This is a genomic window from Allomuricauda sp. ANG21, from assembly GCF_040705235.1.
Taxonomy (GTDB): Bacteria; Bacteroidota; Bacteroidia; order Flavobacteriales; family Flavobacteriaceae; genus Flagellimonas; species Flagellimonas marina.
On sequence record NZ_JBFCVT010000011.1, the window covers coordinates 403,700 to 634,385 of the forward strand.

216 protein-coding genes and 1 tRNA gene (2 of these 217 cut by a window edge) are annotated in these 230,686 nt (G+C 41.3%); 113 read left to right on the forward strand and 104 right to left on the reverse strand.

Annotation, left to right across the window (positions count from 1 at the left end; translation table 11 throughout):
- A protein-coding gene (locus tag AB1A65_RS10620) for a tetratricopeptide repeat-containing sensor histidine kinase (protein WP_366588754.1) crosses the window boundary here: on the reverse strand, positions 1-99 show its beginning. 1,851 nt of this gene lie to the left of the window's left edge; only the first 99 of its 1,950 coding nucleotides appear in the window; its start codon is at positions 97-99; its stop codon lies off the left edge, out of view.
- Between the two features lie 451 nt (positions 100-550).
- Between AB1A65_RS10620 and AB1A65_RS10625 the strand changes: the two genes are divergently transcribed.
- Positions 551-626, forward strand: a tRNA-His gene (locus tag AB1A65_RS10625).
- 333 nt (positions 627-959) lie between these two features.
- Here the strand turns inward: AB1A65_RS10625 and AB1A65_RS10630 are convergent.
- Together AB1A65_RS10630 and AB1A65_RS10635 are read right to left on the reverse strand one after the other, a co-directional pair.
- Positions 960-2,342: a putative metal-binding motif-containing protein gene (locus AB1A65_RS10630; RefSeq protein WP_366588756.1), complete on the reverse strand. Its 1,383-nt coding sequence runs from the start codon at positions 2,340-2,342 to the stop codon at positions 960-962.
- Positions 2,343-2,536: 194 nt separating this feature from the next.
- A complete protein-coding gene (locus AB1A65_RS10635; protein WP_366588758.1) occupies positions 2,537-4,093 on the reverse strand; it encodes a M28 family peptidase in 1,557 nt (518 codons plus the stop codon).
- Positions 4,094-4,203: 110 nt separating this feature from the next.
- Here AB1A65_RS10635 and AB1A65_RS10640 point away from each other — a divergent pair, with 110 nt between their 5' ends.
- The 3 genes from AB1A65_RS10640 (at position 4,204) to AB1A65_RS10650 (ending at position 7,624) form a co-directional block, all read left to right on the forward strand.
- Complete coding sequence (locus tag AB1A65_RS10640; protein WP_366588760.1) at positions 4,204-5,130, forward strand: dihydrodipicolinate synthase family protein; 927 nt, start codon at positions 4,204-4,206, stop codon at positions 5,128-5,130.
- Between the two features lie 224 nt (positions 5,131-5,354).
- Positions 5,355-6,611 carry an FAD-binding oxidoreductase gene (locus tag AB1A65_RS10645; protein WP_366588762.1) on the forward strand — a complete coding sequence of 419 codons (1,257 nt, stop codon included), beginning with the start codon at positions 5,355-5,357 and terminating at the stop codon, positions 6,609-6,611.
- Positions 6,612-6,694: 83 nt separating this feature from the next.
- Positions 6,695-7,624: a hypothetical protein gene (locus AB1A65_RS10650; protein ID WP_366588764.1), complete on the forward strand. Its 930-nt coding sequence runs from the start codon at positions 6,695-6,697 to the stop codon at positions 7,622-7,624.
- Here the strand turns inward: AB1A65_RS10650 and AB1A65_RS10655 are convergent.
- Positions 7,621-8,265 carry an esterase gene (locus AB1A65_RS10655; RefSeq protein WP_366588766.1) on the reverse strand — a complete coding sequence of 215 codons (645 nt, stop codon included), beginning with the start codon at positions 8,263-8,265 and terminating at the stop codon, positions 7,621-7,623. The genes AB1A65_RS10650 and AB1A65_RS10655 overlap by 4 nt on opposite strands.
- Before the next feature lie 61 nt (positions 8,266-8,326).
- Between AB1A65_RS10655 and AB1A65_RS10660 the strand changes: the two genes are divergently transcribed.
- The 14 genes from AB1A65_RS10660 to AB1A65_RS10725 all read left to right on the forward strand — a co-directional run bounded on the left by AB1A65_RS10660 (position 8,327) and on the right by AB1A65_RS10725 (position 24,586).
- Positions 8,327-8,749 (forward strand): hotdog fold thioesterase, encoded by a 423-nt coding sequence (locus AB1A65_RS10660; RefSeq protein WP_366588768.1) that lies wholly within the window; start codon positions 8,327-8,329, stop codon positions 8,747-8,749.
- Positions 8,730-9,791 carry a chorismate-binding protein gene (locus AB1A65_RS10665; protein WP_366588770.1) on the forward strand — a complete coding sequence of 354 codons (1,062 nt, stop codon included), beginning with the start codon at positions 8,730-8,732 and terminating at the stop codon, positions 9,789-9,791. Before AB1A65_RS10660 ends, AB1A65_RS10665 begins: the two co-directional genes overlap by 20 nt.
- A gap of 54 nt (positions 9,792-9,845) precedes the next feature.
- Complete coding sequence (gene menD / locus AB1A65_RS10670; RefSeq protein ID WP_366588772.1) at positions 9,846-11,582, forward strand: 2-succinyl-5-enolpyruvyl-6-hydroxy-3-cyclohexene-1-carboxylic-acid synthase; 1,737 nt, start codon at positions 9,846-9,848, stop codon at positions 11,580-11,582.
- A gap of 38 nt (positions 11,583-11,620) precedes the next feature.
- On the forward strand, positions 11,621-11,962 hold the full coding sequence (locus AB1A65_RS10675; RefSeq protein ID WP_366588775.1) for a DUF2853 family protein: 342 nt from the start codon (positions 11,621-11,623) through the stop codon (positions 11,960-11,962).
- Positions 11,963-12,040: 78 nt separating this feature from the next.
- Positions 12,041-12,871 carry a S1-like domain-containing RNA-binding protein gene (locus AB1A65_RS10680; protein WP_366588777.1) on the forward strand — a complete coding sequence of 277 codons (831 nt, stop codon included), beginning with the start codon at positions 12,041-12,043 and terminating at the stop codon, positions 12,869-12,871.
- Positions 12,872-13,035: 164 nt separating this feature from the next.
- Entirely contained in the window at positions 13,036-13,638 is a 603-nt protein-coding gene (locus AB1A65_RS10685; protein WP_366588779.1) for an SPOR domain-containing protein, read from the forward strand.
- A gap of 2 nt (positions 13,639-13,640) precedes the next feature.
- Complete coding sequence (gene menA, locus AB1A65_RS10690) at positions 13,641-14,549, forward strand: 1,4-dihydroxy-2-naphthoate octaprenyltransferase (protein ID WP_366588782.1); 909 nt, start codon at positions 13,641-13,643, stop codon at positions 14,547-14,549.
- 33 nt (positions 14,550-14,582) lie between these two features.
- A complete protein-coding gene (locus AB1A65_RS10695; protein WP_366588784.1) occupies positions 14,583-15,338 on the forward strand; it encodes a response regulator in 756 nt (251 codons plus the stop codon).
- Between the two features lie 538 nt (positions 15,339-15,876).
- Positions 15,877-17,838: a sensor histidine kinase gene (locus AB1A65_RS10700; RefSeq protein ID WP_366588786.1), complete on the forward strand. Its 1,962-nt coding sequence runs from the start codon at positions 15,877-15,879 to the stop codon at positions 17,836-17,838.
- Between the two features lie 50 nt (positions 17,839-17,888).
- Complete coding sequence (locus AB1A65_RS10705; RefSeq protein ID WP_366588788.1) at positions 17,889-18,941, forward strand: o-succinylbenzoate synthase; 1,053 nt, start codon at positions 17,889-17,891, stop codon at positions 18,939-18,941.
- Entirely contained in the window at positions 18,932-19,870 is a 939-nt protein-coding gene (locus AB1A65_RS10710) for a CPBP family intramembrane glutamic endopeptidase (RefSeq protein WP_366588791.1), read from the forward strand. Before AB1A65_RS10705 ends, AB1A65_RS10710 begins: the two co-directional genes overlap by 10 nt.
- Positions 19,848-20,921 carry an AMP-binding protein gene (locus AB1A65_RS10715; protein ID WP_366588793.1) on the forward strand — a complete coding sequence of 358 codons (1,074 nt, stop codon included), beginning with the start codon at positions 19,848-19,850 and terminating at the stop codon, positions 20,919-20,921. The genes AB1A65_RS10710 and AB1A65_RS10715 overlap by 23 nt, the downstream gene beginning before the upstream one ends.
- A gap of 32 nt (positions 20,922-20,953) precedes the next feature.
- Positions 20,954-22,300: a M24 family metallopeptidase gene (locus tag AB1A65_RS10720; RefSeq protein ID WP_366588796.1), complete on the forward strand. Its 1,347-nt coding sequence runs from the start codon at positions 20,954-20,956 to the stop codon at positions 22,298-22,300.
- Between the two features lie 117 nt (positions 22,301-22,417).
- Positions 22,418-24,586 (forward strand): TonB-dependent receptor plug domain-containing protein, encoded by a 2,169-nt coding sequence (locus AB1A65_RS10725; protein WP_366588798.1) that lies wholly within the window; start codon positions 22,418-22,420, stop codon positions 24,584-24,586.
- Here the strand turns inward: AB1A65_RS10725 and AB1A65_RS10730 are convergent, their stop codons facing one another.
- Positions 24,587-26,215 (reverse strand): carboxyl transferase domain-containing protein, encoded by a 1,629-nt coding sequence (locus tag AB1A65_RS10730; protein WP_366588800.1) that lies wholly within the window; start codon positions 26,213-26,215, stop codon positions 24,587-24,589.
- A gap of 66 nt (positions 26,216-26,281) precedes the next feature.
- Between AB1A65_RS10730 and AB1A65_RS10735 the strand changes: the two genes are divergently transcribed.
- The 3 genes from AB1A65_RS10735 (at position 26,282) to ettA (ending at position 29,238) form a co-directional block, all read left to right on the forward strand.
- Entirely contained in the window at positions 26,282-27,265 is a 984-nt protein-coding gene (locus AB1A65_RS10735; RefSeq protein ID WP_366588802.1) for a Gfo/Idh/MocA family oxidoreductase, read from the forward strand.
- A 71-nt stretch (positions 27,266-27,336) separates the two neighbouring features.
- Complete coding sequence (locus tag AB1A65_RS10740; RefSeq protein WP_231562643.1) at positions 27,337-27,513, forward strand: CAL67264 family membrane protein; 177 nt, start codon at positions 27,337-27,339, stop codon at positions 27,511-27,513.
- Positions 27,514-27,546: 33 nt separating this feature from the next.
- Complete coding sequence (ettA, locus tag AB1A65_RS10745; RefSeq protein WP_366588805.1) at positions 27,547-29,238, forward strand: energy-dependent translational throttle protein EttA; 1,692 nt, start codon at positions 27,547-27,549, stop codon at positions 29,236-29,238.
- An 8-nt stretch (positions 29,239-29,246) separates the two neighbouring features.
- On the opposite strand, the gene AB1A65_RS10750 is transcribed toward ettA, so the two are convergent.
- Together AB1A65_RS10750 and AB1A65_RS10755 are read right to left on the reverse strand one after the other, a co-directional pair.
- Positions 29,247-29,954: a hypothetical protein gene (locus tag AB1A65_RS10750; protein ID WP_366588808.1), complete on the reverse strand. Its 708-nt coding sequence runs from the start codon at positions 29,952-29,954 to the stop codon at positions 29,247-29,249.
- A gap of 67 nt (positions 29,955-30,021) precedes the next feature.
- Positions 30,022-30,819 carry an MBL fold metallo-hydrolase gene (locus tag AB1A65_RS10755; RefSeq protein ID WP_366588810.1) on the reverse strand — a complete coding sequence of 266 codons (798 nt, stop codon included), beginning with the start codon at positions 30,817-30,819 and terminating at the stop codon, positions 30,022-30,024.
- A 163-nt stretch (positions 30,820-30,982) separates the two neighbouring features.
- Between AB1A65_RS10755 and AB1A65_RS10760 the strand changes: the two genes are divergently transcribed.
- Positions 30,983-31,870 carry a hypothetical protein gene (locus AB1A65_RS10760; RefSeq protein ID WP_366588812.1) on the forward strand — a complete coding sequence of 296 codons (888 nt, stop codon included), beginning with the start codon at positions 30,983-30,985 and terminating at the stop codon, positions 31,868-31,870.
- Positions 31,871-31,944: 74 nt separating this feature from the next.
- Here AB1A65_RS10760 and fumC read toward each other — a convergent pair whose 3' ends face one another.
- Entirely contained in the window at positions 31,945-33,342 is a 1,398-nt protein-coding gene (fumC, locus tag AB1A65_RS10765; protein WP_366588815.1) for a class II fumarate hydratase, read from the reverse strand.
- Between the two features lie 138 nt (positions 33,343-33,480).
- Here fumC and AB1A65_RS10770 point away from each other — a divergent pair, with 138 nt between their 5' ends.
- Positions 33,481-33,654, forward strand: coding sequence for a hypothetical protein (locus AB1A65_RS10770; protein ID WP_366588818.1), 174 nt, complete (start codon positions 33,481-33,483; stop codon positions 33,652-33,654).
- A gap of 59 nt (positions 33,655-33,713) precedes the next feature.
- Here the strand turns inward: AB1A65_RS10770 and AB1A65_RS10775 are convergent, their stop codons facing one another.
- The 5 genes from AB1A65_RS10775 to AB1A65_RS10795 form a co-directional block, all read right to left on the reverse strand.
- Complete coding sequence (locus AB1A65_RS10775; protein ID WP_366588820.1) at positions 33,714-36,200, reverse strand: TonB-dependent receptor; 2,487 nt, start codon at positions 36,198-36,200, stop codon at positions 33,714-33,716.
- Between the two features lie 101 nt (positions 36,201-36,301).
- A complete protein-coding gene (locus AB1A65_RS10780) occupies positions 36,302-36,769 on the reverse strand; it encodes a hypothetical protein (protein WP_366588822.1) in 468 nt (155 codons plus the stop codon).
- 24 nt (positions 36,770-36,793) lie between these two features.
- Positions 36,794-37,135, reverse strand: a complete 342-nt coding sequence (arsC, locus tag AB1A65_RS10785; RefSeq protein ID WP_366588824.1) for an arsenate reductase (glutaredoxin) — start codon at positions 37,133-37,135, stop codon at positions 36,794-36,796.
- 47 nt (positions 37,136-37,182) lie between these two features.
- Positions 37,183-38,278, reverse strand: a protein-coding gene (gene prfB, locus AB1A65_RS10790) for a peptide chain release factor 2 (protein WP_366588827.1) whose coding sequence is annotated in 2 segments (ribosomal slippage) — positions 37,183-38,214 and positions 38,216-38,278 — 1,095 coding nt in all. Because the reading frame shifts where the segments join, the coding sequence is not laid out codon by codon here.
- A 52-nt stretch (positions 38,279-38,330) separates the two neighbouring features.
- Complete coding sequence (locus tag AB1A65_RS10795; RefSeq protein ID WP_366588829.1) at positions 38,331-38,588, reverse strand: transglutaminase family protein; 258 nt, start codon at positions 38,586-38,588, stop codon at positions 38,331-38,333.
- Between the two features lie 192 nt (positions 38,589-38,780).
- Here AB1A65_RS10795 and AB1A65_RS10800 point away from each other — a divergent pair, with 192 nt between their 5' ends.
- Entirely contained in the window at positions 38,781-41,183 is a 2,403-nt protein-coding gene (locus AB1A65_RS10800) for a zinc-dependent metalloprotease (RefSeq protein WP_366588831.1), read from the forward strand.
- A gap of 147 nt (positions 41,184-41,330) precedes the next feature.
- Entirely contained in the window at positions 41,331-42,356 is a 1,026-nt protein-coding gene (locus AB1A65_RS10805; RefSeq protein WP_366588833.1) for a GntG family PLP-dependent aldolase, read from the forward strand.
- A gap of 128 nt (positions 42,357-42,484) precedes the next feature.
- On the opposite strand, the gene AB1A65_RS10810 is transcribed toward AB1A65_RS10805, so the two are convergent.
- The gene (locus AB1A65_RS10810; protein WP_366588836.1) at positions 42,485-42,811 is read right to left on the reverse strand and encodes a YbaB/EbfC family nucleoid-associated protein; all 327 of its coding nucleotides are present in this window, start codon (positions 42,809-42,811) and stop codon (positions 42,485-42,487) included.
- Between the two features lie 61 nt (positions 42,812-42,872).
- Here AB1A65_RS10810 and AB1A65_RS10815 point away from each other — a divergent pair, with 61 nt between their 5' ends.
- From AB1A65_RS10815 to AB1A65_RS10825, 3 genes are all read left to right on the forward strand, one after another.
- Positions 42,873-45,011 carry a S9 family peptidase gene (locus AB1A65_RS10815; RefSeq protein ID WP_366588838.1) on the forward strand — a complete coding sequence of 713 codons (2,139 nt, stop codon included), beginning with the start codon at positions 42,873-42,875 and terminating at the stop codon, positions 45,009-45,011.
- A gap of 72 nt (positions 45,012-45,083) precedes the next feature.
- Positions 45,084-46,124, forward strand: coding sequence for a cysteine synthase family protein (locus tag AB1A65_RS10820; RefSeq protein ID WP_366588840.1), 1,041 nt, complete (start codon positions 45,084-45,086; stop codon positions 46,122-46,124).
- Positions 46,125-46,249: 125 nt separating this feature from the next.
- Positions 46,250-47,509 (forward strand): aminotransferase class I/II-fold pyridoxal phosphate-dependent enzyme, encoded by a 1,260-nt coding sequence (locus AB1A65_RS10825; RefSeq protein WP_366588842.1) that lies wholly within the window; start codon positions 46,250-46,252, stop codon positions 47,507-47,509.
- A 65-nt stretch (positions 47,510-47,574) separates the two neighbouring features.
- On the opposite strand, the gene AB1A65_RS10830 is transcribed toward AB1A65_RS10825, so the two are convergent.
- The 4 genes from AB1A65_RS10830 to AB1A65_RS10845 form a co-directional block, all read right to left on the reverse strand.
- Positions 47,575-48,420 carry a hypothetical protein gene (locus tag AB1A65_RS10830; RefSeq protein ID WP_366588845.1) on the reverse strand — a complete coding sequence of 282 codons (846 nt, stop codon included), beginning with the start codon at positions 48,418-48,420 and terminating at the stop codon, positions 47,575-47,577.
- Between the two features lie 167 nt (positions 48,421-48,587).
- Complete coding sequence (locus tag AB1A65_RS10835; protein ID WP_366588847.1) at positions 48,588-49,949, reverse strand: amidohydrolase family protein; 1,362 nt, start codon at positions 49,947-49,949, stop codon at positions 48,588-48,590.
- A 92-nt stretch (positions 49,950-50,041) separates the two neighbouring features.
- Positions 50,042-51,163, reverse strand: a complete 1,122-nt coding sequence (locus AB1A65_RS10840) for a GTP cyclohydrolase (protein ID WP_366588850.1) — start codon at positions 51,161-51,163, stop codon at positions 50,042-50,044.
- 65 nt (positions 51,164-51,228) lie between these two features.
- Entirely contained in the window at positions 51,229-52,215 is a 987-nt protein-coding gene (locus tag AB1A65_RS10845) for a transporter (RefSeq protein ID WP_366588853.1), read from the reverse strand.
- 85 nt (positions 52,216-52,300) lie between these two features.
- On the opposite strand from AB1A65_RS10845, the gene AB1A65_RS10850 reads away from it, so the two are divergent.
- Genes AB1A65_RS10850 through AB1A65_RS10865 form a run of 4 tightly spaced genes read left to right on the forward strand, consistent with a single transcriptional unit; the run spans position 52,301 to position 57,746 of the window.
- Positions 52,301-52,561 carry a DUF4834 family protein gene (locus AB1A65_RS10850; RefSeq protein WP_366588857.1) on the forward strand — a complete coding sequence of 87 codons (261 nt, stop codon included), beginning with the start codon at positions 52,301-52,303 and terminating at the stop codon, positions 52,559-52,561.
- A 24-nt stretch (positions 52,562-52,585) separates the two neighbouring features.
- A complete protein-coding gene (locus AB1A65_RS10855) occupies positions 52,586-55,018 on the forward strand; it encodes a YfhO family protein (RefSeq protein WP_366588860.1) in 2,433 nt (810 codons plus the stop codon).
- Positions 55,018-56,286, forward strand: a complete 1,269-nt coding sequence (locus tag AB1A65_RS10860; protein ID WP_366588863.1) for a glycosyl transferase family 1 — start codon at positions 55,018-55,020, stop codon at positions 56,284-56,286. The genes AB1A65_RS10855 and AB1A65_RS10860 overlap by 1 nt, the downstream gene beginning before the upstream one ends.
- Complete coding sequence (locus AB1A65_RS10865) at positions 56,286-57,746, forward strand: polysaccharide biosynthesis C-terminal domain-containing protein (RefSeq protein WP_366588866.1); 1,461 nt, start codon at positions 56,286-56,288, stop codon at positions 57,744-57,746. The genes AB1A65_RS10860 and AB1A65_RS10865 overlap by 1 nt, the downstream gene beginning before the upstream one ends.
- 51 nt (positions 57,747-57,797) lie before the next feature.
- Here the strand turns inward: AB1A65_RS10865 and AB1A65_RS10870 are convergent, their stop codons facing one another.
- The 5 genes from AB1A65_RS10870 to uvrA form a co-directional block, all read right to left on the reverse strand.
- Positions 57,798-58,970 carry a hypothetical protein gene (locus tag AB1A65_RS10870; RefSeq protein ID WP_366588868.1) on the reverse strand — a complete coding sequence of 391 codons (1,173 nt, stop codon included), beginning with the start codon at positions 58,968-58,970 and terminating at the stop codon, positions 57,798-57,800.
- Positions 58,971-59,088: 118 nt separating this feature from the next.
- Entirely contained in the window at positions 59,089-61,032 is a 1,944-nt protein-coding gene (locus AB1A65_RS10875) for an OmpA family protein (RefSeq protein WP_366588871.1), read from the reverse strand.
- A gap of 12 nt (positions 61,033-61,044) precedes the next feature.
- Positions 61,045-62,010, reverse strand: coding sequence for a type IX secretion system membrane protein PorP/SprF (locus AB1A65_RS10880; protein ID WP_366588874.1), 966 nt, complete (start codon positions 62,008-62,010; stop codon positions 61,045-61,047).
- A gap of 41 nt (positions 62,011-62,051) precedes the next feature.
- Positions 62,052-66,227: a gliding motility-associated C-terminal domain-containing protein gene (locus AB1A65_RS10885; protein ID WP_366588877.1), complete on the reverse strand. Its 4,176-nt coding sequence runs from the start codon at positions 66,225-66,227 to the stop codon at positions 62,052-62,054.
- A gap of 333 nt (positions 66,228-66,560) precedes the next feature.
- On the reverse strand, positions 66,561-69,362 hold the full coding sequence (gene uvrA, locus AB1A65_RS10890) for an excinuclease ABC subunit UvrA (RefSeq protein ID WP_366588879.1): 2,802 nt from the start codon (positions 69,360-69,362) through the stop codon (positions 66,561-66,563).
- A gap of 251 nt (positions 69,363-69,613) precedes the next feature.
- Here uvrA and AB1A65_RS10895 point away from each other — a divergent pair, with 251 nt between their 5' ends.
- Complete coding sequence (locus tag AB1A65_RS10895) at positions 69,614-70,195, forward strand: sigma-70 family RNA polymerase sigma factor (protein WP_366588883.1); 582 nt, start codon at positions 69,614-69,616, stop codon at positions 70,193-70,195.
- A 250-nt stretch (positions 70,196-70,445) separates the two neighbouring features.
- On the opposite strand, the gene nth is transcribed toward AB1A65_RS10895, so the two are convergent.
- Positions 70,446-71,108, reverse strand: a complete 663-nt coding sequence (nth, locus tag AB1A65_RS10900; protein WP_366588885.1) for an endonuclease III — start codon at positions 71,106-71,108, stop codon at positions 70,446-70,448.
- 55 nt (positions 71,109-71,163) lie between these two features.
- Between nth and bcp the strand changes: the two genes are divergently transcribed.
- Positions 71,164-71,616, forward strand: a complete 453-nt coding sequence (gene bcp, locus AB1A65_RS10905) for a thioredoxin-dependent thiol peroxidase (protein ID WP_366588887.1) — start codon at positions 71,164-71,166, stop codon at positions 71,614-71,616.
- Positions 71,617-71,890: 274 nt separating this feature from the next.
- On the opposite strand, the gene AB1A65_RS10910 is transcribed toward bcp, so the two are convergent.
- The gene (locus tag AB1A65_RS10910) at positions 71,891-73,348 is read right to left on the reverse strand and encodes a TonB-dependent receptor (protein WP_366588890.1); all 1,458 of its coding nucleotides are present in this window, start codon (positions 73,346-73,348) and stop codon (positions 71,891-71,893) included.
- 77 nt (positions 73,349-73,425) lie between these two features.
- On the opposite strand from AB1A65_RS10910, the gene AB1A65_RS10915 reads away from it, so the two are divergent.
- From AB1A65_RS10915 to AB1A65_RS10925, 3 genes are read left to right on the forward strand one after another with little or no spacing between them, the layout of a single operon-like run.
- Complete coding sequence (locus AB1A65_RS10915; protein ID WP_366588892.1) at positions 73,426-74,202, forward strand: MBL fold metallo-hydrolase; 777 nt, start codon at positions 73,426-73,428, stop codon at positions 74,200-74,202.
- A gap of 6 nt (positions 74,203-74,208) precedes the next feature.
- A complete protein-coding gene (locus AB1A65_RS10920) occupies positions 74,209-74,703 on the forward strand; it encodes a hydrolase (RefSeq protein ID WP_366588895.1) in 495 nt (164 codons plus the stop codon).
- Between the two features lie 6 nt (positions 74,704-74,709).
- Complete coding sequence (locus AB1A65_RS10925) at positions 74,710-75,372, forward strand: hypothetical protein (RefSeq protein WP_366588897.1); 663 nt, start codon at positions 74,710-74,712, stop codon at positions 75,370-75,372.
- Positions 75,373-75,592: 220 nt separating this feature from the next.
- Here the strand turns inward: AB1A65_RS10925 and AB1A65_RS10930 are convergent, their stop codons facing one another.
- The 9 genes from AB1A65_RS10930 to AB1A65_RS10970 all read right to left on the reverse strand — a co-directional run bounded on the left by AB1A65_RS10930 (position 75,593) and on the right by AB1A65_RS10970 (position 84,527).
- Positions 75,593-76,252, reverse strand: coding sequence for an alpha/beta fold hydrolase (locus tag AB1A65_RS10930; protein WP_366588899.1), 660 nt, complete (start codon positions 76,250-76,252; stop codon positions 75,593-75,595).
- Positions 76,253-76,261: 9 nt separating this feature from the next.
- Complete coding sequence (locus tag AB1A65_RS10935; RefSeq protein ID WP_366588902.1) at positions 76,262-76,585, reverse strand: hypothetical protein; 324 nt, start codon at positions 76,583-76,585, stop codon at positions 76,262-76,264.
- A gap of 4 nt (positions 76,586-76,589) precedes the next feature.
- Positions 76,590-77,843 (reverse strand): dihydroorotase, encoded by a 1,254-nt coding sequence (locus tag AB1A65_RS10940; RefSeq protein WP_366588905.1) that lies wholly within the window; start codon positions 77,841-77,843, stop codon positions 76,590-76,592.
- The gene (locus AB1A65_RS10945) at positions 77,840-79,762 is read right to left on the reverse strand and encodes a BatA domain-containing protein (protein ID WP_366588907.1); all 1,923 of its coding nucleotides are present in this window, start codon (positions 79,760-79,762) and stop codon (positions 77,840-77,842) included. Before AB1A65_RS10945 ends, AB1A65_RS10940 begins: the two co-directional genes overlap by 4 nt.
- A gap of 161 nt (positions 79,763-79,923) precedes the next feature.
- Complete coding sequence (locus AB1A65_RS10950) at positions 79,924-80,931, reverse strand: glycosyltransferase family 2 protein (RefSeq protein WP_366588910.1); 1,008 nt, start codon at positions 80,929-80,931, stop codon at positions 79,924-79,926.
- Positions 80,932-80,996: 65 nt separating this feature from the next.
- Entirely contained in the window at positions 80,997-81,935 is a 939-nt protein-coding gene (locus AB1A65_RS10955; protein ID WP_366588912.1) for a hypothetical protein, read from the reverse strand.
- Positions 81,925-82,596, reverse strand: coding sequence for an SGNH/GDSL hydrolase family protein (locus AB1A65_RS10960; protein ID WP_366588915.1), 672 nt, complete (start codon positions 82,594-82,596; stop codon positions 81,925-81,927). The genes AB1A65_RS10955 and AB1A65_RS10960 overlap by 11 nt, the downstream gene beginning before the upstream one ends.
- A gap of 62 nt (positions 82,597-82,658) precedes the next feature.
- On the reverse strand, positions 82,659-82,925 hold the full coding sequence (locus tag AB1A65_RS10965; protein WP_366588917.1) for a hypothetical protein: 267 nt from the start codon (positions 82,923-82,925) through the stop codon (positions 82,659-82,661).
- Between the two features lie 114 nt (positions 82,926-83,039).
- Complete coding sequence (locus AB1A65_RS10970) at positions 83,040-84,527, reverse strand: carboxypeptidase (protein WP_366588919.1); 1,488 nt, start codon at positions 84,525-84,527, stop codon at positions 83,040-83,042.
- A 240-nt stretch (positions 84,528-84,767) separates the two neighbouring features.
- Between AB1A65_RS10970 and AB1A65_RS10975 the strand changes: the two genes are divergently transcribed.
- From AB1A65_RS10975 to AB1A65_RS10990, 4 genes are all read left to right on the forward strand, one after another.
- Positions 84,768-86,387, forward strand: coding sequence for a phosphatase (locus AB1A65_RS10975; RefSeq protein ID WP_366588921.1), 1,620 nt, complete (start codon positions 84,768-84,770; stop codon positions 86,385-86,387).
- A gap of 188 nt (positions 86,388-86,575) precedes the next feature.
- Positions 86,576-88,303: a cytochrome c peroxidase gene (locus tag AB1A65_RS10980; protein WP_366588923.1), complete on the forward strand. Its 1,728-nt coding sequence runs from the start codon at positions 86,576-86,578 to the stop codon at positions 88,301-88,303.
- 125 nt (positions 88,304-88,428) lie between these two features.
- On the forward strand, positions 88,429-89,580 hold the full coding sequence (locus AB1A65_RS10985) for a Gfo/Idh/MocA family oxidoreductase (protein ID WP_366588926.1): 1,152 nt from the start codon (positions 88,429-88,431) through the stop codon (positions 89,578-89,580).
- 120 nt (positions 89,581-89,700) lie between these two features.
- Positions 89,701-90,516 carry a hypothetical protein gene (locus AB1A65_RS10990; RefSeq protein WP_366588929.1) on the forward strand — a complete coding sequence of 272 codons (816 nt, stop codon included), beginning with the start codon at positions 89,701-89,703 and terminating at the stop codon, positions 90,514-90,516.
- A 60-nt stretch (positions 90,517-90,576) separates the two neighbouring features.
- On the opposite strand, the gene AB1A65_RS10995 is transcribed toward AB1A65_RS10990, so the two are convergent.
- The gene (locus AB1A65_RS10995; RefSeq protein ID WP_366588931.1) at positions 90,577-91,341 is read right to left on the reverse strand and encodes a TIGR02757 family protein; all 765 of its coding nucleotides are present in this window, start codon (positions 91,339-91,341) and stop codon (positions 90,577-90,579) included.
- A gap of 3 nt (positions 91,342-91,344) precedes the next feature.
- Positions 91,345-92,007 carry an ABC transporter ATP-binding protein gene (locus AB1A65_RS11000; RefSeq protein WP_366588933.1) on the reverse strand — a complete coding sequence of 221 codons (663 nt, stop codon included), beginning with the start codon at positions 92,005-92,007 and terminating at the stop codon, positions 91,345-91,347.
- 154 nt (positions 92,008-92,161) lie between these two features.
- Between AB1A65_RS11000 and msrA the strand changes: the two genes are divergently transcribed.
- The 4 genes from msrA (at position 92,162) to AB1A65_RS11020 (ending at position 94,235) form a co-directional block, all read left to right on the forward strand.
- Positions 92,162-92,722, forward strand: coding sequence for a peptide-methionine (S)-S-oxide reductase MsrA (gene msrA, locus AB1A65_RS11005; RefSeq protein ID WP_366588935.1), 561 nt, complete (start codon positions 92,162-92,164; stop codon positions 92,720-92,722).
- A gap of 2 nt (positions 92,723-92,724) precedes the next feature.
- Positions 92,725-93,324: a GTP cyclohydrolase I FolE gene (folE, locus tag AB1A65_RS11010; RefSeq protein ID WP_366588937.1), complete on the forward strand. Its 600-nt coding sequence runs from the start codon at positions 92,725-92,727 to the stop codon at positions 93,322-93,324.
- 39 nt (positions 93,325-93,363) lie between these two features.
- On the forward strand, positions 93,364-93,645 hold the full coding sequence (locus tag AB1A65_RS11015; protein ID WP_366588940.1) for a hypothetical protein: 282 nt from the start codon (positions 93,364-93,366) through the stop codon (positions 93,643-93,645).
- Positions 93,646-93,740: 95 nt separating this feature from the next.
- Positions 93,741-94,235 (forward strand): hypothetical protein, encoded by a 495-nt coding sequence (locus tag AB1A65_RS11020; RefSeq protein ID WP_366588942.1) that lies wholly within the window; start codon positions 93,741-93,743, stop codon positions 94,233-94,235.
- A gap of 53 nt (positions 94,236-94,288) precedes the next feature.
- Here the strand turns inward: AB1A65_RS11020 and AB1A65_RS11025 are convergent, their stop codons facing one another.
- The 13 genes from AB1A65_RS11025 to AB1A65_RS11085 all read right to left on the reverse strand — a co-directional run bounded on the left by AB1A65_RS11025 (position 94,289) and on the right by AB1A65_RS11085 (position 109,006).
- On the reverse strand, positions 94,289-96,499 hold the full coding sequence (locus AB1A65_RS11025) for a DUF5916 domain-containing protein (protein ID WP_366588944.1): 2,211 nt from the start codon (positions 96,497-96,499) through the stop codon (positions 94,289-94,291).
- Position 96,500: 1 nt separating this feature from the next.
- Positions 96,501-97,931: a DUF3526 domain-containing protein gene (locus AB1A65_RS11030; RefSeq protein WP_366588947.1), complete on the reverse strand. Its 1,431-nt coding sequence runs from the start codon at positions 97,929-97,931 to the stop codon at positions 96,501-96,503.
- A 2-nt stretch (positions 97,932-97,933) separates the two neighbouring features.
- Positions 97,934-99,340 carry an ABC transporter permease subunit gene (locus tag AB1A65_RS11035; protein WP_366588951.1) on the reverse strand — a complete coding sequence of 469 codons (1,407 nt, stop codon included), beginning with the start codon at positions 99,338-99,340 and terminating at the stop codon, positions 97,934-97,936.
- Positions 99,337-100,053 carry an ABC transporter ATP-binding protein gene (locus AB1A65_RS11040; protein WP_366588954.1) on the reverse strand — a complete coding sequence of 239 codons (717 nt, stop codon included), beginning with the start codon at positions 100,051-100,053 and terminating at the stop codon, positions 99,337-99,339. The genes AB1A65_RS11035 and AB1A65_RS11040 overlap by 4 nt, the downstream gene beginning before the upstream one ends.
- Positions 100,054-100,539: 486 nt before the next feature.
- Entirely contained in the window at positions 100,540-101,136 is a 597-nt protein-coding gene (locus AB1A65_RS11045; protein ID WP_366588956.1) for a type 1 periplasmic binding fold superfamily protein, read from the reverse strand.
- A gap of 35 nt (positions 101,137-101,171) precedes the next feature.
- Positions 101,172-103,571 carry a TonB-dependent receptor gene (locus tag AB1A65_RS11050; protein ID WP_366588958.1) on the reverse strand — a complete coding sequence of 800 codons (2,400 nt, stop codon included), beginning with the start codon at positions 103,569-103,571 and terminating at the stop codon, positions 101,172-101,174.
- Between the two features lie 59 nt (positions 103,572-103,630).
- Positions 103,631-103,924: a hypothetical protein gene (locus AB1A65_RS11055; RefSeq protein WP_366588961.1), complete on the reverse strand. Its 294-nt coding sequence runs from the start codon at positions 103,922-103,924 to the stop codon at positions 103,631-103,633.
- Between the two features lie 64 nt (positions 103,925-103,988).
- Positions 103,989-104,504 carry a DUF6787 family protein gene (locus tag AB1A65_RS11060; RefSeq protein WP_366588963.1) on the reverse strand — a complete coding sequence of 172 codons (516 nt, stop codon included), beginning with the start codon at positions 104,502-104,504 and terminating at the stop codon, positions 103,989-103,991.
- Positions 104,505-104,536: 32 nt separating this feature from the next.
- Positions 104,537-104,983, reverse strand: coding sequence for a DUF6146 family protein (locus tag AB1A65_RS11065; RefSeq protein ID WP_366588965.1), 447 nt, complete (start codon positions 104,981-104,983; stop codon positions 104,537-104,539).
- A 74-nt stretch (positions 104,984-105,057) separates the two neighbouring features.
- Complete coding sequence (locus tag AB1A65_RS11070) at positions 105,058-105,699, reverse strand: DUF937 domain-containing protein (RefSeq protein WP_366588967.1); 642 nt, start codon at positions 105,697-105,699, stop codon at positions 105,058-105,060.
- 67 nt (positions 105,700-105,766) lie between these two features.
- Positions 105,767-106,720, reverse strand: coding sequence for a D-2-hydroxyacid dehydrogenase (locus AB1A65_RS11075; RefSeq protein ID WP_366588970.1), 954 nt, complete (start codon positions 106,718-106,720; stop codon positions 105,767-105,769).
- A 102-nt stretch (positions 106,721-106,822) separates the two neighbouring features.
- Positions 106,823-107,887, reverse strand: a complete 1,065-nt coding sequence (gene serC, locus AB1A65_RS11080) for a 3-phosphoserine/phosphohydroxythreonine transaminase (RefSeq protein ID WP_366588972.1) — start codon at positions 107,885-107,887, stop codon at positions 106,823-106,825.
- A gap of 72 nt (positions 107,888-107,959) precedes the next feature.
- A complete protein-coding gene (locus AB1A65_RS11085) occupies positions 107,960-109,006 on the reverse strand; it encodes an acyl-CoA reductase (RefSeq protein ID WP_366588975.1) in 1,047 nt (348 codons plus the stop codon).
- 85 nt (positions 109,007-109,091) lie between these two features.
- On the opposite strand from AB1A65_RS11085, the gene AB1A65_RS11090 reads away from it, so the two are divergent.
- From AB1A65_RS11090 to AB1A65_RS11115, 6 genes are all read left to right on the forward strand, one after another.
- Positions 109,092-109,445: a 4Fe-4S dicluster domain-containing protein gene (locus AB1A65_RS11090; RefSeq protein WP_366588978.1), complete on the forward strand. Its 354-nt coding sequence runs from the start codon at positions 109,092-109,094 to the stop codon at positions 109,443-109,445.
- 276 nt (positions 109,446-109,721) lie between these two features.
- Positions 109,722-110,816 carry a redox-regulated ATPase YchF gene (ychF, locus tag AB1A65_RS11095; protein WP_366588980.1) on the forward strand — a complete coding sequence of 365 codons (1,095 nt, stop codon included), beginning with the start codon at positions 109,722-109,724 and terminating at the stop codon, positions 110,814-110,816.
- Positions 110,817-110,883: 67 nt separating this feature from the next.
- On the forward strand, positions 110,884-111,786 hold the full coding sequence (locus tag AB1A65_RS11100; RefSeq protein ID WP_366588983.1) for a DMT family transporter: 903 nt from the start codon (positions 110,884-110,886) through the stop codon (positions 111,784-111,786).
- A 103-nt stretch (positions 111,787-111,889) separates the two neighbouring features.
- A complete protein-coding gene (locus AB1A65_RS11105) occupies positions 111,890-113,749 on the forward strand; it encodes a DNA topoisomerase IV subunit B (RefSeq protein ID WP_366588985.1) in 1,860 nt (619 codons plus the stop codon).
- Positions 113,750-113,774: 25 nt separating this feature from the next.
- Positions 113,775-116,402, forward strand: a complete 2,628-nt coding sequence (locus tag AB1A65_RS11110) for a DNA gyrase/topoisomerase IV subunit A (RefSeq protein ID WP_366588988.1) — start codon at positions 113,775-113,777, stop codon at positions 116,400-116,402.
- A gap of 68 nt (positions 116,403-116,470) precedes the next feature.
- Positions 116,471-117,427, forward strand: a complete 957-nt coding sequence (locus AB1A65_RS11115) for a sterol desaturase family protein (RefSeq protein WP_366588990.1) — start codon at positions 116,471-116,473, stop codon at positions 117,425-117,427.
- A 45-nt stretch (positions 117,428-117,472) separates the two neighbouring features.
- On the opposite strand, the gene AB1A65_RS11120 is transcribed toward AB1A65_RS11115, so the two are convergent.
- Positions 117,473-117,886, reverse strand: a complete 414-nt coding sequence (locus tag AB1A65_RS11120) for a DNA topoisomerase IV (RefSeq protein ID WP_366588993.1) — start codon at positions 117,884-117,886, stop codon at positions 117,473-117,475.
- Entirely contained in the window at positions 117,886-118,293 is a 408-nt protein-coding gene (locus AB1A65_RS11125; RefSeq protein ID WP_366588995.1) for a helix-turn-helix transcriptional regulator, read from the reverse strand. Before AB1A65_RS11125 ends, AB1A65_RS11120 begins: the two co-directional genes overlap by 1 nt.
- A gap of 288 nt (positions 118,294-118,581) precedes the next feature.
- On the opposite strand from AB1A65_RS11125, the gene AB1A65_RS11130 reads away from it, so the two are divergent.
- From AB1A65_RS11130 to AB1A65_RS11140, 3 genes are all read left to right on the forward strand, one after another.
- Positions 118,582-119,688: a M14 metallopeptidase family protein gene (locus AB1A65_RS11130; protein ID WP_366588997.1), complete on the forward strand. Its 1,107-nt coding sequence runs from the start codon at positions 118,582-118,584 to the stop codon at positions 119,686-119,688.
- A gap of 100 nt (positions 119,689-119,788) precedes the next feature.
- Entirely contained in the window at positions 119,789-120,268 is a 480-nt protein-coding gene (locus AB1A65_RS11135; RefSeq protein ID WP_036384670.1) for a winged helix-turn-helix transcriptional regulator, read from the forward strand.
- 17 nt (positions 120,269-120,285) lie between these two features.
- A complete protein-coding gene (locus AB1A65_RS11140) occupies positions 120,286-120,801 on the forward strand; it encodes a DinB family protein (protein WP_366588999.1) in 516 nt (171 codons plus the stop codon).
- A 9-nt stretch (positions 120,802-120,810) separates the two neighbouring features.
- On the opposite strand, the gene AB1A65_RS11145 is transcribed toward AB1A65_RS11140, so the two are convergent.
- Together AB1A65_RS11145 and aroB are read right to left on the reverse strand one after the other, a co-directional pair.
- Positions 120,811-121,155, reverse strand: a complete 345-nt coding sequence (locus tag AB1A65_RS11145) for a hypothetical protein (RefSeq protein ID WP_366589001.1) — start codon at positions 121,153-121,155, stop codon at positions 120,811-120,813.
- A 95-nt stretch (positions 121,156-121,250) separates the two neighbouring features.
- Positions 121,251-122,309, reverse strand: coding sequence for a 3-dehydroquinate synthase (gene aroB / locus AB1A65_RS11150; RefSeq protein ID WP_366589003.1), 1,059 nt, complete (start codon positions 122,307-122,309; stop codon positions 121,251-121,253).
- Between the two features lie 91 nt (positions 122,310-122,400).
- Here aroB and AB1A65_RS11155 point away from each other — a divergent pair, with 91 nt between their 5' ends.
- Positions 122,401-123,573 carry a proline dehydrogenase family protein gene (locus AB1A65_RS11155; protein WP_366589006.1) on the forward strand — a complete coding sequence of 391 codons (1,173 nt, stop codon included), beginning with the start codon at positions 122,401-122,403 and terminating at the stop codon, positions 123,571-123,573.
- Here AB1A65_RS11155 and AB1A65_RS11160 read toward each other — a convergent pair.
- The 6 genes from AB1A65_RS11160 to AB1A65_RS11185 form a co-directional block, all read right to left on the reverse strand.
- Positions 123,570-123,941, reverse strand: a complete 372-nt coding sequence (locus AB1A65_RS11160) for a DUF4258 domain-containing protein (protein WP_366589009.1) — start codon at positions 123,939-123,941, stop codon at positions 123,570-123,572. The genes AB1A65_RS11155 and AB1A65_RS11160 overlap by 4 nt on opposite strands.
- 4 nt (positions 123,942-123,945) lie before the next feature.
- Positions 123,946-125,145, reverse strand: a complete 1,200-nt coding sequence (locus AB1A65_RS11165; protein ID WP_366589011.1) for an alanine dehydrogenase — start codon at positions 125,143-125,145, stop codon at positions 123,946-123,948.
- A 47-nt stretch (positions 125,146-125,192) separates the two neighbouring features.
- A complete protein-coding gene (locus AB1A65_RS11170; protein WP_366589014.1) occupies positions 125,193-125,735 on the reverse strand; it encodes a hypothetical protein in 543 nt (180 codons plus the stop codon).
- Between the two features lie 84 nt (positions 125,736-125,819).
- Positions 125,820-125,954: a hypothetical protein gene (locus AB1A65_RS11175; protein ID WP_366589016.1), complete on the reverse strand. Its 135-nt coding sequence runs from the start codon at positions 125,952-125,954 to the stop codon at positions 125,820-125,822.
- A 174-nt stretch (positions 125,955-126,128) separates the two neighbouring features.
- Positions 126,129-126,545, reverse strand: coding sequence for a tRNA (adenosine(37)-N6)-threonylcarbamoyltransferase complex ATPase subunit type 1 TsaE (tsaE, locus tag AB1A65_RS11180; protein WP_366589018.1), 417 nt, complete (start codon positions 126,543-126,545; stop codon positions 126,129-126,131).
- 7 nt (positions 126,546-126,552) lie between these two features.
- Positions 126,553-128,097, reverse strand: coding sequence for a PglZ domain-containing protein (locus tag AB1A65_RS11185; protein ID WP_366589020.1), 1,545 nt, complete (start codon positions 128,095-128,097; stop codon positions 126,553-126,555).
- Between the two features lie 36 nt (positions 128,098-128,133).
- On the opposite strand from AB1A65_RS11185, the gene AB1A65_RS11190 reads away from it, so the two are divergent.
- The 23 genes from AB1A65_RS11190 (at position 128,134) to AB1A65_RS11300 (ending at position 150,333) form a co-directional block, all read left to right on the forward strand.
- Positions 128,134-129,360: an HD domain-containing protein gene (locus tag AB1A65_RS11190; protein WP_366589023.1), complete on the forward strand. Its 1,227-nt coding sequence runs from the start codon at positions 128,134-128,136 to the stop codon at positions 129,358-129,360.
- A gap of 23 nt (positions 129,361-129,383) precedes the next feature.
- Positions 129,384-130,415 (forward strand): UDP-3-O-(3-hydroxymyristoyl)glucosamine N-acyltransferase, encoded by a 1,032-nt coding sequence (gene lpxD, locus AB1A65_RS11195; RefSeq protein ID WP_366589025.1) that lies wholly within the window; start codon positions 129,384-129,386, stop codon positions 130,413-130,415.
- Entirely contained in the window at positions 130,402-131,814 is a 1,413-nt protein-coding gene (locus AB1A65_RS11200; protein ID WP_366589027.1) for a bifunctional UDP-3-O-[3-hydroxymyristoyl] N-acetylglucosamine deacetylase/3-hydroxyacyl-ACP dehydratase, read from the forward strand. The genes lpxD and AB1A65_RS11200 overlap by 14 nt, the downstream gene beginning before the upstream one ends.
- Positions 131,814-132,599 (forward strand): acyl-ACP--UDP-N-acetylglucosamine O-acyltransferase, encoded by a 786-nt coding sequence (gene lpxA, locus AB1A65_RS11205; RefSeq protein WP_366589030.1) that lies wholly within the window; start codon positions 131,814-131,816, stop codon positions 132,597-132,599. The genes AB1A65_RS11200 and lpxA overlap by 1 nt, the downstream gene beginning before the upstream one ends.
- A 4-nt stretch (positions 132,600-132,603) precedes the next feature.
- Positions 132,604-133,170 (forward strand): elongation factor P, encoded by a 567-nt coding sequence (efp, locus tag AB1A65_RS11210; protein ID WP_366589034.1) that lies wholly within the window; start codon positions 132,604-132,606, stop codon positions 133,168-133,170.
- A gap of 6 nt (positions 133,171-133,176) precedes the next feature.
- The gene (locus AB1A65_RS11215; protein ID WP_366589036.1) at positions 133,177-134,112 is read left to right on the forward strand and encodes a UDP-3-O-(3-hydroxymyristoyl)glucosamine N-acyltransferase; all 936 of its coding nucleotides are present in this window, start codon (positions 133,177-133,179) and stop codon (positions 134,110-134,112) included.
- 58 nt (positions 134,113-134,170) lie between these two features.
- Positions 134,171-135,043: a succinate--CoA ligase subunit alpha gene (sucD, locus tag AB1A65_RS11220; protein WP_366589038.1), complete on the forward strand. Its 873-nt coding sequence runs from the start codon at positions 134,171-134,173 to the stop codon at positions 135,041-135,043.
- Between the two features lie 105 nt (positions 135,044-135,148).
- Positions 135,149-135,898 carry a 3-oxoacyl-[acyl-carrier-protein] reductase gene (gene fabG / locus AB1A65_RS11225; RefSeq protein WP_366589041.1) on the forward strand — a complete coding sequence of 250 codons (750 nt, stop codon included), beginning with the start codon at positions 135,149-135,151 and terminating at the stop codon, positions 135,896-135,898.
- Positions 135,899-135,904: 6 nt separating this feature from the next.
- Positions 135,905-137,938 carry a VWA domain-containing protein gene (locus AB1A65_RS11230; RefSeq protein WP_366589043.1) on the forward strand — a complete coding sequence of 678 codons (2,034 nt, stop codon included), beginning with the start codon at positions 135,905-135,907 and terminating at the stop codon, positions 137,936-137,938.
- 9 nt (positions 137,939-137,947) lie between these two features.
- A complete protein-coding gene (locus tag AB1A65_RS11235) occupies positions 137,948-138,763 on the forward strand; it encodes a prohibitin family protein (RefSeq protein ID WP_366589045.1) in 816 nt (271 codons plus the stop codon).
- A gap of 207 nt (positions 138,764-138,970) precedes the next feature.
- Positions 138,971-139,828: an ATP phosphoribosyltransferase gene (gene hisG / locus AB1A65_RS11240; RefSeq protein WP_366589047.1), complete on the forward strand. Its 858-nt coding sequence runs from the start codon at positions 138,971-138,973 to the stop codon at positions 139,826-139,828.
- 10 nt (positions 139,829-139,838) lie between these two features.
- Positions 139,839-140,279, forward strand: coding sequence for a GNAT family N-acetyltransferase (locus tag AB1A65_RS11245; protein WP_366589049.1), 441 nt, complete (start codon positions 139,839-139,841; stop codon positions 140,277-140,279).
- Complete coding sequence (hisD, locus tag AB1A65_RS11250; RefSeq protein ID WP_366589052.1) at positions 140,272-141,561, forward strand: histidinol dehydrogenase; 1,290 nt, start codon at positions 140,272-140,274, stop codon at positions 141,559-141,561. The genes AB1A65_RS11245 and hisD overlap by 8 nt, the downstream gene beginning before the upstream one ends.
- Before the next feature lie 43 nt (positions 141,562-141,604).
- A complete protein-coding gene (gene hisC, locus AB1A65_RS11255; protein ID WP_366589054.1) occupies positions 141,605-142,654 on the forward strand; it encodes a histidinol-phosphate transaminase in 1,050 nt (349 codons plus the stop codon).
- On the forward strand, positions 142,654-143,790 hold the full coding sequence (gene hisB / locus AB1A65_RS11260) for a bifunctional histidinol-phosphatase/imidazoleglycerol-phosphate dehydratase HisB (RefSeq protein WP_366589056.1): 1,137 nt from the start codon (positions 142,654-142,656) through the stop codon (positions 143,788-143,790). Before hisC ends, hisB begins: the two co-directional genes overlap by 1 nt.
- A gap of 168 nt (positions 143,791-143,958) precedes the next feature.
- On the forward strand, positions 143,959-144,543 hold the full coding sequence (gene hisH / locus AB1A65_RS11265) for an imidazole glycerol phosphate synthase subunit HisH (RefSeq protein ID WP_366589058.1): 585 nt from the start codon (positions 143,959-143,961) through the stop codon (positions 144,541-144,543).
- Positions 144,543-144,959, forward strand: a complete 417-nt coding sequence (locus AB1A65_RS11270; protein ID WP_366589060.1) for a GNAT family N-acetyltransferase — start codon at positions 144,543-144,545, stop codon at positions 144,957-144,959. The genes hisH and AB1A65_RS11270 overlap by 1 nt, the downstream gene beginning before the upstream one ends.
- 1 nt (position 144,960) lies before the next feature.
- Positions 144,961-145,740 (forward strand): 1-(5-phosphoribosyl)-5-[(5-phosphoribosylamino)methylideneamino] imidazole-4-carboxamide isomerase, encoded by a 780-nt coding sequence (locus AB1A65_RS11275; protein WP_366589062.1) that lies wholly within the window; start codon positions 144,961-144,963, stop codon positions 145,738-145,740.
- Positions 145,733-146,248, forward strand: a complete 516-nt coding sequence (locus AB1A65_RS11280; RefSeq protein WP_366589064.1) for a DinB family protein — start codon at positions 145,733-145,735, stop codon at positions 146,246-146,248. The genes AB1A65_RS11275 and AB1A65_RS11280 overlap by 8 nt, the downstream gene beginning before the upstream one ends.
- 21 nt (positions 146,249-146,269) lie before the next feature.
- Complete coding sequence (gene hisF, locus AB1A65_RS11285; RefSeq protein ID WP_366589066.1) at positions 146,270-147,025, forward strand: imidazole glycerol phosphate synthase subunit HisF; 756 nt, start codon at positions 146,270-146,272, stop codon at positions 147,023-147,025.
- 3 nt (positions 147,026-147,028) lie between these two features.
- Positions 147,029-147,625 carry a bifunctional phosphoribosyl-AMP cyclohydrolase/phosphoribosyl-ATP diphosphatase HisIE gene (gene hisIE, locus AB1A65_RS11290; protein ID WP_366589068.1) on the forward strand — a complete coding sequence of 199 codons (597 nt, stop codon included), beginning with the start codon at positions 147,029-147,031 and terminating at the stop codon, positions 147,623-147,625.
- 63 nt (positions 147,626-147,688) lie between these two features.
- Positions 147,689-148,855, forward strand: coding sequence for a VWA domain-containing protein (locus AB1A65_RS11295; RefSeq protein WP_366589070.1), 1,167 nt, complete (start codon positions 147,689-147,691; stop codon positions 148,853-148,855).
- An 8-nt stretch (positions 148,856-148,863) separates the two neighbouring features.
- Positions 148,864-150,333, forward strand: coding sequence for a magnesium chelatase (locus AB1A65_RS11300; RefSeq protein ID WP_366589072.1), 1,470 nt, complete (start codon positions 148,864-148,866; stop codon positions 150,331-150,333).
- A 2-nt stretch (positions 150,334-150,335) separates the two neighbouring features.
- On the opposite strand, the gene AB1A65_RS11305 is transcribed toward AB1A65_RS11300, so the two are convergent.
- The gene (locus AB1A65_RS11305) at positions 150,336-150,818 is read right to left on the reverse strand and encodes a hypothetical protein (RefSeq protein WP_366589074.1); all 483 of its coding nucleotides are present in this window, start codon (positions 150,816-150,818) and stop codon (positions 150,336-150,338) included.
- 241 nt (positions 150,819-151,059) lie between these two features.
- Here AB1A65_RS11305 and AB1A65_RS11310 point away from each other — a divergent pair, with 241 nt between their 5' ends.
- Both AB1A65_RS11310 and AB1A65_RS11315 read left to right on the forward strand, forming a co-directional pair.
- Entirely contained in the window at positions 151,060-151,935 is an 876-nt protein-coding gene (locus tag AB1A65_RS11310) for an alpha/beta fold hydrolase (RefSeq protein WP_366589076.1), read from the forward strand.
- The gene (locus tag AB1A65_RS11315) at positions 151,922-152,719 is read left to right on the forward strand and encodes an alpha/beta fold hydrolase (RefSeq protein ID WP_366589078.1); all 798 of its coding nucleotides are present in this window, start codon (positions 151,922-151,924) and stop codon (positions 152,717-152,719) included. Before AB1A65_RS11310 ends, AB1A65_RS11315 begins: the two co-directional genes overlap by 14 nt.
- A gap of 5 nt (positions 152,720-152,724) precedes the next feature.
- Here the strand turns inward: AB1A65_RS11315 and cysM are convergent, their stop codons facing one another.
- Positions 152,725-153,609: a cysteine synthase CysM gene (gene cysM, locus AB1A65_RS11320; RefSeq protein WP_366589081.1), complete on the reverse strand. Its 885-nt coding sequence runs from the start codon at positions 153,607-153,609 to the stop codon at positions 152,725-152,727.
- Positions 153,602-154,393, reverse strand: a complete 792-nt coding sequence (gene epsC, locus AB1A65_RS11325) for a serine O-acetyltransferase EpsC (RefSeq protein WP_366589083.1) — start codon at positions 154,391-154,393, stop codon at positions 153,602-153,604. The genes cysM and epsC overlap by 8 nt, the downstream gene beginning before the upstream one ends.
- A gap of 96 nt (positions 154,394-154,489) precedes the next feature.
- Between epsC and AB1A65_RS11330 the strand changes: the two genes are divergently transcribed.
- The gene (locus tag AB1A65_RS11330; RefSeq protein WP_366589085.1) at positions 154,490-155,167 is read left to right on the forward strand and encodes a DUF2461 domain-containing protein; all 678 of its coding nucleotides are present in this window, start codon (positions 154,490-154,492) and stop codon (positions 155,165-155,167) included.
- On the opposite strand, the gene AB1A65_RS11335 is transcribed toward AB1A65_RS11330, so the two are convergent.
- Entirely contained in the window at positions 155,162-155,572 is a 411-nt protein-coding gene (locus tag AB1A65_RS11335; protein WP_366589089.1) for a glyoxalase, read from the reverse strand. The two genes, AB1A65_RS11330 and AB1A65_RS11335, sit on opposite strands and share 6 nt — an antisense overlap.
- A 163-nt stretch (positions 155,573-155,735) precedes the next feature.
- Here AB1A65_RS11335 and AB1A65_RS11340 point away from each other — a divergent pair, with 163 nt between their 5' ends.
- The gene (locus AB1A65_RS11340; RefSeq protein WP_366589091.1) at positions 155,736-156,497 is read left to right on the forward strand and encodes a DUF1080 domain-containing protein; all 762 of its coding nucleotides are present in this window, start codon (positions 155,736-155,738) and stop codon (positions 156,495-156,497) included.
- A 12-nt stretch (positions 156,498-156,509) separates the two neighbouring features.
- Here the strand turns inward: AB1A65_RS11340 and AB1A65_RS11345 are convergent, their stop codons facing one another.
- Positions 156,510-156,776: a hypothetical protein gene (locus AB1A65_RS11345; RefSeq protein WP_366589094.1), complete on the reverse strand. Its 267-nt coding sequence runs from the start codon at positions 156,774-156,776 to the stop codon at positions 156,510-156,512.
- A 129-nt stretch (positions 156,777-156,905) separates the two neighbouring features.
- A complete protein-coding gene (locus AB1A65_RS11350) occupies positions 156,906-157,715 on the reverse strand; it encodes a tryptophan-rich sensory protein (RefSeq protein WP_366589097.1) in 810 nt (269 codons plus the stop codon).
- A gap of 125 nt (positions 157,716-157,840) precedes the next feature.
- On the opposite strand from AB1A65_RS11350, the gene AB1A65_RS11355 reads away from it, so the two are divergent.
- The gene (locus tag AB1A65_RS11355; protein WP_366589099.1) at positions 157,841-158,740 is read left to right on the forward strand and encodes a DUF72 domain-containing protein; all 900 of its coding nucleotides are present in this window, start codon (positions 157,841-157,843) and stop codon (positions 158,738-158,740) included.
- Here the strand turns inward: AB1A65_RS11355 and AB1A65_RS11360 are convergent.
- Positions 158,737-159,591, reverse strand: a complete 855-nt coding sequence (locus tag AB1A65_RS11360; RefSeq protein WP_366589101.1) for a phosphatidylserine decarboxylase — start codon at positions 159,589-159,591, stop codon at positions 158,737-158,739. The two genes, AB1A65_RS11355 and AB1A65_RS11360, sit on opposite strands and share 4 nt — an antisense overlap.
- 184 nt (positions 159,592-159,775) lie before the next feature.
- On the opposite strand from AB1A65_RS11360, the gene AB1A65_RS11365 reads away from it, so the two are divergent.
- Positions 159,776-160,192 (forward strand): hotdog domain-containing protein, encoded by a 417-nt coding sequence (locus tag AB1A65_RS11365; protein ID WP_366589104.1) that lies wholly within the window; start codon positions 159,776-159,778, stop codon positions 160,190-160,192.
- Here the strand turns inward: AB1A65_RS11365 and AB1A65_RS11370 are convergent.
- The gene (locus AB1A65_RS11370; protein ID WP_366589106.1) at positions 160,189-161,472 is read right to left on the reverse strand and encodes a dipeptidase; all 1,284 of its coding nucleotides are present in this window, start codon (positions 161,470-161,472) and stop codon (positions 160,189-160,191) included. The two genes, AB1A65_RS11365 and AB1A65_RS11370, sit on opposite strands and share 4 nt — an antisense overlap.
- Positions 161,473-161,598: 126 nt before the next feature.
- On the opposite strand from AB1A65_RS11370, the gene AB1A65_RS11375 reads away from it, so the two are divergent.
- Both AB1A65_RS11375 and AB1A65_RS11380 read left to right on the forward strand, forming a co-directional pair.
- Positions 161,599-162,381, forward strand: a complete 783-nt coding sequence (locus AB1A65_RS11375) for a hypothetical protein (RefSeq protein WP_366589108.1) — start codon at positions 161,599-161,601, stop codon at positions 162,379-162,381.
- Between the two features lie 10 nt (positions 162,382-162,391).
- On the forward strand, positions 162,392-162,748 hold the full coding sequence (locus tag AB1A65_RS11380; RefSeq protein ID WP_366589110.1) for a hypothetical protein: 357 nt from the start codon (positions 162,392-162,394) through the stop codon (positions 162,746-162,748).
- Positions 162,749-163,161: 413 nt separating this feature from the next.
- Here the strand turns inward: AB1A65_RS11380 and AB1A65_RS11385 are convergent, their stop codons facing one another.
- On the reverse strand, positions 163,162-164,025 hold the full coding sequence (locus tag AB1A65_RS11385; RefSeq protein WP_366589112.1) for an RNA polymerase sigma factor RpoD/SigA: 864 nt from the start codon (positions 164,023-164,025) through the stop codon (positions 163,162-163,164).
- Between the two features lie 243 nt (positions 164,026-164,268).
- On the opposite strand from AB1A65_RS11385, the gene AB1A65_RS11390 reads away from it, so the two are divergent.
- Both AB1A65_RS11390 and AB1A65_RS11395 read left to right on the forward strand, forming a co-directional pair.
- Complete coding sequence (locus AB1A65_RS11390; RefSeq protein WP_366589115.1) at positions 164,269-165,780, forward strand: DEAD/DEAH box helicase; 1,512 nt, start codon at positions 164,269-164,271, stop codon at positions 165,778-165,780.
- Between the two features lie 117 nt (positions 165,781-165,897).
- A complete protein-coding gene (locus AB1A65_RS11395) occupies positions 165,898-167,136 on the forward strand; it encodes a glycosyltransferase (RefSeq protein ID WP_366589118.1) in 1,239 nt (412 codons plus the stop codon).
- A gap of 70 nt (positions 167,137-167,206) precedes the next feature.
- Here AB1A65_RS11395 and AB1A65_RS11400 read toward each other — a convergent pair whose 3' ends face one another.
- From AB1A65_RS11400 to AB1A65_RS11420, 5 genes are all read right to left on the reverse strand, one after another.
- Positions 167,207-167,620: a DUF6326 family protein gene (locus tag AB1A65_RS11400; protein WP_366589120.1), complete on the reverse strand. Its 414-nt coding sequence runs from the start codon at positions 167,618-167,620 to the stop codon at positions 167,207-167,209.
- Between the two features lie 251 nt (positions 167,621-167,871).
- Positions 167,872-169,398: a bifunctional GNAT family N-acetyltransferase/carbon-nitrogen hydrolase family protein gene (locus tag AB1A65_RS11405; RefSeq protein WP_366589123.1), complete on the reverse strand. Its 1,527-nt coding sequence runs from the start codon at positions 169,396-169,398 to the stop codon at positions 167,872-167,874.
- A gap of 163 nt (positions 169,399-169,561) precedes the next feature.
- Positions 169,562-171,244: a D-aminoacylase gene (locus AB1A65_RS11410; RefSeq protein WP_366589126.1), complete on the reverse strand. Its 1,683-nt coding sequence runs from the start codon at positions 171,242-171,244 to the stop codon at positions 169,562-169,564.
- 45 nt (positions 171,245-171,289) lie between these two features.
- Positions 171,290-174,154 (reverse strand): glycosyl hydrolase 115 family protein, encoded by a 2,865-nt coding sequence (locus AB1A65_RS11415; RefSeq protein ID WP_366589128.1) that lies wholly within the window; start codon positions 174,152-174,154, stop codon positions 171,290-171,292.
- A gap of 120 nt (positions 174,155-174,274) precedes the next feature.
- A complete protein-coding gene (locus tag AB1A65_RS11420) occupies positions 174,275-174,649 on the reverse strand; it encodes a hypothetical protein (RefSeq protein ID WP_366589130.1) in 375 nt (124 codons plus the stop codon).
- A gap of 108 nt (positions 174,650-174,757) precedes the next feature.
- On the opposite strand from AB1A65_RS11420, the gene AB1A65_RS11425 reads away from it, so the two are divergent.
- Positions 174,758-175,600: a 1,4-dihydroxy-2-naphthoyl-CoA synthase gene (locus AB1A65_RS11425; protein WP_366589132.1), complete on the forward strand. Its 843-nt coding sequence runs from the start codon at positions 174,758-174,760 to the stop codon at positions 175,598-175,600.
- A 386-nt stretch (positions 175,601-175,986) separates the two neighbouring features.
- On the opposite strand, the gene AB1A65_RS11430 is transcribed toward AB1A65_RS11425, so the two are convergent.
- On the reverse strand, positions 175,987-177,324 hold the full coding sequence (locus AB1A65_RS11430; RefSeq protein ID WP_366589134.1) for a serine hydrolase: 1,338 nt from the start codon (positions 177,322-177,324) through the stop codon (positions 175,987-175,989).
- Between the two features lie 50 nt (positions 177,325-177,374).
- Between AB1A65_RS11430 and AB1A65_RS11435 the strand changes: the two genes are divergently transcribed.
- Together AB1A65_RS11435 and AB1A65_RS11440 are read left to right on the forward strand one after the other, a co-directional pair.
- Positions 177,375-178,247, forward strand: a complete 873-nt coding sequence (locus AB1A65_RS11435; RefSeq protein ID WP_366589136.1) for a pirin family protein — start codon at positions 177,375-177,377, stop codon at positions 178,245-178,247.
- A gap of 46 nt (positions 178,248-178,293) precedes the next feature.
- Entirely contained in the window at positions 178,294-178,698 is a 405-nt protein-coding gene (locus tag AB1A65_RS11440) for a hypothetical protein (RefSeq protein ID WP_366589138.1), read from the forward strand.
- Here the strand turns inward: AB1A65_RS11440 and AB1A65_RS11445 are convergent, their stop codons facing one another.
- On the reverse strand, positions 178,699-179,637 hold the full coding sequence (locus AB1A65_RS11445) for a PmoA family protein (RefSeq protein ID WP_366589140.1): 939 nt from the start codon (positions 179,635-179,637) through the stop codon (positions 178,699-178,701). It abuts the gene before it with no gap.
- Between the two features lie 166 nt (positions 179,638-179,803).
- Between AB1A65_RS11445 and AB1A65_RS11450 the strand changes: the two genes are divergently transcribed.
- Both AB1A65_RS11450 and AB1A65_RS11455 read left to right on the forward strand, forming a co-directional pair.
- A complete protein-coding gene (locus tag AB1A65_RS11450; protein WP_366589143.1) occupies positions 179,804-180,394 on the forward strand; it encodes a peptidoglycan recognition family protein in 591 nt (196 codons plus the stop codon).
- A 4-nt stretch (positions 180,395-180,398) separates the two neighbouring features.
- On the forward strand, positions 180,399-181,844 hold the full coding sequence (locus tag AB1A65_RS11455; RefSeq protein WP_366589145.1) for a M14 family zinc carboxypeptidase: 1,446 nt from the start codon (positions 180,399-180,401) through the stop codon (positions 181,842-181,844).
- Here the strand turns inward: AB1A65_RS11455 and AB1A65_RS11460 are convergent.
- Positions 181,841-182,008 carry a hypothetical protein gene (locus tag AB1A65_RS11460; RefSeq protein WP_366589148.1) on the reverse strand — a complete coding sequence of 56 codons (168 nt, stop codon included), beginning with the start codon at positions 182,006-182,008 and terminating at the stop codon, positions 181,841-181,843. The two genes, AB1A65_RS11455 and AB1A65_RS11460, sit on opposite strands and share 4 nt — an antisense overlap.
- Before the next feature lie 168 nt (positions 182,009-182,176).
- On the opposite strand from AB1A65_RS11460, the gene AB1A65_RS11465 reads away from it, so the two are divergent.
- Positions 182,177-182,764 carry a DUF1080 domain-containing protein gene (locus AB1A65_RS11465; RefSeq protein WP_366589150.1) on the forward strand — a complete coding sequence of 196 codons (588 nt, stop codon included), beginning with the start codon at positions 182,177-182,179 and terminating at the stop codon, positions 182,762-182,764.
- A 47-nt stretch (positions 182,765-182,811) separates the two neighbouring features.
- Here the strand turns inward: AB1A65_RS11465 and AB1A65_RS11470 are convergent, their stop codons facing one another.
- A complete protein-coding gene (locus AB1A65_RS11470) occupies positions 182,812-183,759 on the reverse strand; it encodes a DUF1080 domain-containing protein (RefSeq protein ID WP_366589153.1) in 948 nt (315 codons plus the stop codon).
- 73 nt (positions 183,760-183,832) lie between these two features.
- Entirely contained in the window at positions 183,833-184,921 is a 1,089-nt protein-coding gene (locus tag AB1A65_RS11475; protein WP_366589156.1) for a VWA domain-containing protein, read from the reverse strand.
- A 183-nt stretch (positions 184,922-185,104) separates the two neighbouring features.
- Between AB1A65_RS11475 and AB1A65_RS11480 the strand changes: the two genes are divergently transcribed.
- Genes AB1A65_RS11480 through AB1A65_RS11530 form a run of 11 tightly spaced genes read left to right on the forward strand, consistent with a single transcriptional unit; the run spans position 185,105 to position 195,455 of the window.
- Positions 185,105-185,566 (forward strand): (2Fe-2S)-binding protein, encoded by a 462-nt coding sequence (locus tag AB1A65_RS11480; RefSeq protein WP_366589158.1) that lies wholly within the window; start codon positions 185,105-185,107, stop codon positions 185,564-185,566.
- Positions 185,567-185,593: 27 nt separating this feature from the next.
- Entirely contained in the window at positions 185,594-187,828 is a 2,235-nt protein-coding gene (locus tag AB1A65_RS11485; protein WP_366589159.1) for a molybdopterin cofactor-binding domain-containing protein, read from the forward strand.
- A 4-nt stretch (positions 187,829-187,832) separates the two neighbouring features.
- Positions 187,833-188,087, forward strand: coding sequence for a MoaD/ThiS family protein (locus AB1A65_RS11490; RefSeq protein ID WP_036384838.1), 255 nt, complete (start codon positions 187,833-187,835; stop codon positions 188,085-188,087).
- A gap of 47 nt (positions 188,088-188,134) precedes the next feature.
- Complete coding sequence (gene moaA / locus AB1A65_RS11495; protein WP_366589161.1) at positions 188,135-189,121, forward strand: GTP 3',8-cyclase MoaA; 987 nt, start codon at positions 188,135-188,137, stop codon at positions 189,119-189,121.
- 21 nt (positions 189,122-189,142) lie between these two features.
- Complete coding sequence (locus AB1A65_RS11500) at positions 189,143-189,736, forward strand: NTP transferase domain-containing protein (RefSeq protein WP_366589164.1); 594 nt, start codon at positions 189,143-189,145, stop codon at positions 189,734-189,736.
- 3 nt (positions 189,737-189,739) lie between these two features.
- Positions 189,740-190,804 carry a HesA/MoeB/ThiF family protein gene (locus AB1A65_RS11505; protein WP_366589166.1) on the forward strand — a complete coding sequence of 355 codons (1,065 nt, stop codon included), beginning with the start codon at positions 189,740-189,742 and terminating at the stop codon, positions 190,802-190,804.
- Positions 190,795-191,577: a sulfite exporter TauE/SafE family protein gene (locus tag AB1A65_RS11510; protein ID WP_366589168.1), complete on the forward strand. Its 783-nt coding sequence runs from the start codon at positions 190,795-190,797 to the stop codon at positions 191,575-191,577. Before AB1A65_RS11505 ends, AB1A65_RS11510 begins: the two co-directional genes overlap by 10 nt.
- Positions 191,574-192,776 (forward strand): molybdopterin molybdotransferase MoeA, encoded by a 1,203-nt coding sequence (locus tag AB1A65_RS11515; protein WP_366589170.1) that lies wholly within the window; start codon positions 191,574-191,576, stop codon positions 192,774-192,776. The genes AB1A65_RS11510 and AB1A65_RS11515 overlap by 4 nt, the downstream gene beginning before the upstream one ends.
- Complete coding sequence (locus tag AB1A65_RS11520; RefSeq protein ID WP_366589173.1) at positions 192,773-193,771, forward strand: XdhC family protein; 999 nt, start codon at positions 192,773-192,775, stop codon at positions 193,769-193,771. The genes AB1A65_RS11515 and AB1A65_RS11520 overlap by 4 nt, the downstream gene beginning before the upstream one ends.
- 3 nt (positions 193,772-193,774) lie before the next feature.
- Positions 193,775-194,365: a nucleotidyltransferase family protein gene (locus tag AB1A65_RS11525; protein WP_366589175.1), complete on the forward strand. Its 591-nt coding sequence runs from the start codon at positions 193,775-193,777 to the stop codon at positions 194,363-194,365.
- A 7-nt stretch (positions 194,366-194,372) separates the two neighbouring features.
- Positions 194,373-195,455 (forward strand): amidohydrolase family protein, encoded by a 1,083-nt coding sequence (locus AB1A65_RS11530; RefSeq protein WP_366589177.1) that lies wholly within the window; start codon positions 194,373-194,375, stop codon positions 195,453-195,455.
- On the opposite strand, the gene AB1A65_RS11535 is transcribed toward AB1A65_RS11530, so the two are convergent.
- From AB1A65_RS11535 to AB1A65_RS11550, 4 genes are all read right to left on the reverse strand, one after another.
- Entirely contained in the window at positions 195,417-195,608 is a 192-nt protein-coding gene (locus AB1A65_RS11535) for a hypothetical protein (protein WP_366589179.1), read from the reverse strand. The genes AB1A65_RS11530 and AB1A65_RS11535 overlap by 39 nt on opposite strands.
- Positions 195,609-195,636: 28 nt before the next feature.
- On the reverse strand, positions 195,637-196,284 hold the full coding sequence (locus AB1A65_RS11540) for a GntR family transcriptional regulator (protein WP_366589181.1): 648 nt from the start codon (positions 196,282-196,284) through the stop codon (positions 195,637-195,639).
- A gap of 154 nt (positions 196,285-196,438) precedes the next feature.
- Positions 196,439-196,765 carry a metalloregulator ArsR/SmtB family transcription factor gene (locus AB1A65_RS11545; protein WP_366589183.1) on the reverse strand — a complete coding sequence of 109 codons (327 nt, stop codon included), beginning with the start codon at positions 196,763-196,765 and terminating at the stop codon, positions 196,439-196,441.
- Complete coding sequence (locus AB1A65_RS11550; RefSeq protein ID WP_366589186.1) at positions 196,755-197,183, reverse strand: SRPBCC domain-containing protein; 429 nt, start codon at positions 197,181-197,183, stop codon at positions 196,755-196,757. Before AB1A65_RS11550 ends, AB1A65_RS11545 begins: the two co-directional genes overlap by 11 nt.
- Before the next feature lie 134 nt (positions 197,184-197,317).
- Between AB1A65_RS11550 and AB1A65_RS11555 the strand changes: the two genes are divergently transcribed.
- The 3 genes from AB1A65_RS11555 to AB1A65_RS11565 all read left to right on the forward strand — a co-directional run bounded on the left by AB1A65_RS11555 (position 197,318) and on the right by AB1A65_RS11565 (position 201,724).
- Complete coding sequence (locus tag AB1A65_RS11555) at positions 197,318-197,737, forward strand: DUF3052 domain-containing protein (protein ID WP_366589188.1); 420 nt, start codon at positions 197,318-197,320, stop codon at positions 197,735-197,737.
- Between the two features lie 100 nt (positions 197,738-197,837).
- A complete protein-coding gene (locus AB1A65_RS11560; protein WP_366589191.1) occupies positions 197,838-201,089 on the forward strand; it encodes a glycosyl hydrolase in 3,252 nt (1,083 codons plus the stop codon).
- A gap of 17 nt (positions 201,090-201,106) precedes the next feature.
- Positions 201,107-201,724, forward strand: a complete 618-nt coding sequence (locus AB1A65_RS11565) for a class I SAM-dependent methyltransferase (protein WP_366590194.1) — start codon at positions 201,107-201,109, stop codon at positions 201,722-201,724.
- 12 nt (positions 201,725-201,736) lie between these two features.
- On the opposite strand, the gene AB1A65_RS11570 is transcribed toward AB1A65_RS11565, so the two are convergent.
- Positions 201,737-202,213: a hypothetical protein gene (locus AB1A65_RS11570; protein WP_366589193.1), complete on the reverse strand. Its 477-nt coding sequence runs from the start codon at positions 202,211-202,213 to the stop codon at positions 201,737-201,739.
- A gap of 155 nt (positions 202,214-202,368) precedes the next feature.
- On the opposite strand from AB1A65_RS11570, the gene AB1A65_RS11575 reads away from it, so the two are divergent.
- Positions 202,369-203,163: a hypothetical protein gene (locus AB1A65_RS11575; RefSeq protein ID WP_366589195.1), complete on the forward strand. Its 795-nt coding sequence runs from the start codon at positions 202,369-202,371 to the stop codon at positions 203,161-203,163.
- Positions 203,164-203,282: 119 nt separating this feature from the next.
- Entirely contained in the window at positions 203,283-204,653 is a 1,371-nt protein-coding gene (locus tag AB1A65_RS11580) for an aldehyde dehydrogenase (RefSeq protein WP_366589198.1), read from the forward strand.
- Between the two features lie 551 nt (positions 204,654-205,204).
- Here AB1A65_RS11580 and AB1A65_RS11585 read toward each other — a convergent pair.
- The 14 genes from AB1A65_RS11585 to AB1A65_RS11650 all read right to left on the reverse strand — a co-directional run bounded on the left by AB1A65_RS11585 (position 205,205) and on the right by AB1A65_RS11650 (position 221,545).
- A complete protein-coding gene (locus tag AB1A65_RS11585) occupies positions 205,205-205,918 on the reverse strand; it encodes a hypothetical protein (protein WP_366589200.1) in 714 nt (237 codons plus the stop codon).
- A complete protein-coding gene (locus AB1A65_RS11590) occupies positions 205,918-207,693 on the reverse strand; it encodes a hypothetical protein (RefSeq protein ID WP_366589203.1) in 1,776 nt (591 codons plus the stop codon). The genes AB1A65_RS11585 and AB1A65_RS11590 overlap by 1 nt, the downstream gene beginning before the upstream one ends.
- 371 nt (positions 207,694-208,064) lie before the next feature.
- A complete protein-coding gene (locus tag AB1A65_RS11595) occupies positions 208,065-208,493 on the reverse strand; it encodes a peptidylprolyl isomerase (RefSeq protein ID WP_366589205.1) in 429 nt (142 codons plus the stop codon).
- A 188-nt stretch (positions 208,494-208,681) separates the two neighbouring features.
- Positions 208,682-209,641, reverse strand: coding sequence for a DUF4382 domain-containing protein (locus tag AB1A65_RS11600; protein ID WP_366589208.1), 960 nt, complete (start codon positions 209,639-209,641; stop codon positions 208,682-208,684).
- A gap of 309 nt (positions 209,642-209,950) precedes the next feature.
- On the reverse strand, positions 209,951-210,796 hold the full coding sequence (locus tag AB1A65_RS11605; protein WP_366589210.1) for a hypothetical protein: 846 nt from the start codon (positions 210,794-210,796) through the stop codon (positions 209,951-209,953).
- Between the two features lie 33 nt (positions 210,797-210,829).
- Positions 210,830-211,660, reverse strand: a complete 831-nt coding sequence (locus AB1A65_RS11610; protein WP_366589212.1) for a DUF2490 domain-containing protein — start codon at positions 211,658-211,660, stop codon at positions 210,830-210,832.
- Between the two features lie 2 nt (positions 211,661-211,662).
- Complete coding sequence (locus AB1A65_RS11615) at positions 211,663-213,600, reverse strand: hypothetical protein (protein WP_366589214.1); 1,938 nt, start codon at positions 213,598-213,600, stop codon at positions 211,663-211,665.
- 196 nt (positions 213,601-213,796) lie between these two features.
- Positions 213,797-214,429 (reverse strand): YdeI/OmpD-associated family protein, encoded by a 633-nt coding sequence (locus tag AB1A65_RS11620; protein ID WP_366589216.1) that lies wholly within the window; start codon positions 214,427-214,429, stop codon positions 213,797-213,799.
- 73 nt (positions 214,430-214,502) lie between these two features.
- Positions 214,503-214,709: a hypothetical protein gene (locus tag AB1A65_RS11625; RefSeq protein WP_366589218.1), complete on the reverse strand. Its 207-nt coding sequence runs from the start codon at positions 214,707-214,709 to the stop codon at positions 214,503-214,505.
- Positions 214,710-214,892: 183 nt separating this feature from the next.
- Positions 214,893-215,309, reverse strand: a complete 417-nt coding sequence (locus tag AB1A65_RS11630) for a nuclear transport factor 2 family protein (RefSeq protein WP_366589221.1) — start codon at positions 215,307-215,309, stop codon at positions 214,893-214,895.
- Between the two features lie 58 nt (positions 215,310-215,367).
- Complete coding sequence (locus AB1A65_RS11635) at positions 215,368-215,835, reverse strand: YHS domain-containing (seleno)protein (protein WP_366589223.1); 468 nt, start codon at positions 215,833-215,835, stop codon at positions 215,368-215,370.
- Between the two features lie 382 nt (positions 215,836-216,217).
- Positions 216,218-216,907, reverse strand: a complete 690-nt coding sequence (locus tag AB1A65_RS11640) for an RloB family protein (protein WP_366589225.1) — start codon at positions 216,905-216,907, stop codon at positions 216,218-216,220.
- Positions 216,900-218,180, reverse strand: a complete 1,281-nt coding sequence (locus tag AB1A65_RS11645; protein WP_366589227.1) for an ATP-binding protein — start codon at positions 218,178-218,180, stop codon at positions 216,900-216,902. The genes AB1A65_RS11640 and AB1A65_RS11645 overlap by 8 nt, the downstream gene beginning before the upstream one ends.
- A gap of 242 nt (positions 218,181-218,422) precedes the next feature.
- Positions 218,423-221,545, reverse strand: coding sequence for a glycosyl hydrolase (locus AB1A65_RS11650; protein ID WP_366589229.1), 3,123 nt, complete (start codon positions 221,543-221,545; stop codon positions 218,423-218,425).
- Between the two features lie 530 nt (positions 221,546-222,075).
- Here AB1A65_RS11650 and AB1A65_RS11655 point away from each other — a divergent pair.
- Entirely contained in the window at positions 222,076-222,369 is a 294-nt protein-coding gene (locus tag AB1A65_RS11655) for a hypothetical protein (RefSeq protein ID WP_366589231.1), read from the forward strand.
- Positions 222,370-222,376: 7 nt separating this feature from the next.
- On the opposite strand, the gene AB1A65_RS11660 is transcribed toward AB1A65_RS11655, so the two are convergent.
- Positions 222,377-223,564 carry a sorbosone dehydrogenase family protein gene (locus AB1A65_RS11660; protein ID WP_366589233.1) on the reverse strand — a complete coding sequence of 396 codons (1,188 nt, stop codon included), beginning with the start codon at positions 223,562-223,564 and terminating at the stop codon, positions 222,377-222,379.
- 91 nt (positions 223,565-223,655) lie between these two features.
- On the reverse strand, positions 223,656-224,219 hold the full coding sequence (locus AB1A65_RS11665) for a DUF4251 domain-containing protein (RefSeq protein ID WP_366589235.1): 564 nt from the start codon (positions 224,217-224,219) through the stop codon (positions 223,656-223,658).
- A gap of 94 nt (positions 224,220-224,313) precedes the next feature.
- On the opposite strand from AB1A65_RS11665, the gene AB1A65_RS11670 reads away from it, so the two are divergent.
- Entirely contained in the window at positions 224,314-226,509 is a 2,196-nt protein-coding gene (locus AB1A65_RS11670) for a DUF5916 domain-containing protein (RefSeq protein WP_366589238.1), read from the forward strand.
- Here AB1A65_RS11670 and AB1A65_RS11675 read toward each other — a convergent pair.
- Positions 226,498-227,700 carry an MFS transporter gene (locus AB1A65_RS11675; protein ID WP_366589240.1) on the reverse strand — a complete coding sequence of 401 codons (1,203 nt, stop codon included), beginning with the start codon at positions 227,698-227,700 and terminating at the stop codon, positions 226,498-226,500. The two genes, AB1A65_RS11670 and AB1A65_RS11675, sit on opposite strands and share 12 nt — an antisense overlap.
- Before the next feature lie 76 nt (positions 227,701-227,776).
- Here AB1A65_RS11675 and AB1A65_RS11680 point away from each other — a divergent pair, with 76 nt between their 5' ends.
- Positions 227,777-228,346, forward strand: a complete 570-nt coding sequence (locus tag AB1A65_RS11680; RefSeq protein WP_366589243.1) for a Crp/Fnr family transcriptional regulator — start codon at positions 227,777-227,779, stop codon at positions 228,344-228,346.
- Between the two features lie 15 nt (positions 228,347-228,361).
- Here the strand turns inward: AB1A65_RS11680 and AB1A65_RS11685 are convergent, their stop codons facing one another.
- The 4 genes from AB1A65_RS11685 to AB1A65_RS11700 all read right to left on the reverse strand — a co-directional run.
- Positions 228,362-229,279 carry an EamA family transporter gene (locus tag AB1A65_RS11685; protein ID WP_366589245.1) on the reverse strand — a complete coding sequence of 306 codons (918 nt, stop codon included), beginning with the start codon at positions 229,277-229,279 and terminating at the stop codon, positions 228,362-228,364.
- A 113-nt stretch (positions 229,280-229,392) separates the two neighbouring features.
- Positions 229,393-229,722, reverse strand: a complete 330-nt coding sequence (locus AB1A65_RS11690) for a hypothetical protein (protein ID WP_366589247.1) — start codon at positions 229,720-229,722, stop codon at positions 229,393-229,395.
- A gap of 168 nt (positions 229,723-229,890) precedes the next feature.
- Positions 229,891-230,583, reverse strand: coding sequence for an OmpA family protein (locus AB1A65_RS11695; protein WP_366589250.1), 693 nt, complete (start codon positions 230,581-230,583; stop codon positions 229,891-229,893).
- 4 nt (positions 230,584-230,587) lie between these two features.
- On the reverse strand, positions 230,588-230,686 hold the final stretch of the coding sequence (locus AB1A65_RS11700; protein ID WP_366589253.1) for a lipocalin family protein. 384 nt of this gene lie beyond the right edge of the window; only the last 99 of its 483 coding nucleotides appear in the window; the start codon falls outside the window, past its right edge; its stop codon occupies positions 230,588-230,590.

The window sequence follows — 230,686 nt, forward strand, 5'->3', positions numbered from 1 at the left end:
TAGGCTATCATTGTCTATATATTGGTAGGATTTGGCCAAATCAATCAATAAATTGATGTGGGTAGTATCCTTTGGATTGAACCGCTTAGTGGATTCCAAACGCTTTAATCTGTATGTAAGACTGTCCTTTTTGGTAAGTTGTGCTTTTAAAGGGGTAGTAATAGAGAGTATACAAAGGAATAGGGCTAACTTTCCCAGCAAAATTCTAAGGCGTAAAGAACATGTTTTTTGTTGAGGCATACTGCTCTAAATATACGATGGTAAAAATAGTTTTGCAGTGGTCTATTTGGAATTAAATGTTGTGAAATGCGAATAAATGTGTGTTTTATCTGACAAAAGTTGCATTTCATCGATGTTTTATACGAAATGCCAATTGAGAGATTTATTTGTTGATACCCTGATAAAATCATAAAATACTGTGGGCCAAAAAAAAATACCTCCATATTTAGGGAAGTGGTAAAATCTTTTGGATGAATCAATACAAAGAAGTATTTTTGCACCCGCCTGAACAAAATTAAGCAATGGCTGTTTTTAAGAAGGCCTTTTAAATGGTGGTTGTAGCTCAGTTGGTTAGAGCGCTGGATTGTGGTTCCAGAGGTCGCCGGTTCGAACCCGGTCTTCCACCCAAAAATTTAGATAAGATTCCCGATCAAGGTTTTTGATCGGGATTTTTTGTTTTTTGTTGGCAACGTGGAAGGGAAGCTTTTACTGTGGGAAGTCCAAAATTTTTGAACGATACTCATTGTTTAAGGACTTCTCGATAAAATTTTCTTCGAAAATCACTCGAAGTGACCTCAAGTAGAGTTTTTAAAAATTCTGCTTGCCTTTCGGTAAGTCGTCCGCACATAAAAAATCTCAAATATTTATGTTCTGGATTTTTGTTTGCGTAGGTTTTCCAGATAAAAAAAGCCCCGAACAAAAGTTCAGGGCCACAGATTAGGTTGGTTCTGATTTTAGATTTAATTGTTAGGGGTGGAACGGGTGTAGGTCATAGGCCTTCCTTGAGTAAAACCCGGCATTTCTGTAAATGTAAGGGTAAAGTAGATGTCTTCCTCTACCAACCATACACCTAAGGTTTTACCAGTTACGGAACTAACATTCGTGTCTCCAAAGTCAGAAAACTCTTCGGAAGCACCCATAACACCAAAATCATCAATGATATTTACTAAAGTTTCATTACCGTCTAGCAAACTGCATATGGAGACGATATTGTTGAAGCTATAAAAGTTAGTTGGGTCGCCCAATTCACCATAAAGGTTAAAATTATCCCATGCTTCAGTATCATCCCCTTGTTCCAAAATAGCCCATCGAATACCCTGTGGGCCACCACTGGGCTGTGCATCACCTACATTAGCTACAGGGTTGGTTTCTGCTTTTCTGCCTCTGTATTCCCACTCTAAGTCTTCATCTTCAGTAGGAATCTGACCAATAGTATTTAACCACCAGTTAATATTGGTGAGGTAGCCCTTACTATTGGAACGGGTAAGAGCTACACTTTCAGTTAATTGATCATGGTATTCTGTGTTGCTTTCCCAATCTGCATTTGCAGGTTTGTTGAACTGATACTCAGGCCCTGACCAAATAATGGTCTCCGCAGCACCATCACAGTTACTGTCTATGCCATCATTGGGGTTTTCCTCAGCATCTGGGTTAATGCTTGGGTCGTTATCGTTGCAATCCCCTGCTTGTAGGGCATAGTTGAATTCTGGTGTTGGATCGCACGCATCGCGTACATCAAACTCATCCTCGTTTCCATATCCATCATCGTCACCGTCATTATAATAGGTGATTTGCGCCGCCTCGGGATTTCGGTTGGCATCAGTATCATCACAATCATCGCTGTTGGATACATGGTCCGCGGGGGCAGATTCGCATCCCTGAACCACAACCGTTTGCCCATTGGGGTCGCCATATCCATCGCTGTCAGCATCTGGGTAGTAGGTAATAAAGACATCGGGGTTGATGCTCGAGTCGTTATCATTGCAATCAAAGTTTTCACCAACTTCGGTATACTTCGTATCATCAGGATTTTCACAGAAATAGAAAGGTTCTGGAGATGGAAAACCGTCACCATCATCATCAATATAGAATACCAATTCACATTCAGGGTTGACATTGGGATCTTCATCATTGGTATCACCATTTTTAAGGACGTACTGTCCTGAGGTGGATTTTGGAGGTTTACAAGCTGTAGTTCCTGCTCCAGTACCGAAATTGTCATAATCCTTGTCAAGATAATAAGTTCTGTTCACGCACTCATCGTCTTTACTGCAGGAGACCATTGCCAAAAAACCAAAGCCCATAATCATGGCCAATAGTCCAAAAAAATTGTTCTTTCTCATCAGATTTACTTTTAAAGAGGTTAATACACTTCAAAAGTAGAGGGGTGATTCCGCGTAATTTTGCCCTATTTGATGAATGAGGTGTTTGGGTTGATAGGTGACCCATATGAGACAATTCACCCAGTAATAGGAAAGGAATTTCCTACCAAATAAAGTTCTGGTTCCCAAGAGCTGCATTAATAAAAATAATGCTGTTATTTTGCCAACTTATCCACCAAAACCTTGTTGGGTCTATTGGCCACTTCCCATGCCGTATGGAAAATAAGACGGGTTCTGTTTTCCAAAAGGTCGTAGTTTATTTTATCCGGGGTGTCGCCGGGACGGTGATAGTCCGCATGGGTGCCGTTAAAATAGAAAATTATGGGAATATTGTTCTTCGCAAAATTATAATGATCGCTGCGGTAGTAGAATCTATTGGGATCATTTTCGTCATTATACGTATAATCCAGCTCAACATTTGTGTATTTTGTGTTGATTTCCTCTGAGAGATTGTGTAGGTCTGTACTCAACTTATCAGAACCAATAAGGTATACGTAGTTTCGGTCTCCCGTCCGTTTGGGATCAATGCGGCCGATCATATCAATATTAAGGTCTGCAACAGTTTGGGATAGCGGGAAAATGGGGTCTATGTCCGTATAATATCTAGAGCCAAGAAGGCCTTTTTCCTCTCCGGTTACATGAAGGAATACAATGGAACGTTTTGGCCCATCCCCGGCATCTGCGGCTTTTTTAAATGCCTCTGCAATTTCAAGCATAGCCACTGTACCTGATCCATCGTCATCGGCACCATTGTTAATTTCACCATTGGCATTGACACCAATATGGTCCAAATGGGAAGAAATAACCAAATACTCATTGGGTTTTTCAGTGCCCCTTAAAATGGCGACCACATTCTCTGAACTTATTTTATCGCTTCCGCTGGAAATGTTCAACTTTAGGTCAACTGAAATGGTTTGTGGGTTAGCGTCATCTTGAACATCTTTTTTCAGAGCTTTGGCCGATGTTTCATTGACCAAGACAAGAAATCCATCGTTGCTATCTTCCGCCAATTCCATCTTACCGCTATTGTTGGTCTTCATAAACTCAAAATACCCTTTATAGCGCGGATAGTTCACTGGGTCAAAATACAGGATGCCCTTCGCGCCTTTTTCCAAAGCCAACGTAGCTTTTTTCTGCATGGCTTCGGACATATTGCTCCATTCCGATTTTTCAGTTGTTCCAGAAAGGAGATAATTGCCATTTTTATGTATGGGCTCCCCAGATTTTATGAACACAATCTTTCCAGCAACATCAAGCCCCCCATAGTCTGAATAATCACCGTCCTCAATGCCATAGCCAACATATATTATTTGACTGTAGTCCCCTTCGGCTACAGTAAATGCCAAGACATCATCGCCAAGGTCAAAAGTACTGTTGTTGATACTGATGTTTCCTTTAGGAACTTTGGCCACTTGCAATGGAACTTCTTGGAAATAATCACCATCAGCTTTTGCAGCTGGAATACCCAGGGATTCATATTCATTTTTAAGATATTCCACCGCCTTTTTTTGACCGGGTTCACCAGTTTCCCTGCCTTCAAATTCATCGGAAGCATAAACATATAGATGTTCTTTTAATTCGTCTTGGGTAATGGTTTTTGCGTAGATGACCGGGTCTGCTTGCTCGATGGTTTTGGGAGCTTCTGCAACTGTTTTTTGTGAGGAGTTGCAGGCCAGTACAAAACCCAAGGCAAACAGAATGAACTTGTTCATAATTGACTGTTTTATCAAAATCCCCCAAAAATACTCAAAAGATCAATAAGCATCAGATTAACTTTTCATCTGTTTGTTTAACTTACACACTCATTAGTAAACCATTAGCAATGAAAATGAATTGGGCAGGTGTAATGCCAGCAGTAACCACCAAATTTACTGAAGATGACCAATTGGATTTGGACATATTCTCCACAAATATCAATGCGCAGTTAGAGGCAGGTGTCCATGCCTTAATATTGGGAGGAACCTTAGGAGAAGCAAGTACGCTTACCCCACAAGAAAAGCAAACACTTATTCAGCACACAGTGGATTTGGTAGCGGGTAAAGTGCCCGTAGTAATCAACATTGCAGAGCAGACTACAAAAGGAGCCATTCTTGCTGCGGAACAAGCTGAAAAATATGGTGCCAAGGCAATTATGACCCTACCACCCATGCGATACAAGTCAACAGAATATGAAACCGTGGCCTATTTTAAGGCAGTGGCCCAGAACACTTCATTGCCCATGATGATTTATAACAATCCAGTAGATTACAAAATTGAGGTTACCTTGGATATGTTCGAGGAGCTGTTGGTACATGATAACATTCAAGCTGTGAAAGATTCCGCACGGGACATTACCAATGTTACCCGTATGCGAAACAGATTCGGTAATCGATTAAAGATTCTGTGCGGTGTGGATACATTGGCCCTTGAGAGTATAGTTATGGGTGCCGATGGTTGGGTGGCCGGTCTGGTATGTGCTTTCCCAAGGGAAACAGTAGCCATTTATGAATTGATCAAGGCTGGAAAAATAAAGGAAGCCATTACTATATACAGATGGTTTATGCCCTTGTTGGAATTGGATATAAGCCCGCAACTGGTACAGAACATAAAATTGGCCGAAGTAGCCACTGGCCTTGGTACAGAAAATGTCAGGTTACCAAGATTGCCCTTACAGGGCAAAGAAAGAGAACGGGTATTGGCCATTATAGAGGAAGGTATGCGCACACGACATAGCATCCTCAATTTGGTCAATTCCAATGTAGGCGTGTAGCCCGGTTCTTCTCAGAAAACAAATTCTACTTTTTTGGCCTGAAGCATGCCAAGGCCACTCAAAAATCAGTAAAGCATCAATTTTTCATCTTATCGTTAAAAATAAGAGGGCACTTCTGTTTGTAGAAATCATTTAGATTCTAAATTTGCTGAAAAATTGAACACTTTCCGCGAGAAAAAGGGAAGCAATTAATTTCTTTATTCGGGGATTTCAAGCAGTGGAATATGGGTAAGAACAAAAACGTTATCGTTGTTGGTGGTGGGATTGTTGGACTATCAACAGCCTATTTTTTACAGAAAGAAGGTCATAAAGTAACCGTTTTGGACAAGTCTGATATCTCCTCAGGGGCATCTTTTGTGAATGCGGGTTACTTAACACCAAGCCATATTGTTCCCTTGGCATCACCGGGAATGATTTCCAAGGGAATCCGATACATGTTCAATCCATCCAGTCCGTTTTACATGAAACCTAGGTTAGATCCCGATTTCATGAAATGGGCCTGGTACTTCAAAAAATCATCCACAAAAGCCAAAGTGGAGCGAGCCATGCCTATCATCAAAGACATCAACTTATTGAGCAGAAGACTGTATGAGGATATGAAGGCCTCTGGCGATTTGGGAGATTTTCACTTGGATGAAAAGGGCTTGTTGATGGTTTATCAGACTGAAAAAGCAAGAGATCATGAACTTGCCGTGATGGAAAAAGCCCAAGAAATGGGGTTGGAAGCCCGTCATTTAGATGCTGAAGGCCTAAAGAAAATAGAGCCCAATATTGAACTCAACGCCATGGGTGCCATTCTTTACGAATGTGACCGGCATACCACACCTCCACAAATCATGAAGAATCTGGTAGCATATCTGTCCAGTTCGGGGGTGGAAATTCATACACAAGAAGAGGTATTGGATATAAGCATGGAAAGGAGCTTTGTAACCGAAGTCATCACCAATAAAAAGACGTACAAGGCGGACGAAGTGGTTTTTGCCGCAGGTTCGTGGACTTCAAACCTTTCAAAAAAAATAGATATTGACCTTCCGTTACAGGCAGGAAAAGGATATCGCATCAATGTGGAAACGCCCACCAACATTACAATGCCAGCCATCTTAATGGAAGCTAAAATGGCAGTTACTCCCATGCAGGGCTTTACCCGTTTTGCGGGCACCATGGAGTTTTCAGGAATTAACGACATCATTCGCAAAGAAAGGGTAGAAGCCATTGCCAAAGGCGCTGAGCGTTATTACAAAGGTTTAAAGATTTCAGAAGAAGATAAGGATAACGCCCAGTGTGGATTACGTCCGGTATCTCCCGATGGATTACCATACATAGGTCGCCCCAAAGGATTCAAAAACCTGACGGTTGCAACGGGTCACGCCATGATGGGATGGAGTCTGGGCCCAGCGACTGGTAAAATGATCACGGAGTTGATTTCCGGAAAGTCAACCTCAATGGATTTATCTCCGTTCAATCCGGACCGAAAGTTTTAATTGCCTTGTTTTCTTTAAGTTAAATTCGGCATAGTGTATGCAGTAAATTTTTTAGTTGCGCTAAATCGGATTAATTTTACAATATGATAAAAAACTACACTGCCCTTTTCTTTATTAGTTTTTTCCTTGCCTCAGGAGTACGTTCCCAAGAGATTCAGATTTTTAAGGTCGAAGATTTTGACCTGAGTGGAAGTGTAAAATCGTGTTTGGTAATTACTGATTACGGACGGGAATCCTTTGAATTCAATAAAAAAGGAATCCTGACCAAGACAGTGACCCAATATAATGACACCGACCAGGACATAACCTATTACAAATATAATAACGGTGAACTGGTGGAACGGCGCATGGAGAGTTATAAGAACAATGTGCTGGATGCCGCTACCTCCATGGCCAATTTTTATGAAATTGATACGGTTCCGCAAAGAAGAGTTTTGGAGAAAATTATTTCTTACGACAAAGATTTTTTGGAGCAGCAGGAGTATTTGTATGATGATGAAGGCAGATTGACCAGGATAATCACATCAAATTCCGAGGGAGTGGATGAGACCACTTTTGAGTATACACCTTATAAAAATGAGCTCACCACCAGTATTTTCACAAATGGGATTTTAGAAAAAACGATTAGAAACTCAGAACGTAAAAGTGCCAAAGGAACCCAAAAAGTGGTGCTGACCAAGGAGTATATTGATGGCGAACCCAACGTGGCAACAGAGGAAGTTTTCAATGCTGCAGATAATCTGGTGACAAGCGAATTTTTTCAATATGACTTTGAAGAAAAGGAGTTTGTATCCCAAAGGAAACTATTCTATCACTATGTAAATGGTGTATTGGACAAAGTGGTCACTAAAACGGTGAACACAGAATCTGTAGAAAATTATATTTTTCAGTTTGATAGCCACGGAGAAAAGAACTGGGTCAAAAAAATAGTAACTCCGGGAAACACTTACACAACGCGTGTAATCAAATACTATCCTAAGGAAGTCGAGAAGGCCGAGCCCAACCAAGGCTAGAGCAATCCTTGAATGATTTCGGGTTTTACCTCATGCCCGCCCTTAAAAGTGATGATTTCGGCTTTTCCGTTGAACAGGGTTTCAATCTTGACTTTTTCTGATTTTAAACGGTCAGCCGTCAAGAATTCATCCGAATCTCCATAGATGATTTTTACAGTTGTGGTGTTCAGGTCGAGGAATTCAAGATCTTTCTTTTTTAGTTCATTGGGAATTCCACCAGCATAAAGAAACAAAGCCTTGAGCTGAATCTTTTTATGCACTAACCAGCGCATCACAATGGAAACTCCCTGCGAAAAACCGAACAGGATAATATTCAAATCTTCAGGAATCTGCTCGGCTTCAAAGACCGCATCTACATAGTTGAGCACGTTATCAATGTCCAATGGCGTATTTTCCTTGGTCAGCCAACTTGCACCAACATATTTATACTCATTTTTTAAATAATATTTGGAAGGGGCCTGGGGCACAATGATATGGTTCTCATCAGGATCTAAACTTTCAAAATAAGTTGCAAAATAGCGACTCAAATATCCAATACCATGGAATACCAACCATACATTCTTGGTTTTCTGGTTAATAGGGTTTAGGGTTAGATAGGTATTTTGGGAGGAGTAGGTTACGGTCTTTTCGCTTGGGCCCATAAAGTCGTTTCTAGGTTGTTCGATTGCTTTAGCTTTGTGTAATTTTACAAAAAATAGAACGATGGAAGCGCACAAAGAAAAGATTCTATCCGTTTGCAACGAAATTTGTAAAGGGACAATGATGGAAACCTTGGACATTACCTATATTGATGTAGGGGAGAATTTTTTATTGGCTCGAATGCCCGTCACTCCCAAGGTCCACCAACCAGATGGTGTGCTGCATGGGGGAGCTTCTGTGGCATTGGCCGAAAGTGTGGGCAGTGCAGCTTCCTATATATTTTTAGATGCAAAAGAGTTTTTTGTGAGAGGCATTGAAATTTCCGCAAACCATGTAAAATCCATTAAAGAAGGCTTTGTGTATGCTAAGGCTTCCATTTTGCACAAAGGCCGAACTACCCAGCTTTGGGAGATAAAAATAACGGATGAAGAGGGCAAACTGATTTCCAACTGTAAACTCACCACCATTGCCTTACCCAGAAAATAAGGAATTTACAACCATTCTTGCTAAGATTGATGCGTGGCTAGGGAAAGGCTTGCCGTTTGCGGTATACCGAAAACCAAAACAAGAAAAAGTCACTGCTGTTTTTCAGGGAGATGATTCGCTATATAAAACCATCGATTTTGAAGATGAAGGTTTTGTTTTTGCACCATTCGATTTGAAAGACAATGCCATATTAATTCAACCGGATGAACTTTTGACGAGAACCTTCAAAACTGAATCCCAAGTTGGAAAAAATATGATTGAAATTTCGGAAAGCGGAAAAAAAACCCATATCAATTTGGTGAGAAAGGGCATTTCTGAAATTGAAAAAGGCCATCTCAAAAAAGTCGTGCTGTCCAGAAAAATGGAAGTGGAGTTCGCAACTTCTCCGGTCAAAATATTGCAAAACCTCCTGAATCATTACACGAATGCTTTTTGCTATCTCCTTCATCATCCAAAAGTCGGGACATGGTGCGGAGCCACTCCTGAAACTTTGGTGGAAATCAAGGATAAGCAATTAAGAACCATGTCCTTGGCGGCCACTTTGCCCTTTCAGGGAGATGAAAAACCCATGTGGGGGCTAAAGGAAATTGAGGAGCAGCGTATGGTTTCGGACTATATTCAAGAACGATTGGGACCTGTCATGGAAGAACTTCATATTGGGGAAGCGGAGTCCATACGAGCAGGGAATCTGTGGCATTTGCGGTCTGAGGTTACCGGAACCTTGTACAGTGGCAATGACATAAAGAAAGTCATTACTGCTTTACATCCAACACCTGCGGTCTGTGGTATTCCAACTCAAACTGCGAAGTCCTTCATCCTGAAAAATGAAAACTATAACCGAAGTTTTTATACCGGTTTTTTAGGAGAACTGAATTTGAGCAAAGTAGGGGAGACCGCACTTTTTGTGAACCTAAGATGCATGGAACTACAGGGAAAAACCGCTACCATTTTTGTCGGCGGCGGAATCACTTCGGCTTCACAACCCGAAAGTGAATGGATTGAGACCCAAAACAAAAGCAGGACCATGCTCAACATCCTATAATTTGATCCTTCGGAATTTAGGGGAATACGCTTTTCAGGTGTATTTTTGTAATCCATGATGTATTCAGATATTCCCTCGGCACAGACATTGGTGCTGTATTTTAAGTCTAGAGGAGTTAAGCATATAGTGATTTCTCCGGGTTCACGGAACGCTCCCTTGACCATTGGTTTTACCAAGAATCCTTTTTTTAAGTGCTACAGCATTGTTGATGAGCGATGTGCTGCTTTTTTTGCCCTGGGGATGGCCCAGCAAATACAAGAGCCGGTCGCAGTGGTTTGTACTTCGGGGAGTGCGCTTTTGAATTATTATCCGGCCGTCGCTGAAGCTTTTTATAGTGATATTCCCCTCATTGTGGTCTCTGCGGATAGACCCAGTTACCGAATAGACATTGGGGATGGACAGACCATCCGACAGGAAAATGTGCTGGAAAGACATATTGGCTATTCGGCCAACCTGAAGCAAGATGTGTCCCATGCTACGGAAACAGTTGCTAAGTGGGGTAAAACACTTCTGACCGAAACTCAGGAAGAGATTCAAGAATACAACGAAAGACAGCTGGTAAATGCTTTACAGATTGCACGATGGAAAAGCACTCCGGTGCACATCAACATTCCATTTGAAGAGCCGTTGTACGGTGTATTGGATGCCCCCATGTTTCAAATTACTGAAAAGAAATTGGATGTCCCAGGCAATTCCAATCAGGAGGATTGGTCTGATTACGCATCAATTTGGAAGACCAGTGGCCGAAAAATGATTTTGGTCGGGGTCAACCAGCCCAACGCTTTGCAGAATGAAATTTTACAGTCCTTGGCCCAAGATGGAAATACCTTGGTGTTTACGGAAACCACTTCCAACTTGCATCATCCGGAATTCTTCCCAAGTATTGACAGCATCATTGCGCCCATTGAAAAGTCGGAAAATAGAGAAGAACTCTTCAAGGCCCTTCAACCAGAACTATTGATAACCTTTGGTGGACTGATCGTTTCTAAAAAAATAAAGGCATTTCTTCGGAATTATCAACCCAAAGAGCATTGGCACATCGACCCTAAAAAAGCGTATGATACGTTCTTTTGCCTTTCCAAACACGTAAAAGTCAATCCAAATGATTTTTTCAAGGCTATTTTACCTTCGGAAACACAAAAGAGCGCTTACAAAACCAAGTGGCAAGAGGTCAAGAAACAGTATGAAGCTAGGAGGGAAGCTTATTTGGATGAAATTCCGTTTTCAGATTTTACCGTTTTTGATAAAGTGATGCAACACATACCCAAAGGGTATCAGGTGCATTTGGCCAACAGTTCCACCGTGCGCTACACCCAATTGTTCCCCATGGATGCATCCTTAAAAGTATTTTGTAATCGAGGTACCAGTGGCATTGACGGCAGTACATCCACGGCAGTAGGTGCTTCAATCCATGCAGAAGAACCTACCTTGTTGATTACAGGTGACCTCAGTTTCTTTTACGATAGCAATGGGTTGTGGAATGCCCACATTCAACCTGATTTTAGAATAATTCTCATCAATAATTCTGGGGGAGGTATTTTTAGAATTCTTCCAGGAAAGGAGGATACGAATGAGTTTTCCACCTTTTTTGAGACTCAGCACTCCTATACCGCGGAACATTTGGCACAGATGTACGGGTTTGAGTATTGCAGCGCAGAAAATAAGGAAGAACTAATTCAAGGCTTGGATGGTTTTTACACTACTTCGCTTAGGCCCAAAATATTAGAAATTCGTACACCACGCTTGGTGAACAATAAAATTTTGCTTGGGTACTTCGATTTTATATCTTAGAACCAAGGTATAAATCATAAAAACAACACTAATCAATCATGAGCAAAAGAGACGAGTTGATCACAAAGTACGCTGAGGACATCAAAAGCAAATTTGGGCAGGCACCGGACATGGACTTGCTTACCAAAGTGGCCGTTGGGTTGGGTCCTGCCATATACAACCTGGATGCTTCGCGCGTTTCGGGTTCAGATGAAAAAGAACTGGAAACCGTAAAAAACAATTTTTTGATAAAAAAATTGGGCCTTGCGGACAATCCGGCATTAATGGAGGCAATACATAGTATTATTGATGGGTATGGGCGCTCCGATAAAAACAAGTACCGTGCTGTAATCTATTACATGTTGACCAAGTATTTTGGGAAGGAATCTGTTTATAATTAATTGACTCATACATGAAAATAGAGCTGTCCTTTTTGGATGGCTTTTTTTATACCCGTATTTTCAGTCTACCTTTGCATTATGATAAAACTGGGAGATTATAACACCTTAAGAGTACTTAGAAGCACAAGTGTTGGCCTTTTTTTAGGAGATGAAGAGGGCACGGAAGTGCTGCTACCCAACAAGTATGTTCCGGAGGATTTTCAGATTGATGCCGAAATGGAGGTGTTCTGCTATCTTGATAATAATGAACGGCCTATCGCCACCACCTTGAAACCGCACATTGTACGTAATGGTTTTGCGTTTCTCAAAGTTGCGGAAGTAGCTGATTTTGGGTCCTTTATGGAATGGGGTTTGGAAAAACATCTTTTGGTGCCATTTCGGGAGCAGGCCCAGCGCATGGAGGAAGGAAACAAGTATATTGTACATTGTTATTTGGATGAGGAGACCTTCCGGTTGGTGGGTTCTAGCAGAATAAACAAATTCTTATCCAACGAGAATGTCCAATATGAGGTCAATGATGAAGTGGATATCATGGCAGCTAGAAAAACGCCTTTGGGTTGGGAGGTTATTGTGGATGACAAGCACAAAGGGCTCATTTTCGACAGTGACTTATTTAGACCAGTTGCTGTAGGAAGCCGAATGAAGGGCTTTGTTAAAAATGTAAGGGATGATAATAAAATTGACATCTCACTTCAGCCTATTGGAGCGAAAATGTTGGAGCCCACGGCAAAGATAATTTATGATAAATTACAACAGAACAACGGTTTTTTGCCATTGCATGATAAATCATCACCAGACGAAATTCAAAAAGAGCTTCATTTAAGCAAAAAGGCTTTTAAAAAAGGGGTTGGTATATTGTACAGACAGCGTAAGATCACTATTCAAGAAGATGGCATTTCGTTAATTTAGCCGGAGGAAAAATTAGCATTCATTAAATAGTTGAGATTGCAGGACTATTTTGATACCTCTAAGTTTTTTTCTTTACGCAAAAATTTTACATTTGTATAATCTCAATTTAACTTATTGACAGCTATGCTTTTAGCGAGCTGTAAAAATTTATAACCACTTGACATATGCCTTTTATAGAAGAAAGTGACTTGTTGGACCTTCACAAGGACATAGATAAGGCCCAGATTATCAACGAGCGACTTCTGGACCAAATAAAATATAAGAATAAAGACCTCCGAAAAATAAGGCTGCAACGCAATGTTTTATTGGGTATTACCGGTTTGTTTGTCATCGGTGTCCTGGCCATTACTTCGTTTACGGCAGGGCTTAGCAGTAAGAATTCATTCGAAAATCAGAATAACCATCTTTTGGTCTCCATAGACAGTTTGGATGCCGTTAAAACCCGTATTGATAATCTAAAGGCCCAAAATGAAGAGCTTAGCTTGGTACGGGAGTTCTATTTGGCCAAAGCGTTCTTGGATAAAGAAAAAATATATTCCGTGCAGGTGAAATCCTTTGTGGACAACAATGTTACATTGGCCTCCGAGGCATTGACGAACACCCTTTTCGTAAAAACCAATCCATTCTATGCCTATTCGTTAGGAAATTTTGAAACCCTGGATGAGGCACAATCGTTTAGAAAACAATTGGTACAGATGGGCTTTAAGGATGCTTTTGTAGCCTCCTACCAGGACGGAAAACGAATTCAAATAGAAGACCCCTACTAATCTTGGGAAAAAGTAAGGTCTGGATACAGGCTGCTAGACTACGCACCCTTCCTCTTTCACTATCTGGAATTATAGTGGGTACCGCCTTGGCCAGAAAACAAGGTTTCTTTGAGTTGGGCATTTTTGTTTTGGCGCTTTTGACCACCATTGGTTTTCAGGTAACTTCCAACTTTGCCAACGACTACGGTGACGGAGTAAAGGGCACTGACAATGAGGACAGGATTGGCCCACCGAGAGCACTCCAAAGTGGCTTATTGTCCCGACCCGTGTTAAAAAGAGGAATTATTATTTCGAGTTTCATTTCCATGGTATTGGCGTTGGCGCTCATTTATTTGGCATTCGGCACCGAAAACTGGATCTACGTCCTGCTCTTTTTTCTGCTAGGTGCTCTTAGCATATGGGCCGCCCTTAAGTATACCATTGGTTCAAATGCGTATGGGTATTTGGGGCTAGGTGATGTGTTCGTTTTTCTGTTCTTCGGGCTTTTGGGGGTTTTGGGCAGTATGTTTTTATACACCAAATCCTTGGATTGGGCTTCATTGCTTCCGGCTGTATCCATTGGGTTGTTATGCGTAGGGGTGCTCAACCTGAATAATCTAAGGGATGTGTTTTCAGACAAAAAATCTGGAAAGAACACCTTGGTGGTCAAAATGGGATTTGCAAACGGAAAGCTTTATCATTTTGCTTTGCTATCCCTTGCATTACTCTGTTTTATCGCTTATATCTGGATAGAAAGCATACCTCTGTTCAACGCCTATTTCATGCTCGCTTTTTTACCCATTTTGATTCATTTGGGAACCGTATTGAAAACCCAAGAGCCGGGTAAACTTGATGGAGAACTTAAAAAATTGGCACTCAGCACCTTTGCGCTCGCAATATTGTTCTATATTGCTATCAATAATTTTTTGTAATTTTGGTATACAACCAAATAAACTTTAAGGAACTTGGAACATCCGATTAGAATTTTAATTGTAGAGGACAACGTCATCATTGCTGATGACATGCAGTCCATGCTGGAAGAAATCGGCTATGAGATTGTGGACAATGTAATTGTCTATGAGCAGGCCGTGGAGGTATTGAAAAACAATCATGTGGATTTGGTCCTGATCGATATCATCTTGGCTTCCGACAAAACAGGAATCGATTTAGGAAAGCATATTAGGGAATCCTACAACATTCCTTTCATTTTTGTGACCTCCAACTCGGATAGGGCAACAGTTGAAAATGCAAAAACGGTAAAACCTGATGGTTATTTGGTAAAACCTTTTGAGCAACAAGACCTATATACTTCCATAGAAATTGCACTCTCAAATTTCAACTATAATAAGAAGGGAGAAATTAGGGATGAAGAAGGAGAGGAAGGGGAAAGCTTCACCTCCAACTCCGTATTGAAGGATTCCATCTTCGTTAAAAAACAGCACCTTTATTACAGGATTCAGTTTACGGATATCCAGTTCATAAAGGCAGATAACGTCTATTTGGAAGTCAACACGGCGGATAAAAAGTTTTTGGTACGCTCACCTTTAAAGGATTATTTGGAGAAATTGCCAAAGAACAAGTTTTATAGAGCACATAAATCTTACATTGTAAATGTAGATCATATTGATGCCATCAATTCAAAAGATATCATGATCAACAACAACTTGATTCCAATATCAAAGGATTTCAAGGAGTTTATCCTTTCATCGATGAACAGTTGATATAGAAAGCACATACGAATAGTAGAATAGTAAAAGCGTCTTTTTTAAGGCGCTTTTTTGTGCTACAAACTTTTCTGATGAACTGACCACAACTTTTAAAGGGTTCACAACAATGTTTTTCCACTGTTGTAGGCCTGGTCTACTTTAGCAGTGTAAATAATTCAGAAAGTAATTTTTTCATTTTCATATAGTGTTCTCGTAAAAGGGTCTTGTTTAATAGCAAGGCCTTTTTTGATTTTATAAGGTGTGCAAAATCCATGAAATGCACAAAACATCGACAAAAGGTGGTTTGACATACCCCTAAATACGTTTCACAACAGAAATCGGCAGTTTCACAACAATACTGAACAAGTCTGTACCTTTGCATTTAATTTTGACGCCAAACTAACGTTCTTTATATACCCCATACGTTGATTCCAAAGGTGGAATCGTTTAGTTCGTCCGGCGCAGAAATCATCTTACGGGGAATAGAAATAAAGGGCACAAACAATAGTATAGAGGTTCAGGAATTTCTTGAAGTACTATATATAGTAAATTCATGGGACGTTACGTAAGATTTTTATTCACTGCATTTTGCTTTGTTTTTCTTTATAGCGGTTCGGCGCAATCCTTGTTGGATGGTGAGCAGAGCGTGCTTAAGGAATTTCAGGACACCGACGAACCCAGGGAACGCTTCAATGTATTCTTCAATTCCATTGACCGTTACAATCAAAATTCAGCCTATGATTGGTTGGATACCATCAAAATCTATTTGGCCAACGCCCAAAAAACGGAGGACACCACCGCGCTTCGTCTCTACCAGATAATGCAGGCGCAGATTTATAATGATCTTGGGGAATACGATAAGAGCACAACTTTGGCAAAAGAGCTGTATGCCTTTAAAGATTCTTTGGATGTAGAATCACAAACAGCGGTATTGGATGTGTTGGACGACAACTATGCCAATCTTCAACTTTTTGATAAGCAAATAGAAATCCGAAAGCAAAAAAAGGAAATGGGCATCACCGATAATGTCTCTTTCTATGATATCTATAGCAACCTTGGGTTGTACAGAGTGGCCCGGAACCAGTACATCATGGAGGTAAAGCCTACCATTGCCGACAATGAAACCTTCAAACTGGCAGAGTACCATAGTAAAGTGGGGAACTTTTTGCGTTTGGATAATTCTGCCCCAACAGCTTTGAGCGAATTAAAGAAGGCAAAAGCCTATTTGGATGTTTATATCAATGATATCTCCGTTCAGAAAAGTGAAGATGAGCTTTTTGAAAGCGATTTGTTAAAGGCAGAAATAGAAGGAAATATTGGAAAGTGCCACGTAATGTTGGGGGAATACGAAGAAGCCATTCCTCTTTTGGAGAGCAGTATTGAGGTTTTGGATACCTCATCCAAAAACAGTCATAAGAGCGAGATGGTAGAAAATACCCTCTATTTGGCAGATGCCAACTTGCAACTGGACCGATTTTTAGCCGCTAAACGAAATCTGGATATTGAATTTGACAACATTGGAATTCTACAGGTTATAAAACGAAACAGCCTGTTGGCCGCCTATTATGACAGGGTGGAGAACTACAAAAACTCCGCAATGTACTACAAGCGAAATGAGCGTATCAAGGATTCCATGGCGCAAAAGCAATCTTCCATTATAAAACAACAATTGGTGACTATTGTGGCCAATGAGGATTTGGAGAATTCCCAACGGTTGATCGAGGAGCAAAAGCGTATCAATGAGCAGGCCCGTAGTGATATGAAGGCCAAAGACGAGCGTATGAACTTGGTTTTTGTTTCCTTAATATTCACCTTACTTGGTTTTGCCGGGTTGGTCTACGCCTATTTAAAAAGTATCAAAAATCAACGATTGATTGCCGAACAAAAGCATATGATCGAGAATGCTTTGGTAGAAAAGGATTCCCTGCTCAAAGAAATTCACCACAGGGTAAAAAATAACCTGCAAATGGTGTCCAGTTTGTTGAGCCTTCAAACCAAAAACACGAGAAGTAAGGCCGCTATCGAGGCTTTGGAAGAAGGAAAGAGTAGGGTGAAGGCCATGGCTTTGATTCACCAAAAGCTCTATCAAAATGATGATTTGTCCGTGATTGAAATGCAGGGATATATCGAAAGTCTCATCAACAGTGTGCAGTCGGTTTATAAAAAAGGAGGACACAACATCAGCATTACCATTGATGCTGAAGGTACCGAATTGGATATTGATCGCGCCATTCCTTTTGGATTGATACTGAACGAATTGGTCTCCAACTCCTTCAAATATGCTTTCCCAGAGAATGATGAAAATGGGAAAATCTACATCCATCTTCGAAAAAATGGCGATCAGGGCTATTTTGAATATACCGATAACGGTGTGGGCCTACCGGAAGACACCGAAGAACGCACCCATTCTTCCATGGGAATCCGCCTCATGAACCGATTGGTGAACCAGCTTCAGTCCAAATTAAATATTGAAAAGCAAACCGAGGGGGTTCGGTTTTGGTTCAACTTTAGCTAATCATTTTTTGTTCGAAACATCCTAAATATGGTTACATTTGAAACCATTGGATGAAAGCTACCTATAAAAAGTATATCCTAGATTTTAAGATTCCCAGTGGAACGTCGCGTGGTGTTTTGACCCAGAAAGAAACCTGGTTTTTGATACTCACCGATGGAAACCGGCATGGAATTGGGGAGTGTGGCATTTTAAGAAGTTTAAGTGCCGATGACGTACCCCATTATGAGGAAAAGCTGAAATGGGTCTGTGAAAACATTCACTTGGAACAAAACTCCTTACGAAATGCATTGATGGAATTTCCTTCCATTCAATTTGGGGTGGAACAAGCCTTTTTATCCCTGAATTCCAAAAATCCTTTTGAATTATTTCCTTCAGACTTTACCCAAAGAGAAGCACCGATTCCCATCAATGGATTGATTTGGATGGGAGATGAGGCATTCATGCTTTCCCAACTGGAACAAAAACTCAAGGAAGGTTTTAAATGCATCAAAATGAAGATTGGGGCCATTGACTTTGAGACCGAACTTTCTATTCTCAAGGCTATTCGGACCAACTTCACACCAAATGAAATTGAACTTCGAGTGGATGCCAATGGCGCATTTTCATCATCGGATGCCCTAAAAAAACTAGAACAATTATCTACGTTTGAATTGCATTCCATCGAGCAGCCAATCAAATCAAAACAATGGGATGCAATGGCCGAGCTCTGTCAAAACACACCCTTGCCCATCGCCCTGGATGAAGAACTTATTGGTATTTTCTCTGTAACAGAAAAGGAGCGATTGCTACAAACCATAAAGCCACAATATATTATCTTAAAGCCAAGTTTGGTAGGTGGATATGGCGGTTGTGAAGAATGGATTCAGATTGCGAAAAAATACAATATTGGATGGTGGATAACCAGCGCTTTGGAAAGCAATATTGGGCTCAACGCTATTGCGCAGTGGACATACACGTTGAACAGTACCATGCCTCAAGGATTGGGAACAGGAAGTCTGTACACCAATAATTTTGATAGTCCATTGGACGTTTCCAACGGAGAACTACGGTATCTAAAAGCACAGAATTGGCAAGAAAATTTAATTGAAGAGTTATGTATATAGAACAAGGATATAAAGGAGAAATCGGCTTGTGGAAGTATTTCATTATTCCAACGGCCTTCATCTTATTTATGATTGCAAATTATGTGGCAACCGTAAATTCACCGGTAAGTGTGGAAGATACTATGGAACAAATAATTGCACAATTTGGGTCCAATTTGGTGTTGATTATGTTACTGATACCGTTGGCAGTAGGATTATTTGTTGTTTTGGGATGGACGTATCTTGTCCACAGACAGTCCATTACCTCGCTGACCACTTCACGAAAGAAAATTGATTGGCGACGCATCTTCTTTTCCTTTGGACTATGGAGCCTAATTACCGTAATCCTTGTTGGGATTGATATTTATTTTTCCCCAGAGCATTACGTGTTCAATTTTGATTTGATGAAATTCATTCCCTTGGCCATTATAGCCGTTGTGTTGATTCCGCTACAGACCAGCTTTGAAGAATACCTCTTTAGGGGCCACATGATGCAGGGATTGGGCATTTTGGCCAAGAATCGCTGGGTACCTTTGGTAGTGACATCAACATTGTTTGGATTGATGCACATTGCCAATCCGGAAGTGGAGAAATTGGGCTTGGGAATTCTGATCTATTACATTGGAACAGGCTTTTTCTTGGGGATTCTAACCCTTATGGATGAAGGTTTAGAACTGGCACTGGGCTTTCATGCCGCTAACAATTTGATTACCGCCTTATTGGTCACGGCAGATTGGACAGCCTTTCAGACCAATTCCATTTATAAGGACATTTCGGAGCCATCACTAGGCTGGGATGCCCTCATTCCCGTTTTTGTGATTTTTCCTTTGCTATTGCTCTTTTTCTCTAAAAAATATCGCTGGAACAACTGGAAGGACCGATTATTTGGAAAAGTAATGACCAAAGAACAATTCGTGGCCGTATCTGATGGAGAATCTAATTTGGCATAACATTCACCCACAATTCAAACTCAATGGTGTTTCCTATGAGCTGGAAGATCTTGTAGAAATTGGATATAGTTTGGTCAAAGAGGGAGAACCTTTTGAGGTTCGCATTGGTGATTTTATCTTGGATTGGACTTCGGACAACCCTACTATAGAGGTCTTAACCTCTGGGTCTACGGGGAGGCCAAAAAGAATTGCACTTAAAAAGGAGCATATGGTCAATTCGGCGATGGCCACAGGCGATTACTTTCAACTAAGGCCAAGCCAATCTGCACTTCTATGTTTGCCCTGTACCGGAATTGCAGGAAAAATGATGTTGGTAAGAGCTATGATCCTCGGTTTACATTTGGATTATGTAGAACCATCATCAACCCCATTATCAAGTACCAATACGAATTACGATTTTGTGGCCATGGTGCCATTGCAAGTGCAGAACTCCTTGAATAAATTGGATGATGTACAAACATTGATTATTGGAGGGGCTCCGGTAGATTCAAATCTACGTAGAAAGTTAAGTGAGGTATCCGCTAATGTTTTTGAGACTTATGGGATGACAGAGACCATAACCCATATTGCGGTTAAGAGAATAAACAATAATCCGAAGCTTTATTTTGAAACCTTACCAAACATAGATATTGCTGTGGATGGAAGGGAGTGTTTGGTCATTGATGCTCCTAAAATTTCAGAAGGCAAAATTGTGACCAATGATGTGGTGGAGTTGGTAGGTGGCAACCAATTTAAATGGTTGGGGCGGTTTGATTCCATAATTAATTCGGGAGGTGTTAAATTGATTCCTGAAGAAATTGAGAAGAAGCTCAACACGGTAATTCAATCCCGTTTTTTTATTGCAGGAATTCCGGATGAAGCTTTGGGGCAAAAGCTTATTCTGGTCATTGAAGCACCTCGGGTAGATACAACGGAATTACTCAAAAAAATAAAGGGGTTGCCAGATTTGCATAAATATGAAATCCCAAAAGAAGTTTATGCCTTAAAATCGTTTGTTGAAACCGGAAGCGGTAAGGTACATCGCAAAAAAATCATGGAACAAATTCTGTAAGTTTTGTATTTTGACGGAGTAAATCAAACTTCATGAAACAGCTTATACTTTCTCTTGCTCTTATTTCAATTATCAATGTCCAAGCCCAACAAATCTTGCCCGAAGTGGAACGCGCAAAGGTGGTGGATGAAATTTTGGAAGAACGCTTCAATGTTCTGCTTCCTAAGCTTATGGATGACACGGACATAGATATGTGGATTCTCATCTCAAGAGAGTACAATGAAGACCCAGTACTACGTACTATGCTTCCCGCTACTTGGCTGAATGCTAGAAGAAGGACGATACTTTTGTTTTATCGGAACAAAGAGAAAAACACCATTGAAAAATTAGCCGTGGCCCGTTACAATATTGGAAAGAGCATTATTTCTGCCTGGGACAAAGAAAAAGAGCCTAACCAATGGAAACGATTAATGCAACTTATTGAAGAGCGAAATCCTAAAAAAATTGCTCTTAATTTTTCCAAGGATCATAATATAGCGGATGGTCTGGATAAAACTGATTATGACGAGTTCATGGTCAACCTTCCTAAGAAATACCATTCCAAAGTTATCTCTGCGGAACAATTGGCCGTTCGATGGATAGAAACAAGAACTGAACGGGAAATGGTAATTTTTGACCAGTTGGTGGACATTACCCATGACATTATTGCCGAAGCCTTTTCCGAAAAAGTGATTACTCCCGGTATTACCACGACTACTGAAGTGGAGTGGTGGATGCGTCAGAAAGTTACGGATTTGGGCCTTGAAACTTGGTTTCATCCCACGGTGGACATACAACGAACCAGTGAAGAATTGGTAAGCCATCTATATTCCTTTTCAGGCAGACCGGATGATATGGTAATCCTGCCCGGAGATTTGCTACATTGCGATTTTGGCATAACCTACCTCCGTCTTAATACAGACTGTCAAGAGTTGGCCTATGTGCTAAAACCCGAAGAGACCGAAGCTCCCTCTTTTTTGGTAAATGCCCTCTATGATGGCAACCGCGTCCAGGATTTCTTAACCAAAAATATGGTAGAGGGAAGGGTTGGTAATGATATTTTGGCTAAATCGCTGCAAGAGGCGAGGGATGCGGGCTTGCAACCTGCTATTTATACCCATCCCTTAGGTACGTATGGCCATTCGGCAGGAACCACCATAGGTATGTGGGATTCCCAAGGTGGCGTGATGAAGGATGATGGAGAAAACTATCCCTTGAACCCCAATACGGTCTACGCCATTGAACTCAATGCTACAGTGAACATTCCAGAGTGGAACCGCGATATCCGAATTATGTTGGAAGAAGCTGGTTTTTTTGGAGAGGAAGGATTTCGATATGTCAATGGAAGACAAACAGAACTTCTTTTGATCCCTAGGGTAAAAGCTCAGCAAGGGTACTAAATTCTCGCGCTAGAATACAATTACATTTTTTACGTCGATTTTATACAATTATATGGGGAATGCTATTCCTACCTTCGCACATATTGAAAGGAATACAAAATATTGATATATTGAAGTATGAAATCACGGATTCATATTGTCTTATTGTGCTGTTTCCTATGTGGATTCGGTAGCCATGCCCAAGAATCAAAAATAGTTTCTCTATGCTGGGATGTATCCCTTTCCATGCAAAACCGGGATATTGAAAAGGATTATTATTTTTTGGACACTTACTTTAAAACGGTTCAGAATGCCAAGGTAAATGTCATCACTTTCAGCAACAGGGTATTGTCAAAAGACAGCTATCAGGTTGTATCAGGTAATTGGTCCTCCATTAAAGCTAAGCTGGACGGTTTGCGGTATGATGGAGCCACTTCCTATGAATCGCTCAGCAATTATGTAGATTCAGGTGAGGTCCTCCTTTTTACAGATGGAAAACAAAATTTGGGGAATGGTACGCCAAATTTTAATGGAGAGCTTTTCATCATAAATAGTAGTGAGAGTTTTGACAAGGCAAGTCTAAATCTACTCTCGATCGTGAACAATGGAAACTTGGTGGATTTTAATGAGAAACGTAATGCAAATGTTGAAAGTGAAAGACCAAATCAATATTCCGGGACTATTTATAGCGGAACGGTTGGTTTAGAGGGTGCTGAAATTTATGTTCAGGGAAATCAAAGTAACCGTGTAAAATCCAATGAGACCGGGACTTTTTCTATAAATGGAATGGTAGGCGACACCTTGGTCGTTGCTTATGGAAACAAATTGGAAAAGCAAGTGTTGGGGAAAACCAATACGCTTAATTTTTCATTGGAAGACCAGGGAATTCAACTTCAGGAAGTAGTGGTGAGCCAGAAGAAAACAGAGCCTGGGCAAGAAACCATTACAACGGGTTATGGTGAGGAGAACAGGGACAAAGTAGGATATGCCGTCCAATCAATTTCTGAGGAAGATATTCCAGATGCAGCTTCAACTATGAACATGGCCATCCAAGGGAAGTTTTCTGGGGTCAATCTAAATCAAAATGATGATTTGAGTCAGGTGCGAATGCGACCAAGAAACACTTTATATGGTAATGTATACGGCCTTATTGTAATTGATGGCGTACCACTCCGCCAATCCGATTCGGGAAGTGGAACCGTTTTTAGCACGGACTTCATCAATCCAGAAAACATTGCTGACATCACTGTGTTAAAGGGATTGGCCGCCACCAATAAATATGGTAGCCTTGGCGTGAACGGTGTGCTCTTGATTACCTCAAAATCTGCAACCTATGCTAAGGAAAATGGAGAAAAAACGGACATGGCACGTTTGAAGAACAACATTTATGAAGAGAAGATTAAAGTGAACAATAAGGCATTGGTGACCCCTTATCTAAAGGATTTAAAGAAGGGTAAAAATGTAAAGGAAGCTTATGATTTGTATTTGGAACAGCGTATGGCCTTTAGTGAGGTTCCAGAATATTTTATAGATGTTTCCAACTTTTTTCTCGATTCCAGCCCAGAAATAGCAGAACGTATCTTATCCAATATTTTGGAAAAGGAAAATCCTTCATACGAAGCGTTACGAGCTATGTTTTTAAAATGCATGGTTTTGGAAAACTACAATATGGCCGTATTTGCAGCCGATAAAAAAATGGCCCTGTTTCCCAATAAGGTGCAGTCTTATCTTGATATGGCAATGGCCCACAAGCATGCCGAGAACACTCAGGAAGCACTTGCCATTTTAAATGGAATGGTAACCGGAGAAGCCAACCCGCAGTTGAATTTTAGGTCTATGGAGAAAGTGGTGGGTACGGAAATACGGAATATGGTCAATCGGGAAAAAATAAATTTGAAAATTGATGGGGTTAATGCTAAATACCGCAATAATGTTACGTATAATGCCCGATTGATTCTGGATTGGAATGTGCCCGATGCTGAATTTTCAGTGCAATTTGTAAACCCTCAAAAACGATTCTTCACTTGGGAACACACCGAAGTGGGCGATCGAAATCGAATTTTGGAAGAAATCCAAAATGGAAATTCCAATGAGCAATTTGAAATTGTGGGGTCGGACACCAAAGGTGAATGGATATTGAATGCTACCTATTCCGGTAACCGAACGCCAGCGAATAAAGCGACCACATTCCTAAAATGTACGGTACAATACAATTTTGGAAAGCCCAATCAGAAAAGTGAAGACTTTATGATTCGACTACAAGAACCTGGGGACGAACAAGAATTGGCCCGTTTTACAGTAGAATAATCACACTTGTAGCACCCCCATATTAAATTTTTTATCGCTCGGTGCATGATTGGCCGCCTCTATCCCCATTGAAATCCATTTACGGGTATCCAAGGGGTCAATAATGGCATCGGTCCAAAGGCGGGCTGCCGCATAATAAGGTGATATCTGGTGGTCATAACGTTGTTTGATTTTATCAAAAAGTTCTTTCTCCTTTTCTGCATCAATAGGTTGACCACTTTTCTCCAAAGAGGCTTTTTCAATCTGCAATAACACCTTTGCAGCTGAATTTCCACTCATCACGGCAAGTTCAGCACTTGGCCAGGCTACAATCAATCTTGGGTCATACGCCTTGCCACACATGGCATAGTTGCCAGCCCCGTAGCTGTTTCCAATAACAATGGTGAATTTGGGCACTACAGAGTTGCTCACCGCGTTCACCATTTTGGCGCCATCTTTAATAATTCCACCATGTTCGCTCTTACTGCCTACCATAAAACCAGTCACATCTTGGAGGAATACTAACGGAATCTTCTTTTGGTTGCAATTCGCAATAAATCGGGTGGCTTTGTCCGCAGAATCAGAATAAATAACACCGCCAAACTGCATTTCCCCATTCTTGGTTTTCACGACCTTCCTTTGATTGGCGACAATACCGACAGCCCAACCATCAATTCGAGCGTAGCCTGTTAAAATGGTTTTACCGTAGCCTTCCTTGTATTGTTCAAATTCAGAATCATCAACCAATCGTTTAATGATTTCCAACATATCGTACTGGCCACTTCGCGAAGCAGGCAGTATTCCATAAATATCTTCTGGATTTTCCGATGGTGTTTTAGGTTCAGCACGATTGAAACCAGCCTTTCCAAAATCCCCTATCTTATCAACAATATTCTTGATTTTATCCAAAGCATCCTTATCATCTTTGGCCTTGTAATCCGTCACCCCACTGATTTCCGAATGGGTGGTGGCACCTCCCAAAGTCTCATTGTCAATGCTCTCCCCAATGGCAGCCTTTACCAGATAGCTTCCCGCTAAGAAAATACTTCCCGTTTTGTCCACGATCAAAGCTTCATCACTCATGATAGGTAAATAAGCACCACCGGCGACACAACTACCCATGACCGCAGCAATTTGGGTTATGCCCATACTGCTCATAACTGCATTGTTTCTAAAAATCCGACCAAAATGTTCTTTATCCGGAAAGATTTCATCCTGCATGGGCAGATAGACGCCTGCACTGTCCACTAAATAAATTATGGGGAGTTTATTCTCAATGGATATTTCTTGGGCTCGTAAGTTCTTTTTGCCCGTGATGGGAAACCAAGCACCAGCCTTTACCGTTGCATCATTGGCAACCACTACACATTGCTTGCCTTTCACATAGCCTACCTTCACCACAACACCACCAGATGGACATCCTCCGTGTTCCTCGTACATGGCATCTCCTGCAAATGCTCCAATTTCAATGGATGGAGATTTGGCATCCAATAGATAATCAATTCGCTCTCGGGCCGTCATTTTGCCCTTTTCATGGTGCTTTTCAATACGTTTTTTACCGCCGCCAAGCTTTACTGTGGCCAATCTCTTCCGAAGGTCAGAGAGCATCAACTTATTATGGTCTTCATTTTTGTTGAAGTCTATATCCATAGGTCTTATTCAATTTCTTGCTATTGGTTAAAGATAAGGAGTTATAATCATTACTTTTGATGGAATATGGACACAAAAATCAAATGGGGCATTGTGGGCCCTGGAAAAATTGCCACTGATTTCACCGAAGACTTAAAGCTTGCACCGGATGCAGATGTCGCCGCCGTGGCGTCCAGAAGTTTGGGTAGAGCGCAGCAATTCGCGGATAAATACAATATCCCCAATGTTTTTAGAAGTTATGACGAGCTTTTCAATTCGGATACGGTGGATATTGTCTATGTGGCCACACCACATAATTTTCATAAGAATTTGGCCATACAGGCCATAGAATCGGGTAAGCACGTACTTTGTGAAAAACCCTTGGGTGTTAATAGAGCAGAAGTAGAGGAAATTGTTGCTGCGGCCAAAGCAAATGGTGTTTTTATGATGGAAGGTCTTTGGTCCCGATTTAATCCATCAGTGCGGAAAGCAAAGCAAATGGTGGACGATGGTATCATTGGAGAAGTTGGTTATCTCCATGCCGACTTTGCATTTTATGCATTGGACCGAAGTATGGATTCCAGACTGTTGAATCCAGAGTTGGCTTCAGGCTCCCTGCTCGATATTGGAATCTACCCTATCTTTTTGGCCTATTTGATTTTGGGCATGCCCAGAGAAATTATGGCCAAATCAAACTTTCATGAAAATGGGACTGAGTTGCAAACGTCCATGTTATTTCATTATGAAAATGCACAAGCCGTTTTATACAGTGGTTTGACCAGTAAATCCAAAATGGAAGCCGAAATCTCAGGTACCAAGGGGGAGATTTTTATCCACCCAAGATGGCATGAAGCGGATAGCTGCAGATTGGAAAAGGATGGTAAAACCCAAGAATTTGAACTACCCCGTCAAGGGAATGGTTTTGTATATGAAATTGAGGAAGTGCACCAATGTTTAATAGCCAAAAAGTTGGAAAGTGACCTTTGGTCACATCAAAACAGCTTGGATGTAGCCAAATTATTGGACATAATTCGTGAAAAATGCGGAATTACCTTTCCTTTTGAGGGATAAACCCGATTCAATTCTTTGGATTATTTCATTTTTTACGATATTTGAGGCTCTTCTGAACGATTTATATGGGAATGAACAAAAACACAGTGCTCGCTTGGGCCACTTGGATCATGATTTTTGTAGGAATAGGAATGATAGCTCTTGGAGCTTTCAAATATGATGAAGTTGCAGGTTACGGTTTTGGTGCGGTAGGTATCGGATTTTTTGCTGTGGCTTGGGTATTCAACGCGCTCAAGGGCCGGGTTTAGATTCTCCCTTTTTTCAATTTAAAGAACAACTACATGTCAGACGATAAAAAAGTCATTTTTTCAATGTCTGGGGTTACCAAGACCTTTAAAACGGCCAACACCCCGGTACTCAAAAACATTTATTTAAGTTTCTTTTACGGTGCCAAAATTGGGATTTTAGGTCTCAACGGCTCTGGTAAATCCACCTTGTTGAAGATTATAGCGGGTGTCGATAAAAACTATCAAGGTGATGTTGTTTTCTCTCCGGGCTACACAGTTGGCTATTTGGAGCAGGAACCCCAGTTGGATGAGAACAAGACCGTAATGGAAGTGGTGCGCGAAGGTGTTGCTGAAACCGTGGCCATTTTGGATGAATACAATAAAATCAACGATATGTTCGGTCTGCCTGAAGTCTATGAGGATGCGGACAAGATGCAGAAGTTGATGGACAAGCAAGCAGCTCTTCAAGACCAGATTGATGCGTCCAACGCTTGGGAACTAGATACAAAACTTGAAATCGCGATGGATGCCCTCCGTACTCCAGAATCTGACAAGAAAATCGGAGTACTGTCTGGTGGGGAGCGGAGAAGAGTGGCGTTATGCCGTTTGTTATTGCAGGAACCTGATGTGTTGCTGTTGGATGAGCCCACCAACCACTTGGATGCAGAATCTGTGCATTGGTTGGAACATCATTTGGCACAATATAAAGGAACGGTGATTGCCGTAACGCACGACCGTTATTTTCTGGATAACGTAGCTGGTTGGATTTTAGAGTTGGACAGAGGAGAAGGTATTCCATGGAAAGGCAATTATTCCAGCTGGTTAGATCAGAAAGCCAAACGTTTGGCACAAGAGAGCAAACAAGCCTCCAAACGTCAGAAAACTTTAGAGCGCGAGTTGGACTGGGTTCGTCAAGGGGCAAAAGGAAGGCAGACCAAACAAAAAGCTCGTTTAAAGAATTATGATAAGCTTCTCAGTCAAGATCAAAAACAACTGGAAGAGAAGTTGGAGATATACATTCCCAATGGACCTAGATTGGGAACCAATGTCATCGAAGCAAAAGGTGTAAGCAAAGCGTATGGTGATAAATTACTGTATGAGGAGTTGAACTTCAACTTGCCTCAAGCGGGCATCGTTGGTATTATTGGTCCCAACGGAGCTGGTAAGACCACTATTTTCCGAATGATCATGGGCGAAGAAACCCCGGATAAAGGGGAGTTTGTTGTTGGGGATACGGCTAAATTGGCCTACGTGGACCAGAGCCATTCCAATATCGACCCTGAAAAATCAATTTGGGAAAACTTCAGCGATGGACAAGAATTGGTAATGATGGGAGGGAAGCAAGTTAATTCCCGAGCCTATTTGAGTCGGTTCAACTTCTCTGGAAGCGAGCAGAACAAAAAGGTAAGTATGCTTTCCGGTGGGGAAAGAAACCGACTTCATCTCGCCATGACCTTAAAAGAAGAAGGAAACGTATTGCTGCTGGATGAGCCTACCAACGATTTGGATGTAAATACACTTCGCGCCTTGGAAGAAGGTTTGGAAAACTTTGCAGGCTGTGCAGTGATCATTTCCCACGACAGATGGTTCTTGGATAGGATTTGTACCCACATCTTGGCGTTTGAAGGCGACTCGCAGGTGTATTTCTTTGAAGGTTCGTTCTCTGATTATGAGGAGAACAAAAAGAAACGCTTGGGAACGGATATCATGCCCAAGCGTATAAAGTATAAAAAATTGATTCGGTAATTGAGGAACTATTCTTCTACTCCGAGATTTTTGATGCCTTCCTCAAGGATTTTTTTAGCTTCTCTTAAATAAGCTTGTTGGTGAGCTGCCAAACTGTTGGAGTCGTTGTTCCCTTCAGTTGTATTTGTACCAATTGTTTTTGAGAGTTCCACCAATTGGGCAACGGCCTTTTCGGTGGCACTTAATTTATCTTTGGCGTGCTTTTCAAAGACCTTGATCATCTCAAGTTCCATAGAATTGTCAATTGCAACAACTGTTTTATTTTGAGTGGAAGCTTCTTCAGCATGGGCTTCATGCACCATTGTGGTATTGTCGCTATCAGCTACGGTAACATCAGATGAAACCCCAAGGGTACACTCATCTAAAAAAGTAATGAGTTCGTTGACCTGGGCCAATGCTTTTTTAGTGAAAAAGCGACCAGCTTCCCAATCAACGGGTTCTATGGCCTTATTCAAAGTTTGTTTGGTGTCATACGCTTTGTCGTACGCCTTTTTGCATACACAATCACCTTTGAAATCATCTGCTTTTTCAAGAGCGGTCAAAGCACGTTCTGCATAATACATTTGGTGCTCAAAGTTGGTGGCCTCCATTGCTTTTTTGCAATGGTTTAGGGCATACGTCACTTTGGAATAGTAATTATCACATTGTTGGGAGAAAGTAGCATTTATGGCAAAAAGTACGGCCACAAGTACTAAAACACGGGATTTGGGAGCCATGGTCAAGTATTTGATTTGGTTATAGTCTGTTACCTTAACGCCAATATAGTACCTTTATTTTATTCCATCAAAACTCATCATTGGGGTACCAATCCAATTGAACCACTTCAATGTCTGGATTTCCTTCATTGACCAGTTGTTTGAATTTGGCCACATCACTCACTTCTGGACGTCCCCTAAAGTGGTACGGATAAACTTCATCAGGTTGAAATTCCAAAACGGCATCTGCCGCGCTTTCCACAGTCATGGTATAAGGAAGATTCATACATACGAAGGCCTTGTCAATATTTTCCAATGCGCGCATTTCTGGAATATCCTCCGTATCCCCAGAAAAATAAATGCGTTCATCACCTAGTGTCAATATGTAACCATTTCCCCTTCCTTTTACATGAAAATCCTTTGCTTCTTCACGCAGGTTGTACATGGGGATAGCTTCTACGGTAACACCGGAAAATGTTTTGGATTCCCCATTGCCCATAATTTCAATGGCGGCTTTAAGTGCAAATTCTTCCGGAATTTCGTCAGCAACTGCTTGGGGAACAATGATGATGGCTTTCTCCGGATTGAGCTCTTCCAGAGTTTCTGGACTAAGGTGATCTCCATGGATATCGGTGATCAAAATCAAGTCGGGAGAATTTTGACCTTCAAAAGCAGCCTTACCTCCAACAGGGTCAATATATATTGTGGTATCATTCCACTCTAAAATTGCGGTAGCATGCTCAATAGGTATGATATTAACCTTTGTCTGTGCTTCAGTTTCCACTTGGGCATCAACCTCCGCAGTATCTTTATTCTCTTCTTTTTTCTGTTTACAAGTGATGGTGAGTGCCAGTGCAATGACCATCAATATAAAATTTCTTTTCATGACTTTCTTTTGAATTCCTTTAAAATTAAGGCATATCAAGGATAAAGAAGATTTTTTTCGAGATTATTTCAACCCAAATAATCCAAATCATGATCTAAAGCGTATATAAACCAAACACGATTGATTAAAAAACCTAAACGAGAATCAATTAATACAAAAAGTTATGACTGAAACAAAAAATAACAACAGTTTGAAGGTGATTGCTGGTTTATTGGGTGTGGTTCTTTTGGGAACTATCATTTATACCGTAAGCCTTTATCAAGACAAGAAAAAGACAACTCAAGCTTTAACGCAAGAAAAGGAGTTGGTAGTTGAGGATTTGAACAATTTGAAATCTGAGTACGACAAAGCTATTTTGGAAAGCAACGCTACCAATGAAGAGTTGGTTGCTGCAAGAGACAACATCGCAAAGTATATCGACTCTGTACAAGGTATGAAAGCTGATATTGCTTCACTTTCAAGATACAGAAGACAAGTAAGTGTTCTTAAAGCTGAACGTGAAAAACTATTGAAGCAAGTAGATTCTTTGACGCAATCCAACAGCTTGTTGGCCATGCAAAGAGACAGTACATTCACCGAATTGGAGAAACAAACTGTTTTTAACGATTCTTTAATTGTACAGAACACGCAATTGGCCGATGCCGTTGAAAGAGGTTCTGCCCTTAACCTTTCTACCATCAGTGTTGATGCTGTGAAAGAAAGAAACAGTGGAAAATTGGTTTCTACTTCTAGAGCTAGAGCTACTGACAAGTTCAAAGTTTGCTTTACCATTGCTGATAACGTAATTGCTGAAGCCGGTGACAGAGAGTTCTTCATTGAAGTTCTTGGACCTCAAGGAAATGTATTGGGTGACAGTTTCACTAAATCTACTGAGGAAGGTGCTTCCATCACGTATAGCAAAGCAACCAATTTCTATTATGAGAACAGTTCTTTGGACGTATGTGATTACATCAACAAGCCTGCTGACGATTTCAAAGATGGAAACTACATGGTGAATGTATATGACAACAATTTGAAATTGTTGGGTACTTCTAAATTTGAATTGAAATAATTCACACTATCCATTTAAATAAGGAAGCCCGTTCAACAGAACGGGCTTTTTTTATGGATTGAATTCTGATTAAATTATTTAAGACTCCCCACCATATCCTCGGGTTTTACCCACGCATCATATTCTTCAGGGGTAACGTAACCTAAATTAATGGCTTCTTCACGTAGTGTTGTTCCATTTTTATGGGCAGTATTGGCAATTTCAGCCGCCTTGTAGTATCCAATTTTGGTATTTAAAGCGGTGACCAACATCAACGAATTATTCAATAATCTTTTGATTACTTCGTGATTCGGTTCAATGCCTACCGCACAATGCTCATCAAAACTTACGCAGGCATCGCCAAGCAGTTGTGCTGATTGCAAAATGTTGGCAGCCATCAATGGTTTAAATACATTCAGTTCATAATGGCCTTGGGTACCGCCCACGCTAACAGCGACATCGTTACCCATCACTTGGGCACACACCATGGTCATGGCCTCACATTGGGTAGGGTTGACCTTCCCTGGCATAATGGAACTTCCCGGTTCGTTGGCTGGAATGATGATTTCCCCAATACCAGAGCGAGGTCCGGACGCCATCATCCGAATATCATTCGCAATTTTGTTCAAAGAAACCGCTAGTTGCTTCAAGGCACCGTGACTTTCAACTATAGCATCATGGGCTGCCAAGGCTTCAAATTTGTTCTGAGCCGTCACAAATGGCATTCCTGTAAAGTCAGCAATATATTTGGATACCAAAACATCATATCCTTTTGGGGTATTGAGACCAGTTCCTACGGCCGTTCCGCCCAACGCAAGTTCACTTAAGTGTGCCAAGGTATTTTTTAAGGCCTTCAGTCCATATTCCAATTGAGCCACATATCCAGAAAATTCCTGACCAAGGGTTAGGGGAGTTGCATCCATCAAATGGGTCCGCCCAATTTTCACCACATCTTTGAATTCCTTGGACTTTTTGGCCAAGGTATTTTTGAGCTGTTCAACACCTGGAATAGTGACTTCAACTATTTTCTTATAGGCCGCAATGTGCATTCCCGTAGGGAACGTATCATTGGAGGATTGACTTTTGTTGACATCATCATTGGGTTGGATGGTTTTTTCACCTTCCCCAATCTTTTTTCCGGCAATTTCATGGGCTCTGTTGGCAATCACCTCATTGACATTCATATTGCTTTGTGTACCAGAACCCGTCTGCCAAATAACCAATGGAAACTGGTCGTCCAATTCTCCTGCCAGAATTTCATCACATACTTGGGCGATCAGGTCCCTTTTTTCCACAGCAAGCACACCGAGTTCATGGTTGGCATAGGCAGCGGCCTTTTTTAAATAAGCGAATCCATAAACTACATCCAAAGGCATGGAACCAGAAGGTCCAATCTTAAAATTATTGCGGGAACGTTCTGTCTGTGCTCCCCAGTATTTGTCCGCGGGCACTTTTACCTCGCCCATGGTGTCTTTTTCAATCCTAAAACTCATTTTTCAAAATTTATACCCACAAAGGTAATTGTTCATAAAATTATATGGTAGTTGTTAATGGCAAATACACTTTTTTAAAGTCAGATTTGTATTTTTTCACAATAAGGAAGTATCTTTGTTCAACAAAAGGATAGTATAATGTTCGAATTTGACCAGTATTTAGGCTTTTTAGCTTTTTTAACGATTTTGACCATTGGTTTTTGGTTGATGATTTTCTTGTTGACCTTTGTAGTACCCTATTGGTTAATCGGTAACCTTCGAGAAATGTTTAAAGAAAGACGCGAGGCCAAACGAGCCAAGCTTGAAGAATAAAAAAAGAAGCCAAATTGGCTTCTTTTTTGTTTTCGTCGGGTTCTTTTCTGCTGCTATCGTTATCCTTGGAACTGACCTTCACCTTCAATATCATCGTCACCACCATTTCGGTCACCTCGCTGTCTGCGTTCTTTGGGCTGATTGAATCGATAGATTAATGACAGGTTAACCTGTCTCACCCTCCACTGGAACTCACTGTCTGAAGTAAAGAATTGGGTTTCTGTAAACGATTGGCGCCTTCTTGAGTTGAATACATCACTTACGTTCAAGGATATAGTAGCGTTATCCTTGAATAAGTCCTTGCTCATGGCCAAGTTCAAAGAGAACATTCCTTTGGTATCTGTTTGGGCATTTTGGCGGGGACCCATGTAAAACGAGTTGGCCTGAAAATCTATCTTGGCGGGCAAGGTAAATTTTGAACTGAACCGTGCAAACCAACTTGTATTTTCCGCACCAAAGTTTACACCATTAAAGGTTCCATCGGAAGTAAATCGAAAGAAATTGAAACTACCATTCAAACGCATCCATTTCGTAGGGTTGTACAGCATACCTGCTTCGGCTCCAATACGTTCATTGGTGGAAAGGTTAATTGGGATGGAACGAATGATTCGGATACCATCAGAAGTAACCTCTCCCGTTTCCTCCTGAATACGCTCAAATGAATTGGTTTCCCGTTGATAGTATATGGATGATGTAAATGTTAACTTGCTCCAGCGCTTCAAGTACCCTAAATCAAAAGCATTGGCAAAAGCAGGATCCAAATCCGGGTTTCCTTGGAATACATTGGTTCTACTAGATCTGGAGGGAAATGGATTGATAAACCATCCTCTGGGTCTGTTGATTCTTCGATTGTAGCCAAGGGAAAGGTTTTGGTTTTCCCCAAACTCGTAGATCAGGTTAATGGTGGGGAAAAGTCCAAGATAGTTCTTGTCAAAATTCAAATCCACATCCTCGCCAAGAATCTCTTGCAAGGCTTCGCTGTCTATATCCGAATCAACACCACCTCTCATCTCTGTGTTTTCCAGTCGCAATCCCGCCAAAAAGGAAAATTTTCCAAATTTATTACCGTATTGGGTATAGACCGCATTTACATTTTCATGATACGTAAAGATGTTGGTCAGGTCTGTGTTGGTTTCAAACTCTTCTGTGTCCAAGTTAAATTGATCCAACTGGTAATCATTGACCTCTTTTTCAAAAGTCCCACGATATCCTGCTTCAAATTGGGCGTCGCCAATGGGCAAAACGTAGTCCACTTGAGCCAGTATATCATCTTGGGTCTGATCTTCGTAGATATTTTCTAAGGCCAGCAAATCTGTATTGGGAACGGTATTGTTTTCTTGTATTACCGTTAAAATCGACTCGTCATCGTAAGAGTATTGGAAATCTGCTGTCAATTTATGACCATCATCATTGATGTTATTCGTATAGTTGAACGAATACTGATAGCTACTGTCATCTTCCCCTTGATCTTCGGTTCTAAAGGTACGACTAGCCAAGGTAGCATTTGTAAAACGCTGGTTGTCGTTTTCGGTTAAATCATTTTCATCAGAAATACGGTAGAAGAAGCTTCCGGTTATGGATGATTTTTCCGTAAGGAAATATTCCATTCCAATGTTAAGGTTAAAGCCATCGTCATTTCTGCTGATATCGCGATCCTCGATAATTCGGTCAAATTCGCCTTGGGAATAGGTGTTGTCGCTATATCCATTCCCGGGAGATTCCCTGTGGAAATAACCAAGGGTATTAAAAATATTGAATTTATCGGTACGCAGGTTGAAGTTGGTAGTAGCCCTGGCATTGAACGGGTATCCAACTGTTGCATTCACAGAGCCGTTGATACCCAATGTTTTTTCTTTTTTCAAAACAATATTAAGGATCCCGGCAGTTCCTTCGGCATCATATCGTGCAGATGGGCTGGTAATGACCTCTACTTTCTCGATTGCATCGGCCGGTAACTGTTGTAGAATATCGGTGGAACCAAATCCAGCTAGTGCAGAGGGTTTTCCGTTTATTAAAATGCGGACGTTCTCATTCCCTCGTAAGCTTATACCACCTTCCACATCAACAGAAACAGAAGGAATGTTGTTTAGGGCATCACTGACGTTACCACCACTTGTGGTGATGTCTTTTCCAATGTTGTATATTTTTTTGTCCAGACGTACCTCAACGGTAGTTTTTTCCCCAACAACCTCAACCTCTTGTAGTTGGGCCACATCGGGAGCCAAGATAATATTACCTAGATTTGTGGATGATGTATAACTCTGATTGTTAAGGGAATAGGTTTTGTACGAAATGTATTCTACGCGGATATTGTATTGACCGGGAGCGGTTTCAATTTCAAAATTTCCGTCCAAATCTGTGATTCCTCCAGTTACTTTGTCTGGATTTCCCGCTTCTTGAAGAACAAAAGTTGCGTATTCCAAGGGTTGACCGGAATCTTGGTCAATTACAGTTCCAGAAATGGTAATGGAGTTCGGACTCTGTTGCGCTTGGCCTCCTACTGAAAAAAGCGTAAGAAATAACAGCAGTACAATGTTTCTTTGCATAGTTTGGTTTTATACCAGCAAAGTTGATAGGAAATAAAGAAGAACTGAAATTAATACCCGTCAACAACACACTTGATCCCGTGAATGACCTTAATGAATTGTTAATCTTTTTTGTTTTTCTTTTTCTTCTTCTTTTTGGGTTTAAAACTGTTTTCTTGAAGCTCAATAAAGGCGTTGTACTTATCCTCGGGAAGACCGGCCTTTAATTCATCATTTTGCTTTTTCAAAACCTTCTCATATTCCTCTTTCATTTTAAGGGGCTCCAGTTGCAGAATTTGCAATTCAATTCGTTGTTGAACAGACTGTAACAATGTGGTACGGACCACTGCCTCCTCAAAAGGATTGAGGCCAAGTGCTTCGGAAATGGAAGGCATTTGCTGATCCACCACTTCTTCAGCCGTAGGGGGTTCCACTTCTTGTGGGGTTTCTTGGGCCCTGGGTATGGTGCTTTGACGTCTCCCGTATCGATTTCCGTAGGGAGAACCATAACCATATTGCGCCGCTAGGTCACCAATGGATAGCATTGTGGTCAAAAAGGTTAAGAAAACGAGGGTCTGTAAACTTTTCATGGCCTAATGAATACGTTCGTAATACTATAGCAAGGTATTGATTTTTTCTGAAGGTCTGCCAATCACGGCTTTTTTATCCTTTACAACAATGGGGCGCTCAATTAATTTAGGGTTTTCCACCATAGCTGATATCACCTCATCATCTGTAAGTGTTCTTCCTTTGTACTTCTCCTTCCAAACAGCTTCATTCTTGCGAACCAACTCCTCTGGAGCCATGCCCAAATACCCTATTAAGGTCTTTAGTTCATCTTTAGATGGAATTTCTTCTAAATATTTTACGATTTCAAAATCTTGCCCAGATTGTTCCAATACTTCCAGTCCTTCCCTGGATTTTCTACATCTAGGATTGTGATAAATTTTAATCATTTTTAATTATTTTCTGATGTCTGATGTCTGATGTCTGATGTCTGATGTCATTCTTCTTTTTGCCCCATCATCATCAGATAGGCTTTTAAAAATGCATCCAATTCACCATCCATTACAGCGTCTACATTTCCGGTTTCCTCTCCGGTTCGTACATCTTTCACCAATTTATAGGGATGCATCACATAATTACGGATTTGAGAGCCCCACTCAATTTTCATTTTAGTCGATTCTATTTCAGCTCGGGCCTCTTGCTTTTTCCGAAGTTCAATCTCATATAATTGAGACTTTAGCATTTTCATGGCCGTTGCTCGGTTATCATGTTGGGAACGGGAATCAGAACATGAAATTTGGATACCAGTGGGTTTGTGTACGAGTTGTACCTTAGTTTCCACTTTATTTACATTCTGACCACCAGCTCCACTGGAACGTGCCGTAGTAATCTCTATATCGGACGGATTCACTTCAATTTCAATGGTATCGTCCACCAATGGGTACACATACACAGAGGCAAATGAGGTATGCCGTTTGGCATTGCTATCAAAAGGGGAGATGCGCACCAATCGGTGTACCCCGTTCTCACCTTTGAGCCATCCAAAGGCAAATTCGCCCTCAATTTCCAAAGTTACTGTCTTTATGCCGGCCACATCACCCTCTTGGTAATTGAGTTCTTTTACTTTGTAATCGTTCTTTTCGGCCCACATCAAATACATCCGCATGAGCATGGAAGCCCAGTCACAGCTTTCCGTACCTCCGGCACCCGCCGTTATCTGTAACACCGCAGTAAGCTCGTCCCCTTCATCAGAGAGCATGTTCTTGAACTCCAAATTTTCAATGAGGTCCAGGGCTTTTGTGTATTGCTGGGTCACTTCATCTTCGGAAACTTCCCCAGCTTGTTGGAATTCGGATAACACCTCAAGATCGCTCACCAAAGTTTTGGCAGATTCATACTCCTCCACCCACTTTTTCTTGGATTTAAGGGATTGCATTTGTTTTTGGGCTTCCTGTGGATTGTCCCAAAAATTGGGTTCGAGAGTTTTCTCTTCCTCGTTTTCTATTTCAATGAGTTTGGCATCGATGTCAAAGATACCTCCTTAACGCACCAAGGCGCTCAATAAGATCTTTTTGCTGATCTGTTGTTACCATGTATTCAATTTTGGGCAAAAGTAAGTTTCTTTCACCACATTCTATAAATAATCTATTGCTGTTGTTGCTGGGCCGCTTTTACCGATACGGAGTATTTGGTTTCATTCTTTCCAAGGGTATAGACCACACCTTTAAGGGGAGCGCAGTCAGTATAATCCTTACCATGGCACACTTTTATATGATTGTGATTGATCAAAAGGTTATTGGTCGGGTCAAACCCTATCCAACCTACATTGGGCACAAAAGCCTCTGCCCAAGCATGCATTTGTGAATCCCCGAAGAATCCACTGTCCTGATGCTGGCACCCCATATTATTTTTTAAGTAAAAAATGTTTTTACCGCCTAATGAAATAAATAGCAGTTAAAAATCCATCAAAATAAAAATGAATCAAGCAAAAATTGACGGCTATTTTTATCAATTTATATTTTAGGACGGAAAAGGAGGATTCACGGTTTTTTTTAAAATGAATTACATATTTTTAAATCCAATTTCCACGCAACTATGAAGAACACAATTTCCCTCATTGTAGTATTTGGCTTTTTTTGTGCAGCCGCATCCGGACAAACGTTTGACAAGGCCAAGGATTTTCAAAAATTCAACGGTTACTTTAATTTCTATTACGATGATTCATCGGACAAGATATATTTGGAAGTCGATGAACTGGACAAGGAATTTTTGTATGTCTATTCCCTCAGCAGTGGCATTGGAAGCAACGATATTGGCTTGGATAGGGGACAGCTGGGCAATGAACAGGTTGTTTACTTCAAAAAAGCAGGGAACAAATTGCTTTTGGTGCAACCCAATCTGACCTATCGCGCCATTACGGACAATGCGCTAGAACGAAAGTCGGTGGAGCAAGCTTTTGCCAAATCCATTTTACACGGATTCAAGATTGAAGAAGAATCCAAAGGAAGCTATTTGATAGATTTCACGGATTTTCTAATGCGGGATGCCCATGGTGTAGCCAATAGATTGAAAGATTCCAAGCAGGGGTCCTATAGTCTGGATGCTTCCAAAAGTGCGTTGGCCTTTGAGCGTACCAAAGCATTTCCTAAAAATGTGGAGTTTGATGTTACTTTGACGTTTAAAGGTAATCCTGAAGGAGATTGGATTCAATCTGTGACACCAAACCCTAGTTTGGTGACCGTAGCTCAGCATCATTCCCTAATTGAACTACCTGATGATAAATACAAGAAAAGAGTCTTCGACCCTAGATGTGGTTCCTATCCCATAACTTATTATGATTATGCCACTCCAGTACAAGAACCTATATTAAAGCGTTTCATTACCCGCCATCGATTGGAAAAAAAGAATCCCGGTGCTGAAGTGAGTGAAGCTGTGGAGCCCATCATCTACTATTTGGATAATGGAACCCCTGAACCGGTTCGTTCCGCCCTATTGGAAGGTGGGAAATGGTGGAACCAAGCCTTTGAGGCCATTGGATACAAAGATGCCTTTCAACTGAAAATATTACCGGATGATGCCGACCCTTTGGATGTCCGCTATAACGTAATTCAGTGGGTGCACCGTTCTACAAGAGGTTGGAGCTATGGTAGCAGTATTACCGACCCAAGAACAGGAGAAATCATGAAAGGACATGTGAGTTTGGGAAGTTTACGTATTCGTCAGGATTTTTTAATTGCCCAAGCTTTGATGAACAAACCCTTTGCTGAGCGGGATGATAATTACCAACCTATTCTGGAAATGGCCTTAGCCCGAATTCGCCAACTCTCTGCACACGAAATTGGGCATACCCTTGGTTTTGCACACAATTTTGCCGCAAGTACAAACAACAGGGCTTCGGTGATGGACTATCCACATCCACAATTTGAACTAAAAGGAAATACCATCGATTTTTCAAACGCCTATGATACAGGTATTGGTGAATGGGATAAAGTTACTGTGGCGTATTCGTATGCAGATTTTCCAAGCGGAACCTCTGAAAAAGAAGGACTGAATGCTATTTTAAAGAAAGCCCAAGATGATGGTTTGCGGTACATCTCCGATCAAGATGCAAGACCAACAGGAGGTGCCCATGCCTTAGGCCATTTGTGGGATAATGGAAAAAACGCCAGTCAAGAATTGGAAAGTGTCCTACAGATCCGAAAAACGGCTATGAATAACTTCTCTATGGATAACATTCGCACTGGGGAGCCCAATTCTGTTTTGGAAGATGTATTTGCACCATTATATTTTTTCCATAGGTACCAGACTGAAGCCGTTTCAAAGGTTGTGGGGGGGCTTGACTACAACTATGCGGTTAAAGGAGATGGGCAACGGGTGGTGGAGCCGGTGAATCAAGCAGTACAGGAGAAAGCCCTGGAATCCATTCTTAAAACATTGGATGCCGAGGTTGTGGCCATTCCGAAGGAAAAATTGGACCTATTTCCGCCTAGGGCCATCGGATATCCGCGAACCCGTGAATCATTGATGGGAAGAACGGGCGTAAGTTTTGATGCTTTGTCCGCTGCTGAAACCGCTGCAGATATGACGTTGGGATTGTTGCTTCACCCAGAACGTGCTTCGCGATTGATTCAACAAAAAAGCCTGGATAAAGGCCAACTGGGATTAGAAGAGGTTTTGAATAAATTGATCAATAGCACCATTGAAGAATCCAAAAAAGACACGTATTTGGAGGAGGTGCAGCAGACCATCAATTTTAGAGTGTTGTACCATATCATGAATTTGGCAGCCCATAAAGAAGTCCACCCCCAGGTTAATGCCATCGCCAATGCCACTTTAAAAGAACTTAAAGCAGCATTGTTGGGCAATGGAAAAACAGCTATCGCAGTGGAAATGGTAAAGCGTATCGATATGTTTATGGAAAAACCGACCAGCTTTAATGTGATACCTGTCCCCAAAATTCCTGATGGCTCTCCCATAGGAATGGACTGCATGGATTAGATAAGGACAAGTGCAAGCTCAAGAGCAAGTTCAAATTCAAGTACAAGCTCAAGCACAACACTAACTCACACTAGAATTAACATGAAGGGAGATATTTTAATGAATATTGAGGGTAGAATTCTGGTTGTAAACGGAAATTGAACTTTTATGACAATCAATTTAATCAGTGATACGGTCACCAAGCCCACAGCGGGAATGTTGGAGGCCATGATGACTGCCAAGGTGGGGGACGATGTCTTCAAAAACGACCCCACAGTGAACGCATTGGAAGACAAAGTGGCCGATTACTTTGGAATGGAGGCTGCATTGTTTTTTCCGAGTGGCACCATGACCAATCAAACGGCGATTAAACTTCATACCCAACCTGGTGACCAATTGATTTGTGATAAATTCGCCCATGTGTATAATTATGAAGGTGGAGGCGTAAGCTTCAATAGTGGGGTTTCCTGCAAGCTTGTGGACGGTCATCGCGGTATGATGACGGCAAAACAAGTGGAAGAAGCCATCAATCCTCCTGATTTTTACCACAGTCCCTTGACCTCTTTGGTCTGTATAGAAAACACCACCAATAAAGGCGGTGGGGCCTGTTGGGATTTTGAGGAACTCAAAAAAATAAGAAATGTTTGCGATGACCATGGTCTGAAATACCATTTGGATGGTGCAAGACTCTGGAACGCACTGGTGGCCAAAGGAGAAGACCCTAAGGCGTACGGAAACCTGTTTGATACTATTAGTGTTTGTTTGAGCAAGGGCATGGGATGTCCTGTAGGCTCCGTTTTAGTGGGGAGTAAGGATTTGATTGACAAAGCATTGCGAGTTAGGAAGGTTTTAGGCGGTGGAATGCGACAATCCGGGTTTTTGGCAGCAGCCGGAATTTATGCCATAGACCATCATGTGGAGCGATTGGCCGAAGATCATAAAAAAGCGGCTGAAATTGGGGAGTTACTTTCCACTCTGGATTTCATTAAAAAAGTAGAACCCATTGAAACCAACATTATCATTTTTGAGTTGGATGAATCCAAAATAACATCGGCGGATTTTTTAGCCAAACTTACCGAAAACCACATTTCCATTATTGGCATGGGGCAGGGAAAACTGCGTATCGTTACCCATTTGGATTACACAGACGAAATGCACCAGCATTTCCTTAAAATCCTTAAAACAATTGGGTGATTCACTAAAACTGTCACTTCGAGCGCAGTCGAGAAGTTATTAAAAGTTCCTATTTATAAAAAGTCTCGACTGCGCTCGACCTGACAAATTCAAAGTGTCCCCTTGAGGGGACTTTATTATTGGTGTTTTTATTTCATGAAAGCATCCATACCCGGAATATTGGGCATGCCTTCCTTGGCAACAGCGGCCAGTTCGGCTTCATTTACACTGGTAGCCTTTTCAATCGCTTTGTTCAAAGTCAAAACCAGATAATCTTCCATTTGTTCCTTATCCTTCAAAAGGGAATCATCAATACTGATTGATTTAATTTCACGGTTTGCTGTCAAAGTCACTTTTAGTAATCCATCTGAGGATTGCTCATCAATCAGCACCGTGTTTAATCGCTCCTTGGTTTCCTGTACTTTTTTCTGGGTTTCCTTGAGTTTACCCATCATTCCCATGATATCTCCAAACATAGCTGCTATTTTTTGTGTGTAGTTGACTTCAAAAATACTAAATTGGCAGAAATCAAACTGGATGAAACGAAGCAATCCAATCCCTTTTATCCCCATAATATGCCTTATTTTTGCAGGCTCTTGCCAAAACAATAAAGAAGAATTGATGCGAATACAACCCCCTGTGGCCAAAAAGATTCCGACTAAATTGGAAAAACACGGCGATGTACGGATAGACAACTACTATTGGATGAACAATAGGGAAGACGAGGCCGTTATTGATTATCTCAATGCCGAAAACGACTACTACCAAAAGATGACGGCTCATACCAAAAAATTCCAAGACGACCTTTTTTTGGAAATGAAGTCAAGAATAAAAGAAGTTGACTCCTCAGTTCCCTATAAATTGGATGGCTATTGGTATATCAATCGGTATGAAGAGGGTAAAGAGTACCCCATTTATTCTCGAAAGAAAGATAGTCTAGATGCAGCCGAAGAAATCATGTTTGACTGCAATCAAATGGCCGAAGGTCATGAATTCTTCAACTTGAAGGGGATTTCCGTGAGTCCGGACAATACATTGGCCTCTTTTGGAACAGATACGGTTTCTAGACGGCAGTACAATATCCAAATCAAGAATCTGAAAACAGGTGAAATCTACCCTGATATCATTGAAAATACCACAGGAAGTTCAGTTTGGGCCAATGATGGCAAGACCTTGTTCTATGCCAAAAAAGACCCCGTAACGTTGCGTTCTGATAAAATTTTCAAGCATGTATTGGGAACTTCTTCGGAGCAAGACGAGTTAGTGTTCCATGAAAAGGATTCTACCTACAACACCTTTGTCTACAAAACCAAATCCCGGAAATATATTGTAATCGGTTCTGTGAGCACAATGACCACCGAATATAGGACGTTGAATGCGGACGACCCTAATGGTAGTTTTAAAGTGTTTTCTCCGCGTGATTTAGGTGTAGAATATTCCATTGCGCATTATGAGGGTAACTTCTATATTTTGACCAATAGAGATAAGGCCACCAATTTTAAGTTGATGCGAGCTGATGAGAGAAACACCGAATCAGAACATTGGGAAGAATTCATTCCCCACAGGCAAGATGTTTTATTGGAAGATGTGGAGATTTTTAGGGACTACTACGTGGTTTCTGAGCGGGAGAACGGACTTAATCAAATGAAGATATCCCGCTGGGATGGCACAGAAAGCTATTATTTGCCTTTTAACAGTGAAACCTATGTTGCTGGAGCATCAGTGAATTTGGATTTTGATACCGATGAGCTTCGGTATTATTATAATGAAATGGGGGCGCCCTATACCATCATTGATTTTAATATGAAGACCCGAACCAAAAAAGTGTTAAAAGAACAAGAGGTTTTGGGCGGAAAGTTCAATAAAGAGAATTATAAAACCGAGCGTTTGTGGGCTCCGGCCCGTGATGGCAAAAAAGTGCCTATTTCTTTAGTGTATCGAAAAGACACACCGTTGGATGGCTCAAGCCCACTGTTTCAATATGCTTATGGCTCTTATGGTAGTACTATTGACCCTTATTTTTCTTCGGTTCGATTAAGTTTGTTGGATAGGGGCTTTATCTACGCCATCGCGCATGTGCGAGGAGGGGAATATTTGGGGAGACCTTGGTATGAAGATGGAAAACTCTTCAATAAAAAAAATACGTTCACTGATTTTATAGATTGTTCTAAATTTTTGATTGAACAGAACTATACCAGTCCAGAGCATTTGTACGCCAGTGGCGGTTCTGCTGGCGGACTTTTAATGGGGGCAATAGTCAATATGGCTCCTGAGCTGTATAATGGCATTATTGCAGAAGTGCCATTTGTAGATGTGGTCACAACCATGTTGGATGATTCCATACCACTGACCACTGGAGAATATGACGAATGGGGAAATCCGAATGACAAGGAGTATTACGATTACATCAAATCCTATTCCCCCTACGACAATGTTGAGGCCAAGGCATATCCTAATTTATATGTATCCACGGGGCTACACGATTCACAGGTGCAATACTGGGAACCAGCAAAGTGGGTAGCTAAATTAAGGGAGTTTAAGACCGATGACCATCTCCTATTTTTAGACACCAATATGGATGCTGGGCATGGTGGGGCGTCAGGAAGATTTGAAGCTTTAAAGGAAACCGCAAAAGAATATGCGTTTATTTTAGACCTAGAAGGCAAAACCCATTAAAAATAAAATGCTATTTTTGTGCCGAATGAACTTTTGTACGTACTAAAATTCATTCCTTACCTAATACCAGTTATGAAAAAACAGATAAATGCGTGCAGCAATATCCTTGACTTAATTGGAAACACCCCCTTAGTTAAGCTTAACAAAATCGCCGCCCCCCTTACCGGAAATTTTTATGCCAAATTGGAATGCTTTAATCCAGGCCATTCCTCAAAAGACAGAATTGCAGTCTATATCATTGAGGAAGCAGAACGTAGAGGCATTCTAAAACCGGGTAGCACCATCATTGAGACTACTTCTGGAAATACAGGGTTCAGTTTAGCTATGGTGAGTATTGTAAAAGGTTACAAGTGTATTTTGGCCGTTAGTTCAAAATCATCACCAGATAAGATAGATATGCTGCGTTCCATGGGTGCCAAGGTATATGTATGCCCGGCCCACGTTAGCGCAGATGACCCCAGATCATATTACGAGGTGGCCAAGCGTTTGCACAAGGAAACAAAGGATTCCATTTATATCAACCAATATTTTAATGAACTCAATATAGAGGCCCATTACCAGACCACCGGTCCTGAGATTTGGGAGCAAACCAACGGAAACATTACTCATTTGGTGGCGTGCAGCGGTACCGGAGGTACCATCTCAGGGATTGCCCGATATTTAAAGGAACAAAACCCAGAAATTAAAGTATTGGGGGTTGATGCCTATGGCTCAGTACTTAAAAAATATCACGAAACAGGGGAGTTTGACCATAATGAGGTATATCCCTATCGCATTGAGGGGTTGGGCAAGAACTTGATTCCAGCTGCTACAGATTTCAACACCATTGATCGCTATGTAAAGGTAACCGATGGCGAAAGTGCCCACATGGCCCGTAAAATAGCCCATTCTGAAGGGATGTTTGTTGGATATACCAGTGGTGCTGCCATGCAAGCCTTGTATCAATTGAACACCGAAGGTGAATTTACAGAGGATAGTAACGTCATCGTTATTTTCCCAGACCATGGTTCAAGATACATGAGTAAGGTTTACAGCAATGAATGGATGGATAACCAAGGTTTTTTCGATATTAAGAATGCCGAAGTACCTGAAAAGATTGAGTATATCAAGTAGAAGAGACATACAGGTTATAAATGCAAAACGACAATGGTTTTCATTGTCGTTTTTTTATGTGAAAAAATCGTTATGCGAGGTTCACAAAAATCTATACTTTTGCATTTGAATCAATTTTAAGGTAGATGAGAGATTTATTTGATAGGATCATTGAGAACAAGGGTCCGTTGGGAAAATGGGCATCACAAGCTGAAGGTTATTTTGTATTTCCAAAATTGGAAGGTCCCATCTCAAACAGAATGAAATTTCAAGGAAAGGATGTAATTACATGGAGTATCAATGATTACTTGGGGCTGGCCAATCTACCTGAAATCAAAAAAGTTGATGGTGATGCAGCCTACGAACACGGCTCAGCCTACCCTATGGGAGCTCGAATGATGAGCGGACACACCGACTATCATGAGCAACTGGAACGAGAATTGGCCGAGTTTGTCCACAAAGAAGCTTCGTATCTGTTAAACTTCGGTTATCAAGGTTTTATGTCTGTGATTGACGCTTTGGTGTCCAAAGACGATATTATTGTATATGATGTTGACTGCCACGCCTGTATTATTGATGGTGTTCGACTTCACATGGGGAAACGTTTCACCTTTAAGCACAATGACCCAGAAAGCCTTGAGAAAAACTTGGAGAGGGCCACAAAAATGGCCAATGAGACCGGTGGTGGTATTTTGGTGATTTCCGAAGGTGTTTTTGGAATGCGAGGTGAGCAAGGCATTCTCAAAGAAATTGTTGAGCTGAAGAAAAAATTCAAGTTCAGGTTGTTGGTAGATGATGCCCATGGTTTTGGAACCCTTGGTAAAACAGGTGCTGGAGCAGGTGAGGAGCAAGGTGTGCAAGATGGGATTGATGTCTACTTGGCCACTTTTGCCAAATCAATGGCAGGAATTGGCGCTTTTGTTGCTGCAGATAAGGAAATCATAGAATACTTAAAATACAATCTTCGGTCGCAGATGTTTGCCAAATCGCTTCCCATGGTCTACGTAAAAGGAGCCTTGAAGCGTTTGGATATGTTGCGCACTATGCCAGAATTAAAGGCCAAACTTTGGGAAAACGTAAATGCATTACAAAATGGACTTCGTGAGCGTGGCTTTGACCTTGGAACAACATCCAGTTGCGTTACCCCGGTATATTTAAACGGTAGTATTCCTGAAGCCATGGCCTTGGTAAAGGATTTACGTGAAAACTATGGTATTTTCTGTTCCATTGTGGTCTATCCGGTAATTCCGAAAGGATTGATTTTGCTGCGCTTGATTCCTACGGCTACGCATACTATGGAAGATATTGCTGAGACCTTGGATGCTTTTTCGTCTATTAGGGAACGATTGCAAAATGGTACCTACAAGCGACTTTCGGCTGCGGTTGCTGCGGCTATGGGGGAGTAGAAACTGTAAAGGTTACAGAGAAACCGCTGCAAATTTAGCGTAGCAATTTTATTCACATAGATTTTTTAATTGCAGAATACTTTATTTCGCTGCAGGGCATATTGGGTATTTCCCCTTCGCCATCTCCCTTGTTTAATATCGTTGATATTGAACGGGTTTACATTGGACTCTCCATTATAATACTGTAGATAGACCGCTGGTTGACCTTGATAGGAAACCAATTTCCAAAATCCTGAATTACTACCGCTGGAAACACCCTGCGCATTACCACCGTAATCACCTTCCACGCTGAAAGAGCCATCGTAATTTATGGTAAAGGTTCCATTGGCACAGAAATTCATATAAGTGATAGAACTAGCGGTATTATCATTTACATAAGATGTTCGCTGGTAAAAAACCAGTTGGCTTCCCGCGACAATGGTAAAAACTTCTTGATTGTTCAAATCGGGGTAAGGAGAAGTTACAACTAAATCCCCATTTGCTATGGTGTTACCAGCGGTGGTATCAATACCAGGTATGTTATTTACACTACCTGCTCTACCATAATCAACCATATAAGGCGTTAGATCAAATTCGCCCAAGCTATGCTGATATGATGTTTTGAAAAAGATTTCATTGAGTCCAACCGCGGTTAGAGCCATACTCGCTTCGTTCAATTGTGCACCAAAATCTATGGGGCCGTTCAATCCAAAAATTTGACCTTGCAGATTGTTTGCGGATTGTATGGCACGAAGAGCAAAACTTGTCCCTTCCGTGGCCATCATGCCATGTATTTCATCACCAACCCGTTTAAACTGTAATGAAACACTATTGTCTTGATTCATAAAAGTCCCGGTAAAGTCAGCGGTTTGGGCATGTATTGAAATTCCCGTCAATAATAGGACAATAGGAATATACAGTCTGAATTTCATAGCATGGGGTATTTTTCTAAATATCAGCTTTATACAAAAGGTAAACATGAAACTATGTATAATATAACCAAAACATAGCATAATTGGTCCGGAAAACTGTGTGGATGCAAAGCATGGTCTGAATTTCAAATGAAATTCTGGCTCAATAAAGAGATCAGAAAACGCTATTACTTGTTTTCGAATCGCTTTTGAACCACACCATTCTTTAAAATCGTGTTGATGGAAAGTGTATTGCTAATGGATTCCAACGGATTTTCATCCAAAATGATGATGTCCGCAACTTTGTCAACTTCAATAGAACCCAATTGGTTAGCAACACCCAACATTTTGGCTGCATTTAATGTTCCCATTGTAATGATATCCAATTTTGAGATTCCACCCATTTCCATGAGCTGCATTTCTTCGTGAAGGCTATAACCGGGAAAGTTAAAATCATTTCCTGTATCCGTCCCCAAAACCATATTAAAACCTTTGTTATATAGATATTGAATATCTTTTGCTTGCGGCACTATAAAGGATGATAAACTGTTATCACTCAACCCATACTCACTCATTAAAACATTCACGTAAATATTGGCACGGGCAACCTGTCCTGTGGTAATCTCCTTGGCTACTTGCTGATATTCAGGAAGCATTGCTTCATTCTTAAACCATTCTGGATGTAAAGGATATAAAAAGGACTTATCGATCATCAAGGTGGTAACCCAAGAAGGGTCCTGCTTCTTAAATTTTTGTAGAAGCTCAAGATGTCTTTCATTGGAGGGGTCAATGTTCACACCTGTATAATGGACTAGATTTTGCACGCCGGCATTAATGGCTATCTCCAACTCTGTATTATCGCTGACATGGGCAAACACCTCCAAATTATATTTGGCCGCTTCTTTAACTGTTTTATTTACGAATTCTTGAGGTATCCGTTCCACAAAAGGGGGAGCTGGACCATCTTCAATAGTGAGTTTAATGCCAACAATTGGATTTTTTGATACCCGCTCTACCAATTCTTCAATCTGAGCGGTGTCTTTCAGATAAAAAATGGACTCACCATCTCGCCAATTGGGACTTGTATAGGTTTTGGAAGGATGTCTACCCTCCATAGAAAAATGCTGGCTGGTATGAAATATCCGTGGTGCTGGAATAGAATCCTGTTCTCCTTGTTTGCGCATTTCGGCGTAATATTCATCTGTACATAAACTTCCACCCGTTATGAAAATTGATGTAACCCCGTAATGCATAAATCTGGGAAAATCTCGATTATAGTCCGCAGTGTGGGTGTGGCAGTCAAACAACCCTGGAATAAGAAATTTGCCCGTTCCATTGATATGTTTAGCACCATCACCGGATAACACACTATCTAGGGCAACAATTTTTCCATCCTTGATGCCAATGGAAATCCCTTCCCGCATCGGTTTTCCGGTTCCATCAATAAGATTGATGTTCGATATGACATGATCATAGGCAATTGTAGCTTCAGTTTCGGATTTACATCCCCAAATACAAGCAATGGCAATACAGACGAAAAAGTGTTTCATGGGTTTAGTGAGCTAAATAGGGGGGAAGTGCACTAAATTTCAGCAAATATTACCACAAAACAAAAGTTCTACAGCGTTTTGTAGATAGGAAACTATTTTAATTCCTTTCTGTACGTTCTGCGCCGCTTGTGGGTCACAGGGTTAAAATGCTTCCACATCTGTCTAATGGCCACGTTGTCCTCCAATTCAGGCGTACGGATACAATTTACAATTCCCTTTTCTTTGAATGTGTGGTAATATTCATTGAAAATAATGGCTGTTACTCCTTTGTTCTGATAGTTGGGATGGATGCCTATCAAATAAAAAATGACATCCTTACTCTGTTTTTTTGCCTTCAACAAATGGAATATACCTGTAGGGAACAGTCGTCCATTGGCTTTTTGCAACGCCTTGGAAAAGGAGGGCATTACAATGGCAAACGCCACCAAATTATCCTTGGAATCCACCACAAATTTGATGTACTCCGGATTGATGAAACTGATATATTTCTTTTTGAAATATTCCTTTTGAATATCAGTGATTTTTACAAATGAAGATAATTTTGCATAGCTCTCATTAAAAAGGTCGAACATCTTATCCACCCAAGGCATAATCTCCTTACTGTTCGTAAAGTTCATTTCCCTAAGTCCATAGCGCTTTTTTACCAGCAGATTGGCCTTTGCAAATAATTTTGGGTCCGCGGCAGCAGCCAAGAACTTGTTTTCCAGATATTCCTTTTCCTTTACAAAACCATGTTTTTCATAATGGGACTGATAGTATGGATGATTGTACCAAGTAATCATGGTGCCGATATGATCAAACCCTTCTATTAAAACACCTACTTTATCCAAGTTGGAAAAACCAACCGGGCCCTCCATGTACTCCAATCCATGTTCTCTCCCAATCTCAGCAACTTTGTCCAGCAAGGCTTTGGAAACTTCAAGGTCATCGATAAAATCAAACCAACCAAATCGCATTTTCTTCACCTGTTGCTCGTTCACCTCCAACCAGTTGATGATGGCAGCAATGCGCCCCACAATCTCAGTACCTTTATAGGCAAGATAAAATTGGGCTTCCGCATTTTTAAAAACAGGGTTTTTAGTTTCATCAAAGGATGTCATTTCATCTTTAATGATAGGGGGTACCCAATATTGTGAATTTTTATAAAGGGAAAAGGGAAATTTTACAAAGCGTTTTAAATCCGCTTTTGATTGAACCTGTTTGATGGTGACCATACATCATTATTTACAGGTCAATATTAACAATATTAGGTGCAGCATGAAAGTGTTGGGCGAAAAACTTAGAAATCAATTTCATCTTTGTTTTTTTTCTTCCGCTTTTTTGATTTTTTCTTATTGGAGTTGCGCTTTATTTTTCCGTTGGAATTGCCACTGCTCATGGGGTCAATGGTCTTAAAGCTATCTTTATGAAAATCCAGGCGGTAAGAAGCACCAAGCACCACAAAGAGTCGCGAAGGGTCGTTTTTAAACCCTGAGCCCATGTGTAAATCCACTTGAAAATCAGGACTCAGCAAACGGGCCACCCCGGTGCGTAGAATGACATCTGAATAGCGATCCCCTGAAATTCCCTGTCCTTCAAAAAAGATGCTCCATCTGGGATCTCTAAGGGCATGCGAAAGGGAAAGTGCGTACCGCCATTCTGGAAAATCAGTTCCAATCCGATCATAGGCAACATTGGAAATCAATACAAACCTTGGCGAAAGTCTGCTTTGCGTGGCTACCGCTCCTCGGTACGAGGTTGTAGGTTCCCCAGGATAAAACGGGTTATCACCCAAAACAAAATTCACTCCACCATACAAAGAAACGGCTGGAATCAAGTTTTTCCATTGGAACAGGTTGTTGGCCCGCCAACTGTACAAATTTGGTTTATTGCGTTCTGGGTTTTTATAGGGGTCGTAAACAAGATATTTTACACCAAGTCTGTTTCTGGAAAAATCAGCTAGTTTTCCTTCAATGCCAAAATCAGGATAGTTGATGTTCTGCTTCATAAAGGAACCCTCCCAATTAATTTCCAACTCTTCAAAAAACAGTCCGTATCGCAAAGCCATATCAGTTCCAAAAATATTGGAGTCGGAATTCAAATCTACATTGTCCTGTTGCTCATAAAACAACCCCACTTCAGCCTGAACCACATTTTTTCCTACCGAATAAGCACTGACGGCCCTACCTGGTCTGTTAGAATTAATGACATCGGTGTATTGGGCGTTCAGAAAAAGAGGTGCAAGAACAAGAAAGAAAAGGGTCTTTTTGAAAAAGGAAAAATCCATATAACTGATTTTAATAGTATTTTAAGATACGTTTGGGCGTTTTGTGCTACTTACAATGTAATTTTGATACAATAGTTAAGGTCATATGGTTGTACTACAAACGATATTACTCCTAATATTAGTATACTACGCGGCGAAATTACTGCTGAAGTGGTTGGCTCCGAGATTGCTCAATTACGCCATGAGGAAAACAGAGGAGCGTTTTGGTCAGCAGTTTGGTAATTATCAGGATTTTGGACAAGAGACCCGAGAAGAAGGGAACACCACAATTTATAAGAAGCCTACCCGAAAATCCAATCCTTCAAAAAAAGTTGGAGAATACATAGATTTTGAGGAAATTGACTAATATTTGTCTTTTCAAAACCTATCCATGAATTTTTCTCCAAAAGCCATAATCACCCACACTTGTGTCATTGGTTTATTTCTGCTTGCCTCGCTGGTTTATTTTTATCCTGTTTTGCAGGGCAAGGCCATTTTTCAGTCTGATATTGCCCAATATAAAGGGATGGCCAAGGAGCGGGATGATTTTAAGGAGCTTACAGGTGAAGAATCGTACTGGACCAATAGCGCTTTTGGCGGGATGCCGACCTATCAATTAGGGGCGAACTACCCGAATGACTATATCAAAAAACTTGACCGTCTCATTCGGTTTTTACCGAGACCTGCCGACTATCTTTTTCTTTATTTTATTGGATTTTACATTCTCTTACTTTGCCTAAAGGTCGATTTTCGGCTGGCGGCATTGGGCGCGTTGGCCTTTGGCTTTTCCACCTATCTCATCATTATTCTGGGGGTAGGGCACAACGCAAAAGCCCATGCTCTGGGATATATTCCCATGGTTTTGGGAGGTATAGTGCTCGTTTTTCGAAAGAAATATTTGCTCGGGTTTATTTTAACGGCTTTGGCCATGGCCCTGGAAATTAGCGCCAATCACTACCAGATGACCTATTATTTTATGCTATTGGTGTTGATTCTGGGATTGGTACAGTTGATTTATGCCATCAAAAACAAAAAACTAAAACACTTTTTCCTTTCAGTGGGAATCTTAATCGGTGCAGTTGCCCTTTCCATTGCCGCCAATGCCACTGGATTGATGGCCACCAAGGAGTATGCTGATTGGAGCACCCGGGGAAAATCAGAATTGACCATCAACCCAGATGGTACGCCAAAGGAAATATCCAATGGATTGGACACGGAATATATCACCCAATACAGTTATGGGATTGCAGAATCGTTGAACCTATTCGTACCACGACTTTTTGGCGGTTCAGGGAATGAAGATCTTGGAAAGAATTCAAAAGCCTATGAGTATTTGGTGGGGCAAGGTCTTTCTCCATCCAAGGCCATGGAACTTTCCAACGGCTTGCCCTTGTACTGGGGAGAACAACCTATAGTGGCAGGTCCTGCGTATGTGGGAGCCATCGTATTTTTTCTGTTTGTGCTAGGCTTGTTTCTGGTAAAAGGAAAACACAAATGGTGGCTCTTGAGCGGTGCCGTATTGTCGCTATTGCTTTCTTGGGGAAAGAATTTCCCTGTACTGACCAACTTTATGATCGACTATTTCCCTCTTTACAACAAATTTAGGGCCGTGTCTTCCATTCAGGTGGTATTGGAATTGTGTCTTCCAGTGTTGGGCATCTTGGGATTACGACAACTATTCAAAAAATCTGTGGATTCAAAAGAGAAGCTGAAAGCACTTAAACTCTCATTCTTTATTTCTGCGGGATTGGCTGCTTTCATCTTCATTCTAAAAGCTTTCTTTGATTTTGATGGCATGCGGGATGAGATATACCGTGGCTACTTTGGCGATGAACTCATGACCATGATCCAACGAGATCGTGAGGCTGTGTATGTAAGTGATACTATCCGTTCATTGATATATGTGACCTTGGCCGCAGTGGCACTATGGTTTTTTGTAAAGGAAAGGGTAGGAAAGAATGCCATAGTGCTCATCTTGGGTGGGTTGGTGTTATTTGATTTGGTGGGTGTGGCACTACGCTATGTGAATGAGGACGATTTTGTACGTCAACGTCAAATCAATGAACCTTTTCAGGCAAGTCAATTAGACCAAGCCCTGCAAGAGGACAATTCCATTTACAGGGTTTTTGACCCACAAGAGGGATTGAACGGGGCCAGGACTTCCTACTTCCACAACTCCATTGGGGGGTATCACGCTGCTAAACCTAGAAGCATTCAAAACTTGTTTGAGTATCACCTATATCAAAACAATTTGCAGGTATTGAATATGTTGAATGTAAAATATGTGCTTCAACAAGATGAGGAGGGAAACAGTGTGCCTGCTGTAAATGATGATGCCAATGGCAATGCTTGGTTTGTGGAGCAGCTGCTGCCGGTATCATCCGCTAATGAAGAAATTGAGGCCTTGAAAGATTTTAATTCGAAGTCCCAAGCAGTTGTTAATACAAAAATGTACCCTCGTTTGACCAAACTTCGTTACCAAACGGATTCCTTGGCTCAGATTAATTTGGTAGACTATCGCCCAAATTACTTAAAATATGAATCAAGCAATGGCAATGAAGGTTTCGCGGTCTTTTCTGAAATGTACTATCCTTCTGGTTGGCATGCATATATTGATGGTATTCCAGAGCAACATTATAAGGTGGATTATGCATTGCGAGGCATAAAAGTTCCATCTGGCCAACATGTAATCGAGTTCAAGTTTGAGCCTCAAGTGGTTGAAACAGGAAGTAAAATTACTTTGGCAGCCTGTATTTTGTTGGGCTTGATTATAGTGGGTGGCGTAGGATATTCCTTTGTTCCGAAAAAATCCAAAGAATCCTGATGCAAAAAGTCTTGGTCATAACATACTATTGGCCTCCAGCTGGAGGACCAGGGGTACAGCGATGGCTAAAATTCACCAAGTATTTGCCGGAGTTTGGGTTTCAGCCCATAGTATATATGCCTGAAAATCCGAGCTATCCCATTGTGGATGAAAACCTTATTAACGAAATTCCAGAAGACATTCAGATTTTAAAGCAACCTATCCAAGAACCCTATGGATGGGCAAGTTTATTATCAAAAAAGAAAACCAAAACCATAAGTTCTGGGATAATCCAGGAAAAGAACCCTTCATTTTTGGAAAAGGTATTGCTTTGGATTCGGGGTAATTTTTTCATTCCAGATGCGCGTAAAAGTTGGGTAAAACCATCAATCAGCTATTTGACCAAGGTAATTTCTGATGAGAATATTAAAACCGTTATCACTACTGGGCCACCCCATAGCCTGCATTTGATAGGTTTGGGGTTGAAAGAGAACTGTTCCATACAATGGATTACTGATTTTAGGGATCCATGGACCTCCATAGGCTATCATAAAAAACTGCGACTTTCCAAGTCATCCCAAAGAAAACACAAGCAGTTGGAAGCCAAAGTTTTGAATACGGCAGATAAAATTGTAGTGACCAGTAATCTAACCAAACAGGAGTTTGAGACCATCACAGATAAACCTATTAAAGTAATTACCAATGGCTACGATGATAAGTTAAAACCGGTGCCTTCGGATTCAGGTTTTACGATTTCGCATATGGGTTCTCTGTTGACAGGTCGAAATCCCATTACACTCTGGAAAGTCATTCAAGAATTGGTTCAAGAGAATGAAGTGTTTAAAAATGCAGTTCAAATTCAATTGGCCGGGGTAGTGGGGGAAGAAGTGTTGCAATCCATTACCGAATATGGGTTGGAATCATATGTAAAGTCCCTTGGGTATTTGTCCCATGACGACGTCTTGGAGGTACAGCAAAAATCACAGGTATTGTTGTTGCTGGAAATAGATTCCGAAGAAACCAAGGGAATCATCCCTGGAAAACTATTTGAGTATTTGAATGCCAAGCGACCTATATTGGCCATAGGCCCGGAAGGCTGGGAAGCTGGAAAACTGGTAATCCAAACCCAATCGGGCAATGTATGCACACAAAATGATTCAAAGTGCTTAAAAAATGTACTTTTGGATTGGTTCAAAAGCTATGAGAACGGAGAACTTCGCTGCAATTCGGTAGGAGTGGAGCAGTTTCACCGAAAAGCATTGACCGAAAGCTTGGCTAAATTCATCTAATGGGAGTCGTTTTAAAACAATCCATACAAAATGTTGTGGTCACCTATCTAGGTTTTTTGTTTGGTGCAGTGAACACCCTGTTTCTGTACACCACGATTTTGGAGGATGAATATTACGGATTGGTCACCTTTATTTTGGCATCAGGCGCCATTTTAATGCCGTTGATGGCTTTTGGTGTTCATAATACCTTGGTGAAATTTTACAGCAATTACGGAGAGGATGATAAAGATTCTTTCTTGAGCTTTATGCTCATAGTGCCACTTCTAGGAATTGTTCCAGTGGCCTTGATTGGGGTCTTTTTTTACGAACCATTGGGAAATTTAGTGTCCCAAGTCAATCCCATCGTAAAAAACTATCTATGGTATGTTTTTTTTGTGGGTCTGGCCATGGCTTATTTTGAGGTGTTTTTTGCTTGGTGCAAAGTACATTTAAAATCGGTGTTCGGTAATTTTATGAAGGAGGTCTTTGGCCGGATAGGTGTAACCCTCTTGCTCATCCTATTCTATTTTGATATTGTTTCCTTGGACCTGTTCTTTAAGCTTTTGGTTGGCTTGTATCTGTTGCGAACTGTGATTATTAAAATTTATGCATACTCGTTGCGCTTTCCAAAGTTGAATTTTAAGTTTCCCTCCAATTCCAAAGAAATCTTGGCGTATTCCTTTTTGATTATCTTGGGCGGTTCGGCTGCACTGATACTCTTGGAGATAGACAAGGTGATGCTCAATCAGTTTGTCGATATAGAAAATGTGGCATATTATGGGGTCGCGGTATATATTGCTACTGTGATTATTGTACCCTCAAGGGCCATGCATCAAATCACCTATCCATTGACTGCAGAGCAATTGAATTCAGGGAACCATTCAGGTTTGAAGGGTTTATATCAAAAAACCTCCTTAACACTTTTTATTGCTTCGGGGATTTTGTTTGTGCTGATCATATTGAATTTGAATGACCTGTATCTCTTGTTGCCCGAAGCCTACCGAAGTGGCTATACCATTGTCTTTTTGGTAGGATTAGCCAAAGTGTTCGATTCGCTTTTGGGAAACAATAACTCCATCCTGTTCAATTCAAAATACTACAAAACAGTACTAATGTTTGGGGTTTGCTTGGCTGCATTGACCATAGTATTGAATTATTTACTGATTCCCGTTCTTGGTTTAGAGGGGGCTGCATTGGCGAGTTTCATTTCTATTTTCATATTTAACCTGACCAAAATTGTTTTTGTACAACAAAAATTTGGAGTCCAGCCTTTTACCAAAGCAACCTTTAAGGTTTTGGCGGTTTTGGTTTTGCTTGCTGTTTTGTTTGATATGCTTCAATTCCCATTTCACCCTATTTTGAACATTCTATTGAAATCAGCCTTGATTGTGGTTATGTACCTTGGCATTTTGTATAGATTTGACATTTCCGAGGATGTTTCTGGAATATTATCTAAATGGTTGAAAAAGAAAACCCCGTAGCGGATAAATCCAACTACGGGGTAAACAACTAACCAACCTAAAAACTATCGTTTAATTCTTTCTTGAACTTCTGCTATATCTAGCGTTGCTGTTTCCTCTGCTTGAAGAAGTTCTTGTGCTTCGTTCTACGGTTTTTCTGGAACTACTGCGGTTTACAGTGGTTCTTTTTGGCACATTACTTTTTCTAACAACAGACCTACTTGAATTACTTTTGTTATCAGGTCTTTTGTAGGTGGTCGTAGTGCGCGACACCGTTTTACGATTAGGTGAGGAGGTAACTTCTCTTTTGGTAACCGTCTTTCTATCCGGTGTGCGCGTTACCCTTTTTTGGGTCACAGTTCTATTACCTCTCGATGCACCTTCTGATTTTCTATAGGTATTACTCTGTCTAACGCTCCTTTGTGGCGTAGCTTGTCTTTTTACACTACTATTGGAACGATATATATTGGGGCTACCTTTTCTATCATTGTTTCTAGCAACAGTTCTATTACTTCGACCATAATCTTGGTTTGAACGTCTAATGCTACGATTATCATGGACACTTACCCTATTGTCGTTTCTATAGATATTTTCCCTTCTATACCTATTGTCATTTCTATACACTTTACCAATTCTGGCATATGCCCTTCTTTGGTTATGTCGGTAAGGAGCGTAATAGGTGTACCTGACAGGACTATAGTACCTTCTATAAGGTCTTGCATATACGTTACAGAATCCAACTGCAGGTCTAATAAAATACCTGTGAAAAGGCCGGTATACGTAGTGTCTGTTATAGATGTTGATAAATCCAGTATAGTGACTAAACGCACCACCGTTATAGTAAACATGCAATCCACCAATTCTACGGACCCTACCATTGTTGTACCAGATATTTACGTTTCCAATCTGTGATACACGACCATAATAATCATAAAAGATAGGGGTGTTTTCAACTTGAATTACAGCTCCGTAGTCATCATATTGTACAAAAGGGTTGTAGTTATACCCTGAGTTAAAGGTGATACCCACGTTTCCTATTTGGGCACCAACGCCAACGTTTACCCTATTGTCCATATAGAAATCAAACTCTCCATCTGGGTATACTGAAAAAGTTACACCATCTTCAACGAAGATAAATGAGTTTCCATATCTCGTGGTCATGGCCACATTATCATCCAATTTGGCGGCTTGGGCACCTATGGTACCGAAAGCGACCGCTGCTATAAAGAGTACTAACTTTTTCATACTACTAGGTTTAAGGTTCTAGATGTACTTATTTACATCCACCTAACAAGTAGCAATCAGCGTGCCAAAAATTCAAATAACAACGTAAATACCTAATATTCAATAAATTAAATATGTTTTAATTCTGAACAATCATAAATACCGACCTTCTATTAAGTTGATGTTCTTCTTCTGAACAGTCAATACCATTGGAGCAATGATTCAGTAATTTACTTTCTCCATATCCTTTGGCCGAAAGTCTATTTCGGGAAATTCCCTTGTTGACCAGCCATTCCAAAGTGGCTTGTGCCCTTCGTTCAGAAAGTCTTAGATTAAATGTGGCACTTGACCTGGAATCGGTATGGGATTCAATGTGGATGGAAAGTTCTGGATACGCTTTCATGGCTTGTAAAATTTTGGCAAGTTCCACTTCGGCATCTTGCCTTATTTTGTGTCTGCCATAATCAAAATAAATAGGTTGAAGATTCAATTTACACCCCAAGTCATTTGGCGCACAATCTGGTGGGTAGAGTTGCAAGTCCACTTTCATATTGGCATTATCCCCAGCAATTAGTATGGATTTTTCTGTGGGCTCGTAGTCCTTATCAGATAATTCTCCGCGGATTCCATAGCGTTTATAGCAGTCCGTAATATTATCAAATTCATAAACCCCTGCAACATCTGAAGTGGTCTGAGCCACTATAGTATTGTCTTCATCCAACAAAGAGACCTGTGCTCCTTGCAATGGGCTGTTGGTTTTTGCATCAGAAATGACTCCCTGAATCGCTTCTACGCTACACGATTTTTTAAATCTGTATATATCATCGGAAGCGCTACCTTCATTACCATTTCGGTTGGAAGAGAGAAAACCTATTTGTTTTTCTTCATCTATGATAAGTCCAAAGTCATCCTTACTGGAATTGATGGGCTTTTTTAAATTCGTTACTTTTTGATAGGCTCCATTTTTATCCAAAGAGACCACAAACATGTCCAGACCACCTAGTCCCAAATGTCCATCACTGGCAAAGTAAAGGTTATTGTTCTTACTTACGAAGGGAAAGGTTTCCCGTGCCTCAGTATTGATTTCTTGGCCAAGGTTTATTGGTTTTCCAAAGGAACCGTTAGAGTCAATTTCAACATACCAAATATCGGATTCCCCTAGGGTTCCCTCCATGTTGGAAGAAAAATACAAGCGTTTTTCATCTGGACTGAGGCTAGGATGAGCCACAGAGTAGGCATCATTGTTAAAAGGCAGTTCCTGTATATTTGACCAAGTCCCTTTCTTATTTTTCTCAGCTTTATATATTTTAAGGGTGATTTCTCTCTGCTCATTTATTTTGCGCTTGCCATTGATGTAATTATTTCTTGTAAAGTATACTGTATTGCCATCCTTGGTAAAGGCTGCGGTGGACTCGTGGTATGGGGTGTTTATTTCACCTTTGAGTGGCACAGGGTTTTTTATATTGAAAGCTGAGTCCAATTCCGCTTCATATAAGTCCAAATATTTTAATCCAGTCCAAGTATGAATTTTACGGCCTTCAGTGTTTTTGGATGATGATGCGTATACCAACTTATCTTGATAGAATGAAGGGCCAAAATCAGAGCCAGACATTCCCGGGGTGATATTGACCACCTCTATTCTTTTGGATTCATTGTCCACAAGACTGTCTAGCGCAGGGTAGCTATCCATAAAATTCTGGGCCAAACTTGTGGTCGACGACTTTGAAGCGAATATGCCCATCATTTTTTTTGAAAGGTGATATTCGCCTATACTTTTAAAAGTCTGTGCCGCCCTGTAGTAATATTCAGGTTCTAACTGGGCTGCATAGTTGTCAACCAATTTTTTGTACCATTTGGCTGCATCGGCATATTCACTATTAAAGTAATAAGTATCGCCCAACTTCTTGTATATCTGGGCAGATTCATATCCGTTCTCAACAACTTTTAAGTAAATCTGCCTCGCGTCAATATAGGCATAGGCTTCAAAGACCTCATCTGCCTTTTTTATGTCGCTTTTTTGCCCATGTAATCCCACAGCGAAAAGTCCTAGAAATACAAATACTATTGAAAATTTTGTCGACATTATCATTCAATTTTAAAAGAACCTTGGAGTTAGAACCCTGTCCAATCTGTTAAAGACATCAAACCGGATAAAGACCTCATAGGAACCATTGCTATAATCCTCGATTGCCGTGGATTGATAATCGTAGGCTACTCCGATAAATAAAGATCGAGAAACTTGAAATCCTGCCAATGCACTTATCGATGCGTTCCATCGGTATGAAGCACCCAATGCCAATTTCTCATAAATCAGGAAATTGGCGGAAGCATCCCATTGCAATGGAGCTCCACTTACAAACTTGGCCAATGTGGCGGGTTTAAACTTTAGGTTTGGGGATAGGTCAAAAACGTATCCCATAATATAGAAGTAATGGAGTCTTTCAACCGCAATACCTTCTATATCTTCGTTTTCAAGCGAACTTTCATCAAAGTGTTTTGAGTTTAAAAAGTTGGGTACGGAAACCCCAGCATAAAATTTTTCAGTCCTATAATAAATCCCTGCACCGACTTGCAGATTGATTCTTTGATCTACATTGTTTTGAAGCAGCGCATCGGTTTCATCTTCTGGGTTGAGTCGGGTATAATCCACATCCAGCATATCCACTCCAGCTTTTAATCCAAAAGATAACTTACTTATAGTATAGGGTGCCATATTAATGGAATAGGAATAGTCCACTACCGCATTGGATTCTACCGCTGGACCAATTTGGTCATGTACAATGGAAAGGCCCAAGCCCATATTCCTGTAGATTCCCGTAGGAAAATTTACAGTAAAGGTTCCTGTTTGGGGCGAACCGTCCAAGCCCACCCACTGTGTTCTGCCAAGTACTCCAAAACTCAGTACTTCCCGAGAACCGGCATAAGCTGGATTGACAACTTGGGTGTTGTACATATATTGCGTGTATTGCGGGTCCTGTTGGGCCTGAACAACTGCTGTAGACAGTATTGTAAGAATTAGGCATGCCCACTTTACTGCTTTAAAATTTAAGGTCAAAGTCATTTTATAGGATTTGCTCCGGTTCCCAGTAAATGTGTGTTTACTCATTCTTGGCTTATATATAAGTATCCTGAATAGTTTTCCTGTCCCGGATTGGTGCCGCTAAAGGTTAATGTGTAGAAGTAGGTGCCACTTGGCAAGGCTCTTTCTTTGGCAATGGTTCCCTGTCCTTGGGATTGACCATTAAAACGTGTGCTTACAGAGCCATAACTTTCAGCCTCATAGACCAGTACGCCCCATCTATTGAAAATTCGCAATACATTATTGGGATAGTTTTCTATGCCATCAATTTGGAAAAAGTCGTTTTTACCGTCTCCGTTGGGAGTTAAAGCATTGAAGATTTCAAAATTGGGATCTACAGGATTTGTTGGGTCGATACAACCATCTGAAATGGGTGTGGTAACCTCGTTTGAAGTCGCTGATACTACATTGTTGGAAATTTGTTCCAAAGCCTCTACCTGCGCTTGATTGACAACGAAACCTGAATCAATATCTGTCTGGGTTATGGTATACTGCGCCTGAAAGTTCCAGATTTCATTTATGGAAAGAACACCGTCACTGTTCAAGTCGTTTCCTTGAAGTGGGCCTGTGATGGTAGTGCTATCCAATGCGTTATCAATGACAGCGACCTGATATAGATTAATGGTACCGGTATTTTGAACCCTAAAGTTGTATTGTATGGTTTCAGCACATGCATCTCCATCAAGATCAACTAATTGGGAGGACTTCTCCAATGCTATGCCTGACATGGCAATACACGCCCCAGCTACCGAAGTAATGGTACTGTCATCCTCATTGAAACTGTTATCATCTGAAAAGTCAGAGACTGCGTTGCCTGAAACCACCGCAATGGCTGTTACCTCAGCTTGGTTGGTAACCATTCCCAAATCAATATCCATTTGATTAATAGGGTATTGGGCTTGGAATATCCACGTCTCATTGGGAGATAAAATGGCATCGTTGTTAATGTCATTCCCGGGCAGTGGTCCGGTTATGCTACCTTGTACCATGCTATCACTTAAAACTACTTGCTCAAGAGCTATTGATCCTGTATTGGTCAAAGTGAAGGTATATTGAATGGTCTCTGGGCAACCATCCCCGTTTAAATCCAACAGGGACCCACCAGTGGCTTTAATAAGACCAATCCTAGCTTGACTCACACATGCACCAACCGTTGATGTTAAGGTCTGATCATTTTCTGCGAAGCTGTCATCGTCCGATAAGTCAGAGACCTGATTGTTGGTTCCTACCTCCATGGCGGTAACTTGAGCCTGATTTATTACTTGTCCAGCATCTATATCTGATTGGGAAATGGGATAGAATGCCTCATAGGTCCAAGTTTCACCAGTGGAAAGTATACCATCCATATTGGTATCGCTTCCAGCAACAGGGCCATTAATTTGACCACCAAGAATAGGGTCGTTTAGGGTTAGCTGTTCCAAATCGATAACACCTGTGTTGGAAACAGTGAATTCATAACCAATGGTTTCTGGGCAATTGTCTCCATCGAGGTCCAACAGCCCCCCAGTAGTAGTTTTGATGAGACCAATATTGGCTTGGCTTACACAAGCATCAACGGTAGAAGTTATAGTTTGGTCATTTTCTATAAGACTGCTATCATCTGAAAAATCTGAGATTTGATTGCTGGTTCCAACTTCAACGGCGCTAACTTCTGCTTGATTGACCACTTGCCCGGTATCCAAATCGGGTTGGGAGATGGGGTAGTATGCTTCATAGGTCCATGTTTCACTGGTAGATAGTATGCCATCCTCACCCGTATCGCTTCCTTGAATAGGTCCAGAAACTTCTCCTCCCAAATTGGGGTCGTTGAGCACAATTTGTTCCAAATCAAGGGCCCCTATGTTAGAAAGTGTGAAGGTATATTGTATGGTCTCAGGACAACCGTCGTTGTTAAGGTCCAATAAAGGACTGTTTGCAGTTTTTATCAGCCCTATATTGCCTTGACCAACACATGCACCTGCTGTGGAGGTAATGGTTGCATCATTTTCGTTAAAGCTATCATTATCGGAAAGGTCGGATACGGGATTATCTGAAATTTGTTCTTGGGCCGTTACGGTAGCCTGATTCGAGACTTGACCTGCATCAATATCCTGCTGGGATATAGGATAAAAGCCCTCATAGGTCCATGATTCGTTAATGGAAAGTATGCCATCATTGCCATCATCGGTTCCCTGCATGGGCCCAACAACTTCTCCACCCAGATTGGGATCATTTAAGATTACATTGTCCAGTATAACATTGCCGGTATTGGCCACTGTAAAGGTGTATCTGATGGTTTCCGGACAAGTATCTCCATCTAAATCCAAAAGCCCTCCGGATGCAGATTTTATCAATCCTATTTCTGCTTGCGGTAAACAGGCCCCGATGGTTGAGGCGACTGTTTCACGATTTTCAATAAGGTTACTGTGATCAGAAATATCGGAGACTGGGGAGTTTGCAATAATCTCATTGGCCGTAACTGTAGCCTGATTGGTTACTTGGCCAGCATCTAAATCTGGTTGGGTCAAGGGATAAAAAGCCTCGTACGTCCAAGTTTCCCCAACCGATAATATATCATCATTGTTGCCGCTAGGAATAGGACCATTGATGGGCCCACCCAACAAGGGGTCATCCAAGACAACGTTTCTTAGGTCCATACCGCCCGTATTCGTTACCGTAAATCCATAGTGTAAGGTTTCTGGGCAACCATCACTGTCCAGATCTACCAAAAAGTCACCTGGGTTTGCCCCCGTGTTTTTAATAAGCGCAATGCCGGGTGGTGCGCAATATCCAGAGGTTTGTTCGATGGTGGCATCGTTCTCATCAAAACTGTTGTCATCGGAGTGATCGAACAGGTAAATATCAAAATTTACAATTTTGGCTGATACGATGGCATCGTTACTGACCGAACCATTTATAATGTTTGTTGGCGTTACTGCATACTGCGCCTCATACGTCCATTCCTCACTTACAGCAAGAACATCATCACCATTGCCATTGCTTATCAATGTGGGGGCTACGCCGCCCAAGAGGTCATCGGTCAACTCAACTTCTTCCACATCCACATCCCCAACATTTCGTAAAGTGAACGTATACAATATAGTTTCGGGGCAGCCATCATTATTTGTATCTAATGGACTGGCAGTTTTTACCAATCCTATTCGTGCAAAAGCTCCTGTACAGACCTCATCATAGGGGGCCGTTGTTTCGTCATCCCTTCCCGGTCCACTTCCAAAAGTTCCTTCACCTAAGTTTTGGCCATTATTATCATTATCTGAAAGGTCAGATACCTGAATCCCCAGGTTTCGAGTCTCTCCAAATACAGTGGCTTGATTTACAATGGTTCCTGACTGATTAAGATCGGCAGAAAACAGTGCTTGATATTGCCATTGTTCACCTGGAGCTAAAATCCCATCATTTTCAGGGTCAGAAGCAGGTGTTGGTCCAGGAATTGTTCCTCCCAATAAGCCATCTTCCAAAACAATGTTCTGCAAGTCAAGATTTCCAAGGTTTCTCACGGTAAAGGTATACAGGAAGTTTTCGGCACAGGAAGGGTTTTCTCCATCCAAATCAACATACTCCCAGCCTTTGACTAATCCTATTTCTGGATTTCGGCAAGCGGTAAGATCTACAATAGTGGGGGCATCATCATTAGGGTCTGAGGGGTGGGACATATCCCCCACCGAGATACCTTGACCTTGCACATCCGCATTGACATTTGCCGCCATTTCACCAAACGAGCCACTTTCCAAATCATTTTGGGTAATGTTGTAATTGAAATTGAACGTCCAGGTTTCTCCAGGAGAAAGAATGCCGTCAGGGTTGATGAGTGGGGTATCACCAGAAAAATTACTAGGATCAGGACCGGCAATAATGCCACCCAGATCTGTATCGGTTATAACAACATTGACAAAAGATTCCCCATTGGTACTCTGATTTCTAATAGTATAGGTGAATGGGATATCACCACAATCTGATCCATTGAGTACAGGTGCAGATTTTACAATAGAGATAAGGGGAACATATAAATCATCCCCTATTTCGGGTCTTACTGTCGTGTAATTGTCGGCATGGTACAAATCGTTTTCTTCAATGGGGGCTTTTTTACCCAGGATTGGATTATCAGGTAATAGTTGGCATACAAGAATGGTAAGAGCCCCTACAAAGAGAGCAATAGCAAAGCTTTTTCCTTTTTTTATAGGTAGTGAATCAAGTAGCATAGGGGGTTGGTTCTGTAAAAGTTGTTATCATATACGGGTTATACTCCATGGTTTTGACCCGAAATTCAAAAATTGTTGAGATGATCTCGAGGCAAATCTGGATTATATTAGTTTCTTCCAATACCTTTAGATTAATAGGTATACTTGTACAAATTTTTCAAATTCAATGCACAGAAGAGCCAACCACTTTATGAATAGCGGTTATCATTTGACGAAGAGGTCATATAGGTTGACTGATTTTTCAGTCCTATGTAAATTTTATCAAAAAGGGCAAGAGTTCCACGACAAGAATACCTTTTCTTGTGCTTTATGCACTAGTGAAGAAAATCCCGCTTAATTCTGTAATGAAGTATTGGGGGGTACTTTTTCCAGCAAGTACTTTGCGGTTATAGAATTGTTATTCTTGATTAATTCCTCAGGAGTACCTTCGGCTACCAAGTGACCACCATTTTCTCCCCCTTCTGGACCTAAATCGATGATATGGTCAGCACATTTAATGAGCTCAATATTGTGCTCAATAACGATTACGGAGTGTCCCTTAGCAATCAATTCATCAAAGGATTTGAGGAGTTTTTTAATATCGTGAAAATGTAGACCGGTAGTGGGTTCATCAAAGATGAACAAGGCTTTTTCCTTAGTATTTCCTTTTACCAAGAACGAGGCGAGTTTAATTCGTTGCGCCTCACCACCGGAAAGGGTAGAGGAGGACTGCCCCAAAGTGACATATCCCAATCCCACATCTTGTAAGGGCTGTAATTTGTTTACAATCTTATCTTGATTATGGGTTTTAAAATGATTTATGGCATCATCAATGGTCATATTAAGGATGTCATCAATATTTTTGCCTTCAAACTGTACTTCCAAAATGTCTTTTTTGAAGCGTTTTCCATTACAAACATCGCATTCCAAATGTACATCGGCCATAAACTGCATCTCCACTGTAATCTCACCTTCGCCTTTACATTTTTCGCATCGTCCACCATCCACATTAAAGGAAAAGTGTTTGGCTTGGTATCCGCGTAGCTTGCTCAATTTTTGGGAAGCAAATAGACTTCGGATGTCGTCATAGGCTTTAATATAGGTGACGGGATTGGAACGGGAGGAACGCCCAATAGGATTTTGATCTACAAACTCCACATGCTTTATATGGGCATATTTGCCTTCCATTTCACTGAATTGCCCTGCTTTTTCTCCATAGCCACCCACTTCCTTTAATATCGTAGGATAAAGGATTTTCTTCACCAAGGTACTTTTTCCACTTCCTGATACTCCAGTGACCACAGTTAACATATTAAGTGGAAAAGTGACATCGATGTTTTTAAGGTTGTTTTCGCGTGCGCCTTTAATCTGAATGTAGTGTTTGGAATTTCTTCGCTCAGCCGGTACTTTAATTTCTTTTGAACCGTTCAAATAATCGGCGGTAAGGGAGTTGGCCTTTAACACAGCGTCCAAACTTCCGGTGGCAACCACTTCGCCGCCCAAGGTTCCTGCTTCGGGACCAATATCGATAACCTCGTCCGCAGCTTTCATGATATCCTCATCATGTTCCACTACGATTACGGTGTTGCCCAAATCTCGAAGAGACTTTAGGACTTCAATCAGGTTTTCAGTGTCTTTTGGGTGGAGGCCGATGCTGGGTTCATCCAAAATATACATGGAGCCCACCAAACTGCTTCCTAATGAAGTGGCCAAGTTGATACGCTGACTTTCCCCGCCAGAAAGGGTATTGGATTTTCGGTTAAGGGTGAGATAGCTCAACCCGACTTTATCTAAAAAATCCAAACGAGTTGTGATTTCAGTAATCAATCGTTTGGCTATGGTAGTATCGTGTTCCGAAAGATGAAGCTGCTCAAAAAAGGGAATTAGCTTCTTTATGGGGAGTTCTATCAAATCCGAAATGGATGTGCCACCCACTTTTACATAATTGGCCTCTTTACGGAGTCGTTTTCCCTTGCAGACAGTACATCTAGTTTTACCACGATAGCGGGAAAGCATCACCCTATTCTGGATTTTATAGCTCTTTTCTTCAAGCTGCTCAAAGAATTTATGGATACCTATAAAATGTTCGTTGCCGTCCCAGACCAATTGTTTTTGTTCTTCAGAGAGTTCAAACCAAGGTTTGTGAATTGGGAAATCAAACTTGTAGGCGGAATTCACCAATTGATCCCGATACCATCCCATACTTTCACCTCGCCATGGAAAAACGGCATTTTCATAAACGGACAATGCTGTATTGGGAATCACCAAATCTTCATCAATACCAATGACATCACCATAGCCTTCACACTTGGGGCATGCACCGTAGGGATTGTTAAAACTGAAAAGATGCACATTGGGTTCCAAAAATTTCATTCCGTCCAACTCAAACTGATTGCTGAACACCTTGGTTTCACCATTTTCCAAATTCTCTATGCCGCATTGGCCCTTTCCTTCAAAAAAGGCATTGTCCACCGCATTCGCCAATCGGTTATAGAAATCCTCATCATCCTTAACAATGACACGGTCCACGACCAAATCAAATTCTCGTCCTATATCCTTGGGAGCTTGATCTATGCGAAGGACTTCACCCTTATATTTAATACGCGCATAGCCTTGTTTGGAAAAAAGTTGCAACGATTTTATGGGATCACGCTCTTCCTTAATTATAATAGGAGCCAACAAAAGGAGTTTTGTTCCTTCAGTAAGTGGCTTTATATAATTGATGACATCGGTTACGGTGTGCTTTTTTACTTCCTTGCCAGAAACAGGGGAGATGGTCTTTCCGATACGGGCGTACAATAATTTTAAGTAGTCATAAATTTCGGTGGTGGTTCCAACAGTAGATCTTGGGTTTGTGGAATTCACTTTTTGCTCTATGGCAATGGCTGGTGCTATACCTTTTATATAATCTACCTTGGGCTTGTCCAATTTCCCTAAAAACTGACGAGCATAGGAGGAAAGGCTCTCTACATACCTACGTTGGCCTTCGGCATAGAGGGTATCAAATGCTAAACTGGATTTCCCTGAACCAGACAATCCAGTGATTACCACCAGTTTGTTTCGTGGAATAACAACATCTATATTTTTAAGGTTGTGGAGTTTGGCACCTTTTATGATGATATTCTGCTTGGGGTCTACGTTGGTAATCGCTGCCATTTGTTAAAATTAGGGCCTCAAAGATACGATACAGGACACTTAATACGTATATTGCACTAGTTAACATATAAAAAACAGCAAATCACAACATAGTTTTTAGGTCGCCTACCTAAATTTCTATATTTGAGTTGTAATTAAAAAACTGATAGGCCTATACAGAAATAATTACTTTTTTAAAATTTCAACTAAATACCTAAAGTCTTTCTTGGAAAGGAAAGACCGTGATATTAACCAAAAAAAAAGTAATTTGTATGGAACTACAGATTAATGACTCGATTCTAGTTAAAAACTACATTGCTGGTGATGAAAAGGCTCTAGAAGTTCTCATCAACAGACACAACCAACGAATTTCCAGCTTTATTTATTCCAAAGTTTTGGACAGGGATGTTGCCGAAGACATCTTTCAGGATACCTTCATTAAGGTCATTAAGACCTTGAAAAAAGGTTCTTACAGCGAAGAAGGTAAATTTTTGCCATGGGTAATGCGCATCGCGCACAACCTTATTATAGATCACTTTAGAAAGAACAAGCGCATGCCTAAGTTCGAAGGAAGTGATGACTTCAATATCTTCTCTGTGATAAAGGATGATAAACTAAATGCTGAAAAACAAATTATCAAAGATCAGATTGACAGCGATCTTACCTTATTGATTGATGAATTGCCCGAAGATCAAAGAGAAGTTTTGATCATGCGTATCTACAAGGATATGAGTTTCAAAGAAATATCCGAAAACACTGGGGTTAGCATCAATACAGCTTTGGGAAGAATGCGTTATGCACTGATTAACCTTAGAAAAATCGTTGATCGTAAGAATATCGTTTTGACGAATTAATTTGACACTTTGTCGAAACCAACAATATTTCAATTCTAGCGGCGTTATCTATTTGAAACATTAATGCTAGAATATGGAAAATATTTACTCTGAAGAACAAAAAGCCGTTAAATCGGTAAAAGCTAGCCAAGAAACTATTAATTTCTTACTTAGCTATTCAAAATCGATTCATGTAGTCAACTACAAAAAGCATCCATTTGAAGTAACTTTGAACTAAGTTGCTGTAAAACAGATGCAAAAAGAGCCGCAATTAGCGGCTCTTTTTGTTTTTGTAATATTCGTTAATGACAGATTTTCGCCCAATGGTCTTCGTGATGATATCTTTTTCCAAGTTCCAGCCTCTAGCTGGGCAATATTCCCTTCCATACCAGATAATTTGTAGATGAAGTCGGTTCCAGATTTCTTCCGGAAACAAACGCTTCGCATCCCTCTCCGTTTGCACCACATTTTTTCCATTACTGAATCCCCAGCGGTACATCAATCTGTGAATATGCGTATCCACTGGAAAGGCGGGTATACCAAAGGCTTGGGAAACCACCACACTAGCCGTTTTGTGGCCCACTGCTGGCAACTCTTCGAGTAGTTCGATACTTCTTGGAACTTTACCATTATATTTTTCAATCAATATTTGGGAAAGACCATGAATTCCTTTGGATTTCATCGGAGATAGCCCAACAGGTTTTATGATTTCCCGTATTTCATCCACCGAAAGTTTAACCATGTCATACGGATTATCGGCCACGGCAAATAATAAAGGGGTGATTTGATTGACCCGAACATCCGTGCTTTGGGCAGATAGCAGCACGGCAATCAACAACGTATAGGGGTCTTTGTGGTCTAAAGGGATGGGAATGGTTGGATAAATTTCATCCAATGTCCTAATAACAAAGTCAACTTTTTCTTGTTTAGTCATTTTTGTTTAGCTTTGAATAAAAATAATTAAACAATAAAATAGAGACTGTACGCATATGAATATGTTAAAAGTAGGGGATAAAGTACCTGAATTTTCTGCAAAAGACCAAAATGGCAACACAATTAATCTGAGCGATTACAAAGGAAAAAAGCTGGTTGTGTTTTTTTATCCACGCGCCAATACACCCGGTTGCACCGCTGAAGCTTGTAACTTACGGGATAACTACAAAGACTTACAAGACGCTGGATATGAAATTTTGGGAGTGAGCGCGGATTCAGAAAAAAAGCAAGCCAATTTCAAGAAAAAATATGATTTTCCCTTTCCTCTTTTGGCCGATGAAGACCACACAGTTCTAGAAATTTTTGGGGTTTGGGGACCAAAACAGTTTATGGGAAGGAAATTTGACGGCATCCATAGAACCACTTTCTTAATCAATGGTGATGGAGTTGTGGAACGAGTCATAGAGAAAGTGAAGACCAAGGACCACGCAGCACAGATATTGGAATAGAAATATTGTCACATCGAGTGCAGTCGAGATGTCTTAAATGACTTTCGACTGCACTTGCCTAGTTATAAAGATAGGTTCAAACTATATATTTGAATGAATTCATAGTTGGAGATTTCTCACGTTCCCTAGCTCCCTCGAATACTCGGGACAGGGGTTCGAAATGACACAATCACTAAAAGCAGGGCTAAATGTCATTTCAAAATGAGCAATACAGTTGCGATTGAGAAATCCAATTGTCATTTTGAGTGTAGCGAAAAATCTCCGGCTATCGAATTTACGCCTCTTCTTTCTCAGGAAGCACTTTTCGGGTAAAGAGCTGTTTCTCTTTGATCATTTCGGCGATACCTTCTGGCAACTCTTCTTCCCAACCATCTTCGCCATTGATGATTTTTTTGAGGACATCCCTAGAGAAAATGTGCATGATGTCTGGGTCATAGTCGATAATGTCCATCACTTTTCCATTGTACTTAAAGAATTTGTACAATTCCTTCATCCGTGGGTGTACCTTAATATTGTTGCTGGTCATAATCTGACCAGTCTCTGGATCCTTCATAGGATACAGGTATACTTTTAGATCTTTAAAGAACAATTTTCCAAAGGCTTCCAAGATACCTCCGCTCAAATGGCGATAATATTTCTCGTCAAAAACATCCACAAGATTGTTCACACCCATGGTTAAGCCAATTTTGGACTTGGTGTAATTGTTGAAATATTCCACCAGCTTATAATATTCCTGGAATTTGGATATCAACACCGTATGTCCCATGGAACAGAGCAATTCTGCGCGGTCCATGAAATCATGTTCATCGATTTCTCCTGAAACTTTTAAGTTGGAAAGGGTTATTTCAAAAACCACAATCGTATTTTCATATTCCACCGTTTGTTCCCGAACAAAAATGTCATACGATTTTTTGAACATGTCCATGTTCACTTTGGTCACCGGTCTAAAACTTCCCCGTAAAGCCAAAATATTTTTCTTATAAAGGACCGCAGCTGGTAAGAGGTTGTTTCCATCCGGACCGAACATGACCGCATCGGTCATATCATTCTTGATCAACTGCAAGCTCATTAAGCGGTTATCCACCTCCTTAAAGTTGGGCCCCGTAAAATTGACCATATCAATTTCCAAAGTGTCCTTATCTATATGATCGTATAAATACTTTAGTAATTTTCTGGGTTTGTGAAACTTAAAATAAGCCCCGTACATAAGATTTACACCCAAAATACCCAAAGTTTCCTGTTGTAACCGGGCTTCATTTTGTTTAAAACGAATATGCAGGACAATCTCATCGTACTCCTTTTGGTCTGGATCCAATTGAAAACGGATTCCCACCCAGCCATGACCTTTGTACCGTTTTGAAAAATCTATCGTGGCCACCGTGTTCGCGTAGGTAAAGAACAAATAGTTTGGATTGCTTTCTCGACTGATTCGCTCTTCCACCAATTTCATTTCGTGGTCCAGCATTTTTTTCAAGCGGGATTGGGTCACATACCGCCCATCCTCTTCAATACCATAAATGGCATCACTAAAGGATTTATCATAAGCACTCATCGCTTTTGCAATAGTGCCAGAAGCACCTCCGGCCCTGAAAAAATGCCGGGCTGTTTCCTGTCCGGCCCCAATCTCGGCAAACGTTCCGTAGATATTCGGATTCAAGTTGATTCTAAGGGTCTTTGCCTTAATGGAAGGGATGTTTTCAAAAGCATTCTCTTTGCTTGGTACGGTAGGCATATCCGAGAGTTTTGTGATAAACAAAGTTACACTCTTCATTCAATCTATTAAATAAATAAGTTATAATTTTGATTTTAATGGATGATAAGATGACCATTACCTTTTTGGGCACGGGAACCTCCCAGGGCATACCTGTTATCGGAAGCGATCATCCAGTTTGTCTCAGCAAAGACCCCAAGGATAAAAGATTGCGGGTCTCCGTCTTGGTTTCATGGAAAGATTTTAACTACGTAATTGATTGCGGCCCTGATTTTAGACAGCAAATGTTGACGAATCCCATAGAAAAGCTGGATGGAATTTTGTTCACCCACGAACATGCCGATCATACCGCAGGTATTGACGATATTCGACCTTTTTTCTTTCGCCAGGGCGATATTCCAATTTATGCCCATGAACGTGTAATTACCTCTTTAAAAAGACGTTTTGATTATATTTTTGCCGGCGAAAACCGATATCCCGGTGCCCCGGCGGTCCAAGTTGTACAGGTAAAAAAAGATACACCTATTGCATTGGGAGATTTGGAGGTGGTTCCCATTGAAGCCTACCACAATCGCTTGCAGGTATTTGGCTATCGGTTTGGAGAATTTGTATACCTGACCGATGTAAAGCGGGTAGCGGAGGACCAAATCAAAAAAATGAAAGGAGCTAAGGTATTGGTGGTCAATGCGCTTCGGAAAGAACCCCATCACTCTCATTTTAATTTGGAGGAAGCCATTGCATTTGCTCAAGAAGTTGGGGCTGAAAAAACCTATTTCACCCATATTAGCCATATCATGGGATTTCATGAAGAAGTGGAAAAAGAATTGCCCAAAAACATACATTTGGCATATGATAACCTACAATTGAAGATTTAAAAAGACATGAAGAACAAAATTTTCCTTTATCTATTTGTGTTTGCCGCTTTGGTGGCTTTGTACCAATTTATCAGCACAAGCAATATGCAAAAAGCCATGACCGCTGATGTTGAAGGTCTAAAGAACGAAGTGGAACAGCTGCAAGATTCCGTTCAAAAAAGTCAGCTTAAAATATTGGATATGCAATATTTTACTTTGGAAAACAATGATGATGCCTTGGCCTATTACGATCATCTCAACTTGGAGAATCCATCGCGCTATATTGAGGATAAACTTTTGGAAACCAATGAACCATCAGGAGATAATCCTTTGATTCCCTACGAAGGAATGGAAAGTGATTTTAAAATCAATAAGATCAAGGTATTGAATCACAAATGGATACTTGCTGATTTTTCGGATGGAAAGTTTTGGGGCGACTTGATCATCAAGTACGAACTCAAGGACGACTTGAGTATTGATTTCACTTTATTGGACCACTTGCTATACACCCGAAGCAACTAGCAATTTTTGAGCTTTGTCATTCTGAACGAAGTGAAGAATCTCATTGTGCCTATGAAAGACCAATGGATTCTTCAAGTACTGCGCACTTTCAGGATGACAGTATGCTACTTGCACGAAGTCGAAGTAGTAAAAATGGATTCATATCTAATAACATTGGCAACTATTTCAAAAATGGCCTCTAAAAAAACAATCAAAATTTTATCATTTGCACTAATTCTTTTTTTATGCAAAGCCTGTTTTTTGGACAGTGGAAAGGGAAAATTCATTGATGAGTTTGACCTAAAACTTAAAGGAGAAGTTATAAGCATTACGGAAAATAAGTACAATCATTATCTAGTGTGTTTAAAAGTCCTTGAATCTAATAAAAAAGAATATTTTCCATTATTTGAACCTTTCAAAAAGGAAGGGAATGGAAAAAGTAATTGGGACAAAAGATTTTTTATAAAAGTTCAAGATAGTTTGGCTCTAATCATATTGCATAATGGAGACGCGGGACAAAAAATATTACATAATAAAATCAAGCGGAAATCCATTCTGGAAATAAACATGGACGGAGAAAAAACCTATGATATCTATGACCAGAAAACTAGAGAATTCATCGGTGGGAAAAAAATATCTACATCCCCTGTACGGAACAGTATCGAAATAAGCTGTTTAAACGGTAAATAAAAATCAGCGGCTAACACGGGCAATATCTTATAGCTGCAATTCATAAACTTACATCTTTTCCACCAACCACTTGCTCTACACCCGAAGCAATTAGCAAGTTTTGAGCTTTGTCATTCTGAACGAAGTGAAGAATCTCATTTTGCTTATGAAAGACCAATGTATTCTTCAAGTACTGCGTACTTTCAGAATGACAGTATACTGCATATTACACCCCCCCAATTTAAATATGTTCCACCAACCATTTCCTAAAAGAATAAAAGTTTTGCTGAGAAACCCCATGACCAATGGGAAATTCCTCATACGTAAAGTCAACGTTAAATTTCTTTAGAAAATCTGGGGTTTTTTGGGCCCATTCCACTGGAATCACTTGGTCCACCTGCCCGTGGGAGGCATAAATATGAAGTTCGCTATGGTCTTTTTCGGTAAAATCTTCCCGTAAGATCTTTTCATTGATGTAGCCGCTCAATGCCACCACATTTTTCACCTTTTCAGGAAATGAAAGGGCTACAGCGTAACTCAATATCGTACCCTGACTAAAGCCCAATAGCGTAATATTTTTTTCATCCAAGTTGTAGGCAGCAATCGCCTCATCCATAAAAGTCACAATTTTGTCTCGAGATTCCTTGGCTTGTTCGTCATCGCTCCATTTGCCATACTCCGCATCAAAATTTATGGCATACCAGGCATGCCCAAAAGGGTCTAAATCATACGGCGCTCTTACGGAAATCACCTCCAACTCCTCTGGAAGTTCAGAAGCAAAGGAAAAAAGATCTTCTTCGTTACTGCCATACCCATGAAACATAAAAAGGGCAGGTTTTTTGCCTGATGTAAGCGCGGAGGGACGCAGTAGGTATTCCAAGGAGAGTGGGGTTGGGGACATTTTAAAATTTTAAGAAATAAAGGTAAACCATTTTTGAAAATAAGACCCCAGCACGGGCAAGGGTTGGGTCTTTTCATTCAACGCCTGTAAAAAACCATAACCCCAAAGCACCAAATAGAAAAGATACAAGGGGATGGACAGATAAACAATGCCCATAAAGGTCAATGCAATTGCCAAGACATGAAACACCAAATGTATCCCAAAGGCCTGACGTATGTGAAACCGTGCAAAGGCATTTTTGGGTTCCAAGTTCATGGTAATGGCAATTAAACAGCCCACTATGGTGATGTAGGCTACTATGGCTGTGGTTTTTCCGGGATTGGGCTTGCTCAAAATATTAAATTGATGTTTTGTCGTTATTGATTACTCCGTACACCTTGCCTTTAAGTTGCGTTCCCAAAAACATGCTGTTTTTTGAGGTGGACAGAATATCTTCCACACCAAAGGTGCTTTCTCCATCTGGGTTGAACAGGGTTAAACAGGCTTTTTCGCCCTCTTTCAGAATAGGGGTTTCCAACCCAAATCGATTACGGCCTTTGGTCAACAGCATAGTAGCTTCTTCTGCACCAAAGATGCTGTTCAAGCTACCAAAGGCGGTTTCCAGACCAAGGGAGCCATCGATGGCATTGTCAAACTCCACCCGTTTTCCTTCCACATCAATAGGAATGTGGTCACTGGTGACAAAATCGATAGTCCCGTCTTTTATGCCTTTGATCAACGCTTTTACATCGGGTTTGGTCCTTAGGGGAGGAGAAACCTTGAAGTTGGTATCGAAATCCTCAAGTGATGCATCGGTAAAGACCAGGTTATGGACGGCCACACTGCAGCTCACATCCAATCCCTTTTTCTTGGCATTGGCAATCAGTTTTACGGATTCCGCCGTTGATATGGTGGGGATGTGCAATTTTCCTCCAGTGTATTCAAGAATAAATAAATCCCGGGCAATTTGAAGCTCTTCCGCCAAGGCCGGGATTCCTTTGAGGCCCAACCGAGTTGACACCTCGCCTTCATGCACAATGCCCTTACCCTTAATTTGGCTGTCTTGTGGATGAGAGAACACCAATCCTTCAAAATTTTGGGCGTAGAGCAGAGCTATTTTTAAAAGATTGGGATTTGTAATCTGTTGTTTGAAATCATAATAGCCCACGGCACCAGCGTTTTTCATATCGAACAACTCGGCTAAATCAACACCTTCCGCATTTTTGGTCAGTGTTCCCAAAGGATAGAGATTGGTTATTTTACCAAGACTGCGTTCTTTCAAAAAAACAACATCAGAGCTGGTATCAGGCACCGGATAGGTGTTGGGGTAGAGGACAATATCCGTAAATCCGCTTTTACTGGCCACGTGAAGTCCGTTGGCAATAGTTTCCCGTTCTTCATGGCCGGGTTCACCAAAACTCACACCGCTATCAAACCAACCGAGCGAAACATGAAGATTTTTAAGGGAGACTTCTTTCGTATTTGAAGGTGTATCAATTGAGGTGGCAATCTTTTCAATAATCCCCTTTTTAATAAGGATGTCCCGCTTTTTCAAGTGCAGCTCCTTGTTGTCTGGGCACACAATTTTTGCAGACTTCAGCAGAATGTTCATGTAATGAATTTTTGGATGATTACCTCGGTCAACGCCAAAAGCAACGCTAAAATAACAAACCATTTCCAATAAGCGGTAATATTGCTTTCCGTCTCCAAGTATTCAAAAAGGGAAGCAATGGAATCTTGCGTATTGGAGTTTGGTATACTTTCTACGTCCAAATAGTTGAGCTTGCTCTCGGCTCTGGGATAATTAAAACTTATATTTTGCAACGCCTGGCCCTCTTGGTTGATGGTATAAATGCCATCTGAGGTTGGGTCCTCATCAAAGGTCAGTCGCACCCTATTGGGATAGGTCTGTTGCAATGGGATAAAATCATAATCCGTTTTGGACACATTCAAAATTTCATCACTGCCCAGATTTGTTGAAACATCCACTGTACTGATTTCCCCCAGTGTATGATAAATATCAGAAACCTGAAGACTTGAGGTGGCCATATTATAAAATGTGGGCACAATCAAAGGTGAGTTTTTAAAGTTGGAATTGTCGGTTTCCAACGAGGCGGTAAACATATAGAACCCATCATTTCCCACTAAAAAGGCATCATTGCCTTCCAAGGCTAGTATTTTGGACATCCGCGATTGCACCTTAAAGTATTCCTTTACCGTTGGGTATTGAAAATTGGTCACCTCCTTTTCAAATACATTCTGATAGAGGGGGTGGTTGAAGGAAATGGAGGTCACTTTGGTGTTACTGGCCACTTTTTCAGTGAATTGAAGGGGAGAAAAAGCGGATAAGAATGAATTGTACGAAGTCAGGTCGCTTTCATTTGATGGAACCACAATTAAAGTACCTCCATTATCCTTGAACGTTCTGAGTACATTTTGCAAACTATTGGGAATAGATTGAAGATGGTCCAGAACCACCACATTTTGTTCATCCAAAGCACTATAATCTAACTGATTCAAAGGAAACTTCTGGAATTCAAATTCGGTGTCGGGATACAATCGTTCCAAATAATCATTTTCCGAAGCACTGATGGCCAACACCTTTATTTTTTCACGTTCATTGATGTTGAAATAGAACCGATTATCATAGCTCAAACCGTTTTCGGTAATGCTCAATCTTCCATTGATTTTTTGATTTCCGGGAATGGAAAAGACCACTTCAGCAATACCATTGGAATTGAATTTAGCCGCGGATTTTGCAATGAGTGTATCCGTGTTGAACAACGAAATAGGCAGATTCTGCTCTTCAGAACCTCCCGAAAGCAAAACGATCAGTCTGGGTTGTTCCGATATTTCATCTTCAAGATAAATGGAATCAATGGACACATTTTGGGCTTCTCTAGGTTGAACAGAAACCAGAAAAGTGTTCAGTAATGAATCTGCGGTGGAATTGTTAGAAGCAGTCCGTTGTTGGAAATCCGAAATGAGAATCAAATTCTTGACACTGCTATTCGATTTTGAGAATAAGGTTGCCGCCTTCAATCTAATTTCTTCAAGATTCAACTGTTTATGGGAATAGGGCAATGACAGCAGTATATTTTGAATATCCTTTATAGTAACATTGGTATAGGTGCTTTCATTGGTGAACAGACTAAACACGGTTTCAGCATCAATATTCCTTATAAGTTCCTGCACGGCCTTTTCCAGCAATGACAATCCATTGGTTTTGGCCTGCATACTGAATGAATCGTCCAGGTACACCACAGCTTCTTTCTCTTTTAGCGCTGTCTCGGTGGATGAAAACGGTTGGGCGAATGCAATGATGATGGCAGCCAATAGTAGCAATCGTGTCAATAGCAGCAACCACTTTTTTAAACTATTGCTTTTTCGGGATTCAGAGACCACTTTTTGCAGCATGGCCACATTGGTAAAGGGTGTCTTTTTATATCGCCGTAATTGAAAAAGATGAATGAGGACTGGAATGACAAGTAGTGCGAGAGCCCAAAGAATTTCCGGATGTTTAAACTGCATTCCCAACTTTGATTGAACAAATATAGGGATTAAAATAGTGCAGGATGATAATTTTCGCTGTTAAGGGAGTGGTAAATTAGGTCAATGGTTAATGGTTAATGGTTAATGGTGAAGGGTGAAGGGTGAAAGGTGATGGATGAATGGTGATGGGTAAAGGGTGCTCAGCAAAAAAAGAAATAATCGTGCATGGGTTGCTGGCTTAATTGGTTAAAATAGGCCCTGATTTCTTTTTGGGCATCTTCATTGGCCACGGTTACAATACTTTGCGGATTGTCTAAATTATCCAATGCGTTAAAATGAACGAGTGACTTGCCGTAAATTTTCTTTCCAATTTTATTGGGGTTGTCGCACAGCCAGGTGAAATCGATTTTCTGCTTTTTTAGTTTTTTTGCAATGGTTTTTCCTTTGAATCCGGCGCCCCAAATGACCAAAGGGCGACTTTTATCATAATCCAACTTCAAAAAATAATGGAGCTTGATGTCCAAAAAGTAATTCTGGGCGTAGTGTTCATGGGTGCGGGAGGTTCTAGTATCATAATCGCGCCAAAGGTGCAGAACTTCATCACAGGGAATAATTTTTAATCCGTTTTCATAAAACCGAAAGGTAAGGTCATAGTCCTCCGGATATCTGTCAGGACTAAACCCTTCGCAAGCTTCAAAATCTTTGCGATACGCCATCCAACACGGGGAGGGGATGACACATTCCTTGTAAATTTCATTATAGTTTTCACCCTTGGCAGTCAATTGGTTTAACCAAGTTTCATAGCGTTCGTATCCATTACTGATACCTCGGTCTGAGAAATATTTGACTTGCCCCACGGCCACATGGCCCATTCCGGATTTCAATAGAGAGTTCACCATGAACTCCAGCCGATTTGGTTTCATGATGTCATCAGAGTCCATTCGGGTGACAAATTTTCCGATGCTTTGCCCGTAAGCCGTCCGTAACGCGGGAATGATGCCCTTTCCTTCATTGTTGAAGACTTTTATCCGGTCATCCTTATCCGCATAGGTGCGCAAAACCTCACAACTGGCATCGTTGGAATGGTCATTTATGGCAAGAATTTCCCAATTACGGTAGGTTTGATTCAGGATGGAATCCAAACATTCGGGAAGAAAATGTGCGGTGTTCTTAAAGGGAATACAAATACTTACCTTGGGATTTCGCATACTGCAAAGAAACTAAATACCATTTGGAACACGTCATTTAACAAAAAAAAATAACACTCCAAAACCTAAGGGCGAAATTGTAAAACATCTAGTTGGGCTTGGTACAATCTACTGTTCCCATTTTCATAGGAATTAAGAAATTGAACCAAGGATTGCATATTGTGCATGGGTCCCTCTGGGTCTGCAGTTCTTCGGCTGGTAAAATAGAGCGTGTTCGTTGCTTCATCCATAAACGGACAATAATCCATTTGTTTTGAATTGATAGGCTGGGGAAGGGGTTGGGCTTTTGACCATTCGCCCGATGTATTTTTGAAACTAATATAAAGGTCACCGCTCCCTTGTCCATCTTCACGGTTATAGCCACCAAAAATCAAATAATCGTCGTTTTTGGAAATGTAAGCGTTGTATTCGTACCCTTCAGTATTTATGCTTTCTCCCAAAGAAATGGGCTCCGAGTAGGTTCCATTTTTAAATTCACTGAAGAAAATATCATCCTCTCCCTTGGAGTCTGGACGGTCTCCGGTGTAATACAAATTGCCATTTTCAGCTACCGCGGGATAGAATTCATTATGTTCTGTATTAATTGGGGTTCCCATATTGATGGGTTGGGACCATGCCGCAGTGGTGGAAAGGCGTTCCACATACCAAATATCAAAGTCTTTGGGTGTATTGATGGAATCATGCAAGGGTCTGTTCGACACAAAATAAAGACGCAGCCCATCTGGGGCAAAAAACGGTTCCATGTCCTTATAGGTTCCTGAAAAAGAGGCAATCATGGGATTTCCCCACGCATCTCCCGTTTTTGACGAAGTGGAAATCACCGAAACATCCTCGGTTTGGGACTGAATGGTAAAATAGGATTCGGAACCGGAAGCATCCATGGTAAAATCCCTGACTTTGTCAAACTCCCTCAACACGTCAAGGGCAGGGCTCACCACTATTTCATTTTGACCAAAACCAAATAGGGTGCAAAGTGAAAAGACAAAAAAGAAACTAGTTTTCATTTCTGATGACCTTTGCAATAGCTTCTTGAATTAATTTTTCCATTACGGCATAGCCTTGTTTGGTCAAATGGACCTCATCCGTAGTCAATTCCTTGGGAAGACCACTACGTTCATCAGCCATGGCCCAAAAATAATCGAGGTACATTACGCTCTGTTCATCCGCCATTTCCTTCAACAAAAGATTCAACTTTGGAATTTTTATGTTGGGTTCAAGGCCGGGTCGCCAAGGGTAATCGTACGCTGGTAGTACAGAGCAAACAATAGGGGAGATGTTATTGACCTTCGCCAGTTCTACCATGGAGAGGATGTTGTCGCGTATTTGTTCCAATGTCATGGGACCGGTGTTGCCGGCTATATCGTTGGTGCCCGCTAAAATCACAACAATTTTAGGCTCCAATTCAATGACGTCTTGCCGAAATCGAAGCAACATCTGCGGGGTGGTCTGTCCACTAATTCCGCGATTGATATAGGGATTGTTTGCAAAGAAATCTGGGTTGGCATTGGACCAACCCTCGGTTATTGAGTTGCCCATGAAAACCACTCGGTTTTCATCTTCTTCGGGAGCGGACAATTCAGCATTTGCCTTTTTATATTTTTCCAAGTTGGGCCAGTCTTGAGCCATAATCTCTGATGAGCCTGAAAGTCCAAGAAAAGATAACATAAGCCAAAGTATTGTTTGTTTTTTTAACATGTGCTGTTTTTGTTAAAAATAGGAAAATATGGCTATGTCAAAAGCAAGTAGAGTACAAAAACGATTAGAATGGTGGCAATGGCAGCATAAAACACTCTTCTTTTTTCTTTTTCCCGTTCTATGAACATCATTTTTTTGATACGGGCAATATCTCTGGGAGTGGACTTCTTTAGGTAAAGCTTTGTCACATTCTTTTTACCATAAACATCATCCTTGGATTGAAGTTTCCTTTTTTTGAGTAAACTCCTATTTTCTTTTAAACTTTTGATGGCATGCATCATGCTTCCTTCTCCTCCCATGATTCTTTTGTTTATGTATTAGTTTGAAATAATGTCAAAATGTTACATTTTAAAAGCAAAAACGGCATAACTAAAATGGTTATGCCGCTATCTTGAAGAACGTATTTATAATCTCTAATACTTGGCACTCTTCCCATTGGCTTGGGTTCGTATGATAAAGTCCCTAATATCATCATTGGCCTTTTGAAGGTCTTCCCTCCTCAAATACATCATGTGTCCAGAACGGTAGCCTTTAAAATCGAATCGGTCTTTCATGCGGCCACTGGGGTCTACCTGCGACATAGTATATTTTGCTGCGAAATAGGTGCAGGCACCATCATAGTAACCCGATTGAACCAGAACATTCAAATAGGGGTTTTGTGCCATGGCCTGCCTAAGGTCTTCCCGAACATTATCGTCATCATTGTTCCACGGGTGTACTGGACCGAACATATTGTATTTGATGTCCGTCTTAAACCCAAGCTCTTCTTGTAGGTAATAATTAATGGCAGGGGTAAAGCTGTGCAACCACGAGGTCAATTCAGGGGAGTAATCTGGACTGTCCCCAAAAAGCTGTCTGTCTATCCCCAGATATCTACTATCCAATCTTCCTACGGTATACCCGCCTTTGTCCTTTAATAGCGCCTTCCAGAAAAAATCAGTGGGGACATCTAAATTGTGGTCTAAAATGTCCTTTTCCTTCAATCCAGTATAGTAGGCCATTTGCTTGGCCACCTCGTTTCGTTCTGCATCTGGAATAAACCCACCTTTGGCAATGGCAGGCAACAACGTATTAATGGTGTAATCTTCCACTTCGGGCAATACCTCCAACAAATCCTTGCTCTGCAATGCGGCCGGCAAGGCTTTATGATGCCAAGCAGCAGCAGCAAAATAGGGGAGGTTCAATGCGCTTGATACCGGGTCGTTGTCACGGAAAACCTTATAATCTGCAGGAGAAACCATGATAACGCCATTCAGGTACATCCACTGTTGGTTTTGAAGCGCCAAAGAAAGTCCCATCACACGGGTTCCTCCATAGCTTTCACCAACAATATATTTTGGAGATCTCCAACGGTTGTTTCGGGTTACGAAGGTATTTAGCCATTCTGCCAAATACTCCGTATCCGCATTGATTCCAAAGAATTTATCACGCTGTACCTTTTCACCAGTTTCCGGAATGGTTCTGGAATATCCTGTGTTTGCTGGGTTTACGTAAACAATGTCGGTCACATCCAACACAGAATAGGGGTTTTGGGCCACGCCATAGGGTTGAACGGGGTATCCCTCATCATCAATTTTAAGGACTCTGGGACCGGTGTACGCCAAATGCATCCATACCGAACCCGAGCCAGGACCTCCGTTAAAGGAAATCAGTAAGGGACGCTCGGCTCTATTTTTTACGTTGTCCCTTGTATAATAGGTATAATGAAGCGATGCAATAGGTTCACCCATTTCGTCCCATACCGGTTGCGTGCCGGTGGTGGCCGTATAATTAATATTGACACCTTTTATGGTAACTGAATGTTGGGTGGTAACCGTGGTATCAATGGGAAGTTTTCTGTTTTGGGCAATGGCAATGGTTGTGCATAAAGCTATGCTTAGAGCAAGATAAGTTTTTCTCATTGTATAAAGTTGAATTAGTCTAACGCTAAAAGTAAGTATTTTGATTGAAATTCACTCTTAACTCCGACGGAATGCGACCTTAACAATTAATAGATATTTAAGGAACATTAGCATCATCAAAACTTTACACTGTAACCTTTTCTTAAAAAAGCGTTAATCCAATGAATATATTGAGATAACCAAACTCTAAAGTGCCCTAAATAGTTTTGGAATCAAACGAAAACCTAAAACTATACAATTATGAATTTGAAAAGATTACTACTTGGGGTGGCACTGGTTTCCATGGTCAGCTTTGGATTAACCAGTTGTGACGGAGAAGACGGACGCGATGGAATAGATGGTGTTGATGGCGTGGACGGCACCGATGGAGTTGATGGTCAGGACGGTGAAGATGGAGAGGATGGTGAAGATCTTACCATTGCCGAACTTGAACCACTCATGAGTTCCGTAACCCCAAACTCTATGTTTGAATTTAAAGGTCCGTACGCTGGTACGGCTCAGTTAGAGATGATTATGTCCTCTGCAGATATTCTTCCCTCAGACCCCTCTTTTGTGTTTGGGTCGTACACTGATGGAGCAGCGCTTTATCCAGCAGAAGATGGAACTTTTGCCTTGATAAACAACTTGGAGGCAGACTATTCCATTGCTAGAATTAGAGTAGACTCAGACTTACGCCCTTTAGAAGGAGATTATATTGTAAACTCTACCGCCACAGCATTTACCGCACAGTGCTCCGGTTCTTCCATTACGGTTGAGGAGCATGGTTTTGGCCCACTTTATCTTTCCGGCGGTGAATGGGGCGGAAACGCAAAAGGAGTATACAAAATCAATCCGTTCCGTTCTACAAATGACCGGGTAGAGGCCGAAAGATTGCCAGCTTTGGGTGAGTGGTCCACCGAGAATGCCGTTGTTATCGGAAAAGATGCTTACCCCACTCAAACTGTAGTTTTTATGGGTGACGATGACAGTCAAAATGTTTATCCATCGGCCCACTTTGGCATGTACGTAGCTTCAAGGGGTGACCTTTATGGAGGCAAATTGTACGTTCTGCGTGGGAAGGACACCACTGAAACCGCTATTGGCGGAGGCGGCCTTAAATTTGAAATGGGTATGGCTGAGGACATCGAATATGATGTGGAATGGGTAGAAATGACCGAAAGGACCCTTGAAGAATTGAACCAGGAAGCTATTGATTCAGTTGCCATAGGATTCCAAAGAATTGAAGACATCGATTGGCAAAGAGGTTCTGCTGAGAACAATAGAAATGTATTCTTCAACGCAACTGGTAGAATACGTGGAGACAATCCAGATTTGGCCAATAGAGGAACTTCATTTGGTAGAGTGTACAAGTTGGAGCTCAATCCAGATGACCCAACAGGCGATGCCAAACTCACTGTGATCATTGATGGCGACCTTGAAGGCGGAAAAGGAGATGGAATGCATTCTCCCGACAACATTGTTGTAACCGAAAACTATGCCTACATTCAAGAGGACCCCAACGGTTACGCAGATTTAAATGCTGATATTCAGGGATATGCCAAACTATGGCAATATAACATCATGACCGGGGACTTTATAGAGGTCATGGAGTGTAATCAGGTAGCCGCCGCTGCCCTTGGAATCGGAGATACTGACTCTTACTGGGAAATTACGGGTATGATTGATGTCACTGATGTTCTTGGTTCAGCTGAGCCTGTGTTTATCTGTGGTGCTCAAGTACACGGATGGTCATTTGATAGTGGCAACCCTGCAACCTATAGAGCAGATGGCGCAAAGTTTGTAGATCCAACAGCAATTGATGAAGCTGCTGCCACCTTGGAAGGGTCGGTCATTTTCAAAATTACCGGTTTACCAAGATAGGCCCAGCTTAACTAATAGAATAATCTACTACGTGATAACAATAAGGTTCTCTATTCAAGGGAACCTTTTTGTTCCTTAAAAAATCCACACAAATGAGGCACCAATCCAAAAGCATATATTGTTTACTTCTTATATCAATCCTATTTTTTTCCTGCAAAAAAGAGGAGAAAATCAAAAGGGAGACTTCAATGGATAAGGAGTCTCTATTTAATGAGGACATTAGAAACCATTACTTTCAAACGTTGGACAGTGCTTCCTTTTACATCCAAAAACTGGATACTTCCAAGACAGTAGAGGAGAACAGGGTCAACTTTTTAAAGAGTAGGGAGTGGTACAAAAGGGCCGAACCCATGCTGATTGCCTATGACAATCAGAATTATTTGTCCATGAATGCGCCAAACCTTCTTAAAGTGGAGATAGATGACTACACGGACATCAAACGGTTGAAGCCAAAAAGTTATCAAGTATTGGAGGAACTTTTATATGCCGAAGATTCCATCTCCAACAAAGATGTGAATGTTGTCTTAACGTACTTAAAGGTTCGGATACCTTTTATCAGAAAGAATCATATTCTCTATACACAAAGAGATCGGCACCATTTGAAAATGATTAGGGATGCCATCGTCAACATTGCCACAAAGGGAATTACCGGATTTGATTCGCCAATGTTGTCCAATTCCTTGAATGAGGCCATTTACAACTACGAAAGTCTGGCCACTGTCTTGAATATTTATGAGGAAGCATTTCAGGATAAAACCCTCTACAACCAATGGTCGGAAGAAATTGCAGAGACCATTCAGGTTCTCCAATCCGGGAATTTTGATAGTTTTGACCGTTATGATTTTATAAAAAATCACACTAACAAACAATTGGAGCTTGTAAACCGTACCGCCAAAGATTGGGGAATCGAACTCAATACCTCAAGACCTTTAAATCCCACAGCCACGAATATTTTTTCAAAGGATTTCTTCAACATTAAAAACTTCTCATTGCAGGGGTCACCTGCCATCAATGATGAACGCATTGAGCTAGGCCGAAAGCTCTTTAACGATGAGTCCCTGTCCAACACGGGCAACATTAGCTGCGCTACATGCCATGTCAAGGAAAAAGCATTTACCGATGGGCACCCAAAGGCATTGGGCATAAACGGGGTGGAATTACAACGAAATACACCCACCTTATCCTATGCGGTGTATCAAACCACCTTATTCTATGATGGAAGGGCTACCGGCTTGGAAGATCAAATTGTAAATGTTGTAAATGATGAAAACGAATTTCATATGGATTTAAACACCATGGAAAAAAGAGTGATGGAAAATATGGAATACAAATCATCATTTGATAGTCTTTATGCCGGTAAAGTAAACAATTTGAATGTGCGTCATGCCATTGCTACCTACATTCGAAGCTTGGCCCCGTTCAATTCAAAGTTTGACAGGAATATGCAAGGATTGGAAAACTCATTGACCGATGAGGAAAAATTGGGATTCAATCTTTTCATGGGAAAAGCAGCCTGTGCCACCTGCCATTTTCCACCCGCATTTAATGGTACGGTCCCTCCAAAATATGAAGAAACCGAGTTCGAGAATCTTGGAGTTCCTAAAAATGCTAGTTTTGAGCATCCTATTTTAGATGATGACCCAGGTCAATATCATCCGTATAAAGTGGAAGAAAAACGAAATTTTTTCAAAACGGCAACGGTCCGCAATGTTGAATTGACTGCACCTTACATGCACAATGGGGTTTATGAAACCTTGGAAGAGGTGGTCACCTTCTATAATGTTGGAGGTGGGCAAGGTATGGGCCTGGATGTGCCTTATCAAACCTTACCTCCAGATTCATTGAACTTGGAAGCGCAAGAACAGAAAGCATTGATTGCCTTCATGAAAACTCTAACCGATGCTGATTTAAAATAATCAACTGTATCGATTTTCTGTTGGATATGGCATGACTATCCCATACTTTGTTAAAAAGAATGGTCATGTATGCATGTTATGGCTTTATTGTTAACTTTAAGACACACTGACTAAACATGTTATCAATGAAAAATTTATCCAGAAGAAATTTCAACACCTTAATGGCCAAAGGCATGGGAACAGCCGCAATCATGGCTGCAACCCCGTTGGCCTGTGCCATGGGGAGCGAACAGGACAAAAAGAAATTGGGCATTGCCTTGGTGGGACTGGGGAGCTATAGTACCTATCAATTGGCACCTGCCTTGCAAGATACACAGCACTGTTATCTATCTGGCGTTGTAACAGGAACACCGGAAAAAGAACAAATATGGGCGGATAAATACAACATCCCCAAAAAGAATATCTATAACTACCAGAACTTTGACGATATAGCCAAGAACGATGACATTGATGTAATTTACGTGGTCCTCCCGAATAGCATGCATGCCGAATTTTGTATCAGAGCTGCCAAAGCTGGCAAGCATGTCATCTGTGAAAAACCTATGGCGGTCAGTGTTGAAGAATGTGATGCCATTATAGAAGCCTGTAAAAATGCTGGTGTAAAGCTGGGAATAGGGTATCGGTTACAATCTGAACCATATACCAATGAAGTGAAGCGTTTTGTTCGGGAAAAAACCTTTGGGGTTGTCCGATATGTTTCAGCTGATGCAGGTTATTACTCAGGCAGTAATCCAGACCAATGGCGCTTGAACAAAGAGCTATCGGGTGGTGGAGCTTTGCTCAACATGGGCGTTTATGCCATTCAAAGTGCCATTTATGGTTCAGGACAGAACCCTATTTCAGTTACTGCACAAGAATATAGCACCCGTCCAGAATATTTTAAGGATACCGATGAGACCATTACGGCACAGTTTACATTTCCTAACGGCGCGGTTGGGAATATTATGACCTCCCACAACATCAATGCAAATAGCATGTATGTATCGGCAGAAAGAGGATGGTTTGAATTGCAACCGGCGAACAGTTATGGCCCATTGAGCGGAAGAACCTCCAAAGGTGATGTGATTGAGTTCCCTCATGAAAGTCAGCAAAAATTACAAATGGATGATTTTGCGAAACACATACTTTTTGATGCTCCGAATGTTGCCCCAGGTGAAATGGGAAAACGGGATATGATCATCTGTGAAGCCATTTATGAATCCATAGCGAAAGGTGGGCAAAAAGTTACGCTTGACTTAGAACCCGATTACGGATTTGGAGGGTTGCCAACACCTTGAAAATTTGATGCACATTTGCTAAAGTTCTATAAACCAAAGTGTACCGTTAAAAAAAGATGCTTCTGAGTACGTAAATTCCAGGAAAATTGAGTTTTTTTGTAGTAACAAATCTTATCTATTATGAAAAAACTACTAATTCCTACATTGGTCGTGCTGTTCTGTAGTTGCGACAAAGATGACCCAAAACCTGGGACTTCTTCAGAAGATGCCCTGAATGCTTTATCTGAATATGTCATTGTAAATAAGGTATTTCAGGATATTGGCAACAACAATGGCGATGCTGTGTTATCAGCAGAAAGTTCTACCTCCACTGCAAAAGCTAAATTGGGGGAAACCGTAGCCATGGATACCGAAATAACAATAGCGCCAGCAGATTTTTCAACCTTTCCCAAAACCATAACCGTTGATTTTAAAACTGGGGTTCTGGGAGTGGATGGTGTGACCCGAAAAGGAAAAATCACCATAGTTTCCACCAATTGGTATGGGGAACCCGGCAGTATTCATACCGCTACGTTTACCGACTATTACCACAACGATTATAAAGTTGAGGGAACCCACGTAGTGGAAAATATAGGCGAGAATACGGATGGTTATTTGGAATATGATGTTGTTATCCAAAATGGAAAAATCACCAAGCAGGATGGCTCGGTTATCGAATACCAAGAAAATTCCACTAGAACTTGGATAGAAGGAAAAGATACACCTTTGAATATTTGGGACGATGAATATCTGTTGGATGGCTCCCAAAATGGCACAAGTTCATCGGGTCTCGACTATACCTTGACCGTTGAAGAATCCTTACATTTTGTATTGCTTCCCCGAAATATTGAATCAGGAATTTTAGATGTTGATATTGCTGATTTTAAGGACATCAAAATAAACTATGCCAATTCTACCATTACTATTTTAGGGCAGACCTATCCATTTGTAAAATAACGAACAAAACAGGAAAAGCTTGCTGGAACTCATTCGGCAAGTTTTTTCTTTTATAATTCACTAAAACTTTTCAAAAACCCCAAGTCCAAAAAGGGCAAAATCGTATTTAACAGGGTCGGTGGGGTCTAGTTTTCGCAATTTGTTGTCCAATTCCAATAATGCTTTGGCATCGTTCTGTTTGCGTTTGAGCAATTTTAATTTCCGGGCTACATTGCCCGAGTGTACATCCAACGGACAGGACAGTTGGGAGGGCTGTAGGCTTTTCCAAAGACCAAAATCCACACCCGTATTGGAATCACGAACCATCCAACGCAAAAACATATTGATGCGTTTGGCCGCTGAACCTTTGTTGGGGTCAGAAATGTGCTTTGTGGTCCGGGGCAAATGGGGGAGTTCAAAAAATACTTCCTTGAACTTTGAAATAGCAGGCTGTAATGTATTCTTTTCCTGATTTTTACTAAACACAGTCTCTAAACCGTCATGATTTTCATAGATATTTTTGAGGCTATTGATAAAATAGTCCAAATCCAACCCATTAAAGGTACGGTGGACAAACGGAGTCAATTTTTCCAAATCATTTTGAGTGTGGTTTAGAACGAAATTATAGGGAGCGTTGTCCAAAAGTTCCATCAATTTAGAAGCGTTGTTGATGATGCTCTTTCGATTGCCCCAGGCAATGGTCGCCGTTAAAAATCCACTGATTTCTATATCTTCCTTTTTCGAAAATCGGTGAGGAATCTGGAGTGGATCATCCTCCAAAAATCGGGGGTGATTATATTGTTCCACTTTTTCATCCAAAAATATCTTCAGTTCCGCTTGGGTCATACTTTAGGAAACAATTTGGCCATCCACCATGGTCAGTTTTCGGTCTGCCATATTGGCCAATTCAAGGTTGTGGGTGACCAAGACAAACGTTTGTCCAAACTCATCACGCAGTTTGAAAAACAATTTGTGTAGATTATCAGCACTCTCTGAATCCAAATTTCCACTGGGTTCATCTGCTAAAACTACAGAGGGGCTGTTTATAAGGGAGCGTGCCACGGCTACACGTTGTTGCTCCCCACCGGACAGGGCATTGGGTTTATGGTCATAGCGGTCTTGCAGTCCCAAGAAATCCAAAAGCTCCTTGGCGCGTTTTTCCGCTTCTTCCTTCGGCGTTTTTTTGATGAATGCCGGAATACACACATTCTCTAAAGCAGTAAACTCGGGCAACAACTGATGAAATTGAAAGATAAAACCAATGTGTTCGTTCCGAAACCGGGCCAGATTCTTTTCATTCAGTGTAGTTAGGTTGGTGTCATTGATATAAAGGGCGCTTTCACCTGAATTTGATGGCAAATCCAGCGTTCCTAAAATTTGTAAAAGGGTTGTTTTTCCGGCACCAGATGCCCCGACAATGGATACCACTTCGCCTTTTTTTATTTCCAAATCGACCCCTTTTAATACTTTGAGATCCCCGTAGTTTTTTTGAATATTTGTTGCCTTTATCATGAAAATACTTCTCGTGGTGAAAATACGGAATACTGCTGAGTGAGCAAAGATGGGTCTTTGAAATAAGTTTTCCAATGGTATTACGACTATTAGCTAACGAATAACTAGCGATTCTGATGGTAGAACCATAAACTTTGTTTAACTTTGAAACTTAATGGATAAACAAAATAAATCTTTAGTTGAGACCGCCATATTTGCTGGCGGTTGTTTTTGGTGCACCGAAGCCGTTTTTCAACGACTCAATGGGGTAGTGGAGGTACTTTCTGGTTATACGGGAGGTGCCATAAAGAATCCGGCCTATCGTGAAATTTGTACAGGCAGGACAGGTCATGCCGAAGCGATTAAAATCACATTTGACCCTTCAAAGGTGTCGTATGTTGAGTTGTTGGAAGTGTTTTTTGCAACGCATGATCCAACCACTCTGAACCGTCAAGGTAACGATGTGGGTTCTCAGTACCGAAGTGAAGTTTTTTATACTTCCGAAGAACAGAAAGAACAGGCTGAGAAATTTATTGCTCTTTTGGAAAAGGAGAATATTTATGATTCACCCATTGTTACTGCCATTACTGAAGAAAAACCGTTTTATTTGGCTGAGGAGGAACACCAGAATTATTACAATGATCATAGGCAACAACCCTATTGTCAATTCATTATCGACCCAAAAATTAAGAAGCTGAACACTTATTTTTCAAAGAAGCTAAATACCACAAGTTAACTATGTCACCCTATCGAAATCTGGAAGAGTATAATATTGAAATTACCAACGAGGTCAAGGACCATTTCTCCAAAATTGTGGATGATATTGGTGAAGATGTCACTCGTGAAGGGTTAATAAAAACCCCAGAACGCGCAGCAAAGGCGATGTTGTTTCTCACGCAAGGCTACAAACAGAACGCGGAGGAAATTCTGAAGGGCGCCATGTTTGCCGAGGAATATGATGATATGGTAATCATTAAGGATATTGAGTTGTACTCTTTATGCGAACACCATATGTTGCCGTTTTTTGGAAAAGCACACGTGGCTTATATTCCCAATGGACATATTGTGGGATTGAGCAAGATTCCTCGCGTGGTTGATGTTTTTGCGAGACGATTGCAAGTGCAAGAACGACTGACCCATGATATTTTGGAATGCATCAACAATACTTTAAAACCCAAGGGTGTTGCGGTGGTCATTGAAGCGGCCCACATGTGCATGATGATGCGAGGGGTACAAAAGCAGAATTCTGTGACCACAACCTCTGGTTTTAGAGGACAGTTTGAAAAAATTGAGACTCGCAACGAATTTTTAAAGCTGATAAGTTCGGATTTATCCTGAGGATTTTCCCATTTCATGCGGATTTCCTAATTTTCCTGAATGGCAGAAGAGAAAGACCCAAAGTATCGAAATCTCTTTTTGGGATTGTTGTTTGATGGTATTGGTATGCTATCCTTTATGATTCCGGGAATTGGGGAGTTCTCCGATGTTATCTGGGCACCTATTGCGGGTTGGCTCATGACCCGACTCTATAAGGGCAGGGTAGGGCAAGCAGCGGGGTTAATTGCCTTTGCCGAAGAGCTCATCCCCGGATTGGACATCATTCCAACCTTTACACTAACCTGGATTTACACCTATTTGCTAAAGCGTGGCACATCCTAAAGTAGGTGTATTTTTTGATTTGATTGCATCAAACAAAATCGTATTTCAGTCATAGGATATCGTTTTTTTTCTCAAACTTTAGAAAAACTAAAAAAATGAAAACGATATTCTACACTTTAGCGCTTACACTCTTTATCGTAAGCTGTAATACCGAAAAGCAAGCCCTTGCTGAAAAATTTGACAAGCTGCAACTGCAACACGATAGCATTGCCCAAACACATACCGAGTTTAAATCGGTGCACGAGAGCATGTCACAGAAACATGCAGAATACAAAGCAATGTTGGACAATATGGAAGTAAAAGACTCCATGATGCTCGAAGATATGGCCAAGCATGAAACCATATTAATGCAACATGATGCCATGCTAAAAGGGCATGATGAAATTATTGAGGCACATAAAGACTTAAAAGCAGATTTTGGCGAAAAATCAGCAGCTGAAATGGAAGCTCAAATCAATGAAATGATGACCATGCATGAACAATTGATGCAAGAACATCAAAATATGGAGAAAGAGCATGAAATGATGCAAGAAGAGCATGGTGCCATCATGGCCAAAATTGACAGTATGAAAACCATGACCCCTGAATAATCCATGGTGCATTCCAAAACAAATCTAAAAGCCGCACTTATTGCGGCTTTTTTTTAGAACTGTTTCAACAAGGTAATTTTACTGATAAATTGGGTACTCTGCTGTACAGGGTCAAAAATATTGGTATGGGTGTCATTGAACACCAAATAGATGAAAGATAATGGCATGTACTCCCAACTAAAGCGTACATTCCATCGGCCTTGTTCATCAAAACTGTTATACTGATAAAAGGTAGATAGCTGTACTCTTGGGTTTAAGGCCAAACGTAGACTTCCCGTATACAGTTCAGTATCCAAATCCTCTTGAAGAATCCCCAAACCATTAATATTGTTATGCTCATAATCTGCAGTAAACGAAATATGGGGAAGTGGTGCATAACGCAGACCAGCAGTTGCCGTATTTCTGGTGCCGTTATAGAAATTCCCAAAATCGTACCCAAAAGAGGCAGAAAGTTTTTTAGATTGGTCGGAATTGTATTTAAGTGTATATCGGGTATAGTTGTAATTCCCTTCTTCAATTTGCAAACCCAAGGGGGCAAAATCAAAATTAATGTTCTGCCAAGTGGGGGTAAATGAGGCCTCAACAAAACTATTGTCCTTAAACCAGGTATAGATGGGAAAAATGTAAAGATTGGCCTGTTGGAAGTTCCCAAAATCCTCAAAATCATGAAAATAATTAAAGAAGACCCCTGGGTCCCAACGTCGAACAAAGGGCAGCCACTTTGGCCTTACAATGGCATACCCTCCAGGACTGTGGGTTACAACATCCTTTTGAAAAACAAACCCCATCCCAGGCGTATAGTCCGAACTGACTATATCGGAAATATAACCCATATAGTAGGCATTGGTACGTGAAGTAGCCGATATCCTTCCCGAAAAGCCTGTATTCCCTGTCTCACTATCCAAGGATGTGGAAAACAGGTAGGTCAATGTGACATCTGGTTTTGGACGAATCAATCCATCTATGGAGATTGTGGTATTGTCTTGACTTTCCAATCCCAAGACACCCATGGAATCATCTCTCCGGTACGTTATCATGGCGCCAATATTGTTTTCCTTGCCATAATTTTTAGTATACCGAGCAACCCCAAAAGTACTCCCTGGACTATCATCCGTCTCTCGTTGTCTCACAGCTAAGGCAGCAATTGTTCTATTCTCATCCCGGTCAGTATAACGCGCCCCAATATCCAAAGGTGCGGGTGTAGCATTAAACGCATTGGAAAGCCCAATGGTACGGCTAAAAAATGGACGCACCCTAAAGTTGCTTGCACCCGCCCAAATGCCTGAGTTTTCCAAAAAGAATTGTCGGCGCTCGGGAAAAAAGATGTTGAATCGCTCCAAGTTGTTCACGGCTCGGTCTACATCAGCTTGGGCAAAGTCGGTATTAATGGTTAAATCCAACACGGCATTGGGATTAATGGCCCATTTGACATCGCCCCCAATTTTTGGGTCACTCAATTTATCTGTTACTGTATTCCCGGTTTTATTCTCATCGTATTGGTAAAGGGCATACGGCTCAACCCGAATATTGGCTGATGGAGGAGGCACCTCAAGACCAGTAAGCTTGGCAGCATAAACCATTCTATTTTCTGAAAAAGATTGTGGAATGGCTGGAAAAACCGTTTTTTCAAAATCCTTTCGGGCCAAACGATAGAAGGTGATTCCCCAGGATACCGGAACACCTTCCTTGGGTTTGTCATACCGAATGGATTTAAAGGGGATGGCAAATTCAGCATAATAACCATCATCCATTCTTTGCGTGCGTACCCGCCACAAGGCATTCCAGTCCTCATCCCTGTTATTGTCGTTGAAACTCTGTAAATCCAATTGGTTACCATAAGGTGTTGTTTGAAAGGAAACCGCATACTGTTTCGTGTTTTGTGCATCAATTTGAATACCAAAGACATCATTGTCCCCATTGTCAAAGTCACGTCTTAAATCTTGCATTCGAACCCCTTTTTTGCCCATAGAATCTGCTGCGAAAATCCCGAAATAAAGATTTTTGTCATCATACAGCACACGTACCGTGGTAGGATTCTTTATAGGACCGCCTTGAACGGGTTCCACACGAAAGAAATTCGTGACAGATTCTGCTCGATTCCAATCGTTTTCTTCCAATCGTCCATCAATAATCAGATTTCCAATAACTCTGGTCGCTGAAATGCTCACGGGATTTTCTGGTGGCGGAAAGTTGTCAGTCTGATTTATTTGCCCATTGGCAAAAAAATATCCCAAGAGTAAAATGAATACAAGTATTTTTTTCATTTTATCCTTGGTTTAAGATTCCAACTTCCTTCCAATTTTGGGAAATCATAATACCTAAACCAAACAATCCCAACGAAATCAATAAAGCAAATGAAATGGATAGTAGTTGGTCTTGAGACTGATGCACATAATTGAAATTTGGAAGGTTGGGATAATCTTCTTGGGAAAATTCAACATTGTTGTATAAAAAGGGCATAAAATGTTCTCTCCATTCACCCGCAAAAGCAACTACCTGTTTTCTATAGCTTTCATAATCTTGAGTAGATGTCCCTGCCATTTTATTGAGGGATTCTTGAATAATGATAGCGGGAGAAATCCATTTGAGTGCACCTATCCAATCCTGTTGTCGTTGTATTTGCTCCTCATAGGTGTTGACTACGGGCCCCAATTCTTCTTTCAACAGTTTTTGCGATGCCATGTATCGGTGGTAAAAACCGCGTCTTTGTGTAGAATCATTGATGGCATATTCAGGATGGTCTCGAAGGAAATTATCCAGAATTTCATCCTGTTTTTTGGTGGCTTCTGCTTTTAGGATACGCATTTCATTGATCATAAGAGTCCTGGAGGGCATGGGGTAAAGCGTATTGCCCAATTGGTTGAGTACAGAGGGCACCAACAAAACAAAGACCACCCAAAGTCCAAGCAATGCCACCGCATTTTTAGCTGAGCTGCCCACCATCAAATTCACTAAAAAGGCAATAGCAAACCAGAAAAGCATATAGGCCAGTATCAGCCCCAACAGTCCCACAAACGATTGGAATTGTCCAAAGGGATTCATTCCTATGGCCAAAAAGGCGATAGTCAGTGCCAATACCACAATAACAGCTAACCAAAAAAAACGTAATCCCATTTTTTGCAGCAACCAAAGCCGAAGTCCAATGGGCTGTGCTGCCAACAATCTAAGTGAGCCGCTCTCTTTTTCAGAAGAAAGAATATTGTACGAAAAAGCAATGATCAGCAGGGGCAGGAGATATACAAAGACGAAAGCCAAATCAAAACTACCAAAGAGTAACTGTACCGGGCTGGTCATTTCCGTAAAATTGAGGGCAAAATCATCACCACTCACTTTTGGTTTTACGTAATGCGTAAACAGGTCTGCCTGTCCGGTTGCTAAAAAGGCCAGGGGCTGGGGTTCCATTGCCGCAACTCTTGGATGATAATTGCCTACGGCCATGGGACTGGTAGGGATGGTCCAACTGGAAGCGCTCACTTCCAAGCCTCGTTCAACCGAATCCAACAGTTTTAGCATTTTCACATCATCATCCTTTACCTCCTTTTGAGCAGCAGCAATGTCCTTTTTACGTTTCTCTACTTTTTGGGAGCCGTTATAGGTGGCAAAGCCGAACAACAACACCAAAATGATGCTCAACAATTGAATCCACCGACTACGGAGCAACATTTTAAGTTCATATTTAAAATTATAGGATAACATGGTTAGACAGTTTTAGTGGTGAATGATAAAAATGCAAAGGATGCTAGCAGCCAAATACCCAAAAGGCTTAAGTTTGAAGCATTGTTGCCAAGAATAGTATCCAGATTGGGTGGATCATATTCAAATACGGGCAAATCTTTCCAAACACTGGCATCAGCCTGATAACTCCAATCGCCATAGGAAGAATTTTCAGCAAAATTGTCATTCAAAAATTTCTGTGTCGCCACTCGATAGGTTTCAGCAGCATCCGCAAAATCCCATTGGGTTGTGTAGTCCGTATTAGCGATGGCCATGCTTAAAAATCGTGTGGGCAGAAATGGAGAAATAAATGCTAAACTTCGGTATACTTTAGACTGATTTGAATATTGGTTTTTGAGATGGTTATAGTGTTTTAAATAAACCTCAGCTTCGTGTTCCTCTCCTTTTTGCATTCGATATGCATCAAAATTGAAGGGCAATTGATGAAGGCTGTCAACCCCATATTCTTTTAAAACCTGTGCTTCTAAAATTTTGGCTTCTTTGCTCCAGGGGTTGTGCCCATCCAATCCATCTTCTTTGTCCTGCAATACATTGGCTGCAAATTCTTGACGTGTTGGATAGGGGTGTTTGCTTTCCGCGATGTTACTGGCTGCTTTTGGTGCCGCCAAACAGGTAATTATCCAAACACTTAATGAAATCACTAAGGAAATACCAGATTTCTTGGCCAATGATGATATCAACAACACAATATTGATGAAAATGATGTAGTACCCTAGGTAAACCAACATCATCGTCAACAATGCACTCCAATTGAATACACCAAAATCGTTGAGATTGCCTAAAACCAAACCTGCTACAAAAAAGAGCACGGTAGTAATTACAAAAATGGGTGTAAAGAGAGCTGTCCATTTTCCCAACAACCATTTCCAACGAGTAATACCCTGACTTTTAAGGAGTGTCAGTGTTCCCATTTCCCGTTCCTTGGTAAAGCTGTTATATCCCAACAGAATAATGAGCAAGGGGATAATGAACAGCAGAATAAAGTCAGGGGTCAAATCTCCAAAACGTGCCAAACCTGTTTGGTCTGCCGCCGCACTGAACTGAGCCTCGTTTCGGTTATGGGCTTCTAAAAAAATGGAGGTTCCTGCATATTTATCCACGCCTTGGTCCACCAAAGACAATGGATATTTAGGCTTAAAGGCATACGTTCCATAATGTGCTGCGGAATGTGGATTTTTTTCGCCCTGATTGTCCCAAATGGCACGTTCCGTAGTCTTGGCCGCGGCATATTGTTCATTCACATTTTTGTATTGGAGCGCGCTTATCCAAACCGCCATTCCCAAGAGCAAAAGCACAATGAACAATGAAATTCGAACACGGCCTTCCCGAAACAACTCTTTGGTCTCTTTTAAAAAAGTCTTGGAGATCATACTGTTACTTCTTTGTAGTTCATTGTATCCAGATAAACATCCTCAAGCTGATTAAGGGAAATATCTTCCACTACGAACTCCTGCTTCAGTCGCCCATCTTTCATAATACCGATATGGGTTCCGATTTCTTTGGCCCTAAAAAGATCATGGGTTGCCATTAGCGTAGCAACACTCTTTTTTCGCAGATTTTGCAGTAACAGTCCGAATTCATTACTGGCCTTGGGATCTAGACCTGAAGTAGGCTCATCCAATAACAAAACCTTGGCATCTTTGGCCAAAGCAATAGCAATACCCACTTTTTGACGCATACCTTTTGAAAAGGTTGAGATGCGTCTGTTGATGGCTTCCGATTGTAACCCAGATTCTTCCAAAAACTCCTTTAAAGCGGATTGCGATAATTTTTTCCCGGCAATGCCCGAGAAATAATCCAGGTTTTCCAGCGCAGTGAGGTTGGGATATAGCATTAAATTTTCCGGGATATAGGCCAAAAACTGTTTGGTGGCTTTCGGATTCTCCTGTACATTTAATTGGTTGATGAACGCACTACCCGAAGTGGGTTGAACAAAGCCCAGTAGTAAGTTTATGGTAGTTGTTTTTCCTGCTCCGTTAGCACCGAGCAAACAATAGATTTCTCCTTGTTGAATGTTTAGGTTCAATTGGTCCAATGCAACATGCTCACCATATTGCTTGGTTAGATTATTGGTATTAATCATGAGATTATACTTTGAGTTAGATATACAAAAACACCTCAAAACAGGTTTGAGTGATTATCAAATGGTAACCGGTTTTGACCTATAGGTCAAAAAATGTAAAAAAGGAATTACAAGTGTGGGGTAGGAGGGCCTCTGAGAAAATGCCCTAGCGCTATTGAAGACGGGTATAAGTCCTCGAATCTAACAGCAATAAATAAAAAAGGGATAAAATAAAAAGGGTATCCAATACTGAATTCAATGTGTCCAGTTTTGGATATAAAGTGGGTGCAAAGGTCGCAACTGGTTGTGCCCGTATGGACCTGCTCTTTTGTGGTATTATTCGTGGTTTCGGTATGGTTATCCGAATGATTGGTAATGATGTGGTGCGCATAAAAAGGGAATTGCGACAACCAAATGGCTGCCAGCAATACCCTTAGTACAGTATGCCTTAGATCAAGGGCATTATGTGTCTTTTTTCTACGCACGCTAATGAACCATTATTAAAAATTACTCTATGGTCACGTCAAATGTTTGTGTAATGTCTGTTTCACCGCCTGCTCCTGCCAAAGTTCCATCATTGGGTTTTGTTGGCTCATGTCTAAGGGTTACCGTGAATGTTCCAGTGCTTGCATCCGTAGTGGTCAATGTAAAGAGGATTCCAACAGGGTTGTTAGTTGTAAAATTTTCCCCTGTTTCACCAGATACGTAGTCAGATTCTTCGTCAGCATAAGCAGTACTAGCATTTAAACCACCACCAGTAGTAAAAATGAATTGGTGTTCATCGGCCTCCGCTTCAATTTCCTCATTTACATTTTCCGAAGGAGTTTCAGTCTCATTCAGCAAGCTTACAGTACCGCTATAAGTTGTATTTGTGGCAAGAACAATATCATCTGGTGTAATTACGGGTGCATTGGGACCGTCCCCGTCCAAATCCCTGGATACGAAAGTAACGGTTGTGCCACCACCCTGAGGAATTAAAGTTATTGTCATTGTGGTTATGGTTTCTTCCTCATTAACTTCCTCAGGAGTTTCATCGTCATTGGAGCATGAAGCCATAAAAAGACCTGTTGCAAATAGTAGTGATAAAATTTTGATAGTTTTCATGATGTAATCAATTTTAAGATTTAGTATATAAAAGGTTAATAATTCAATTTTAGTTGTAGGCTGAAATTTCTCCCCAGATCATCAGCAAAAAACCGCTGTCTGTTCAAATAGTCCCTGTAATTGGTGTCCAAAAGGTTTGTTATGTTCAAGGCAGTGGTCAATCGGGTTTTGCCTCCCAATGAAAACTCCATTTGTGAGCCCAAGCTCAAAAGATGGTATGCTCCTGGGGCAGTATTGATTTCCAGAAGCACCTCTTCTTGTTGTTCCGGTGAAAAAACAAAAATGTTTTCAGGGGTTTCATTTTGTTCAAAAACATACGTACTGGTCAAAAAGACCTCAAAGTTGTTCCAGTCTGTCTTGGTGTAGGTGATTCTGTTTCTAAAGTTGGCCGCAGGTATGTTGATCAAGGCGGATTCGTTTTCAACATCTTTTCCCTTAACCAGTGAAAACCTGTGGTCCGTTCTTAGATTGTTTGTCCAATCGGTATGGGCATTAACGTCCAATCCCAAAAGTCTGGCATCAGTTTGCCTATATTCCCACACTGGAAAAGCCCCTCTTATTGTAAATTCTACATCAGCGGGCTCCAAAAGGATAAAATCTGAAATCCAATTGACATACGGTTCAATGGTTAGGCCCCAATGTTTAAATTCTTTGTGGTACGTAGTGGTAAATTTATGTGAGGTTTCACTATCTATTCGCAAATCTCCAAGCTCTATCCGTGCTGCTGAGTGGTGTAGTCCGTCACTGAACAATTCAGATGGATTTGGGGCTCTCTGGGCCAGTGCGTAGTTAAACTTGAGATTTGACCCGTCCACCAAAAAATAGCTCAATCCTGTGGTTGCCGAAAAATTATGATAGTCAAAAACTGGATTCACCAACAAATCAGTGCCACGATCTTCAATAATCAAATCTTGGAATTCTGTATCATATCCTCGTTCTTCCCATCTGCTGGTTCTATAGAACTTTTTTGCATCAACCCTGGTAAAATCATAACGGAAGCCCGCCTCCACCAGTAATCTGTCGGTTGCTTTGTATTCACCCGTAATAAAGGCGCCTAAATCATATTTATTGTAATCTGGAATCAGCCGTCTTACCCCAGTTTCAGGGTTTGCAAAATTATCTTGATATCTTCCCAATAGACCCGCTTGAATGTTGTACTCTTGTTTGGCATCCCATGTGAAATCGGTGGATAGGGTATGAGTGGTCAAGTCCAAATCAATGGAAGCGCGATCATCACTTTCTCCACGCCGAATATCAAATTCAAACCTTCTATTTTTTTGGAAATCATATTGGAAATTCCATTTTCCAAGTCCTTCAAAACGTTTGTAGTATCGAAGCTTACCCAAATGGTGCTTCACTTTTTGTCGTGGGTTTTGTAAATCGTATGTGAAAGGTCTAATAATTGAAGGCTCCCCGCTATTGATACTGCGTATCAAATCATCCACATTGCCAATGTGTGAAGCTCTTAAAACGGCAATTTCAGTATCGAAATACGAATATCTGGCATCCCATCCCCAGGTAAACTCATTTTTCCCGAATTTTAGGGACGCACCCATTTCCTGTATTCCAGTGTTGGACAATATATAATCTGGTGCTTCATGGTCTCCCAAGCGTTTGTAGGAACCTTGAGCCTTAACAAACCATCCTCCACCAAAAGCGCGGGTCAACTCAGAATTGAAATTTCCACCCCTGCCATTTGACATTCCGGTCACTTGCGTTTTTCCAAACAGGGTGTCCTTAGCGGGAACCCTTGCTTGTTCCATAATAATAACCCCTCCAATGGCGTCCCCGCCATATTGTAACGCTGATGCTCCCTTGATCAGTGAAATGGAGCCTGCTGAATTGATGTCGATATTTGGCGCATGCTCCGCACCCCATTCCATGTCCTGCATCCGAACACCGTCATTTAGGATAAGAACTCGACTTCCGGTGAGTCCATGAATGGTTGGCTTTACTATATTGGCGCCCGTATTCAGTGATGATACTCCACCCAACTCTTTTAGGGCGTCGCCTAAATTTCCTGCGCTATACAGCTCTAGGGTCTTTAACTTTAACTGCTCTTCTTGTGCGGTTTTTGTTTTGTTTTTGATGGCATCACCAACAACGTTAACCTCATCTAATTCCTCAAGGTGATGTTCCAGCTTAATATCAAGGTTTGTGGTTCCACGTATCTCAACATCCATTAGTACAGTGGTACACTCTGGGTGCGAAACCTCAATGAGATATTTTCCTGGGCAAAGATTTCCAATTGAAAACATTCCAGATGAATCGGTAGTGGCCATTCTTGAGCTTTCGACGATTAAAATACTAGCGTTGTTTAGTTCAATTTTGCTGTGATAGTCAACCACTTGGCCTTTTAAAGTTGCATTGCAATCTTGGGCAACCATAAAAAGATGCGACATCATCACGAAGCTTATAAAAAGCAGTGCTTTCATTATCAAAAAATAAAAGTTAAAGGTCTATTTTTCCCTATGGAAACTGCGGGGCGGTGTACTTAGGCCTTATGGCGTGGGGGAGGCCTTGAGAAATAGAATAAATTACAAGACTGGCCATTGAATTGTTCAACAATACTTAATTGTTGTGCATTATCTGTAAAATACAGATTTACAACTACTTGTATGTCCTCTGGGGCGTCAAAATCTGAAGCTTGACTGACCAGTGCCAAATAGCAATCATTACAGTTTTCAATGGTATCGGAATCACAATCTTGGTGGGAATAGATATGAAAAGCGGACACCTTGACCAACATCAGGGTTAGAATCACAAGAAGTCCAACAAATCTCTTCATTCTACAAGTTGAAGCACAAATCTAATCAATTTACAGAAAAGCGTAGTGTTAAGAAAACCATAAACTACCGAAAGAGGAAGCCTAGTCCCATGCGTTTCAACATCTTTTGCTCAAATGCCCAAAAGAACTTGTATTGCCCAAACAACCATCCGACAACAATCAAAATAACTTGGTAAATAGGAAATATTAAGAGTATTCTAGCAGTCCAATACACAAAGCCATTGACAGTATTTCTTCCCAGCCCAATCCATTCAGTGAGGGGAGCGGCCAATTTTCCTGAAAGACTTCCCGTGATGGCAAAGACGATGAAAATGGCAATCATTTCCCATTTATGGGTGACCTTCCATTTGTTTTCCAACTTTTTAAAACACCACATAAAAAACCGGATAAGGAAAAAATAAAGGGCTATACCGATTACGGGAACCAAAACCCATTCCCAAACAGTATTGTTGAATTGAAATAGGTGTAACAGTCTTCGGGCAAACATATATGAAGTGGCAATAACCATGACAGAGCCCAAAAAGGGATGTATGAGTTGCCAGTTTTTAGAGATTTCCCAGCGCTTTTTTATTTTCTGCATTGGCTAAAGTATTCCGATGCAAAATTACATTATTATATTCTAGGGATAAAGGGACCCAATCGTTGATTGTATTTTCTTTGGAAATAAATGAAGTAATTGTAGAGTTTGTAATTTACTTCGTAACCATAGTCGATGTTTTGATCGTAGTTGATGGGCATTTGGTACAGATCAGGATTATAGATAAGAGGTTGTGTTGCTCTTATATTCCAGTTGGTCACCATAATGGCATTCCTATTTTCCAAAAAACTTTGGGAATAATACCCTTCTGGCCTGGCGATGCTGTTCAACCAGGTAAAAAAGCCAGGGTCAATGATGATAATCTCATACTCGGTTTCTTCATCTTTGATTTCCACTTGCTGTCCATCATCGGAATTAAAAGCAGCTTGTTCCTCTTTTGAAATGTCTAAAACCTCCTTTTGTGCTGTGCATGAGAGCAAAAGCGAAAAGACTATCAGTAAGGGTAAAATTCTCTTTTTCATAAATTTAAGATACAAAAAAAGCCATTTGAATTTTCAAATGGCTTTGTTAAATAACGTTAAGGTTCAATGAGTGGTTATTTTCCAAAAAGCCCGCCCAGAACACCACCGAGACCACTTTTTTTCCGACCTCCACCATTTAAAACCATTCCTGCAAGATCATCGATAACGCTGCCGTCACCATCAGAATCCAAAAATGTCTCAATGAGTGATTGTTGTTTGTTTGCGGTTTTGGTTCCACCCATTAGTCCGCCAAGAAGTCCACTCAACGCATCTGGATTTGACACTTTTTGTTGACGGGTCTGTTGCCCTAAATATCCCAAAAGAATGGGGGCGGCTATTTTAAGTATTTGGGAAATACTCCCGGCATCAATTCCAGACTTACTGCTTAATGCGTTTTCCACTTGCGGCTGCTTGGAGCCAAAAACATGACCCAAAATTCCTGCTCCATCATCCATCACAGCTTTATCAACCCCACCTCCAAAAAGACCACCGAGGTCGTTTAAAATGCTACCATCATGTTTAGAGGAAAGTGCATTCATAAGTCCTTCAGCCCCTCCTGGAGTAGAAGCATTCTTTTTCATGGCTCCCATTAAAAGGGGCATGGCCATGCTCAGAACTTCTGCTGTTTTGTTTTCAGGTGCACCCGTTTGATTGGAAACACCGCTTACTAGTTGTCTGCCCACAGGGCTATTGAGTAAATCCATTAATCCAGACATATGCGAATAGTGTTAAGGTTAGAAGGGCAATGTACAAAAAAGTGGCCCTATTCCACTTACAACCGATTTATTTTAGCAGTTTAATAACCTGGTCGGCCAATTCCAGACCTATGCGTTCTTGGGCTTCTAGAGTGGATGCTCCAATGTGGGGCGTAAGCGATATTTTGGGATGCATTAATATTTTGATCTCTGGCGTTGGTTCTGATTCATACACATCCAAGCCCGCAAACGCAATTTTATTGTTATCCAATGCGTCCACTAGGGCTACTTCATCCAAAACACCCCCACGGGAGGTATTGATGATTCCTGCACCTTGTTTCATCTGGGCCAACTCCTTTTTGCCGATTACATATCCGTTTTGTGCTGGGACATGCAAACTAATAAAGTCGGAATCTTGGAGCACTGTTTTTAAATCACTGTTCACCAATTTGAATTCCACTGATTGTCCATCAAAAAATGAAACGGTCAGTGTTTCCTTTTCAACATGATGGTCATTCAACAAAACTTTCATCCCTAGTGACAGGGCCATTTTAGCCGTGGCTTGTCCTATGGTGCCAAAACCAATGATTCCCAAAGTTTTCCCCTTCAATTCTCTCCCGTTGGCATAGCTTTTCTTCAATTGCTTGAATTGGCTATCACCTTCAAGGGGCATATCTCGATTAGCACTGTGTAAAAACCGAACGCCCGTTAGCAAATGGGCAAAAACCAATTCAGTTACAGATTCCGCGGAAGCATCAGGTGTATGGATGACATGGATTCCTTTGGATTTTGCATGATCTACATCTATATTATCCAAACCCACGCCCCCACGACCAATCAATTTAAGCTTTGGACAAGCATTGATCAACTCTTTTTTAACCTCGGTAGCACTTCTTACCAACAATGCATCAACGTTGTTTTTATTGATGAAATTGACCAGCTGCTCTTGGGCAACCCGAGTAGTGATTACTTCATAGTCAGCTTTTTCCAAAGCATCAATCCCCAATTGGGCCAATCCGTCGTTTGCTAATACAACTTTCATAAGTTTTCGGTCTAAAAATAACATAGGATGTCAACTGAAATCAGAAATCAGCCTTCTGACATCTGATAACTGATAACTGATAACTGATAACTGATAACAAACCTATCCTTTCTTTTCCAGTTCACTCATAATATCCACCAAAACCCCAACACTTTCAACTGGTAGTGCATTGTACATGGAAGCACGGTATCCGCCAACAGACCTGTGACCATTGATCCCGCTGATACCAGCCTCTTTGCACATTTGATCAAACGTATCTTTGAGTGCATCATCAGTGATGTTGAATGTAGCGTTCATTATGGAACGGTCTTCTTTGGCAGCATAACCGGAAAAAACTGGATTCAATTCAATTTCGGAGTAAATAAGATTGGCTTTACGTTCGTTGATTTCCTCAATAGCGGAAATTCCTCCCAAATCTTTTAACCATTGCATGGTGAGCATGGAAACATACACGGCAAAGACCGGAGGTGTGTTGAACATGCTGTCTTTGCTCACATGGACGGAATAATCCAACATGGATGGAATTTTTCGGGAAACCTTGCCTAAGATATCTTCCTTGACCACAACCAATGTGGTTCCAGCAGGACCCATATTTTTTTGGGCTCCGGCATAAATCAAATCAAATTTGGAAAAATCGAGCTGTCTTGAGAAAATATCAGAGCTCATATCGCACACCAACGGTACATCCGTTTCTGGAAATTTTCTAATCTGCGTTCCAAAAATGGTGTTGTTGGAGGTAAGGTGTAGATAATCTAAATCAGAAGGTACCTTGTACCCTTTTGGAATATGGTTGAAGTTTTGCTCTTGCGATGAGGCCACTTCTACAATCTCACCGAACAATCGGGCTTCCTTAATCGCTTTTTGGCTCCACGTTCCGGTGTTTACATACCCCGCTTTTTTCTCCAAAAGATTGTATGCGGCCATTAAAAACTGCATACTGGCTCCACCTTGAAGAAATATGGCCTGATATCCTTTTCCCTCCAATCCCAAAAGTTCAAGCGCAAGGGAGCGCGCCTTCTCCATAATGGCTACAAATTCCTTGCTTCGGTGAGATATTTCAATGAGTGATAAACCAATACCGTCCAATTCCAGAACGGCTTCAGAGGCCTTTTGCATTACCTCTTGGGGCAAAATACAGGGGCCGGGGCTAAAATTGTGCTTTTTCATTTGCTAGGTTTGAGCGGATAAAGGTCTTAAAAAAACTTGGATCTAAAAACGATTCAAACCAAAGGTTCTATCCTAAAGTTCGAGTAAAAACTCCAGGGTGTCCACCCCATCGGCGTAGTCGTTGAGATTGGGCTTCTGTGTTTCCCCAAAGGGAACATCATCCGTGTTTTTTCGTTTTGAAACCACACATTGGATTTGCAACTCATTTTCCGCAAGATATTTACGTAATGCTTCTTCCGATTCATAATAAGAGTAAAAGAGCGCCGCAATAGGAGAAGCAAAACCTTCATCTTCTTTCAAAATTAAAAACCCGTTATCCCGAATTTGAAAATCGCTCATCAAGTACACTGCCTTATTGTAATCATAGTTATTGGCATATTTATGTTGGTTGATGATATCACTGAACTTAAAAATTGCAGTAAAGAACGGTTCAAAATCGTAGTCAGATGGTACATAAATTTTGGAGACGTTGCGGCAACCCAACCCATAATACCTAAAAATATCTTCGCCCAGAGCCTGTAGTTCTTCCTGGGTCTCATCACCAGTAAGCACCGCCACGGAATTCCTGTTCTTGCGAATGATATTGGGCTTTTTCCCAAAATAATATTCAAAATAACGACTGGTGTTGTTACTTCCCGTTGCAATGACTGCATCAAAACCTTCCAGTTTTCCTTCAGTGAATTCAATCCGCTCTGCCAATAACGGCTCATGCCTTATGAGATATTTGGCAAGGAAGGGCAGTAAAACCTTGTCATTGGAAGAAAGCTTGGCCAAAACCTTGTTTCCGGAACATAAAACGCACAGAAAATCATGGAATCCCACCATGGGAATATTTCCTGCCATTACAATACCGATGGTCTTAGGGGTTTCTTCATTTTTAAGTGTGTATTCGGACAGCCAAGCAGTAAGGTGCTCTTCAGTCAATAAATCACCCCATTGTTTTAGTGCAAAAAGAATGTTTTCTCGCGTAAACCATCCATTCTGGTGTTGGGCTTGGGTAATGACCATCTCAAATTTTGAATGGGTATCGGATGGGTCTTCATAAGAATTTTCACAAAAATCCGTTAGATAATTTCCAAGTTTAACAAAAGCTTCCAATATTGGGAGATGAACGGTCATTATATTTGTATACTAATTTGGTAGGGTTTATTTTTGCCAAAAGTAAGCATGCTGATATAATTCGGCACAATAGAAAAAGAAAATTATGGCGATTATCATAACTGATGAATGTATAAACTGTGGTGCTTGTGAGCCAGAATGCCCAAACACCGCAATTTATGAAGGAGCGGATGAATGGAGGTATAGTGATGGTACTTCCTTGACGGGTGATGTTGTATTGCCCAGCGGAAAAGCTGTGAATGCAGATGATGTTCAGGAACCCATTAGCGATGAAATCTACTATATCGCTCCCGATAAGTGTACAGAATGTATGGGCTTCCATGAAGAGCCTCAATGTGCCGCGGTTTGTCCCGTGGATTGTTGCGTTCCTGATGAAGACCGTGTAGAAAGTGAAGAAGTACTTTTGGGCAAGCAGAAGTTCATGCACCCAGACGGATAAGCAATAAAAAATTCAATATTTTAGCCCCGAACGTGTTGTCGGGGTTTTTTTATGAAAAAAGAAAAAGCATACAATGGTTTTTGGAAACAGCTGGGCTGTATTCTTTCCCTGATCGCGATTCTAGGTATTGCCGCTGTGTTTATTATTGGGCTCTACCTTTTGATTCAAGGATTTTAGATTTCCAAAACAAAACTTCAACTTATATTTGCAGCCGGAATTCAGACCTCAGACTTCAGATGTCTGAAATCTGATAGCTGAGACCTAAAGAAAAAGCCAATGAAAGCCGGTATTGTAGGATTGCCCAATGTAGGAAAATCGACTTTGTTCAATTGTTTGTCCAACGCAAAGGCACAGAGTGCCAATTTCCCTTTTTGTACCATTGAACCCAATATTGGGGTGGTAAATGTCCCTGATTCCCGTTTGGAAAAGTTAGAGGAGTTGGTGAATCCAGAACGTGTGGTTCCCGCCACGGTTGAGATTGTTGATATTGCCGGTTTGGTAAAGGGTGCCAGCAAAGGAGAGGGGCTTGGCAACCAGTTTTTGGGAAATATCCGGGAAACCGATGCCATTCTTCATGTGCTACGTTGTTTTGACAATGACAATATTGTACACGTTGATGGTTCCGTAGATCCCATCCGTGATAAGGAGACCATCGACATGGAACTCCAATTAAAGGATTTGGAAAGCGTTGAGAAAAAATTGGACAAGGTAAAACGTGCCGCTAAAACTGGAAATAAAGAGGCTCAAAAAGAAGAGGGTGTGCTGAATGCCTTAAAAGAAGGGTTGGAAGCTGGAACTTCAGTACGTGCCATACCATTTAGTGATGATGACAGAGCCGAGTATGTAAAACCCATGCAATTGATTACTGACAAACCCGTGATGTACGTCTGTAATGTGGATGAAGAAGCGGCTGCCAGCGGAAATGCCTATGTTGAAAAAGTAAAAGAAGCTGTGGCCAACGAGAATGCCGAGGTCATCTTTTTGGCGGTAGGTACCGAAGCCGATATTACCGAACTGGAAACTTACGAAGAACGTCAGTTGTTTTTGGAAGATTTAGGACTTTCAGAGCCCGGTTCTGCCAAATTGATTCGCGGTGCGTACAAATTATTGGATTTGGAAACCTATTTCACCGCCGGAGTTAAGGAAGTCCGCGCGTGGACCATTCCCGTTGGGGCCACTGCACCGCAGGCAGCTGGCGTTATCCACACCGATTTTGAAAAAGGATTTATCCGCGCCGAGGTCATCGCTTATGATGACTACATTAAATATGGTAGCGAGGCCAAGGTAAAGGAAGCCGGCCGTATGCGGGTAGAAGGCAAGGAGTACATCGTTAAAGACGGTGATGTCATGCATTTTAGGTTTAATGTCTAGCCTCTGGGCATTGTAATTCCCACTTTTCAAAAAATTCTTTAAATATCCCTTGAAGTAGCTTTGCCTTATGTCAACAAAAGGCTTGGGAATTTTATACGGTATCCTTGGGGTAGTGCTGTTCTCCTCAAAGGCGGTCATGGTAAAATTGGCCTACCAATATCAGGTGGAGACTCTGGACCTGCTTATGTTTCGGATGTTCCTCTCCCTGCCATTCTATATTCTTATTCTTTTTCTTATCCGAAAGAAGCGACCCTCAGTTAACATAGAAACCAAGGATTATTTATGGTTGCTCGCTTTTGGGTTTGTGGGCTACTATTTGGCCAGCTATTTTGACTTTTTGGGGCTCAATTACATTAAAGCTGGGTTGGAACGTATCATTTTATTCGTCTATCCCACGATTGTTGTGTTTTTGAGTTGGTTGTTTTTCAGGGAGAGAATCACCAAAGTCCAAACCACGGCCATCGTCATTACCTATATTGGTGTGGTTGTCACCTTTTGGAACGAATTGGAAATTGTAGGAAATGAAGCTTTGGTCGGAGGCTTTTTGGTTTTGCTGAGCGCCATTACGTATGCTTCGTATTTGGTGGGCAGCGGTTGGTTGATTCCAAAGTTTGGCGTGCTTCGATTTACCTGCTACGCCATGATTGTTTCCACCATTTGCATTCTGATTCATTATGTGTTTTCTGGCGATTGGGATTTGTTCCAATATCCGTTACCGGTGTATGGGTATGGATTCGCCATGGCTATTTTTGCCACGTTGATTCCCTCATTTCTGGTTTCCGCTTCCATTGAACGACTGGGCGCTTCCAACTTTTCCATTTTGGGGAGTTTGGGACCTGTATCCACCATTTTATTGGCGTATGTTTTTCTTGCTGAAAAACTCACCTATTGGCAATTATTTGGAATGTTGATTGTGATTTTCGGGGTAACCTATCTCTCGCTCAATCGAAAAAGAAAGGCCTTGCGGTGATTGCTATTAACAATCACACCCTTTTCTTTGTTGATTACTTTCTGCCGCCAATACTTTTATTTTTGCTCCGAAATTTTATATTGCAAGGATTAACCCTTAACTCATGTCACAAACCCAGTATACCGAGGATAACATTCGTTCCCTGGATTGGAAGGAGCATATTCGTATGCGCCCAGGGATGTACATTGGAAAATTGGGCGATGGTTCCTCCGCAGATGATGGTATTTACATCCTCCTCAAAGAAGTCATTGACAACTGTATCGATGAATTTGTCATGGGCGCCGGGAAGACCATCGAAATCAATATTAAGGATAATACCGTTCATGTGCGTGATTTTGGTCGAGGCATCCCACTGGGAAAAGTGGTGGACGTGGTCTCCAAAATGAACACCGGCGGTAAGTACGATACACGAGCCTTTAAAAAATCGGTGGGATTAAATGGAGTAGGGACTAAGGCCGTAAATGCACTGTCCACTTATTTCCGGGTGGAGTCCACACGGGATGGGCAATCCAAATCCGCAGAATTTGAAACCGGCAACCTCACTAACGAAGAATTGCTGGAGGAAACATCGAGACGAAGGGGAACCAAGGTGAGTTTCATTCCCGACGAGTCCATTTTCAAAAAATACAAATACCGAAATGAGTATGTGGAACGCATGCTCAAAAACTACGTTTACCTAAATCCGGGGTTGACCATTGTATTTAATGGTGAAAAATTCCATTCAGAGAATGGGTTGAAGGATTTGTTGGAGGACAACAATAATGAGGAAGATTTTTTGTATTCCATCATTCACCTAAAAGGAGATGACATTGAGGTCGCCATGACCCACAGCAGAACCCAATACAGTGAAGAGTACCATTCCTTTGTAAATGGGCAACACACCACGCAGGGCGGAACGCATCAATCTGCTTTTCGGGAAGCTGTGGTAAAGACCATTCGCGATTTCTACGGAAAGAATTATGACGCTTCAGATGTAAGAAAGTCAATCATTTCCGCCATCTCAATTAAAGTAATGGAGCCTGTTTTTGAGAGCCAGACCAAGACCAAGTTGGGCTCAACGGATATGGGGGGAAACCTGCCCACAGTGCGTACCTACATCAATGATTTCGTGGGTACCCAACTGGACAATTACCTGCACAAAAATCCAAAAACCGCCGAAGCGCTTCAACGCAAAATTGTTCAGGCCGAAAAAGAACGAAAGGAACTTTCTGGCATTCGAAAGTTGGCAAGGGAACGGGCCAAGAAAGCAAGCCTTCACAATAAAAAATTACGAGATTGCCGAGTGCACCTGCAGGACATGAAAAATGACCGAAGGTTGGAAACCACGCTGTTCATTACGGAGGGAGATTCCGCATCCGGCTCCATTACAAAGTCACGAGATGTAAATACACAGGCTGTTTTTAGTCTTCGGGGCAAACCGTTGAATTCATACGGTATGTCCAAAAAGATTGTGTACGAAAATGAGGAGTTCAACTTGCTTCAGGCAGCTTTGAACATTGAGGAATCCATGGAGGATTTACGGTATAATAATATTGTAATCGCTACCGATGCAGATGTGGATGGAATGCACATCCGATTGTTGTTGATTACCTTTTTCCTTCAATTTTTCCCAGAATTGATCAAGGAAAATCATTTGTATATTCTTCAAACTCCACTCTTTAGAGTGCGCAATAAAAAAGAGACCATTTATTGTTATAGCGAGGAGGAGAAACGCAATGCCATTGAAAAGTTGACAGGAAAGCCAGAGATAACCCGTTTTAAGGGATTGGGTGAGATTTCTCCAGATGAGTTCCAACATTTTATCGGAGATGATATTCGATTGGAACCTGTAATGTTGGACAAGGCCATGAGCATAGATAGTCTGTTGCAGTTCTATATGGGGAAAAATACTCCAGACCGACAAGAATTTATCATAAATAACCTTAAAGTTGAACTTGATTTGGTTGAGGAAAACCAACTATAAACCTATTAAATGCACGCCCTTCTAGATGGAAGAGAACGAAGAACTGAATGATGAAGGTTTGGAAAACCAAGACAATTCCCAAGATAGCCTGGTCAAGGTTACGGGGATGTACAAGGATTGGTTTTTAGACTACGCTTCCTACGTGATTTTGGAGCGGGCCGTTCCCGCTATTGAAGACGGATTCAAGCCCGTACAGCGAAGAATCATGCACTCGCTCAAGGAATTGGATGATGGTCGCTACAACAAAGTGGCCAACGTAGTCGGGCATACCATGCAGTACCATCCACATGGTGATGCCAGTATTGCCGATGCCATGGTACAGATTGGGCAAAAAGATCTTCTTATAGATACCCAAGGAAACTGGGGGAATATTCTAACCGGTGATGGCGCTGCAGCACCCCGTTACATAGAGGCACGACTTTCAAAATTTGGTTTGGAAGTAGTCTATAGCCCAAAAATCACGGACTGGCAGTTGTCCTATGATGGAAGAAAAAAGGAGCCTGTAAACTTACCGGTAAAATTTCCATTGTTGTTGGCCCAAGGTGCGGAAGGTATTGCCGTTGGATTGTCCACTAAAATTTTGCCACACAATTTTATTGAGTTAATAGATGCTTCCATCAAACACCTAAAAGGGCAACGTTTTAAACTGTATCCCGATTTTCCTACGGCTGGCATCATTGATGTGACTAACTATAATGATGGTCTACGTGGTGGAAAGGTGCGAGTTAGAGCAAAGATTTCAACACTGGACAAGAACACCTTAGTAATCAATGAGATACCTTACGGAACCAACACCTCTTCTTTAATTGATTCCATTCTTAAAGCCAATGATAAGGGCAAGATTAAAATCAAAAAAATAGAGGACAACACGGCGGCTGAAGTTGAGATTTTGGTGCATCTGCCCCCCAACATTTCGCCAGACAAAACCATTGATGCCTTGTATGCCTTTACGGCCTGCGAATCGTCCATTTCACCATTGGGTTGTATCATTGAAGACAATAAGCCCTTGTTTATTGGCGTGACCGAAATGTTGCAACGCTCCACGGACAATACAGTGGAATTGCTAAAGGCTGAATTGGAGATTCAATTGGGAGAATTGGAAGAACAATGGCACTTTGCTTCATTGGAGCGGATTTTCATCGAGAACAGAATCTACCGCGATATTGAGGAAGAGGAAACTTGGGAAGGTGTCATCGCGGCAATCGATAAAGGTTTGAAACCCTTCACCCAAAACCTAAAGCGTGCCGTTACCGAAGAAGATATTGTACGTCTAACGGAAATCCGTATCAAACGAATTTCAAAGTTTGATTTAGAAAAGGCACAGCAACTTATTGAAAGTTTGGATGAAAGAATCGCCCAGACCAAACATCATTTGGCACATTTGGTGGAGTTTGCCATTGACTATTTTAAGGAACTCAAAAAGAAATATGGCGCAGGTAGGGAGCGAAAATCCGAAATCCGAATTTTTGATGACATCGAGGCGACCAAAGTGGTCATCCGAAACACCAAACTCTATGTCAACCGTGAGGAAGGTTTTATTGGAACTTCCCTAAAAAGGGACGAATACGTTACGGATTGCAGCGACATAGATGACATCATCGTGTTTACCCAAAAAGGGGAAATGATGGTGACCAAAGTGGACTCCAAGGTGTTTATTGGAAAAAATATCATCCACGTTGCCGTTTTCAAGAAAAAGGACAAGCGTACCGTTTATAATATGATTTATAAGGACGGCAAGGGCGGTCCAAGCTACATAAAGCGATTTAATGTAACCAGTATCACCCGGGATAAAATCTACCCGCTTGCTGGTGACAAAGCTTCGGCTGAAGTACTATATTTTTCCGCCAATCCCAATGGTGAAGCTGAGGTTGTTACCGTTTTGCTACGTCAATCGGGTAGCATCAAAAAATTAAAATGGGATTTGGATTTTGCAGATGTCCTCATTAAAGGAAGAGCTTCAAAAGGAAATCTGGTTACCAAATATACCGTGAAGCGCATCGAACTCAAAGAAAAGGGTGTCTCCACATTAAAGCCTAGAAAAATTTGGTTTGATGATGTGGTAAACCGACTCAATGTGGATGGAAGGGGAGAGTTGCTTGGAGAATTCAAAGGTGACGACCTCTTGTTGGTAATTGACCAGAAAGGAATTGTAAAAACCATTGCGCCGGATTTATTGACCCGTTTCAATGAAGATATGATCGTGTTGGAGAAATGGAATCCAAAGAAACCGATTTCCGTGGTACATTATGAAGGCGAAAAAGAGCGTTATTACCTCAAGCGCTTTTTGGTGGAAAACCCAAATAAGGAAGAATTGGTGATTTCGGAGCACCCAAAATCATTTATGGAATTGGTATCTACCGATTGGCGACCGGTCCTAGAAATTGAATTCATAAAACCACGAGGCAAAGACGCAAAGCCCAACATGGAAGTTGATGTTGAAGACTTTATCAGCATAAAAGGCATAAAAGCCATTGGAAATCAGCTAACTGCGGAAAAAGTAAAAAATATAAATGTATTGGATTCCTTGCCCTTTGAGGAGCCTGAAGAACAAACAGCGGAAGATATGGAAGTTATCGATGAAGAAAGTATAGATGTTCCCAATACTGATATTGAATCAAAAGATGAAGGTTCTGACCAAACCTCTTTGTTTTAATGCTTTTTCTGCCTATTTTGTCGCAATTGTGTTACACACACCAAAACCACATTTCTTAAAACCTCTTTATGGATTTTACAAACCCGCTGGTCTATGGCGTACCAGTTTTTATTGCCTTCATACTATTCGAGCTTACCTACAGCAAAACACATGGAGATGATCACCTCTACGAATGGAAGGATTTAGCTGCTAGCGGTTTTATGGGGATTGGATCCGCCATTTTGGGTCCATTGTTCAAAGTTGCGTTTGCCATTCTCTTTTTTGAGACGGTATATGAACTCTGCAATCCCATGGTTGATGGTGTTAGGCAAAATTTTCTGGGGTACGAATCCTTCGGATATGCTTGGTACGTTTGGTTGCTCTGCCAATTGGCGGATGATTTCACCTACTATTGGTTTCACAGAGCCAATCATGAAATCCGCTTACTGTGGGCCGCCCACATTGTACACCACTCTTCGGACAATTTTAATTTAGGGACAGCGATTCGGAACGGTTGGTTCACCATTTTGTACAAACCTTTCTTTTATGCTTGGATGGTTGCCATTGGATTTCCTCCGGAAATGGTAGTGGTATGCTTGGGGATTGAAGCCTTATGGCAATTTCAGTTGCACTCCCAATATGTTCCAAAATTGGGATTCTTGGAAAAGATTTTCAACACCCACACTATGCATCAGGTACACCATGCCCAAAATGTGGAATATTTAGATAAAAACCACGGCGGATTCTTAAATATATTTGATAAAATGTTCGGGACATGGAAAGAGCTTGATGATGACATCGATGTAAAATATGGGGTCATCCATTCTCCAAATTCATATAACCCCATGGTTATTCTAACACATGAATTCAAGGATATTTGGAACGATGTAAAAAAGGTGGATAAACTATCCCATAAGCTCATGTACATCTTTGGCCCTCCAGGATGGAGCCACGATGGCAGCACCATGACTGTAAAACAACAACAAAAGCTCTTTAAGGAATATAAAGAGTCCCACCCCGAATTGATTTATCAAAGACCCAATTGATTGAGCAGTTAAAATCTCTTGTTTGAGGCTCAAATAAAACCCCAATCAGTCAGCTATTTTGTAAGCGGTTCCTTTGAATTTCCGATTGTCGCCAATAGCACCGTATTCAAATGTGTACGAAGAATCTGTGGTAGTCAATATTTTAATGTGGATTGATTTTTCCTCAGACTTATTTTTTGGATGCATGTTCTTCAGTACATATTCACAATCATTGATCCAACGCACTGAAGAAGTATCGCGCTTTCCTTCAAAATAATCCACCTCTGTTTCCAATGTTCTATGAAATGTGGTTTCTTTTTCTTCACCATTTACTACGGCCGTAAAAGAAAATTTACCGGTTTTAAAGTCTGCACAGTTACGCTCTGGGGGCTTTTTGCACGAAAAAACAAGAACTGCCAAGATTACGAAAAGAAATTGTTTTACCATAACAGCAAAGTAACGGAAAGATGGTAAAAGCATCAATCATTTTTTGATTTGAATGTGGTAAAAGTTCCATCTGGATAAAAAAATACAATTTTATCGGGTTCATCTTTTTCTTTTATCGGTCTTGATATGGAATTGGCAGGTTCTTCCCTGGAAGTTTCAGTCTTTTCCATTTTATTTTCCAATATTGAAGCAGGGGAGCCTTCCACTTCTTTGGATTCATCCGAGGGGAATTCACCTCTTCCTTGAAGCAACCAATACAAATCTACATCAGGATACGCATCTGTCAATTTTAAAACAAAATCCAAGCTGGGCTTGTTTCGTCCATTTAAGAGATGGGAGATGCTGGAGCGTTGCACACCAATACTCTCAGCAAAAGCTGAAACACTGATGTCATAATGCTCAATGATTGTTTTAATCCTTGTTACAATACCTTTGTTCACATTTGTAAATTATGGTTATTCAAAATTAAGGCAATATCTCAAATCAGGCAAAAAGAAAGTGTACAGTCTAATCTAAAATTAAATATATAGTTAACATACTACAGTATAAAAACCTCTTAATAAGATGGTTATATGCTAATTAATACCTATCAGTCACATTTGTATCAGAATCTTCGAAACAGCGACATGCTGCTGTTTATACATGTATCCAAAATTCATGTTGGAGGGGATACAATTGTAACCATATCAAAGATTACATTTGTAGTCTCAAAAAGAAGAGTAACAATAATGGTCGACCATAAAGGATTCAAAGAAACCTCTATTATCAATAGGTACATTACAGACGATATGTTGCATGGATGTTTTGCCAAACTGCCCTTAGCGTCAACTTCAGTAATTGGAGAATCTGTTCAAAAGGTACCTATTCGGGCTTTTACCTTAGGAAATGGCACCCACCGAATTCTTATGTGGTCTCAGATGCACGGAAACGAATCCACCACCACTAAAGCGGTTTGGGACATGACCAATTTTTTACGTTCCGATGAGGTTTTGGCCAAAACCATTTTGGATAAGTGCACACTGATGGTGATCCCCATTCTTAATCCAGATGGGGCAAAAGCCTATACACGTGTCAATGCCAATGAAGTGGATTTAAACCGAGATGCCAAACAATGTACACAGCCCGAAAGCGTTGCACTCAGAAAATTATTTGAGAATTTTAAACCCGATTATTGCTTCAACCTTCATGGACAACGGACCTTGTTCAGTGCTGGTCAGGTAGAGAAGCCCGCAACCGTTTCTTTTTTGTCGCCTTCTTCCAATGCTGCCCGAGATATAACCCCAACACGAATAAAAGCCATGAAGCTCATCGCTGCCATGAATGCCATGCTTCAAGAAAAGATTCCGGGACAGGTAGGACGGTACGATGATGGTTTTAATGATAATTGTGTTGGCGATACTTTTCAAATGTTGGGCGTTCCAACGGTATTGTTCGAAGCCGGACATTATCACAACGATTATGAGCGGGAACGCACACGGGAATTTATTTTTTTGGCATTGATCGAGGTGTTGAAAACCATTGCCGCAGATTCCGTGGATCGTTTTACTACAGGAGATTATTTTAATATCCCGGCCAATGGCAAGCTATTTTATGATATTTTGATTAAAGACCCTCACCTTGCAAACCCAAAAATAGGGGAAGGGCTAACTATTGGCATTCGATTCAAAGAACTATTGGAAAATAACCTCATTCGTTTTAAACCGGAAATCATCGATATTAAAAAACTCGACGGTTTTTTTGGACACAGGACCATTGAATGTGCTGATTCCAAGGATTTTGATGCTCTAAAATCCAATAAAGAACTGTATGATTTAATCCTTCAAGCTGAGGAATGATCAACTATTTTTGTCAAGCTCTTGCGTTTTATTTAAAAAAAAGCCATTTTTATTACGTTAATTTTCTTATTTAACTAATTTTGCTGAAAATTTCAACGTAATGAACAAAGTAAAACTAGACGAAATCGACCACCAGATATTGGATATGTTGATTGATAATACGCGTACACCATTCACCGACATAGCCAAAAAGCTGTTGATTTCAGCTGGTACGGTTCACGTTAGGGTAAAGAAAATGGAAGAATCTGGAATCATAAAAGGTTCCTCACTAACCTTGGATTATGTTAAACTTGGTTACTCATTCATTGCTTATGTAGGCATTTTCTTGGAAAAAACGCACCAGACCAAGTTTGTGCTGGAGCGTCTTAATCAAATACCCTATGTAACGGTAGCACATATCACCACTGGAAAATTCAATATTTTCTGCAAGATTCGTGCAAGGGATACCACACATGCCAAGAATATTATTTTTAAGATAGATGATATTGATGGTATCAGTAGGACCGAAACCATGATATCATTGGAAGAAAGCATCAACGATAAGAAAAGGTTGATGCATACCATTTTCAACGAGTTGTAACCCAATTTTTACATAGTATGTTGCGTTCAGAGTTACCATCTTCTGAATACAATCCTTTCTACCATACCTATTTATTGGCTTTGGGTGATGTAGACCTGATTCAAGAATTAACTAGGGGCAAGGATGAACTCATTACTCTTTTGGAAGAAATTCCAGAGAGCAAGTTGGTCTATGCGTATGGTGAAGGTAAATGGACCTTGGCCGAAGTGTTACTTCATATCATGGATGCAGAGCGTGTTTTTCAATACAGGGCATTGTGCTTTGCTCGCAATGACCAGACACCATTTCCAGGTTTTGATCAAGATGAATATGTTCCGCACTCCAATGCTGCATCAAGGACCAAGGCCAGCCTTGTTAAGGAATACAGCGCCATTCGGGAATCCACACTTTGTTTATACGATTCCTTTGATAAGGATGTATTAAAACGGGTAGGGGTTGCCAGCGGCTCCCGCATGAGTGTTAGGGCAATGGGCTTTATTATTTCAGGACATCAAGCCCATCACGTTAACATTATCCGTAAAAGGTATTTGTAGCGTAGTTTTCTAGTATAAGCTTTCGTTTTCTGGATCAGAATCAGGGTCTGCCTCAAAATCCGATTCGTTGTAAGAGGTTTCATCCGCATCCAAAACGGTTTCCTTTTCTAGATCTTTGTCCAATTCACGTTCAATGGTTTCCTCAAAATTGGCAATGAAGTTGGAAAGGCTCTTACTGATTTTCACCAGATAAATGGTGTCTTCTGTTTTCACTTCAACAGCTTCTATGATTTCACCGTCAGGTTTTTTAAGGGTGATGATGTCATCATCGCCGTACCCGTAGGGGTAAGAATCAATCAAAACTGCTGCAACAGTGTGGTCCAGCTTCTTGTAGTCTATCAAAATACGTTTCATAATGGCTAGGTTTAAATTCCTATCCTGAAACTATTACTTTTTAAATAGGCAGTGTTCAAAGAGTTGTAAACGTAAAAAAATAGTATATGAAGCCGTTATTCCTTGTAGTATGCAAATGCTTTTTCAAATAATTCCTCTGGAACTTTTACATCAGAAACCGCTTCCCCAATAGAATGCAACAGCACAAAATTAATATCGCCATGAGTGTTTTTCTTATCAAACTTGAGCAGTTTAAGAATGGATTCTATGTCTTCATCCGTAAAATCAACCCGCTCAAAGTGCTGCAAGAAAGTGGTTTTTATTTCTTCCAGTGAAAGTTTGGAAAGTCCTTTGAGCTCATGTGAGAGATATCCTTCCAAAATCATTCCCACGGCAATGGCTTCACCATGGAGGAGAGTTTTTTTCTCAGGATTGTCCAAACAGTAGGATTCTATGGCATGACCCAGAGTGTGACCAAAATTCAAAATTTTTCGTAATCCTTTTTCCGTGGGATCTTCCAGAACCACCTTATTTTTAATGGCAATGGATTTTTGAATATGTTCAGAATCGGTAAACTTTTCGCCCCCCTTCAGCTGGGTCCAATATTCCTGATCCGAAATGAGCCCGTGTTTCAACATTTCGGCATAACCACTTACTAATTGTCTGGGTTCAAGTGTCTTTAAAAATTCAGTGAACACTAAAACCATTACAGGTTGGTTGATTACTCCAATCTGGTTCTTCAATACGCCTAAATCAACCCCTGTTTTACCGCCAACCGAAGCATCCACGATGGACAGCAAGGTTGTAGGGATGTTAATGAAGTCAATACCCCTTTTGAAGGTTGATGCCACAAATCCACCCAAATCTGTGAGTACACCGCCGCCTAAATTGATCAAAAGGCTCTTTCGGTCCCCATCTTCATTGGAAAGCAGCTCCCAAACTTTAACACAAGTATCTATGTTTTTGTTATTCTCGCCAGATTCAACCTCAAAAACTGCGTTGACGGGGTAATCCAGTATTTCCATTTTAAAAAATGGAAGACAATATTTTTTGGTGTTTTCATCCACCAAAACAAACACCTTGGAATAATCACTTTTTGCAATATGCTGTTTTAGAGCAGCTTTGGCCAAATCTCCAAAATGAACTTCGTAGGATTGTGATATTATAGACTCCATACTTCAAATTAGACCACTAAATAAAGACTATTTTTATAGATATGGATATGGAATACGTACTTATATTTGGTTCTTTAATGGATTTCTAAAAATGCAACCAAATTTTGAGAATACTGCAATAGCTTTTGAGCTAAAAACCGACTCTCAGTTGGAGCGGGCCTATTTTTTGTTTAAAATGATTGCCAACGAACCCTTGGTGAAAATTGGAACCGCCATGACAAATTTTGCCATTAAGGCACATCTTCCCGTGGAAGGTTTGATAAGAGCTACGGTCTTTGATCATTTTTGCGGGGGAGTCAGTGAAGAAGACTGTCTTTCGGTAATAGACAACATGTATACCAAAGGTGTTTATTCCATTTTAGATTATTCTGCAGAGGGCAAGGAGGTGGACAACCAATTTGATTCTGCACTGGAAAAGACCCTGGAAATCTTGGATTTTGTAAAGGAGAAAGATGCCATTCCATTTGCGGTGTTCAAACCTTCGGGTTTTGGACGTTTTAAATTGTACGAAAAGGTAAGTGCCGGCGTAGAATTAACTGAAAGTGAGTCCGCAGAATGGGGTCGTCTTGTTAATCGATATGAAAAGGTGTGCAAAAAGGCCCATGACCTTGAGGTTGCCCTATTAATTGATGCCGAAGAGAGCTGGATGCAGAATGCAGCTGATGATTTGGCGTTGCAAATGATGCGAAAATACAACAAAGAAAAAGCCATTGTCTACAATACATTTCAGATGTATCGGTGGGACCGGATGAACTATTTAAAAAAGCTCCACAAAATTGCCAGCGAAGAAAACTTTAAGATAGGAGCCAAAGTAGTCCGTGGAGCCTATATGGAAAAGGAAAATGAAAGGGCTCAAGAGAAAGGATATACGAGTCCCATTTGCAAAAACAAAAAGGAGACCGATGCGAATTTCGATGCGGCGGTGGCCTATAGTATGGAACACTTAGAGCATATTGCCATTTTTGCTGGCACCCATAATGAGGAAAGCTCTTTAAAATTGATAAGCCTCATGCAGGAAAGAAACCTAGATCCTTCGGATGACCATATTTGGTTCGGGCAACTTTTTGGCATGAGTGACCATATTACTTATAATTTGGCAGCTCATGGCTACAATGCTGTTAAATATGTGCCTTATGGTCCTGTTCGCGATGTAATGCCCTACTTGATTAGAAGGGCGGAGGAAAACACTTCGGTTGCAGGGCAGACTTCCCGGGAATTAGCTTTGATACAGAAAGAGCGGAAGCGCAGGAAGTTGGATTCTTAATTGGACTCAACATTTTCGGCAACCATCTTGTCTCCGCAGTTTTGTGCCCTTAACAATAGTTCCTTTCCGTTGTTAGGAAGTGAGATGAAATATGTTTTACAAGGCTGGGATTCGGTGTCACTTCTGCCAAAATCTACATCACCATCGCTTAAAAAAGATTGAATCAAAAGGGTGTCCCTATATTTTTCAGGGAAGTCTTCAGCAAAGGTCAATGGCTTGGAGCGCATATCTTTTAAGACTCTGCAGTTTGGGAAATAGCAGAACTCAATCCCTTCTTCCCCAGATTTCTTCTTCAAAAAGAACACCAAAAAAACAATTCCAATGGACAATCCAACCAAGTACCATCCCAAACGCCGTAAAAATGCCATTCAATTAAAAAATAAGGAAATTAATATCGTTGTAATTCAATCCAAACCAGTCGCCAACGGATTTATTGGTCAAAATGCCATGATACATATAAAGCCCGTTGCGCAAGCCTTTATCAAAGCGAAGGGAATGTTCCAGACCACCTTCTTCACCAATTTTTAAAAGATAGGGCGTGAAAATGTTACTGATGGATATGGAAGAAGTTCGGGGGTAGCGTGAAGGGATATTGGGCACTCCATAGTGTACAACCCCAAATTTGTCAATGGTTGGTTTGTTATGGCTGGTAACCTCTGAGGTTTCAAAACACCCGCCCATATCAATACTCACATCTATGATCACGGCCCCTTTCTTCATATTTTCCACCATGGAACTGGAAACTACCACTGGAGAACGATCTTTCCCTCGCGTAGCGCCGATGGCAACATCGCATCGCTTTAACGCTTTGATTAGATTTTTTGGCTGAATAGTGGATGTATAAATAGTGCGATTGAGATTCGTTTGTAAACTTCGCAATTTACTGATGGAATTGTCAAAAACCTTAATATTGGCCCCAAGGCCAAGTGCAGAACGTGCTGCAAACTCTCCGACGGTTCCCGCACCAATAATAACCACTTCCACAGGAGGAACGCCACTGATATTCCCGAACATAAGTCCATTGCCTTTACTGGTAGTGGCCATAAGTTCGGAGGCGATTAGTATGGAAGAAATCCCGGCAATCTCACTTAAAGATCGCACGGCCGGATAATTACCGTCCTCATCCCGGATATATTCAAAAGCGATGGCCGTCAGTCTTTTTTTGGCCATAATTTCAAAATATTCCTTCCGCTGTGTTTTTATCTGCAATGCAGAAATGATGATAGTCTGCGGATTTAATAAATCAATCTCCGTTAGGGAAGGCGGCTCCACTTTAAGAATGATAGGGCAGGAGAAAACCTTTTTTACATCCCGGGTTATTTGGGCTCCAGCATTGGTGTAGTCAAGGTCTGAAAAATTGGCACCGTCCCCGGCACCAGATTCCACCAACACCCGGTGTCCATGTGCGGTAATGGCATTCACTGCATCTGGCGTAAGGCATACCCTTTTTTCTTGGTATTGATTTTCCTTGGGAATACCAATAAAAAGTTCACCCTTTTGCTTAAGGACTTCTAAGGTTTCTTCCTGGGGTAATAGCTGTTGTTTGCTAAACGGGGATGAGGGTTGGTTCATACGCAGTAAATCTGTTCACAATACCACATCAAGGTAAGGAAACAAATTTACACTTTTTTTGAAAGGGTCTTCTGGCGTTCTTCGAGTTTCTCTCGCTCTTTTCGAAGCTCTTCTTTTTCCTTAAGAATTTGAAGTTCGGTGTCCATGGCATCCAAATCAATACCGTGAACGTGTTTGTCAACAAGCTTTAACCTAATGAAGTACACAATGGGCACCACAACCATGGTCACTGCAATTACGTAAAACACCTCGTTCTCATCAACCTCGGCACTACGTTCAAAGATTTGGCTGTACAATTGAAAACTGAACATGGAAATTGGAATCAAAATGGCATGGTACCACCACTGTTTATTGGTGACGAACCATATGATCAATAGCATTAAAGGAATAAGTTTAATAAGGTAGAACCACATGGCTGTTCGGGCATCAGCGAACTCATTTGCCTTTACCGTGAACAACACAAAATTCAGTGTTTCAGTATCATTGGGCATGTACTTATAGGAATAGAACATTATGGGTGAAAGTGCTATTAGCAAAGTAATAAGCCCCTCAATGATAAATCGTTTTCTTACTTTTTTCTTGCTGCGCATACATGTATAACTACAGATGCGAGCTTTTATTGTATAAAAAAACCCCTTATAAAAAGGGGCCTAAAAAGAATAACTTTTTTCTTCCTATTGCTTTGGAATGTCTTTTTTCTTAACGCTAACGGTTTGGCCCTTATCAATGTCGATAGTACCAGTTGAAACCGCAGTCATTGCCAAAAAAGAAACGGCAAGCAATCCAAAAAAAACTTTTTTAGTGTTCATCGTAAAAGAGTTTTTGGTTAATAAATGAATTCATCTACATCACAAATGTAGGAAAATATTTCAACTTGCAATACGTTTTGTCGACAAAATTTGCATTTTAACGTTTAAAACCAACATTTTATCGATTCAACACAATATTACAAATCAATGAGATGAAGATAGCAGGAAAGCTCTTTAACGAATATTTAACTCGACTGAACGCGTCTTTTCGTCGACAAACTGCAAGAAAACGGATACAACATCTTCAGGTAAGAGGGACTTAATTTTTTCTGGCCATTCCATAAAAATCCAAACATTGGAGTTTAGATAGTCATCCAGTCCCATATCCAGGGCTTCAGTTTCATCTTCCAACCGATAAAAATCAAAATGATAGGCCAATAATTTTCCTTCTGAACTATGATATTCGTTAACAAGGCCAAAAGTTGGACTGCTTCCACTATCTACAGCACCCAATTCTTTGACCAATGCTTTGATCAAAGTGGTTTTGCCTGCTCCCATTTCTCCATAAAAGCACAATTGTTTGCCATGAGCTTCTTCAATAAGGGTCTTGGCCACTTCTTGAAGCTGATCTAATTGGAATATTTTTTTCAAGGTTGTACTATTTTGCGTCCAAAACTACGAAAGGAACTATCATTTCTTCCAAAGAAACACCACCATGTTGATACGTATTTCTGTAGTAGCTCACATAATGATTGAAATTATTGGGGTAAGCAAAAAATAAATCGTTTTTGGCAAAAATATAGCTGCTGCTCAAATTTATGTTCGGCAGGTGAATATCCTGTGGATTTTTAGACGCCAACACATCCTTGTCTTCATAGGTAAGACTTCGTCCGGTTTTATACCGAAGATTGAGACTGGTCTCCCGATCGCCGATAACCTTGGAGGGCTGCTTTACATTGATGGTTCCATGGTCCGTGGTCAAAATGAGTTTCATTCCCAGACTCTGTGCTTGCTGAATGATTTCCAATAGCGGCGAGTTCTTAAACCAACTCAACGTAAGTGAACGATACGCCTTATCATTGGAAGCCAACTCCTTTACCACTTCCATTTCCGTTTTGGAGTGGGAAAGCATATCCACAAAATTGTAGACCACCACCGTAAGATCATTATCCTTTTGCGATCTAAAGTTTTGCGCAAGTTGCTTTCCCTGCTTCAAGTTGCTGATTTTGTGGTATTCCCATTTTAGGTTTAAACCCAATCGCTTTAACTGAGCTCCCAAAAAATCAGCTTCGAATAAGTTTTTACCACCATCATCGGTATCATTCTTCCACCAGTCTGGGTATTGTTTTTCCATATCCAGGGGCATCAACCCCGAAAAAATAGCATTCCGCGCATATTGCGTGGCTGTGGGAAGAATACTGAAGTAAGCACTTTCTTGTTTCTTTTTATAGTGTATGGACAGTGTTTCTTCAAAAGCCAGCCATTGATCGTACCGCAGATTATCTATAACTACCAATAAGGTTTTGTTCCCCTCCAATTCGGGTTGTACTTTATTCCTAAATAAAGTGTGTGACATAATGGGAGCATCGCCGTCCTTGAACCAATTTTTATAATTTTTGTCCACAAACTTGCTAAACTGCGAATTGGCCTCCACTTTTTGCGATTCCAAAATCTCAAACATACCGGAATCCTCAATCTCCTCCAATTGAAGCTCCCAATAAATCAGCTTTTTATAGAGCTCGGACCATTCTTGACAACTGTTCACCATGGAAAGGTCCATGGCTATTTTTCGGAACTCTTGTTGATAGCTGGAGGTGGTCTTTTCTGAAACCAATCTGGAGTTATCCAAACTCTTTTTCAGGGACAACAATATTTGATTGGGATTCACTGGTTTAATCAAGTAATCGGCAATCTTAGATCCAATGGCCTCATCCATTATGTATTCTTCCTCACTCTTGGTAATCATCACCACGGGTACGGAGGCGTCGAATTTTTTTATCTCATTTAGGGTTTCAAGACCTGATATCCCAGGCATATTTTCATCCAAAAAAACAATATCAAAAAAAGAATTCCGCAACTCCTCCAACGCATCTTGCCCACTTTGGCTGGTAACTACGTTATAATTTTTGTTCTCCAGAAAAAGAATGTGCGGTTTTAAGAGGTCAATTTCATCATCAACCCAAAGAATTGTAATCTTGTTCATATAGTAGTTATCTTTGTGGCATAAAAACAAACTTCCTTGGTAAAAACCAACAAGCTTAACTTTTTTAACGATCCAATTTACGGTTTTATTGGAACTCCAAATGAACTTATTTTTAAGCTGATAGGGCATTCTTACTTTCAACGGCTACGCCGAATTTCCCAAATGGGAATGTCTTATCTCGTATACCCGGGCGCCCATCATACCCGTTTTCACCACGCATTGGGGAGCATGCATTTAATGGACAGGGCCATTCAAGTCTTAAAATTGAAGGGCGTTTTCTTTTCGGATGAGGAAGAGACGGGGCTGCTTTGTGCCATTTTGCTGCATGATATTGGCCACGGCCCATTTTCTCATGCCCTTGAAGGCTTTGTGGTAAAAGATTTGAGCCATGAATCCCTTTCCCTAAAATTTATGGAAGAACTCAACACTGAGTTTGGTGGACAATTGGACACCACCATTTCCATTTTTAAAGGAGATTATCCCAAACCGTTTATGAATCAATTGGTATCCAGTCAACTGGATATGGACCGTATGGATTATTTAAAACGGGATAGTTTTTATACCGGGGTAACTGAAGGCAACATCAATTCTGAACGGCTTATTTCCATGCTCAATGTAGTTGATGGCAATCTTGTGGTGGAAGAAAAAGGTATTTATGCGGTAGAGAAATTTTTGATGGCCCGGCGGTTCATGTACTGGCAAGTGTATTTGCACAAAACGGGATTGGTAGCGGAGCAATTGCTGGTTAGGATCATGCAGCGGGCCCGCAAGATTTTATCTGAAGGAAATCAGCTGGAAGGAAGTCAACCTTTGCTGTTTTTTCTCAAACAGAACGGCAAGATTGATTTTGATGCTGAAGTCCTTTCAATTTTCTCCCAATTGGATGACGTGGATATTTTGGGGGCGATAAAATCATGGCAGTTCCATACAGACTTTGTGCTTTCTAAAATGTGCCGGATGTTGCTCAATAGAAAACTCTTGCACATCAAAATAAAAAAGCGACCCGCCGACCCGCAAAAAATGGAGAAAAAATTACAGGAAATCATTCAAAAGTACGACCTTTCACCAGAAGATGCCTCCAATTTTGTGTTTCAGGGAGAAATTTCGAACAAGGCTTATAGTGAAGAACAACAGGCCATTAACATTCTCAAAAAGAATGGAAAAATAACCGATGTGCTCAAAGAATCTGACCAACTCAGTTTAAAAGCATTGTCCACCACCGTGACCAAATATTATAGCTGCTACCCCAAGGAAGCCGTTTGACAAATTTTGTTACTTTTGCACAAATGAAATTTACAGCCACCCAAATTGCCGGAATCCTAGAGGGGGAAGTTGAGGGAAATCCTCAAATCGCTGTTCATAAATTATCCAAGATAGAGGAAGGTGAAAAAGGTTCATTGACCTTCTTGGCCAATCCAAAGTACACCTCTTACATATACTCCACAAAGGCATCCATCACCATTGTAAATAAAGATTTTATTCCAGAACAATCCTTATCAACCACATTGATTAAAGTGGATGATGCCTACAAATCATTTTCCAAATTATTGGAATATTACAACCAAGTAAAGAACAATAAGGTAGGGATTGAAAGTCCTACATTTATTTCTGAAAATGCAAACTACGGGGAAGGGTTTTATTTGGGAGCTTTTTCCTATTTGGGAGACAATGTAAAGATTGGTAAAAATGTAAAAGTATATCCCAATGTATATATAGGGGATAATGTTACCATTGGCAACGATGTAATGATTTTTGCTGGGGCCAAGATATATTCTGAATCCATCATTGGTAACAACTGCACCATTCACAGCGGAGTGATCATTGGAGCCGATGGTTTTGGTTTTACCCCAAATGCCAATGGTGAATACAGCAAAGTACCACAAACTGGCAATGTTATTTTAGAAGATAATGTAGATGTAGGAGCGGGGACCACAATTGATCGCGCCACCTTGGGATCTACAATACTAAGAAGAGGGGTTAAGCTGGATAATCAAATCCAGATTGCCCACAATGTTGAAATTGGCGAACATACTGCTATTGCGGCACAGACGGGAATCGCTGGATCTACCAAGATTGGTAAAAATTGCCTAATTGGCGGACAAGTGGGTATTGTAGGACATATTACCATAGGTGACCGGGTAAAGATTCAAGCACAATCAGGAATTGGAAGGAACGTTAAGGACGATGAGGTGCTTCAAGGGTCACCTGCATTAAATTACGGCGACTTCAATAAATCATACGTACACTTTAAAAATTTACCAAAATTGGTAAATCAAATCTCCAACATAGCTAAAAAAGTTGAAGGTGAACAAAACTAGCAACAAGCAACGTACTATAGAAAAAACAGTAACCTTACAAGGGGTAGGGTTACATACCGGCGAGAATGTTACCATGAGTTTCGTTCCCGCGAAAGAAAACCACGGTTTTGCTTTTAAACGGGTAGATTTGGAAGGCGAGCCCATTATTGAGGCCGATGCCAACTACGTGGTCAATACCCAACGGGGCACCAACTTGGAAAAGAATGGGGTAAAAATCCAAACTTCAGAACATGTTTTGGCCGCTTTGGTGGGGCTGGATATTGACAATGTGCTGATAGAGTTGGATTCTCCGGAACCTCCAATCATGGATGGCTCCTCCAAGTTTTTTGTAAAGGCTTTGGAAGAAGCCGGGATAGTGGAGCAGGACCAAGAGCGTGAAGAATACATTGTAAAGGATGTCATCTCCTATAAAGATGAGACCACAGGCAGCGAAATCACCGTAATCCCATCTGATCATTACCAGGTTACGACCATGGTGGATTTTGGCACTAAAGTTTTAGGCACACAGAATGCCACTTTGGAAAAAATATCCGATTTCAAAAAGGAAATTGCCGATGCCCGCACCTTTAGTTTTCTTCATGAGTTGGAAATGCTTTTGGAACATGGGTTGATCAAAGGAGGGGACCTGAACAATGCCATTGTATATGTGGACAAAGAGATTTCGGAATCCACTATGAAAAAATTGGAAAAGGCCTTCAACAAAAAGAAGCTTTCCGTTAAGCCCAATGGGATATTGGATAATCTTACCCTTCATTACCCCAATGAAGCGGCACGCCACAAATTATTGGATGTGGTAGGGGACTTGGCTTTGGCCGGCACTCGAATCCGTGGTAAGGTCATCGCCAACAAACCGGGACACTTTGTAAATACTCAGTTTGCCAAGAAACTTTCCAAAATCATTAAAATAGAAAAGCGCAACAAGGTTCCTACCTATGATTTGCATCAAACACCTTTGATGGATGTCACTCAAATCATGAATATGTTGCCGCATCGTTCCCCATTTTTATTGGTGGATAAGATTTTGGAACTTTCAGATACCCATGTGGTCGGTGTAAAGAATGTAACCATGAACGAACCTTTCTTTGTCGGGCACTTCCCCGGAGCACCGGTTATGCCTGGAGTACTACAAGTTGAGGCCATGGCGCAGACGGGCGGAATTCTGGTATTGAGCACCGTTCCCGACCCCGAAAACTACTTGACCTTCTTTATGAAGATTGATAACGTAAAGTTTAAACAGCAAGTAGTACCAGGGGACACCTTAATATTTAAATGCGATTTAATTTCACCCATTCGAAGGGGAATTTGCCATATGCAAGCCTATGCTTACGCTAATGGTAGGTTGGTTTCAGAAGCGGAATTGATGGCGCAGATTGTTAAAACCAAAAACACCGAGTCGTAATGAACCAACCCTTAGCATATGTACACCCCGGAGCCAAAATCGCCAAAAATGTGGTGATAGAGCCCTTTACCACCATTCACAATAATGTGACTATCGGGGAAGGGACCTGGATTGGCTCAAATGTCACCATCATGGAGGGTGCACGCATCGGAAAAAATTGTAACATTTTCCCCGGCGCCATTATTTCAGCCATGCCTCAAGATTTAAAGTATCAAGGTGAGGATACCACGGTTCAAATTGGGGATAACACCACCATTCGGGAGTGTGCTACTATTAATAAAGGTACTTCAGACCGAATGAAAACTGTAATCGGAAATAACTGTCTGATTATGGCCTACTGTCACGTGGCCCACGACTGTATTGTTGGGGATGGTTGTATTTTCAGTAATAACTCCACTCTGGCTGGCCATGTTACCATTGGTCAGAACGTGGTTTTGGCAGGCATGGTCGCCGTGCATCAGTTTGTTTCCATCGGAAATCATGCTTTTGTAACAGGAGGTTCCTTGGTGCGTAAAGATGTTCCACCGTTTGTAAAGGCTGCCCGTGAGCCTCTTTCTTATGTGGGAATCAATTCCATTGGATTGCGGAGGCGAGGTTTTGAAGCCGACAAAATCCGGGAGATTCAAAATATATACAGAATACTATATCAACAAAATTATAATAATTCCCAAGCGGCATCTATCATAGAAGCTGAAATGGAAGCCACCCCCGAACGCGATGAGATACTTCAGTTTATCCGCGATTCGCAACGAGGAATTATGAAAGGTTATTTTAGTTCAAATTAAATTTATGGCAAGTACGTCTGATATTCGAAAAGGGTTGTGCATACGATACAACCACGACATATTCAAAATTGTGGAGTTTCTTCACGTAAAACCGGGTAAAGGACCGGCCTTTGTCCGTACCAAATTAAAAAGTGTAACCACAGGCAAGGTAATCGACAACACGTTTTCAGCGGGTCACAAGATTGATGACGTACGCGTAGAAACGCGATCCTATCAATATTTATACCCAGAAGGGGAAACCTTTCATTTTATGAATACGGACGATTACAACCAAATTGCTTTGCAAAAAGATGCATTGGATGCCCCTGACCTATTAAAGGAAGGAGAGGTTGTGACCATCATCTTCAATGCAGAGGACAACATGCCCCTTTCTGTTGAAATGCCCGCCAGTGTTATTTTGGAAGTGACCCATACCGAGCCCGGTGTAAAAGGAAATACAGCAACAAACGCTACCAAACCCGCCACTGTGGAGACCGGTGCCCGTATTAATGTTCCCTTGTTTATCAATGAAGGAGACAAAATCAAGATTGATACGGAAAAAGGAGCATACATGGAACGTGCTAAAGAATAGTACGGAATGAAATTCCCTAAAGCCCATACCTTAAAAGAAATTTCAGACATCATCGGAGCTGAGTTCGTAGGTGACGCTATTTTTCCTGTTTTTGGCATGAATGAAATCCACGTGGTGGAAGAAGGTGATATTGTATTTGTGGATCATCCCAAGTATTACGATAAAGCCCTTCAATCCAAAGCTACGGTAGTGCTTATCAACAAAAAAGTGGACTGCCCGGAAGGAAAAGCTTTATTGATTTCCGATGATCCTTTTCGGGATTTCAACAAGTTGACGCAACATTTTAAACCCTTTCAAACAGCAAGTGCGTCCATTTCGGACACGGCTGAAATTGGAAAGGGAACCATCATTCAACCGAACGTTTTTATAGGTAATCACGTGAAAATTGGTGAAAATTGTGTGATTCATCCCAATGTTACCATTTATGATAATTGCATTATTGGGAACCATGTCACCATCCATGCGGGCACCGTGCTTGGGGCCGATGCATTTTATTATAAAAACAGACCAGAAGGATTTGACAAGCTCCTTTCCGGAGGAAGGGTTGTGATTGAGGATAATGTGGACATTGGTGCCTCATGTACCATTGACCGTGGGGTTACGGGTGATACCACCATTAAAGAAGGGTCTAAATTGGATAATCAGATTCAAGTTGGGCACGATACGGTTATTGGCAAAAAATGTTTGATTGCTTCCCACGTAGGAATTGCAGGCTGTGTGGTTGTTGAAGATGAGGTTACAATGTGGGGGCAAGTTGGGATTACCAGTGGTGCCACTATCGGAACAAAAGCTGTGATTCTCGCTCAATCTGGAGTGGCCAAATCGTTGGAAGGCCACACAACATATTTTGGAAGCCCAGCTGAAGAGGCTAGGGAAAAACTAAAGCAGATGGCACATGTAAAAAAGATTCCAGAAATCCTCGAAAAATTAAAAAAGAATTAAAAATCAATAGACAAAACCACACGCAAATCTTATTTTTGCACCTAATTAAGTTAAATATATGAGCGTCTTAGTAAACAAAGATTCAAAAATAATTGTACAAGGTTTTACCGGTAGTGAAGGAACTTTTCATGCCGAACAAATGATAGAATACGGAACCAATGTAGTTGGTGGAGTAACGCCCGGTAAAGGTGGTCAAGAGCATTTGGGAAAACCCGTTTTCAACACCGTTGCAGAAGCAGTGCAAGAAGTTGGTGCTGACACCACAATTATTTTTGTGCCACCCGCGTTTGCTGCGGATGCCATTATGGAAGCTGCTGATGCTGGAATCAAGGTGATCATTACCATCACCGAAGGTATTCCTGTTGCCGATATGGTGAAAGCCAACGACTACATTAAAGGAAAACAATGTACGTTGGTAGGTCCAAACTGCCCTGGTGTAATCACCCCTGAAGAAGCCAAAGTAGGTATCATGCCCGGATTTGTCTTTAAAAAAGGAAATGTCGGTATTGTTTCAAAGTCAGGAACATTGACCTACGAAGCGGCCGACCAAGTAGTTCGCCAAGGCTTGGGCATCACTACGGCGATTGGAATTGGTGGTGATCCCATTATCGGAACCACTACCAAACAAGCCGTGCAATTGTTGATCAATGACCCAGAAACCGAATGTGTGGTTATGATCGGGGAAATTGGTGGTCAATTGGAAGCTGATGCTGCAAAATGGTACAAGGAAAGTGGCAGCAAAAAACCCATCGTTGGGTTTATCGCTGGTGAAACTGCTCCCGCAGGTCGTACCATGGGTCACGCTGGAGCCATTGTTGGCGGTAGCGACGACACAGCCCAAGCTAAAAAACGAATCATGCGCGAATGCGGTATCCACGTAGTGGATTCACCCGCAGAAATTGGCGTTAAAGTAAAAGAAGTGGTTGGATGATCAACCGTTAAAACTATTCTAAATCCCGTTTTATGCGGGATTTTTTTCTTTAAAAACATAAAACAACAACTATATTTGGTTAATAACCATTCAAACACGATCATCATGAAACTTTTGGAAGGCAAAAACGTAATCATAACAGGAGCGAGTAGGGGAATAGGCAAGGGAATTGCCGAAGTTTTCGCGAAACATGGCGCCAATGTGGCTTTTACCTTCAGTTCCAGTGAAGCACCAGCTTTGGAATTGGAAAAAGAATTGACCGCCATGGGTGTTACTGCCAAAGCTTACAAAAGTAATGCGGCCAGTTATGCGGAAGCTGAAAAGTTGGTGGCCCAAGTTTTGGAAGATTTTGACGGAAGAATCGATGTGTTGATCAACAACGCTGGAATCACCAAAGACAATTTGTTGATGCGAATGGGAGAAGAGGATTTTGATACCGTTATCGAAATCAATCTGAAATCCGTTTTTAATATGACCAAAGCCGTTCAGCGTACCATGCTGAAACAACGAAAAGGGTCCATCATTAACATGAGTAGTGTGGTTGGGGTAAAAGGAAATGCGGGACAGACCAACTATGCCGCTTCCAAAGCGGGAATGATTGGCTTTACCAAATCCGTAGCGTTGGAATTGGGCTCACGAAACATTCGTTGCAACGCCATTGCACCCGGCTTTATTGAAACCGAGATGACCGATAAATTGGATGAGAAAACCGTTCAGGGTTGGCGAGATGCCATTCCATTGAAAAGGGGTGGAAGTCCTGAAGATGTGGCCAATGCATGCTTGTATTTGGCTTCAGACCTATCGGATTATGTTACCGGACAAGTGCTTAACGTAGACGGTGGTATGTTAACGTAGTAGTGGATGGATTTCAGCACGGTACTCCTTATTATTCTTGCAGCGATTACCGCGCTTACTGTTGTTTTTTATCAGTATTTCTATAAAAATCCTCGAAAGGGTACACTAAAATTTGTGCTGGCCGCATTGCGGTTCATTACATTATTCTGTGGGTTATTATTGCTGATAAACCCAAAATTCATCAACCGGGATTATTATTTGGAAAAGGCCAATTTGATTCTTTTGGTGGATGATTCATCCTCTATGGAAGATGCCCAAACTGCATCTCCTATATCCGAATTGGTAAACCAGCTTGCCGCCAATGAAGATTTGAATGAGCGGTTTTCCATACATCAATATGCCTTTGGCTCAAATGTACAGGCCACGGATTCAATCAATTTCAATCAACAGAATACAGATATTTCCAACGCACTCTCCACCGTTGATGAGATTTTTGTAAACGGAACCAACGCCGTTGTCTTGTTTTCTGATGGAAATCAAACCCTAGGAAGAGATTATGAATATATCAACCTTGGTACGAATTTATCGGTAAATCCAGTAGTGGTTGGAGACACCACAGCGTACGAAGATATTTCCGTGGGTTTGGTCAATACGAACACTTACGCCTTTCTACGAAACCAGTTTCCTGTGGAGGCCACCATTCTATATCGGGGTTCGCGCACTGTTTCCAAGACGGTATCCATTCGCTTGGATGGAACCCGAGTACATCAACAACGCTTAAATTTTGACGCGTCCAAAAATAGCCAAACCCTCAATACCCTGATTGAAGCACAAAGTGTAGGGGTAAAGACCCTAAAAATTGAGGTAGAGGCCTTGGAAAATGAGAAAAATCGCATCAACAACAGCAAGGAAACTGCCATTGAGGTCATTGATGAAAAAACCAATGTGGTCATAGTTTCAGATATCCTTCACCCTGATATTGGTGCTTTGAAAAAATCCATTGAGGCCAATCAACAACGTTCCGTGAGCATCCTTAAACCAAATGTTTCAACAACGGATTTGGAGGATGCCGATATCCTGATTTTGTATCAGCCTACACGAAATTTCAGAGGGGTTTATGATTATGTTGTCAATTCGGGAAAAAGCATTTTTACCATCACGGGTTCTAAAACGGATTGGAACTTTTTAAATCGAACCCAGCAGAGTTTTGCGAAAGAGAACGTTAATCAGTCTGAAGATATTCTGCCGATACTCAACAATGCCTTTGGTATTTTTGGCCTTGGAAATTTTAATGTGGATGATTTTCCTCCATTACAAGGAAATTTAGGAAACATCGACCTGTTGAAAAATGGAGAGACGCTTCTGTATCAACAGATAAGAGGTGTAGATTTGAACCAACCCCTATTTGCTGTATTGAGCCAAGGGAAACAGCGGGAAGCAGCTCTTTTTGGTGAAAATATTTGGAGGTGGCGCGCACAGACCTATCGCAATACCGAGTCTTTCAGCAATTTTGATGAACTCATGGGCAACCTTATGGTTTATCTGGGCAGTAGCGACCAACGCAGTCGATTGGAACTGGAGTTTGACTTGGTCTACGATAATGCCAGCATGGCGCGAATACGAGCTTCCTATTTTGATGAAAGCTACCAGTTTGACCCAAGCGCCAACATCAGTATTGCCATCGAAAATAAAAACAACAATTTTAATCGGGAATCCCCGATGTTGCTCAAAGGCAACTTTTATGAAGTGGACCTGAGCGATTTGGAAGCAGGGGAGTATCAATTTACAGTTACCGTTTCAGGGGAAAATCTGAAGCGTTCCGGTTCCTTTAAAATTTTGGATTTCAATCCAGAAAAACAGCTTATCTCATCCAATCATAATAAATTACAACGTTTGGCAGAGAAAACAAACGGACAATTGTACTATCCTGATAAGTTGGACGAACTTGTGAATCAACTATCAACCTCGCAACGCTATCTTCCAGTTCAAAAGAGCCGTCAAAATGTTGTATCTTTAATAGATTTCCGTATTTTATTGGGACTGATTGTTCTTACTCTTGCCGCGGAATGGTTCATCAGAAAATATAACGGATTAATATAAACTATATATATGGACAGATTACCAAAAATTGCATTGCCTGCCATAGCGGGTATTATTGTACTCATCATATTTATGTCGAGGTCTACCGTAACCATAGGTTCGGGTGAAGCTGGCGTTTTGTACAAATATTTCGGAGGGGGTGTGGTAACCGATGAACCACCGCTGGGTGAAGGTTTTCATTTAGTGGCCCCTTGGAACCGCGTTTACATTTATGAGGTTCGCCAACAAGAACGATTGGAAAAAATGAACGTACTCTCATCCAATGGATTGGATATTAAGTTGGAGGCTTCAGTGTGGTTTCAGCCCAAATACGACCAACTTGGCAAGTTGCATCAAGAAAAAAGTGAGCAGTATATTGAACGGGTTCTGCTCCCTGCCATTCGGTCTGCCGCACGTAGTGTTGTTGGACGCTATACTCCAGAGCAACTGTACTCCAGTAAAAGGGATGCCATTCAGCAGGAAATATTTGAGGAGACCCAAAAAATTGTGGATGACCAATATATTCAGTTGAACGAAGTTTTGGTGAGGGATGTAACCTTGCCGCCAACCATTAAGGACGCCATTGAACGTAAATTGCGACAGGAACAAGAATCATTGGAGTACGAGTTCCGATTGGTCACCGCCGAGAAAGAAGCCGAAAAAGTACGTATTGAGGCGCAGGGTAAGGCGGACGCCAACCGAATCCTTAGTGCTTCCCTAACGGATAAAATCCTTCAAGACAAGGGTATCGATGCCACCTTAAAGCTTTCAGAATCACCCAATGCCAAAGTGGTGGTGGTTGGTTCTGGCCAAGACGGATTACCCTTAATTTTGGGAAATAACTAAATAAGGCTTTTTTGATAAAAAAATATGTCCTATTTTTGGGCTGAAATGAGAAACAAAAACGTACATCATCACCATTTTTATACTTGCTCTCAAGCGAGATAGAAATGTATTGTTGTATCCCAAAATATATTCTAACCCGTTTGAGAAATCAAACGGGTTTTGTTTTTAAGTCCGTTTTGGTTTCTGGACTAAATTTTTAAAAAAGGCATGACAAAAATTCGGATTGCGGTTCAAAAAAGTGGGCGATTAAACGAAGATTCGCTCCAAATCCTTAAAGATTGCGGCATTAGTATCGACAATGGCAAAGATCAACTCAAGGCCACGGCCATGAACTTTCCATTGGAGGTTTTTTACTTGCGAAATGGGGACATTCCCCAGTACCTCAGGGATGGAGTGGTGGACATCGCCATCATAGGCGAAAATGTTTTAATAGAAAAAGGTCAGGATATTTCCATTGCAGAGAAATTGAATTTCTCAAAATGCAAGGTTTCCTTGGCTATTCCAAAAACCGTAAAATACAATTCAGTAAAAGATTTTGAAGGTAAAAAAATTGCCACATCCTATCCCAATACAGTGCTGCAATACCTAAAATCAAAAGGAGTGACGGCAGATTTGCACATTATCAATGGTTCGGTGGAAATCGCTCCTAACATTGGTTTAGCGGATGGTATCTGCGATATTGTTTCCAGCGGAAGTACGCTTTTCAAAAATAATTTAAAGGAAGTCGAAGTCATTTTAAAAAGTGAAGCCGTTTTAGCGGTATCTCCTTTAATTTCTGAGGAGCGAAAGGAAATCCTGAAAAAGATGCAGTTCCGAATCAAGTCGGTTCTGCAAGCCAGACAAAACAAATATGTGCTTTTGAATGCACCGAACGATAAATTGGATGAAATCATTTCCCTTCTTCCCGGAATGCGAAGCCCCACCGTGTTGCCCTTGGCCGAAGAGGGTTGGAGTTCAGTGCACTCCGTGATTAAACGCGATACGTTTTGGGAGGTCATTGATGCTTTGAAAGAGGCTGGTGCTGAGGGAATTTTGGTATGTCCCATTGAAAAAATGGTTATGTAAAATAGTGTGCATGGAAACGCAATTCACCATAGCATGGATTCCCGCTGAAAATTTAAAAACTATCCTGCCTTTGGCTTACACGCTGAACGAGGGAAAATTTTCAATGGAAACTTTGGAAAACCGATTAACCGAAATGATTCCCATGGGATACAAATGCATTGGTGTGTACGATGAAGGGCAGCTCATCGGAATCTGTGGGGTCTGGGCATTGAACAAGCTCTATGCCGGAAAACATGTAGAAGCGGACAATGTGATCATAGACCCTAAATACCAGGGCAAGGGCATTGGAAAATTGATGATGGATTTTTTGGCCGAATATGCCCGTGAAATAGGATGTGCAACGGTGGAGGTCAACTGCTATGCCAAAAATACAAGAGGAAAGAAATTCTGGGAAAGCCATGGGTATGAACCATTGGGCTATCACATGATCAAACGATTGCGGGATGAATAAAATAGTTAATCCAGATAAAAACAGTTGGGAACAATTGCTTCAACGTCCTACCCAAACAGTAGCGGATATTGAGCAGACCGTAAACACCATTTTTAAAGAAGTTAAAAAAGGCGGGGATGCTGTGGTTCAAAAATATACAGAGCAATTTGATAAAGCCAAGCTGAGTTCATTTTTGGTAAGCGATGAAGAAATCAACAGAGCCTCTGATTCAGTTTCAGAAGAATTAAAGCAGGCGATTTTATTGGCCAAAACCAACATTGAATCCTTTCATGCAGCCCAAAAAACAGCTAGAATTGAAGTGGAGACGATGCCAGGCGTACAATGTTGGCAGGAAAAAAGGCCCATTCAAAAAGTGGGACTTTATATCCCAGGGGGTACCGCCCCCTTATTTTCCACAATTTTGATGCTGGCTGTACCAGCAAAGATTGCTGGGTGTCAGGAAATTGTCCTGTGTACCCCTCCGAATATGGATGGGGAAGTGAATCCTACTATTCTCTACGCTGCCAACCTGTGTGGAGTGACGCAGATTTTTAAGGTCGGGGGGATTCAGGCCATAGCTGCCATGACGTTTGGCACGGAATCTATTCCGCAAGTGTATAAAATCTTTGGACCGGGCAATCAATACGTAACCGTTGCTAAGCAATTGGCTACCAAGCACAATGTGGCCATCGATATGCCTGCTGGTCCCAGTGAACTTTTGGTTCTGGCCGATGATACGGCAAATCCCGCTTTTATGGCGTCGGATTTATTGAGTCAGGCAGAGCACGGCACGGACAGTCAGGTTATTTTAGTTTCCACCTCAGAAAAATTGATTACTTCTGTTGAAAAGGAACTAGAAGAGCAGCTTAGCGTTTTACCTCGAAAAGAAATCGCACAAAAATCTATCGCCAACAGCAAATTAATAGTGGTGGAGAATGACGAAACGGCCCTAGATTTGATTAACGAATATGGCCCTGAGCATTTTATAGTTTGTGTAGAGAATGAGGGTTTCTATTTGAAAAATATTCAAAATGCAGGGTCGGTGTTCATTGGAAACTATACTCCGGAAAGTGCTGGCGATTATGCCTCGGGCACCAATCACACCTTGCCCACCAACGGCTATGCCAAGCAGTACAGCGGAGTGAATCTGGACAGTTTTATGAAAAGTATGACTTTTCAAAAAATATCAGAAGAGGGGATGCGCAAAATTGGCAATGCCATCGAATTAATGGCGGAAGCAGAAGGTTTACAGGCTCATAAGAACGCTGTTACGCTTCGCTTAAACAGTTTAAAAAATAATTAAATGTCAGGTCGAGTCCCGAAAGCTTTCGGGAAAACCTCCAAGAATGGATAAAATATTCAACATAGAAACCCTAACAAGGGAAAGCGTAAAAAGCCTAAAACCCTATTCCTCTGCCCGCGACGAATACGTTTCAGACGGTTCTGAAATGATTTTCTTGGATGCCAATGAAAACCCATTTGAGAATGGAGTCAACCGCTATCCAGATCCGTATCAACGGAATTTAAAATCGGTTCTGGCCGAACAAAAAGGAGTTTCCGAAGCGAATATGTTGCTTGGCAATGGAAGTGATGAAGTCTTGGATTTGATATTTAGGGCGTTCTGCGAACCGAATCAGGATAACATCATTTCATTACCACCTACGTATGGTATGTATAAGGTTTTATCCGGAATCAATGCGGTGGAAAATAGGGAGGTTTTGTTGACTTCGGATTTTGAGCCTAATATTTCTGGAGTATTAAAAATTGCTGATAAAAACTCGAAGTTACTATTCATTTGTTCACCCAATAATCCTACTGGGAATGCATTTTCTAGAGAAATAGTGCAGGAACTTTTGGAAAAATTCAATGGATTGATCGTCATTGATGAGGCCTACATTGATTTTTCGGAACAGGAGAGCTGGCTTTCTGGTTTAAAGAAATATCCAAATCTGATTGTCACCCAAACGCTGTCCAAAGCCTATGGTATGGCGGGTATTCGATTGGGGATTTGCTATGCATCGGAGGATATTATCGCCGTCTTGAATAAAATTAAACCACCCTATAATGTCAATCAGCTCACCCAACAACAAGCGTTGAAACGGGTAATGAACCAAGAAGCGGTTGCTGCCGAAGTGGAACAGATTTTACAGGAACGAGATGACTTAATAGAAGCCTTACAGCAAGTAAGATTTGTACAGGAAATTTATCCTACGAATGCCAATTTTGTATTGGCCAAAGTAGATGATGCTAACAAGCGATATCAAGAATTATTGGAGCAACATGTGGTGGTGCGAAACCGAAGCACACAACCACTCTGTGAAAATACCCTCAGATTTACCGTGGGAACTCCAGCCGAAAACAAAAAATTGATAGCCATTTTAAAACAATTGGGATAATGGGCAAGAAAGTACTTTTTATTGACCGCGACGGGACCATCATCAAGGAAACCGTGGATGAACAGATTGATGCTTTTGAGAAAATGATTTTTTATCCAAAGTCATTCACATATTTGGGTAAGATTGCTAAAGAATTGGATTATGAATTGGTGATGATTACCAATCAGGATGGGTTGGGCACTGATATTTTTCCAGAGGAAACCTTTTGGCCTGTACACAACTTCATTTTAAAATCCTTTGAAAACGAAGGGGTTGTTTTTGACGAAGTCTTCATCGACCGAACTTTTCCTAAAGACAATGCCAATACCCGAAAACCGGGAACAGGGTTGCTTACCGCTTATTTTTCCGAGGAATATGACCTAGCGAATTCATTTGTGATTGGGGATCGTCTTACGGATGTTGAATTGGCAAAAAATTTGGGCGCCAAAGGCATCTTCATCAATGATGAAACCCATTTGGGAACTGGAGAAATCACTGTGAAACGAGAAGAATTGGATGTGCACATCGCCCTCGAAACCAACGATTGGGAAAAGATCTATGAGTTTTTGAAGCTCGAAAATCGAATCGCTGAAATATCCAGAAAGACTAATGAGACGGATATTCAAATCAAGCTGAATTTGGATGGAACCGGGAAAAGTGACATACAAACTGGTCTGGCTTTCTTTGATCATATGTTGGACCAATTGGCACGCCATGGTCAAATGGATTTAACGATAAAAGTAGATGGCGATTTGGAAGTGGACGAACACCACACGATTGAGGATACGGCCATCGCACTAGGCGAAGTGTTTTCAAAAGCACTTGGAAACAAGCTCGGTATTGAACGTTATGGTTTCTGCTTGCCCATGGACGACTGTTTGGCCCAAGTGGCCCTAGATTTTGGAGGGCGAAACTGGCTCGTTTGGGATGCAGATTTTAATCGGGAAAAAGTTGGAGATATGCCTACGGAGATGTTTTTGCATTTCTTCAAATCCTTTACCGATGGTGCCAAGGCCAATTTGAACATAAAAGCGGAAGGCACTAACGAACACCACAAAATCGAGGCCATATTCAAAGCCTTTGCCAAGTCCATTAAAATGGCGGTAAAACGGGATGCGGAGAAAATGGTTCTTCCATCAACAAAAGGTATGTTATAAAACTATTGTCATTTCAAAAGAGCTTGCGACTGAGGAATCTAGATTTCTCGCTTTGCTCGAAATGACAATCAAACCAAAACAGCGAGAGCAAATGGAAAATAATATTGTATTGGGATACACTTCGTACTTCAAACCTCGTATTTCGTACTTCAAACTTTGTACTTCACTATGAAAATAGTAATCATCGATTACGGCGCTGGAAATATCCAAAGCATCAAATTTGCCATTAAACGATTGGGCTTTGAGGCCGTTTTGAGTCATGATGTAATGGAGATACAGAATGCCGACAAGGTTATTTTTCCAGGAGTTGGAGAAGCGAGTTCTGCCATGGCCAAATTACGGGCCAGTGGTTTGGATAAAATCATTCCCCAGTTAAAACAACCGGTTTTGGGTATTTGCTTGGGAATGCAATTAATGTGCAGGTCATCCGAAGAAGGTAATACAAAGGGGCTGGGTATTTTTGATTTGGATGTGGTGAAATTTCCGAAAACGGTGAAAGTGCCTCAAATCGGATGGAATCAAATTACCGGCATAAAAACTGATTTATTCAAAGGAATCCCAGACAAATCCTATATTTATTTGGTACACAGTTTTTATGCGCCGCTGGATGTGGAAACGATAGCCACATCAGATTATGGTCTGATCTATAGTGCTGCATTGCAAAAAGATAATTTTTTTGGGGTGCAGTTTCACCCAGAGAAAAGCAGTGATGTAGGCAGTGAAATACTAAAGAATTTTTTAACGGTGATTTGATGGACTATTACATTTCAACAGATAAGAATAAATTAGACATCCCTAAAATCCACCAACAGGTTAAAAACACCTATTGGGGCGGGTATCGTACTTTGGAATTGACCACAACTACCATTGAGAGTTGCTTGTGTTTTGGATTGTACACGCAAGGAGATGAGCAAGTTGGATTTGCTAGAGCACTCACTGACAAGGTGGTTTTTGCTTATATTATGGATGTGCTGATTTTTGAACCGTACAAAGGAAAAGGATTGGGGAAAATGCTAGTGAAACATATTTTGGAACATCCAGATATTAAAAACGTTTTTACAGTGGCTTTGAAAACCAAGGATGCCCATGGATTATATGCACCACTTGGCTTTTCAAAAGTTGGGGATTCTGATATGTGGATGGCAATGGACAAAGCAAAATACGATTAACATGAGATTGATACCCGCCATAGATATTATTGAAGGGAAATGTGTCCGACTTTCCAAAGGGGATTACGGGACCAAAAAAATATACAATGAGAATCCATTGGAGGTCGCCAAAGAATTTGAGGCGCACGGCATTCAATATTTGCATGTAGTAGATTTAGATGGAGCTAAGTCCAAACACATTGTTAATCATAAAGTTCTGGAAACCATAGCTTCTCAAACTAACTTGAAAATTGACTTTGGTGGAGGTTTAAAATCCGATGAAGACCTGCATATTGCATTTGAAAGTGGGGCCAGTCAGATTACCGGAGGTAGTATTGCCGTGAAAGAAAAGGAAATTTTTTTGGGTTGGTTGGAAACCTACGGTTCCGATAAAATCATTCTGGGTGCCGATGCGCAAAATGAGAAAGTGGCTGTATCCGGTTGGCAGGAAGAATCCAATCAAGAATTGGTTCCCTTCATTCAATCCTATCAGAAGAGAGGGATTCACTATGTAATTTGTACCGATATTAGTAAAGATGGTATGTTGGAAGGGCCCTCTTTTGACCTGTATAAAAAAATCCTATCCAAGACCATGAAGCATGAAACTTTGGTTACGGGCAGTGGAGTGGAGGATGTGGAAACCATCGGCATCAATTTGGTTGCTAGCGGAGGCATTTCTACGTTCGACGAGCTTCCCAAATTGGCCGAAATAGGCTGTGAGGGGACCATAATTGGTAAGGCCATTTATGAGAACAGAATCAGTTTAAAGCAATTGGAACAATACATCCTGGCTAATGGATAAAGAAAGAGAACTACAGGAAGAACTGGTTTGGAATGCGGGTTATCGCATGAATGAAAGTCTTCGCATGATCAAAATCTGTTTGGACCAACTCCCTGAAAAAGCCGTTTGGCAAAAACCGAATGAATCAGCGAACAGTATTGGGAATTTGATATTGCACTTGTGCGGAAACATAACCCAATATGGAATCGCTTCCATTCAAAATTTGGAGGACAATCGCAAGCGTGACGAGGAGTTTTCAACTACGACAGGCTATTCCAAAGAAGAACTAGTCCAAAAACTTAGCGATACCATTGATGAAGCCAAAAGAGCATTTTATGAAGCTCCTTTAGAGGAATTACTTCGCAAGAGAAATGTACAAGGGTTTAATTTTTCGGGTGTGGGGAACATGATTCATGTTACAGAGCATTTGTCCTACCATACAGGTCAAATAGCACTTTGGACAAAATTGCTGAACAATCAGGATTTAGGCTTTTATGAAGGTGTAAATCTTAATGTAAAGAATGAATAACGTCACCCCCTGATAAGAACTATGCTCACAAAACGAATCATACCTTGCTTGGACATTAAAGACGGAAGAACCGTAAAAGGGGTCAACTTTGTGGACCTCCGTGATGCCGGAGACCCTGTGGAACTAGCAGCCATCTATGCAAAAGAAGGTGCGGATGAATTGGTCTTCTTGGATATTTCAGCTACAGAAGAAAAACGGAAAACACTGGCGGAATTGGTCTACCATGTGGCCGAAACCATCAATATTCCATTTACTGTAGGTGGTGGAATATCCTCTGTGGAAGATGTGGATATCCTTTTGAAAAATGGGGCCGATAAAGTTTCCATCAACTCATCAGCAGTGAAACGACCTGAACTTATCAATGAATTGGTGGCCAAATTCGGGTCCCAATGTATTGTAGTAGCGATAGATGCCAAACAAGTCAACGGAAGCTGGAAAGTCCATTTGGTGGGAGGTAAAGTTCCCACAGAAATTGATTTGTTTGATTGGGCCAAAGAAGTGGAAGAACGGGGAGCTGGAGAAATACTGTTCACTTCCATGGACCATGATGGCACCAAAAACGGCTTTGCCAATGAAGCACTGGCTAGATTATCGGATTTGGTCAACATTCCTGTGATTGCATCAGGAGGTGCGGGCAATGTTTCCCATTTTGCGGATACCTTTAAAGATGGAAAAGCCGATGCTGCGCTAGCCGCTAGCGTTTTTCATTTTAAGGAGATTGAAATAAACGATTTAAAGAACGAACTGAAGGAAGAGGGAATTCCTGTTAGAATTTAAAAAATGAAAATAGACTTCAACAAAAACCCAGACAATCTAGTGCCGGCCATTATTCAAGATGCGCAGACAAAAAATGTATTGATGCTGGGGTATATGAACCAAGAAGCCTTAGAGGTAACCCAAAAAACCCAAAAAGTCACTTTTTACAGTCGAACCAAGCAACGCCTTTGGACCAAAGGTGAGGAAAGTGGCAACTTTCTAAACTTGGTGGACATTAAGGTGGATTGCGATAATGATACGCTGTTGGTCACCGTAAATCCGATTGGACCAACTTGCCACACGGGCACCGATACCTGTTGGGGCGATAAAAATGTTCAAGACTACGGTTTTCTATCCGCTTTGGAGGAAATCATCACTTCACGAAAAAACGACATGGAAAATCCAGATAGTTATGTCGCTTCATTGTTCCGAAAAGGCATCAATAAAATAGCCCAGAAAGTAGGAGAAGAAGCGGTGGAAACCGTTATCGAAGCTAAAGATGACAACGAGGAATTATTTCTAAATGAAAGTGCCGATTTGCTTTTCCACTATCTTATTTTGTTGCAAGCTAAAGGGTATACATTGGATGATATCGCCCAAGTACTCCAAAAACGCCATTAAACAAGAGCGTTAAGTTTTCTTTAAAGCACAAACCATTACATAGAAATACCGTAATTTTATGTAATGGCTATGAATGCAAGAAAAGGGTTTCGATTTACTACCTACGAAGCCCCGGACCAAACCCCGTTTGAAAAACTCTTTGAGATTTTTCAAGAATTGATTACACATACTTCTGGTGATGTTGAGGAAGCTTTGGACTGGCTCCGTGAGTTGGACAAAGAATACGAACTCACCGATGAGGACTACACTATTGATGACTTTATCGAAGATTTGAAGGCAAAAGGATTCATTCGTGAAGAGTTTGATATAGACGACCGCGAGGCCGGTGAAGGTGAGGAAGGCGATGAAGAGGGCAGAGGCCCTGGAAACCTTTCCATTACCGCTAAACTGGAGCGAATGTTGCGGCAACGTGCTCTCGAACAAATTTTTGGAAAATTGAAGCGAAGCGGTGCTGGCAATCACCGTACTGGAAAATCGGGTAGGGGCGATGAGCATACCGGGGATTTCAGGGAATACCGTTTTGGGGATTCCTTGGAAAGTATTTCCATGACCGAAAGTCTTCGAAATGCCCAAGTCAATCATGGTTTGGACAGTTTTTCCTTAAATGAGGACGATTTGGTGGTGGAAGACACGCATTACAAAGCCCAGATGAGTACGGTGCTGATGATTGATATCAGTCACAGTATGATTTTGTACGGCGAGAACCGAATCACCCCGGCCAAAAAAGTGGCCATGGCCTTGGCAGAATTGATTACTACGCGATACCCAAAAGACACGTTGGACATCCTCGTTTTTGGTAACGATGCCTGGCCCATTCCCATAAAGGATTTGCCCTATTTGAAAGTCGGGCCGTACCACACCAACACCGTGGCTGGATTGCAATTGGCCATGGATATGCTTCGCAGAAAACGGAATACCAACAAGCAAATCTTTATGATCACCGATGGAAAACCTTCTTGTCTGCGGCTTCCCAATGGCGATTATTACAAAAACAGTGTCGGCCTGGATGAGTACATTGTGGAAAAATGCTACGCGATGGCCCAACAAGCCCGAAAATTACATATTCCCATCACCACCTTTATGATCGCGGAAGACCCCTATTTGATGCAGTTTGTGCGTGAATTCACCCAAGCCAATAAAGGCAAGGCCTTTTATACGGGATTGAAGGGATTGGGCGAAATGATTTTTGAAGATTACGAACAGAACAGAAAACGAAGAATCAAAGGATAAAATAGTATATGAAATTGGATCATACCAAAATAAAGACCTTAGGAGAATTAAAGTCAGCGGGGTATCAAACCAAAAGTATTAAAGATGAGCTCCGTGAAAATCTCCTGGACAAAATTTCAAAAGGAGAAGAAGTTTTTGAAGGCGTTTGGGGTTATGAAAACTCCGTAATTCCGGAATTGGAACGCGCCATTCTTTCACGACATAACATCAATCTTCTTGGTCTACGCGGACAAGCAAAGACCCGTTTGGCCCGATTGATGGTTCAATTGTTGGACGAATGGATGCCCATTGTGGAAGGGTCGGAAGTGCATGATGACCCGCTCAAACCTATTTCCCGATATGCGACTGAACTTATCAAGGAAAAAGGGGATAAAACCCCAATCGATTGGATTCACCGAAACGAACGGTTCTACGAGAAACTGGCTACGCCAGATGTTACGGTGGCCGATTTGATTGGTGACGTGGACCCTATCAAAGCCGCAAACCTTAAACTTTCGTATGCAGATGACCGGGTAATTCATTTTGGGATGATTCCCAGAGCCAACCGCTGTATTTTTGTCATCAATGAGTTGCCCGACCTTCAGGCTCGGATACAAGTGGCCTTGTTCAATATTCTTCAAGAAGGCGACATTCAAATTCGTGGATTTAAATTGCGACTTCCACTGGACCTTCAATTTGTGTTTACGGCAAATCCGGAGGATTACACTAACCGGGGCAGTATAGTAACGCCATTGAAAGATAGGATTGGCTCCCAAATTCTGACCCACTATCCAGAAAGCATAGAAATCGCCAAGAAAATCACCAAACAAGAAGCCCAATTGGACCAGCGCCAATCAGATACTATTTATGTTCCAGAAATCGCTATGGATGTATTGGAACAAATCAGTTTTGAGGCGCGCAACAGCGAATATGTGGATGCCAAAAGTGGGGTTAGTGCTCGGATGAGCATCACCGCCTTTGAAAACTTGCTAAGCACAGCTGAGCGTAGGGCGGCTCATTCAGGGGATAAGAAAACAGCAGTCCGTTTGAGCGATTTTATGGGTGTGATTCCTTCCATCACTGGAAAAATTGAACTGGTATATGAAGGGGAGCAGGAGGGCGCTGGTTTTGTGGCCGAAACCTTGATTGAGGATGCCATAAAATCCCTTTTTCCGAATTATTTCCCCAAAATAGACAAACTACAGCGAAAGGAAGCCGAAACGGAGTACGATGAATTAATACATTGGTTTTTCGACGGCGAAGGTTTTGATCTTTTAGATGATGATTCGGATGATGACTATAAATCCAAGTTGGATTCGGTAGGACCACTTAATAATCTTCTAAAAGAATATCAGCCCTCAGTTTCAAAAGAAGATTCCTATTTTATGAAAGAACTCTTACTCTGGGGATTGGTGGCCCACAAAAAACTAAGCAAACATCGATTTACCAAAGGGATTCAGTTTAAAGACCTGTACGGAAGTTATATAAGAGGATTATAGGCTTACTGCCAGATATTCAAGTTGTTGTTATAATTTTCAAAATTATAGGTTCCTACATATCGTTTCCTTAACCAAAAAGTGTAAAAGGTCAAAATAGGTAGCAAAGAATAGAGACTTAATGCTATTATGCCAATAGGTTTAAAAGTAGGAGGGATAACATGCTCCGTAAATGTCGACAAAGAGGCCAACATCATAGCCGATTCATATATTTTGAAACAATATACGATCAAGATGGCGTAAAGCGCATACTCAATATTCCTCATTTTTGGGTCTGGAAGTTCATCTTCCGAGATTTTAAACCATAACACATACAGATATAGAAAATGGGCTGTGGTCAGTAGAGGAAACAAAAAGTTTTTCGGATTGGTAAAATAAAATTTATGGGTGTAAATACCGTAAAAGTTAAAGACTATAAGTAAAAAAAGTACCACTACACTGGCGATTATAGCCCTTTTCCAATTAAAGATTCGTGCAAGCGTATTCATAATAAATCAAGATTTAGGACAATCAAAATACTATATAAAGGACGTGATTTTGCTTGGTATTACTTAAACAAATCGATGAAGAGCGAGTATAACCGGACAATCAGAAAAATCTGATATAAAAATCAAGGTTTTCTGGGACAAATTACATGATTTCACACATTGGTGTATTCAAAGTGTTGATTCATAAGATCATAAGGTTTGGGTATGTGTATTTTTTGTATTTTGGATAAATTCAATTTCCATGCAAAACTGGCTCTACATCGTTTTGGTCATCCTTGGCATATACATTTTGTTGAGCGTTTTGTTGTTTTATCTCCAAGATTATTTTTTGTTCAAACCTGAAAAATTGTCCAAGGATTTTCAATTCCATTATGATAACCAAGAAATTGAAGAGTACAACATTGAAACTCGGGATGGCGCCACAATCAATGGCCTCAGGTTCAAGTCACAGAAACCCAAGGGGGTTGTTTTTTATTTGAAAGGCAATTCAAAAAGTATTAAGGGTTGGGGAAAATTTGCCGTGGACTTTACCCGGCATGGGTACGACGTAATCATGGTGGATTACCGTGGCTTTGGAAAAAGCACGGGACGTAGAACCCAAAAAGCCATAAAACGTGATATGCAAGTGGTGTACGATAAAATAAAAGAACAGGTGGCAGAAAAATACATCATTTTATACGGTCGTTCCATGGGCTCAGGCTTTGCTGCGAAGTTGGCTTCCATGAACAATCCAAGAATGCTTATTCTGGATGCACCGTATTACAGCTTGAGCAAAGTGGCCAAGAAGTTCATCCCTTTTATGCCACTTTCATTGTTGATAAAATTTCCAATGCCCACATACAAGTGGTTAAGGTATGTGAATTGTCCCATCCACATTATTCATGGAACGGATGACCGGCTTATTCCTTATAAAACCAGTGTAAAACTGTCCAAAATAAAGCCAGAATTGACAACACTGTATACCATAATCGGAGGCGGCCATAAAGACTTGAACAACTTTGAGTCCTATCATAAAATGTTGGAGGAGATTGTTACCAGTAAGCCTACAAAAGTAAATTTGGAAGGATCTAGTATCAATGTTAGACATACATCAAGGCACGCCGATGCAAAAGCTTAAACGTTTTGGTGCTTTTGCGGGGATTATTTTGATTCTACTTGTAGTAATGGCATATTTTTTTCAAGAAAAATTGATTTTTTTGCCCACAAAATTGTCTCAGGAATATAGCTACACATTCCCAGCTAATTTTGATGAAATCTTCCTTAAAACGGATGATGGGGCCAGTCTAAATGCACTTCATTTTTATGCTAATGACGCTAAAGGAGTAATTCTATATTTTCATGGAAATGCAGGCGATTTATCTAGATGGGGCGAGATTGTACTTCCTTTTGTGGATATGGGTTATGATGTTTTGGTGATGGATTACCGAAATTATGGAAAAAGTACCGGAGAAATCAGTGAGGAGGCTCTGTACCAAGATGCCCAACTTTTCTACAACTATGTTGAGGATAAATACGCGATTAATGCTATAATTATTTACGGAAGGTCCCTTGGAACAGGCATAGCTACCCATTTAGCATCTAAAAATCCATCACAAAAGCTCATTCTGGAAACTCCTTTTTATAGCTTGTTGGATGTTGCCAAGGCAAGATTTCCTTTTTTACCACTCAAACAACTGCTGCGTTATAAGATGCCTTCGTATCAATTTATCAAGGAAGTCCAATGCCCCATTCGTGTTTTTCACGGTACCGAAGACGCAGTTGTTTCCTATGATTCTGGAAAGAAATTGTTCGATACCATTCCACAAACCGATAAAAAAATATACACCATTCCCAATGGAAACCACAACAACCTCAATGAATTTGAAGCCTATTGGGAAGGCATGAAAATGGAATTGAAGTAATAACTCTAATCGAACAAATCCGAAGATAGGTAGCGATCACCCCGGTCGCATACAATGGAAACAATGACCCCGCTTTCCATGCTTTCGGCAAGTCGTAGCGCTACTGTGGCCGCACCGCCACTGCTCATACCAGCAAAAATTCCTTCTTCCTTAGCTAGTTTTTTGGCCATGGCTATGGCATCATCCTCACTCACCTCCATTATGGTATCCACTTTTTTCCGGTCAAAGATTTTGGGCAAGTACTCTTCCGGCCATTTTCTAATCCCAGGAATCCGGGAGTCGTCTGTGGGCTGCACCCCAACAATTTGAATAGATGAATCCTTTTCTTTCAAAAAAGTTGATGTTCCCATAATGGTCCCGGTAGTGCCCATACTGGATACAAAATGGGTTATTTCTTTATTAGTGTCTCTCCATATTTCCGGTCCCGTAGTTTTGTAATGGGCCATCCAATTGTCATTGTTGGCAAATTGATTCAACATTGTATATCCTTCATTCTTCACTTTGGCCTCTGCATAATCCCGGGCACCTTCGATCCCCACATCAGAAGGGGTCAAGGTTACTTTGGCACCGTAGGCACGCATGGTCTGCACGCGTTCTTTTGTTGAGTTTTCGGGCATGACCAATTCAATATCCAGCCCATATAGCCCTGCAATCATAGCTAATGCGATGCCTGTATTGCCACTAGTGGCCTCAATTAACTTGGAATCCTTGGAGAAATCGCCTCGTTCCAGACCGCTTTTAATCATGTTAAAGGCTGGTCGGTCTTTGACACTCCCTCCGGGATTGTTTCCTTCCAGCTTAAAAAATAATCTTACGTTGGGGTTGGTATTCAATACTTTGGATTCCACCATAGGGGTGTTTCCAATGAGGTCAAGTATGCTTTTAGACATTTGGTGTTGTCTTGATTTTAATTTCTGGTGTGTGATAAACTGTTGAATTGGCGGGTACCGAGGAAGTAAGCCATGCATTTCCTCCTATTACCGAGTTTTCACCAATCACCGTATCTCCTCCTAAAATAGTGGCGTTGGCATAAATGGTTACGTTAGACATTATGGTAGGGTGCCGTTTGGTCTTCTGCAGATTCTTGGCTACATACAAGGCCCCTAAGGTAACCCCTTGATAGATTTTTACGTTATCATGAATGACTGCTGTTTCGCCAATGACCACCCCGGTTGCGTGATCAATAAAGAAAGATTTACCTATGGAGGCACCCGGATTTATATCCACACCGGTCTGTCTATGTGCATATTCAGTCATGAGCCGTGGAATCAAGGGCACATCCTGTGCATAAAGTTCATGGGCCAATCTATAAATTGCAATAGCATAAAAACCGGGATATGCCATATAAATCTCTTGGATGGACAAAGAGGCCGGATCACAATTTAATATGGCCTCGGCATCCAAGTTGAGCTTTTCCAAAATTCCGGGTAATGTGGTTACGTACCCATCCCAAAACTCGGTACTAGGGCGCTCCAAATCCCAACAGGCCATATCGAGGAGGGTATTAAACTTTTTCTCCAACATTTCCAGGTTAACGGCAACTGGCGTATTGGCATCAAAAAGGGTGTAAAAAAGGGTGTCCGTAAAGTCTTCGGTCTCCTGTTTTAATCTGAAATCGAGATAAGGCAACTTCTTGTGCCTATTCAACTCAGAAATTATTTTTTCCTTGTCCATATTAGATTTATTGTCCTAAAATTAGACAAATCCTTACCATACACTCCGATAAAAGGCTAACTTTAGATAAAAAATAACATATTATCATATAAGGCCGTGAGCAATTCCACTATCCCAAAAGATGCATTTAATTTCTTAAAAGAACTTTCCAAAAATAATAACAAAGAATGGTTTGAGCAGCACAAACCCACTTTCAAGGAGCATGAGAAATCTGTAAAATCTTTTTTTGAAAGCGTCAAGAATAACCTGAGTCACCATGATGAGATTGAAAAAATGAAAATGTTCCGCATTTATCGTGATGTTCGGTTTTCAAAGGATAAAACACCTTATAAAACCCATTTGGCGGCTTCATTTGCGCGTTTGGGTGCCCATTTACGAGGTGGATACTACATCCATCTTACGCCAAGCGGTTCTTTTTTGGCCACAGGTTTTTGGGACCCCAACAAAGAGGATTTATTTCGTATTCGAAAAGAATTGGAAATGGACGCTTCGGAATTTCGTGAGATCATTGGCGAGAAGTCCTTCAAGGCCATATGGGGTGAATTGGCTGGTGATGCCGTAAAGACTGCACCGAAAGGCTTTGATAAAGAGCACCCCGATATTGATTTAATACGAAAAAAGCAATTTATTTTTATTCGAAACTTTTCGGACAAAGAGGTTCTTTCAGACACCTTTCTTCAAGAGGTAGACAAATCCTACCGTGCCATTAGACCTTATTTTGATTTGATGAGCGATATTTTGACCACCAATCTGAACGGCGAATCATTATTATAACAAAACTTCTTCCTTGTCCAGCAATTGTACTTGGTCCTTCAACCGTTCAATGACCATGTTCATCATGCGTTTGTTCAAAGCGGAAGAGTTCTGAATATAGTCTTGATATTCTTCCACCGTGAATTGGCCAATGATCATGCCTTTTAAGGAATTCCGAAATTTGATATCCTTTTGAATGGCCCGCTCAATATAATCCATGCGTTTTTCCAAAGTAAGCCCGTAAAAAACCCCTTTGTGTTTATTGATGTAGTTCCGAAAAACCTCAATCAATAAAAAGTTTTGCATCTTAATTACCGGACGCAAGGTTTTGTTCTGAAAATGCTCATCAAAACCCATTTGGTTATTAAAGTGTGCTTTTAAAATGTCCGGACGAATCTCCAAAAGACTTTTGGACCGTGAATCCATGGCTGTAAGTTTTATTAAAATTACATAATCAAAAATGGTGCATTTTTAATGCAGCCAATAGTTTTTAACGATGTTATAAACAAGAGTACAAACCTGCTTTATTAAATTTTGACCTTAAAAATTTTATTTGAGTATTTTTAGAGCTTATACGTAAACAAACATCATGCACATAAAATTTGTTGGCCTGTTGTGCCTTATCCCTTTTATTTTTTCCTGTAAAAATCAGAATGCAAAAGAAAAAGCCACAGAATGGCATACTAAAAAAGTGGCAGAAGCAAGCGAAAGCCATAATACCTTATATGACATTGAAAAAGAGCAGGGGTGGGAGCTGTTGTTTGATGGCAAAACCTTGAACGGATGGCATGTTTACAATGCTGGCACCCCTTCTGTCTGGGAGGTCAGTGATGGAACCCTTCACCGCAATCCTCAGATTGAAACCCAAAACAATGAGGATTTGCTCACAGAAAAGGTCTATGAAAACTATGAGTTGATTTTGGAATGGAAAATCGGTAATCGGGGTAATAGTGGGATTTTTATCAATGTACAGGAAAAACCCGAAGTGGCCACGGCCTATCAGACTGGACCCGAATATCAAATTCTGGACCCCGATCATATGGATTCTGACGTTGCGGTAAAAAAATCTGGATGTTTGTACGGGTTTTCACCACAAGAAAACGAGGCAATTACCAATGACGGGGAATGGAACCGTACCCGCATCAAACAAATGGGTGGAAAAGTAGAATTTTATTTGAACGGTGTTCGTACCGCAACCCAAGATTTTACATCGTCAGAATGGCCCGAAAAAATAAAGAATACCCACTTTGCAAATTATCCTGAATTTGGCAAAGCCACCCAAGGGAAAATAGCTTTACAGGATTGGTATTTTGAAGTATGGTTCAGGGATATAAAAATTAGGGAACTCTAAGCCAATCCTAATTTAAGCTCTATCTTTTTTCAAATAAAGGAGTTGCATCAAGCATAACGTTACGGGGGCCGCATACATCCAAATCATGGTCGGAATCATGCCACAGTAACCGCTGTTGTTCATTTCGCAGTCGATATAATTGGATAGATAAAGAACGCCAACCAATATGCCAATAGTGGCCAAAGTCCATATCAACCAATCTTTATCCAACCCTGCTTTTACATTTTTATAAACCAATACCAAAAAAATCACGCCTACCGCTATAAGAAATATGGCCATACTGAATATGTTTTGTTAACTGGGGGAAGTGATGGTAAGTTAAATAAACTCTGTAAAATCCGGTTGCAGATAAACCTGAAAAAAACTAGGGGTTTTGTATAGTTGTATTTATACTATGTGTTTTTAATTTTATGTATTCGCTTTTCCGTTTCTATACTCCATCCATTTGATCAATGGGTTGGTATCTCTATTCAAATATCCATGAATACTGGAACTTATTACTAGTATCAATGCAGCCAATCCAGCTGTGTAAACAATGTTTTGATGTTGTTCATAATTGGCATAGGCAATTGCTACTAAGGCCCAAGCTCCTACCAAGGCGAATTCGCGCATATTTCGTTTCCAGGTCACAAGCAGATTTATGACCAGTGCAATGACAATCATAATTAGGGTCCAGTTCTCTTCGGAAATTCCAAAACCATCCCAACCTATCTTAACCAAATATGCTGAGACGTTTGCAATGCATGCCACAGTTATCCAACCGGAATAAAAAACAAAAGGCCACCATAAAAATGCGATGACACTGATGGGTGCGTCCCATAATTCCATGGAATTGTCCAGTACAACCTTTAAAAGTGAAATGAGCAATAGAAAAATGAATACGCAGGAAAGACCTGTATACCCGTGTAACCAACAAAATACCCAGGCGATATTTGCCATACAGGAAAAGGCAAAGCTCCACCCAATCCTCTGTATAAAACCATCATCACGGACGGTGGTGAATAAACTTCTGCCCTGATACACGATAAAGCCCAATAGCAGCAAATAAATAAGTCTCCAAATTGAAAATGCATACCCTGCAGGGGTAAAGAGGGAAGTTAAGCCATTGGAAACCTCGCCAATGGTTGTATTGTTTATTACTCCTGTATTTGATAGGTAATTGACAAAAACCATTAACACAAAGGCAATGCTATTTACAATTTGAAGAACACGTTTCATATTGTTTTTAGTCGTTTTGTTATACCCTTGAATGTAGAGATTTTCTGCCGATTTTTAAGATAGAAGCTATGGAAATAGGGGCAATAATTGCATTTTTATACTTTTTAGGTTCTAAATCATCTTTCATGAAATTCGGCAAAGTAGACCATCCTGAGCTCATCGATTTTACCATTCCACCGGACCACCCAGATACGCCAGTAGTACTGTCCAAAAACAAAGAAGGAGGCGAAACCAAAGTCTTCGTGGGCTGTGCCAAATGGAACCGACAAGATTTGAAGAACTTCTATCCCCGGGGAACCAAGGATGAACTTACCTACTATTCCTCACAGTTCAATTGTATTGAGTTGAACGCAACCTTTTACCGCATCTTTCCACCGGACACCTATGAAAAATGGTACAACAAGACGCCTGAAGACTTCAAGTTCTTTACCAAAATGACCAATGAAGTAAGTCATTTGCGCCGTCTTAACGACAAGGTCTACGAAGTAGCAGATCGTTATTTGGAGGTCACATCGCTCTTAAAAGAAAAATTGGGCACCATCTTTTTACAGATGCACAACAACTTTGGTCCCAAAAATTGGGATAGGGTAGTGCGGTTTGTGGAATATTGGCCAAAAGAGTTTCCCTTGGCCATGGAGTTTCGTCATACAGATTGGTTCACCGATGAAAAAGTCGCCCAAGAACTCTATCATTTGTTGGAAGAAAACAACATTGCCAACGTTTTGGTGGACACGGCGGGGCGGCGTGACCTTATGCACATGCGATTGACCAACAACGAAGCCTTTATTCGTTATGTTGGTGCCAACCACCAATCGGATTATTCACGTTTGGAGGATTGGGTGCATCGATTGGTTTCATGGAAAGGTATGGGATTGAAGAACATCCATTTCTTTGTGCACCAAAACATGGAGTTGGAATCTCCCTTACTGTCGGCTCATTTTATTAAAAAACTCAACCATGCCATGGATACCCATCTAAAAATCCCTAAAACATTGGGGCAATCAGGTACAGGTACGCTTTTTTAATAGGGAGTTCCCATTTCCACAAACGTATTTGCCCTGTGGTAGCGTGGGGCAGTAGGTGCAGCCATACAGCAAGTAGAGCCTAGATAGAACAAAGACAGTTCCTGTAATTTGCAAACAGTTTTTCCTACGGCTACTCCATGCGCTAATTCAATAGTGCCCACTGCCGGGCCACCAACTATGGACAAATGCCAAACTTTGTTGGTGTTATCAGTAATGTCAATGTTGAAGCGCTCATTTCTAAAGGCAGGAAGCGAAGGATTTTCTTTGTAAATCCATGGCCGCAATACCAACAAATCTCCTGGAATATGCTGAATTCTGGTAATAGTGCCGCTCACAGGCGCATGGATTCGATGGTAGTTCTTATTGTGTAAAAAAACATTCGTAAACGTGTAATTCTCCGGGATGTCCGAGTCATTTAGTCCAAAAACGGTAGCTACTGAACGTACATCCGACTTAACCTTCACCAATTTTAGGTCTTTGATTTTCCGCTCCTCACACAACAAACCTTCGCAAGGCCAAACATGGGTGCTTTTATATTTTGGAAGTTCTTTGAATTCCCTAATGAAGAAATCTTGAAAACTTTCAAAATCCTTTTTCCCATGAGGGGGTTTAAATTTAGAGAGATAATCCTTGTCTGAATAATTCAGACGGATATAGGGCTTAATAATTCTTTTGGAAAATGGCTTGTCGTACAAGGAACTGTACCAAGAAGACAGTCTTCTTTGAAGGTTACTTGGGATAGCTCCCCAAAGTGAAACAGATAAAAATTTGTAGTAATTGGCCCTCCAATGGGGCACCTTTAAAACCGTAAAATCCGGATCCGAATAATATTCCGTAATTGTTTTCATCATGATGGTTCGTTTGATTTGACACTTGAATTTATCGGGATTATTTTTTTTAGGGCTTTCAATTAAGAAAACTTTATTTTATGATTAACAATTTTTATCATAATCTAAATCTTTTTGTTAATTGATGAAAACTAGACAATTAAAGAATGTTTTGATATAATTTTGTCTAAAATCCCAAATACAAAAAATGAGATTTCATACAAGAAAATGGGTAAAACCTGAAGATTTAAATGCCAACGGCACTTTGTTCGGTGGAAAGGTGTTGGCTTGGATAGATGAAGAAGCGGCCCTGTACAGCATTATACAGTTGGAAAATAAAAAAGTGGTTACCAAATATATGTCCGAAATCAATTTCATGAGCACCGCCAGAGAAGGTGATGTGATTGAAATTGGAATTGATGTAATCAAATTTGGGCTAACTTCAATTTCGTTGAATTGTGAAGTACGGAACAAGATGACCCATGAGAGCATTGTTACCGTGGACAACATAATCATGGTTAACCTAGATGATAAAGGCAATCCCAAACCACATGGCAAAACCAAGATAGAATTTGTTAAAGACCGTTTGGCAAAAAAAGAAAAGGAGGAAGAGGCTAAATCCTAATTTTGTGCAGCGGCATAGGCCTGCACTTCATCTAAAACCCTTAGCAGGTTTCCGCCCCACAGCTTTGCGATTTCTTCCTCAGTATACCCACGTTTTACCAATTCCAAGGTCACGTTGAAGGTTTCCGAGGCATCAGACCAACCCTCAATACCTCCGCCGCCATCAAAGTCAGAGCTGATACCTACATGGTCAACACCTATTAATTTAACCATATAGTCGATATGGTCCACTAAATCGGATACATTAACGGCTGGGGGGGCATCTGCTCTTGTAGCCGCCATTTTATCCCCCAATTGTGTGACTTTTGGATAATTTTCCATGAATTCATCTTGCTGTTCCTTGGTTAGGGAACCAAACTGTGAGCGTTCGTACCAATTCAGGCCTAACGAATCAGCGGCTTCTTCATAAATACTTTTCATATAGGCTGAACGTGCCTCGTCCTTTACTGTGTTCAAATACGAAGTGAAGGCTACAGTCTGCACCACACCACCATTCTCTTTAAGCAAAAGTAACTGCTCATCATCCAAATTTCTACTGTGATCACAAAGTGCCCTTGCAGAGGAATGCGAAGCAATAATGGGAACTTTTGATAGCTTAACCATTTGCAACATGGCTTCTTTGGATGGGTGGGAGATATCTATCATGATGCCGACACGGTTCATTTCAGCTACGGCTTGCTTTCCCAATTCGCTCAAACCATTATGTAGCCAAATGCTGTCCTTTTCACCGGTATTGGAGTCTGAAAATTGACTATGTCCATTGTGTGCCAACGACATGTAGCGGGCACCACGCTTTTGATACTCTTCAATTTTTGAAAGGTCTTCTCCCAAAGGATATGCATTTTCTACCCCAATCATGGCCACTTTTTTGCCGGCAGCCGTAATTCGTCTCACATCATCAGAGGTCAATGCCAATTCAATTTGGTCTGGCGCAAATTCCTCACAAAGTTTGTGGATGGCCTCAAACTTGGCAATTGCATTTTCGGAAGCGGCGGCATACCCCTCGGCACTCAGTGTATCCTGACCTGTATAAACAATCAACCAAGCAACATCCAGCCCACCTTCTTGCATCTTGGGCAGGTTTACTTGGGTATTGAGGTTTTGTGTGTAGTTGGTGCTGCCAGTGAAATTGTCCACATTAATGTCAACATGCGTGTCTATGGTAATGACCGAATCATGGATTCGTTGGGCTTTCTCTTCCAAAGTTTCAGTTTTATTCTCTTTTTTTTGAGCGCAGGCCACAAACAAGAGGATGCTGCATAGTATATAGAAATATTTCATGGTTCGCTATTTACACCTACAAATAAAGCAATTTGACAACAAAAACCCGTGACTACAGAACAATAAATTGGTATGGCTACCTCTATTCCTGATTTTTAAAGGTATTAACTAGTTAAAGAAGTAAACTTGGGAACACGCGAACTACTTACGCATCTTGAAAAATTGGAAATAGGGCTCAGCAGTTTTTCGTATGAGGAATTGGGCACTGTGGAAGCCGGAGAGCTTAAAAAATCCTTTGAAATTTTTAAACACGGATTGGAGAACAAAGTTTTTGGCATTCCCGAGATGAAACAGTTGGAGGTTATTTACGAGCGCATAGGCATCCAAGGTTCCAAAAAATCTCAATCAACACCCTTGGATGAACTCGATGCTTCACCCCAAACCTTGATTGTCCTGCTAAGTTCCTTGGAAAACACACGATTATCCCAAGAACAAAAAGAAATTGTAGCCGGTTTAAAACATGTGGCCCAACGTTTGAACCGTATAGACAGTGAACCCGAAGACATGAATAGTGGTAAGGCATTTGAAAAAAGTCTGGAATCCAGTTTTTCTTCCAATACAATCAATTTAAAACCTGTGCTGGAAGACTGCATGGGGCAGATGGAGCTGTTGGAGGAATTGGTAAAACTTTTCAAGCAGAATGTTCTGGAATTTGTGGGCAGTGCCAAAATTCATCTACAAAATGAAAATTATAAAGAATTGGACTTATCCTGCCAAAAAGTACAGTCGTGCCTTAGAATGCTAAAAACAGATGGGCTACTGGAAATCACCAAGGAAATCATTGCCTTATGCCGAACCGACAACGACAGAAAGCATCATACGTTCCTATACGGTCAGTTTGTGGAAGAATTTCCAAAAGTGGCGGAGCAAGTGGATTTTGAAATGGAAATGATTCGGGCAATGCAATAGAAAAATCGTCATGGAAAATACGAACCTACCAAAATATTTACAGAGCATTTTTTACCAACTCTTTCAGCATACCAAAGATTTGGAATGTAGATTGATCTTGTTGGATGAAATGTTGGAGGTTGGCGATAAAAAGGAGATTCCGTTTTTGGAGGAATTGGAAACCAATGAAGAACCAAAAATCAGTAGTAAAGCTTTTGAAATTAAATGTGCGTTGCAGGAAAAGTTGGGTATTACAGCTGATCGGGAAAAAAGGAGATTGCCCATGAACCTCTGTTTCATTTATGATGAATTCAACATTCGTCCAAATAAAATAGATTCTGAACTGGATTTTGAAGTGGCTCTGGACATCATGGAAATGAAAAAATGATACAGCCTTATTTTCACAACCAGAATGTAGGATTTCACCACAATTTATTGTTTCACCATAATCTTTACAATAGATTCACGTTATAACTAAGACCCAAACATTTAAACCGCTTAATTACCATGTTATACGATACCTACGGAGAAGAATACTTGGCTTTTTTACAAGAACTAAACGAGATTCTAAGTGTCAACGAATTGGCTGAACTCGATTATTTATAGACAACACCCCAAACGCTTTATCATGAAAAATCATAATCAAGAAAATTCCGCTTATTTGAATTTCATTCAAAATTTGAACGAAATGCTTACTGATTTTGATATTACTCAGTTGAGCAGACCTTGATAGTTTAATTGAATATCATGAAAAAGGGAATGTTTAAAACATTCCCTTTTTTATTGTGGTTTGTTTGGGTGTTATCCCAAGTACGATTTTAAAATCTTGCTCTTAGAAGTGTGCCGCAACTTGCGGATGGCTTTTTCCCGAATCTGACGTACACGCTCCCTAGTCAAATCGAAGGTGCTGCCAATCTCTTCCAACGTCATGGAGGGTTGGTCACCAATGCCATAGTAGAGCCGGACCACGTCAGCCTCACGAGGGGAAAGGGTATCCAAAGCCCTATTTATCTCTGTGTTCAAAGATTGGTGCATTAAGCCTTTATCCGGTTTTGGAGAGTCACCAGCGTTGAGCACATCATATAAATTTGAGGTTTCTCCTTCTTTTAAAGGTGCATCCATGGAGACATGACGACCTGTATTCTTCAGGGATTGTTTCACTTCGGAGACGGTCATGTCTAATTCCTTGGCAATTTCCTCTGCCGAAGGTGGTCTTTCATGTGCCTGCTCCAAATACGAAAATGTCTTTTTAATTTTATTTATGGACCCTATCTTGTTCAAAGGAAGTCGAACCACACGGGATTGCTCAGCCAATGCTTGAAGTATGGATTGGCGAATCCACCAAACTGCATAGGAGATGAACTTAAACCCTCGGGTCTCATCGAATCGCTTTGCCGCCTTTACCAGGCCAACATTACCCTCATTGATTAAATCTGGGAGTTTTAATCCTTGGTTCTGGTATTGTTTTGCCACGGAAACCACGAATCGTAAGTTGGCATTGGTCAATTTTTCCAGTGCCACCTGATCCCCAGCTTTAATGCGTTGGGCCAATTCCACTTCTTCCTGAGCAGTAATCAAATCAATTTTACTGATATCCTGTAGGTATTTGTCAAGGGATTTGGATTCTCGGTTGGTGACCTGTTTAATGATTTTTAACTGCCTCATTCTTATGTATGGTTTGTACGTGTTATAAGCTTACAGTATACATTATAAAAGCCTATTTTCCAAGTCTCAAATGTTATTGTTATCAAAATGTTATGAGCAAAACCGGCATAAACGCCAAATCCCTGCATTTTTCCCATTGTTGATAGTATCTTAATAGAATTGCAAACCAAGTGTTCGCCAGTACTGCAAAAAACTCCTAATTTTGTAGGGTTTGTTAATTCGGAATACATAAGCCATTTTCCCTTGGAAGTAAAAAAAGGAGTAAGTAAAAAAACATTATACGATTACCAGCAAGAGGATTTGCGCAAAATCTTTAAGCATTTAGATGAAATGCCCCAGGGCACCAATTTGCTGTACCAACTTCCCACAGGTGGGGGAAAAACTGTTGTGTTTTCTGAAATAACCCGTAAATATATCCAAAACACGGGCAAAAAAGTCATGGTGCTCACCCACAGGATTGAGCTGAGCAAGCAGACTTCACAAATGCTGCATGGATTTGGCGTTGCCAATAAGGTCATTAATAGTGAAGTGAAAGAACTATACGATCAAGATGACTATATGTGCTTTGTGGCCATGGTGGAAACCTTGAACAATAGGCTTCAAGAGGAAAAGGTGACCATTAACAATATTGGTTTGGTCATTATTGACGAGGCCCACTACAATTCCTTCAGAAAGCTCTTTAAATACTTTGATAAGGCCACCATTCTTGGGGTAACGGCAACACCGTTGAGTTCCAATATTAAACTCCCCATGAAGGACAACTACAAGCATTTGATCATTGGGGAATCCATAAAATCATTGATTGAAAAGGGATTTTTAGCCAAAGCCAAACTCTACAACTACGATGTGAGCCTTAAAACGCTTAAACTGGGAATTCATGGGGATTATACCGTAAAATCATCTGATGAATTTTATGGGAATCACAGCATGCTGGGTAAATTGTTGACCGCCTATGAGGAAATTGCAAAGGGAACCAAAACCTTGATTTTCAATAACGGTATCAATACATCCCTGTATGTGTATGAAACCTTCAAAAAGGCTGGATATAACATCCGGCATTTGGACAATAAGAACACAGCCACGGAGCGACGTGAAATTCTGGACTGGTTCGCAGAAACACCAGATGCCATTCTTACCTCCGTTAGTATTTTGACCACAGGTTTTGATGAGCCCACCGTTCAATCCATTATCTTGAACCGAGCCACTCGCTCGCTTACGTTATATTTTCAGATGATTGGCCGTGGTTCCCGCGTGTTACCGGACAAGGACGAATTCAATGTCATTGATATGGGAAATAATATTGCCCGTTTTGGACCGTGGGACGTTCCTGTGGATTGGCAAGAAATCTTCCATTTTCCTGATTTCTATTTGGAAAACATCAAAAATGATGAGGAAATTGAGCGCGACTTTGTCTATGAAATGCCCGATGAGCTCCGAGCCAAATTCAGTAAGTCAGACGATATTACCTTCGACATTAAAGCAGAATACAAAAAAGTCTTTGCCGAAGGAAAAAAATCCAAGGAAGTTCTGGAACGTAGTATTGAGCAACACGCCAAAATTTGTGTAGAAAACAGTGAAGATGTTTTTGATGCACGGATTCTCGCCAAGGAACTCAAGGAAGAAATTGCCTACCGGGTAAAACAGTATTCCTATTGTATCATGAACAACACCAAAAACTATAAGGAGTGGTTAGAGGAGGATTATGAGCGAAAACTCCGCTCCAGTATTTCCAAGAAGTTTGCCGCACGTCTATAAAGTCAAGAGTGCTGTGCCATTGCACCTTTAGTTCTTGGATTTTGGAATTTGAAATTTGTTTTTTTGAATTTGATACTTGAGCTTACACTTGTATTTTTATTGTTTACCAATCACCCAATGTCCAAAAAACTCCTTGTCATCGGCTATGTCTGGCCCGAACCCAATACCACCGCGGCGGGGCATCGTATGATTCAATTATTGGAAGCTTTTCAAAGTTTTGGCTATCACATCACTTTTGGTTCCACTGCCACCAACACAGAGTATAGCTATGATTTGGATGCTTTGGGTATCGATTCAGTGACTATTGAACTTAACAACTGTAGTTTTGATGATTTTATAACAACACTAAAGCCCGATGTTGTCATTTTTGACCGCTTTATGATCGAGGAACAATTTGGTTGGCGGGTGGCCGAGTTTGCCCCACAAGCTCTTCGGGTATTAAACACGGAAGATTTACATGCCCTGCGCAAGGCTAGGGAAGAGGTTCATAAACGGAATCAATCTTTTTCACTTGACGATTGGAAAAACCATCCCATGACAATACGGGAAGTGGCCAGTATCTATCGCTCTGATATTTCGTTGCTGGTTTCCACGTATGAAATGGAAATCCTTCAGAATGAATTGGGAATCTCCAAAAGCTTGCTTTTTCATTTGCCATTGCTCTTTGAGAAATTGGATGATTCCACCGTTTCAAAATGGCCCAAGTTTGAAGAACGGAACGGTTTTGTCTGCATTGGAAATGGCAAACATACCCCAAATGCGGATTCCATTCAAGTGTTGAAGAAAGAAATTTGGCCCTTGATTCGTAAACAAGTTCCAGAAGCCCATCTTTATGTGTACGGTGCCTATTTGCCCCAACAGATTGAAGAAATGCATCATCCGAAAGAAGGTTTTCACATTAGGGGATGGGCAGAAGATATTAAAACTGTCTTGAAAAATGCCCGTTTGCTGCTGGCACCCTTACAATTTGGTGCGGGTATCAAAGGAAAATTGTTGGATAGCATGTGCTGTGGTACCCCAAGCATCACCACGGCCACTGGCGCAGAAGGAATGCACGAGGATTTGCCATGGTGTGGGGCCATTGCTGATGACGGGGTTTCTTTTGCCCAAGCCGCTGTGGAATTGTATCAAAATCCTACAACATGGCAAAACGCACAAAAAAATGGCGTAGCACTCATCAATAGTTTTTATGAAAAAGAGTTTTTGAAGCAATCCCTGAAGCAGAAAATTGATGATGTCATTTCAAATTTAGATACACATCGGTTCCAAAACTTTATGGGGCGAATGTTGCAACACCATACCCAAGCCAGCACCAAATACATGGCCAAGTGGATTGAAGCAAAGAATAGGAGGTGAGGGGTTCGGCCACAATGAGCTGTACAAGTTGTTGGCAGCTGGCTTTTATTTTTTTAATTAGGGCAAATTTTTAAACACTTATTTCTTCTTTAGGCCATTTCCAAGCATAATAGACAATGAAAGCAGTAATGATACTTTCCAAAAATGCTAAATACACATAAAATGTATACCATTCATTCGTTGTACTTATTCCAATGAAAACCATCATTATGGTAAATAATATTCCGAACAAAATATTAAGAATCCGATTTATTTTGGATTTAAGAAAAACTGAAAGAGCAACCATTACAGAAGATATTGATAGAATTATCGATGCTACCAATAACTTGATTGGATTGTCCATAATATTTTCACCAGAAATTAAACTATTTACTTTTTCCGGCGTATATAATTCAAAATAATCTCCATATAAATAACATAGAGTTACAGAAACCCATAATGTGGCAAGTTTAACTTTGATATTTACTTTTGGATTTTCTAACATTTTAGTTTGGTCTTTAAGGTTTAATAGATATCTATTCATAAAGACGTAAAATCCTTTCAAACGGTTGCCTCATTAATAAATTCAGTCGGCTTTAGGCTTGCTACCAACGCTGAAAGAAATGAATTGTTTTACTACTTCGACTAAGCTCAGCACAAAGTGATTTATATCGCCCGATAACGAAGTTCGGAGAAATTTTGTTCAAAATCAACGCAAGAACATAAAAGTAATATACTGATTTTCAACACTAAGCATTAGCGCTTTCTTAACTCAAAAATGTCTTTCCGCCGGTCTTTTAAATTCCGTACAGCACCAAATTGATGCAACTCCCGTAACAGGTCAATATCCAAATCGGCAATAAGTATCATTTCTGTGTTGGGCGTAGCCTCTGCTTTGATTCCATTGGTGGGAAATGAGAAATCGCAAGGCGTAAAAACCATGGATTGGGCAAACTGGATGTCCATATTATGGACGTTGGGCAGATTCCCAACACTTCCTGCAATGGCCACATAACATTCATTTTCAATAGCTCTTGCCTGGGCACAATTCCGGACCCGGGAATAGCCATTCTGGGTGTCGGTCAAAAAGGGAATAAATAGGATATCCATTCCCTCATCCGCAAGAAGTCGGCTCAACTCCGGAAACTCGGAATCATAGCAAATGAGAACCCCTATTTTACCACAGTCGGTATCAAAAACTTTTAATTCCGTACCGCCCTGCAAGCCCCATACTTTGGCTTCATCAGGGGTGACGTGCAATTTTTCATACCGCTCCACGGTGCCGTTCCTTTTACATAAATAGCCAACATTGTAAAGCTTTCCGTCTTTTATTTCGGGCATGCTCCCTGCAATGATATTGATGTTGTACGAAATGGAAAAATTGGAAAATTTTTGTACAATTTCATCCGTATGTTTTGCCAATTCCCGAATGGCCGCCGCTTCACCCAAGTGGTTGTTCTCGGCCATTAACGGGGCATTAAAAAACTCAGGGAACAGCGCAAAATCTGAGCGGTAACCAGAAACGGCATCAATAAAATATTCGGCTTGCTGCAATAGCGAATCAATATCCTTATACGGACGCATTTGCCATTGAATAAGCCCCAACCGGACCACTTTTTTCTTGGTAGCCGCCTTTTTTACGGGCTTTTCATAATAAATATTGTCCCATTCCATGAGCACCGCGAATTCCTTGGAAGCTTCATCCCCTTCCAAATAGCCCTTGATGATTCGGGCAGGGTGAAAATCATTGGAAATCTGAAAATTCAAAACGGGATCATGAATTTCTTTCCGCCGTACTTTTTCTATGTATTCTTTCGGACTGATTTCATGCGAGTATTTGTGGTAATTTGGTATCCTCCCTCCAAAAGCGATGCTACGTAAATTCAGTTTTTCACAAAGTTCCTTTCTGTAATCATAAAGTCGTCTTCCAAGCCTTAATCCCCTAAAATCGGGCTTTATGAACACATCAATGCCGTAGAGAATATCTCCGTCCGGCGTATGCGAATTAAATGTGTAATCCGCAGTAATTTCCCGATAGGTGTGGTTGTCCTCAAACTTTTCATTATCAATAATGATGGAAAGGGCACATCCTGCGATTAGACCATTAACTTTGATTACCACCTGTCCTTCTGGGAACTTATCCAGCAAAGTTTGTATATGATGTTCTTTCCAAAACGCTTCCGGCATGGAGGAATAGGCAGAGACCATAACGTCCTTTATCTCCAAATAATCCTCAAACTGAAGATATTGCAATTCTATGGTATCAATTTCACTGAGTTTCATTCATCTAAAATTAGCTGATTTAAAAAAGCAGGCCGACGTTTTGGAAACGGCACAACCAAAAATGTTCAACGCATACTTATCATTTGAATCACTGATGTTGGTGACAAAACCACTGAAATTAGAAAATTTATGGTAATTACCTTTTTTCATATCTAAAAAGTGATCAGTTGTTCTTATACCCTGGCCCATGAACCACCTGTCCTGGAAATTCACCAGTATGCTCGCCATTTTCCAATACCTGGGTCCCGTTGACAAAGACATGTTTCACACCAGTTGCATATTGGTGCGGTTCCTCAAAAGTAGCATTATCCTGGATGGTATTTGGGTCGAATAGCACCACATCTGCATAATATCCTTCAATAAGAGCACCCCGTTTTTTGATTTTTAGATTGGTGGCAGGTAGCATAGTAAGTTTATGTATGGCTTCTTCCATGGGAATGACTTTTTCATCCCGAACATATTTTCCCAACAACCGGGCTACGTTTCCATAGGCTCGGGGGTGCGTGCTTGATTTTAGAAAAACGCCCTCAGCAGCCAAGGAACCTCCATCAGAACCGAAACTCATCCAAGGCAAAGCAATTTGTTTTTTGACATTGTCCTCAGACATTAAAAAATAAATGGTACCAACACGGCTTCCATCTTGTATAACCAAATCCATTGCGGTTTCCTCGGGCGAAAGTCCACGCATTTCAGCTACTTCGGCGAGTGTTTTTCCTGTGAGATATTTTAGGGAATCATTTTTAAAGCCTGCCAATAAAATTTTACTGGGGTCACCTGCGGCTTGCATCAAGCTTTCCCATTCATCCGTTGGGGTACGCATTTCTTGCATCACTTTTTTTCGGATGGCAGGGTCTTGCAATCGTTCTGCCCATTTGTCATACCCCCCTTCTTGAACCCATGGCGGCATGGAAGCGTCCAGTCCAGTAGCACCGGCCACGTAGTTGTACATATCGGCCGTGATGCTCAATCCTGCCGCTCTCGCGGAGTCCACTTTTTTAACCACAGCATCAAACTTGTGCCAATTCTCTTTTCCACTTTGTTTTAAGTGATAAATCTCGGCCCGAATCCCAGCTTTATCCGCAATCTGAATCAACTCATCCAAACTTTCCAAAAGCTGGGAGCCTTCACTGCGAATATGGCTAATATACATGCCATCATATTCTGCGGCCACTTTACAGAGTTCTATCAATTCCTCGGTGCTGGAATAAAAGGCGGGGGCATAGATCAAGGATGAACCTACACCAAGTGCACCTTGTTCCATAGCTTGCTTTACCATAAGCTTCATGGAATCCAATTCTTGCGGGGTAGGGGCCCTATTCTCATAACCAACTTGGTGTATCCGTAAGGTAGTTGCACCCACAAAAGACGCAACATTCGGAGAGATTCCTTTTTGGGTCAAGTATTCCAGATACTCGTTTAAGGTGGTCCATTCTATATCAAACTTGATATCTCCCTGACTTTCCTTTTCCTCTTTTTTCATGGAATCGTTCAATGGTCCCATGGACCAGCCTTCGCCAAAAACTTCCAGTGTTACCCCTTGCTTAATGTCACCCATGGAACGCCCATCCTCTATCAAAGATTCCACAGCCCAACTTAGCATATTGATAAAGCCCGGAGCCACCACCATGCCAGATGCATCTATCTCCTTTGTGCCCGTTGCATTCTCAAGATTTCCGATGGCGGCAATGGTATCTGCATTGATTCCAATATTGCCGACATAAGAAGCATCACCCGAACCATCCATGATGGTGCCATTTTTAATAAGCACATCAAAGTTTTGTGATTGCTTACAACTGGTCACAACAAGCAGAAAAACAAGCAGAAAAAGTGGTCGGATAGGCTTCATAACTGGGTTATTTAGTGAAAGATAACCAAGTTAGGGAATTTCGGCCTATTTCTCGCCACCAACCATTTTACTTTCTGGCGGCCCTAGATAACTTGGACGTAATCCTCCTAAATCAATTACAAACTTTTGAAATACCACACCCGGGTCAACCATCCAAATTTTTAAGGTATGCCTTCCAGATTTTATGGATTTATGCTCTGTGCGCTTTTTCTTGATATGGTCCGTAACCGAATCGTTCCACCAATCCGGGTATTCCCAATCGGGTTGTGTTTCGCCTTCATGAATGTTCACTATTTGAGGTATCTCATCATCAATAGCAATGGCATATTTGAGTCCCTCGTTCTTTTTATAATTTAAGGTAGGGGATAGGTAGGTTTCCACGGCTAAATCCGAATCATCAAAAACAGTGAATTCATAGGTCACCGAAGGTGCACTTTCTGGCGATTGTGGTTCCGCATTAGCTGGTTCCACCATAATAGAAGAATCGGTTCTACCCAAATTTGGAACTGTGGTCCAGTGAATATCCTTTGAATCTTTCCTTTTAGAAAAATGTGCGGCTTCAATGGAAATTACCCCATTGATTTCCACAAAACCAGTGGCTTCCATGATTTCATTTCTTATGGGCACCTTAACAGTGTAATCCCTTCCCGCCCCCGAAATTATTATTTCACCGGAGGCTTTTCCTAGCGGAGCCTTGCTCCAGTCGACACTGACATATACTCTTTCCTCAAATTGAACGGTACCCGAGGTTGCGGATAATTTTATCCAATCTTCTTTTGCCGCAAGGGTATAATTTAATGCTTCTTCGCCCTGATTAAAGATTTCCAAATAATAGTTTTGATCATTGATGGGGTCGAAAGTGGAAAAGGTTTGACCAAACAGTCCAGAGGTGTTCCAACGCATTCTGGGAGCGTGCTCCACTACATAACCCAATACAGCATTGGGATTATTTTGAAGGTAAGACACCGTCGGCATTTTATTGTATTGGGGATTGTTCCAACTGGTGTAACCGATATGCGTTTGGGCCATAATGTGGTTCCATTTGCCGCCCTCAAGTTCTTCATGAAATTCCTTGGTAAGGGCTTCATCTTTAAAGAAAAGCTCCTTTGTCTTTTCGGCATATTGGTTTGTAGATGCCCTACCTTGTTGGCCGTACAAAGCATTCTTACCTGCTGCCACATACATTTCGTTCAAGTTGCTGCACAGTTCCACAGGTGAAAGTACCAATTGGTAAAATGCCGATTTATACTGCTCGGGAAGTTTATCATAGATGACCCGACTTTTCTCCACCAGATTTTTATACTCATCAACAATGGTTTCCGCCTCCCTATAATTGGAAAGACTGTAGGTATCGGGCTTTAGCATTTCCGGAGTACGGCGGGCATTGTATTTGGTATAGAGGGTCAAAATTTCGGCTATCTCTTGGGCATGTTGTTCACCAAATTGCTGTTTGGCCCAATCCACATAATAGTTGGGGAGGTCCTTAGCGCGAATGGCATCCGTATTCCAAGCAAAATCCAAGAAAAAGCTGATAGGAAGCTCCATCGGTTTTAAATCACCGACATTCACAATCCATAAATCCTTTACGCCCCATTCATAGGACAAATTCATCTGCTCCCATACCCGTTCCAACTGGGTTACGTTGAGCCAACGATAGGATACCGGACCACCCACAAAATCAAAATGATAGTACATTCCATACCCACCAGAGTGGTCTAAATCCTCTTTTTTTGGAAGAATACGGACATTGCCCCAGTTGTCATCGCAGAACAACACCAAAATATCATCATCTACCCGTAAGCCTTTGTCATAATAATCCTGAACCTCTTTGTAAATCGCCCAAACCTGTGGGGTTTCCTCAGCAGGTTTTCGGGTGACATCGACAATAATCTCACGTTGATCTTCAATGATGGTTTTTAGGAGATCCACTGCAGTTTCTTCGGACATGGCCTCATCGCCATCGCCGCGCATGCCCAAGGTGACCACACTTTCATGATCGCCCATTCGCTCAATGCCACCTCGCCAAAATTCATGTAGTTTTTCTTTGTTGGTCTCATAATTCCATGCGCCACCCTTAAATCGGTCCCATTCATCATGAGCCCGCATCATGGGTTCATGGTGGCTGGTGGACATGACAATACCATATTCATCCGCAAGTCGGGCATTTTCAGGGTCATCATCAGCAAAAGCTGAGGGCTGCCACATGGCCGGCCATAAATAGTTGGCTTTATTCCGCAATAAAAGTTCAAAAACCTTTTCATAGAACTCATGATTGAACCCTCCAAAAGTTTCCTCGGCCCAACCTCGTAGAGCAGGGGCTTCATCATTCAAAAAGATTCCTCTATATTTTACCGAAGGTGCGTTGGAAACGTATTTTCCTTTTTCCACATAAATGGTTTCTCTTTGTTGGGCAGGAACATCGGCCCAAAAATGCCATGGGGACACCCCAATTTCTTTTGAAAGTGAGAAAACACCAAAAGCGGAACCGCGCTTATCACTTCCGGCAATTACCAAGGCTTGGGATACGCCGGGGAAAGGATTTTTCACCGTTTGCATCAGGAAGCGTTCCCATTTACCTTCAATGGAACTGACATCAATTTTTTTGGATGCGATCAATCCATCTATAAATTCACTTTGACCAATGGACCCTATCACGATAAGGTTAGTATCCAAAGACTCCTTTGAGGTTGTGGTCTTTGGTTTTCGTCCAGTAACTTTTTCAATATCATCTGCTAAAAGCGTTGATGCTATTTCAATCAATTTTTCATCTGAAGCATCATATAGAATGGTTGCCGATGTATTTTTGGCTACAATAGGGAAGGGGTACTTGTTGTTTGAAGTGCTGCTTACCTGTAACTGGGCAAGGGCTACAAAGGGCAAAAACAAAAGCCCAAAAAATATTTTTCTCATTTCTATGTGACCTATTTATTCCCATTCGTCGAACAGGATGCGTTAGTTGCCCCGAATATACGCAATCGATTGCGTAATCTAGTCATAATCACAAAAAATTAAAGAATATTGGGATTGGTTCTAATCTTTAACCAGTTTTAAGCTCAGACTTGTATATTGCTCCTTAGTAGTATCCGCATCAATTTCATACGTATAATTTCCCGTTTTGAGTGTTTCCTCCCCAACATAATCAATGGGTTGAAGTGTATACGTTTTACCCTCTATTTCCAATTGCACAAAAGCATAGCGATAGGCCTTTTGAAACGTTTTATAGTCCGTTTGTTCACCAGAAGCAATATTTTCAAAGCTCACCCTTCCAGTAGAAGTATCAACAACAATGTTTTCAAAATTGAATTCGCTCACATTGGATAACCTTATGCTCACTTGGTCAGCTTGGTTGTCATTCGAACAGCCTATCATAGGAATGATACAAAATAGGATTAGGATAGTTCTCATATGCTAATGGTTTACTGTATGATGCAATTTTTTCATTTGGTTGCCCCTTATTGTAGGGCTAGCTTCAACGAAAAACCGTTATTTTGTGCTACATCAAATAATCATATCATGAAATCACCCAACTGGCAGACCGCCATGGAATTTGAAGACATTACCTATAAAAAATGTGATGGTGTGGCCCGCATTGCCTTTAACCGCCCGGATGTGCGTAATGCTTTTCGACCCAAAACCACCAGTGAACTTTACAAAGCCTTTTATGATGCCCAAGAAGACACCTCTATTGGTGTGGTTTTGCTTTCGGGTGAGGGACCGTCCAGCAAAGACGGTAAATGGGCCTTTTGTAGTGGAGGTGACCAAAAGGCCAGGGGGCATAAAGGCTATGTGGGCGATGACGGTTACCATCGTCTGAATATTTTAGAAGTGCAACGCCTTATTCGGTTTATGCCCAAGGTTGTTATTGCCGTGGTACCCGGTTGGGCCGTTGGGGGAGGACATAGCCTTCATGTGGTCTGTGATATGACCTTGGCCAGTAAAGAACATGCCATCTTTAAACAAACGGATGCGGATGTGACCAGTTTTGATGGAGGCTACGGTTCTGCCTACCTCGCCAAAATGGTGGGGCAGAAAAAAGCGCGTGAAATCTTTTTTTTAGGTCGAAATTATTCTGCCCAAGAAGCCTTTGAAATGGGCATGGTGAATGCTGTGATTCCACATGAGGAGTTAGAAGACACGGCCTATCAGTGGGCACAAGAGGTATTGGCCAAGTCACCCACATCCATTAAAATGCTCAAGTTTGCCATGAACCTTACCGATGATGGAATGGTAGGGCAACAAGTTTTTGCTGGGGAAGCGACCCGTTTGGCCTACATGACCGACGAGGCCAAAGAAGGAAGAAACGCCTTTTTGGAAAAACGGAAACCTGACTTTGGTAAGGATAAATGGATTCCGTAATCCAATCGACAATTTACAGTGGACAATAAACAATGTAGAAGCTAACTGGTGAAATTCGTAGGATTCGTAGAGTTAGTGTCAAACTAAAATTACCAATGGTTGTAAACCAAAAAGAGCCTTGCCGTTAGGTCAAGACTCTTTTACGAGAACACTATATGAAAATGAAAAAATTACTTTCTTAATTAATTACATTGTAAATGTACCACCAGAGTACCCACAAATGAAATTATTGTTGTGAAATAGCCTATTGTTGTGGCGTTGGGAAATGTTTTTGTAAGTCACCCGACTTTTCAGAATCTTTGTCGATAGAACAACGCTTTGAAAATCAGGTTTATAGCTGTGATTTGATGATGAAATGGAAGTTTTTTACCAATTGATGGAGACTATTACCCCTTAATGGCATCTACCACGGCTCTTAACACGCGATTGGGATCAAACTCTGGTTCCTCTGCCAATCCGGTCCGTACCACTACCAAATCCTTTGAGGGAATCACAAACACGTATTGCCCTTGATAACCATTGCAAGAAAATAGGTCTTTGGGTACATCGGGATATTTCCCTTCCGCATTCAACCAAAAGTGGGCACCATATTCCCCATTGGAATGCTGTGTAGGGGTGGTAATGTAATCCACCCATTCCGAATCAAAGATTTGTTCCCCATTCCAGATTCCTCGGTCTAAATACAGCTGCCCAAAACGCGCCCAATCCCGGGTGCTGGCCCATGAATAAGAGGAACCCACGTAGTTTCCAGCTATATCAGCCTCCAAAACCATGGAGTGCATTCCAATTTTATCAATCAATGCCGAATATGGAAAGTCCAAATATTCTTGATGACTTCGAAATTGTTGCCGAAGAATTCCAGAAAGCAAATTGGAGGTTCCAGAAGAATAATTCCAAATTTCGGCAGGTTTGGCCGCAGTTTTTTTCTCCTTTGGCCTTTGGGTCATGTCACTATCCAAAAAAAGCATTTTTGTTACATCAGACATGCCGCCGTAATCTTCGTCCCATTCCAATCCACTTTGCATACGCAGTAAGTGGTTAAGGGTGATGTTTTTACGCTCATCATCTTTCCATTCTGCGATGGGAGCCGGCCAATCCATTTCCAATTTCCCTTGATGCTCCAAAATTCCAAAACACGTAGCCAGCACGCTTTTAGTCATGGACCAACCTAAGATGGGGGTGTCCTTGGTAAAACCATCAACATATTTTTCTGCTATTAGGTGACCTTTATATAGAACCAAAAATGTTCTCGTTTTTTGGGTTTCGGGATTCGCGAATGCCACCGCCAAAGCTCGATTGATTTGGTCCATGTCCACTTCTTCAAAAATGGAATCCAGCGGAGCAGCTTGCCCATAGGGATATGGTATTGTGTCCATGGAAAAATTTCTTTTGGGACGAATGGTAAGCTTGCTGGGGTCGTACTCATCATTGATAAGAACCGAGCCCAACCCATCACGGTACACCGCTGTTCGTTCCATAAGACCATACACGGTAGAAGATGCGGATTTTGACGCCTCGTTTACCTCGGTGGTTGCCAATTTTACCAAGGGGACATTGTTGTCATTCAGGTTCATGGAAGCTTCGGAACGGCCTGCCACATAGACACCCGAGGCCACATTTTTGGCCGCATAGCCAGAAATGATGTTCAATTTGGGATAATTCAAATAAACCACTACTCCAATTACAATCAATAGGAGTAGTAAAATGCGCTTAAGTAGTTTCATGGTGTTGGATTTGTCGTAACTTTCTGCTTCTAAATATAAAAATAAAAGCTATGTCCAACATCGGATTGATCATAGAAGAACGGAGCAGGGATATTGGAGATTTTTTGGTAGGTAGACTAATCCCTTTTCGGAAGAAACGGATGATAGGTCCTTTCATTTTCATTGACCATATGGGGCCTACGGAACTAGGACCAGCTCGGTATATGGATGTGAACCAACATCCACATTTGGGGCTCTCGACCTTGACTTTTATGCTGGAAGGGGAAATTATGCATGAGGACAGTATGGGCACCCAACAACGTATAAAACCAGGTTCGGTAAATTGGATGACGGCAGGAAAAGGTGTGACTCATACTGAACGAACTCCGAAGGATATGCGGAATGGAACACTTTTTACAGCCCATGGTTATCAAATTTGGGTCGCACTGCCGAAGGAGTTGGAAGATATGGAACCCCAATTTCATCATATAGATGGTGCTGATTTACCCAAATGGAAGGATGACTCTGCTGAGTTCAAATTAGTGGCCGGCAAAGGCTATGATAAAGAATCACCCGTTCCCGTGCATTCTGATTTGTTTATGGTAGAAATAAAAAACGAAGAAAGCTATTCCCTGAACGTGAATGGAAAACTCAAGGGTGAAATCGGGATTTGTATTGTGGAAGGCAGTATTGAAGCCTGTGGAGAGGTTGTGGAAAAAGGAAACATTCTCGTATCCAAAGTAGAAGACACTTGTAACATCCTGTTGCGGCCCAACACCCATCTCTTGTTGTTTGGAGGGGAGCCTTTTCCAGAGGAACGTCACATTTATTGGAATTTTGTATCCTCTAGTAAACATAAAATTGAAGCAGCCAAAGAAGCATGGCGCAGCAAGACCTTTCCCATGATGGAAACTGATGATACCTATGTGCCCTTACCCGAGTAAATTGTAGAAATATGTATCTTTAGGAATCAACCATTCCTAACGCCTATTGAAGAAATTACTCCTTTGTGTTATTGTTTTGGCTTCCTGTACCCGACAAAAGCCGGTTAAAAAACCAACCCACGAGTGGATAGGGCATGAGGTTACTGCTTCGGCCTACAATTCGGTCTTTTGGCAAACGGACAGCATTAACCCTTCCGTGGCAGCTTGGGGTGACACCCTAAAACCGGGCATGAAGTGCATTGCGGTGTCCCGTGATCTCCTTAAAATGGGCCTTACACATAATACCATGGTGAAAATCGATACTTTTCCCGATACATTTTATGTAAAGGATAAAATGCACTACCGCTGGCGAAACCGAATCGATATTTACATGGGAAAAGATGTTAAAAAGGCTAGGGAATGGGGCAAAAAGAAACTTATGATTTGCTACGCTGTTCCCATTGAAAATTAATCACTCATTTTCGTTCTCATAGGTTACCCACAAGCTTTGAGCTTGTTCCGCATCCATTTCTCCATCAAAAACCACGATACGGTACTGTAAACTATAGGTGTTATTGGCCTTCATCACCCAGTCTTTTGTTTTGATAGGGCATACATTCACAAAAATATAACCGTCGTGCATTTCCTTGGGCCAAACACGTAACGGTTCAGGGTGATTGTAATTGTTAACGTTGGACATCAATAAAAATCCACCATGATGCTCACCCAATTCACCCTGTACCAAACACCATTTGGCCAGTGATCCATCTGCATTCTCACGGGTAATCCCTTCAGAAGTCAAGATTTTGCTGTTGGCATCCGTCCACTCTTTGGTTCCCCGGATGGAAAAGCCACCATACCGGTATTCAATAAGTTTAAAATCGCTGTCTGTGGTCTGGTATTCAATATTTATATCCAATGCATAGGCTTTATCATTCAATTCATTGAGCGTTACGGTTTGGATTTCGTTGATAGCGATTTTCTCATGCCCTCCTTTCAATACCACATGTTCATGGTGCGTGCGGAAAATATTGTCGCCTATCTCTTTGAACTCTTTGAACCGAACTGTGCCCTTTTTATCACCAATATTCCAAAAATCGATGGTGTCTCCTTCATAAACCACGCGTGTCCATGGGTTCCACACCCCAAAGTGATGGTAATGGTCTTCTGGGTGTATCGCTGTTAGGGTATGCCCGCTCAGCGTTTTTAACGGATGGATAAATCCACTACGATGAAAAGCGGAATCAATTCCTTCGGGTGGTGGCATGGTTTCAAACCGATAGACAAGGACATCCTTATCAGAAATGGATAAAATCAAGTTTTCCGATTCCTTTCGGGATGTATATGGATTCTTGCTGCAAGATGACATCAGAATGAATGCTATTATCAAAAGAGTTTGAAAATAGTGCATGGTTCAAGATTGTTGATGCATTTAAAGATATTAAATAATAGTGGGCTAATTTTTCAATTTTGGATTACATTTGGGCATGGTTCCACTTCATTACTTTCCAAGAAAATTAAGGGTTTTAGTACTTTTCGGTCTACTGTTTGTTTCATGCAATGTGCAAAAAGAGATTGTGGACATTCCCATTATTTTTGATGAACAACGGGTTGAACTCACCAAAGAATATTTGGCCCAACGGTATGGTTTGGAGCAGGACACCACCACCATTGTCCCAAAAATGATAGTACTTCACTGGACAGCCATTCCAAGCTTGAAAAGGTCTTTTACTGCTTTCAACAAGTCAACTTTACCCAATTGGCGACCCGATTTGGAAAATGTGAGCGGTTTAAATGTGTCTTCCCATTTTTTGGTAGACCAAGATGGTACAATTTATCGATTGATGCCCGAAACTGTGATGGCACGTCATGTAATTGGACTCAATCATTGTGCCATTGGCATAGAAAATGTAGGCGGGTCAGAAGGATTTCCCTTAACGAAAAAGCAATTGAAATCGAATATCTTTTTGGTGAAGTATCTAGCATCAAAATACAATATTGATTATGTAATTGGCCATCAAGAATACACCCAATTTGAAGGACACCCGTTGTGGTTGGAGGTCGATGATGGCTATCGTACCACAAAAACCGACCCTGGGATGGATTTTATGAAAAAAGTACGGAGTGCAACCAAAAAATTTAACTTTAAACCTGTTCCAACACAATAGAACCATGTTCAAAAGACTACTTTCCGTTTTTATAGGGTTACTGACAACAGCTATGCAAGGCCAAGACCCCATTACCTCAAAACTGTATGAAACCTATGAAGAGTACAAGGAGTCATCTTTAGGTGAGCGCCGTATTAAACATCGACAAATACAGCCCTTGATTCAAGAGTTCAAGGCAAATCCAAAGTTTGAGGTGCAGAAAGTAGGAGAGTCCATTGAGGGACGGGAATTGAGTTTAATCAGTATTGGAACAGGAGAGATCAATGTTTTTTTATGGTCTCAAATGCACGGAAATGAGCCTACGGCCACCCAAGCCATTTTTGATATTCTCAATTTTTTGGATTCTTCCGATTTTGAGAAAGAGAAGCGCGAAATTCTCTCTAAATTAAAACTGCACTTCTTACCGATGGTAAATCCAGATGGGGCAGAAGTGTACCAGCGGAGAAATGCATTGGGTATTGATATCAACCGTGATGCCTTGCGATTACAATCCCCTGAAGGTCGAATTTTAAAACGTGTCCGGGATAGTCTGGATGCCGATTTTGGTTTTAACCTTCACGACCAGAGCACTTATTACAATGCGGAACTGACGGACAAACCAGCCACTATTTCGTATTTGGCCACGGCTTTTAACTATGAAAAGGATATCAATGCGGTGCGTGCCGATGCCATGAAGGTGATTGTATACATGAATAAGATCATTCAAAATTATGCACCAGGACAGGTGGGGCGGTACAGCGACGATTTTGAACCCCGAGCCTTTGGTGATAACATTGCCAAATGGGGCACCAGTCTTATTTTAATTGAATCTGGAGGATACACCAACGACCCAGAGAAGCAAGAAATACGTAAGCTCAACTACGTTTCCATTCTCTCTGCCCTATATACCATTGCGAATGGCAGTTACAAAAACATTCCTGTAGAGGATTACGAGAAAATCCCGCATAATGACCGTAAACTCTTCGACCTAAAGATTGAAAATGTGACCTACCAACTTTTGGGGAATGATTATATTTTGGATTTGGGCATTTTTAGAAATGAAATCGATCTAAAAGGGCACAATGATTTTTATTACAAAAGCGTGGTAGATGATCAAGGTGACCTTTCCACATTTTATGGATATGAAACGTATGATGCAACGGGGTATACCATTGTGCCACCAAAAGCGGCCAGCATGGGAAACCAACAAAATCCAAAAAATCTACTTCAGCAGGGCATTGCTTATGTGAAGACCGTGCTCCCAGATACTGGATTTTCAGTAGATGAACCTGTTCACAAAGCTAATTTGACTTTTAAATTGGGCTCTTTCAAGCTTCAACCTGGGGTAAATCCAACCTTTTTCTTAGAAAAGGAAGGGAAAATAACACATGCAGTTATCAATGGATTTTTGTTGGACCTATCCAAACCGCTTGAAGAGCAAAAGTTTGGTAACGCTTTGATCTATCGCTAGTAGCCGTAATGAAAAGTTATGCTAGAGCCATGAAGAATCAAAATGGTCAACATGGCCAACAATGCACAAACAATTGAAGCAAAAAGGGAGAGTACCACACTTTTAAAGCCATTGGATAATGGGCCTATGGCACTGTTGTCTATAATTTCTTTTACTACATCCATCACATTTCATTTTAAGTTAAACTTTCCTTGGTCATTAGGATGTTCTTAGTTGTCGTCTGTATACTACAAACAACTATCCGTCTAAAAACCCTACATTTTGAGGACTTTCAAAAAGATTTCCAGTATTTTCTTGCCTTTATTTACGTACATATGAAAAAACTGATTTTAATGACATTATCGCTGCTGGCCATACAATGGTCATCGGCACAGGAAACAATTGAATTGTTCAACGGTAAAAACCTCGACGGATGGATCAACCATGGCGAAGAAAAGTGGTTCGTTGAAAATGGAGAACTTATCTGTGAAAGTGGACCAAAGGCTGAATATGGCTATTTGTCTACAGAAGATTATTATGATGATTTTGAATTGACCTTGGAGTTTAAACAAGAGGCCGATGGCAATAGTGGTGTTTTTATCCGTTCCACCTTTGAAGGCACCAAAGTAAGTGGTTGGCAAGTTGAAGTTGCCCCTCCTGGAAAGGACACGGGAGGAATTTATGAGTCCTACGGACGTGGTTGGTTGATTAAACCCGACCCTAAAAAAGACAAAGCCCTTAAAATGGGGGAGTGGAACACCTTAAAAATAAGAGCTGAGGGTTCCAACATCACCTCTTGGCTCAACGGTACAGAAATGGTGCATCTGGAAGATGAAAAAATTGGTAAAGGTAAAGGGGCCATTGCCCTTCAGATTCATGATGGAGGTGGTATTCGGGTGAAATGGAGGAATATAAAGGTTAAACCTTTGAATACGCACTAAAACAAAAAAGCCCGACATAAACTCGGGCTTTTATGTTTTAAATAATGTTATTTCTTTAGAGGTGTCACCACAAAGCTTTTGTACTCAATAGGCCCATGGTCCCCTTGAATCATAAAAGGGCCAGGCTCACCTTCCTTGCTGTCCAAAGCACCTCCAGTAATTCCGGGGATGGTCGCATCGCAAATCACCGTTTTTCCGTTTAAAACAACCGTAACCCTACGTCCAATCAAGGTAATGTCATACGTTTGCCATTCACCGGCCGGTTTGGAGGCATTTTCATTGGGTTCCAAAAATCCGTATATGCCACCCAAATAAATGTCCAAGGGTTCCAAACCTTCACTGTCCACAATCTGCACTTCATACCTTCCCCGAAGATAGATACCACTATTGCTTCCTTTGGGGTATCTGAACTCTACATGTAATTTAAAATCTTTGAACTTTTCATCCGTAATTAGGTTGGAACCAGATTCTGGGCTGCTCAAGATGCCATCTTTAACCACCCATTGGTTCTTTTCGCCATCCACATGCCATCCAGAAACATCCTTACCATTAAAAACCTCAATGGGTTTATCCCATTTTGGATTTTCGGTATACACCAAATCGGGAGCTTTTACTCCGGTCCAATTTGCAATAGAACCATCGGTATAGATCATGGTTCCAGTTAACTTACCATCAGCAAGTTCTCCATGAAAAATCATGTCACTTCCCTTGGGCTCCCATTGGTTGGGAATCCTGAAGGTAAATTTGTTATCACCATAGGTTTCCACTTCTGAAATGGGACGTGCACTACCAAAGGCAAATACAAATCGGCCTATCAGGGTTGCGGTTCCGGAATGTCGGATTTCCAGCCACGAGGGAACGGTTCGGCCTTTAAACTCCATTTCCAAATCCCATCGCCCTTCCAAGGGACTAATGTGCTGGGCATACGACGTAAAAGTCGAACCCAAAATGCATGCAAAAAGAAAAAGGTGTAGCAGTTTTGTTTTGATAATCATAGTTTGTTGTTTAGTTGGCTTCCAAGATACACAATCTTGCAAACGCAACCTTCATCAAACTATAGAAATCCTTTTATTCACACCCACCAGTAAAGCCATTGGCGTTGAACTTGGTCTGCACCGCACCTTGAAGGCTACCATTGGTCAATTGAATCACCAAATTATTATCTCCACTGCCATCCCTTTTGGGAGTGCAATACTCGAAAAGATAAAAGCTATTGGCTTGTTCAGAAACTCGTTGCGAGATTTGGTTGAAAGTCGTTTCCAACTCTTCTTTGTTACCCGCAAATACACTGGCTGTTTTTCCAATTTCCATGAGAATGTCTGCATCGATTTCCGCTCCCAAACCAATGGTGAAGTAAGAGATGTTCCGACTTGCGTTTTCAACGGCACGCAACGCATTCTCTTCACTATACCGGGAAGCTTGGTCAGTACCGTCAGTAAACAATACAATGGATGCAGCCCCTATTACCGATTCTTGTTGACTTTCCCGTAATAAATCTTCAGCAATATCCGTGGACTTAATCACAGCTCCATATAAATCTGTGGAAGGGTCATTACTGATATCCGAAGTAATACCATCAATGGCTGCGGTCAATTCGGCGGCGGAAGATGAGGGTTCATTTAAAAGGTGCAGTTCATCCTCGCCATCAAACCAATAGATGGCCATTTTAAAGGATTCCGTTTCTGGCGTTGGGATAACATTATTCACAAAACTAGTTGAAGCCGATTTTAATTCTGCCAAGCTGCTTTGAAGCACACTGTTACTTAAATCCAAAACCAATACGGTATTGTTGTTGAAGACCTGAGAGTTCGGTGAAATCCGAGCTTGTGACTCAGATGAGGAGATTACATTGAAACAATCATCATTTCTTCCTTGCTCATATATTGTGAATTGGTCTGCTCTCAATCCAGAAATAGGATTCCCTTGAACATCAGAAACCCTGAACAATATAGATACCTTCCCCGGTAGGGTGGTAAACTGGTCTTGAATGGAGAGGAACAGGTCATTATCATCAAAACCAAGGCAGTCATCTGGGTCTTTTCCTTGTCCCAATTCCCCGTCGTTAATATCGAAGTTGACATCATCATCAGCGTTTCCACAAGAGAAAATCAATACGGTAAGGGATAGCAAAAAGTAATAGCGAAAAGCGTTTTTCATTTTCATATAAAGTTAAGGTTCAACATGCAGAACGTACAATTTGTCTGAAAATTATCTTGTGTAAGCACAATAGATTTAAAGAAAAGTTAAAAAGAAAGCGCTGCTGTTAAAAAAAGAGCATTCCATCCATTTTTTGGTAACTTCAACAGCAATAGTATCAACAAACAATCAATTCAAAAAACTATGCCAACGTATCAAATCACTGTCAACGGCACGTCAAAATCAGTTGACGTTGCTGAGGACACCCCTGTTTTATGGGTGCTCAGAGATCATTTAGACCTTGTGGGCACCAAGTATGGATGTGGAATAGGCCAATGTGGTGCCTGTACCATCCACGTAGATGGCACTGCCATGAGAAGCTGTTCCCTAACCCTTTCACAAGTGGAAGGAAAATCAATCACCACCATTGAAGGACTATCCGAAGATGGCACCCATCCTGTTCAAGAAGCTTGGAAAGAAGTGGATGTTCCCCAATGTGGTTACTGCCAAGCGGGTCAGATTATGACCGCTTCTGCATTTTTGGCAAGCAATCCCAATCCCACAGAAGAGGATATTGAAAATGCCATGCACGGCAATATCTGCCGATGTGCGACCTATACCAGAATCCGTAAAGCGGTACAAATTGCTGCGGACAACATGGAATAATCCGCTTTTCATCCAAAAAACAACAACATGTCAACAAATACTATACATAATTCACTTAGTAGAAGGTCATTTCTTCGTAACTCTTCCCTTGCCGGAGGAGGTCTGCTGATTGGCTTTAACCTTTTCCAGGCGTGCAAACCCAAAGTCATCCAAGAACCTGCCATTGATTTGGCCAGTTTAGATTATAATGACTTTAATGCCTTCATCAAAATAGCCGATAACGGCGCGGTCACCATTTTCTCACCTAACCCCGAAGTGGGTCAGAACGTAAAAACCTCCATGCCCATGATCATAGCCGAAGAGCTGGATGTGGCCTGGAAGGATGTTTACGTGGAGCAAGGTATTTTGGATACCAATAATTATACTCGACAGGTGGCCGGAGGAAGCCAGTCCATCCGATTTGGTTGGGATGCCCTCCGCCAAACAGGAGCTGCCGCCAAGCAAATGTTGGTGAGCGCTGCGGCAGCGCGTTGGGGTGTTGACCCATCCGAATGCACCGTTAGCGAAGGTGTCATCACCAATCCCGCCGGAGAAACATTGGGTTATGGTGATGTGGTAAAAGAAGCGGCCCAATTGGAAGTTCCTGAAGATGTGCCGCTCAAAAAACCTAGCGAGTACAAAATTATGGGCAAACCAACGCCCAATGTCGATATCGACAAAATCATCACCGGAAAACCCTTGTATGGAATGGACTATAAAGCTGAGGGCATGGTCTATGCTTCTGTTTTGCGTCCTCCATTTGGGCAAAAACTGGTTTCCTATGACGATTCTAAGGCCAGGGCCATGTCAGGCGTAGTGGATATTTTCACCATTGGAGAGAAAGTTCGTGGTCTAGCCGAAAAAGAACCAGGTGTTCTGAACATCATTAGCGATAGTGACAAGGTAGTAGTGCTTGCCAATTCGACTTGGGAAGCAATGAAAGCCAAAAATGCAATAAAAGCGGAGTGGGAAGAAGTCACCAAACCCGAAAGCACGGAAGAACACGATAAAATTTTGACAGGACTCTTGGATGGTAACAAATTCGACACGCGAAGGTCTGATGGAAACGTCGCCAAGGCTTTTACGGAAGCAGATCAGATTTTGGAACGCACTTATGAGTCACCCTTTTTACCGCATAGCTGTATGGAACCCATGAACTTTTTTGCATATATTACGGATGAAAAGGTGCATTTGGTGGGGCCCATTCAAACCCCGGAAAGAACCGCTGGTTTTGTATCGGCACTTTTAGACCGGGCCCCCGAAGAGATTCTTTTGGAAATGACCCGAATCGGTGGTGGTTTTGGCCGAAGACTTTATGGGGATTTCGCCATTGAAGCCGCTGAAATTTCCGATAAGGCCAAAAAACCAGTAAAACTGATTTATTCCAGAGAAGACGATATGGAAGATGGCATCTATAGAATGTCGATTAAATACCGCATCAAAGCTGGGGTGAAAGACGGAAAGGTTACGGCCTATCATTTAAAGGAAGCGGCAGTCAATTCTAATATGTATGGATTGATTCCCAATTTCTTCCCAGCTGGGGCCATTGAAAATTATCAGGTGGATACCGCTTCATACAAAAGTAATATTACCACCGGAGCTTGGCGTGCACCTTACACCAATTTCTTGGCCTCTGCAGAGCAAAGTTTCTTTGATGAATTGGCGGAATTAATGGAAGTTGATAAAATTCAACTGCGTTTAGATCTCTTGGACAATGTAAAGCCCGAAGAGGACGAAAGCATTCAATATTCTCCAGAACGGATGAAGGAAGTCATTCTAACAGCGGTTGAAAAATCAGGATGGGGCAAAAAACCAGACAATGTCTACCAAGGATTCGTGAATTATTATTGCCACAACAGCCACGTAGCAGAAGTGGCCGATGTGGAAATTGAAAACGGGGAGCCCGTCATCAAAAAGATTACCTGTGTGGTGGACTGTGGTATCGTTGTTAACCCTCTTGCGGCCAAAAATTTGGTTGAAGGAGGTGTGCTGGACGGCGTTGGCCACTCTATGTACAGTGAATTGACCTTCAAGGATGGCAAACCGACCGCTACTAATTTTGATAGCTATCGACTCCTACGGATGAAGGAAGCCCCTATTGTGGAAACATATTTTATCGATAATGGACTTTCACCAACCGGGTTGGGTGAACCCACACTGCCACCAGCTGGCGGTGCGGTGTCCAATGCAATGAAAGCCGCCACAGGCAATAGACTTTATAAACAACCATTTACCAAAACACCAGAACTTTTAAAAGTACCAGAAAAAGAAATAATAGGTTGATTATATGACAATACTCTTGTTTGGAATTACAAAGGACATCGTGGGAGCTCCCACGCTGTCCGTTCCTACAGCTAGCGTAACAGGAAAAAAAATACCAAAGACCGTAAAGGAATTGAAAGCATTTCTGGGGAATACCTACCCAGAGCTGAACAAACTATCCTCTTTGGCGGTGGCCGTGAACAACAGCTACGCTGAGGATGACCAAGTCATCAATTCCTATGATGAAATTGCACTTATCCCTCCGGTAAGTGGGGGATAATCCGTGCAAAATCGGTAACTTACCACTGAAAAAGAAGTAACGGATTTATGCTGATAGACAATCACGGAAGAAAAATCAATTATTTACGACTGGCGGTGACCGACCGGTGCAATCTGCGTTGCAATTATTGCATGCCTTCGGAGGGTATCAATTTTGTAAAAAGTGACAGGTTGCTTTCCATTTCGGAGTTGAAAAAAGTCAGTGAGATATTGGTCTCACAGGGGATTGATAAAATTCGGATTACAGGCGGCGAACCCTTTGTTCGCAAGGATTTAATGGAATTGATGCGCTATCTTGCCAATTTGGAAGGGCTCAATGACATTTCTGTAACCACAAATGCCACATTGATTGGCCCACATATTAATGAGCTCAAGAAGATGGGCATTACCAACATCAATGTGAGTTTGGATTCCATCAATCGCGAAACTTTTGAACGCATTACGCGCAGAAAACAATTTGATACGGTACACAATAACCTCATCCGATTAATCTCCGAAGGCTTCAACGTTCGTATCAACTTTATTGTTTTGGACGGACAGAACGAGCAGGACATCATTCCCATTTTGGATGTGATGAAACACCACAATGTTTCTGTTCGATTTCTGGAGGAAATGCCGTTCAATGGCGGTTCCAAGAATTTTAATACTATCAAATGGAATTATAAGGCCATTTTGGAGCATATCGCCAACACCTATCCCAATTACAAAAAATTGGAATCACCGAAGGAATCCACATCCATCAATTATCAGATTGAAGGGCACACAGGCACCTTTGGGGTTATTCCGTCCTTTAGTCGAACGTTTTGCGGCAGCTGCAACCGTTTGCGGATAACCGCTACTGGAGATGTCATTACCTGTTTGTACGGCAAACCCGTCTCCAATTTGCGGGATTTGGTCCGCAGTGAATCCGACCCAGAAAAGATAAAGGAGACCATTCTCACTGCAATTGGCAACCGAGCAAAAACTGGTTTTGAGGCACAAGAAAAACATGCCCAGACCGTATTTGACAATTCCATGACCTCAATAGGAGGCTAATTTTTTCACATAAAATATAGTATGGCCAGCACAACACCCCAACTATACGGATTGGTCCTTGCAGGAGGAAAAAGTACCCGAATGGGTTCAGATAAAGGGCTATTGACCTATCATGATGTTCCGCAACAAGAATATTTGTACAAGCTTTTGGGACAGATTTGCGATGATGTGTTTTTGAGTATCCGGGATGACCAAAGCACTTCAATTCCAGATGGATTCAAGACCATCATTGACCAAAACGAATACCGAGGACCATTTAATGGCATATTGAGTGCACACAAAGTATATCCCGACGTAGCTTGGTTGGTACTTGCTTGCGACCTTCCATTGATAAACTTGGAAACCTTGCGACAATTGGCAGAAAACAGGAACCCCAAACAAGGAGCAACCTCGTTCGCCACAAAAGAAACTAAGCTTCCAGAACCCTTGATCACCATTTGGGAACCCAGCGGCTTGCAGGAAGCAATTCAACATATGCAAACTGCTGAAAGCTCGTGTCCCCGTAAATTTTTAATCAATTCGGATACAAAATTGGTCTTTCCTGAACATGATGAGGTACTTTATAATGCGAATTATATTGAGGATTATAAGTATGCCAAATCTAAAATAGATTGATTGATGAGTCGGTATGCCAGACAGACCCAATTAAAGGATTTTGGACCTGAAGGACAACAAAAATTGTCCCAAAGCAAGGTCTTGGTCGTGGGTTTGGGCGGATTAGGGCTTCCAGTGCTTCAGTATTTGAATGCCATGGGCGTAGGCACTTTAGGTTTGCTGGATCAAGATGTGGTTGAACTCCACAATTTACAACGGCAAGTACTTTATACCGAACAAGATGTAGGCAGACAGAAGTTAGAAGTGGTCCACGAAAAATTAAGTGCCCAGAATTCCCAGACCCGTTTTAAGCTGTACGACACGTTTTTGACCAAGGACAATGCCTTGGAGATTATTAAGGCCTATGATTTGGTGATAGATGCCACAGATAATTTCCCAACACGCTATTTGATCAACGATGCCTGTGTGCTATTAAAAAAGCCCTTTGTATATGGGGCCTTACACAGTTTTGAAGGGCACGTAAGTGTCTTTAATTACAAAAATGGACCCACATATCGCTGTCTATACCCCAATATGCCAAACGCAGAAGAGGTACCTAATTGCAATGAGAATGGGGTGTTGGGGGTCATACCAGGAATTATAGGGACCTTTCAAGCGTTAGAGGCCATAAAAATATTGACCGGAATAGGGGAGGTGCTGTCAGGAAAATTGCTATTGTTTGATGGTCTCAGTCAACGATCTACCCAAATTGGTTTCAAACTCAATCCAAAGAATTTGGAATTGAAGAAACTTCACGATTTTTACGAACCTCTGGATTGTGATGTGGTCCCTACCATAACTGCCGAAGATTTTCAGTCTTTGTTGGAATCAAAAAACACCCTCACTTTGATTGATGTTAGAACGGAGGAGGAGTTCTCCGAGCGAAATCTAAAAGAAGCCATCAACATACCCTTGGATAAATTGGAACTGTCATCCCTCCATATTACTTCCGTTGATGAAGTTTATGTCATTTGTCAATCTGGAAAACGAAGCGAAATCGCCGCAAAACAACTTCAAGATCAATATCCAAACAAGCAGTTTATTACTATTTTGGGTGGAATGAACAAAATTGCCAGTCTATGTCCTTAGATGTCGCTGATTTCATTTTATTGATTCTGGCCTTCTTTGTGGTTGCTACACTTTATTCTGCCGTAGGTTTTGGCGGTGGTTCAAGTTATTTGGCCTTTTTAACCTTGGTCTTGACCAGCTTTTTTGCTATCCGTACAACAGCGTTGCTCTGCAATTTAGCCGTGGTCACGGGCAGTTGTTATCTCTATTACAAAAGCGGGCATTTATCCCTTAAAAAGTTTCTGCCTTTCATCATTACCAGTATTCCAATGGCCTTCGTAGGGGCGTCCTTCCTGCTGAAGGAGCAGGTTTTTTTTATCCTGTTGGCATTGGCGTTGATTGTTTCCGCCATAGCACTCATCTATCAGACCTTGGCCCGGTATTCCAATTTTAATGTAAAGAAGTACCCACCATACATGTCTTATTTGTTGGGCGCTGGCATTGGTTTTTTATCTGGGCTTGTAGGCATTGGTGGCGGTATTTTTCTAGCACCTGTCCTCAACCATATGAAATGGGACAAACCCATTGTCATTGCATCTCTGGCCAGTTTTTTTATTTTGGTCAATTCGGTTTCAGGAATTGGCGGATTGGTGGCCAGCAATTCCTTTGAACTATTTTGGCCCGAAGTATTGGGACTCCTTTTTGCAGTGCTTCTGGGCGGTCAATTGGGTGTTCGACTTAGTATTGGCAAATTATCCGCGAAGCGCATTCGAATATTGACCGGGATCTTGGTATTGTTTGTGGGCATTCGGGTATTGTTGAAAAACGGATTGGAAATTGCACTTTTTTCATGATTACATTTGATGAAGCTTTACAAAAGGTATTAGGTCATTCCCAAAATTATGGGGATGAATTGGTAGAACTGACTAAATCCCATGGCAGGATTTTGGCAGAGACCATTATGGCCGACCGGGACTTTCCTCCTTTCGACAGATCTACCAAAGATGGTATTGCCATACGGTTTGATGCTTTCAACAGCCAAAGGCAAACCTTTAAAATAGCAGGTGTGGCCCAAGCGGGTAGTCCCCAATTGGTTTTGGATGATACAGTGTCTTGCATTGAAGTAATGACCGGAGCTATTATTCCCAAGAACACAGATACAGTGGTCATGTATGAACATACCACAAAGAAGGGTGAGGCGTTTATCATCAATGAACCTGTTAAAAAAGGGCAAAACATTCATTACCAAGCTAGTGATGTGCGTCAAGAGGAGGTTTTACTTCACCCTGGGGTGAAAATCACTGCTGCCGAAATTGGCGTGCTGGCCACCGTGGGAAAAGCAACGGTTTCCGTAAAAAAACTCCCAAAAGTTGCGGTTATATCCACAGGAAATGAATTGGTGGATGTGGACAAGACCCCATTGCCCTTCCAAATTCGGAAATCCAATTCATATTCGTTGTTCTCGCTTTTAGAAAATGAAAAAATTGAAGGGGACATCCATCATTTGCTGGACGAACCGTCCGCCATAAAACAAAGACTGGAGCAACTCATAAAGGAATATGATGTGCTCTTACTCAGCGGAGGGGTTTCCAAGGGGAAATATGATTTTCTGCCAGAAGCTTTTGATAGTCTGGGGGTGGAAAAAGTCTTTCACAAAGTATTACAACGCCCCGGGAAACCGTTTTGGTTCGGAAAACATGAACAGGACAAAACCACGGTGTTTTCCTTTCCAGGAAATCCAGTTTCCACTTTTGTTAATTATCACTTGTACTTTAAACCGTGGCTTAACAAAACTTTGGGAATAGACACAACGCATTTTACTGTATTTTTAGATGAACCCTATACCAATAGTACCGATTTAACGGTGTTTATTGGGGTGACCTTAAAATTGAAAGAAGGAAAATTGGCAGCAAATACCATTGCTACAACTGGTTCTGGAGATTTGTTGGCGTTGGCCAAAGCCGATGGTTTTGTTAAGGTTCTTCCAAAAGAAGAAATACCAAAAGGAAAAATAGTTCCTTTCATCCCAACCAGAAATAATGGTGCAGTATGACACATGAATTAAAAACCATAATCCAACATTACGAAGCACGACAAGAAAATGCAATTTTGGCCACGGTTGTTGCTTTGGATGGTTCTTCATACCGGAGACCCGGTGTTCGGATGCTGATTTTTGAAAATGGAGACATGATAGGGGCTGTTAGTGGTGGATGCGTTGAAAAGGAAGTCCTTCGCCAAGCACAGTCGGTTTTCACCACAGGGGTATCACGGGTTATGATATATGATGGTCGTTACCGATTGGGGTGTGAAGGCATTCTTTACCTTTTATTGGAAACTTTCGAGCCAAGTCATTCCTTTCTGGCGGAGTTTTGGAAAACCATCGAGGAGAGAAAGCCATTTAACATCCAATCCTTTTACAAAAAAGAGCAAAGTGACCACTTAGGATACCATTCGGTATTTCAATTCGGTGAAAACAGGTATCCCGTTTCCCAAACCAACGAATCCAGTGATGGGCTTTCCATTTTTGAGCAGAAAATGCATCCATGTTTTCAATTGGTGATTGTTGGAGCGGAGCACGATGCCGTTCAATTGTGCAAATACGCTGCTTTAACAGGGTGGGAGGTAAGCGTAGTTGCCAACCCTAGGGAAGAAAAGACCAAAAAAGATTTTCCGGGAATCCATAAACTCATTCAAGTAGAGCCAGAGGCTTTTCAATATAAACTAGACAATCAAACGGCAGTGGTCATTATGACTCACAGCTTTGTAAAAGACCTTCAATTTGTAATGGCGCTGCGCGAAGAAAAAGGTGCCTACATAGGTTTATTGGGTCCTTTTCAAAGACGGGAAAAACTTTTTGATGAACTTTTAGAGCGTTTTCCAGATATTTCGGAAGATTTTTTGGAGCAAATCTACGGTCCAGCAGGAATTGATATTGGTGCTGAAACACCACAGGAGATTGCCATATCCATTTTATCGGAAATTCTTTCAGTGGTCAACAACAAAGAACCTCAATTGCTTAAAGATAAAATGGGGAAGATCCATAGTTAGCCCATGAAATCCATTGCTGTTCTCATATTGGCCGCTGGTGCCTCCACACGAATGGAGGGCGGACCTAAACAGCTGTTGCCTTGGCAAAACACTACACTCATAGGGCATGCCATTGAGCAAGCCAAGCAATTGTCAGAATTAATTTTTGTGGTTTTGGGCGCTTATGCCGATGACATCGAGAAAGTGATTCCAGAGGATGTGGAAATTATTTATAACCCTCATTGGGAAAAAGGGATGGGTAGTTCCATTTCCGTAGGAATAGAGCATCTCCAAAATTCAAACGAAAAACCTACAGGGCTACTTGTTATGCTGGCAGACCAACCTTTGTTGGATGCTACCTATTTACAAGAAATCAAATCAGATTTTGAAAACAAACCCTGTAAAATTGTGGCAACTTCTTATGGCAACAAATTGGGAGTACCCGCAATTTTTGATAATTCTTTACTTCCACAGCTTGCGAAATTACACGAGGATGTTGGAGCAAAACACATTATTGAAAAAAATAAAACGGATACCATCACCGTGTTCCCAAAAGGAAAGGAAATTGATATCGACACAAAGAATGAGTACGCTCAATACATTAATAACAAATAAGTTAATAATGAAACCTTATATTTTTACTTTAATCTTAATTCTTAGTTTTTCGTTCATTTTTGCCCAAGAAATGGGCTTCGAAGAATACAACCCCACATCCACATTGGTGGTGCCCGAGCATCCAGTTGATAGGGCCAAATTCAAGTTTATTGATGTACACAGTCATCAATTTCGGATGGCCAATCAAGATCTATCTGAATTAATCAAAGATATGGACCAACTCAATGAGGGAATTATGGTAAACTTGAGTGGCGGTTCAGGGGAAGATCTTGTGGCTAAACTAAAGAACGTAAACGAGCATTACCCCAATAGATTTGCCATTTTCGCCAATGTGGACTTCAGTGGGGTTGGGAACCCCAATTGGGGAAAGCAAGCTGCAGCACAGCTGGAAGAGGATGTGAAAAATGGAGCGAAGGGACTAAAAGTATATAAGAGTTTAGGATTGCGGAACAATGATGTAAATGGCAACCGAATCCCAGTGGATGACCCAAGACTCGATCCCATTTGGGCCAAATGTGCTGAGCTTGGCATTCCAGTTCTGATTCATTCTGCCGACCCAAAGTCGTTTTGGGACCCGATGGACAGTAGCAACGAGCGTTGGTTGGAATTGAAAACGCACCCAAGAAGAAAACGTTCTGCCACCGACCCGGCACCTTGGCAACAAATCATTGATGAACAACATCGCATGTTCAAAAAACATCCAAAAACCAAATTTATCAATGCTCATATGGGATGGTATGCCAATGATTTGGATAGGCTAGGGGAGTTGATGGATGAAATTCCCAATATGAACGTGGGCATAGCTGCGGTAATAGCAGAATTAGGACGACAACCCAAAAGAGCCAAAGAATTTTTTATAAAATACCAAGATCGGATTGTATTTGGAAAAGATAGCTGGAAACCCGAAGAATTCCCCACGTATTTTAGAGTGTTGGAAACCGCTGATGAGTATTTCCCGTACTACAAAAAATACCATGCGTTCTGGGCTATGTATGGATTGGACCTTCCAGACGAAGTTCTAAAGAAGGTGTATTATAAAAATGCCTTGAACTTAATCCCGGGGTTGGACAAGTCCTTGTTTCCCGAGTAAGCCTACAGATTGTTTCTGGGGCTGTGGCCTTTTAAAATCCATTTCCGCAGTCTCCAAATCCTGAAAAATACCACAGGAGATTTGCTTTTTGATCAAGGACGCTGATTTTTTCCGTTTGATCTTGGCCTCAATTTCCTTATTTAAAAACTGCATAGGAAAATCTTTTTACTAAAAACGAAATCTAGTTCGATTTATTTTGATTCTCAACCGTTTGCCCATTAATTTTTAGCTGAACATGCTCCAAAACTGCCATCCAGTTCATTTTTAGTATTAAAGCGGCAGTGGGAATATTGTCCTGGGCAATAGCCTGTACAATGGATCTATTCTGTCGGTTGGCAGTTTCAAAAAAGATAGAATCCGTGGCATGGGCTTGCTCATAAAATCGCAATCTAACCTTAAGGCTTTCCAAAGTTTGGAGCAAAACCGAGTTGGCGCAATTCTTTATTAGCAATCGATGGAATTCAAACCGATTTTTTAGGCTTTTTTCCTCCTGAAGTTGTTCCGTTTTATTTCGTAGTGCCTCAATATCGCCCGGTTCAAATGTGGAAGCTTCCAGTGCCATCACCTCTAGCTGCGCTATCGTCTCATAAAGGTTCTTGGCTTCAATTATGGTCAGATCAGTCACCACAAAACCCCTGTTAGGAATCGCTTTGATTACACGCGCCTGTTCCAACTGACTCAAAGCCTCACGAATAGGGGTAACACTGATGCCAATAGTTCGAGATAGGGCTGCGAGATTAATTGTTTTCCCAATAACAAGCTCTCCATTTTCTATCTGGCCCAGCAAATGATCTTTTACCCTGTCTCGAAGGATAGTAGTCTGGCTCATAACACAAATGTACAAATCGTATACGATTTACAACGGTTAAACTGCGGGCTTAGTGTTGAATAAATAGCTCAAAAATTGAGTAATAAGGAGTGATTTAGGGAAAATAGGCTCCAGTATATCCCTTTAATAGAAACGAAATAATACCTAGGGTTAATTAATCGGTATTTTTATCCAAGAATGAATCCAAATTGCCTAAAGCCGTATCCCAAAACTGTTCGTAGAACTTCACCCAATCCGTAATTTGCTTTAAAGGTTTCGCATCTGCGATACAAAATCGCTCTCGACCCTTAGACAAAATTTCCACTAAACCGGCCTCCTCAAGAGTTTTAATGTGTTTTGTCACCCCTTGTCGGCTGATTTCAAATTGACCAGATATCTGTGTAATGGATAGGGCAGAGGAAGCAATAATCAAGGCGTGAAAAATTTCACGCCTTTTAGGGTCAGCAATGGCTTTCAGTATTTTTGTGATGTTATCCTGCATGGACTTTTTTTGATAAAAATGAAGTGAGTTCGTTGATACAATTATCCCACCCTTGGTCAAAATTACTGAAAAATGAAACAGCCGAATCTCCTGGATACTTGGAGATTCCAGAGTGCTCTAAATACAGTTTAGTACCATTAGAAGTTTCCATTAAATCCCATTTTACCGTAGTTTCCGTGTCGGTGTTCTGCACAATCCAAGTGTATACCAAGGTATAGGGGTCGGCACTTTTTACTTCTCCTGTAATCTGGGTACATCCATGCTCCTCACTTGCCGTAAAGGTATATTTGTACCCCTTTTCAGCCTTAAAGTCAGCTTTAATGAACCAATTTGAAATTTCTTCCGCTTTGGAAATGGCATCCCAAACCTTACCAATAGGATGCTGAAATACGTGTTCTTTTTTAATTACATCTTTCATAATGTTCAATTTAATGATTAATACGCAACTATTTGGTTGCTAATTTAAACAAATAATTCCATTAAGCAACTTTTTGGTTGCATTTTATCCTAAAATCTTTACTTATTTTAGTTAGCACCTAGAAAATCAACGTTTTGAAATCAGGGTCAGGATATTCAGGAACACCTTTAGCCAAAAAGCTGGGCATAAAAGAGGGCTTTTCCATGGCACTGTATAATCCTCCGAAGCACTACTGGGATTTATTTTCAGATCTCCCCATTAATTTGAATGTTCACAAAAAGCCAGGGGAAGACAAGTTGGATTTCATACATATTTTTTGCACCACCTTGGAAGAGCTGAACAATGTTGCCACACCCTATAAAAAAGTTTTAAACCTGAACGGTATTTTTTGGGTAAGTTGGCCCAAGGGAACATCAAAAATCAAAACCGATTTAAAACGCGAACTTGTTCGTGAGCACTTGTTATCAATTGGGTTAGTGGACATCAAAGTAGCGGCCATTGACGAAGATTGGAGCGGACTTAAATTTGTTTACAGGCTAAAAGACAGGCACTGAATTCCAATTTAAAGGCATTGGCATCTTTTCACATTTATTTAGGGAATAACGCTCGGGTTTTGGTTATATTACGACACTAATTCAACTTAAACTGTTATATATGGGACACTGTTACAAATTCTGTTCTGCACTCATTCTTTCCGTTATTTTTTCATTTTCATTGTTCGCCCAAAAGCCTGATCCCTCACCGTTTTCCGGTTTGGAATTCAGAAGCCTTGGACCTGCACTTACCTCTGGACGTATTGCGGATATAGCCATACATCCGGACAACGAAAATACGTGGTACGTTGCCGTAGGTTCGGGTGGAGTTTGGAAAACCACCAACGCGGGGGTCACTTGGAATCCAATTTTTGATGACCAAACCAGTTATTCCATTGGGTGCGTAACCATCGACCCCAACAATACCAATACTATCTGGGTAGGGACCGGTGAAAATGTAGGGGGCAGACACGTTGGTTTTGGTGATGGCGTCTATGTAAGCCATGATGAAGGGGAAACATGGGAAAACATGGGGCTAAAAACCTCGGAACACATTTCCAAAATCATCGTACATCCAGAAAATTCTAATGTTGTCTGGGTAGCGGCACAAGGACCTTTATGGAGCAAAGGTGGCGAACGCGGACTATACAAGACAACAGATGGCGGAAAAACCTGGAACAGAACGCTTGGTAATAGTGAATGGACCGGAGTTACAGATATTGAAATGGATTCAACCAATCCCGATATCCTCTATGCTGCCACATGGGACCGCCACAGAACAGTTGCTTCCTATATGGGAGGAGGGCCTGGGTCTGGAATACACAAGAGTACTGATGGCGGCGAAACTTGGACCGAGTTGACCAATGGAATTCCAACTTCCAATCTAGGTAAGATTGGATTGGCCATCTCCCCATTTGATTCTAAAACGGTTTACGCTGCCATAGAATTGGACCGCAAGAAAGGTGGGGTATATATCTCTGAAAATGGTGGCACTTCTTGGAGCAAACAATCCGATGCGGTATCCGGTGGGACAGGACCTCACTATTATCAGGAACTTTATGCATCTCCCCACCATGAAGGAAGACTTTACTTAATGAGCTATATTGTATTGATTTCCAGTGACCACGGAAAAACATTCACCCAAATGAATGAAGATAAGAAACACGTGGATAGCCATGCTATAGCTTTTAAAAAAACGGACCCTGACTATGTGCTTTTTGGAACCGATGGAGGGCTTTATGAATCGTATGACCATACCCAAACATGGCGCTTTTTTGATAATCTACCTGTTACCCAATATTATAAAATTGCTGTTGATGATTCCTCTCCCTTTTATAATATTTATGGTGGTACACAGGACAATGGGTCACATGGCGGTCCATCCCAGACCAAGAGTCAGGTTGGTATATTAAATTCAGATTGGTGGATAACTTTAGGTGCAGACGGCCATCAATCGGCAACGGAACCTGGAAATCCAGATATCACCTATGGTGAATTTCAAGAAGGATGGTTGTGGCGAATTGACCAAACTACGGGAGAAATTGTTTTTGTTCAACCGCAACCACGTGCTAATGAACCACATGAACGCTTTAATTGGGATGCGCCCATTTTGGTGAGTCCGCACAAACCTGAGCGTCTTTATTTTGCGTCCTATCGTGTTTGGAAATCAGAAAATAGGGGTGACGACTGGACTCCAATTTCATCAGACCTTACCCGAAACGAAGAACGGTTTAATCTATCCATTATGGGTGGGCAACAGAGTTGGGACAATCCTTGGGATGTAGGGGCCATGTCCAATTACAACACTATCACCTCTTTGGCCGAGTCTCCTTTGCAAGAAGGTCTTATTTATGCAGGAACCGATGATGGTATTCTTCAAGTTACTGATGATGGAGGCAACACATGGCGAAAAATCATGCTTGGTACAATTAAAGGCGTTCCAAGCAGGGCTTTTGTAAATGATGTTAGAGCTGACCTCCATGACGCCAATACGGTCTATTTGGTTTTGGACAACCATAAAGAAGGTGATTTAAAACCCTATTTGCTCAAGAGTACCGACAAAGGAAATACATGGACATTTATTAACGGTAATTTACCCAAGCGATTGATCACATGGCGTATTGTTCAAGACCATAAAAAGAAAGATATGCTTTTTGCCGCAACGGAATTTGGTATCTACTTTACCAATAATGCAGGGAATACTTGGACAAAATTGGATGGGGGAGTACCCACCATTTCCTTTAGGGATGTTACCATACAAAGAAGAGAGGACGACTTGGTAGGGGGTTCCTTTGGCCGCGGGATTTATATTTTGGACGATATATCCCCGCTACGTGACTTTGATGCATCCACAAAAGAAGCAACGCTATTTAAGGTACAACCTGCCTATTGGTATATAGAACGAGATGCTGTTTATGGGCAGGGACATTCCCAATTTGCCGCCAAGAATCCCCCATATGGTGCTACATTCACGTATTATTTGCCCGAAAAATTAAAATCCGCAAAGGACGTTAGGACCGAAAAAGAGAAGGAGCTCACCAAGCAAAAGGCGAATATTCCTTTCCCTGGGTGGGATAATTTAAAAGAGGAAAATCTACAAGAAGAGCCAGTTCTACTTCTTATGGTAAAGAATAGTGATGGCGAAGTGATCAATACCGTTGAGGGAACCAACAAAAAAGGGTTCAACCGCGTAGCTTGGGATTTATCCTATGCTGAACGCAATGGTGTACGGTTGGAAGCTCCAACAGGCGAAGGAGATGATGAATTTTTGCCCTCGCCATACCGAGCCACTCCGGGAACGTATTCCGTGGAACTGTACCAAAGGACAAATGGTGAGTTGCAAAAACTTTCCAGTGCGCAAAACTTTGAGGTAAAACCACTCGGCAAAGGTGCACTCCCTGCCAAACCAGTCACTGAAATCGATGCTTTCCGGGAGAAGTTCCAAGAATTCCAACAAGATCTTACGGCCACAACCACTGTTTTGCAAAAGAGCCTTCAGAAAGTTGATGCCATGAAAAGAGCGTTGGATCAAGCTGAACGACCTAGCAAAGCACTTTCCGACAAAATATTTGATGCAAAATCACAATTATCGGCCTTAAACATTAAGATGCAAGGGAATCCCGCCAAAAATGAAATTGGGGAACGTAACCCACCATTGCCCGGTGATGGCGTATTCATTGGAACTGTCGCACTTATCAACACCTATGGACCCACAGGAAATCAAAAAGCGGCCTTGGACAGAGCAAACAACCAATTGCAGGATATTAAAAAGGAGTTGTCCACAGTGGTCAACAGCACCTTGCCAGGATTGGAGTCTGAGTTGAAAACCGCAGGAGCCCCCTGGATTGAAAGCCAAGGACTTATTGAAGATTAACCATCCGTTCCTTCTTGATGCTATTCGTTTGTGCTGCTGGGCTTCAGGCCCAATACACCGAATCGGATTGGGAGGAACGGGACCAATGGATGAAAACGGACTCGTTGCTTTCCATGACCACAGTGGGGGTGGGGGACAAGGTGGCCGATATTGGCTGTCATGAAGGCTATTTGAGCATGCATTTGGCCCAGAAAGTTATGGGAACGGGAAGGGTTTATGCCGTTGATATTCGAGAAGATCGGCTCCAAAAGCTTCGCGCCAATGCTCATGACAGAAAGCTTGGAAACATCATCACTATTTTAGGGGATACGGATAACCCTAAACTGCCCGAAGGCGAATTGGATGCCGTTTTTATTTTTGACACGTACCATGAAATTGATGCCCACAAGAAAATGCTTCAACATGTAAAAAAAGCGTTGAAACCGGGTGGACAAATCATGATTATGGAAAAACTCAAGGATTGGGTCCGGGGAAAATCCAGGGAGGAACAAGTATCTTCACATTCATTGGCTCCAAAGTATGTACGCGAAGAATTGAAACAAGCAGGCTTTACCATTGTTTCCGAAATTGAGGATCATGGAGATTGGGAACGCGAAACCAATAAACAAATGTGGGTAATCCTAGCCGAAAAATAGTTTTTGGAAGAATTATTCCCGCTTAACGTAGACGTAGCTTCTAATTCCAGGCAAGTCATCATCAATGAGGTTGGTGAGTTGGTCCCCATTTAAAGTAAGCGTACCCAGAATAGTGCTACCTTGGAAGGTGATTTGGTTCCCGTTTGCAGTCCAAGCACCGGTGCCAGTAACATCATTTACGGAACATTGCGCAAAGAACTGTCCACCCGTAATGGCTGTTATGGAAATTCCCGTCTGCTCAAAAGTCCACACATTATCCCCATCAATCAAAATGGTCCCGGAAATACAATCCAATTCATTCATCAAATTGGTGGAAGATGTACCGTCCATGTCTACATCTTGTGCTGAACTAATATTTACTTCAGACAAATCCCAAATACCAATTACCTGTAAATCAGCTGCCACTTCGCCACCGCCATCATCACTACCGCAGGATAGCGTCAAAAAAGTTACAAAGAGGGAGGGGAGGATTACTTTAATTTTTTTCATAGCTTAATTTTTTGATTCAAGTATTTCTGTTGTAAAATAACACATTTCAGGGCTTATTATTTTAACCAATATGGCATTTTATCGATAAAAAAGGGGTGGGAACACTAAAAAACACTGCTTTTCGTTAGTGCAGCGTAACCCTTAACTAAAGTAAAATGAACGGACTTACAAAAAAAATCTACACAATAGCCCTACTAAGTGCTTCTTTGTTTTTGGCGCAATCTTGTAGCGAGGATAATAAACCAAATGCCGATCAAGAATTGACCGGGACAGAATTGAGGACCATTATGGAGACGGATGACATCTCCAGTGTTGCCGATAACGCCCTAGCTGAACTGTTTACGGATGATGCTGCGGCAAAATCTGGTTCTTCAGCCAAAACCAACGATTGCTACGTTGCTGAATATACTGAAACTGGGTTTGTAGCCACATTCAATAATTGTGTATTGAATGGAACGGACAATGTCAACGGTACAGTTACCGTAACCTATGAAGTAGGGGAGCAGTCAGCCTCTTTTACCGCCACTTATACTGATTTCTATGTAGGCACCCTTAAAATAAACGGAACCCGGAGTTTTGAAATGAACGGAAATATGGAAGCAAGCTCCTTTTCGTTTACAGTCACCAGCAACATGAGTGTTGAGTTCGAAGACGAAAGCGTTATTTCCGAGTCTGGTACAAAAACATTTGGTTTTACTTTTGATGAGGAGTTGCAAAGTGGTTCTTTCAGTCTTGCTGGAGAGTGGACCGTAACCGCTGATGGCCAAACCTATGCCGTTGCGATTACAGATACCCTTGAGGGCAGCCTTACCTGCGAAAACATTACTTCTGGAAGCATGATCGTTACTAAAAACGGTCTAGACATTGTGGTGGACTTTGGTGATGGCGAATGCGATGACACTGCCACCTTGATTTATCCCAATGGAGCATCAGAGGAAATTACACTCTAATTTTCTAAATAAACTATAATAAAAGCATCGGCGAGAGTCGGTGCTTTTTTTGTTTCAGAGTTTTCAGCCCAACCTAATCGGGGTTTGATTATATTTATGAAAATGATTTGAACTTGACCATGATACAGGATATCGTAAATGCCCAAAATGCTTTTTTCTCAACCCACCAAACCAAAGATGTCGCTTATAGAAAGCAATACCTAAAGCAGTTGAAACAGGAAATTGAAGCGCAGGAAGATGCCATTTGTGAGGCGCTTTATGCTGATTTTAAAAAGCCAAAGTTTGAATCCCTGGCCACGGAAACACAATTGGTGCTTGCGGAGTTAAGTTATGCGCTTAAAAACATAGAGCGGTGGAGTAGACCCGAACCTATTGAGTCGTCATGGACCAATTTTCCATCCAAGGACTGGATTCAGTATGAACCGTTTGGCAAGGTTCTGATTATTTCTCCATGGAATTATCCGTTCATGCTGACCTTGGCACCGGTAATAGGGGCCTTGGCCGCAGGAAACACGGTTGTTATTAAACCATCGGAGTTGAGTCCCAACACCTCTCGAATCATAGCAGAAATCATTAAAAAAGTCTTTCCACCCGAATACGTCACCGTTGTGGAAGGAGGGGTGGATGTCTCCCAAGCTTTACTGTCTGAAAAATGGGAATATATTTTCTTTACCGGAAGCACCCAAGTTGGTAAGATTGTGTACAAAAGTGCTGCTGAACATTTAACGCCCGTCACCTTGGAATTAGGGGGTAAAAATCCCTGCGTGGTGGATGAAACAGCCTCCCTAAAATTGGCCGCCAAGCGTATTGTTTGGGGTAAATTCATCAATGCTGGACAAACTTGTCTTGCACCAGATTACATTTTGGTGCATACCTCCAAGAAAAAGGATCTGGTGGAAGCCATTAAAGGTCAAATCACTTCGTTTTATGGACCTGATATTCAAAAATCCCCGGATTTTGCCCGAATTACCACTGAAAAACATTTTAAAGAACTAAAAGCTATGCTTCAAGGGCAAACCCTGCTTTTTGGGGGAACCTGCAATGATTCCGAAAGCTATGTGGAACCTACTTTGGTGGACGAGCCCAACCTCAATAGCAAGCTGATGGAAGGGGAGATATTTGGACCCATTTTGCCGATTATTTCCTATGAAAAGGAGCAAGATTTGCATCAGTACATTTCAAACTATGGGAAGCCGCTGGCATTTTACCTGTTTTCAACCAACAAAAGGTTTCAAAAAAGATTGCTCTCCCAATATTCATTTGGCGGGGGAACCATTAATGATACTGTGATTCACATCAGCAATAATCGATTACCTTTTGGTGGGGTTGGCGCATCGGGAATTGGGGGCTACCACGGGAAACATTCGTTTGAGCTATTTTCTCATAAAAAATCCATGGTAAAACGTGCCAATTGGCTGGACATTCCCATGCGTTACCCGCCGTATACGCTTCCCATACGTTGGGTAAAACGATTTAAACATTTATTTTGAACGACTGATTTAGTCCAAATTCCCAGATTTAGATTATTTCTGGAAAATTTTAGCTTTCTGGAAAATTCAGTGTGTGATAAGGTCAAGGAAAAATAGGAGGTTTCATGGTTTCTGATTTATTCTATTTTACATAATGTAAATTATAGTACAAATGATTATGGGTAGCAAATTGCGTATAGCTGTGCTATTTGATATAAAATCAGTTCTAGCGCTTTAGTGCTATAACGATACCGATTTTATGTCAAAGCAATTTGCTTTAAACATTCATTTTTCTAAGTCCAACGTTTAACATTTGCAAAAACTTAATAATTTACTTGCTGACTTATCTTTGGAAACAGCAAGTCCAATCAATACTTCCGTCTTTACATTTACAGATTGTCATAGATAATCTAGTAGACTTGTTAGTGTATTCTTCAGTGATGCCACGAGTTTCCATAGAGCTTACCTCAAAGGTGATTCTAAGATTATTCAAATCTTCTACTCCCATATTTGATTTAATAAAAGTTTCCTGATTTTCTGACAATGTAAACTTAGTGCTCATTTTTTATAGTTTATTGAATTATTGCAATTTTTAAAGTATCTATTGTGGGTTGTTGTATTTCTGGGCCCAAATTTAAAATATCACCAAATACAGCTATGGTGTCGATTTCAGTTTCCGTAATCAATTGAAGTGTAGCTGTGGGTTCTACAGAATCAATTATAACTTCTCTAGGAAAAATATTAACTTCCGCATCACTTAAAAAACGAAATCTTGTATTGAAACTTGGGAATCCAACATCACTGAAAAATAATAAGCCTAATTTGGATGTATTTCCTGGTTTTAACGATAGCTGAATTGAGTCAGACAAAACTTGAACAAATGATGGATAATTGGGCAAAGCATTGAAATTCAAAGTTTCGATGTGTGTAGAATCTTCATTTACTTCAATTCTGAATGGTCCAGGCTGTCTACCTGCCCTTAGAATAATTGTATCGATATAAGAATCTGAAATTTCATTATATGGTATTGGGAATATTCCAGTATCAGTATTATCTGCAAACGTTCCCCAAGATGTTTTAACACTTAGCTTTCTTGAATCTCCATAGCGGATACCTGGTAATCTCAAAACGAGATTGTAATTTGTAACGCCATCTGCGGTTATATTTTCACTGGATTCCAAAACGTCAAATTCAAAAGTCGCAATTGAGGTTAATTCTTCTGTTGGCTCGTAACAAGCTATTGAGAGAATTAAAAGGGCAGCCAGTAATAAAGCATTATGTTTCATTAGTTTCCAGTTATAGATTTTACAGAACCATAAATTCCTTCGAACAAGGATTTTAACTTTAGGTTTATACCAAGAGAAATAGCGTTTGCAGCTCTGGTCTTAAAAGTTCTTTCGCCGTTTAAGGTGCCGTCAACAGAGCGAAAAAGAATAGCTCCATAATTAACCCTGATTGTATGGGAAATATTTATGCCAACACCTCCATATAATGAAAATGCATCTGCCACCAAATGCTCACGTCTATTTCCTTCAACAAGATTTCCAGCAAAAATTGGAACCCCCATTTGGAAGGTTAAGAACTTCTCCCAACCTTTAATTTGCCAAAATGGCACATTCTCATTCGTTGGGCGAATATCAAAATGTACCCCAGTATAAGGAGCGAATCCTGAAAATCCATTTGAATAGTAATATAGTATTCCAAAGTCCGGTTTGATTAACCTACTATTTCTTGCTAAAAATTGATAATTGAATGTGCTATTATTTGCTGTATTAGAACGTAAACCTACTGGACTGTCGACTCCATCCAAAATTTTATTAATATCATCTTTAACTTTAATCCGCTCTTCAATTTTTGAACTATTGCTTGCAGCGACCCTACTAATCTCGTCAAAGAAATCATCATATTTCTTAAATCCAATATCTGCATTCTCAGTTAGCAAATAAAGAAATTGTTGAGCAGATTTAACATGCTGCTGATACAGTTTCAAATTTGATAACCTTATATCATTATCTAATTTCTCAATTAATTTGATATTCAACCTTCCTATTGAATCGAAATCAATCTTCTCGGAACCTTGCACGATTCCATCTCCATTACTTTTGATTGCAGTTAGTAAACCATTTAACTTAAAATAACCTTCAAGAATTGGGGTTAATAGCACTATGGAATCCTTTAAGTCTTCTTTCGACAAAAAGGGTCCAGGATGCTTAATGCTTTTTGGTATTGAATCAAATTCAATTTCTGTTTTTTCCTTATCGAAAAGGACAGTCAGCTCTTCCTTATTATTTTCAAATGATTCCTTTAGTCTATTGGAGGGCTCTAAAAATCTAGGAGAATCTTTTGAATCTAAATATTTCTTTGGGATAATGAAAAATTCGACATCATCTATGACATTTGAAGAATAATACTCTTTGGCCAATTCTTTTAAAGTAGAGACCTTTTGAACTTCATTCGTGGCAACGATTACATACTTTTTATTTGGTTTCAACTGTGGCACTCTTACAATAACTGTATCTCCATTTCGGTTTAAAATTTCTAATGGTGGAAGAACTCGGGGCATTTCAGATTTTTCTCTAATGAACTTATGAACAGTGGGATATTTATCTATTAGAACACTATCTTTTTTGAATTGATCAACTATTGAATCAAAACCTATTTTCAATTTCAACCACTCTTCTTTTTGAGATACGCTATCAATTTTTTTTATGTGATTCTGGTACTCTATTATTCTATTTTTGTTTCTTGACTCTCGTGATTTAATAGTGTCATAGATATCTTTAAATAGTTTGTTGGCATTAGGTTGCCAACCCGATTTCCCAAGTGAGGTATTTCTATCAAAAACCACCTTTCCATTTGAGTTTAATCTAAGTAAATAAACATCCTTTATTGGTTTATTTTTTATTCCTACTAACTTTAGTGAAAATTCAAGGTCATAAGGAAATACCTTAGTCGCTGCTGTATCCAGCGCAAAGCTATGCTGGAGTTGTTGAGAATGTCCATTAAAATAACCTAGGCAGAAAAAGAATAATATTCTGACTACAAGAATTTTATTTTTCAATCTGAAATTTGCTAAGCATGACCTGAGTTTTATCATAGTAATCATTTAAATAATTTAGATTTAGTCAATTAAATGCTAATTATTAATACTTGATATACCCATTTATGGGTATTTTCTCGGGGGAAGTAAGTTGTAGGAAGTCAATAACCTGGAGAACAGCAATATAGAAAATGACTTTATATATTTATTACAGAAAATCCTTAAAAATTCTGGGGTTTTTCGGCAGTTTCATGCACTTTCTCCCTGCCAATTGGAATATATTGGTTGAAAAACATTCCGTTTTGGAAGTATGGAGTAGAGAACTCTGCTTTTAAAAGCAAAAAAGCCCGTCTTGCTAAAGACAGGCTTTTACGTAATAAACAAGTTTATAGCTACAGTATTTCAACCACCTCTAGGTCAAACACCAAATCTTGTCCCGCCAACGGGTGGTTGGCATCTATGATAATATCTTCTTCTTCAACCTTGGCTACGCGAAACTGTTGTTCCTGCCCAGCTGAATTGGACCCCACCAAACCCATTCCAACTTCGGGTTTAAGATCATCGGGCAGCTGGGATTTGGATATTTTTTGAAAAAGCGATTCGTTGACCTCTCCATAAGCATCTTTCTTATCAATGGTTATGGTTTTCTTTTCATTAACAGCCATATCTATCAATCCTTTTTCAAATCCTGGGATAAGCTGACCCTGGCCCAAGGCCACTTCCATGGGTTCCCTTTCCAAAGAACTGTCAAAAATCTGCCCATTGGTCAATTTACCGGTGTAATGCACTTTTACAGTATCATTCTCCTTTACTTTACTCATAATTTTTGTTTATAGTTTTAAAATCAAAACGTTGCAAATATAAAGGGTATAAAATGGTTCAACGAAGCAGTTGCTACTTTTCTGGTCTTCCGTGGGTTTGGAGAGGTAAGTATTCCTGTATCCAAAACAAAAAGCCCCGCTTTAAGCAGGGCTTTCTCTTTTATCTCAATCAAGTAAGAATAAACATCTTATGATTTGGTTCCAGTAATGGTAACATTGGCATCCAGCTGCAACGCCGAGGTAATACTAATGGCGCCTAAATCAAGTACAGTATTCGATTCGGCTTCCAATAATGCATTAAACTCAAATCCACTACCTTCGGTTTCTTCGTTATAGGAAACAAATATCAATTCGTACTCCCCTTCAGTCAAAAAGTTGAGACTATAGGAGTTGTTGATACCCGCAACAACAGAACTGGTCACGGCATTCTTAAACATTACATTGCCTTCTCCTTGACCTTGGGTCTCAGTTTCTGCATTGAACGTACCTTTTTCATAGGCATAGACAATGATTTTGTCGGATGTGTTTTCAGCATCGTTCACCGTACCCGATATGGAACCAGTTGACTCTTCGTTCACAGTGCGGATACCTGCTGAAAGCTCCGACATGGAGACAAACTCAAAGTTGCTTGAAAGCGTTCCTTCCTCTTCCTTTATAGTCTTTCTCAAATCAAAATCAATGATTACATCATTTGTTGAAGTTGCAAAGACCTCAAAGGTGTCGGTAATGGTGATGCTGTTTGCCGTGGCTTCAAGCTTATCCTTCTCGCCTCCAGCCAATTCCACATAACAGCCGGGGGCATTCCCTGAGGCATCTGTATCATAATCAAGCACCAACTCAATGTTGGAATACGATGCTGCGGCAAGGTCAATGTTCCCAAGGGTCTTGGTCTGACCGTTGACCAGGGCGGAAAGGTCAAAAGTTGTTTTGTTAAATCCTTCCAAGGAGGTTCCATCCACTTTAATGTCAGAAACTGTGATGAACACCGCTTCTACGTTTGCATTGTCAATGGGGGCATCTGTCATTTTGAAAGTGGTGCTGTACGATTCCTCGGGAGTTTCCATTCCATCATTTTCGTCATCGCTACAGGAAACCATAAATAAAACACTTAAAAATGTTGTTCCTGCCAGTTTCAAATACGTCTTCATAAATTGTAATTTATAGGGTTATGTTCATTGTACTAACAATATACCTACGGGTATTCCCTATGCGAAAAATGTTAAAATCGTTCTAAAAAATGTTAACGAAGCCTATTGCGTATTGACTGTCAGCCCTTTAGATTACTGAAAATTTTGTATGAATTTTTCATACGTAAGTGCATGTCCTCTATAAATAACTAGGATAGTATTTATGGGTGTGGTGAGCAGAATATGGGCCCGGTTCATCACTATTTTGATTGTCTGAACTTAAATGGGCATGCAAAAAGAAGAAGTTGTACGGTTTAAGTACTGGGGGTGCTACTTTTCGTTCAGTTCCACCAGTTTATCATCACTCCACTCGCCCCCGGCGACCACATCTCCATCAGAATCGTAAAACTTACCTGTTCCGCTGCGTTTATCATCCTTCCATTCACCAGTGTATTTTTCGCCGTTGGGCCAATAGTAGGTGCCATAACCGCTTCGCTTGTCATGGGTGTAGTTCCCTACATAATATTCGCCATCAGGCCAATAAAAAGTGCCCTCCCCGTGTCTTTCGTTGTTCTTCCACTGTCCTTCATATCGACTGCCGGAGTCCAATAGGGCTACACCGAATCCATGGGCCTTTCCGTCCTTAACCTGACCGATGTAATGCATTTGGTTTCCCTTTTTGCTTTTGAAGGTAAGATACTCCCCGAAGGATTTTTGCTTGAGCTGCTTTTTTAAACGGACCAACTGTACCTTGGTTTTTTCAAGGGAGAAATTAAGGGAATCGTACTTTCTAACGGCCACTTCTTCATCCCAATCTGATTTTGGGAGTGAGTCTAACTGAGCCAAGACATTATCCGGAATTTTAGGCGCGCCTGTTCGATTATTTCTTAGTTTTTCAGCCAAAGCGATACGCAATGGAATAAGTCCACTACCCTCTTTCACTGAATTCATGGAAGCATTATAGGATGCGATAGCGGCATCATAATCGCCCTGAAGCAATACGGAGTCTATTTCCGTCAATCGCTCATATTCATCCAGTTTTTCTGAAATGATTTTGTTTTCTTCTTGAATAGCAACGAGATGTTCTTTCAGCTGAATTGTTTTTGAAACATAGAACAGAATACCAGCGGTTAAAATGAACAAAAGAATGAATGGAGCGTATTTTTTTAGTTTCATAGTGTCTTTAGTTGCTTCAGTATTAGATACGTATCAATCAGTTAAATGGATGTCCGGCAGTTTGTTTTTCACCTTTCTAAAATCGGGAGAGAAGTAGACATGGAACCGCATGGTCCAAGATTGTTTATAGAATCCACCATTATACAGTTCCTGCCCTTGGGAATACATAAGCCCTGCGGCAAAGGTCAATCTTGGGGTTGCAATGTATCCAATGGTGGTGGTTATCCGAAGGTCTTCCATGGGACTGTCCACCACAGCTTTTCCGCTTTGCATGATGAGTTCTGCCTCAGGTGAAATATAAATCGTTTTGGGTTGTAATTTATAGTTGTTCAATGGGATTTTGGCCCGGAACATATACCGCCAGCGATTTCTGAAAATATAATCACTATCCTCAGCAAAACCTTGGGTCCATCGATGCTCTATCCGGATTCTGTGGTAGAGCATTGCCGAATAAAAGGGCATGGCAAATTGGTATTGGTGCCAAATACGCCATTCTGGGACCACATTGCGGTCTTCCGATTCTTCGTCCGTATTAAAATTGATACGCACTACCCCACCCAAACTTACATTGGTCTTTTTGGAAAAAATATAACCAATGGCGTGTCGGTTGTAAATCTGACCAATTTGCCCCATGAATGGGGTGCTTTTGGTCTCCTCGAACCTAAAATGGGTCTGGGCATCCCAAAAGAAGCGTTTCCCAATCCGTATATTTCCGTAGGAATTGAACCAAACCTTGGTCTTTGGGTCTTTGTATTGCGAAGTTTCCGGCAATACCTCCGGTTCCATTTCTTGTGCCAAAACTGTACCCGCAATCCCCACAAAGATCATAACAACCAACCAAAAGCTTTTTCTGCTACTCATCATGCCTATTGGTTTTTAGCGGTTGATTGTTGATCCAGCAATTGTAAAACTTCTTTGGGTCGCTTTTCGCGCCGTAGCTTGCGTTCCAGTTTTTTGGTATCCAAATCCCGAAGTTCCAACATGCGTTGATAGGTATGTTCCATTTGGTCATTGAGTGTGCTGGCATTGTTGCAGTCCAGCTCTTGCGTAATTGCTGTAATGAAGTAGGGAATCAAAACATCTTTGTAAGCACTCACGATTCTCTTTTTTACCTCCTCCTCCATCACATTGGCCATAAAAGGGTTCCAAACGGCATCGGTATATTTTTTTCGGATTTCTTCCTGTTGTTTTGGCAGTTCCGCCACGGAAACAGCTAGTTTGTTTAATTGCGAAAGACATGTTTTTGCGCCTTGCCCATATTCCAATTTTGCATTGGGTTCTTCTATGGAAGCGTATGTGGTCAATGCGCTATCCGCCACACGCTTCATGCTCGTCATGGCGCTTTTGTATCGGACCGGAAACGTTTCTGGTAGAGAGTCCATCTGCTGCTCCAAGGCATTGTTCAGTGCGATGAGCTCCTCCTCCAAACCATTTAAAATTTGGAGTTGTTCCTCGTTCGTCAATCTGGAAGAAAGCGACCCTCTGATATATTCCAAGCTCATTCTGGCATAGGTGCCCAAAGCCGCAACGGACAGAAGGTCATTTCCTTCGTATCCAAATTCTTCGGAACTGGGCAAACTGAATGTACGTTGCTCCCCACCTGTTTCTCCTGTAACACGAATTTCCTTTTCAGGTTTTCCATTAGGCCAAAGTCGACCTGAAATCGTTGAAATCTCTTGAAATTGAACGATATCGTGCTCAATATACCCCGCCAGTGTTCCCAAAGGCCCCAAAAACTCCTCGCTGATCTTTTCGGTCACTTGATAAAAGAAAAGGGCTTCAGGGTCGGTACGTTTAACAATGTTCAGGTGGCTATTCTTTAATATAGCATTGCTAAGGGCCGCTGCGGTTTGGTATTCTGCAGCTATTTGCTCCAAGGTATTTTTTTGAAGGGAATCCAACGCATAAAATGGAACCCTCACCTTCATGTTGGCGGCGATCCCGGGAGCGTTCAAATGGGAAAGAACCCCATCCATTTTTGAGTAATAGCCTATATTCTGTTCCAAGAGATGAATGATCTGGCTTTTGCCCGAATCGTTGTTCAAAATAGCACGCAACAAGGCAAAATACCGGTCATTCAATGGAATGGTTTGGTAGTTAGGGGCACTGGCATCAAATACGGGTAGCTCTTGGGAAACACCATTGGATTCTGTTTGGATACGTTGTAGCAATCCGTCCTCGAAAAACCAATTCTCGGTGTCCTCTACCACATCGGTGGCGTAAAACGACCATTCATCATGGGCCAGGCCATTTCGTAAAAACCGTCCCACCAACACACTGCTGTCATTTTCTATTTGAAAGCTTTGCTGGGGAATCCCGTTTTCAAAAGAAATACTGCTCTTAAAAAGAATCTTCTCAACTTCGGAATCTTTGATTTGATTGATGGTATAGGTCCAGTCTCCGTCAGGATTTCCATCCTTTAAAACCCCTTCACCTATTTCTTGTTGACCACTTACCAATACCCGGTACTGATAGTCCACCACCTGACTTTGGCTGTTCGTCTTGTACTCGCCGAACTGGAATTGCCAAGGACCATTGGCCACTCCTTCATCAAAAGAACCTGTAAAACGGAAGGAGGCGTCCTCATTCTCCATCAAAGTTTCCAAATTGGATTTCTGCAACAGAAAATCACCGTCAAAAACGGTGTCAAGGTCCGAAATGATAAACTGATACGTTGCTTTTCCCGAATAAGGCCCTATTTGAAGTGGGCCTTCAAATGTTTTCCGTTGCTGTCCGTAGGACATTGCCAACGAGGTCAATGAAAAGAAGAGTGGAAAAAGCCATTTTTGAATAGGCTGGGTCATGCGCAAATTTTAGATTAGCCAAATGTCCGTTTAAATTACGAACAGAACCGTGCATCTGGACTATATGACCATGTTTTTAGTGATTTACCCGGTTTTTTCTTAAAAAATTAAGTGATTGGTAAGATATGAATCCCACACCGAAAAAAACTTTGGACAAGCCCTGAATTTTATGGGTATCCGATAGTTATGGAATTGGCTAATACTCGTTGTGCCCCTTCCCTGCCCTGATCTTGGGTATACACTTTTCAATTCGGGATAGGCGGGTCTTGGATTGCTTGGCTTGGGAAATGTGGATCATGTAACTGCGTTGCCTGCCCGGGGTCAAAGCTTCAAAGGCGGTTTTAAAATCGGGGTCGTTATCTATTTTGGCTTGAAGCTCTTTGGGCATATCGTGTTCGGATATAGCCTTCTTTTTCACCTCCAATCCGGCTTTTTCCACCTCAATCGCCTCAAACACGTAGTGTTTTAGAACGTCCCATTGTTCCATAATTTGCTTTGCATCGGTGAATCGGGCAAAACGGACAGATTGGGAATTTTCACCCGGTTTTTCCAAGATGCCCTGCGGATCCTTCAGCAATACACCTTTTAGAAAACTCAATGAGCAATTGTCTTTAAACGCAGCGATCATCACCACATTCTTGCCATTAAGGGTATAACAGGGTGAACCCCACTTTCGTTCTTCGGTAAGCCCGCTTTCCAATAAAAGCCGGCGCAGTGCCTTGATTTCCTCCTGCCAACTTTGCACCTTGCAGTCCGGTGTGCCCACCAAATCGCAACGGCCGCAGCCTTCGGCTATATACTCGTCAACTTCAGGGTTTGCTGCATTCATAGGTCATGGAAAAAGGGTTTCAGCAATGATTTCCGCCGCCTTTTCTGTTCCTTTTTCGGATGGGTGGAAATCATCAGAACCATAATACGAAAATTGCCTGTAGTGTCAAAAAGTCCTTCCATTCTTCACCAACAGGCACCAATAGGGCATCATTGACTTCCGCAGCTTCCCGATGGTTGGCAATGACAGCATTGAAGGTATGGTAATTTACCTTTGCAGGCCAAACCATGTAATACACCAATTCAGAACCATATTGACCACAAAGGTACTTAAGAACCACTTTTTATTCATAAGCGTTTACGAACTAAGGCTTTAAGGTATTCAATTTTCCTGAAATAATTGATTTTTGATTAACTGAAACCGCATGTCCCACAAATTGTAACTGTTGAAAAAGACACATAAAACCAAGGCGTAGCCTACCCTATCCCAAAAAAGCTAAAAACGAAATGCGCGCAGTTGTCATTTATAATCTTCGTTCGTTTGCGGCAATGGGCAGATCATTGATACTGGCGTAACGTTTCTGCATTAAGCCGTGTTGATTAAACTCCCAATTTTCATTGCCGTAGGCCCTGAACCATTGTCCTTGTCTGTTTTGATATTCATACTCGAACCGCACCGCTATCCTGTTGTCGGTGAAAGCCCAAAGTTCCTTTTTTAGCTTGTAGTTTTTCTCTTTCTGCCATTTGTCTGTCAAGAAAGCGACCACTTCTTCCCGTCCATTTACAAATTGGGAGCGATTGCGCCATTCGGTATCCACCGTATAGGCCTTGGATACTTTTTCGGGATCTTGGCTGTTCCAGGCATCTTCGGCCAACTGTACTTTTTCTCTTGCCGATTCCTCAGTAAAGGGAGGTAACGGAAATTTTTGTTCTATTGCCATGGTGTATGTTTTTAAATAAAAAAGAGCAGGCTGAAAACCTCAACCTGCCCTGAATACATTACTTGCTGTCTTTGATGTTGGGCCAATTGGTATGGGCCGCTTTTTCAAGCTCTGCAGTACGGGCTTTCCAATCTACAGAAGTGTCCAGCTGTTCACCATTGAACTCTCCATCGAAAAACAGGTAAAGTTTTCCATCTACAATGTCAAAAGTCTCTGGGTTTATGGGAAACTTGGCCGCCTTGGCTCCTACGCCCCATGCGCAGTACCCATCAAATTGGGGTAGATACTTCTTCGGGGCTTTGGTAAAGGCATCCCGGTTGGCCTTGCTCGCAAAATAATAGGTGACTTCATTGTGCTTGGCTGCAAAGGTCTTTTTTCCTTCTTTGGCCTTTCCAGAAAAATAGGATACCACATCGTAGCCTCCCAGTGCCACACCATCGGTGTTCACAGGATCAATTTGGGCCTGGGCAAAGGCTCCCCATAGAAGGGCCACTGCCAAAGCAAATACTTGTTTTACTGTTTTCATGATTTCTGATTTATGTATTTTAATATTGGTACAAAGTTGCGGTATGGCCGTATGGAATCACATGGATAAACGTCACAACTTCTTGCACAGATTTCCCGAAACTGATTTCCATGGGAGAACCTGACTACTAACTAGACGATTTTCTATTGGGTGTTAGGTTTTTGGGGAAGGGGTTTGGGTGAAGGGTAAAGGGTTTTGGAATTTGGAATTCAAGATATTGCCATCATGGCACCGAAAAGCAGGAACTGGCGGCCTTTACATTGGAAACGGAGCGGAAGCGGGTTAAACTGAAAGTAGCTAAAAGGGTGAAGGGATAACGGATGAGGTTATCAAAAAAGTAACAGGGTTGCGTTTAAAGGTGATTGGGGGGGGGGTGAGGAAACTACCTTTCAGTAAGATGTTTATTTAGCTCTTCTACTAACTCATGAACATAAGTAACAGGGTTTTGTATATGAGGTGGTAAATCTGCGTGCCGTGCAACTAAAGTTTTGGATCTTTGAATTGCATCATTTTGATTTGCCCTCTCATCATTTTTTAACAGCTGATATATTTCCGATGAGAACTTTCTTTTTTTTCCTTGTTTTGAATAATTAATTCCAAAAATTTGGCTTAGCTGTTCATAATAAAAATTGCGATGATTTCGCTGATCTGTAAAATGATAATGCAGATATATCCACAATTCAAAGGCGTCATTGGAATATGCACATTTTAGGCCTGTGTTTGCACAAAGTTGGATAGCAGAATTAAAATCATCATCTTGTCCGCTGTGATCAGGTTTAGTATCCATATCAAAAACACACCAAACCTCATCATATCCCCCTGTAGCTGCTAAATCCACCGCACACTCAACTAATCTATTGTTTGAACATCCAATATCATATGTAATGACCTTTGCTGATAAAATCGGAAATGAACTAAAATAAAGCGATTCGGTCTGACCCTCACAAATAATCAAAAATGTTTTTTTGGTTGCCTTTGATTCTTCTCTGTAAGATGTAAAGCCAACTTTTTTGAGCCAAGGTTTATCTGCCTTGATATCAGATTTTTTAATGGATTTTGTCTTTTTAGGCATCTTCCTCTTCTAAAAGAATATCTTCGAAATCACTTAAAAACGGAATTGCTCCATATTTACCGTGGATATAATCATTTTCATACGAAGCAGAATTACGAACACCTTTAAATTCAGCTAATGAACTAAAATGACTGGCACCATATTTGTCTCGAATCGCAAAAGAAATCTGATCTCGTCTTAATAATTTAGAAGACAAAAGATTTGTATCATGTGTGATGAAGATTAATTGTCCTTTTAAATTTGACTTTGAATTAAATAGTTCAACGATTTTCCTAGTTAATAAAGAGTGGAACCTTGAATCAAATTCATCAATGAATAATGTCCCCCCTTCTTTTAGGGCCTTAATGATATATGGAGATAATTCAAACATCTTTTGAGTTCCCTTTGATTCCTCAAACTGGAATCCCATCCATCTGTCTCCAGATTCCATTTTATTACTGTCAAAATGTTTTTTAACTGCGTACACCACTCTCAATGGTTTTTTTTCCTTTCCGGGCACAGTTTTCTTTTCTTCATCGTCAACTTCAATGTAACCAATATCAGCAATCCCCATGTCCGCAGCTTTAACTAAATCAACCAAAATGCGTTTATTGGATTCATCTTCGATGAACTTTTCCGCAGATTTACTATTGTAATAACTGTCCAAGCCAGAAACCATTACTAATTTATTTGTCAAAAAGTCAACAAGATCTGAAGAAGTTTTGCCTTTCAAGACTTTAGCAATAAATGAAAGATATAGATAGTTATCTTGAATTAGTACCTCCGATGATTTTTTTAAAATATCCCTTAAAATATTACCCTCAGAAAATTGAGATTTGTTGATTTTCGATTCATCTCCCTCTCTAGTAAAAAGATATACTTCCCTATCAGCTTTTTTAAAAAGCCACTCGGAAAAAACTTTTGTCTTATCCGCAACAAACCCATACCTATAAACAATATCATCTTTCAAAAATTGAATTTGAAAAAATGTAGGCTCATTTTCTGTTTCTTCACTCAACTTAAAAGGAGAAATAGAATTTAATGGATTTTTTTCTCCAATGTTACTGCTTACAATTTCTTTGAACGTCTCTAAAGCCTTGTAAAAGTTTGATTTCCCACTAGCATTAGCCCCATAAATTGCCTTTGATTTTAAAAGCTTAAAATCATCATTAACTCTTAAAACATTATTGACTTCGAGATGGGGAAACCTAGGTTGAAGATTTGAAGTCACCATGCTCAATGTCTCAACCTCTTTAATAGATTTAAAATTTCCTACACTAAATTCAATTAACATCCAAATAGGTTTTGATAGCGGTAATGCAATAAACGATATTTTCTCCTATAAATTGCAGCTTATTGTGAATATTTGCGATAATTTAGCAAATATTGACCTTTACTTTGCATTTTGGTTATATAACATACCCAAATTTTACATCTATTTACAAAAACATTTATGTAAATAGTATTCTATTTTTCTGTCAAAAAAAGGAAGACCCTTCGGCCTTCCCTTCTTTCTATTCTTAAACTCTAGATTCCCTACGGTACATACAATTCCGGTAGGCCGGTGCTTTGGATCAGGGCATTTACCTCGGCCACATCTTGCTTCTTTATTTTTTGCAGGTCCGCTTTTACTGCATTCCACTTTTGTAGATAGTCGCGGACTACCTCTTTGGTGCCTTCGTTTACCGGGAGGTTGCCCCCACCCATATCATTCAAGAAATCCTTGAACTTGATCAAGAGCCGTGCCTCAAACATATAGTTGCTCTGGTAGGTGCGCATCTCTTTTTGCAAAATTTCCGCTATCCAGTTTTCTATTGTTTGGTTCAAGGCTTTGCCTTGTTCCTGCAGTTCAGCGGAGCTGGTCTCGTCCAGTACAAAGTGCAGTTGTTGCTGTATCTTTCGCAGGTCGCGTACACCTTGGCTCATTTCGGTGGCAGCCTTGTACAGGGATTTGTTCAGGACATCGCGCTCTGCATAAGCAGCCTCCACATTGTCCGCGCTCATTTTTATACGGGGATCAATGGTAATGGCAAAGTCCTGTGTCTGGGTAAAATCGCCAATGGTCAACCGTACCTTGTAGTTGCCGGGAGCGGCCTCATAGGCGGTAAGGTCGCGGTTGGTGGTGTAGAATTCTTTAAAACAGTCAAACTGCCCCACTTTCATGTTCCAGCGATAACGGTGTGCGCCCATTTTCTTTTTTAGTTGGGGTTTTACGAGGGTATCGCAGCCCGTTCTGGGGCGGTCGCTGTATTCGGAGTGGATCACCTCGCCGCTGCTGTCCAAAATCTCCAAGGCCATTGGGGTATCGGCAGGTACTTCCTTGTTGAGCAGGTAGTGCACCTGCAATCCCTGCGGTGGGTTCTCCCCGGGTACATCGCGGGTGGAATAGGCAATGGACAACTCGGCATGGGTATCGCGGGGTTGGTACAGGTAGTAATCCGCCTTGGCCACTTCATCCGAAATCTGATGCAGTGGGGTCAAATCGTCCAAAATCCATAGGGCACGGCCTTGGGTGGCCACCACCAAATCCTTACGCTTAACCCGTAGGTCGGTAATGGGCACTTCGGGCAGATTGTTCTGCAAGGGCAGCCACTGTTTGCCATCATTGAAAGAGACGAAGACCCCCGTTTCGGTACCGGCGTAGAGCAATCCCTTACGGTCTGGGTCCTCCCGAACGCTACGGGCGAAGGTATCGCCGGGCAATCCGTTTACGATTTTTTCCCAAGAAGCCCCATAATTGCTGGTTTTGTAGATCATGGGGGTAAAATTGTTCATTTTGTAGCCTGCCACTGCAATGTAGGCCGTGGCCGCATCGTGGGGCGATGGTTCCACCACATTGATGATGGCTTCTGGTAGTCCGTTGGGCGTAACATTGGTCCAGATTTGCCCGCCATCTTGGGTCACATGTACCAAACCACAGTCAGAACCGACCCAAATGACCCCTTCGCGGATGGGCGATTCCTCAATGTTGAAGAGGTTGTTGTAGCTTTCCGCCGTAATCTGCTCATTGGTGATGGGGCCTCCCCCCTCGCCTTGGTGGTCTTTGTTGTTTCGGGTGAGGTCTTCGCTCATGGTTTCCCAAGTGACCCCGCGGTCGGTGGATTTCATCACGTACTGCGAGCCGTAGTAAATGGTGTTGGGATCATGGGGCGATACCATCACCGGACCGTTCCAGTTGGCACGAAGTTTTAGATTTTTGGGCTGCTCCCCACTGATCCGCTCCGGATAGGGCCGCACCATTCGGGTGTTATCGATTTTACTGTCCCACTCCATAAAATTGCTGGCAAAATAGGTGGAGTACACAAAGCGCGGATTGTTGGGGTCCACCGCCACGGTGGACGATTCCCCAGCGCGGACAATGTCCCAGTGCATCCGCCCAATACCGTCATCCATCACCCGACTGTCTATAACGATGGTGCTGTTGTCCTGCTGTCCGGAATAAATTCGATACGGATGGCCGTTGTCCGTCAACGCCCGATAAAACTGTCCCGTAGGCTGATTGTAGATGGTGGACCAGGTTTTGCCACCGTTGTAGGTGACCGCTGCGCCGCCATCGTTACCGTTGATCATAACGTTGCTATCATTCGGGTTAATCCACATATCGTGATGGTCCACATGGGTACCCGGATTGCCCTCGAAGGTTTTTCCGCCATCAATGGATTTCATAGCGTAGCTGTTCATCACCCAAAGCTCGTCCTCGTCGTTAGGGTCGGCAATAATGTGCATGTAGTACCACGGCCGTGCAAAGGTGGTGGCGTCGTTGCTGGTGTGGGTAAAGGTTTCCCCGGCGTCATCGGAACGGTACACGCCGCCCTCACGCTCCTTGGCCTCAATGGCCATATAGACAATATTGGGGTTGGCGGGTGATATGTCAATACCCATTTTCCCCTTTATCTTGGGCAGACCTTTGGTGATTTCTTTCCAGTTTTGGCCGCCATCGGTGGTTTTGAACACTTTGCTGTCCGGTCCACTGGTGAGCGCCCATGGTCTCCGTTGAAACTGCCATGAAGTCACCATCATAAAATTGGGGTCGGTGGGGCTTACGGTCATGTCCACAATCCCGTTATCGTCCCCCACGTAGAGGATTTTCTCCCAAGTTTCCCCTCCATCATTGGTGAGGTACAGTCCTCGGTGTTCATCCGTGCCCCATGGATTTCCTTGAGCGGCCACATAGACTTTATCGGGATTGGTGGGATGCACAAACACTTTTCCGATATGTCGGGTGGCCTCCAGACCAATGTGTTTCCATGTTTTTCCGGCGTCGGTGGATTTGTACACGCCGTCGCCATGGGAGGTCTTAACCCCACGGATGGGTGATTCACCCGTCCCCACATATACAATATTATGGTCCGATGGTGCCACGGTGATATCGCCAATACCTGTGGTATTGAAATAGCCGTCGGAGATATTGTTCCAAGTTTCCCCGCCATCGGTGGTCTTCCAAACCCCGCCCCCGGTGGCGCCCATATAATAGGTAAAGATGTCATTGGGCAATCCTTCCACCGTAGTGACCCGTCCACCTCGGAAGGGACCAATATTCCGGTATTTCATGGATTCGTAAAGGGTTTTGTTGATGGTAGGCCCGGCTGCTTTTCGCTGTCCGAAGCCATAAAAGACCATCCCCAGTGCAGCGCACCAAAGGAGCATGATTTTTTTCATGAGATTAGTTTTTTGAGTTAGTCATTCAGGTTGTACGCAAGGAGTTGTGAACCGCTTTGCGTACTCGGTCATGAAAATAAGGAAAAGGGGTGAAAAAAAGATGCTTTTTTAGGGAAAGACATCAGAATTATACGAGATGGATTACAAAAGTTTTTGTAGGACAAATATTTCACACGTCAATTAGAATCAATCATTCATCAATTCAAAAAGCTCATCCATCAATTTAAACCACCAAATACCGTCAGGTCAATCTAGCTTGCTATAAAAACAAGAAAATGACTACACTTGAAACCATAAACCTCTTACAGATAATTTGCTTGGTCATTGTGGCATTCATATTATATCTACTTGGTTTTCTTCATGGTGCCCATTGGCAAAAGAGAAATAAAGTCTGAACAATACAAAGGCTTAAAATCCGTTGAAGTAGTCCCAGACCAAACAAAAACTTAACCGCCATAGCCATTCCCCAAGACGAACCCGACCTACAGCACATCCTTGTCCTCTGCCAAAACTCTGATTACACAGTCCAAGTGGACCAACTTTGCAATGGACAGATTCGATACCAATGTTGGCACAAGCCCAAAACATTTTTAGAACCGCCGAATTTTGTTTTAAGCGATGGGGTGATTCGCCAAACTCCAAAAAAGGACAAAACGGAATTTGTCTTCCCTTGTGGCGAATGGACCTATACCGTTGAACGGATTGTTTCGCAAGGCAAATTTGCCTCTACCCATATCTTTCTTGAAGTGGCCAGTAGCGATAATCAACGTAGCACCTGGAAAATGGAGGATATGACCCCACCAAAATACCTAAGCCAGTTGTAGTACTTACCTAGTTTTCGTAGGTGACCCTGTAGATGGCATTTCCCTCATCATCGGAAATCAACAGGGAACCATCTTCCATGAACAGTAAATCCACAGGACGACCAAAAGCTTCTTGGGATTCGTCATCCAACCAACCATCAATAAAAGGTTCGTAGCTAACAGCTTCGTTTCCGTCCAATTTCACCAAGGTAATCCGATAGCCTATTTTTTTGGAACGGTTCCAAGAACCGTGCTCAGCAAGAAAGGCGTGCCCTTTGTATTCTGCAGGGAACATGGAGCCTGTATCAAACTTTATCCCAAGCGCCGCTACGTGAGGCCCCAATTGTTGAACAGGGGGCACAAAATCGGAACATGGACGTTGGCTGCCAAATTCTGGGTCGGGAATGGTTCCCGCATGGCAGAAAGGATAGCCAAAATGTTGCCCCATTTCAGTGATACGGTTCAATTCTCCCGGAGGGAGGTCATCCCCCATCATATCGCGGTTGTTGTCTGTAAACCACAGTTCGTCCGTGTCTGGATGCCACGTAAACCCTACTGTATTTCGTATTCCATGGGCCACAATCTCCCGGTTGGAGCCATCGGCATCCATTCGAGTGATGGAAGCATAACGCTTGTCCACTTGGGCACTATCGCAAATATTGCAAGGCGCTCCAACGGGCACATACAATTTATCATCAGGACCAAAAGCGATGTATTTCCAACCATGGTGGAACTCGGTCGGATAGTCGTCATAAATCAATTCGGGCGTCGGCGGACTTTCCAGGGATTCCTCAATATTGGGAAATTTGAAGAGTTTGCTCACAGCCGCCACATACAAGTCACCATCCTTGTAGGCAATTCCGTTGGGCTGCTCCAGACTATCAGCAATAATATGCATCTCATCCACTTTATAATCGCCATCGGTATCCTTTAGTGCATACACCGTATTTTCATTTCGGGTCCCCACAAACAAGGTACCGTCGGCTCCCATGGCCATGGACCGGGCTCCTTCAACGCCTTCAGCATAGGTGTCAATCTTAAATCCTTTGGGAAGGTTCAAACGCTCCAAAGGCAAACTGGACTTTGCCAAGGGGTCGTTTTGTGTGGTTTCATCCTTATTTTCTTGGGATTCCTCCTTCTTGCCTTTGCAGGACATAATTAAAAGGGAGAACAAAACTACGATTGCAGTTTTGAGGGGCATTTGGGCCATTTTCATTGTGGAATGCTTTTGTTTTGGTTTCTGATCCTATAAAACTATGACAAAATCATGGAAATGGACAAAAGCAATGCAATGTTTCACAAAAAAACTAATCTTCGTCTTCGCTGTACTCGGAAAGTATTCCTTCATACCTGATTTGGGTGCGGTGCGAACTCACAACACTAAAGGTACTGGAACGAGATGGCATCAATTGGGCAATGACTTGATAGCTTTCCAAGCCATTGTTGATATCGAAACGCATAGTGTACCCCTTGGTTTTGGTATTTGGTTCAATCTTAAGGTTCTCTGCCATACCCTCGAATTGAATCCCGGTTCTTTGCGGATTATATCCTCCAGACAATTGTCGCTCTCCAAAATAGGGCAAATCGGCTTCAACATGGTCACCCACCATTCGCAGGTAACTTGCATTTCCAGTAAGGTCAATGCGGCTTGCGTTACTGCCAATGGGAAGGAGGTTGGCGTTTGAAATACTATTGAGAGCCTGACTGGGCATAGGTAAGGCCCATCGGGCATTGATTTCAAAAGACTGGTTGGCCACCAAATTGTCCAAAGCCTCTATCTCTGCCGGGGTCGCACTTACTTTTGACCCAGATGCGCACCCCATCGCAACCAGTGCCAATGCTCCTATGATGTACCTTGCTATCTTTCTCATTTGTTTCAAAATCAAAACCTTAGTACAAAATACTCAAACTAATCAAGATTTCCGATTTTAAAGGTATATTTAACGTCCAACCAGACCTTATTTTATGAAAAAATTGTCTTTTCTCATAGCTCTCGTTTGCTGTGTGCCCTTGCAATCGCAAGAACCTCCAAAAAGTACATTACCAGCCTATTATGCCACCGTATTGGAGGAAGACCCTGTGGTGGATGGAGAGGTCATCAACGACCCTGCTTGGCAAATGATTCCGGCCATTACGGATTTGATTCAGATTCGTCCCAATTACGGTGCATTGGTTTCAGAAAAGACAGAGGTACGCATTGCGTATTCCAGCACTACATTTTATGTTTCCGTGGTATGTTATGATACGGATGCGAAAGGTATTGTGGTTTCAGATTCACGCCGTGATGCAGACCTAAATGATGAGGATAGTTTTCTCTTTATCATAGACACCTATCACGATCGCCAAAATGGTTTTCTTTTTGGGACCAATGCCCAAGGAATGGAGTATGATGCGCAAATTGACAATGAGGGTAAAGGTAACTTTAACGCCAATCGCCAACAGGGTGGGGTCATTGGGGGCACCAACATTAACTGGGACGCTACCTGGAAGGTACGGTCTCAATTGGGCGACTATGGTTGGAGTGCCGAATTTGCCATCCCCTTCCGCTCGCTACGATTTGCCCCTGGGGAGAACAAAACGTGGGGGTTGAATTTTCAACGGAACATCAGTAAAAATACCGAAACCGCATACTGGACCTCTCTCCCATTGGGTTTTGATATGAAACGTCTCTCCCTTGCCGGAAGTTTAAACGGACTTAACCTCAGAAATCCGGGCAACCTGAAATTGATTCCGTATGTCTTGGGTCAGCATGTGAACGATAAGGCAATGGATGAGAATGAAACCAATTTTGATGCCGGCGCGGATATTAAATATAGTGTTACCCCCAGCCTTACCTTGGACCTCACGTATAACACCGACTTTGCCCAAGTGGAGGTGGATGACCAACAGGTTAACTTGGACCGGTTCAACCTCTTTTTCCCGGAAAAAAGAGCATTCTTTTTGGAAAATGCGGGTCAGTTTGGGGTTGGAAGTCCCGGAGAAGTAGATTTATTCTTCAGCAGGCGAATCGGTATTGGCGAAAACGGGAGCCTAGTCCCCATCATTGGTGGAGGTCGCCTCTCTGGAAAAGTGGGCCAGACCAATATAGGATTTTTGAGCATGTTTACGGATGATGTGGCGGAAGCTGACATAGAAAAGAACAACTTTACCGTAGCGCGGGTAAACCATAATTTTGAAGGAACACGTTCTTCCTTGGGCGGTATTTTTGTCAACCGTGCCGGTTTGGGCGAAATGGACGATGATTACAACCGGGTTTATGCCATGGATGGTAAATGGGGCATTGGCAACAAGGCAACCATAAATGGTTTTGTGGCAAAAAGTGTTACTCCAGGAATAAACAATGGAGACCATGCATTTAAACTATTGGGCAATTACGAGTGGGGAGGTTGGAATATTAATGCAGGATATACCGAAGTGGGCGAAGGCTTTAACCCCGAAGTGGGCTTTTTGCAACGAACTGCCTTTAAGAAACCAGAGTTTTTGGTCTTTAAGGCGCATCGATTTAAGGATGCAGGGAAATTATTGGAGATTCGGCCACACGTATCCTACCGCGGATATTGGAATTTTGATGATCAATTGATCACCAGTTTCTTGCATGTGGACAACCATTGGGTACTCAAGAGTGGATTTGAAATCCATACTGGTATCAACTTTACTGCCGAACAGGTGTTTGAAGAATTTACCATTTCTGACGTTCCCGTACCTGTAGGCTATTACAACAATGAGGAACTGCAACTGGTCATCACCACCAATCCCAATACCGCACTTTCTTTTGATACACGAACCATTATTGGGGGTTACTTTAATGGGCACCAGATTACCAACAGCGGCACGGCTAAATATAGGATTGGGGATAGATTTAATAGTTCTTTGACCATGAGCCATAGCGATATTCAACTAGCTACCGGGAACCTTACCGCTTTGGTGGGAGGGCTTCGACTCGCCTATTCCTTTACGCCTAGGATATTTCTTCAAAGTTTGATACAGCGCAACAATGTGTCGAACATCACTTCCGTAAATGCTCGTTTTGGATGGCTACAAAATGCCAACACCGGACTTTTTGTGGTGTTCAATGTGGTGAAGGACGATGATTTAATTGATGCGATAGACAATCAGACCTTTACGATAAAGTATACCCACCGATTTGACCTATTGAACTAGACCCCAACTTTTGTTTTTTTGAAAAACAACATATCCGATGGCCATTACCACCAACAGAGCGCAACAATAAAACGTATGTGGAATCCGAGCTATGTTTTCTTGGTAATACCACCCAGAAAAGAGGGCTCCCAAGCCAATTCCAGCTTCTAAAGAGATATACATGGTGGCCATAGCCTTTCCTTTTTGACCTGGAAGGCTCAAATCTATGGTCCATGCGTAAATGGTTGGGGTAACCACTCCCATGGCAAGTCCATACATTGCAGCACCCACCAGTAATCCCGTGGTGCCCTCTGAATATCCTATGGCCAACAAGGATACAATCAGCATGACCAACCCAACTACTAGCACTTTCGTTCTTCCATATTGATCGGAAAGTTTTCCTGCTAAAATTCGAACCAGCAAGGATGTAATGGTAAATGCGATAAAGAACACTCCTTTATTGGCAAAGCCAACAGCGTCGCTCCAATCGGGAATCAAAGTAAGTACCACGCCAAATCCCACGTAGGCCAAAAAATTAACGACTGCGGCTGGTAGTGCTTCTCTTGCAATTATATCCCTCCTAGTAATTTTAAGCAGGCTCCACTTGAAAGGTTTTCGTTCGGGAAGTGTTTCTTTAAGATTAAAAATGAACAATAACGCCAGAAACGCCATTCCTGAAGAACTGTAAAACAATACCGTGTAAGAAAAATGAAGTTTTATGAGACTTCCCAACGCAGGGCCTAAGGCCAACCCAGTACTAAAAGCAATCCCATAAATGCCCATTGCCTCACCCAATCTTTTGTACGGAACAACATCGGAAACAAATGTGGAAGAAGCAGTTGGCGTAAATCCTGTGGAAAATCCATGTAGTAACCGAAGGATCAGAAAACCGGACACCGAGGTTAATATCGGATAGAAAAAACCACAGATCAAACACACAAAGGCACCAAAAAGCATGACCGGTTTTCTTCCAATCGTATCCGTCAAACGGCCACTAAAAGGTCTGGAAATCCCAGCTGTTAGGGTAAACAGGGCAATGATAAGCCCAATATATTTGGCGCCACCCAAGCTTGAGAGGTATGCGGGAAGCTCGGGAATAAGCATATTGAAGCTTGTGGAGAACAGAAGCGAACCCACACAGATAAGAATGAATTTTTTGGAATACATTCGTTGCCCTTCCAATTTTGTGCTATTTCCAGCGATGGTCTTCACTGCTATTCCGTATTTTTAGGGACAAAGAAATTGCATCTTTTTTATTCTGAAAAGGACATTTGTCCCAAGCTCAAAAATGATACGAATCAATGCAGAATTAGTGGCTTACACGGAACAACTCTTCAAAAAAGGGGGGCATGGCATTATGGAAGAATCGTATGGTGCCAATGAACTCATTCTTGAACAAAATCATCGGTACACCAAAATTTATGTGATTAGGGAGGGTATTGTAAAATGTTTTATTTCGGATGAAAATGGAAAAGATTTTATCCAAGAGTTTTTAGGAGAAGGGCTGGAATTTGGTGAGCTTGAGGTTTTCAACAACAGACCAGCAATTTGTTCCGTGGCATCCATTACTCCATTGAAAGCTTTTGCCATTTCGCATGCAAGTTTCAATACTCTTTTGGAAACAGATATGCGGTTCAATCGATTGATCATGAAAGCACTTGCGGATAAGATTCGCTATAAGGCTCCAAGGCATTCGTACCAACATGCATATCCCATTGAAGATAATATTCTCAAATTGAAAAGGGAGTTTCCTGAAGTAACAGAGATAATTTCCAAAAAAGACATTGCCAACTATATTGGGGTAACCCAGCGAAGCTTGAACAGGGCCCTAAAAGAATTGAAGGAAAAATCAGAATGACAACAACACTATCCGCTAGCGCTTGAAACGTTCAAAAATAGCCAAGGTCTTTTTCGTATTGATAAAATACACACCCGTTAATAGCACAACAGCTGCCACTACTGATTGAACCGTAATCTGTTCATCCAAAAAATACCATCCGAGCAACAATGCCACAATAGGATTGACATAGGTAGATGTTGCTACTTTTTCCGGTGATACCGCCTTTAAGAGATAGTTGAAAGAGGTAAATGCCAAGATACTCCCGAAAATGACCAATAGCACCATAGACCATTGCACCTCTACACTCCAATTTAAAGGCGAGGTCCAATCCTCACCAAAACTCAGGCTCATCAACACAAGGATTATCCCCGCGGTGAACATTTGGTATCCCGTGTTCACGAAGTAATTGGTGGGTAGGTCTGCCTTGGCCACGAAAAGACTTCCGTAGGCCCAACTCAGCATACAAAAGAATATCATGATCATTCCTGTGATGGAATCCTCCTTGGTTATTACCTGTTTTTGACTGACCAGTAAATAAATGCCGATAATGCCCAGAACCACACCAACCACGGACATCGGTTGAATTTTTTTGCCCTGTAATATTCGCATCATCAAAAGGATGATGAGCGGTTGGGCAGAAATTTCAAGAGCAGCAAAGCCACTGTCCACATACCGAAGTGCCCACACCACTACCCCGTTGCCAAAACTTAGAAAAAGAATTCCCGCTATAACCGCATTAATGAATTGCTTTTTGGTGGTTACAAGCGGTATGCCCAGAATTTTGGCCAAAATGAATATGCACAGTCCCGCGGTGATGAATCGGCATGCCGCCAACATAAACGGTGGCAGCTCTGTGACTGCAATCTTGTTCAACAGATAGGTGGAACCCCAAAATACGTAAATGGCAAAAAAGGCGAGAAAAACCAGTGCAGAGTTTGAGGATTTACCCATGGCAAGATGTTAGCAATTGCCTTGCAATATTACGCATGTTTGAAAGAGTACAAAACAGATTGCACACTAACTTTTACATTAAATTAAGGTCATTGTTTTAGGGAAGGAAAGAATTAATAGTGCTTTTGCGTGTCCAAAAGGTACCCAGCAATGTCCCGCTCCAATTGTTTAAAGCGTTTTAGGTGAAGTTCAATCTTGACATCGAGCTCACGGCTTTCATCCTTTCTGCTCTTTAGGACTTCCATGATTTCCTTTTGATGTTTTGCAAAGACCTTGAATTTGTTTTTTATCTCGTACAATTTTTCAAAACAGGAGGGGTTATTGGGTTCGCAGGTATACGAACAAAGTTTTTTTGAAAGGCGTTGAACGGTTTTGTTGTTCCGTTCTAACCGAACCAATAGTTCCTGAACTTCATGGGTGTTATTTTCGACAACATGCGACATACCCTTGAGTAGTTTTTGTGGTTGAATTAAATTCCCCTTTAAGGTAGTGATAATCTTACATATTGACGTGAAAGCTTACTTCAAATTTTTGTTAATTAACACAACATTTGTCATCAAAAAAGCCCGATGCAAAAACATCGGGCTTCTTGGTTATCTTGAAATTGGTTATTAGCCTTTTGTTTTTTCGTAGGCTTCTTGCTTTAACTCATCACTGGCAACAATGGCCAATTCCACACGACGGTTTGCAGCTTTTCCAGCAGCAGTGTCGTTACTTTCCACGGGTTGTACTTCTCCATACCATTTGGTGGTGAATCTACCGCTGGAAATTCCCTTGCCCACCAGATAATTGGTCACAGCTTGGGCTCTTCTTTGCGAAAGGCTCATGTTATATTCCTCGCTACCGTCACTATCAGTATGACCTTCAACCAAGATATTGGATTGTGGATATTCTTGGAAGATTCCGGCCAATTTATCCAATGTAGTGGCTGAAGCACCTTTAATATCAGCTTTGTTGGTATCAAAATAAACACCATTCTCACCGCTAAAGGTCACGTTGATTCCCTCACCAACTCTTTTAACCTCTGCGCCGGGAATTTCTTCTTCAATGCGCTCAGCTTGACGGTCCATCCGGTTACCAATGTATCCACCGGCGGCACCACCCACAACGGCACCAATAATAGCTCCGAGGGCGGTATTTCCCTTTCCAACATTGTTTCCAATAACTCCACCGATAACAGCTCCACCACCAGCACCGATAGCGGCACCTTTTTGGGTGTTATTGGCATTTTTTATGGCATCACAGCTTAGAATCAGAGATAATGCCAAGAAAGCAGTCGTACTTTTTAAAAGGATATTTTTCATTTAATTATTTTTTTGAGAATTCATAAACTATAGTAACGGGTTGTCCATCCACCGATACGTTGGATTTTAAGATCATGGCCTGCTCTGTTAAACTGACAATGTT

Coding starts and splice junctions, on each gene's coding strand:
- ettA (WP_366588805.1), top strand. CDS start 27,547: ATGTCAGACGATAAAAAAGTCATTTTTTCAATGTCTGGGGTTACCAAG.
- AB1A65_RS11615 (WP_366589214.1), bottom strand. CDS start 213,600: ATGACCCAGCCTATTCAAAAATGGCTTTTTCCACTCTTCTTTTCATTG.
- AB1A65_RS10755 (WP_366588810.1), bottom strand. CDS start 30,819: ATGAAAAGAAATTTTATATTGATGGTCATTGCACTGGCACTCACCATC.
- sucD (WP_366589038.1), top strand. CDS start 134,171: ATGAGCGTCTTAGTAAACAAAGATTCAAAAATAATTGTACAAGGTTTT.
- AB1A65_RS11355 (WP_366589099.1), top strand. CDS start 157,841: ATGAAATTCGGCAAAGTAGACCATCCTGAGCTCATCGATTTTACCATT.
- bcp (WP_366588887.1), top strand. CDS start 71,164: ATGAATATGTTAAAAGTAGGGGATAAAGTACCTGAATTTTCTGCAAAA.
- AB1A65_RS11465 (WP_366589150.1), top strand. CDS start 182,177: ATGACATTATCGCTGCTGGCCATACAATGGTCATCGGCACAGGAAACA.
- AB1A65_RS11680 (WP_366589243.1), top strand. CDS start 227,777: ATGATACGAATCAATGCAGAATTAGTGGCTTACACGGAACAACTCTTC.
- AB1A65_RS11020 (WP_366588942.1), top strand. CDS start 93,741: ATGAAAACGATATTCTACACTTTAGCGCTTACACTCTTTATCGTAAGC.
- AB1A65_RS11185 (WP_366589020.1), bottom strand. CDS start 128,097: ATGAACAAGATTACAATTCTTTGGGTTGATGATGAAATTGACCTCTTA.
- AB1A65_RS11490 (WP_036384838.1), top strand. CDS start 187,833: ATGACAATACTCTTGTTTGGAATTACAAAGGACATCGTGGGAGCTCCC.
- AB1A65_RS10715 (WP_366588793.1), top strand. CDS start 19,848: ATGGAGAATCTAATTTGGCATAACATTCACCCACAATTCAAACTCAAT.
- AB1A65_RS11145 (WP_366589001.1), bottom strand. CDS start 121,155: ATGAAACGTATTTTGATAGACTACAAGAAGCTGGACCACACTGTTGCA.
- AB1A65_RS11665 (WP_366589235.1), bottom strand. CDS start 224,219: ATGAGAAAGATAGCAAGGTACATCATAGGAGCATTGGCACTGGTTGCG.
- AB1A65_RS11480 (WP_366589158.1), top strand. CDS start 185,105: ATGCCAACGTATCAAATCACTGTCAACGGCACGTCAAAATCAGTTGAC.
- hisG (WP_366589047.1), top strand. CDS start 138,971: ATGACAAAAATTCGGATTGCGGTTCAAAAAAGTGGGCGATTAAACGAA.
- AB1A65_RS11425 (WP_366589132.1), top strand. CDS start 174,758: ATGAAATCACCCAACTGGCAGACCGCCATGGAATTTGAAGACATTACC.
- AB1A65_RS11345 (WP_366589094.1), bottom strand. CDS start 156,776: ATGGCCATATTTCTTATAGCGGTAGGCGTGATTTTTTTGGTATTGGTT.
- AB1A65_RS10750 (WP_366588808.1), bottom strand. CDS start 29,954: ATGGCTCCCAAATCCCGTGTTTTAGTACTTGTGGCCGTACTTTTTGCC.
- AB1A65_RS11115 (WP_366588990.1), top strand. CDS start 116,471: ATGGATTTTACAAACCCGCTGGTCTATGGCGTACCAGTTTTTATTGCC.
- aroB (WP_366589003.1), bottom strand. CDS start 122,309: ATGGAGTCTATAATATCACAATCCTACGAAGTTCATTTTGGAGATTTG.
- AB1A65_RS11640 (WP_366589225.1), bottom strand. CDS start 216,907: ATGCCTAAAAAGACAAAATCCATTAAAAAATCTGATATCAAGGCAGAT.
- AB1A65_RS10945 (WP_366588907.1), bottom strand. CDS start 79,762: ATGCAGTTTAAACATCCGGAAATTCTTTGGGCTCTCGCACTACTTGTC.
- AB1A65_RS11435 (WP_366589136.1), top strand. CDS start 177,375: ATGTCCAACATCGGATTGATCATAGAAGAACGGAGCAGGGATATTGGA.
- AB1A65_RS11470 (WP_366589153.1), bottom strand. CDS start 183,759: ATGATTATCAAAACAAAACTGCTACACCTTTTTCTTTTTGCATGCATT.
- AB1A65_RS11585 (WP_366589200.1), bottom strand. CDS start 205,918: ATGAAACATAATGCTTTATTACTGGCTGCCCTTTTAATTCTCTCAATA.
- AB1A65_RS11215 (WP_366589036.1), top strand. CDS start 133,177: ATGAAATTCCCTAAAGCCCATACCTTAAAAGAAATTTCAGACATCATC.
- AB1A65_RS11475 (WP_366589156.1), bottom strand. CDS start 184,921: ATGAAAAACGCTTTTCGCTATTACTTTTTGCTATCCCTTACCGTATTG.
- AB1A65_RS11075 (WP_366588970.1), bottom strand. CDS start 106,720: ATGAAAGTTGTATTAGCAAACGACGGATTGGCCCAATTGGGGATTGAT.
- AB1A65_RS11300 (WP_366589072.1), top strand. CDS start 148,864: ATGAAATTGGATCATACCAAAATAAAGACCTTAGGAGAATTAAAGTCA.
- AB1A65_RS11660 (WP_366589233.1), bottom strand. CDS start 223,564: ATGAAAATGGCCCAAATGCCCCTCAAAACTGCAATCGTAGTTTTGTTC.
- AB1A65_RS10975 (WP_366588921.1), top strand. CDS start 84,768: ATGAATTTGAAAAGATTACTACTTGGGGTGGCACTGGTTTCCATGGTC.
- AB1A65_RS11170 (WP_366589014.1), bottom strand. CDS start 125,735: ATGCGCAGCAAGAAAAAAGTAAGAAAACGATTTATCATTGAGGGGCTT.
- AB1A65_RS11035 (WP_366588951.1), bottom strand. CDS start 99,340: ATGATCTCCAAGACTTTTTTAAAAGAGACCAAAGAGTTGTTTCGGGAA.
- AB1A65_RS11025 (WP_366588944.1), bottom strand. CDS start 96,499: ATGAAAAAAATACTTGTATTCATTTTACTCTTGGGATATTTTTTTGCC.
- epsC (WP_366589083.1), bottom strand. CDS start 154,393: ATGGACAAGGAAAAAATAATTTCTGAGTTGAATAGGCACAAGAAGTTG.
- AB1A65_RS10875 (WP_366588871.1), bottom strand. CDS start 61,032: ATGTCGACAAAATTTTCAATAGTATTTGTATTTCTAGGACTTTTCGCT.
- AB1A65_RS10840 (WP_366588850.1), bottom strand. CDS start 51,163: ATGGTCACCATCAAACAGGTTCAATCAAAAGCGGATTTAAAACGCTTT.
- AB1A65_RS11620 (WP_366589216.1), bottom strand. CDS start 214,429: ATGAATGCAGCAAACCCTGAAGTTGACGAGTATATAGCCGAAGGCTGC.
- AB1A65_RS11175 (WP_366589016.1), bottom strand. CDS start 125,954: ATGAACACTAAAAAAGTTTTTTTTGGATTGCTTGCCGTTTCTTTTTTG.
- folE (WP_366588937.1), top strand. CDS start 92,725: ATGTCACCCTATCGAAATCTGGAAGAGTATAATATTGAAATTACCAAC.
- AB1A65_RS11570 (WP_366589193.1), bottom strand. CDS start 202,213: ATGAAAAAAATTAAAGTAATCCTCCCCTCCCTCTTTGTAACTTTTTTG.
- AB1A65_RS10700 (WP_366588786.1), top strand. CDS start 15,877: ATGGGACGTTACGTAAGATTTTTATTCACTGCATTTTGCTTTGTTTTT.
- AB1A65_RS11370 (WP_366589106.1), bottom strand. CDS start 161,472: ATGAAATATTTCTATATACTATGCAGCATCCTCTTGTTTGTGGCCTGC.
- AB1A65_RS10960 (WP_366588915.1), bottom strand. CDS start 82,596: ATGTTATCTTTTCTTGGACTTTCAGGCTCATCAGAGATTATGGCTCAA.
- AB1A65_RS10965 (WP_366588917.1), bottom strand. CDS start 82,925: ATGGGAGGAGAAGGAAGCATGATGCATGCCATCAAAAGTTTAAAAGAA.
- msrA (WP_366588935.1), top strand. CDS start 92,162: ATGGATAAACAAAATAAATCTTTAGTTGAGACCGCCATATTTGCTGGC.
- AB1A65_RS11385 (WP_366589112.1), bottom strand. CDS start 164,025: ATGAGGCAGTTAAAAATCATTAAACAGGTCACCAACCGAGAATCCAAA.
- AB1A65_RS10645 (WP_366588762.1), top strand. CDS start 5,355: ATGGGTAAGAACAAAAACGTTATCGTTGTTGGTGGTGGGATTGTTGGA.
- AB1A65_RS10630 (WP_366588756.1), bottom strand. CDS start 2,342: ATGAGAAAGAACAATTTTTTTGGACTATTGGCCATGATTATGGGCTTT.
- AB1A65_RS10865 (WP_366588866.1), top strand. CDS start 56,286: ATGGGAGTCGTTTTAAAACAATCCATACAAAATGTTGTGGTCACCTAT.
- AB1A65_RS11230 (WP_366589043.1), top strand. CDS start 135,905: ATGGATTTCAGCACGGTACTCCTTATTATTCTTGCAGCGATTACCGCG.
- AB1A65_RS11630 (WP_366589221.1), bottom strand. CDS start 215,309: ATGGCAATAGAACAAAAATTTCCGTTACCTCCCTTTACTGAGGAATCG.
- AB1A65_RS11550 (WP_366589186.1), bottom strand. CDS start 197,183: ATGAAAGATGTAATTAAAAAAGAACACGTATTTCAGCATCCTATTGGT.
- lpxD (WP_366589025.1), top strand. CDS start 129,384: ATGAAATTTACAGCCACCCAAATTGCCGGAATCCTAGAGGGGGAAGTT.
- AB1A65_RS10760 (WP_366588812.1), top strand. CDS start 30,983: ATGACTGAAACAAAAAATAACAACAGTTTGAAGGTGATTGCTGGTTTA.
- AB1A65_RS11235 (WP_366589045.1), top strand. CDS start 137,948: ATGGACAGATTACCAAAAATTGCATTGCCTGCCATAGCGGGTATTATT.
- AB1A65_RS11055 (WP_366588961.1), bottom strand. CDS start 103,924: ATGAAGAGATTTGTTGGACTTCTTGTGATTCTAACCCTGATGTTGGTC.
- AB1A65_RS11280 (WP_366589064.1), top strand. CDS start 145,733: ATGGATAAAGAAAGAGAACTACAGGAAGAACTGGTTTGGAATGCGGGT.
- AB1A65_RS11400 (WP_366589120.1), bottom strand. CDS start 167,620: ATGTTAGAAAATCCAAAAGTAAATATCAAAGTTAAACTTGCCACATTA.
- AB1A65_RS11365 (WP_366589104.1), top strand. CDS start 159,776: ATGAGATTTCATACAAGAAAATGGGTAAAACCTGAAGATTTAAATGCC.
- AB1A65_RS11040 (WP_366588954.1), bottom strand. CDS start 100,053: ATGATTAATACCAATAATCTAACCAAGCAATATGGTGAGCATGTTGCA.
- AB1A65_RS10705 (WP_366588788.1), top strand. CDS start 17,889: ATGAAAGCTACCTATAAAAAGTATATCCTAGATTTTAAGATTCCCAGT.
- fumC (WP_366588815.1), bottom strand. CDS start 33,342: ATGAGTTTTAGGATTGAAAAAGACACCATGGGCGAGGTAAAAGTGCCC.
- AB1A65_RS11595 (WP_366589205.1), bottom strand. CDS start 208,493: ATGAGTAAAGTAAAGGAGAATGATACTGTAAAAGTGCATTACACCGGT.
- AB1A65_RS10870 (WP_366588868.1), bottom strand. CDS start 58,970: ATGAAAAAGTTAGTACTCTTTATAGCAGCGGTCGCTTTCGGTACCATA.
- AB1A65_RS10845 (WP_366588853.1), bottom strand. CDS start 52,215: ATGGATTTTTCCTTTTTCAAAAAGACCCTTTTCTTTCTTGTTCTTGCA.
- AB1A65_RS11310 (WP_366589076.1), top strand. CDS start 151,060: ATGCAAAACTGGCTCTACATCGTTTTGGTCATCCTTGGCATATACATT.
- AB1A65_RS10780 (WP_366588822.1), bottom strand. CDS start 36,769: ATGAAAAGTTTACAGACCCTCGTTTTCTTAACCTTTTTGACCACAATG.
- AB1A65_RS11560 (WP_366589191.1), top strand. CDS start 197,838: ATGGGACACTGTTACAAATTCTGTTCTGCACTCATTCTTTCCGTTATT.
- AB1A65_RS10825 (WP_366588842.1), top strand. CDS start 46,250: ATGAGAGATTTATTTGATAGGATCATTGAGAACAAGGGTCCGTTGGGA.
- AB1A65_RS11030 (WP_366588947.1), bottom strand. CDS start 97,931: ATGTTATCCTATAATTTTAAATATGAACTTAAAATGTTGCTCCGTAGT.
- AB1A65_RS10820 (WP_366588840.1), top strand. CDS start 45,084: ATGAAAAAACAGATAAATGCGTGCAGCAATATCCTTGACTTAATTGGA.
- AB1A65_RS11270 (WP_366589060.1), top strand. CDS start 144,543: ATGGACTATTACATTTCAACAGATAAGAATAAATTAGACATCCCTAAA.
- AB1A65_RS11420 (WP_366589130.1), bottom strand. CDS start 174,649: ATGAGAACTATCCTAATCCTATTTTGTATCATTCCTATGATAGGCTGT.
- AB1A65_RS10970 (WP_366588919.1), bottom strand. CDS start 84,527: ATGAGAAAAACTTATCTTGCTCTAAGCATAGCTTTATGCACAACCATT.
- AB1A65_RS11540 (WP_366589181.1), bottom strand. CDS start 196,284: ATGAGCCAGACTACTATCCTTCGAGACAGGGTAAAAGATCATTTGCTG.
- AB1A65_RS10950 (WP_366588910.1), bottom strand. CDS start 80,931: ATGCGAAATCCCAAGGTAAGTATTTGTATTCCCTTTAAGAACACCGCA.
- AB1A65_RS11565 (WP_366590194.1), top strand. CDS start 201,107: ATGCTATTCGTTTGTGCTGCTGGGCTTCAGGCCCAATACACCGAATCG.
- AB1A65_RS10795 (WP_366588829.1), bottom strand. CDS start 38,588: ATGGGGTGCCAGCATCAGGACAGTGGATTCTTCGGGGATTCACAAATG.
- AB1A65_RS11415 (WP_366589128.1), bottom strand. CDS start 174,154: ATGAGAAAAATATTTTTTGGGCTTTTGTTTTTGCCCTTTGTAGCCCTT.
- AB1A65_RS11070 (WP_366588967.1), bottom strand. CDS start 105,699: ATGTCTGGATTAATGGATTTACTCAATAGCCCTGTGGGCAGACAACTA.
- AB1A65_RS10850 (WP_366588857.1), top strand. CDS start 52,301: ATGGTTGTACTACAAACGATATTACTCCTAATATTAGTATACTACGCG.
- lpxA (WP_366589030.1), top strand. CDS start 131,814: ATGAACCAACCCTTAGCATATGTACACCCCGGAGCCAAAATCGCCAAA.
- AB1A65_RS11380 (WP_366589110.1), top strand. CDS start 162,392: ATGGAAAATACGAACCTACCAAAATATTTACAGAGCATTTTTTACCAA.
- AB1A65_RS11275 (WP_366589062.1), top strand. CDS start 144,961: ATGAGATTGATACCCGCCATAGATATTATTGAAGGGAAATGTGTCCGA.
- fabG (WP_366589041.1), top strand. CDS start 135,149: ATGAAACTTTTGGAAGGCAAAAACGTAATCATAACAGGAGCGAGTAGG.
- AB1A65_RS11510 (WP_366589168.1), top strand. CDS start 190,795: ATGTCCTTAGATGTCGCTGATTTCATTTTATTGATTCTGGCCTTCTTT.
- AB1A65_RS10800 (WP_366588831.1), top strand. CDS start 38,781: ATGAAGAACACAATTTCCCTCATTGTAGTATTTGGCTTTTTTTGTGCA.
- AB1A65_RS11160 (WP_366589009.1), bottom strand. CDS start 123,941: ATGGCATTTTTACGGCGTTTGGGATGGTACTTGGTTGGATTGTCCATT.
- AB1A65_RS11690 (WP_366589247.1), bottom strand. CDS start 229,722: ATGTCGCATGTTGTCGAAAATAACACCCATGAAGTTCAGGAACTATTG.
- AB1A65_RS11335 (WP_366589089.1), bottom strand. CDS start 155,572: ATGGATTCACGGTCCAAAAGTCTTTTGGAGATTCGTCCGGACATTTTA.
- ychF (WP_366588980.1), top strand. CDS start 109,722: ATGAAAGCCGGTATTGTAGGATTGCCCAATGTAGGAAAATCGACTTTG.
- AB1A65_RS11120 (WP_366588993.1), bottom strand. CDS start 117,886: ATGCTTTTACCATCTTTCCGTTACTTTGCTGTTATGGTAAAACAATTT.
- AB1A65_RS11340 (WP_366589091.1), top strand. CDS start 155,736: ATGCACATAAAATTTGTTGGCCTGTTGTGCCTTATCCCTTTTATTTTT.
- moaA (WP_366589161.1), top strand. CDS start 188,135: ATGCTGATAGACAATCACGGAAGAAAAATCAATTATTTACGACTGGCG.
- AB1A65_RS11015 (WP_366588940.1), top strand. CDS start 93,364: ATGGCAGAAGAGAAAGACCCAAAGTATCGAAATCTCTTTTTGGGATTG.
- AB1A65_RS11580 (WP_366589198.1), top strand. CDS start 203,283: ATGATACAGGATATCGTAAATGCCCAAAATGCTTTTTTCTCAACCCAC.
- menD (WP_366588772.1), top strand. CDS start 9,846: ATGATGTATTCAGATATTCCCTCGGCACAGACATTGGTGCTGTATTTT.
- AB1A65_RS11130 (WP_366588997.1), top strand. CDS start 118,582: ATGGTCGACCATAAAGGATTCAAAGAAACCTCTATTATCAATAGGTAC.
- AB1A65_RS11155 (WP_366589006.1), top strand. CDS start 122,401: ATGCAACCAAATTTTGAGAATACTGCAATAGCTTTTGAGCTAAAAACC.
- arsC (WP_366588824.1), bottom strand. CDS start 37,135: ATGATTAAAATTTATCACAATCCTAGATGTAGAAAATCCAGGGAAGGA.
- AB1A65_RS11305 (WP_366589074.1), bottom strand. CDS start 150,818: ATGAATACGCTTGCACGAATCTTTAATTGGAAAAGGGCTATAATCGCC.
- AB1A65_RS11090 (WP_366588978.1), top strand. CDS start 109,092: ATGGCGATTATCATAACTGATGAATGTATAAACTGTGGTGCTTGTGAG.
- AB1A65_RS11485 (WP_366589159.1), top strand. CDS start 185,594: ATGTCAACAAATACTATACATAATTCACTTAGTAGAAGGTCATTTCTT.
- AB1A65_RS11515 (WP_366589170.1), top strand. CDS start 191,574: ATGATTACATTTGATGAAGCTTTACAAAAGGTATTAGGTCATTCCCAA.
- AB1A65_RS10685 (WP_366588779.1), top strand. CDS start 13,036: ATGCCTTTTATAGAAGAAAGTGACTTGTTGGACCTTCACAAGGACATA.
- AB1A65_RS11165 (WP_366589011.1), bottom strand. CDS start 125,145: ATGAACCAACCCTCATCCCCGTTTAGCAAACAACAGCTATTACCCCAG.
- AB1A65_RS10805 (WP_366588833.1), top strand. CDS start 41,331: ATGACAATCAATTTAATCAGTGATACGGTCACCAAGCCCACAGCGGGA.
- AB1A65_RS10815 (WP_366588838.1), top strand. CDS start 42,873: ATGAAACGAAGCAATCCAATCCCTTTTATCCCCATAATATGCCTTATT.
- AB1A65_RS10720 (WP_366588796.1), top strand. CDS start 20,954: ATGAAACAGCTTATACTTTCTCTTGCTCTTATTTCAATTATCAATGTC.
- AB1A65_RS11605 (WP_366589210.1), bottom strand. CDS start 210,796: ATGAAACTAAAAAAATACGCTCCATTCATTCTTTTGTTCATTTTAACC.
- AB1A65_RS11395 (WP_366589118.1), top strand. CDS start 165,898: ATGTCCAAAAAACTCCTTGTCATCGGCTATGTCTGGCCCGAACCCAAT.
- AB1A65_RS11670 (WP_366589238.1), top strand. CDS start 224,314: ATGAAAAAATTGTCTTTTCTCATAGCTCTCGTTTGCTGTGTGCCCTTG.
- AB1A65_RS11635 (WP_366589223.1), bottom strand. CDS start 215,835: ATGAAAACAGTAAAACAAGTATTTGCTTTGGCAGTGGCCCTTCTATGG.
- AB1A65_RS11525 (WP_366589175.1), top strand. CDS start 193,775: ATGAAATCCATTGCTGTTCTCATATTGGCCGCTGGTGCCTCCACACGA.
- AB1A65_RS10775 (WP_366588820.1), bottom strand. CDS start 36,200: ATGCAAAGAAACATTGTACTGCTGTTATTTCTTACGCTTTTTTCAGTA.
- AB1A65_RS10660 (WP_366588768.1), top strand. CDS start 8,327: ATGGAAGCGCACAAAGAAAAGATTCTATCCGTTTGCAACGAAATTTGT.
- uvrA (WP_366588879.1), bottom strand. CDS start 69,362: ATGGCAGCGATTACCAACGTAGACCCCAAGCAGAATATCATCATAAAA.
- hisC (WP_366589054.1), top strand. CDS start 141,605: ATGGATAAAATATTCAACATAGAAACCCTAACAAGGGAAAGCGTAAAA.
- AB1A65_RS11445 (WP_366589140.1), bottom strand. CDS start 179,637: ATGCACTATTTTCAAACTCTTTTGATAATAGCATTCATTCTGATGTCA.
- AB1A65_RS10680 (WP_366588777.1), top strand. CDS start 12,041: ATGATAAAACTGGGAGATTATAACACCTTAAGAGTACTTAGAAGCACA.
- AB1A65_RS11110 (WP_366588988.1), top strand. CDS start 113,775: ATGGAAGAGAACGAAGAACTGAATGATGAAGGTTTGGAAAACCAAGAC.
- AB1A65_RS11430 (WP_366589134.1), bottom strand. CDS start 177,324: ATGAAACTACTTAAGCGCATTTTACTACTCCTATTGATTGTAATTGGA.
- hisIE (WP_366589068.1), top strand. CDS start 147,029: ATGAAAATAGACTTCAACAAAAACCCAGACAATCTAGTGCCGGCCATT.
- AB1A65_RS10920 (WP_366588895.1), top strand. CDS start 74,209: ATGAAGAACAAAATTTTCCTTTATCTATTTGTGTTTGCCGCTTTGGTG.
- nth (WP_366588885.1), bottom strand. CDS start 71,108: ATGACTAAACAAGAAAAAGTTGACTTTGTTATTAGGACATTGGATGAA.
- AB1A65_RS11065 (WP_366588965.1), bottom strand. CDS start 104,983: ATGAAAAAGAGAATTTTACCCTTACTGATAGTCTTTTCGCTTTTGCTC.
- hisH (WP_366589058.1), top strand. CDS start 143,959: ATGAAAATAGTAATCATCGATTACGGCGCTGGAAATATCCAAAGCATC.
- AB1A65_RS11105 (WP_366588985.1), top strand. CDS start 111,890: ATGTCACAAACCCAGTATACCGAGGATAACATTCGTTCCCTGGATTGG.
- AB1A65_RS11060 (WP_366588963.1), bottom strand. CDS start 104,504: ATGCAGAAAATAAAAAAGCGCTGGGAAATCTCTAAAAACTGGCAACTC.
- AB1A65_RS11650 (WP_366589229.1), bottom strand. CDS start 221,545: ATGAAAAAAATCATGCTCCTTTGGTGCGCTGCACTGGGGATGGTCTTT.
- AB1A65_RS11405 (WP_366589123.1), bottom strand. CDS start 169,398: ATGAAACTCAGTGAAATTGATACCATAGAATTGCAATATCTTCAGTTT.
- AB1A65_RS10725 (WP_366588798.1), top strand. CDS start 22,418: ATGAAATCACGGATTCATATTGTCTTATTGTGCTGTTTCCTATGTGGA.
- AB1A65_RS11645 (WP_366589227.1), bottom strand. CDS start 218,180: ATGTTAATTGAATTTAGTGTAGGAAATTTTAAATCTATTAAAGAGGTT.
- AB1A65_RS11545 (WP_366589183.1), bottom strand. CDS start 196,765: ATGCAGGATAACATCACAAAAATACTGAAAGCCATTGCTGACCCTAAA.
- AB1A65_RS10995 (WP_366588931.1), bottom strand. CDS start 91,341: ATGACCCAAGCGGAACTGAAGATATTTTTGGATGAAAAAGTGGAACAA.
- AB1A65_RS11685 (WP_366589245.1), bottom strand. CDS start 229,279: ATGGGTAAATCCTCAAACTCTGCACTGGTTTTTCTCGCCTTTTTTGCC.
- AB1A65_RS10730 (WP_366588800.1), bottom strand. CDS start 26,215: ATGGATATAGACTTCAACAAAAATGAAGACCATAATAAGTTGATGCTC.
- hisD (WP_366589052.1), top strand. CDS start 140,272: ATGAATAAAATAGTTAATCCAGATAAAAACAGTTGGGAACAATTGCTT.
- AB1A65_RS11410 (WP_366589126.1), bottom strand. CDS start 171,244: ATGAAGCCTATCCGACCACTTTTTCTGCTTGTTTTTCTGCTTGTTGTG.
- hisB (WP_366589056.1), top strand. CDS start 142,654: ATGGGCAAGAAAGTACTTTTTATTGACCGCGACGGGACCATCATCAAG.
- AB1A65_RS10895 (WP_366588883.1), top strand. CDS start 69,614: ATGGAACTACAGATTAATGACTCGATTCTAGTTAAAAACTACATTGCT.
- AB1A65_RS10655 (WP_366588766.1), bottom strand. CDS start 8,265: ATGGGCCCAAGCGAAAAGACCGTAACCTACTCCTCCCAAAATACCTAT.
- AB1A65_RS10940 (WP_366588905.1), bottom strand. CDS start 77,843: ATGAACATTCTGCTGAAGTCTGCAAAAATTGTGTGCCCAGACAACAAG.
- AB1A65_RS11140 (WP_366588999.1), top strand. CDS start 120,286: ATGTTGCGTTCAGAGTTACCATCTTCTGAATACAATCCTTTCTACCAT.
- AB1A65_RS10985 (WP_366588926.1), top strand. CDS start 88,429: ATGAAAAATTTATCCAGAAGAAATTTCAACACCTTAATGGCCAAAGGC.
- AB1A65_RS11455 (WP_366589145.1), top strand. CDS start 180,399: ATGTTCAAAAGACTACTTTCCGTTTTTATAGGGTTACTGACAACAGCT.
- AB1A65_RS10980 (WP_366588923.1), top strand. CDS start 86,576: ATGGATAAGGAGTCTCTATTTAATGAGGACATTAGAAACCATTACTTT.
- AB1A65_RS11460 (WP_366589148.1), bottom strand. CDS start 182,008: ATGGATGTAGTAAAAGAAATTATAGACAACAGTGCCATAGGCCCATTA.
- AB1A65_RS11085 (WP_366588975.1), bottom strand. CDS start 109,006: ATGACCGTTCATCTCCCAATATTGGAAGCTTTTGTTAAACTTGGAAAT.
- AB1A65_RS11135 (WP_036384670.1), top strand. CDS start 119,789: ATGAACAAAGTAAAACTAGACGAAATCGACCACCAGATATTGGATATG.
- AB1A65_RS10675 (WP_366588775.1), top strand. CDS start 11,621: ATGAGCAAAAGAGACGAGTTGATCACAAAGTACGCTGAGGACATCAAA.
- AB1A65_RS10885 (WP_366588877.1), bottom strand. CDS start 66,227: ATGCTACTTGATTCACTACCTATAAAAAAAGGAAAAAGCTTTGCTATT.
- hisF (WP_366589066.1), top strand. CDS start 146,270: ATGCTCACAAAACGAATCATACCTTGCTTGGACATTAAAGACGGAAGA.
- AB1A65_RS11695 (WP_366589250.1), bottom strand. CDS start 230,583: ATGAAAAATATCCTTTTAAAAAGTACGACTGCTTTCTTGGCATTATCT.
- AB1A65_RS10710 (WP_366588791.1), top strand. CDS start 18,932: ATGTATATAGAACAAGGATATAAAGGAGAAATCGGCTTGTGGAAGTAT.
- AB1A65_RS10855 (WP_366588860.1), top strand. CDS start 52,586: ATGAATTTTTCTCCAAAAGCCATAATCACCCACACTTGTGTCATTGGT.
- AB1A65_RS10880 (WP_366588874.1), bottom strand. CDS start 62,010: ATGACTTTGACCTTAAATTTTAAAGCAGTAAAGTGGGCATGCCTAATT.
- AB1A65_RS10635 (WP_366588758.1), bottom strand. CDS start 4,093: ATGAACAAGTTCATTCTGTTTGCCTTGGGTTTTGTACTGGCCTGCAAC.
- AB1A65_RS10955 (WP_366588912.1), bottom strand. CDS start 81,935: ATGAAAACTAGTTTCTTTTTTGTCTTTTCACTTTGCACCCTATTTGGT.
- AB1A65_RS10930 (WP_366588899.1), bottom strand. CDS start 76,252: ATGTCCCCAACCCCACTCTCCTTGGAATACCTACTGCGTCCCTCCGCG.
- AB1A65_RS11575 (WP_366589195.1), top strand. CDS start 202,369: ATGAACGGACTTACAAAAAAAATCTACACAATAGCCCTACTAAGTGCT.
- efp (WP_366589034.1), top strand. CDS start 132,604: ATGGCAAGTACGTCTGATATTCGAAAAGGGTTGTGCATACGATACAAC.
- AB1A65_RS10830 (WP_366588845.1), bottom strand. CDS start 48,420: ATGAAATTCAGACTGTATATTCCTATTGTCCTATTATTGACGGGAATT.
- AB1A65_RS11520 (WP_366589173.1), top strand. CDS start 192,773: ATGACACATGAATTAAAAACCATAATCCAACATTACGAAGCACGACAA.
- AB1A65_RS11500 (WP_366589164.1), top strand. CDS start 189,143: ATGGCCAGCACAACACCCCAACTATACGGATTGGTCCTTGCAGGAGGA.
- serC (WP_366588972.1), bottom strand. CDS start 107,887: ATGAAAAAGCACAATTTTAGCCCCGGCCCCTGTATTTTGCCCCAAGAG.
- cysM (WP_366589081.1), bottom strand. CDS start 153,609: ATGTCTAAAAGCATACTTGACCTCATTGGAAACACCCCTATGGTGGAA.
- AB1A65_RS10650 (WP_366588764.1), top strand. CDS start 6,695: ATGATAAAAAACTACACTGCCCTTTTCTTTATTAGTTTTTTCCTTGCC.
- AB1A65_RS10915 (WP_366588892.1), top strand. CDS start 73,426: ATGGATGATAAGATGACCATTACCTTTTTGGGCACGGGAACCTCCCAG.
- AB1A65_RS11350 (WP_366589097.1), bottom strand. CDS start 157,715: ATGAAACGTGTTCTTCAAATTGTAAATAGCATTGCCTTTGTGTTAATG.
- AB1A65_RS11295 (WP_366589070.1), top strand. CDS start 147,689: ATGGCTATGAATGCAAGAAAAGGGTTTCGATTTACTACCTACGAAGCC.
- AB1A65_RS11245 (WP_366589049.1), top strand. CDS start 139,839: ATGGAAACGCAATTCACCATAGCATGGATTCCCGCTGAAAATTTAAAA.
- AB1A65_RS11530 (WP_366589177.1), top strand. CDS start 194,373: ATGAAACCTTATATTTTTACTTTAATCTTAATTCTTAGTTTTTCGTTC.
- AB1A65_RS11360 (WP_366589101.1), bottom strand. CDS start 159,591: ATGATGAAAACAATTACGGAATATTATTCGGATCCGGATTTTACGGTT.
- AB1A65_RS10860 (WP_366588863.1), top strand. CDS start 55,018: ATGCAAAAAGTCTTGGTCATAACATACTATTGGCCTCCAGCTGGAGGA.
- AB1A65_RS10640 (WP_366588760.1), top strand. CDS start 4,204: ATGAAAATGAATTGGGCAGGTGTAATGCCAGCAGTAACCACCAAATTT.
- AB1A65_RS11315 (WP_366589078.1), top strand. CDS start 151,922: ATGCAAAAGCTTAAACGTTTTGGTGCTTTTGCGGGGATTATTTTGATT.
- AB1A65_RS10990 (WP_366588929.1), top strand. CDS start 89,701: ATGAAAAAACTACTAATTCCTACATTGGTCGTGCTGTTCTGTAGTTGC.
- AB1A65_RS11000 (WP_366588933.1), bottom strand. CDS start 92,007: ATGATAAAGGCAACAAATATTCAAAAAAACTACGGGGATCTCAAAGTA.
- AB1A65_RS10740 (WP_231562643.1), top strand. CDS start 27,337: ATGAACAAAAACACAGTGCTCGCTTGGGCCACTTGGATCATGATTTTT.
- AB1A65_RS10835 (WP_366588847.1), bottom strand. CDS start 49,949: ATGAAACACTTTTTCGTCTGTATTGCCATTGCTTGTATTTGGGGATGT.
- AB1A65_RS11045 (WP_366588956.1), bottom strand. CDS start 101,136: ATGAAAACTATCAAAATTTTATCACTACTATTTGCAACAGGTCTTTTT.
- AB1A65_RS11600 (WP_366589208.1), bottom strand. CDS start 209,641: ATGAAGACGTATTTGAAACTGGCAGGAACAACATTTTTAAGTGTTTTA.
- AB1A65_RS10810 (WP_366588836.1), bottom strand. CDS start 42,811: ATGTTTGGAGATATCATGGGAATGATGGGTAAACTCAAGGAAACCCAG.
- AB1A65_RS10910 (WP_366588890.1), bottom strand. CDS start 73,348: ATGCCTACCGTACCAAGCAAAGAGAATGCTTTTGAAAACATCCCTTCC.
- AB1A65_RS11610 (WP_366589212.1), bottom strand. CDS start 211,660: ATGATGAGTAGCAGAAAAAGCTTTTGGTTGGTTGTTATGATCTTTGTG.
- AB1A65_RS10770 (WP_366588818.1), top strand. CDS start 33,481: ATGTTCGAATTTGACCAGTATTTAGGCTTTTTAGCTTTTTTAACGATT.
- AB1A65_RS10735 (WP_366588802.1), top strand. CDS start 26,282: ATGGACACAAAAATCAAATGGGGCATTGTGGGCCCTGGAAAAATTGCC.
- AB1A65_RS11535 (WP_366589179.1), bottom strand. CDS start 195,608: ATGCAGTTTTTAAATAAGGAAATTGAGGCCAAGATCAAACGGAAAAAA.
- AB1A65_RS11100 (WP_366588983.1), top strand. CDS start 110,884: ATGTCAACAAAAGGCTTGGGAATTTTATACGGTATCCTTGGGGTAGTG.
- AB1A65_RS11505 (WP_366589166.1), top strand. CDS start 189,740: ATGAGTCGGTATGCCAGACAGACCCAATTAAAGGATTTTGGACCTGAA.
- AB1A65_RS11050 (WP_366588958.1), bottom strand. CDS start 103,571: ATGAAAGCACTGCTTTTTATAAGCTTCGTGATGATGTCGCATCTTTTT.